The sequence below is a fragment of the Streptomyces odontomachi genome (assembly GCF_024435355.1).
Taxonomy (GTDB): Bacteria; Actinomycetota; Actinomycetes; order Streptomycetales; family Streptomycetaceae; genus Streptomyces; species Streptomyces odontomachi.
Map to the genome: position 1 here is coordinate 57,672 of NZ_JAMJWG010000010.1, position 230,686 is coordinate 288,357.

General features: G+C 71.5%; 165 protein-coding genes, 3 tRNA genes and 4 pseudogenes (2 of these 172 only partly in view). 74 read left to right on the plus strand and 98 right to left on the minus strand.

Going from position 1 to position 230,686, the window contains the following annotated elements; translation table 11 throughout:
* The 5 genes from NQO67_RS21315 to proB form a co-directional block, all read right to left on the minus strand.
* A protein-coding gene (locus NQO67_RS21315) for an SCO2583 family membrane protein (RefSeq protein WP_255951698.1) crosses the window boundary here: on the minus strand, positions 1 to 689 show its 5' portion. Its footprint begins 382 nt before the window's first position; 689 of the gene's 1,071 nt are visible here — the first part of the coding sequence; the start codon lies at positions 687 to 689; its stop codon lies off the left edge, out of view.
* Between the two features lie 199 nt (positions 690 to 888).
* Positions 889 to 1,563 carry an SCO2584 family spore wall biosynthesis protein gene (locus NQO67_RS21320; protein WP_255951699.1) on the minus strand — a complete coding sequence of 225 codons (675 nt, stop codon included), beginning with the start codon at positions 1,561 to 1,563 and terminating at the stop codon, positions 889 to 891.
* Positions 1,564 to 1,734: 171 nt separating this feature from the next.
* Positions 1,735 to 3,039, minus strand: coding sequence for a glutamate-5-semialdehyde dehydrogenase (locus NQO67_RS21325; RefSeq protein WP_255951700.1), 1,305 nt, complete (start codon positions 3,037 to 3,039; stop codon positions 1,735 to 1,737).
* A 266-nt stretch (positions 3,040 to 3,305) separates the two neighbouring features.
* The gene (locus NQO67_RS21330; protein WP_305126095.1) at positions 3,306 to 3,725 is read right to left on the minus strand and encodes a DUF8830 family protein; all 420 of its coding nucleotides are present in this window, start codon (positions 3,723 to 3,725) and stop codon (positions 3,306 to 3,308) included.
* A gap of 230 nt (positions 3,726 to 3,955) precedes the next feature.
* Positions 3,956 to 5,128, minus strand: a complete 1,173-nt coding sequence (gene proB / locus NQO67_RS21335; protein WP_255951897.1) for a glutamate 5-kinase — start codon at positions 5,126 to 5,128, stop codon at positions 3,956 to 3,958.
* Positions 5,129 to 5,380: 252 nt separating this feature from the next.
* Between proB and NQO67_RS21340 the strand changes: the two genes are divergently transcribed.
* Both NQO67_RS21340 and NQO67_RS21345 read left to right on the plus strand, forming a co-directional pair.
* Positions 5,381 to 6,802, plus strand: coding sequence for a polysaccharide pyruvyl transferase family protein (locus NQO67_RS21340; protein ID WP_255951701.1), 1,422 nt, complete (start codon positions 5,381 to 5,383; stop codon positions 6,800 to 6,802).
* Positions 6,803 to 7,037: 235 nt separating this feature from the next.
* Positions 7,038 to 9,218: a CDP-glycerol glycerophosphotransferase family protein gene (locus tag NQO67_RS21345; RefSeq protein WP_255951702.1), complete on the plus strand. Its 2,181-nt coding sequence runs from the start codon at positions 7,038 to 7,040 to the stop codon at positions 9,216 to 9,218.
* 62 nt (positions 9,219 to 9,280) lie between these two features.
* Here NQO67_RS21345 and NQO67_RS21350 read toward each other — a convergent pair whose 3' ends face one another.
* The 10 genes from NQO67_RS21350 to NQO67_RS21395 form a co-directional block, all read right to left on the minus strand.
* Complete coding sequence (locus tag NQO67_RS21350) at positions 9,281 to 10,468, minus strand: glycosyltransferase family 2 protein (RefSeq protein ID WP_255951703.1); 1,188 nt, start codon at positions 10,466 to 10,468, stop codon at positions 9,281 to 9,283.
* A 238-nt stretch (positions 10,469 to 10,706) separates the two neighbouring features.
* On the minus strand, positions 10,707 to 12,890 hold the full coding sequence (locus NQO67_RS21355) for a CDP-glycerol glycerophosphotransferase family protein (protein WP_255951704.1): 2,184 nt from the start codon (positions 12,888 to 12,890) through the stop codon (positions 10,707 to 10,709).
* A gap of 335 nt (positions 12,891 to 13,225) precedes the next feature.
* Positions 13,226 to 14,722 carry a D-ribitol-5-phosphate cytidylyltransferase gene (locus tag NQO67_RS21360; protein ID WP_255951705.1) on the minus strand — a complete coding sequence of 499 codons (1,497 nt, stop codon included), beginning with the start codon at positions 14,720 to 14,722 and terminating at the stop codon, positions 13,226 to 13,228.
* 475 nt (positions 14,723 to 15,197) lie between these two features.
* Complete coding sequence (locus NQO67_RS21365; protein WP_255951706.1) at positions 15,198 to 16,715, minus strand: FG-GAP repeat domain-containing protein; 1,518 nt, start codon at positions 16,713 to 16,715, stop codon at positions 15,198 to 15,200.
* A gap of 353 nt (positions 16,716 to 17,068) precedes the next feature.
* Positions 17,069 to 18,505, minus strand: coding sequence for a GTPase ObgE (obgE, locus tag NQO67_RS21370; protein ID WP_255951707.1), 1,437 nt, complete (start codon positions 18,503 to 18,505; stop codon positions 17,069 to 17,071).
* A gap of 172 nt (positions 18,506 to 18,677) precedes the next feature.
* The gene (rpmA, locus tag NQO67_RS21375) at positions 18,678 to 18,932 is read right to left on the minus strand and encodes a 50S ribosomal protein L27 (protein ID WP_255951708.1); all 255 of its coding nucleotides are present in this window, start codon (positions 18,930 to 18,932) and stop codon (positions 18,678 to 18,680) included.
* A gap of 14 nt (positions 18,933 to 18,946) precedes the next feature.
* Positions 18,947 to 19,267 (minus strand): 50S ribosomal protein L21, encoded by a 321-nt coding sequence (rplU, locus tag NQO67_RS21380; RefSeq protein WP_255951709.1) that lies wholly within the window; start codon positions 19,265 to 19,267, stop codon positions 18,947 to 18,949.
* Between the two features lie 263 nt (positions 19,268 to 19,530).
* Complete coding sequence (locus NQO67_RS21385; RefSeq protein WP_255951710.1) at positions 19,531 to 24,237, minus strand: Rne/Rng family ribonuclease; 4,707 nt, start codon at positions 24,235 to 24,237, stop codon at positions 19,531 to 19,533.
* 232 nt (positions 24,238 to 24,469) lie between these two features.
* Positions 24,470 to 25,477: a TIGR03936 family radical SAM-associated protein gene (locus tag NQO67_RS21390; RefSeq protein WP_255951711.1), complete on the minus strand. Its 1,008-nt coding sequence runs from the start codon at positions 25,475 to 25,477 to the stop codon at positions 24,470 to 24,472.
* A 371-nt stretch (positions 25,478 to 25,848) separates the two neighbouring features.
* A complete protein-coding gene (locus tag NQO67_RS21395; protein WP_255951712.1) occupies positions 25,849 to 27,342 on the minus strand; it encodes a procyclic acidic repetitive family protein in 1,494 nt (497 codons plus the stop codon).
* A gap of 153 nt (positions 27,343 to 27,495) precedes the next feature.
* Here NQO67_RS21395 and NQO67_RS21400 point away from each other — a divergent pair, with 153 nt between their 5' ends.
* The 3 genes from NQO67_RS21400 (at position 27,496) to NQO67_RS21415 (ending at position 30,738) form a co-directional block, all read left to right on the plus strand.
* Positions 27,496 to 27,813: a trypco2 family protein gene (locus NQO67_RS21400; RefSeq protein ID WP_255951713.1), complete on the plus strand. Its 318-nt coding sequence runs from the start codon at positions 27,496 to 27,498 to the stop codon at positions 27,811 to 27,813.
* Positions 27,814 to 28,009: 196 nt separating this feature from the next.
* A complete protein-coding gene (locus NQO67_RS21405) occupies positions 28,010 to 29,629 on the plus strand; it encodes a recombinase family protein (protein ID WP_255951714.1) in 1,620 nt (539 codons plus the stop codon).
* Between the two features lie 554 nt (positions 29,630 to 30,183).
* Complete coding sequence (locus NQO67_RS21415; protein ID WP_255951898.1) at positions 30,184 to 30,738, plus strand: hypothetical protein; 555 nt, start codon at positions 30,184 to 30,186, stop codon at positions 30,736 to 30,738.
* Here the strand turns inward: NQO67_RS21415 and NQO67_RS21420 are convergent.
* Positions 30,695 to 31,513 carry an IS5 family transposase gene (locus NQO67_RS21420; protein WP_255951715.1) on the minus strand — a complete coding sequence of 273 codons (819 nt, stop codon included), beginning with the start codon at positions 31,511 to 31,513 and terminating at the stop codon, positions 30,695 to 30,697. The two genes, NQO67_RS21415 and NQO67_RS21420, sit on opposite strands and share 44 nt — an antisense overlap.
* Before the next feature lie 303 nt (positions 31,514 to 31,816).
* On the opposite strand from NQO67_RS21420, the gene NQO67_RS21425 reads away from it, so the two are divergent.
* A complete protein-coding gene (locus NQO67_RS21425) occupies positions 31,817 to 32,338 on the plus strand; it encodes a hypothetical protein (protein ID WP_255951716.1) in 522 nt (173 codons plus the stop codon).
* 27 nt (positions 32,339 to 32,365) lie between these two features.
* Here the strand turns inward: NQO67_RS21425 and NQO67_RS21430 are convergent, their stop codons facing one another.
* From NQO67_RS21430 to NQO67_RS21485, 12 genes are all read right to left on the minus strand, one after another.
* Positions 32,366 to 32,488: a hypothetical protein gene (locus NQO67_RS21430; RefSeq protein ID WP_255951717.1), complete on the minus strand. Its 123-nt coding sequence runs from the start codon at positions 32,486 to 32,488 to the stop codon at positions 32,366 to 32,368.
* 673 nt (positions 32,489 to 33,161) lie between these two features.
* Positions 33,162 to 35,102 (minus strand): TIGR03960 family B12-binding radical SAM protein, encoded by a 1,941-nt coding sequence (locus tag NQO67_RS21435; RefSeq protein WP_255951718.1) that lies wholly within the window; start codon positions 35,100 to 35,102, stop codon positions 33,162 to 33,164.
* A gap of 127 nt (positions 35,103 to 35,229) precedes the next feature.
* Positions 35,230 to 36,885 (minus strand): CYTH and CHAD domain-containing protein, encoded by a 1,656-nt coding sequence (locus tag NQO67_RS21440; protein ID WP_255951719.1) that lies wholly within the window; start codon positions 36,883 to 36,885, stop codon positions 35,230 to 35,232.
* A gap of 174 nt (positions 36,886 to 37,059) precedes the next feature.
* The gene (gene rodA / locus NQO67_RS21445) at positions 37,060 to 38,256 is read right to left on the minus strand and encodes a rod shape-determining protein RodA (protein WP_255951721.1); all 1,197 of its coding nucleotides are present in this window, start codon (positions 38,254 to 38,256) and stop codon (positions 37,060 to 37,062) included.
* Between the two features lies 1 nt (position 38,257).
* Positions 38,258 to 40,726 carry a penicillin-binding protein 2 gene (gene mrdA / locus NQO67_RS21450; RefSeq protein ID WP_255951722.1) on the minus strand — a complete coding sequence of 823 codons (2,469 nt, stop codon included), beginning with the start codon at positions 40,724 to 40,726 and terminating at the stop codon, positions 38,258 to 38,260.
* Between the two features lie 79 nt (positions 40,727 to 40,805).
* Positions 40,806 to 41,486 carry a rod shape-determining protein MreD gene (gene mreD, locus NQO67_RS21455; protein ID WP_255951723.1) on the minus strand — a complete coding sequence of 227 codons (681 nt, stop codon included), beginning with the start codon at positions 41,484 to 41,486 and terminating at the stop codon, positions 40,806 to 40,808.
* 19 nt (positions 41,487 to 41,505) lie between these two features.
* Positions 41,506 to 42,543: a rod shape-determining protein MreC gene (gene mreC, locus NQO67_RS21460; RefSeq protein ID WP_255951724.1), complete on the minus strand. Its 1,038-nt coding sequence runs from the start codon at positions 42,541 to 42,543 to the stop codon at positions 41,506 to 41,508.
* A 253-nt stretch (positions 42,544 to 42,796) separates the two neighbouring features.
* Positions 42,797 to 43,816 carry a rod shape-determining protein gene (locus NQO67_RS21465; protein ID WP_255951725.1) on the minus strand — a complete coding sequence of 340 codons (1,020 nt, stop codon included), beginning with the start codon at positions 43,814 to 43,816 and terminating at the stop codon, positions 42,797 to 42,799.
* A 498-nt stretch (positions 43,817 to 44,314) separates the two neighbouring features.
* Positions 44,315 to 44,728, minus strand: a complete 414-nt coding sequence (gene ndk, locus NQO67_RS21470) for a nucleoside-diphosphate kinase (protein WP_255951726.1) — start codon at positions 44,726 to 44,728, stop codon at positions 44,315 to 44,317.
* A gap of 249 nt (positions 44,729 to 44,977) precedes the next feature.
* Positions 44,978 to 45,346, minus strand: a complete 369-nt coding sequence (locus tag NQO67_RS21475) for a DUF4233 domain-containing protein (RefSeq protein ID WP_255951728.1) — start codon at positions 45,344 to 45,346, stop codon at positions 44,978 to 44,980.
* 6 nt (positions 45,347 to 45,352) lie between these two features.
* Entirely contained in the window at positions 45,353 to 46,924 is a 1,572-nt protein-coding gene (gene folC / locus NQO67_RS21480; RefSeq protein ID WP_255951730.1) for a bifunctional tetrahydrofolate synthase/dihydrofolate synthase, read from the minus strand.
* A 248-nt stretch (positions 46,925 to 47,172) separates the two neighbouring features.
* A complete protein-coding gene (locus NQO67_RS21485; RefSeq protein ID WP_255951731.1) occupies positions 47,173 to 49,824 on the minus strand; it encodes a valine--tRNA ligase in 2,652 nt (883 codons plus the stop codon).
* A gap of 151 nt (positions 49,825 to 49,975) precedes the next feature.
* Between NQO67_RS21485 and NQO67_RS21490 the strand changes: the two genes are divergently transcribed.
* Positions 49,976 to 50,992 (plus strand): flagellar basal body-associated FliL family protein, encoded by a 1,017-nt coding sequence (locus NQO67_RS21490; RefSeq protein ID WP_255951732.1) that lies wholly within the window; start codon positions 49,976 to 49,978, stop codon positions 50,990 to 50,992.
* A 110-nt stretch (positions 50,993 to 51,102) separates the two neighbouring features.
* On the opposite strand, the gene clpX is transcribed toward NQO67_RS21490, so the two are convergent.
* The 5 genes from clpX to NQO67_RS21515 all read right to left on the minus strand — a co-directional run bounded on the left by clpX (position 51,103) and on the right by NQO67_RS21515 (position 56,442).
* A complete protein-coding gene (clpX, locus tag NQO67_RS21495; RefSeq protein WP_255951733.1) occupies positions 51,103 to 52,389 on the minus strand; it encodes an ATP-dependent Clp protease ATP-binding subunit ClpX in 1,287 nt (428 codons plus the stop codon).
* Positions 52,390 to 52,568: 179 nt separating this feature from the next.
* On the minus strand, positions 52,569 to 53,279 hold the full coding sequence (locus NQO67_RS21500) for an ATP-dependent Clp protease proteolytic subunit (RefSeq protein ID WP_308295683.1): 711 nt from the start codon (positions 53,277 to 53,279) through the stop codon (positions 52,569 to 52,571).
* Positions 53,280 to 53,332: 53 nt separating this feature from the next.
* Positions 53,333 to 53,944, minus strand: a complete 612-nt coding sequence (locus NQO67_RS21505) for an ATP-dependent Clp protease proteolytic subunit (RefSeq protein WP_255951900.1) — start codon at positions 53,942 to 53,944, stop codon at positions 53,333 to 53,335.
* Positions 53,945 to 54,744: 800 nt separating this feature from the next.
* Positions 54,745 to 56,145, minus strand: a complete 1,401-nt coding sequence (tig, locus tag NQO67_RS21510; protein ID WP_255951734.1) for a trigger factor — start codon at positions 56,143 to 56,145, stop codon at positions 54,745 to 54,747.
* Positions 56,146 to 56,365: 220 nt separating this feature from the next.
* Positions 56,366 to 56,442: transfer RNA gene (locus tag NQO67_RS21515), tRNA-Pro, on the minus strand.
* Between the two features lie 264 nt (positions 56,443 to 56,706).
* Here NQO67_RS21515 and NQO67_RS21520 point away from each other — a divergent pair.
* Positions 56,707 to 56,780 (plus strand) — tRNA-Gly (locus tag NQO67_RS21520).
* Positions 56,781 to 56,895: 115 nt separating this feature from the next.
* On the opposite strand, the gene NQO67_RS21525 is transcribed toward NQO67_RS21520, so the two are convergent.
* A complete protein-coding gene (locus tag NQO67_RS21525) occupies positions 56,896 to 57,090 on the minus strand; it encodes a hypothetical protein (RefSeq protein ID WP_255951735.1) in 195 nt (64 codons plus the stop codon).
* A gap of 761 nt (positions 57,091 to 57,851) precedes the next feature.
* Here NQO67_RS21525 and NQO67_RS21530 point away from each other — a divergent pair.
* Positions 57,852 to 59,063, plus strand: coding sequence for an acyltransferase family protein (locus NQO67_RS21530; RefSeq protein ID WP_255951736.1), 1,212 nt, complete (start codon positions 57,852 to 57,854; stop codon positions 59,061 to 59,063).
* A gap of 133 nt (positions 59,064 to 59,196) precedes the next feature.
* Here the strand turns inward: NQO67_RS21530 and NQO67_RS21535 are convergent, their stop codons facing one another.
* Complete coding sequence (locus tag NQO67_RS21535; RefSeq protein ID WP_255951737.1) at positions 59,197 to 60,384, minus strand: PP2C family protein-serine/threonine phosphatase; 1,188 nt, start codon at positions 60,382 to 60,384, stop codon at positions 59,197 to 59,199.
* A gap of 286 nt (positions 60,385 to 60,670) precedes the next feature.
* Between NQO67_RS21535 and NQO67_RS21540 the strand changes: the two genes are divergently transcribed.
* Positions 60,671 to 61,909, plus strand: coding sequence for a GNAT family N-acetyltransferase (locus NQO67_RS21540; protein ID WP_255951738.1), 1,239 nt, complete (start codon positions 60,671 to 60,673; stop codon positions 61,907 to 61,909).
* A 110-nt stretch (positions 61,910 to 62,019) separates the two neighbouring features.
* Here NQO67_RS21540 and NQO67_RS21545 read toward each other — a convergent pair whose 3' ends face one another.
* Entirely contained in the window at positions 62,020 to 62,853 is an 834-nt protein-coding gene (locus NQO67_RS21545) for an Fpg/Nei family DNA glycosylase (RefSeq protein ID WP_255951739.1), read from the minus strand.
* A 116-nt stretch (positions 62,854 to 62,969) separates the two neighbouring features.
* On the minus strand, positions 62,970 to 63,443 hold the full coding sequence (locus NQO67_RS21550; protein ID WP_255951740.1) for a ribose-5-phosphate isomerase: 474 nt from the start codon (positions 63,441 to 63,443) through the stop codon (positions 62,970 to 62,972).
* A 310-nt stretch (positions 63,444 to 63,753) separates the two neighbouring features.
* Between NQO67_RS21550 and NQO67_RS21555 the strand changes: the two genes are divergently transcribed.
* Entirely contained in the window at positions 63,754 to 65,199 is a 1,446-nt protein-coding gene (locus tag NQO67_RS21555) for an amino acid permease (protein WP_255951741.1), read from the plus strand.
* 251 nt (positions 65,200 to 65,450) lie between these two features.
* On the opposite strand, the gene NQO67_RS21560 is transcribed toward NQO67_RS21555, so the two are convergent.
* A complete protein-coding gene (locus NQO67_RS21560; protein WP_255951742.1) occupies positions 65,451 to 66,044 on the minus strand; it encodes a biotin transporter BioY in 594 nt (197 codons plus the stop codon).
* A gap of 689 nt (positions 66,045 to 66,733) precedes the next feature.
* Between NQO67_RS21560 and NQO67_RS21565 the strand changes: the two genes are divergently transcribed.
* Positions 66,734 to 68,350 (plus strand): amino acid permease, encoded by a 1,617-nt coding sequence (locus NQO67_RS21565; RefSeq protein ID WP_374119045.1) that lies wholly within the window; start codon positions 66,734 to 66,736, stop codon positions 68,348 to 68,350.
* A 191-nt stretch (positions 68,351 to 68,541) separates the two neighbouring features.
* Here the strand turns inward: NQO67_RS21565 and NQO67_RS21570 are convergent, their stop codons facing one another.
* The gene (locus NQO67_RS21570) at positions 68,542 to 69,183 is read right to left on the minus strand and encodes a mycothiol-dependent nitroreductase Rv2466c family protein (protein ID WP_255951743.1); all 642 of its coding nucleotides are present in this window, start codon (positions 69,181 to 69,183) and stop codon (positions 68,542 to 68,544) included.
* Positions 69,184 to 69,484: 301 nt separating this feature from the next.
* Here NQO67_RS21570 and pepN (NQO67_RS21575) point away from each other — a divergent pair, with 301 nt between their 5' ends.
* Positions 69,485 to 72,148, plus strand: coding sequence for an aminopeptidase N (gene pepN / locus NQO67_RS21575; protein ID WP_255951744.1), 2,664 nt, complete (start codon positions 69,485 to 69,487; stop codon positions 72,146 to 72,148).
* Positions 72,149 to 73,338: 1,190 nt separating this feature from the next.
* A complete protein-coding gene (locus NQO67_RS21580; protein WP_308295684.1) occupies positions 73,339 to 74,343 on the plus strand; it encodes a hypothetical protein in 1,005 nt (334 codons plus the stop codon).
* A gap of 10 nt (positions 74,344 to 74,353) precedes the next feature.
* Here NQO67_RS21580 and NQO67_RS21585 read toward each other — a convergent pair whose 3' ends face one another.
* Complete coding sequence (locus tag NQO67_RS21585; protein WP_255951746.1) at positions 74,354 to 76,120, minus strand: TIGR03767 family metallophosphoesterase; 1,767 nt, start codon at positions 76,118 to 76,120, stop codon at positions 74,354 to 74,356.
* A gap of 259 nt (positions 76,121 to 76,379) precedes the next feature.
* Positions 76,380 to 76,862 (minus strand): NUDIX hydrolase, encoded by a 483-nt coding sequence (locus tag NQO67_RS21590; RefSeq protein ID WP_255951902.1) that lies wholly within the window; start codon positions 76,860 to 76,862, stop codon positions 76,380 to 76,382.
* Positions 76,863 to 77,105: 243 nt separating this feature from the next.
* Here NQO67_RS21590 and NQO67_RS21595 point away from each other — a divergent pair, with 243 nt between their 5' ends.
* On the plus strand, positions 77,106 to 78,125 hold the full coding sequence (locus tag NQO67_RS21595) for an aspartate-semialdehyde dehydrogenase (protein WP_255951747.1): 1,020 nt from the start codon (positions 77,106 to 77,108) through the stop codon (positions 78,123 to 78,125).
* A 398-nt stretch (positions 78,126 to 78,523) separates the two neighbouring features.
* On the plus strand, positions 78,524 to 81,124 hold the full coding sequence (gene pepN / locus NQO67_RS21600; protein WP_255951748.1) for an aminopeptidase N: 2,601 nt from the start codon (positions 78,524 to 78,526) through the stop codon (positions 81,122 to 81,124).
* A 464-nt stretch (positions 81,125 to 81,588) separates the two neighbouring features.
* Here the strand turns inward: pepN (NQO67_RS21600) and NQO67_RS21605 are convergent, their stop codons facing one another.
* Positions 81,589 to 83,238 (minus strand): FAD-dependent monooxygenase, encoded by a 1,650-nt coding sequence (locus NQO67_RS21605; RefSeq protein WP_255951749.1) that lies wholly within the window; start codon positions 83,236 to 83,238, stop codon positions 81,589 to 81,591.
* Between the two features lie 176 nt (positions 83,239 to 83,414).
* Between NQO67_RS21605 and NQO67_RS21610 the strand changes: the two genes are divergently transcribed.
* Positions 83,415 to 83,993, plus strand: a complete 579-nt coding sequence (locus NQO67_RS21610) for a TetR/AcrR family transcriptional regulator (RefSeq protein ID WP_255951750.1) — start codon at positions 83,415 to 83,417, stop codon at positions 83,991 to 83,993.
* A 224-nt stretch (positions 83,994 to 84,217) separates the two neighbouring features.
* On the opposite strand, the gene NQO67_RS21615 is transcribed toward NQO67_RS21610, so the two are convergent.
* The 3 genes from NQO67_RS21615 to NQO67_RS21625 all read right to left on the minus strand — a co-directional run bounded on the left by NQO67_RS21615 (position 84,218) and on the right by NQO67_RS21625 (position 87,469).
* Positions 84,218 to 84,406, minus strand: coding sequence for a hypothetical protein (locus NQO67_RS21615; protein ID WP_255951903.1), 189 nt, complete (start codon positions 84,404 to 84,406; stop codon positions 84,218 to 84,220).
* A 145-nt stretch (positions 84,407 to 84,551) separates the two neighbouring features.
* Positions 84,552 to 87,101 (minus strand): 4-alpha-glucanotransferase, encoded by a 2,550-nt coding sequence (gene malQ / locus NQO67_RS21620; RefSeq protein WP_255951751.1) that lies wholly within the window; start codon positions 87,099 to 87,101, stop codon positions 84,552 to 84,554.
* Positions 87,101 to 87,469: a hypothetical protein gene (locus tag NQO67_RS21625; RefSeq protein ID WP_255951752.1), complete on the minus strand. Its 369-nt coding sequence runs from the start codon at positions 87,467 to 87,469 to the stop codon at positions 87,101 to 87,103. Before NQO67_RS21625 ends, malQ begins: the two co-directional genes overlap by 1 nt.
* A 341-nt stretch (positions 87,470 to 87,810) precedes the next feature.
* Between NQO67_RS21625 and NQO67_RS21630 the strand changes: the two genes are divergently transcribed.
* Positions 87,811 to 90,999: a glycoside hydrolase family 84 protein gene (locus NQO67_RS21630; protein ID WP_255951753.1), complete on the plus strand. Its 3,189-nt coding sequence runs from the start codon at positions 87,811 to 87,813 to the stop codon at positions 90,997 to 90,999.
* Between the two features lie 344 nt (positions 91,000 to 91,343).
* Here the strand turns inward: NQO67_RS21630 and NQO67_RS21635 are convergent, their stop codons facing one another.
* Positions 91,344 to 91,880, minus strand: coding sequence for an HNH endonuclease (locus NQO67_RS21635; RefSeq protein WP_255951754.1), 537 nt, complete (start codon positions 91,878 to 91,880; stop codon positions 91,344 to 91,346).
* A gap of 450 nt (positions 91,881 to 92,330) precedes the next feature.
* Between NQO67_RS21635 and NQO67_RS21640 the strand changes: the two genes are divergently transcribed.
* The 14 genes from NQO67_RS21640 to NQO67_RS21705 all read left to right on the plus strand — a co-directional run bounded on the left by NQO67_RS21640 (position 92,331) and on the right by NQO67_RS21705 (position 114,274).
* On the plus strand, positions 92,331 to 93,437 hold the full coding sequence (locus tag NQO67_RS21640; protein ID WP_255951755.1) for a mechanosensitive ion channel family protein: 1,107 nt from the start codon (positions 92,331 to 92,333) through the stop codon (positions 93,435 to 93,437).
* Between the two features lie 539 nt (positions 93,438 to 93,976).
* Positions 93,977 to 95,188, plus strand: a complete 1,212-nt coding sequence (locus tag NQO67_RS21645) for an ROK family transcriptional regulator (protein WP_255951756.1) — start codon at positions 93,977 to 93,979, stop codon at positions 95,186 to 95,188.
* Positions 95,189 to 95,300: 112 nt separating this feature from the next.
* Positions 95,301 to 96,638, plus strand: a complete 1,338-nt coding sequence (locus tag NQO67_RS21650) for an ABC transporter substrate-binding protein (RefSeq protein WP_255951757.1) — start codon at positions 95,301 to 95,303, stop codon at positions 96,636 to 96,638.
* A 15-nt stretch (positions 96,639 to 96,653) separates the two neighbouring features.
* Complete coding sequence (locus tag NQO67_RS21655) at positions 96,654 to 97,700, plus strand: carbohydrate ABC transporter permease (RefSeq protein WP_255951758.1); 1,047 nt, start codon at positions 96,654 to 96,656, stop codon at positions 97,698 to 97,700.
* A 17-nt stretch (positions 97,701 to 97,717) separates the two neighbouring features.
* A complete protein-coding gene (locus tag NQO67_RS21660; RefSeq protein ID WP_255951904.1) occupies positions 97,718 to 98,590 on the plus strand; it encodes a carbohydrate ABC transporter permease in 873 nt (290 codons plus the stop codon).
* A 9-nt stretch (positions 98,591 to 98,599) separates the two neighbouring features.
* Positions 98,600 to 99,988 (plus strand): 6-phospho-beta-glucosidase, encoded by a 1,389-nt coding sequence (locus NQO67_RS21665; RefSeq protein ID WP_255951759.1) that lies wholly within the window; start codon positions 98,600 to 98,602, stop codon positions 99,986 to 99,988.
* A gap of 95 nt (positions 99,989 to 100,083) precedes the next feature.
* Positions 100,084 to 101,055 carry an N-acetylglucosamine kinase gene (locus NQO67_RS21670; RefSeq protein ID WP_255951905.1) on the plus strand — a complete coding sequence of 324 codons (972 nt, stop codon included), beginning with the start codon at positions 100,084 to 100,086 and terminating at the stop codon, positions 101,053 to 101,055.
* A 666-nt stretch (positions 101,056 to 101,721) separates the two neighbouring features.
* Positions 101,722 to 103,179 carry a CHASE3 domain-containing protein gene (locus NQO67_RS21675; RefSeq protein ID WP_255951760.1) on the plus strand — a complete coding sequence of 486 codons (1,458 nt, stop codon included), beginning with the start codon at positions 101,722 to 101,724 and terminating at the stop codon, positions 103,177 to 103,179.
* A gap of 167 nt (positions 103,180 to 103,346) precedes the next feature.
* Positions 103,347 to 104,303 (plus strand): glutamate ABC transporter substrate-binding protein, encoded by a 957-nt coding sequence (locus NQO67_RS21680; RefSeq protein WP_255951906.1) that lies wholly within the window; start codon positions 103,347 to 103,349, stop codon positions 104,301 to 104,303.
* Between the two features lie 326 nt (positions 104,304 to 104,629).
* Complete coding sequence (locus NQO67_RS21685; protein ID WP_255951761.1) at positions 104,630 to 105,979, plus strand: hypothetical protein; 1,350 nt, start codon at positions 104,630 to 104,632, stop codon at positions 105,977 to 105,979.
* Positions 105,976 to 108,813 (plus strand): serine/threonine-protein kinase, encoded by a 2,838-nt coding sequence (locus tag NQO67_RS21690; RefSeq protein WP_255951762.1) that lies wholly within the window; start codon positions 105,976 to 105,978, stop codon positions 108,811 to 108,813. Before NQO67_RS21685 ends, NQO67_RS21690 begins: the two co-directional genes overlap by 4 nt.
* Positions 108,814 to 109,478: 665 nt before the next feature.
* A complete protein-coding gene (locus NQO67_RS21695; RefSeq protein ID WP_374119052.1) occupies positions 109,479 to 110,750 on the plus strand; it encodes a PP2C family protein-serine/threonine phosphatase in 1,272 nt (423 codons plus the stop codon).
* Positions 110,751 to 110,868: 118 nt separating this feature from the next.
* On the plus strand, positions 110,869 to 112,221 hold the full coding sequence (locus NQO67_RS21700; protein ID WP_255951764.1) for a VWA domain-containing protein: 1,353 nt from the start codon (positions 110,869 to 110,871) through the stop codon (positions 112,219 to 112,221).
* 388 nt (positions 112,222 to 112,609) lie between these two features.
* Positions 112,610 to 114,274, plus strand: a complete 1,665-nt coding sequence (locus NQO67_RS21705; protein WP_255951765.1) for an FHA domain-containing protein — start codon at positions 112,610 to 112,612, stop codon at positions 114,272 to 114,274.
* A gap of 287 nt (positions 114,275 to 114,561) precedes the next feature.
* Here the strand turns inward: NQO67_RS21705 and NQO67_RS21710 are convergent, their stop codons facing one another.
* Positions 114,562 to 115,656, minus strand: coding sequence for a methyltransferase domain-containing protein (locus NQO67_RS21710; RefSeq protein WP_255951766.1), 1,095 nt, complete (start codon positions 115,654 to 115,656; stop codon positions 114,562 to 114,564).
* A gap of 114 nt (positions 115,657 to 115,770) precedes the next feature.
* On the opposite strand from NQO67_RS21710, the gene NQO67_RS21715 reads away from it, so the two are divergent.
* Positions 115,771 to 116,184: a globin gene (locus NQO67_RS21715; RefSeq protein ID WP_255951767.1), complete on the plus strand. Its 414-nt coding sequence runs from the start codon at positions 115,771 to 115,773 to the stop codon at positions 116,182 to 116,184.
* 129 nt (positions 116,185 to 116,313) lie between these two features.
* On the opposite strand, the gene NQO67_RS21720 is transcribed toward NQO67_RS21715, so the two are convergent.
* The 5 genes from NQO67_RS21720 to ssb form a co-directional block, all read right to left on the minus strand.
* Positions 116,314 to 117,075, minus strand: coding sequence for a DUF8010 domain-containing protein (locus tag NQO67_RS21720; protein WP_255951768.1), 762 nt, complete (start codon positions 117,073 to 117,075; stop codon positions 116,314 to 116,316).
* The gene (locus tag NQO67_RS21725; protein ID WP_255951769.1) at positions 117,072 to 117,623 is read right to left on the minus strand and encodes an acyl-CoA thioesterase; all 552 of its coding nucleotides are present in this window, start codon (positions 117,621 to 117,623) and stop codon (positions 117,072 to 117,074) included. Before NQO67_RS21725 ends, NQO67_RS21720 begins: the two co-directional genes overlap by 4 nt.
* Positions 117,624 to 117,637: 14 nt before the next feature.
* Positions 117,638 to 119,302: an energy-dependent translational throttle protein EttA gene (ettA, locus tag NQO67_RS21730; RefSeq protein WP_255951770.1), complete on the minus strand. Its 1,665-nt coding sequence runs from the start codon at positions 119,300 to 119,302 to the stop codon at positions 117,638 to 117,640.
* Between the two features lie 440 nt (positions 119,303 to 119,742).
* Positions 119,743 to 121,152 (minus strand): LAETG motif-containing sortase-dependent surface protein, encoded by a 1,410-nt coding sequence (locus tag NQO67_RS21735; RefSeq protein ID WP_255951771.1) that lies wholly within the window; start codon positions 121,150 to 121,152, stop codon positions 119,743 to 119,745.
* A 288-nt stretch (positions 121,153 to 121,440) separates the two neighbouring features.
* Positions 121,441 to 121,980: a single-stranded DNA-binding protein gene (ssb, locus tag NQO67_RS21740; protein WP_255951772.1), complete on the minus strand. Its 540-nt coding sequence runs from the start codon at positions 121,978 to 121,980 to the stop codon at positions 121,441 to 121,443.
* Between the two features lie 315 nt (positions 121,981 to 122,295).
* Between ssb and NQO67_RS21745 the strand changes: the two genes are divergently transcribed.
* The gene (locus NQO67_RS21745) at positions 122,296 to 123,015 is read left to right on the plus strand and encodes a hypothetical protein (protein ID WP_255951773.1); all 720 of its coding nucleotides are present in this window, start codon (positions 122,296 to 122,298) and stop codon (positions 123,013 to 123,015) included.
* Positions 123,016 to 123,107: 92 nt separating this feature from the next.
* Here NQO67_RS21745 and NQO67_RS21750 read toward each other — a convergent pair whose 3' ends face one another.
* The 5 genes from NQO67_RS21750 to NQO67_RS21770 all read right to left on the minus strand — a co-directional run bounded on the left by NQO67_RS21750 (position 123,108) and on the right by NQO67_RS21770 (position 131,145).
* On the minus strand, positions 123,108 to 123,857 hold the full coding sequence (locus NQO67_RS21750) for an SDR family NAD(P)-dependent oxidoreductase (RefSeq protein WP_255951774.1): 750 nt from the start codon (positions 123,855 to 123,857) through the stop codon (positions 123,108 to 123,110).
* Between the two features lie 228 nt (positions 123,858 to 124,085).
* On the minus strand, positions 124,086 to 125,732 hold the full coding sequence (locus tag NQO67_RS21755; RefSeq protein WP_255951775.1) for an endo-1,4-beta-xylanase: 1,647 nt from the start codon (positions 125,730 to 125,732) through the stop codon (positions 124,086 to 124,088).
* 166 nt (positions 125,733 to 125,898) lie between these two features.
* Positions 125,899 to 128,250, minus strand: a complete 2,352-nt coding sequence (locus tag NQO67_RS21760; protein WP_255951776.1) for a SpoIIE family protein phosphatase — start codon at positions 128,248 to 128,250, stop codon at positions 125,899 to 125,901.
* A 164-nt stretch (positions 128,251 to 128,414) separates the two neighbouring features.
* The gene (locus tag NQO67_RS21765; protein WP_255951777.1) at positions 128,415 to 129,704 is read right to left on the minus strand and encodes an aminotransferase family protein; all 1,290 of its coding nucleotides are present in this window, start codon (positions 129,702 to 129,704) and stop codon (positions 128,415 to 128,417) included.
* A 55-nt stretch (positions 129,705 to 129,759) separates the two neighbouring features.
* Positions 129,760 to 131,145: an amino acid permease gene (locus NQO67_RS21770; RefSeq protein WP_255951778.1), complete on the minus strand. Its 1,386-nt coding sequence runs from the start codon at positions 131,143 to 131,145 to the stop codon at positions 129,760 to 129,762.
* A gap of 311 nt (positions 131,146 to 131,456) precedes the next feature.
* On the opposite strand from NQO67_RS21770, the gene NQO67_RS21775 reads away from it, so the two are divergent.
* A complete protein-coding gene (locus NQO67_RS21775; RefSeq protein ID WP_255951780.1) occupies positions 131,457 to 132,137 on the plus strand; it encodes a GntR family transcriptional regulator in 681 nt (226 codons plus the stop codon).
* Between the two features lie 156 nt (positions 132,138 to 132,293).
* Positions 132,294 to 132,827 carry a MarR family winged helix-turn-helix transcriptional regulator gene (locus tag NQO67_RS21780; RefSeq protein ID WP_255951781.1) on the plus strand — a complete coding sequence of 178 codons (534 nt, stop codon included), beginning with the start codon at positions 132,294 to 132,296 and terminating at the stop codon, positions 132,825 to 132,827.
* Between the two features lie 56 nt (positions 132,828 to 132,883).
* Here NQO67_RS21780 and NQO67_RS21785 read toward each other — a convergent pair whose 3' ends face one another.
* The 11 genes from NQO67_RS21785 to NQO67_RS21835 all read right to left on the minus strand — a co-directional run bounded on the left by NQO67_RS21785 (position 132,884) and on the right by NQO67_RS21835 (position 143,148).
* On the minus strand, positions 132,884 to 133,900 hold the full coding sequence (locus tag NQO67_RS21785; protein WP_255951782.1) for a Rieske 2Fe-2S domain-containing protein: 1,017 nt from the start codon (positions 133,898 to 133,900) through the stop codon (positions 132,884 to 132,886).
* Between the two features lie 2 nt (positions 133,901 to 133,902).
* Positions 133,903 to 134,130 carry a recombinase-like helix-turn-helix domain-containing protein gene (locus NQO67_RS21790; protein WP_255951783.1) on the minus strand — a complete coding sequence of 76 codons (228 nt, stop codon included), beginning with the start codon at positions 134,128 to 134,130 and terminating at the stop codon, positions 133,903 to 133,905.
* A gap of 74 nt (positions 134,131 to 134,204) precedes the next feature.
* Complete coding sequence (locus tag NQO67_RS21795; RefSeq protein WP_255951907.1) at positions 134,205 to 135,149, minus strand: PDR/VanB family oxidoreductase; 945 nt, start codon at positions 135,147 to 135,149, stop codon at positions 134,205 to 134,207.
* A gap of 51 nt (positions 135,150 to 135,200) precedes the next feature.
* Positions 135,201 to 136,826, minus strand: coding sequence for a thiamine pyrophosphate-binding protein (locus NQO67_RS21800; protein ID WP_255951784.1), 1,626 nt, complete (start codon positions 136,824 to 136,826; stop codon positions 135,201 to 135,203).
* Positions 136,827 to 136,838: 12 nt separating this feature from the next.
* On the minus strand, positions 136,839 to 137,615 hold the full coding sequence (locus NQO67_RS21805; protein WP_255951785.1) for an SDR family oxidoreductase: 777 nt from the start codon (positions 137,613 to 137,615) through the stop codon (positions 136,839 to 136,841).
* A 19-nt stretch (positions 137,616 to 137,634) separates the two neighbouring features.
* Positions 137,635 to 138,390, minus strand: coding sequence for an SDR family oxidoreductase (locus NQO67_RS21810; RefSeq protein ID WP_308295685.1), 756 nt, complete (start codon positions 138,388 to 138,390; stop codon positions 137,635 to 137,637).
* The gene (locus NQO67_RS21815) at positions 138,383 to 138,904 is read right to left on the minus strand and encodes a cupin domain-containing protein (RefSeq protein ID WP_255951786.1); all 522 of its coding nucleotides are present in this window, start codon (positions 138,902 to 138,904) and stop codon (positions 138,383 to 138,385) included. Before NQO67_RS21815 ends, NQO67_RS21810 begins: the two co-directional genes overlap by 8 nt.
* A 9-nt stretch (positions 138,905 to 138,913) precedes the next feature.
* Positions 138,914 to 139,696, minus strand: a complete 783-nt coding sequence (locus NQO67_RS21820) for an alpha/beta fold hydrolase (protein ID WP_255951787.1) — start codon at positions 139,694 to 139,696, stop codon at positions 138,914 to 138,916.
* Between the two features lie 32 nt (positions 139,697 to 139,728).
* Positions 139,729 to 140,541, minus strand: a complete 813-nt coding sequence (locus NQO67_RS21825; RefSeq protein WP_255951788.1) for an aspartate dehydrogenase domain-containing protein — start codon at positions 140,539 to 140,541, stop codon at positions 139,729 to 139,731.
* Complete coding sequence (locus NQO67_RS21830) at positions 140,538 to 141,518, minus strand: VOC family protein (protein WP_255951789.1); 981 nt, start codon at positions 141,516 to 141,518, stop codon at positions 140,538 to 140,540. Before NQO67_RS21830 ends, NQO67_RS21825 begins: the two co-directional genes overlap by 4 nt.
* A gap of 145 nt (positions 141,519 to 141,663) precedes the next feature.
* Positions 141,664 to 143,148: an aldehyde dehydrogenase family protein gene (locus NQO67_RS21835; RefSeq protein ID WP_374119049.1), complete on the minus strand. Its 1,485-nt coding sequence runs from the start codon at positions 143,146 to 143,148 to the stop codon at positions 141,664 to 141,666.
* 261 nt (positions 143,149 to 143,409) lie between these two features.
* On the opposite strand from NQO67_RS21835, the gene NQO67_RS21840 reads away from it, so the two are divergent.
* On the plus strand, positions 143,410 to 144,789 hold the full coding sequence (locus NQO67_RS21840) for an MFS transporter (protein WP_255951790.1): 1,380 nt from the start codon (positions 143,410 to 143,412) through the stop codon (positions 144,787 to 144,789).
* Positions 144,790 to 145,052: 263 nt separating this feature from the next.
* On the opposite strand, the gene NQO67_RS21845 is transcribed toward NQO67_RS21840, so the two are convergent.
* On the minus strand, positions 145,053 to 146,057 hold the full coding sequence (locus NQO67_RS21845; protein WP_255951791.1) for an acetylxylan esterase: 1,005 nt from the start codon (positions 146,055 to 146,057) through the stop codon (positions 145,053 to 145,055).
* 46 nt (positions 146,058 to 146,103) lie between these two features.
* The gene (locus tag NQO67_RS21850) at positions 146,104 to 147,141 is read right to left on the minus strand and encodes a LacI family DNA-binding transcriptional regulator (protein WP_255951792.1); all 1,038 of its coding nucleotides are present in this window, start codon (positions 147,139 to 147,141) and stop codon (positions 146,104 to 146,106) included.
* Between the two features lie 316 nt (positions 147,142 to 147,457).
* On the opposite strand from NQO67_RS21850, the gene NQO67_RS21855 reads away from it, so the two are divergent.
* The 6 genes from NQO67_RS21855 (at position 147,458) to NQO67_RS21880 (ending at position 155,410) form a co-directional block, all read left to right on the plus strand.
* Positions 147,458 to 148,453 carry an ABC transporter permease gene (locus NQO67_RS21855; protein ID WP_374119050.1) on the plus strand — a complete coding sequence of 332 codons (996 nt, stop codon included), beginning with the start codon at positions 147,458 to 147,460 and terminating at the stop codon, positions 148,451 to 148,453.
* Positions 148,450 to 149,370 (plus strand): carbohydrate ABC transporter permease, encoded by a 921-nt coding sequence (locus tag NQO67_RS21860; RefSeq protein ID WP_255951793.1) that lies wholly within the window; start codon positions 148,450 to 148,452, stop codon positions 149,368 to 149,370. The genes NQO67_RS21855 and NQO67_RS21860 overlap by 4 nt, the downstream gene beginning before the upstream one ends.
* Positions 149,371 to 149,429: 59 nt before the next feature.
* Entirely contained in the window at positions 149,430 to 151,067 is a 1,638-nt protein-coding gene (locus NQO67_RS21865) for an ABC transporter substrate-binding protein (RefSeq protein ID WP_255951795.1), read from the plus strand.
* Positions 151,068 to 151,128: 61 nt separating this feature from the next.
* Positions 151,129 to 152,694: a GH39 family glycosyl hydrolase gene (locus NQO67_RS21870; RefSeq protein WP_255951796.1), complete on the plus strand. Its 1,566-nt coding sequence runs from the start codon at positions 151,129 to 151,131 to the stop codon at positions 152,692 to 152,694.
* Positions 152,691 to 153,380 carry a DUF624 domain-containing protein gene (locus NQO67_RS21875; RefSeq protein WP_255951797.1) on the plus strand — a complete coding sequence of 230 codons (690 nt, stop codon included), beginning with the start codon at positions 152,691 to 152,693 and terminating at the stop codon, positions 153,378 to 153,380. Before NQO67_RS21870 ends, NQO67_RS21875 begins: the two co-directional genes overlap by 4 nt.
* Positions 153,377 to 155,410 (plus strand): beta-galactosidase, encoded by a 2,034-nt coding sequence (locus NQO67_RS21880; protein ID WP_255951799.1) that lies wholly within the window; start codon positions 153,377 to 153,379, stop codon positions 155,408 to 155,410. The genes NQO67_RS21875 and NQO67_RS21880 overlap by 4 nt, the downstream gene beginning before the upstream one ends.
* A 113-nt stretch (positions 155,411 to 155,523) precedes the next feature.
* On the opposite strand, the gene NQO67_RS21885 is transcribed toward NQO67_RS21880, so the two are convergent.
* Both NQO67_RS21885 and NQO67_RS21890 read right to left on the minus strand, forming a co-directional pair.
* Complete coding sequence (locus NQO67_RS21885; RefSeq protein ID WP_255951801.1) at positions 155,524 to 156,819, minus strand: MFS transporter; 1,296 nt, start codon at positions 156,817 to 156,819, stop codon at positions 155,524 to 155,526.
* Between the two features lie 102 nt (positions 156,820 to 156,921).
* On the minus strand, positions 156,922 to 159,018 hold the full coding sequence (locus NQO67_RS21890; RefSeq protein WP_255951802.1) for an alpha-glucuronidase: 2,097 nt from the start codon (positions 159,016 to 159,018) through the stop codon (positions 156,922 to 156,924).
* Between the two features lie 581 nt (positions 159,019 to 159,599).
* On the opposite strand from NQO67_RS21890, the pseudogene NQO67_RS21895 reads away from it, so the two are divergent.
* Positions 159,600 to 159,956, plus strand: a pseudogene (locus NQO67_RS21895) (hypothetical protein); the annotation flags it as partial.
* Between the two features lie 123 nt (positions 159,957 to 160,079).
* On the opposite strand, the gene NQO67_RS21900 reads toward NQO67_RS21895, so the two are convergent.
* The 4 genes from NQO67_RS21900 to modA form a co-directional block, all read right to left on the minus strand.
* The gene (locus tag NQO67_RS21900; protein WP_255951804.1) at positions 160,080 to 160,370 is read right to left on the minus strand and encodes a pyridoxamine 5'-phosphate oxidase family protein; all 291 of its coding nucleotides are present in this window, start codon (positions 160,368 to 160,370) and stop codon (positions 160,080 to 160,082) included.
* 148 nt (positions 160,371 to 160,518) lie between these two features.
* Entirely contained in the window at positions 160,519 to 161,688 is a 1,170-nt protein-coding gene (locus NQO67_RS21905) for an ABC transporter ATP-binding protein (protein WP_255951805.1), read from the minus strand.
* Positions 161,685 to 162,467 (minus strand): molybdate ABC transporter permease subunit, encoded by a 783-nt coding sequence (gene modB / locus NQO67_RS21910; RefSeq protein ID WP_255951911.1) that lies wholly within the window; start codon positions 162,465 to 162,467, stop codon positions 161,685 to 161,687. Before modB ends, NQO67_RS21905 begins: the two co-directional genes overlap by 4 nt.
* A gap of 71 nt (positions 162,468 to 162,538) precedes the next feature.
* On the minus strand, positions 162,539 to 163,366 hold the full coding sequence (modA, locus tag NQO67_RS21915) for a molybdate ABC transporter substrate-binding protein (RefSeq protein WP_255951806.1): 828 nt from the start codon (positions 163,364 to 163,366) through the stop codon (positions 162,539 to 162,541).
* A 297-nt stretch (positions 163,367 to 163,663) separates the two neighbouring features.
* Here modA and NQO67_RS44595 point away from each other — a divergent pair.
* A pseudogene (locus NQO67_RS44595) lies at positions 163,664 to 163,825 on the plus strand (LysR family transcriptional regulator); the annotation flags it as partial.
* 280 nt (positions 163,826 to 164,105) lie between these two features.
* Complete coding sequence (locus tag NQO67_RS21920; protein WP_255951808.1) at positions 164,106 to 164,708, plus strand: flavodoxin family protein; 603 nt, start codon at positions 164,106 to 164,108, stop codon at positions 164,706 to 164,708.
* Positions 164,709 to 164,793: 85 nt separating this feature from the next.
* On the opposite strand, the gene NQO67_RS21925 is transcribed toward NQO67_RS21920, so the two are convergent.
* Entirely contained in the window at positions 164,794 to 165,336 is a 543-nt protein-coding gene (locus tag NQO67_RS21925; protein WP_255951810.1) for a PadR family transcriptional regulator, read from the minus strand.
* A gap of 78 nt (positions 165,337 to 165,414) precedes the next feature.
* Between NQO67_RS21925 and NQO67_RS21930 the strand changes: the two genes are divergently transcribed.
* The 14 genes from NQO67_RS21930 to NQO67_RS21995 all read left to right on the plus strand — a co-directional run bounded on the left by NQO67_RS21930 (position 165,415) and on the right by NQO67_RS21995 (position 191,731).
* A complete protein-coding gene (locus NQO67_RS21930) occupies positions 165,415 to 166,392 on the plus strand; it encodes a hypothetical protein (RefSeq protein ID WP_255951811.1) in 978 nt (325 codons plus the stop codon).
* Between the two features lie 108 nt (positions 166,393 to 166,500).
* Entirely contained in the window at positions 166,501 to 169,386 is a 2,886-nt protein-coding gene (locus NQO67_RS21935; RefSeq protein ID WP_255951812.1) for a hypothetical protein, read from the plus strand.
* 91 nt (positions 169,387 to 169,477) lie between these two features.
* On the plus strand, positions 169,478 to 169,987 hold the full coding sequence (locus NQO67_RS21940; protein ID WP_255951813.1) for a hypothetical protein: 510 nt from the start codon (positions 169,478 to 169,480) through the stop codon (positions 169,985 to 169,987).
* 382 nt (positions 169,988 to 170,369) lie between these two features.
* The gene (locus tag NQO67_RS21945; RefSeq protein ID WP_255951814.1) at positions 170,370 to 171,092 is read left to right on the plus strand and encodes a Crp/Fnr family transcriptional regulator; all 723 of its coding nucleotides are present in this window, start codon (positions 170,370 to 170,372) and stop codon (positions 171,090 to 171,092) included.
* A gap of 111 nt (positions 171,093 to 171,203) precedes the next feature.
* The gene (locus NQO67_RS21950; RefSeq protein WP_255951815.1) at positions 171,204 to 172,073 is read left to right on the plus strand and encodes a nucleotidyl cyclase domain-containing protein; all 870 of its coding nucleotides are present in this window, start codon (positions 171,204 to 171,206) and stop codon (positions 172,071 to 172,073) included.
* Positions 172,070 to 174,640 carry a hypothetical protein gene (locus NQO67_RS21955; protein ID WP_255951816.1) on the plus strand — a complete coding sequence of 857 codons (2,571 nt, stop codon included), beginning with the start codon at positions 172,070 to 172,072 and terminating at the stop codon, positions 174,638 to 174,640. The genes NQO67_RS21950 and NQO67_RS21955 overlap by 4 nt, the downstream gene beginning before the upstream one ends.
* Positions 174,633 to 175,931, plus strand: a complete 1,299-nt coding sequence (locus tag NQO67_RS21960) for a hypothetical protein (protein ID WP_255951817.1) — start codon at positions 174,633 to 174,635, stop codon at positions 175,929 to 175,931. Before NQO67_RS21955 ends, NQO67_RS21960 begins: the two co-directional genes overlap by 8 nt.
* Complete coding sequence (locus tag NQO67_RS21965) at positions 175,928 to 176,491, plus strand: Pycsar system effector family protein (protein ID WP_255951818.1); 564 nt, start codon at positions 175,928 to 175,930, stop codon at positions 176,489 to 176,491. The genes NQO67_RS21960 and NQO67_RS21965 overlap by 4 nt, the downstream gene beginning before the upstream one ends.
* A 104-nt stretch (positions 176,492 to 176,595) precedes the next feature.
* On the plus strand, positions 176,596 to 178,857 hold the full coding sequence (locus NQO67_RS21970) for a VWA domain-containing protein (protein ID WP_255951819.1): 2,262 nt from the start codon (positions 176,596 to 176,598) through the stop codon (positions 178,855 to 178,857).
* A 133-nt stretch (positions 178,858 to 178,990) separates the two neighbouring features.
* The gene (locus tag NQO67_RS21975; RefSeq protein WP_255951820.1) at positions 178,991 to 182,605 is read left to right on the plus strand and encodes a tubulin-like doman-containing protein; all 3,615 of its coding nucleotides are present in this window, start codon (positions 178,991 to 178,993) and stop codon (positions 182,603 to 182,605) included.
* Positions 182,602 to 185,466, plus strand: a complete 2,865-nt coding sequence (locus NQO67_RS21980) for a hypothetical protein (RefSeq protein WP_255951821.1) — start codon at positions 182,602 to 182,604, stop codon at positions 185,464 to 185,466. The genes NQO67_RS21975 and NQO67_RS21980 overlap by 4 nt, the downstream gene beginning before the upstream one ends.
* Positions 185,463 to 187,616: a hypothetical protein gene (locus NQO67_RS21985; RefSeq protein WP_255951822.1), complete on the plus strand. Its 2,154-nt coding sequence runs from the start codon at positions 185,463 to 185,465 to the stop codon at positions 187,614 to 187,616. The genes NQO67_RS21980 and NQO67_RS21985 overlap by 4 nt, the downstream gene beginning before the upstream one ends.
* Complete coding sequence (locus NQO67_RS21990; RefSeq protein ID WP_255951823.1) at positions 187,613 to 189,619, plus strand: hypothetical protein; 2,007 nt, start codon at positions 187,613 to 187,615, stop codon at positions 189,617 to 189,619. Before NQO67_RS21985 ends, NQO67_RS21990 begins: the two co-directional genes overlap by 4 nt.
* A 156-nt stretch (positions 189,620 to 189,775) precedes the next feature.
* Positions 189,776 to 191,731: a M13 family metallopeptidase gene (locus tag NQO67_RS21995; protein WP_255951824.1), complete on the plus strand. Its 1,956-nt coding sequence runs from the start codon at positions 189,776 to 189,778 to the stop codon at positions 191,729 to 191,731.
* A gap of 200 nt (positions 191,732 to 191,931) precedes the next feature.
* On the opposite strand, the gene NQO67_RS22000 is transcribed toward NQO67_RS21995, so the two are convergent.
* From NQO67_RS22000 to NQO67_RS22010, 3 genes are all read right to left on the minus strand, one after another.
* On the minus strand, positions 191,932 to 193,590 hold the full coding sequence (locus NQO67_RS22000; protein WP_255951825.1) for a penicillin-binding transpeptidase domain-containing protein: 1,659 nt from the start codon (positions 193,588 to 193,590) through the stop codon (positions 191,932 to 191,934).
* Between the two features lie 150 nt (positions 193,591 to 193,740).
* The gene (locus NQO67_RS22005) at positions 193,741 to 194,319 is read right to left on the minus strand and encodes a M23 family metallopeptidase (protein ID WP_255951826.1); all 579 of its coding nucleotides are present in this window, start codon (positions 194,317 to 194,319) and stop codon (positions 193,741 to 193,743) included.
* 285 nt (positions 194,320 to 194,604) lie between these two features.
* On the minus strand, positions 194,605 to 195,825 hold the full coding sequence (locus tag NQO67_RS22010) for an RNA-guided endonuclease InsQ/TnpB family protein (protein ID WP_255951827.1): 1,221 nt from the start codon (positions 195,823 to 195,825) through the stop codon (positions 194,605 to 194,607).
* A 26-nt stretch (positions 195,826 to 195,851) separates the two neighbouring features.
* Between NQO67_RS22010 and tnpA the strand changes: the two are divergent.
* Positions 195,852 to 196,262, plus strand: a pseudogene (gene tnpA / locus NQO67_RS22015) (IS200/IS605 family transposase); the annotation flags it as partial.
* Positions 196,263 to 196,331: 69 nt separating this feature from the next.
* On the opposite strand, the gene NQO67_RS22020 reads toward tnpA, so the two are convergent.
* The 3 genes from NQO67_RS22020 to NQO67_RS22030 form a co-directional block, all read right to left on the minus strand.
* Positions 196,332 to 196,580: a DoxX family protein gene (locus NQO67_RS22020; RefSeq protein WP_255951917.1), complete on the minus strand. Its 249-nt coding sequence runs from the start codon at positions 196,578 to 196,580 to the stop codon at positions 196,332 to 196,334.
* A complete protein-coding gene (locus NQO67_RS22025; protein WP_255951829.1) occupies positions 196,577 to 197,191 on the minus strand; it encodes a TetR/AcrR family transcriptional regulator in 615 nt (204 codons plus the stop codon). The genes NQO67_RS22020 and NQO67_RS22025 overlap by 4 nt, the downstream gene beginning before the upstream one ends.
* A gap of 143 nt (positions 197,192 to 197,334) precedes the next feature.
* Positions 197,335 to 198,291, minus strand: coding sequence for an amidohydrolase family protein (locus NQO67_RS22030; RefSeq protein ID WP_255951831.1), 957 nt, complete (start codon positions 198,289 to 198,291; stop codon positions 197,335 to 197,337).
* A gap of 140 nt (positions 198,292 to 198,431) precedes the next feature.
* Between NQO67_RS22030 and NQO67_RS22035 the strand changes: the two genes are divergently transcribed.
* Complete coding sequence (locus NQO67_RS22035) at positions 198,432 to 198,728, plus strand: GYD domain-containing protein (protein WP_255951832.1); 297 nt, start codon at positions 198,432 to 198,434, stop codon at positions 198,726 to 198,728.
* Here the strand turns inward: NQO67_RS22035 and NQO67_RS22040 are convergent.
* The 7 genes from NQO67_RS22040 to NQO67_RS22070 form a co-directional block, all read right to left on the minus strand.
* Positions 198,709 to 200,040 (minus strand): glycosyltransferase family protein, encoded by a 1,332-nt coding sequence (locus NQO67_RS22040; protein ID WP_255951833.1) that lies wholly within the window; start codon positions 200,038 to 200,040, stop codon positions 198,709 to 198,711. The two genes, NQO67_RS22035 and NQO67_RS22040, sit on opposite strands and share 20 nt — an antisense overlap.
* A gap of 105 nt (positions 200,041 to 200,145) precedes the next feature.
* The gene (locus NQO67_RS22045; protein ID WP_255951835.1) at positions 200,146 to 201,240 is read right to left on the minus strand and encodes a Gfo/Idh/MocA family protein; all 1,095 of its coding nucleotides are present in this window, start codon (positions 201,238 to 201,240) and stop codon (positions 200,146 to 200,148) included.
* Between the two features lie 287 nt (positions 201,241 to 201,527).
* On the minus strand, positions 201,528 to 202,328 hold the full coding sequence (locus tag NQO67_RS22050) for an ABC transporter permease (RefSeq protein WP_255951836.1): 801 nt from the start codon (positions 202,326 to 202,328) through the stop codon (positions 201,528 to 201,530).
* A gap of 3 nt (positions 202,329 to 202,331) precedes the next feature.
* Complete coding sequence (locus NQO67_RS22055; protein WP_255951837.1) at positions 202,332 to 203,141, minus strand: ABC transporter permease; 810 nt, start codon at positions 203,139 to 203,141, stop codon at positions 202,332 to 202,334.
* Positions 203,142 to 203,209: 68 nt separating this feature from the next.
* Positions 203,210 to 204,211: an ABC transporter ATP-binding protein gene (locus tag NQO67_RS22060; RefSeq protein WP_374119053.1), complete on the minus strand. Its 1,002-nt coding sequence runs from the start codon at positions 204,209 to 204,211 to the stop codon at positions 203,210 to 203,212.
* Between the two features lie 106 nt (positions 204,212 to 204,317).
* Complete coding sequence (locus NQO67_RS22065; protein ID WP_255951913.1) at positions 204,318 to 204,977, minus strand: response regulator transcription factor; 660 nt, start codon at positions 204,975 to 204,977, stop codon at positions 204,318 to 204,320.
* Complete coding sequence (locus NQO67_RS22070) at positions 204,950 to 206,221, minus strand: sensor histidine kinase (RefSeq protein ID WP_255951914.1); 1,272 nt, start codon at positions 206,219 to 206,221, stop codon at positions 204,950 to 204,952. Before NQO67_RS22070 ends, NQO67_RS22065 begins: the two co-directional genes overlap by 28 nt.
* Positions 206,222 to 206,467: 246 nt before the next feature.
* On the opposite strand from NQO67_RS22070, the gene NQO67_RS22075 reads away from it, so the two are divergent.
* The gene (locus NQO67_RS22075) at positions 206,468 to 207,205 is read left to right on the plus strand and encodes an ABC transporter ATP-binding protein (protein WP_255951838.1); all 738 of its coding nucleotides are present in this window, start codon (positions 206,468 to 206,470) and stop codon (positions 207,203 to 207,205) included.
* Positions 207,199 to 209,664: an ABC transporter permease gene (locus NQO67_RS22080; protein ID WP_255951839.1), complete on the plus strand. Its 2,466-nt coding sequence runs from the start codon at positions 207,199 to 207,201 to the stop codon at positions 209,662 to 209,664. The genes NQO67_RS22075 and NQO67_RS22080 overlap by 7 nt, the downstream gene beginning before the upstream one ends.
* Positions 209,665 to 209,725: 61 nt before the next feature.
* Here the strand turns inward: NQO67_RS22080 and NQO67_RS22085 are convergent, their stop codons facing one another.
* The 3 genes from NQO67_RS22085 to NQO67_RS22095 form a co-directional block, all read right to left on the minus strand.
* Entirely contained in the window at positions 209,726 to 210,520 is a 795-nt protein-coding gene (locus NQO67_RS22085; protein ID WP_255951840.1) for an IclR family transcriptional regulator, read from the minus strand.
* Positions 210,521 to 210,659: 139 nt separating this feature from the next.
* A complete protein-coding gene (locus tag NQO67_RS22090; protein ID WP_255951841.1) occupies positions 210,660 to 211,364 on the minus strand; it encodes a class II aldolase/adducin family protein in 705 nt (234 codons plus the stop codon).
* Between the two features lie 72 nt (positions 211,365 to 211,436).
* Positions 211,437 to 212,882, minus strand: coding sequence for an SLC13 family permease (locus NQO67_RS22095; protein ID WP_255951842.1), 1,446 nt, complete (start codon positions 212,880 to 212,882; stop codon positions 211,437 to 211,439).
* Positions 212,883 to 213,151: 269 nt separating this feature from the next.
* Here NQO67_RS22095 and NQO67_RS22100 point away from each other — a divergent pair, with 269 nt between their 5' ends.
* Genes NQO67_RS22100 through NQO67_RS22110 form a run of 3 tightly spaced genes read left to right on the plus strand, consistent with a single transcriptional unit; the run spans position 213,152 to position 217,199 of the window.
* Entirely contained in the window at positions 213,152 to 214,642 is a 1,491-nt protein-coding gene (locus tag NQO67_RS22100; protein WP_255951844.1) for an aldehyde dehydrogenase family protein, read from the plus strand.
* Positions 214,635 to 216,308 (plus strand): thiamine pyrophosphate-binding protein, encoded by a 1,674-nt coding sequence (locus tag NQO67_RS22105; protein ID WP_255951845.1) that lies wholly within the window; start codon positions 214,635 to 214,637, stop codon positions 216,306 to 216,308. The genes NQO67_RS22100 and NQO67_RS22105 overlap by 8 nt, the downstream gene beginning before the upstream one ends.
* Before the next feature lie 57 nt (positions 216,309 to 216,365).
* A complete protein-coding gene (locus NQO67_RS22110) occupies positions 216,366 to 217,199 on the plus strand; it encodes an alpha/beta hydrolase (protein ID WP_255951847.1) in 834 nt (277 codons plus the stop codon).
* 75 nt (positions 217,200 to 217,274) lie between these two features.
* Here NQO67_RS22110 and NQO67_RS22115 read toward each other — a convergent pair whose 3' ends face one another.
* The gene (locus NQO67_RS22115; RefSeq protein WP_255951848.1) at positions 217,275 to 217,688 is read right to left on the minus strand and encodes a DUF4345 domain-containing protein; all 414 of its coding nucleotides are present in this window, start codon (positions 217,686 to 217,688) and stop codon (positions 217,275 to 217,277) included.
* A gap of 107 nt (positions 217,689 to 217,795) precedes the next feature.
* On the opposite strand from NQO67_RS22115, the gene NQO67_RS22120 reads away from it, so the two are divergent.
* Entirely contained in the window at positions 217,796 to 218,416 is a 621-nt protein-coding gene (locus NQO67_RS22120; protein ID WP_255951850.1) for a TetR/AcrR family transcriptional regulator, read from the plus strand.
* Here NQO67_RS22120 and NQO67_RS22125 read toward each other — a convergent pair.
* On the minus strand, positions 218,386 to 219,852 hold the full coding sequence (locus tag NQO67_RS22125) for an amidase (RefSeq protein WP_255951852.1): 1,467 nt from the start codon (positions 219,850 to 219,852) through the stop codon (positions 218,386 to 218,388). The two genes, NQO67_RS22120 and NQO67_RS22125, sit on opposite strands and share 31 nt — an antisense overlap.
* A 99-nt stretch (positions 219,853 to 219,951) precedes the next feature.
* On the opposite strand from NQO67_RS22125, the gene NQO67_RS22130 reads away from it, so the two are divergent.
* Both NQO67_RS22130 and NQO67_RS22135 read left to right on the plus strand, forming a co-directional pair.
* Complete coding sequence (locus tag NQO67_RS22130) at positions 219,952 to 221,106, plus strand: aminoglycoside phosphotransferase family protein (RefSeq protein WP_255951854.1); 1,155 nt, start codon at positions 219,952 to 219,954, stop codon at positions 221,104 to 221,106.
* Positions 221,107 to 221,220: 114 nt separating this feature from the next.
* Positions 221,221 to 221,880, plus strand: coding sequence for a lipase family protein (locus tag NQO67_RS22135; protein WP_255951856.1), 660 nt, complete (start codon positions 221,221 to 221,223; stop codon positions 221,878 to 221,880).
* Positions 221,881 to 221,922: 42 nt separating this feature from the next.
* On the opposite strand, the gene NQO67_RS22140 is transcribed toward NQO67_RS22135, so the two are convergent.
* Together NQO67_RS22140 and NQO67_RS22145 are read right to left on the minus strand one after the other, a co-directional pair.
* A complete protein-coding gene (locus tag NQO67_RS22140) occupies positions 221,923 to 224,058 on the minus strand; it encodes a serine/threonine-protein kinase (RefSeq protein WP_255951857.1) in 2,136 nt (711 codons plus the stop codon).
* 273 nt (positions 224,059 to 224,331) lie between these two features.
* Positions 224,332 to 224,685 carry a hypothetical protein gene (locus tag NQO67_RS22145; RefSeq protein ID WP_255951858.1) on the minus strand — a complete coding sequence of 118 codons (354 nt, stop codon included), beginning with the start codon at positions 224,683 to 224,685 and terminating at the stop codon, positions 224,332 to 224,334.
* A gap of 315 nt (positions 224,686 to 225,000) precedes the next feature.
* Between NQO67_RS22145 and NQO67_RS22150 the strand changes: the two genes are divergently transcribed.
* Entirely contained in the window at positions 225,001 to 225,267 is a 267-nt protein-coding gene (locus tag NQO67_RS22150) for a hypothetical protein (RefSeq protein ID WP_255951859.1), read from the plus strand.
* A gap of 661 nt (positions 225,268 to 225,928) precedes the next feature.
* Here the strand turns inward: NQO67_RS22150 and NQO67_RS22155 are convergent.
* Positions 225,929 to 226,001, minus strand: a tRNA-Arg gene (locus NQO67_RS22155).
* A 310-nt stretch (positions 226,002 to 226,311) separates the two neighbouring features.
* Here NQO67_RS22155 and NQO67_RS44805 point away from each other — a divergent pair.
* The 3 genes and pseudogenes from NQO67_RS44805 to NQO67_RS44600 form a co-directional block, all read left to right on the plus strand.
* A pseudogene (locus tag NQO67_RS44805) lies at positions 226,312 to 226,722 on the plus strand (dynamin family protein); the annotation flags it as partial.
* Between the two features lie 207 nt (positions 226,723 to 226,929).
* The gene (locus tag NQO67_RS22160; RefSeq protein ID WP_445195101.1) at positions 226,930 to 228,588 is read left to right on the plus strand and encodes an ATP-binding protein; all 1,659 of its coding nucleotides are present in this window, start codon (positions 226,930 to 226,932) and stop codon (positions 228,586 to 228,588) included.
* Positions 228,589 to 229,724: 1,136 nt separating this feature from the next.
* On the plus strand, positions 229,725 to 230,686 hold the beginning of the coding sequence (locus NQO67_RS44600; protein WP_445195102.1) for a YfjP family GTPase. 1,045 nt of this gene lie beyond the right edge of the window; the window shows 962 of its 2,007 coding nt (coding positions 1–962); it begins with the start codon at positions 229,725 to 229,727; its stop codon lies off the right edge, out of view.

The window sequence follows — 230,686 nt, forward strand, 5'->3', positions numbered from 1 at the left end:
GTGTCGGCGAGTTCGGCCTTCGTGTGGTCGAAGCGGACCAGCCAGCCGGTGGGCGCGTGCCGGCCGTCCACCGCGGGGTGGTCGATGCTGCGGTCGAACTGGTCGAGTTGCTGCGGGTCGAGCAGCAGCCGCACCGACCCCACGGCCCGGCCGCTGAGCACGTCCGGGTTGAGCGAGGACTCGACGAGGTAGTCCTTGGCGGTGGACAGGGCGGTGACCACCTGGCCCTCGGAGAAGTGCACGGTGGCGCGTGAGGCGGGCAGGTTGATGCCTGCGGCACCGATCCTGAACTGCGCTGCGGGGCTGTGCGTGAAAAGCGTCCTGGCCTTGCCGGCGCCCGGTACCGGATGCACGGGGGCGAGCGGGATGACGGTCATCCGCAGGGGTTCGGCGCGCGGCAGCGGCGTCTGCCTGTTCGGCCGGTGTATGCCCATGTAGACGGCCGTGCCGAAGGCGACGACGATGAGCAGCACCAGGATCAGGGCCTGTCGTGACAGGCTGCGCTGGAGGCCGTGCCGGCGCCGTACGGCGGGCGCGTGGTCGGCGAGGCGCTCCTGGGCGGAGAGTTCCTGGAGTCGTGCAGCGCGGATGAACGACTCATCGAAGACGACCGATCGGTACTCGTCCTCCCCGCCGCCGGGCACGCCTTCAGATGCCCCGTCCGGCGGCTGTCCTCCTGGCCCACCCATACTTTCAGGGTAGGTCGCAGGACTGTCGGGTAAACGCACTGCCCCACTCGAGTTGCTCCGAGTTACTGAGGTTTTCCGCGCGATGTCCGTGCCGGTCACCCCGGCTGGCCTGCTTCTCCGGCTGCGGGTCCGGGGGTCGTCCCCCGGGAAAATGCAGTACCTGGCGTCAGGCGTGAACCTTGACGACGCCACAGATCCGTCAGGGCGTGTGCGGGGCGGCCGGAACGGGGGGACGGCTCTCCCGCCCACCGTCCGGGACGGTGTCGGGGGCGACGTGGGCCGAGGCGTGGTTGCGGGTGCTCGGGGTGTCGTCAGGGGTCTGGCCGGTGCCGTCGGCAGGGGCGCTGCCCTGCTGCTGGGGTGTCTTGTCGACCTTGGAGGACGCGGGCTTCGGAACGTGGTCCTGGCGGCCGGACGAGGCGCCCCGGTAGACGGCGACGAAGGCGAGGGCGACCATGCCGACGCCCATCACCAGGGCCAGCAGCCACGCCACGGGGCGGTGCCAGCGGGCCGGGCCGCCGTACCGGGGACGGCGTCCGTAACCGTCCTCCAGGAGGTCGGGGTCGTAGAGGTCGTCGTCGAATTCCTGGTCGTGCCCCAGGGGGCCGTCCGGGTCGAAGCCGTCGTCGAAGAAGTCGTCATCGGAGCGTGGGCGGCGGGTGCGGGCGCGGCGTGCTTCCGCTTCGGAGGCCTCGGCGCGTGCCTCGGCGGCGGCCAGCAGTCGCTCCACGGCGGTGGGCTCGTGGACAGGTGCGGCCCGGACGAACTCCTCGTCGAACACCACGGCGGCGAACTCTTCGTCCGCACCTCCGTGGTGGTCGTCGTCGGGCTCGCCGCCGTCAGCAAACGGCATGCCCCCCACGTCCTCCGGCACATGACCAGGGTAGACCTGAGGGGTCAATTTGGGCAGACGCCAAGGAAATTCTCCCGACTGGCGAGACGGTGTCTCAGTGCGTCATTCGGGCGCCGCCACAGTGGTCCGGGCGGCCCGTGGCAGGCCGCCCGGACCGTCCCGCAGCGCGCTGCGGGACGGTGCCTGCCGAGGTCAGCTGCGGATGTGCCCGTCACCGGTGACGATGTACTTGGTGCTGGTCAGCTCGGGCAGGCCCATCGGACCGCGGGCGTGCAGCTTCTGCGTGGAGATCCCGATCTCGGCGCCGAAGCCGAACTGGCCGCCGTCGGTGAACCGGGTGGAGGCGTTCACGGCGACGGCGGTGGAGTCGACCAATTGGGTGAACCGTCGGGCCGCCTGCTGCGAGGTGGTGACGATCGCCTCGGTGTGCCCGGAGGACCAGAGCCTGATGTGCTCGACGGCCCTGTCCAGGGAGTCGACGACGGCGGCGGCGATGTCGTACGACAGGTACTCGGTCTCCCAGTCGTCGGTGGTCGCCTCGACGACGGTGGCCTTGGAGCCCTCCGCGTAGTCGAGGATCTGCTGGTCGGCGTGGACGGTCACGCCGGCTTCGGCGAGGGCGTCCAGGGCGCGCGGTACGAAGGCGTCCGCGATGTCGCGGTGCACCAGCAGGGTCTCGGCGGCGTTGCACACGCTGGGCCGCTGGGCCTTGGAGTTGATCAGGATCTCGACGGCCATGTCCAGGTCGGCCTGTGCGTCGACGTAGACGTGGCAGTTGCCGACGCCGGTCTCGATGACGGGGACGGTGGACTGTTCGACGACGGTGCGGATCAGGGAGGCGCCGCCGCGCGGGATGAGCACGTCGACGAGGCCGCGGGCGCGCATCAGCTCACGGACGGACTCGCGGTTGTCGCCGGGGACCAGTTGGATGGCGTCGGCGGGCAGCCCGGCACCGCCGACCGCGTCCCGCAGCACCCGCACCAGGGCGGTGTTCGACTGGTGGGCCGAGGACGAGCCGCGCAGCAGGACCGCGTTGCCGGACTTCAGGCAGAGCACCGCGGCGTCGACGGTCACGTTGGGCCGGGCCTCGTAGATGATGCCGACGACGCCGAACGGGACGCGGACCTGGCGCAGGTCGATGCCGTTCGGCAGGGTGCCGCCGCGTACCACCTCGCCGACCGGGTCGGGCAGCGCTGCGACGTCGCGCACGTCGGAGGCGATGGCGCGGATCCGCTCGGGGGTGAGGGTGAGCCGGTCGATGATCGCCTCGCTGGTGCCGGCCTTGCGGGCGGCGGCGATGTCGAGCTGGTTGGCCTCGACGATCTCGCTGGTACGGACTTCCAGGGCGTCCGCGATGGCGAGCAGCACGTCGTCCTTGGTGACGCGCGGCAGCGGCGCGATCTCGGCGGCGGCGGCGCGCGAGCGGTACGCGGCCTGTGCGACGTGGGTCATGGTGTCGTACGGCGAGCCCGTGAAGTTCTCAGAGAGCGACGTCATGCTCGCAGGGTAGTGCGGCAGGGGCCGGCTTCCATGAGCTGTTTCACACCCCGAGACGGCGGATCCGGCGCCAGGCGGGCGGGAGGGCTCGCAGGTCGTGCGAGGGCTTGCAGGGGCTTGCGAGGGCGTCCGGCAGGGGCGCAGGGGCGCGCGCTAGGCGATCGGGTGGGGGTGCGGGTGTGGGTGCGGTCAGCGCTGAGGCCGCTGCCGGCGTCGACGCCGTCGGAGCGCCCGGGCGGGCGGTGTCACCCGAAAGCGGCAAACGCTCAGAAGGGGTGTACGCCGACCGGGGTGGCGGGCAGCGGACCGTGGCCCGCGGCGATGCGCTGGTGGTAGGTGTCGCGGTCGATGACCTCCAGGCCGACGATCTCCCACGGCGGCAGCTTGGCGGTGTGCCGGTGCTCACCCCACAGCCGCAGCGCGACGGCGGCGGCGTCGTGCAGGTCGCGGGCCTCCTCCCAGTACCGGATCTCCACGTGGTCGTCCGCGTAGCGGCTGGTCAGCAGGAAGGGATGGTCATGGGCGAGTTGTTCGAGGCCGCGGCGGACGTCGGTCAGGGGCGCTGCGGGTCCTGAGAGGCTCAGGGTGATGTGCCACAGCCGAGGCATCGGCTCGGTGGGGTGGCCGGTTTCGCCCGCCGGGGCCACCCCGTCCGGGACGGTGTGGTCGTCCGTCACCGCGGACAGGGGGCGGGGGTTCCCGCCGCCGCGGGACGTGGCCTCTGACCATGCTCGTCTCACCGGGGTCTCCTTTGTGCGGGGGGTGGAGTAGGTGGGCGATGGTCAAAGTTGACCATCGCACGTGTGGGGTGCGGGGTGGTTTTACAGAAGGTCCACCACCAAGAGTCCGCCGCCCCACCCGCCCACCACCGGTCCTGTGGCGTGCGCCCCCGCGTTCCGCAGGCCCGCTGCGACTACTACAGGAGGACCAGATCGTCCCGGTGGACGACCTCGCGTTCGTAGGCGGGGCCGAGTTCCTGGGCCAGGTCGCGGGTGGAGCGGCCGATGAGGAGGGGGATCTCCTTGGCGTCGAAGTTGACCAGGCCACGGGCGACCGGGCGGCCGGAGCTGTCGCACAGTTCCACGGGGTCGCCCGCCGTGAAATCGCCGTCCACGCCCTCGATGCCGGCCGGCAGCAGCGACTTGCGGCCGTGCACGACGGCGCGCACCGCTCCGTCGTCGAGGATCAGGGCACCCTGCGGGGTGGAGGCGTGCTGGAGCCAGAGCAGCCGGTCGGCGGAGCGGCGGCCCGCGGGGTGGAAGAAGGTGCCGGTGTCGCGGCCGGCGAGCGCGTCGGCGGCCTGGCTCGCGGAGGTGAGCACGACGGGGATGCCGGCCGCCGCCGCGATACGGGCCGCCTCGACCTTGGTGACCATGCCGCCGGTGCCGACGCCGGCCCGGCCGGTACTGCCGATCGGGACGCCGTCGAGGTCGCCGGGGCCGTGCACCTCGCGGATCCGTGCGCTGCCCGCGCTGCCCGGGTCGCCGTCGTAGACGCCGTCGACGTCGGAGAGCAGGACCAGCAGGTCGGCGTGGACCAGGTGGGCGACCAGGGCGGCGAGGCGGTCGTTGTCGCCGAAGCGGATCTCGTCGGTGGCGACGGTGTCGTTCTCGTTGACGACCGGCAGTGCGCCCATGGCGAGCAGCTTGTCGAGGGTGCGGGCGGCGTTGCGGTGGTGGGCGCGGCGGCTGGTGTCGTCCTGGGTGAGCAGCACCTGGCCGACGCGTACGCCGTAGCGCGCGAACGAGGCCGTGTAGCGGGCGACCAACAGGCCCTGGCCGACGCTCGCTGCGGCCTGCTGGCGGGCCAGGTCGGTGGGACGGCGGCGCAGGCCGAGCGGGGCGAGCCCGGCGGCGATGGCCCCGGAGGAGACCAGCACGACCTCGCGCTCCCCCACCGCCCGCCGGTTGCCGCCTGACCGGGCGGACCGGCCGGCGCCCTCGGCACCCGGGGCCGACGCACCGGGCAGTCCGCGGTGCTTGGCGAGTACGTCGACGAGCGCATCCACGCGGTCGGCGTCCAGGCCGCCCGAAGCGGTGGTCAGCGACGAGGAGCCGACCTTGATCACGACCCTGCGGGCGCCGGTCACCCAGGTCTCTCGGGCCGCCTCGTCGTGCTGTTTCACCCCAGACACGTGCTCCCCATCGGTTTCTTCAGCCCTGCCCCGATCCGTGCAGTCTCCAGCAATCTACGGGACGGACCGGTTCCGGTGACGGCTCGTCCAGTCGGTGGACGTGAGTCCATCACACACCGCGTACACAGGGTTACGCATCGAATTTAAGGAAAAGGTTGTACACGCGCCATATAGATATTGAAGTTTTTGATAACTAAAAGTTGACTTATGACTTCCATGCCTAGCGGCGTGCGGCGGATCCTCCTCCGGTCCGGCAAGAGCCCGTTCACCGTCCTGCCGATCGAGGACGCTCTCCACCAGAACGTCATCGCCACCAACGCCGGAAACCTCATATTCAGCGACGCTGCGCACAAGATCCTCTCCATGCCGGGCACGGAAGTCGTCTCCAACGGCATGTCGAAGGACGTCGCCGCCGCACACCGCATCAACGAGGAGTTCGACGCGTTCGTGGTCCCGCTGGCCAACGCGTTCCGGCCATCCTTCGAGCGCCAGCTGAAGGTGCTCACCCGGCTGATCTCGCGGCTGCGCATCCCCGTGGTGGTGCTGGGCGTCGGGGCCCAGGCAGGGCTGAACTACAACGCGGAACGCCTCGCCCCGATCGCGCCGACGGTCAAGGAGTTCGTCTCGGCGGTGCTGGACCGCAGCGCCAGCATCGGGGTGCGCGGCGAGTTCACCGAGCAGTACCTGAAGGACCTGGGCTTCAGGGACGTGGAGGTGATCGGCTGCCCTTCGCTGTTCCTGCACGGCGACACCCTCCCCATCCGCACCGGCGATGCGCTCACCCACGACTCGCGCATCTCGGTCAACGGCTCGCACAGCGCACTGCGCAACAAGCGCCTGGCGGCCCTGCTGAAGCGCACCTACGCCGACTACCCCGACCTCCGCTTCATCGGGCAGAACCTGAGCGAGGCCCGGCAGCTGCACTGGCGGGACATGTCGGATCCGAACAGCAGCGTGACCTCGATCCCCACCCACCCGTCGCACCCGCTCTACCGGGACGACAAGGTCCGCGTCTACGTCGATCCGATCACCTGGATCCGCGAGCTGAGCGCATTCGACTTCTCTTTCGGCTCCCGTATCCACGGCAATATCGCCGCCCTGCTCGCGGGCACCCCCAGCACGGTGATCTGCGCCGACGCACGGACCCTGGAGCTGGCACGCTACTTCGAGATCCCGCACTTCAAGATCAGCGAGCTGCCCGAGGACATGGCCGCGGCCGACCTGTACGCGGCGGCGGACTTCGGCCCGTTGGTCAAGGGCCACAAGGAGCGCTTCCTCCGCTTCACCGGGTTCCTTGCGAAGAACGGCCTGGCGAACACCTTCGAGCACGGCGACGGCGGCGCGGAGTTCGACGCCCGCATGGCCGAACTGGCCTTCCCGCCCGCGGTACGCCCGTGGAACACGGCCGACCTCGACTCGGTGAGCAACCGCTTCAACTGGCTGCACGCCAGGCTGGACGACGCCACCCGGCGTACCGACCACCTGGAGCGCGCCCTGGCCAACGCCCGCGGGTCCGGCAAGGCCGCCAAGGCCGTGGCCGGTGCCGCCCGGCAGTCGATGTACCGCCGGGCGCGGCGCGCCGTGGGGAGACCGATCAAGCGGGCGCTGCGGGGTGCGGCCGGGTCCTGACGGCCCCGAAGCGCACGGGCTCGCAGCGCCGAAAGGGGCGCAGGGTGACCCGCAGAGGGCACGGAACCGGGCGATCACCCACCAAACGGCCATAACCAAGCCGACGCACACGCGTTGATCCTTCGTGTCCGGAACGTCCGCGTACCGGACACGAAACCGTGGCCGCCCCCGCGTCGTACGCCCGAGTACGCCCGAGAGGCGGCTCATACGCGTCACCGCGCTTGGAGTCGTCCGGATGTCCGCCGTGCCTGCCCCGCCGTCCTCACCACGCCTGCGCCGCCTGGCCACGCATCTGCCTGCCCCGTTGCTGCTGTCAGGGGCCTTCGCCGGGCAGGCTGTCGGGGCGCTTCGGCCCAACGGGTTGCTGCTGGTCGCCGCCGTGCTGGCCGGCATGGCCGCTGAGGGGTTGCTGCACCGCCGGCAGCGGGTCGTGGCAGCCGCCCTGGCCAAGGTCCATGCGGACGCCGCGCTGCGCCAGGTGCTGCGTGACCTGTTGCTCGTCGCCGGCCTGGTCCGGCTCGACATCGGCACGGGGCACGTCCGGTGCCTGCCCCTGGTGTACGGGTTGCTCTGCTTCTACGCCCTGCACTTCGCCGGGCACGGCGCCGCGCTGCTGGTACGCCGCAGCCGCACCCTGCCCGTCGTCACCCGGAACATCGACACCACGGCCCTCGGACTGACGCCCGCTCCCCCGCCGTTGCTGATGCGCCGCCCGGGCCGGCGGATCCTGTCGTTCGGGCTGCCCGGCACCGCGGGGTTGCTGGTCGCGGCGGTGACGGGCGTGCCGGAGTGGGGCGCGGTCGGGGTCTCGGTGTCCATCGGATGCGCGGCGGCGACGCTGGGCGAGTTGCTGCTGCGGCTGCTGCCGGGGCGCCGGGCGCCCGGCGAGGAGCAGGTGCTCCAGTGGCTCGACGCCTGGCTCGCGGCCTACCGCCCCACGGTCGGCATGTACTTCTCGGGCGGGACGTCGTCGGCGTACCAGGCGAACATGTGGCTGGAGCCGCTGGCCCGGCTCGACGGGCGCCCCCTCATCGTGCTGCGGGAGCGCTTCATGGTGCAGAAGATCGCCGCGACCGACATCCCCATCGTGTGCATCCCCAAGGTCGCGCACCTGATGCGCCTCGAGCACACGACGCTCCGCGTGCTGATCCACCCGGCCAACTCCGGCAAGACCTCGCAGGTCCTGCGCATCCCCAGCCTCAAGCACGCGTTCGTCAACCACGGCGAGAGCGACAAGCTGTCGTCGTGCAACCCGTATGCGAAGGCCTACGACGAGGTGTGGGTCGCGGGTCTCGCGGCGCGCGCCCGGTATGCGCTGGCCGACGTCGGCATCGACGACCGGGACGTCGTGGAGATCGGCCGCCCCCAGCTCGCCGCCATCCGCCCGTACGCCGGTCCGCCCACCGGCCCGTACGTCACCGTGCTGTACGCGCCCACCTGGGAGGGCTGGGACGGCAATCCGGGCAACACGTCGGTGATCGACGCCGGCGAGAACATCGTCCGGGCACTGCTCGCCGAGCCCGGGGTACGGCTGCTGTACAAGCCGCATCCGATGACCGGTTCCGTGGATGCACGCGCGGCGGCGGCGAACGACCGTGTCCAGGCGCTGATCCACGCGGCGAACGCCGCATGGGACGCCGCACGGCAGGCGGACGGCCACCAGGGCGCAGGACGCCCGGGCGCCGTCCTGGAGCTCGCGCGGCGCACCGCGGCGCTGGACCGGCTCACCACCTGCGTCTTCCGGCGTGGTGCGGACGACATGGAGCGGATGGGTGTGCAGGGCACGCCCGAGCCGGGTCGGGCGGCCGCGGTGGCCGCGGCGACGGCGGCGTGGGAGGCGGCCTATTGGGCGTCGCTGCCTGCCGGACGGCATCAGATCGTCCCGGACGCCCGTCCCGCGCTGTATTCCTGCTTCAACCAGGCGGATCTGCTGATCAGTGATGTCTCCAGCGTGATCTCCGACTATCTGGCGAGTGAGAAGCCGTATGCGGTGGCGAACACCAGCGGGCTGACGGAGGACGCCTTCCGTATCGCCTTTCCGACGGTGCGGGCGGCCACCGTGCTCACGCCGGACGCGGTGCAGGTGCCGCTGCTGGTGCGGAGCGTGCGGGATCCGCGCCTGGACGAGTGGGCCGCGGCCCGTGCGGAGCTGAAGGAGGAGTTGCTCGGGCCGGCGGAGCCACCGTCCGTGGTCCGCTTCGCCGACGCGGCCCGTGCGCTGGCCCGGGCGGCGGCCGATCACCAGGAGCGGATGGCGCGCCGGATGGCCGCTGCCGTGCCGGGGCAGGCCGGCGCCCGGGATCGCGCTGCCATTCAGGAGGCTGCGGACATCCCCGGTCAGCAGGGCGCCGCGGTCCCCGCCCCGGACGCCCCGGGCGGCAGCCGGATCCAGGGGCGTGGGCCCACCGCCGGTTGACCTTCGGCTGGGCGACGTGACGGGGGTGCCCACCGTGAAGGGGCGCACCCGTCATGGCGTGATCACGACGCGGCCAGCCGCCGCCCGCGCGCCAGCACGCGCTTGGCGACGCGGAGGGCGCGCCGGGGTGGGCGGAAACCGTCGATGTGCGCGGTCTCCGAGCCGGACGCGGCGTAGATCGCGTCGGGCACGCCGGCCGTGCTGTCGCGGAAGTGGGGGTAGGCGAGATAGGCGCGGCGGCCGCGGCGCTCGAGGACCGTTTCGGGAGTCTTCTTCTCGCGGAGGAAGGCCAGTACGTCGGTGAGCAGATCGGCGCGCCCTGCTGCCACCAGGTGCAGCCGCAGCCGCTCCTCGACCTTGAGCCGGGCGGCGACGCCCTCGGTCCAGTACGTGTCCATCAAGGGCTTGGCCAGCTCCATCTTGTGCTGCCTGACCTTGTCACCGCGGTCCAGGAAGGACGGGCCGAACTGCGGGAGCAGCGTGATCACGAACGGCCGCACCATCAGGGTGTCCCGCTGCGGCCCGGCCGGCAGCCGGTCCGCGATGAGCCCCATCAGGGCACGCGCGGAGTCGAAGCGCCGGCTGTAGCTGCCGCGCTTGGTTGCGTGCTTGCCGTCGTCGCGTCCGACGAGGTAGTAGCAGGTGTAGTCGGCGACGATCGAGACTCCGTCGGCGCGCAGGTAGGCGTCCAGGGTGAACAGGGCGTCTTCACCGGTCGTGAGGGACTCGTCGAAGCGCATGCCGTGGGAGTCCAGTAAGGCGCGGCGGAAGAGCTTCTGGGCGCTGAGGGTGTACTTGATGTTGGAGGAGAACACGTCGGTGCGGCCGAGGTTGCCGTTGCGCCACATCGACTTCGGCGCGCCCCGGTTGACGCCTTCGACACGGCCGAGGACGACATCGGTGCTGTTCTCGTCGCCCATCGCGACCATGCGCTCCAGGGCTTCCTCGCCGAGGTGGTCGTCCGCGTCGAGGAAGAAGACGTAACGGCCGCGGGCGAGGCCGAGGCCGACGTTGCGCGGGCCGCTGGGGCCGCCGGAGTTCGACTGGCGGATCACTCGGGTCGGTATGCGGCTGCGGGCGGCGAACTTCTCCAGGTACTCCCCCGATCCGTCCGTGGAGCCGTCGTCGACCGCGATGATCTCCATGCGCTCGGCGGGCAGCGTCTGGGCCTCGACGGACTCCAGGCACTGGACGAGGTAAGGCATCGCCTCGTACGCACCGACTACGACGCTCACGTCAGGATCGCTCATTCCATGCCCCCTGTTTTGCCGTGCTCACTTGCGGTCACCAAGAAGACCGATCAGGGGGCGGCTTCGTTGCCGAGATTTCAGCCTTCCTTCACGTGACCTCCGTCACTCGGACACACATACGAAAGCCCGGCCCCGGGGCGGTGGCCTCGGGGCCGGGCGGGTGCCCGTCGTGCGGTGCCGCGGTCAGGCTGGGCTCAGCCGGGCAGCAGTGCCGGTCGGGCGGGGTGCGGGCGGCGGGTCAGGCGATCGGTGCCTCGCTCTCGGCGGACGCGGCCGTCGCCGACCCGGCCGGGGCGGCAGCCCCTGCGGAGGGAGCCGCGGTGCCGGCGGGCTCGGCCGCCGCGGCGGACCCGGGACCCGGCTCCGGGCCGGGCTCCACGGGGGCCTGGGTGCGCTGCACCGGGATGTCGGCACCGGCCGCACCCTGGCCCTCGTTGCGGATCTCGGCCTTGGCCTTGAGGGCGCGCACCGCGGCGTTGAAGCGCTCCATCGACGTGGGCTCGTCCGGGCCGAGCAGGTACTCCTTCAGCTCGACGCGGGCCTCGACCAGCGGGTCATCGTCGGTGTTGCGCACCGCGGCCAGCAGCTCGCCGAGCTCGACGGCGGAGTTGGAGAGGATCACGGCGGCGCGCACCGCGGTGTTCTGCCGCTTGAACTCCTCGGCGCCGAGCTCTGCGGAGTCCGTGACCGCGTACGGCTTGCCGCTCGCGATGAAGTCCGACACCACGCTGGAGATGTCCGAAACCATGCCCTCGCTGACGTTGAAGCAGTCGTACAGCAGGGGCGCGGGGCCGGAGATCACCCGGTGCTCCCAGGCCGGGAAGGAGCGCCAGTAGGCGGCGTTCCACTCCTGGCGCAGTCGCTTGGCGAGCGCCTCGCGCTCCGGGTCGGCGATGCCGTCGCGGGACGCCTCGGCCTCGTCACGCTCGTCGCCGCCGCCCACGAGCTGGGACAGCTGAGCCTCGATACGGGTCAGCTCGGCGCATGCCGCGGCCTCGGCGGCCTCGTCGCGGGTGAACGCCGGGTCGGCGGCACGCTGGGCCGCGTGCTTCTCGACGAGGGCCACGATGCGGTCGTGCGCCGCCTTGGCGACCTTGCTGCGGGTGCCGGTGAACGGGTGCGGCTTGTAGAGCACCCGCACGGCGGGGTCGGCCTTCAGCAGGCCGCGGATGATGTTCTCGCCGGCCAGCAGGAGCGAGGTGTTGCCCGGGGCGTCGTCCCAGCCCTCCCAGGTGGGCGCGTACAGCACGGTGGGAATGCGGTCGGCCGGAGCTCCGGTGGCGTGCTGGATGGGGGCCAGCTGGGGGCGGCCCACCTCGACGATGTCGTCGTCGCGCACGCCGACGTCGGCCAGGGCGTAGCGGTCGCGGCCGGCGCGGCCCGCGGTCCACACCTCGTCGTAGACCTTGCTGAACGGGTTGACGCTGGCGATCTTGTCGCTGTCGCCGTGGCCGATGAAGACGTGCTTCATGGTGGGCACGCGCAGCATGTGGATGTTCTTGCCGACGTTGGCCGCGTAGAGGGCGACACGGACGCTGGAGAGGTCCATGTTCATCAGGTGCACACCGCCGGGCACGCAGATGACCGGCACGCTGGTGCGGGCCAGCTTCTTCAGGATGACCCGCTCGCGCAGGATGACCAGGGGCCGGGTGTCGAGCTGCTCCATGGTCTCCAGCCACATGTTGACCTGGTAGGCGGAGTCCTTGGAGCCGGAGAAGTAGAGCACCGTCTCGGGGCGGTACTCGTGCAGCCAGTCGTCCACCCGGTCCAGCACCGTCTCCGCGCGCGCCGGGATGCGCTTGCCGCGGATGTAGGGCACCAGCGCGACCAGGTAGCCGAGGCCGAGCACCAGCGTCACGGCGATACCGGCGTAGCCCCATACCGCGGCCTCGGCCTCGGCCGCGACCAGCAGGCCCACCACGGCGAAGAGGTCCAGGTGCAGCATCTTCTCCGCGGCGCGTGAGGTGAGCCGCGGCGGGGCCGCGTTCGGGATGGAGACCCGGGACAGGTCCACGTTCCGGGTGGCCACCGGCAGCCTGCGGCGCAGCTTGATCAGCGTGCTCAGGGCGCTGTGCGGGGCCTGGAGGCCGAAGAAGAGGAGGAAGCCGGCGATCGCCGCGTAGAAGACCGGCTTCGTGGAGAGGTCGAGACGGGCGAGCAGCAGGATGAGCAGCAGCTCACGCACCAGGAACCGGATGGACAGACCCGCGCGGATCTTGCCCAGCCGGTTGATGAGATAGCTGCCGCGATGGTGCAGATATCTGTCCGCCAGGTAGGTCACGGCACCAGCGACTGCGAAGCCCCAGACGCTCGGTATCAGCGCGGCCACCGTGAGGCCGGGATAACCCAGCAGCAGGAGTACGGCTGCGGCGAGCTCGGCGCGACTGCCCACGCGGGCGACGCGGATGGCGGTGGATATCACGGGATGGGACCTACTTTTTCGGGGGCATGCCGACAGGTTCAGGTGTCAGAGCTCGAAGGAGCGAGCCCGGCGATATACGCCATACATACGACGCCACGTACGACGTCTTGTCGAATGTACTTTTTCGCGCTGGATTTCGGGTGGTGCTCAGGGTGCCGCAACGGCAGGACGGCACGGCGACACCGGGCGCGTTCAGCCGGTCCCGGGCGACGGGCGGCCGTGTGCGGACTGTGCGGAGCATGCGCATCGTGTGAAACCCGGCCTTGACGGACAGGGGCCCCCAAGACCGCCGCGAGAGCGGCCTCGAAGGCCCGGATCCAAGATGTCGAGTGATATTACATGGCCTCATGTCGGTCGAGGACGGCGGCCAGCGCCTGCTCGAAGCCGGAGGCCTCGTGTGCGGGCTTGGTGGGGTCCTGCTGCCGCACGTCGATGACATGGCCGGTCAGCTCGGAGATCAGTACGTCCAGCGAGGCGCGGGCCACGGCGTCGGAAGAGAGCAGCGACCCGGCGGGCTCCTGGCCGAAGGCCTTGGTGCGCATGGGGGTGGCGGTGCGCTCGGGGTTGATGCAGTTGACGCGTATGCCGTCGCCGGCCCACTCGTCGGAGAGCGCCTGGGTGAGGTTGACCATGGCGGCCTTGGTGGACGAGTACAGGCTGTACTCGGCGCGACCGCGCGTGTAGCTGCTGGAGGTGTACAGCAGCAGCTGGCCCTTGGTCTCCGCGAGGTACTTGTACGAGGCGCGGGCGATCTGCACCGGCGCGAGGTAGTTGACCTTGAGGGCTTCCTCGATGGTGGCGTTGTCGGTCTCGGCGAGCTTGCCGATGCGCAGCACCCCGGCGGTGTTGATCACGTAGTCGACGCGGCCGGTCTCGGCGTACGCCTTGGAGAGGGCGTCGTCGACGTGCTCCGGGTTCTCCACGTGCGTGCCGGTGGTGGAGCGACCCAGGGCGTAGGCCTTGGCGCCGTAGCTCTCGGCGAGCTCGGCGATGTCCTTGCCGATGCCGTACGAGCCTCCGAAGACCACCACGGTCTTGCCGGTCAGCAGCTCGCGGTAGGCCTCATCGCCGGACTGCTCGGGGGCGGCGCCGGAGGCGAGCTGGAAGAGCTTGTCGGCGATGAAGACGTCGACGGGCTGGGTGACCTTCATGTTGAACTCGTCACCGGCGACGACGTGGATCGGCACGTCCGGCAGGTACTTGAGGACCACGGAGCAGTCGTCGGTGGCCTGGAAGTTCGGGTCGCTCGCGGCGACCTCGTACGCCCGGCGGATGGTGGAGAGCTTGAAGGCCTGCGGGGTCTGGCCGCGGCGCAGCCGGGAGCGGTCCGGGATCTCCGTGATGAACTCGCCGTCCTCGCCATGGGTGCGGGTGACGATGATCGTGTCGGCGGAGGGGATGGCGACGTCGACGGCCTGGTAGCGCTCCAGGGCCTTGACGCAGTCGTCGATCACGCGCTGTGACAGCAGCGGGCGCACCGCGTCATGGAAGAGCAGATTGCGGTCCTCGCCCTCGGCCAGGCCCTCACCCAGCGCCTCGATGGCGCGCTCGGTGGTCTCGTTCCTGGTCGAGCCGCCCTCGATGATCTTGGAGACCTTCTGGAAGCCGGCCTTGGCGACGATCTTCTCCACGTCCGGCACGAAGCCCGGCGCCATGAGCACGATCACGTCGTCGATGGAGTCGGCGTGCTCGAAGGTGGTCAGCGTGTGCTCGATGACGGCCTTACCGGCGATCTTCAGCAACTGCTTCGGAATCGACAGACCCACGCGCTGGCCGGTGCCACCGGCCAGGATCACTGCGGTGGTACGGGGCTTGGCTATGACCTGGGACACAGAGCTTACCTACCTCGGGGCGACTGGGAACCCGGCGATCGTCTCACTCGGGGTTTCCGACATGCAAGGTGAGCGACGTGCACCGCACATGTGCACGCAAGGACCGGTTCACCTTGCCAGGAGCGGGGGTTCGCATGACGCCCTCTTTGAGGTGATGTGACCGATTCCATAAGGAGATTTCGCGTGTGATGTGCGGCTTCCCCGAAGACCCCGCCCGCGAACGTACGGCTCTGAGGCGCCTGGACGAGCGGCGCCCGGCAGGGGACAGCGGGCCGGCGGGGCACACCGCGTCGGCCACGGGTTGCGAGGTGCGGCACGCCGCGGTGCCGGGCGACGGGTGCGGGCCGGTGGACGGGGGCACGTCGGGTGGCGAGGACGCGCCGGGAACGTCCACCGGCCCGGGCCGACGCCGGGTGTCCCGGGCGGCCACCCCGGAGCCGATGTCCGGCTCCGGGGCACGACACGTGGCAGCGGATCAGGAGGCGAACTCCGAGCCGAGTCCGCCGCCGTTGTGCGCGGGGACGCCCAGCGTGCGGACGCCGAAGGTGAACGAACCGTCCGGCGTCACCCCGTCCGCCGTCGCCTTCAACACCCAGATCGAGCCGTCGGTGGTGTCCTCGTCGCCGCTCTCGCCCTCGCCCGACGCCCCGACGACCAGGTCGGCCATGCCGTCGCCGTCGGTGTCGGTGAGCTTGGTGGCCGACCCGAAGAAGTCCCAGGCCTGCGGGATGCCGGGCACGCCGGCGGTGTCCTCGCTGAAGACCTGCGCGCCCGCGCCGGTCAGACCGTCCGCGGTGCCCCGCAGCGTGACCGCGGCGCCGGTCATCTCGATGTCGTCGTAGGTCTCGGCGCGCACCCCGACGGACACGTCCGCATAGCCGTCACCGTCGATGTCGCCCACCGAGACACCGGCGCCGAACTGGTCGCAGGAGCCGTCGGCTTCGTCCTCCTCGGCGACGCCCGGCACTCCGGCGGTGTCCTGGTTGATCCGGGTGGCCCCCGCGGGAACGGGTCCGTCGGCGCTGCCCGGCACGTAGGTGACCATGCCGCCCTTGGCCGCCGGGAGCGGGTTCTCGCTGCCGAAGTTGCCGTCCGGGCGGCCGATGACGATGTCGGCGTGGTGGTCGCCGTTCACATCGCCGACGTCCAGGTTGTCACCGGCGCCGTCGAGACCGCTGACGGAGGCGCCGGCGGTGAGGCCGTCGGGGCTGCCCGCCCAGTAGGCGACGCGGCTTGCGTCGTCCCTGCCGGTGGTGGAGACGAGGTCCGTGACGCCGTCGCCGTTCACGTCGCCCGCGGCGAGGTCGGTCATCCAGTCGTCCCCGGCGGGTCCGTCGACCGCCCGGGTGCCTCCGGCCGGCGCGCCGGTGCGGTCGAAGGGGCCGGTCAGGACGTGCAGGCCGGTGTCCCCGAAACTGGTCACGACGTCGGGGGTGCCGTCGCCGTTGAAGTCGCCGGCCTCGGCTAGGTGACCGATCCCGTCGTCGTAGGCGTCGCCCTGGGCCAGCCAGGTCGAGTCGGACAGCCCGTCCGGGCCGCCCCAGATGACCGAGAGCGACCCGCGGCCCCCGTCGTCACCGCCGGCTCCGACGATCAGGTCCGCGTACCCGTCCTGGTCGAGGTCGGCGGAGGTGACGGAGCTGCCGTAGGCGTCGCCCTGCGCGGCGTCTCCGGGTATTCCGGGCTTCTCCTGGTCGAAGACCTGCTTGGAGGAGGTCTGGAGGCCGTCGGCCGAGCCGTACATGACGGCCACGTAGCCGTCGTACGCCGCACCGCCCCCGTCCTGGTTCCCCTCGTAGCTCTTCAGGCCCGCGGCGGGCACGGGGAAGGCTACGTCGGAGTAGCCGTCGCCGTTGAAGTCGTCCTGGAGTTCGGCGCCGGTCGTGGTGTCGCTGCTGGTGGGCTGCGCCGAGGCCGCGGGCGCGGTCACCGACAGGCTCACCGCGATCGCCGCCATCAGGCCGATGCCGCCTGCCGCCTTGCGTAGGTTCATCAATATCCTCCCGGACCGGACGTGATCGCCCGCAGGGCCCGGCCGGTGCTCACGGCACGGTGCCCACGGGCCTGAAAACGCCCATGACCACCGGCCCCCGCGACCCGCACGAACGGCGTCACGCTGCTCCTTGCTCCCTGGAACGCAGAACGTCGAAAAGGTGAAAGGCGTGTGACGCGTGTCAAGAGCGCGTCACACGCCTTTTCTGACCTGTCAGGAGCACGGAGGGTTGCACACCCCGGCGCAACCTCCTGTTCACGATTGAGTAACTCCCTTGGTGCACGGACCTGTTGGGCGGGTCTCGCGGCACGGCGAGGGCTCCGGCCGTATGCGGTCCGGGTGAACAAAGGGCGTCAGAACGGCCGGAACTCGTCGTACTCGCGCTCCACCTCGTCGCGTTCCGCCTCGCGGTCCCGGCGGCGTTGGGCGGCCGGGCGGGGGGCTTCGAGGCGGTGGTCCTCGCCGCGGCGGCCGAGCATTTCCGCGCCGGCCAGCATGGTCGGCTCCCAGTCGAAGACGACCGCGTTCTCCTGGGGGCCGATGGCGACGCCGTCTCCCGCGCGGGCGCCGGCCTTCGTCAGCTCCTCCTCGACACCGAGGCGGGCGAGCCGGTCAGCGAGGTAGCCGACGGCCTCGTCGTTGTTGAAGTCGGTCTGGCGCACCCAGCGTTCGGGCTTGTCACCGCGGACCCGGAACATGCCGTCGTCCTCGCACACGACCGTGAAGCCGCTGTCGTCGACGGCCTTCGGACGGATGACGATCCGGGTGCCCTCCTCGCGCGGCTGCGCGTCACGCGCCTGCGCGACCAGCTCGGCGAGCGCGAACGACAGTTCCTTCAGACCGGTGTGGGCCACCGCCGACGCCTCGAAGACGCGGTAGCCGCGCTGCTCCAGGTCGGGGCGGACCATCTCGGCGAGATCCCGGCCGTCGGGTACGTCGATCTTGTTGAGCACCACGATCCGGGGCCGGTCGTCCAGGCCGCCGTAGCTCTTCAGCTCCTCCTCGATGACGTCGAGATCGGAGACCGGGTCGCGGTCGGACTCCAGCGCGGCCGTGTCGAGGACGTGCACGAGGACGCTGCACCGTTCGACGTGCCGGAGGAACTCAAGGCCGAGGCCCCTGCCCTGGCTGGCGCCCGGGATCAGGCCGGGCACGTCGGCGATGGTGTAGACGGTGGCACCCGCCGTCACCACGCCCAGGTTCGGCACCAGCGTGGTGAAGGGATAGTCCGCGATCTTCGGCTTGGCGGCCGAGAGCACCGAGATCAGCGACGACTTGCCGGCGCTCGGGTAGCCGACGAGCGCCACGTCAGCGACCGTCTTGAGCTCCAGCACCACATCGCGCACCTCCCCGGGCACGCCGAGCAGCGCGAAGCCGGGGGCCTTGCGGCGCGGCGAGGCGAGGGCCGCGTTGCCGAGGCCGCCGCGACCGCCCTGCGCCACCACGAAGGACGTGCCGTGGCCGACCAGGTCGGCGAGGACCGTACCGTCCGGGCCGAGCACGACCGTGCCGTCCGGCACCGGCAGCACCAGGTCCTGCCCGTCCTTGCCGGAGCGGTGGCCGCCCTCGCCGGGCCGGCCGTTGGTGGCCTTGCGGTGCGGGCCGTGGTGGTAGTCGAGCAGGGTCGTCACGGACTGGTCGACGACGAAGGTCACATCACCGCCGCGACCGCCGTTGCCCCCGTCGGGGCCGCCGAGCGGCTTGAACTTCTCCCGGTGCACGGAGGCACAGCCGTGGCCTCCGTTACCCGCGGCGACATGCAGTTCGACGCGGTCCACGAAGGTGGTCATGGTGGAAACCTCTCGTGCTGACGGATGAGTGGGTGCCCGGTGTGCGGGCCGGTGCCGGCGGGTCGCCGCGTGGCGGCGCGCCGTCACATGCGGAAGGCGGACCCGCATCCCCGTGACCGGAGAGGAAGGTCCGCCTTCGGCAGTGGTCCCAGCTGGTCAGGTAACGGACTGATCAGGCGACGGGGACGATGTTCACGACCTTGCGGCCGCGAGAGGTGCCGAACTGCACGGCACCGGCCTGGAGCGCGAACAGCGTGTCATCGCCGCCGCGCCCGACACCCGAGCCGGGGTGGAAGTGCGTGCCGCGCTGGCGGATCAGGATCTCACCGGCGTTGACGACCTGGCCGCCGAAACGCTTCACGCCGAGGCGCTGGGCGTTGGAGTCGCGGCCGTTCCGGGTGGACGATGCACCCTTCTTGTGTGCCATCTCTTCTCAGTCCCTTACTTCGCGGCCGAGGGGATCTCGGTGACCTTGAGCGCCGTGTACTGCTGGCGGTGGCCCTGACGACGGCGGTAGCCGGTCTTGTTCTTGTAGCGCAGGATGTCGATCTTCGCGCCCTTGTGGTGGTCCACGACCTCGGCCTGGACCTTGACTCCGGCCAGCACCCACGGGTCGCTGGTCACGGTGTCACCGTCGACGAGCAGCAGCGTGGAGAGCTCCACCCCGTCACCGACCTTGGCCGTGGAAATCCTGTCAACCTCAACGATGTCACCGACAGCAACCTTGTGCTGGCGGCCACCGCTGCGCACGATGGCGTACACGCGGAACTCACTCTCTGTACTCGAAGCGGGACCTCTGATGCCAGCCACCCGCTTCGGGCCGGGGCCCGAAGCTCCTACGGGGACTGCCCGGGCGGAGGAAGTGGCCTCTCTGGGTGGGCGCAGATGCGGCCCGCCTGGAGGAAGGTGCTCAGAGGGGTGGCGAACAAACGCCGACGGTCAAGGTTACGGGGCCCCGTGCAAGTAATCAAACCGGGCCCGCCGCAGCCCCCCGGTGTGCCGACACCGGGGAGCCGGGCGATACGTCAGCCCTCGTCGGTCTGAGCGGTCACCGAGGAAGGTGACTGCTGCTCTGCCGCAGCGGTCTTCTTCGTCGTCGCCTTCTTGGTCGGGGACTTCTTGGCGGGTGCCTTGGCCGCCTTGCTGGCCGGGGCCTTCTTCGCCGTCGTCGCCTTCTTGGCCGCCGTCTTCTTCGTGGCGGTCGTCTTGGCGGCGGTCGCCTTGGCGGCCGTGGCCTTCTTGGCGGCGGCCTTCGCGGGCGCCTTCTTGGTCGTCCTGCGCGCCGTCTTGCGAGCCGGAGCGCCCTCCTCGGCGCCCTCGCCCTCAGCCGCCGCGACGGTCGCCTCGGCAGCCTCGTCGGCGGCAGCCTCCTCGGCGGCCTCCTCGTCCCGGCCGGCCGCTTCGTTGGCCTCGACGACCTGAGCGACCTCTCCGGCCTCGGCGGGCGGCGCGGGACGCTCGGACGCGGACACGACCACGACGGCCGTCTCCTCGGACGTGGTCGGCGCCGTGGCCTTCCGCACCGCGCGCCGGCGCGGACGCGCCGGCCCCGCACCCTCGCCCTCGCCCTCGCCCTCGCCCTCGCCCTCGCCCTCGGCAGCAGGCTCCGCAGCCGGCGCCGCGGGCTCCTCGGCAGCCGGGGCCGGCGGTTCCTCGGCCACGGCGACCTGCGGTTCGGGCGTCTCGGCGAGCACCGACGGCTCGGCCAGTACGGTGCCGCCCTCGGTCACCGTCACCTCGGCGACCTCCGGCGAACCCGCCGGTGCCGTCGCCCGGCGGCTGACCCGCCGGCGGCCACGCCCCGCGGAAGCGGCCTCCGCGGCGGGGGCCGCCGGGATCGTCTCAGCTTCGGCTTCGGCGAGGGGCTGGCCCGGCTCGGTCGCCGTCTCGACGGGCTCGGCGAGCGTGGCGGGCTCCCCCGCCGCGGGCGCGGCCGTCTCGACGAGCACCTCGGCGGGCGACTCCTCGGACTCGTACGTCCGGGGCGAGCCGGCGGGCGCGGACGCCCGACGGGTGGCGCGGCGGCGCGAGCGGCGCCCACCGCGTCCCGCGGCAGCCTCCGCCTCGGCGACGCTGCTGAACAGCTCCTCGTCGGGCTGCATCGGCTGGTACGCGGCCGCGGGCAGCTCGGCGGCCGCGGCAGCGGGCAGCTCGGCGGCCGCGGCAGCGGGCGCGGCGGCCGGTTCGACCTCGACGGGCTCCGGTGCGCGCTCGGCCGGCTCCGGCTCGGCGGCGCGCCCGCGCTTCTTGCGCTTGCCACCGCCCGCCGCGGGCGGCTGGTCCATGTGCACGATCAGCCCGCGGCCGTTGCAGTGCGCGCAGGTCTCCGAGAACGACTCCAGCAGGCCCTGCCCGACCCGCTTGCGGGTCATCTGGACCAGGCCAAGCGAGGTGACCTCGGCGACCTGGTGCTTGGTGCGGTCCCGGCCCAGGCACTCCAGCAGCCGCCGCAGCACCAGGTCGCGGTTGGACTCCAGCACCATGTCGATGAAGTCGATGACGACGATGCCGCCCAGGTCGCGCAGCCGCAGCTGGCGCACGATCTCCTCGGCCGCCTCCAGGTTGTTCCTGGTGACCGTCTCCTCCAGGTTGCCGCCCTGGCCGGTGAACTTGCCGGTGTTGACGTCGACCACGACCATCGCCTCGGTCTTGTCGATCACCAGCGAACCACCGCTGGGCAGCCACACCTTGCGGTCCAGCGCCTTCATCAGCTGCTCGTCGATCCGGTACGTGGCGAACACGTCGGTCTCGGACGTCCACCGCGACAGGCGCTCGGCGAGGTCGGGGGCGACGTAGGAGACGTAGCCGTGGATGGTCTCCCAGGCCTCGTCACCGCTGACGATCACCTTGGAGAAGTCCTCGTTGAAGATGTCGCGCACGACGCGGACGGTCATGTCCGGCTCGCCGTACAGCAGCGACGGGGCGCTGGAACCGCTGCCCTTGGCCTTCTTCTGGATGTCCGTCCACTGGTTCTGGAGGCGCTCCACGTCACGGCGCAGCTCGTCCTCGCTGGCCCCTTCGGCGGCGGTGCGCACGATGACGCCCGCGTCCTCGGGGACGATCTTCTTGAGGATGGTCTTCAGCCGGGCACGCTCGGTGTCCGGCAGCTTGCGGCTGATGCCGGTCATCGAGCCCTCGGGCACGTACACCAGGTAGCGACCGGGCAGCGAGACCTGGCTGGTCAGACGGGCGCCCTTGTGTCCGATGGGGTCCTTGGTGACCTGGACGAGCACCGACTGCCCCGACTTCAGCGCGGACTCGATGCGGCGCGGGCCGCCGGGCAGGCCGAGCGCCTCGAAGTTGACCTCACCGGCGTACAGGACGGCGTTGCGGCCCTTGCCGATGTCGATGAACGCGGCCTCCATGGACGGCAGCACGTTCTGGACCTTGCCCAGGTAGACGTTGCCGACGTAGGAGGTGGACTGCTCCTTGTTGACGTAGTGCTCCACGAGCACGTTGTCCTCGAGGACGCCGATCTGGGTGCGGTCGCCGTGCTGGCGCACCACCATCACGCGCTCCACGGCTTCGCGGCGCGCCAGGAACTCCGCCTCGGTGATGATCGGCACCCGGCGGCGACCCTGCTCGCGCCCCTCGCGGCGGCGCTGCTTCTTGGCCTCGAGACGTGTGGAGCCCTTGATGGACTGCACCTCGTCGGAGGGGGCGCTGGCGCGGTCCTCCTTCTTGCGGGGCTCGCGGACCTTGACGACGGTGCGCTCCGGGTCGTCGGTGGTGCCGTCGGCCTCGGACGAGCCTTCCCCGGCGCGGCGGCGCCGACGGCGGCGGCGCCGGCTGCTGCTCGACTCGCCGTCGTCATCGGCGGCGTCCTCGTGCCCCTGTGCACCGTCCTTGGACTCGTCGCCCGACTCGCCGTCCTCGGCGTGCCGGCCGTCGCCGTCCGCGGACTCGTCGACGTCGGACTGCTCCGCGTCGGCGTTCTCACCGCGCCGCCTCCGGCGGCCGCCACGGCGACGCCGGCGGCGTGCGCCGGAATCCTCCGACTCGTCGCCGTCGGCGGCGTCGTCCACGCCGCCCTCGGCGTCCTCGTCGCCCGTCCCGGACGAGTCCGAGGCGTAGTCGTCGGTGTCGTCGCCCGAGCCGCCGGCGGACCGCCGGGCGGGCTCGTCGGACTTGACGCGTCGCCGGCGGCGCCGGCGCGTGCGGCTCTCCGCCGCCTGCTCGCCCTCGTCCGGCTCGTCGAACACCTCGGGCTCGTCGTCCTCGTAGGCGTCCTCGGCGGCTTCGGCCGCGGCCTGCGCCGCGGCACGCTCGGGGGTCTGGAACTTCGGCTCGGTGAACACCGGCGCCTGGAAGACGGCGACGGCTGGACGCGCGGGCCGCGCGGGGGTCTCGTCCTCGGCCATCTCGGCCTCCTGAGGCTGTGCCGTCTGCGCGGACGACTGCTTGTCGGGTACGGATTGCTGGGGTACGGGCGGTGCGGACACCGCCACGGACTGCTGTGCCGTGGGCTCGGAGAACCCGGCCGCGGCCTTGCGGGTAGCCCGGCGTCGGACCCGCCGGGGCGCCTGCGGCTCGTCGGAACCGCCGGGGGCGTCCGCGGGCGGCGGCCCGGCGGGGGGCTCGTCGCCGGAGCCGGTACGCGGACCGGACGCGGCCTGCGCGGCAGCACCGGCCTCGGGAGCGTCGGCGGGCCCGGCGGTGGACTCGTCGGCGGAGGTGTCGTCGGCAGCGGACGCGGCAGGGTCTGCGGCGTCCGCCTCGGAAGCGGTCGCCTCGGTGCCGGTGCCGGTCTCCTCGGCGGTCTCGGTGGCCTCGGCTGCCGCGCTGGTCTCGGCGGGTCCGGCCGGCGCAGCCCGTTCCGCGGTCGGCGTCGCGTCGGCCGGCGTGCGGCTCGCGGGCACCGACACCGGCTCGGCGGCCTGGGCTGCGTCGTCCGCGCCGGCGCCGGGCCGGGTGGCCCTGGTGTCCTCGGCGCCCTGGTCGTCGGACGAGCCGGCGGTGGCGCCGGCGTCGGCGTCGGTGGTCGGCCGGGGCGCACCCGCGGGCGCCGATGCGCGACGGCGGGTACGACGGGCGGACCGGGCGGCGGAAGCGTCCGTGGCCGGCTCGGCGTCGGACGGGCCGGCGGCGGCCGGCTCGGTGCCGGGCTGGTCGGCGGGTGACGTCCCGTGGCCCGACGGCGCTGCTTCGGTGGCTTCGGCGGTCGACTGCGCGGTGGGCGCGGTCTGCTCCACCGGCTTCGGTGAGCCCGCGGGGGCGGAGGCGCGGCGACGGGTGCGCCGCCAGGTCGGTGCGTCCGCCGCGGCGGTGGTCTCTATGGCGGCTTCCGCGGCTGCCACGGCCTCGGCGACCTCGGCGGCGACCTCCGCAGGGGCGGCATCGGACGCCACGGCGTCCCCGGTCTCGGGGGCTGCGGTCTCGGCGGCGTCGGGCTCCGTGGCCTCCGGGGTCTCGGCCGCCTCGCCGGTCACGGCGTCGGCCGCGTCGGCGGTGGCCTCCACGGCCTCCGCGGTGGAGTCGGCCTCGGTGGCCGCCGGCTCCTCTGCGGCGCCCGTGTGGACCCCGGAAGTCGGGGCGGATGCCGGTGTGGATGCGGTTGTGGATGCCGCGAGGGTCCCGGCGTCGGTCTCCGGCTCGGAGGACTGCGCGGCGGGCGGGCCCGCGGGGCGGGATGCGGCACGGCGACGACGCGGTGGGAGCGTGTCGCTCGGGGTGTCCGCAGTGGTGAAGTTGTTGTTCTGCGAGCCCTGGGTGGGTTCGTTCGGCTCAAGCATGCGGGCGGTTCTCCCGTCAGGCTCCCGGGCGCCGCTGTTCCCCGGTGACGTCCGCGGTCCGCGCGGTGAGCGCGGGTCCGCCTTCCGGGGCGCGGGCGCCGCACGGGAGCTCTCTGTGTCTTGTCTCGCCGGTTCCGCACGCCATGTACGTGCGGCCTGGCGAAAGTCTTCTGGTCGGTGCGCTGCCCGACCCAGGTGGCTCCCGAGTGCAAGGGCGGCGCGTCGACGGGTCCTACGCGGAGCCTTCCGGCACCGTGCCCAGGTCCTGAAGGGCCTGGGAAGCGCCCCCAGCCTGCGCGGCGGCGAGTCCAGCGGCCCCTCGGCCTTCGGCCGGGGTGGCCGCGCTCGCCTCGCGGTCGGGCGCGAGCGGGTCGGTCACCGTGCCGTTCTCCTCGTCGAATGGCCCCTGCGCCAGCCTGGTCACCGCTACCGGGACCGGCGGCGCCAGGTCGGCCACTGCGTGGAGACCGGACAGGACGTCGTCGGGTCGTACGGCAGGCGTCACGTGCCGGACAACCAGCCGCAGTATCGCACAGGGCTGGTCCCCCGGCCTATCAGCCGCCGTGTCCATGCTGCCAGGCGGCCGGGTGGGGCCCGGGAAGCCCGGTCGTGCGGTTCCCGGGTACCCCGTGGAACGCGGTGCTCCCGCGGTGCTCACCGCGCCTGGGGCTGGCCGAAACGCCGCTGGTGATCCTGCGGGCACCGGCTGATCCGTGGGCGCCGTGCCGTCCGCGGGCGCCGGCTCGGCGGGCTGTGCCGTCAGGTCGACGACGGCAGCGCGGGCATCGAACGTGCGCATGCCGCTCTTCGTCCTGCGCTGCACCTCGACCGTCTGCGCGGCCAGGAAGGCCGCGACGGCCTGCGCGGCGTCCTCGTACCGCACGCCGGGCATCCGCAGCTCCCAGACCGAAGCGGCGAGCCGCTCGGCCAGGCCTGACGTGCGCGCCTCGACGGCCTCGAGGACGTCGAGCCCGTCCGGCAGCGACACGTCGACGAGCGTGCGCAGCGTCTCCGGGTCGCGGAACTCGGTGAGTGCGATCTCCAGGTACTCGGCCTCGCTGCCCGTGCCGGTGGGTGCGGCATTGGCGTACGACACCTTGGGGTGCGGAGTGAAGCCGGCCGAGTAGGCCATGGGCACCTCGGCACGGCGCAGGGCACGCTCGAAAGCGCGCTGGAAGTCGCGGTGGCTGGTGAACCGGAGGCGGCCGCGCTTGGTGTAGCGAAGTCGGATGCGCTGCACCGCGGGTGCGGGCGGCGGGCCTTCGGGCTGTCGCTTGCCCAGTGGTACGTCTCCTTGTGTGGCTCCACGGTCCGTGCGCCTCCCCGGCCGTCCGGCGGTCGGGCGGCTGACGCCCTTCCGTGCGGCCGGCCCGATGGCGGCTCCGCACCGGCGGAGCCCAGACGCGTTCGGACCTTCTCTCAAGAGTACGCGCCAGGTGCCCGTCGCGTTCCCCTCGGGCCTCGCACTGCGAAGCCGCCCCCGGCCGCGCCGGTCCGCACGACGGCCTGCGGCACTGCCCGGAACGGGCTCCGGGGTGCCGGCCATGCGCCGTGCGGGCCGGCGGCAGCGGGCAGGTGCCGTGGCCCACCGGCTGCGCGGTGCGGCCGTGACTACGGACGGCGACGGTGCCGTGCCGAACCGTGGCGGGGTGCGGTGGACCGTGGTTCGCGGTCGTCCGGGCGTGGGAAAGGGGGCGGCGCCGGCTTGGCCGGTGGCAGGCTCTGCGGCACCGCGTCCCGGGGCGCGCCGAACACCGTCGTGCGAAGGTCGCCGCCCAGGCCCCGCACGCTCGCCCGCGCCGCCCGCACCGCCTGCCGTACGCTCTCGGACGCCTCCTTGACGCTCGCGCGCCCGGCCCTGACCGCCCGCGCGGCCGGCCGCCACACGGCGTCGCGCACCCGGTGCCCGAGCGGCGTCAGCACGGCCCGGTACACCCAGCGCACCGGCACCAGCAGCGCCGACACGAGCCGTCCGAGGAAGCGGGCGAGCCATCCGATGCCGTCCGCCAGCTGCCGGAAGCACCAGGCGATCCCGCGGCCGACGACGAGCGACACATGCCCCGCGACGCGCCAGGCGTGCCCGACCGCCGCACCGATCTCCCGGGCGACCACCGCGATCACCCGCCCGACCGGCACCAGCACCCAGCGCCACACGGCCACGGCGGGCACCACGACCAGCACGGTCAGCACGCGCCACAGCGCGTTCCCCACCGGCACGGCGACGTACCGCCAGAGCGCCACCCACGGCAGCACGAAGACCAACCGGCCGAGCCACAGCAGCGCACCCGCCACGGCCCCCGCCACCCGGGCCAGCCCACGCCCCATCACCCGTACCGCCCGGGCCACCCGACGCCCCGTCGCCCGCCCCACGCGGCCCAACCAGCCGCCGATGGCGCGCGCCAGCCGGCCGGCCCGCCTCGCGAGCACGCGACCCCACCGGACGCATCCAGCGGCAACCCACCGCACCGCGCGGGCGAGGGCACGCCCGGTCGGTGCCAGCACCCGCCGGTGCAGCCAGCCGGCCGGACGGACGACCAGGGTCCGCACCAGCCACGCCACGCCCGCACCGAAGGCGCGCAGGACCCGGACGACGGCCCGCCCGGCCGGCGTGAGCACACGCCGGTACACCCAGCCGGCGGGCACGGTCACCAGCATCCGCGCCAGCCACGTCACGCCCCGGCCGAGCCCTCTGACGGATCGCACCACCGCCCGCCAGGCCAGCGCCAGGATCCGGCGGTGCGCCCACTGCGCGGGCTGGACGATCAGCCGCCGCGCGCACCAGACCACTGCCGCGCCCAGGGCCCCGGTCGGGCGTACCACCCACGTCCGCCACAGCCACGCGAGTCCTCGCCCCGAAGGCGCGAGCACCGTGCGCCACAGCAGCTGGCCGCCGGTCACGAGCGCGTCCCACACCATGCGCACCGGAAGGATCAGCCCGAACGCCACGATCCGCACCGGCATGCGGATCGCCACGACGAGGCATCCCTCGGGCTGCTGCGGGGCGGGCTGCGGGGCGAGCTCCGGCGACGTCGGATCACCCGAAGGCTCCAGGCCATCCGACGGCTCCGGATCGCCCGACGGCTCCGGCACCTTCTCAAGGTCCATACCCCTCCGGACGCACCAGCGGGCCGTCCGGATCCCTGAGGAGATCGAGCAGGGCAGCAATCGAGCGGGGCACCAAGGGAGCCAGCCGATACGCTGCCTACCGGCCATCCGGCCATCAGATCAGCGGTACAGGCAACAGGGGGGCGGCCGCCGATGACGCAGGAACCGTGGGCGGGACTGTCCGAGGCCATCAGTGCGATCCGGGCCGAGTTGGAACGGGCCATGGACGACGGTCGTGAGCACTCGATCCACTTCCGCACCGGGCCGGTGGAGATGGAGTTCGCCGTGGACGTCAAGAAGGACGCCCAGGCCGGGGCGAAGGTGTCCGTCCTGCCGTGGAGCGCCAGCGCGGAGGCGAAGGCCGGTCACGCGACCGGCAGCACGTCCCGCCTGAAGATCACCTTGCAACCGGTCGACGAGCACGGCCAGGACCAGCAGATCGGCGCGCACGCTCCGCAGCGTCCGCGGTGACGGTCCCTTCCGAGGGGAGGCAGCGTCACCGCGGACACCGCTTACGAAGCGAACACCGCTTATGAAGCGGCGTTCGAGCCGGTCGGCGAGTTGACGACGGTGAGCGGCAGCAGCTTCTTCCCGGTCGGGCCGACCTGGATCTCGGTGTCCATGGCCGGGCATACACCAACAGCACCAAATCCAGTACGGTGCCCTCATGGGAACCCGGACCAAAAAGCGAGCCGCAACGGGCTTACACCAGTACGAAGTTCAGGCTGAGTGGACCGAAGCCGACGTGGCCGTTCTTGAGGACTTGAAAAGGGCCGAGACCAAGCTGCCTAACGACGCCCCGAAGGCGTTGCTCTCCATACGGCTGTCGGTCCTGACCGACGAGACGACATCACCTGTACGGCAGGAACTCGATCTACGCAGGATGGCTCTGGATCGCGGCAGTCGAGTCGTCGGCGTCGCGAGCGACCTGAACGTGTCGGCTACGAAGGTCCCACCGTGGAAGCGCAAGGAGCTTGGCGACTGGCTCAACAACCGGGCGCCGGAGTTCGACGAGATCCTTTTCTGGAAGCTTGACCGCTTCGTGCGGCGCCTGACCGACCTCAGCACCATGATCGACTGGTGCCTGAAGTACGGAAAGAACCTGGTCTCGAAGAACGACGCGATCGACCTGACCACGACAGCCGGGAAGATCATGGTCACCATCATCGGTGGCATCGCCGAGATCGAGGCGGCCAACACGAGCACCCGCGTCGCCAACCTCTGGGACTACGTCAAGACGCAGACGGACTGGCTTGTGGGCAAGCCCGCGTACGGCTACGAAACAGCGGAGAACGAGGACGGCAGAACCGTTCTCGTCATCAACCAGGACGCATACAAGGCACTTCACTGGTGCCGCCGCGCCGCTCTGCGACCGAAGCCCGCTTCCGGACGACGCATGTCCAAGGTGCTCATCCGTGCTGGCCTCTGTGGGCCGGGCCTGACGACGACGACCATGCTGCGCCGGCTCCGGAACCCGGCACTCATGGGGTACCGCGTAGAAGAGGACAAGGTCGGGGGCGTACGTCGCTCGAAAGTGCTTCTGGGGAGCGACGCAAAGCCCATCCGGGTGGCAGATCCCATCTTCACGGAGGAGGAGTTCGAGACTCTTCAGGCCGCCCTGGACCGCCGCGGGAAGAACCAGCCCACCCGCGCGACTGGGGGCGCAACGAAGTTCCTCGGGGTCCTGATCTGCCACGACTGCGGCACCAACATGACGGTCCAGAAGACCAACCACAAGGGGAGGTCATACGAGTATCTGCGGTGTGGCAAGTGCAAGAGCGGGGGCCTCGGAGCACCCAATCCCCGCGACATCTACGGCCAGCTCGTCGAGGACGTCCTGAAAGTCCTAGGGAACGAGCCCGTCCTGACACGTGAGTACCGGCAGGGCGCCGAGGCCCGCAAGGAGCAGAAGCGCCTTGAAGAGTCCGTCAGCTACTACATGACCGGACTTGAGCCCGGGGGCCGATTCACGAAGACGCGGTTCACACAGGAGAAGGCCGAGAAGACCCTCGACGACCTCATCAGGCAACTGGAGTCCATCGACCCTGAGTCGACCAAGGACCGGTGGGTGGCCGTACACAACGGGAAGTCGTTCCGGGAGCGCTGGGAGGAGGGCGGCATGGAGGCCATGGGCGCCGATCTGCTCCGGGTCGGCGTGAAGTGCAGGATCAAGCGGACCAAGGTCAAGGGCGTGCGCGCGCCACACATCCAGATGAAGGTCATGATCCGGAAGGACGTCCGAGAGCGGCTGATCCTCAAGGAAGACGAGTTCGCCGAAGCGTTCTGAGCCAAGTCGTTCGCACGCGAACAGAGCCCCTCTTCCCGTGCAACACCGGGAAAAGGGGCTGCTCACCTCATGAGGACCACGCCCCAGGGTCGAATGGCTCTTCCGTCCCATCGTCGCTCACGATCACGATTTCGCTCTCTATGAGGGACTTCGCCCTGTCAGCAGCGGGAGGGAGCGAAGACGGGGAGAGATGTCGGGGACGCCGGGACGTGCCATCGGGCATTGCAGTTATCGACGCCACCCGCCCTCATCCCCTGCTTCTCTGGCCAACCGCCGGGACCGCGCGATGTCCTCAGCGACACCGGCAGCGATGAGATCGGCACCGAATGTGTGGCCAGAGCCGACGTAGCGCCAGCGCGCGTCCGTGGTCTCGTCTGGGCTGTCGGCATGCCCAATGTGGTGGGCTCGTTCGGCGCGCAGTGCCGCGTAAGTAGTGGAGTAAGTGGTTGTTGTCTTTCCGGTCTTGAAGCCTGTGTTTTCGCTGGTCGGGCATGGGATCGGTGATCTCGTGGGAGTGGTGGCCTGTCGTGTTGCTGCTCCTGCGGAGGTCGTGGATGGCGTCGGTTATGGGTCTGCTGGAACAGCGTGAGCTGGCCGCTCGCCGCCGGGTGGACGAGCTGCGGGAGGAAGCCGACCGCATCCAGGCCGAGCTGGCCCTGGCCGAGCGGGACTGGAAGGAATGGGCCATCGCCCGCTCGCGGGTCGGCCAGGTGCTGGCCTCTGGGGACGACACTGGTCCGGAGCCCGCGTCAACCGGCCAGGGGGCATTGGCCACCGAGGGGCAGGCTGTGAGCCCAGATGCGCCGGTGCCCGGTAAGACAAAGCCGAGAGCGCAGGTCCCGGTGTGGTGTGAGGGACTGGACGGGTCGGTGCTTTCGGCGGACTACCAGCACATTCTCATGGCGCTTGCAGACCGGTCCCGGCTCGGGCAGGGACCGATGACCTGCCAGGAGATGGCCGGAGGCTTCGGTATGGAGGTGGTGCCGGCGCGGGTGGAAGCGTTGCGGTCGAAGGCGAAACGGCTGGTGGCCCGCGGCTGGGCGGCCGAGCCGACACCGGGTGGGTTCACCCTTGCCCAGGGTGTGGCCGGGCCAGGCGGCGGATCATGAGCCAGGTCATCGACCAGTAGATCATCGCCTCGGCGCTGGTGGTGCGGCGTTCGAAGTCGCGCACCAGACGGCGGCTTCGCATCAGGTGGGCGAAACAGCGCTCGACGATCCACCGCTTGGGCAGGACCACGAAACCGCGCATGGTGTCACTGCGCTTGACGATCGCCAGGACCTGGCCGAACGCGGTCAGGCAGTGCTCGATGAGGCTGCCGGTGTAGCCGCCGTCGGCCCAGACCAGGGCGATGCGATGGTGGGTGGCGGCCACCTGGGCGAGCAGGACTTGCGCGATGGCACGGTCACCCATATCCGCGCTGGTGACCCTCACGCCCAGCAGCATGCCGAGAGTGTCGACCACGACGTGTCGCTTGCGGCCGTTGATCAGCTTGCCGCCATCGAAGCCCCGGCTGTCCCGTCCCACGACAGCATCCGCCTTGATCGACTGCGAGTCGATCACAGCGACCGTCGGCTCTGAATCCCCGCCCAGCCTCTCGCGCACCCGCCCGCGTAGCCGGTCGTGGAACTCGGTGATCAGCGCGTTCTCGCACCAGCGCCGAAAGAACGCGTAGACGCGGTCCCAAGGCGGGAAGTCGACGGGCATCGCCCGCCACTTGATGCCGTTGTCGACCAGGTAGCCGACCGCATCCAGCATCGCGCGGTGACAGTACGCCTCCGGCCGGCCACCGCGGCCCTGCATCCAGCCCGGCACCGGCAGCAGCGGCCGGACCGCCGCCCACTGCGCATCGGTCAGATCGGTCGGATACCGGCGCTCACGCATCGGATGATCCGCGGCGTTTCCGAACCGGTGAGCCAGGCAGTCACACTCCCGGGTGACCAAGCTGGACGGCCCGGACATCGACACGGAAGACTTCGACATCAGGGCCTCACACTGCTGGGTGATTCGACACCAACGAGCTGTTCAGGAAGCCCTACTCGCATGCACCCAGCACCCGTGACCACCCAATCGGGATGCGCGTTCGATCAAGAAAACCCCAGGATCGTTACTATAACGAGCACTTACGCGGGTGGAAGCATCCGAGGCCGGTGCCGCGGGAGCGTGTACCTGGCAGGAGGGACTGGTATGGGGCAGTTGCTCGCCGCTGGGACTGTCGAGGTTCTCGTGGAGAACAGCACGCTCGGCCTGGTCGAACGATCGCGAGAGAGCGACATCTACTACCCGGATGCGCCAGCAGGGCGCTGGTTGCGCCCTGCCGAAGGGTTGGTCCACGCGCACTGTCCCTCGGACGTGATCGATGCCCGGGTGCGCGTGGAACTGTGGCAGGGAGACCCACCCGGCATCGGAACGTGGTCGCACAGCGAGGAAGCCGAAGTGTTCTTCCCCGCAGGGGGCCTGTGCATCTACACGCTGGGCGAGATCCTCCCCACGGATATCGAGCTGGACGCTCCCGGGCGATACGGCATGCGAATGTCATGGGCGTTGAACCCAGAACACGGCCCGTTCCACTCTCCGTTCAACGGGCAGGATAGTGCCCTGGAGCATGCCGCAGCTGGTAACGAGGTCGGCCTGGAAGGCGTGGATCAGTACTGTCTGGCGCAGGTCTGGTATCTCGACTCACATATCGGGCTGCCGCCGACCAGCTGACGCGGCGGCAGCCCACACAGGAACTCGTCAGTCGCCGATGGCGATCACGAAGGCATCCTTGTCGATGATGCGGTTGTTCTTGTACCAGGCGTTGAGTCGGCGGAGCCGGCGTCCGGCTTCTTCGTTCTCCTGGCTGTCGATGTACTTCACCGAGTAGTCGTTTTCGTACTGGGGCCCCGTCGTACATGGAGCGGACCACTCCTTCGTAACTGGACACGAAGGAGAATTCCTCACACTGCACTCCGCCGCTTGGTCCGCCCGGCACATCACCGCTGTTGCAGTAGGCCCTGACGACCGTGCGGCTGTCCGCGACACGCGTGCGCTGGGAGGCGCCGACCGCTTGAGGGATGCGGTGCAGCGGGTCGGTCGACTCGGCGCCGGGTAGGGTCTTGTCGCTCTTTGGGGTGGAGCCGGGGTCGTTCCGGACGTCGGCGTACAACAGCGGCAACAGGGCCTCCTGGACCGCTCGTGGCTCAACAACCTTCGAGCTACCAAGAGGCCCTCTTTCCATGCCGACACCGGCCGCGATCACCCGAACGAGACTCCCATTCGACGAACACCCCTCAAGATCGGAAAGACAACAGCCTCTCAGCAAGACGGCCGTCTCGGGGGACAGCAGCCCTCAGACCCACTGCACCTCGGACTGAACCGCCGAGGAGCCCCTAGGGGGCGGCAGCGGCGTTCTAGGCGCTGTTTGGGCCAGCTGTTGCCGCCCCTTCTGCAAGCCGAGCGTGCTCAACACCGCCATCACATCTTCCTCTGTGACATCCGCCACAGCCTCAGCAATGCTTCGCAGCGACTCATCCACCCCAGCTCCCCCGTTTCAGCTGGTCGGAGGCGACTTCTTGACCGTCAGCGGCAGCAGCTTCTTACCGCTCTGGCTCAGTTGTGGCCATGTGTCGTACTGGGGGCAGACGCCGCAGTCGAAGCACGGTGTCCAGCGGCAGTCGTCGACCTCGGTCTCGTCGAGGGCGTCCTGCCAGTCCTCCCAGAGCCAGTCCTTGTCGAGGCCGGAGTCCAGGTGGTCCCAGGGGAGCACCTCTTCGTAGCCGCGCTCGCGTGTGGTGTACCAGTCGACGTCCACGCCGAAGGCGGGCAGCGTCTTGTCGGCGCAGGCCATCCAGCGGTCGTAGCTGAAGTACTCGCGCCAGCCGTCGAAGCGGCCGCCGTCGTCGTAGACGGCGCGGATCACGGCGCCGATGCGGCGGTCTCCGCGGGAGAGCAGGCCCTCGACGATGCCGGGCTTGCCGTCGTGGTAGCGGAAGCCGATGGAGCGGCCGTACTTCTTGTCGCCACGGATCTTGTCGCGCAGCTTCTCCAGACGGGCGTCCGTGCCTTCGGCGCTCAGCTGGGGCGCCCACTGGAACGGGGTGTGCGGCTTGGGCACGAAGCCGCCGATCGAGACGGTGCAGCGGATGTCGTTCGAACCGGAGACCTCGCGGCCCTTCTGGATCACCCGGGTCGCCATGTCCGCGATCTGGAGCACGTCGTCGTCGGTCTCGGTGGGCAGGCCGCACATGAAGTACAGCTTCACCTGGCGCCAGCCGTTGCCGTACGCGGTGGCGACGGTGCGGATCAGGTCCTCTTCGGTGACCATCTTGTTGATCACCTTGCGGATGCGCTCGCTGCCGCCTTCGGGGGCGAAGGTGAGGCCGGAGCGGCGGCCGTTGCGGGTCAGCTCGTTGGCCAGGTCGATGTTGAAGGCGTCCACGCGGGTGGAGGGCAGCGACAGGCCGATCTTGTCGTCCGTGTAGCGGTCGGCGAGGCCCTTGGCGATGTCGCCGATCTCGGAGTGGTCGGCGGAGGACAGCGACAGCAGCCCGACCTCCTCGAAACCGGTCGCCTTCAGGCCGCGGTCCACCATCGCGCCGATGCCGGTGATGGAGCGCTCGCGCACCGGGCGGGTGATCATGCCCGCCTGGCAGAACCGGCAGCCCCGGGTGCAGCCGCGGAAGATCTCCACGGACATCCGCTCGTGCACGCTCTCCGCGAGCGGGACGAGGGGTTGCTTCGGGTAGGGCCACTCGTCCAGGTCCATGACGGTGTGCTTGGCGACCCGCCACGGCACACCGCTGCGGTTCGGCACGACACGGCCGATGCGGCCGTCCGGCAGGTACTCCACGTCGTAGAACGCGGGGACGTAGACGCCGCCGGTGCGGGCCAGCCGCAGCAGCAACTCGGCACGGCCGCCCGGCCGGCCCTCCGCCTTCCAGGTGCGGATGACGTCGCTGATCTCCAGGACGGCCTGCTCGCCGTCGCCGACCACCGCGGCGTCGATGAAGTCGGCGATCGGCTCGGGGTTGAAGGCGGCGTGGCCGCCGGCCAGGACGATCGGGTCGTCGGCCGTGCGGTCCCTCGCCTCCAGCGGGATGCCGGCGAGGTCCAGGGCGGCGAGCATGTTGGTGTAGCCGAGCTCGGTGGCGAAGCTGACGCCGAGCACGTCGAAGGCCTTGACGGGCCGGTGTGCGTCCACCGTGAACTGCGGGACGTCGTGCTCCCGCATCAGCTTCTCCAGGTCGGGCCAGACGCTGTAGGTGCGCTCGGCGAGCACGCCCTCCCGCTCGTTCAGCACCTCGTAGAGGATCATGACGCCCTGGTTGGGCACGCCCACTTCGTAGGCGTCGGGATACATCAGCGCCCAGCGGACGTCACACTCGTCCCAGTCCTTGACGGTCGAGTTGAGCTCTCCCCCGACGTACTGGATCGGCTTCTGTACGTGGGGAAGCAACGCTTCGAGCTGCGGAAACACCGACTCGACGGGCATCTGATTGCGAACCTTCATCAGCGGACAAGGGCGATCCCTAAGCGTAACGCGTCCGGCTTCGCCCCCTGCACGACGATCGGAGCGGCCCCACGGCCGCCGTTCACGCGCCCCGTCCGTCACGCGCGGCTCACCCATCCGCCGTCAGCTTCGCCTCGTGCTCCGCGGCGCCGTGCTCTTCGCGGCCGTACAGCAGCCCGTACGTGAAGGTGGTCTCACCCGCGGCGTGGGCCTGGGCGGCCAGGTCACGCAGGGCGTGGCGGGCCATCACGCTGTCCTGGTGGTCGCCGAGCAGGGATTGCAGGCGCTTGGCGCGCGCCACGTCCTGCCGGGCGCGGGACCCGAGCGCGGGCCTGGCGGCCTCGGCCGCGTAGCGCAGCCGCTTGGCGGCCTTGCGTGCCTGGTGCAGCGCGACGTCCCGGCCGTCCCCCGGCGGCCGGCCCAGCGCCTCGTCGAGGCGGCGGCGAAGGCGCCGGCGGTCGCGTCGGACGGCCTTGCCGAGCACCACTTCGGCGGGTTTCGTCGCGGCCGCGCACAGCGGCGGGGCGGCGAGCAGGGCGTCCAGCCTGCCGAGCAGGGCCAGATAGCGCTCGCCGTCGAGCACCGCGACGACCCGGTGCCGCGCGTCCCCGCGCCGGCTCTCGGACCAGCTGTGCAGTCGTGCGCCGACCGGGCCGGCGCGCAGGTCGGGCGGCAGGGCGTCGAGCCCGGCGGTCAGCCGTGCGGTGAGCACCTCGCGGTCCCGGTCGGCGCCCAGCTCGGCCGCGAGCCATTTCAGGTCCACGCCGATCGGGTCGGTGACGGTGCGGTCCAGCACGCTGCGGTACGTCCGCAGCACGCTGCGGGCCCGACGGGTGGCCACCCGCATCCGGTGCACCGCGTCGGGCAGTTCGCGGCGGACGGCCGGGTCCAGTTCGACCAGGGCGTCACGCTGGGCGCCGAGGTAGGCGAGGACGTGGTCGGCGGCGGGCCCGTCGGGGGTCGGCTCCGGCTCGGCCGGGGCGCCGGGCCGCCGACCGGGTCGCCCGGGTGGGTCGGGGTGGTCGGACGGGTCCGCCCCGTCGGACGGGTCCGCCCCGTCGGGCTGGCCCGGCTGGTCGGCCTGTGTCTCGGAGGCGGTTTCCTCCAGGGCCCTGGCCAGCTTGGACGCGGCGCGCGACGGCCGCCAGCCGGCCTCGCGCAGATGGTCCTCGACCCGGTCGAGCAGCTCGGGCGGGCCGCCGTCCGCGAGCTCCACCTCGGTCTCGGTCCACTCCGCCGTGCCACCGGCGTCACCCGCATCGATGCCACCGGCGCCCTCCGTGCCGCCGCCTCCGGACCCGCTCAGCCGCTCCGCGTGCACCCGGTCGACGCTCACCTCGGCCAGCGGTTCGCCCGCGACGTCCAGGAGATCGCGCAGGTGGCGGGCGTTGCGCAGGCGGATCACGGGGATGAGCGGCACGTCCCGGGTCCGGGAGCGCACGAGTCCGGTGAGCGCGGCGGGCGGCTTGGGGTGCCCGGGCGACTCCTGGTCCAGCGGGGCGTGGATCTCGTCGCGTATCCCCTCCGCGAGGGACACCGGCAGCTTCAGGTGCCAGCCGGCGTCGGAGCCGCCGGTGCGGCGGCGCAGGGTGATCTTGTCGGCGGCGAGCCGGCCGTCGGGGGTGTCGTAGTAGACGGCGTCGAGGTGCACGACGCCCCGGTCGAGGACGGACGACACCCCTGGGACACGGCTGAGGTCGGGAAGGGCGTCCCCTTCCGTGTGGGACTCGTACTTCCGCTCGATCTCGCGCTTGGTCTCCACCATGGCCCGGCCTCACCGAATCGGCCTCGCACGCCCCCGCGGTCTGCGGGCTACCGTCCTTGTCGACGGTAGTCGCCTGGGACCGCGGGGTCAGCCCCTGGGCGGGCCGTCCGGGGCGGGGCCTGCCTGCGGAGCCGACGAGACCCGCCTGAGCACCGCCCTCAGCCCAGTGGCTCCTCAGCCCAGTGGCTTCTGCACCCGGATCGACTGGAGCAACCCCACCGCTATCCACACCGCGAACATCGACGATCCGCCGTACGACACGAACGGCAGCGGGAGGCCCGCCACCGGCATGATGCCGAGGGTCATGCCGACGTTCTCGAAGGCCTGGAAGGCGAACCAGGCGATGATGCCGGCCCCGACGATGGTGCCGTAGAGATCGGTGGCCTCGCGTGCGATGCGGCAGGCGCGCCAGAGGACGACGCCGAGCAGGAGCAGAATCAGTCCGGCGCCGACGAAACCGAGCTCCTCGCCCGCCACCGTGAACACGAAGTCGGTCTGCTGCTCCGGGACGAACTGTCCCGTGGTCTGAGACCCGTGGAACAGCCCGGTGCCGGTCAGGCCGCCCGATCCGATGGCGATACGGGCCTGGTTGGTGTTGTAGCCGACGCCCGCCGGGTCCAGCTCGGGGTTGGCGAAGGCGGCGAAGCGGTTGATCTGGTACTCGTCCAGGATGTGCAGCTGCCACACGGCGATCGCACCGGCCGCACCCGCGGCGAGCAGGCCGAAGACCCACCGGTTGGAGGCGCCGGAGGCCAGCAGCGCACCCAGCACGATGATCACCATCACCATCACGGACCCGAGGTCCGGCATCAGCATGACGATGAGGATCGGCAGCAGCGCAAGGCCCAGGGATTGCAGCACGGTGCGGTGGTCCGGGTGTTCCCGGTCGCCCGCGTCGACCCGGGCGGCCAGCAGCATCGCCATGCCCAGGATGATCGTGATCTTGACGAACTCGGAGGGCTGGAGGGAGAACCCGGCCGGGAAGACGATCCAGGCGTGCGCACCGTTGATGGTGGCGCCCAGCGGGGTGAGCACCAGCAGGACCAGCAGCACCGACACGCCGTAGAGGATCGGCACGGCGGTGCGCAGGGTGCGGTGGCCGAGCCAGATGGTGCCGATCATCAGGGCGAGCCCGATGCCCGTGTTGAGCAGATGGCGCATCAGGAAGTAGTAGGTGTCGCCCTGGTTGATCTCGGTGCGGTTGCGGGTGGCCGAGTAGACCAGGGCGCTGCCGATCAGCGAGAGCGCGACCGAGGCGAGCAGCATCGGCCAGTCCAGCTTGCGCACCACCGAGTCGCGCGCGAACAGCCGCGTCCAGGAGGACCGCTGGGGACCGTATCCGGAGACGGAGAAGCTCTGCGGGCCGACCATGTCAGATCCGCCTCCAGATCACGGGTTCGCCGGGCGGCGCGGCGTAGGGCCGCCCGGGGTCCTGACGCTCGCCGGACGGCCAGGCCGCGGCCGACCGGGCGTCGACCGCCCCGGCGCCGCCGCCGGAGTCGCCGGCCGGGGCCGCGTAGACGGCCGGTTGGACGCCGTCGGTCGTTCCGTCGTCGGCCGGCTGCTCGAACGCGGTGTTCTGTCCACCGGTCGCACCGCCCGCCGTCTGCTGGCCGCCCTGGTCCTGGCCGGTCGCGTTCGGGTCGGCCTGGTTCTGGTCCTGGCCGGTGTTCTGCTGGCCGCCCTGGTCCTGGTCGGCCTGTCGCTGAGCGGCCGACTCGTCGCCCTGCGGGTCGTAGGGCTTTATCTCCGGCGCATCGATCGAACCGTCCGAGGACACCTTGGGCAGGCTCTTCTCCGGGTGCGGCAGCAGGGCCTTCTTCGGGTCGATCTTGCCGTCCTGGCTGACGCCGTAGAGCGCGTCGTAGATCTTGCGCACCGCAGGACCGGAGGCACCGGATCCGGTACCACCCTGGGAGATCGTCATGACGACCGAGTAGTCCTTGCTGTACGTGGCGAACCACGATGTCGTCTGCTTGCCGTAGACCTCCGCCGTACCGGTCTTGGCACGCAGCGGGATCTTGTTCTGCGGCCAGCCGGTCTGCGTGAACCGCCACGCGGCGGTGCCGCGCTCCACCACGCCCTTGAGCGCGCCGTCGATCTCCTTGTTCAGCTTTGCGTTCATCGGCAGCTTGCCCTGCGCGTGCGGCTTGATCTCCTGGATGTGCTTGCCGTCCGGGCTGACGATCGCTTTGCCGATGGTGGGCTGGTAGAGCGTGCCGCCGTTGGAGATGGCCGCGTAGATCCTGGCCTCCTGGATCGGGGTGAGCAGGGTGTCGCCCTGTCCGATGGCGTAGTTCACCGAGTCACCGGCGCGCATCCGGTTGCCTTCGAGGCAGTTCTCGTACGCGATCCGCTGGACGTAGTCGCCGTGCTTCTTGCCGGTCTTGCACCAGGAGGCCTTGTTCGCCTCCCAGTAGTCCTGCTTCCACTGGCGGTCGGGGACCCGTCCGGTGACCTCGTTCGGCAGGTCGATGCCGGTCTCCTTGCCGAGGCCGAACTGGTGGGCGGTCTTGTAGAACCAGTCGCTCGGGTTCTTCTTCGGGTGGATGCCGCCGTCCTTCTTCCACTCGTCGTAGCCGATGCCGTAGAAGACGGTGTCGCAGGAGACCTCGAGGGCGCGGCCCAGGCTGATCGGGCCGAAGCTCTCCGACTCGTAGTTCTTGAAGACCTGGCTGCCGATGTTGAACGAGCTGGTGCAGGGGTAGTGGCCGTCGAAGGGGTGGCCGCCGTTGACCGCCGCGGTCGTGGAGATCACCTTGAAGGTCGAGCCGGGCGCCGACTGGCCCTGGATGGCACGGTTCAGCAGCGGGTAGTTGGAGTCCTTGCCGGTGAGCTTGGCGTAGTCCTTGCCGGAGATGCCGCCCACCCAGGCGTTGGGGTCGTAGGACGGGTTGGAGGCCATCGCGACCACCCGTCCCGTCTTGGCCTCCATCACGACGACGGCGCCCGAGTCCGCCTTGTACTTCTGGTGGGTGACCGGGTCGATCTGGGTGCGGGCCACCTTCATCGCGTCGTTCAGCTCGTACTCGGCGACCCGCTGGACCCGGGCGTCGATGCTGGTGACGACGTTCGCGCCGGGCTCGGCCTTGTCACTGTTGGCCTGGCCGATGACGCGGCCGAGGTTGTCCACCTCGTAGCGGGTGACGCCGGCCTTGCCGCGCAGCTGCGCGTCGTACTGCCGCTCCAGGCCGCTGCGGCCCACCATGTCGGAGCGCAGGTACGGCGAGTCGGTGTGCTCGGCCTTCTTGATCTCCTCGTCCGTGACGGGCGAGAGGTAGCCGAGCACCTGGGCGGTGTTGGCGTCACCGGGCGCCGGGTAGCGGCGCACCGCGGTCGGCTCGGCGGTGATGCCGGGGAAGTCCTCGGAACGCTCCCGGATCTGGAGGGCCTGCTTCGGCGTGGCCTCGTCGGTGACCGGGATGGGCTGGTAGGGCGAGCCGTTCCAGCAGGGCTGCTTGGTGTGGGCGTCGCACAGCCGGACGCGGTCCATGACCTCCTTGGGCTTCATCCCGAGGACCGCGGCGAGCTTGGTGAGCACCGCCTGGCCGCCGTCGTCCATCTTCATCAGCTTGGTGCGGGACGCGGAGACGACGAGCCGGGTCTCGTTGTCGGCGAGCGGGATGCCGCGGGCGTCGAGGATCGAGCCGCGCACGGCGGGCTGGACGACCTGCTGCACGTGGTTGCCGGAGGCTTCCTTGGCGTACTGCTGGCCGTTGCGGATCTGGAGGTACCAGAGCCGGCCGCCGAGCGTGAACAGCAGGGAGAGCACGAGGATCTGGATGACGACGAGCCTGATCTGGACCCGTGGGGTGCGGCCTGTCGCGGGGATGTTGGTCATGGGCGCAGCCCATTCGTCGGAGGGGTGGTGGGCTGGGGGTACCACCCACGCCCTTGAGGCAGTGGGGGAGGGCGGGGGATCACAGCCTCTTGACCCCCTTGATGCGTCCTGCGCGGGCCACCCGGGCCTTCACGGCTCTGGTCCGCAGCGTGCCGGCGCCGCGCTGGTCGCCGATGTTCAGGCCGGTCCCGGAGGCCAGCCAGCCGGAGGCCACGTCGGTCGCCTTGCTGGCGCCCACCGACTCGGTGACCGGGTCGTGCTCGGCGCGCCGGGCCAGCGCGATGATGAACGGCACGGTGAACGGCGCGAGCAGCAGGTCGTAGATGAGTGCCGTCAGCAGCAGGCTGCCGAGGCCGACGTGCCGGGCGGCGGTGTCGCCGACGAGCGCGCCCACTCCCGCGTAGAGCACGGTGGAGGCGATGGCGGCGGCGGCCACCACGAACAGCGGGCGCAGTACGGATTGCAACCGCCCGTGCTCCGGCCGGGCGAGGCCCGCCGCGTAGCCGATGATGCAGAGCACCAGCGCGTAGCGGCCCGCGGCATGGTCGGCCGGGGGCGCCAGGTCGGCGAGGAGTCCGGCGGCGAATCCGATCAGGGCCCCGCCCACGTGCCCGTAGACCAGGGACAGGCCGAGCACGGTGAGCAGCATCAGGTCGGGGACTGCGCCCGGCAGATGCAGCCGGGCGAGCACGCTGACCTGGATGACGAGGGCGACGACCACCAGGGCGGTGGCGAGCAGCATCCGGTTGACCGAGCGCATCGTTCCAGCTCTCTCCTGCTTAGGGCCGTTGGGGGCCGTCACCTTGGCCGGCGCCGCCGGACTGCTCGGCTGTCCCGTTCGCGTCCTGGTTCTGCGCGACGTTGCCCTGCGGATTCTGCTGGTTCTGCTGATCCTGGGGGTTCTTGGGGGCGCCGGGGGTGACGGTCACCGTGACGGTGGGGGTGGGGGTGGGCTTGGGTTTGGCCGGCAGCACCGCGTCACGGGGATCGGTGCGCGGCGGCAGGACGACGACTCCGACGATGTCGAGCTTGGTGAACGACACGAAGGGATCGACGTAGACCGTGCGGGTCAGGTCGCCTCCGGAGGGGTCCACGCGGACCACCTTGCCGACCGGGACACCGGGCACGAACGGCTTGTCCGCCTCGGAGCCGAAGGTGACCAGCCGGTCGCCCTTCTTGACGCGCGCCTTGCCGTTCAGCAGCTGGACGCGCATCGGGCGGTCGCCGCCGCCGGAGGCGAAGCCGAGTTCGTCCGTCTTCTCCATCCGGGTGCCGACGCTGAAGTCGGGGTCGTTGGCGAGCAGCACGGTGGCGGTGTCGGGGCCGACCGTGGTGACCCGGCCGACGAGACCGTCGCCATTGAGGACGGTCATGTCACGCTTTATGCCGTCGTTGCTGCCGGCGTCGATGGTGATCGTCCAGGAGAAGCTCTGGGCCGCGCCGATCGCGATGACCTGGGCGCCCTTGATGCTGTAGCGGCCGGTGCCGGCGGTCTTGAGGATCTTGTCGAGCTGGCGGAGCTGGCTGCGGGTGCGGTCGTTGCTCCCCAGCTTGGCCTTCAGCGCCGCGTTCTCTCGCTCCAGTTCGGAGACGCGGTCGTGCCGGTTGCTGGAGTCACGGACCGCGGAGATGGCGTTGCCGACCGGGTTCACGACGCCGGAGACGCCGTTCTCGACCGGTCCGAAGGCGGCGGCCGCGGCCTGCCGTGCCCCGTCGACCGGGGAGTCCTCACCGCCCCGGATATCCACCGTGATCAGCGCGAACGCAACGGCGATCAGCAGCACCAGGAGCAGCCGGCTCTCTCGTGTGTCCCTCACGTGCGGCGGCCGTGCCTTCCTCTTCGGAATTCTGCGGGGGGGGTGTGTCGGTCTGGTGGGTGGGTGGGTGGGTGGGTGGTGCCTCTATATCAAGGAATCAAGGAACTGCCGCACGGCAGGGCGCGTCCGTACTGCAATGGGGGTACTCCCCCATGCGTCAGGTCCGTCAGGTCCGTCAGGTCCGTCAGGCAAGGAAGTCCGTCCGAAGATGTCCCCGCAGAGGTCCGCACAGTCCTGGGGGACGGCGACGTGCTCATCGGCGCGGCTGTGCGTCCAGGACCTGCTGCAACGCCTCGAATTCCTCGACGCACCTGCCGGAGCCGAGGGCCACGCTGTCCAGCGGGTTCTCGGCGATGTGGACCGGCATGCCGGTCTCGCGGCGCAGCCGCTCGTCGAGACCGCGCAGCAGGGCGCCGCCGCCGGTGAGCACGATGCCGCGGTCCATGACGTCGCCGGAGAGCTCCGGTGGGCACTTGTCGAGCGTCGTCTTGACGGCGTCCACGATGGAGTTGACCGGCTCCTCCATGGCCTTGCGGACCTCGTCGGAGGAGATGACCACGGTCTTCGGGAGGCCGGAGACCAGGTCGCGGCCGCGGATCTCGGTGTGCTCGTCCTCTTCGGTCTCGAAGGCCGAACCGATCGTGATCTTGATCTGCTCGGAGGTGCGCTCGCCCAGCAGGAGGGAGTACTCCTTCTTGATGTGCTGGATGATCGCGTTGTCCAATTCGTCGCCGGCGACGCGGATGGACTGGGCGGTGACGATTCCGCCGAGCGAGATGACCGCGACCTCGGTGGTGCCGCCGCCGATGTCCACGACCATGTTGCCCGTGGCCTCGTGGACGGGGAGGCCGGAGCCGATGGCCGCCGCCATGGGCTCCTCGATGATGTGCACCTGCCGGGCACCGGCCTGCGAGGACGCCTCGATGACGGCTCTCCGCTCGACACCGGTGATACCGGAGGGCACGCAGACGACCACGCGCGGGCGGGCGAGATAGCGCCGCTTGTGCACCTTCAGGATGAAGTAGCGCAGCATCCGCTCGGTGATCTCGAAGTCCGCGATCACGCCGTCCTTCAGCGGTCGCACCGCCACGATGTTGCCCGGCGTGCGGCCGATCATCTGCTTGGCTTCGGCGCCCACCGCGAGGATCCCACCGGTGTTGGTGTTGATCGCGACGACGGAAGGTTCGTTGAGAACAATCCCCCGGCCCCTGACGTACACCAGCGTGTTGGCGGTCCCGAGGTCGACAGCCATATCACGGCCGATGAACGACATATTATTCCCCATGAGGATTCGTCTGGCCTTCCCAAGTAGCTTTTGATGGCATATCAGGTCGGCAAAGGTGGGTGCAGCGTGGCGTGCGTGGCGTGAAGGCTTCCATCGTAGTCCGGCCTGCACAGACCGCGCGCGAGGGTCTTCGCCATTGTCAGCAGAGGATCCGCCGCCTCGCTAATGCAGACGTGCCGATGGTGGCATGCGTTCCCCCAATCGGCACGCATATGCGTCCGCGGCGTCCGTTTTCTGTTCGGATTCCGTCTGGAGACGCTGGTCAGGCGTGGATAGAGGTGACCTTCCATCAGGAATTCGGACCCACCGGAAGTCCCGGGCACGTACCACCATCGGAGGTACGCGCAGTAGCTCGGACGAGTTACGGCGAAGGGGTGCGTCTTACGCCGTCGGTGCCCCTCCGGGGCGCGGGGGTGCGTGTCCTGGGAGTGCTTCCGGGGCAGCCCCATTCTCCTCGCGCCCCTTTTGGGGGCGGGGTCCCTGGCGTCAGGCCAGACCCGGGAAGAAGATCTTGAGTTCGCGTTGTGCGGACTCGTCGGAGTCCGACGCGTGGATGAGGTTCTCGCGGGTGACGGTTCCGAAGTCGCCGCGGATCGTGCCGGGCTCGGCCGCGATGGGGTCGGTCGGGCCGGACAGCCGTCGGAGCCCCTCGATGACCCGCTCCCCCTCGACGACCAGGGCGACCACGGGACCGGACGCCATGAACTCCACCAGCGGCTCGTAGAACGGCTTGCCGACGTGCTCGGCGTAGTGCTGCTCCAGCGTGGCCCGGTCGAGCGTGCGCAGCTCCAGCGCAACGATCTGCCAGTCCGCCTTGCGCTCGATGCGGCCGACGATCTCGCCGACCAGCGAGCGGCGGACGGCATCCGGCTTGAGGAGGACAAGAGTGCGCTGGGTCACGGGGGTGGCTCCTTCGATCACGTCAGGTTCGGGGCTCAGAGGTTACCGGGCGTGCCCGCCCACCTCTCACACGGCGTCAGCGCCGCGGGGTGCGGTCACCGGCCCACCGCACCCCGCGGCGCTCGAAGGACTCCTCCCCCACTGCCCGGAACGGGCGTGGGAGGTGCCCCCACCACAGCCCTGGACGGGCGTGGGAGGTACCCCCGCGCGGGCCTCCCGGCCGCTCGGAAAGCCCGCTCCACGGGTCCGCTACCCGGCGCCCGCTTCGGGCTCCGCGCCGGCCTGGGCGTGCTCCGCCGCGCGCGCCGCCTTCAGCTCGTCCACCTTCCGGCCGAAGTGCACCGAGCACCACCACAGCGCGGCGAAGGCGGCACCCAGGAAGAACATGGCGGGCACGGCGAACCCGGCCGCGATCAGGGCGATCTGGAGGACCCAGCCGAGCTGCACCCCGCCGGGGCGGGTGACCATGCCGCACAGCAGCAGGCTGAGGAGCATGGCGACACCGCAGACGGTCCACACGGTGGCCATGCTCAGGTCGGGGTCCTTCATGGCGACCAGACCGGCGAAGCCGACCACGAAGAACTCGCCGAGCAGGGTGGAGGCACAGAGCGTACGCACGGTAGGTCAGCCCTTCTTCAGGAGCAGTCGGGCCTCGCCCACGGTGAACACGGAGCCGGTGACGAGGACGCCCCCGCCCGCGTACTCACCCTCTTCCTCGGCGAGGGTGACGGCGGCCTCCAGCGCGTCGTCGAGACGTGGCTCGACCTGGACGCGGTCCTCACCGAAGACCTCCACCGCGAGCCCGGCCAGCTCGTCGGCGCCGATGGCGCGCGGCTGCGAGTACTGGGTGACGACGATCTCGGTGAAGACCGGCTCGAACGCCTCCAGCAGGCCCCGTACGTCCTTGCCGTCGCTGGCGCCGACCACGCCGATCAGCCGGCTGAACCCGAACACCTCGCTGACCGCCGCAGCGGCGGCGCGGGCGCCGGCGGGATTGTGCGCGGCGTCCAGGACGACCGTCGGCGAGCGGCGCACCACCTCCAGACGGCCGGGTGAGGCCGCCGACGCGAAGGCGGAGCGGACGGTGTCCATGTCCAGGGGGCGGTCGTGCTGCGCGCCGATGCCGAAGAACGCCTCGACGGCGGCGAGCGCCACGGCGGCGTTGTGCGCCTGGTGGGCGCCGTGCAGCGGGAGGAAGACGTCCGGGTACTCGCCGCCGAGACCGCGCAGGGTCAGCAGCTGACCGCCGACCGCGGTCTGCCGGGACACCACGCCGAACTCCAGACCCTCGCGGGCCACCGTCGCGTCCACCTCCGAGGCCTTCTTCAGCAGCACCTGCGCGGCGTCCACCGGCTGCTGGGCGAGGATCACGGTGGCACCGGGCTTGACGATCCCGGACTTCTCGACGGCGATCTCCCCGGGGGTGCCGCCGAGCCGGTCGGTGTGGTCGAGGTCGATGGGGGTGACGACGGCGACGGAGGCGTCGATGACGTTGGTGGCGTCCCAGGTGCCGCCCATGCCCACCTCGACGACGGCGACGTCGACGGGCGCGTCGGCGAACGCGGCGTACGCCATGCCGGTGAGCACCTCGAAGAAGGACAGGCGGTAGTCCTGCTGCTCGTCGACCATCGCCACGTAAGGCTGGATGTCCCGATAGGTCTCGATGAACCGCTCGGCCGGCAGCGGGGCACCGTCCAGGCTGATGCGCTCGGTGATCGACTGGACGTGCGGCGAGGTGTACCGGCCGGTGCGCAGCTCGAAGGCGGTGAAGAGGGCCTCGATGAGGCGGGCGGTGGACGTCTTGCCGTTCGTGCCCGTGATGTGGATCGACGGGTAGGAGCGCTGGGGCTCGCCGAGCACGTCCATCAGTGCGCTGATCCGGGCGACCGAGGGGTCCAGCTTGGTCTCGCCCCAGCGGGTGGCCAGCTCCGACTCGACGTCGCGCAGTGCCTGGTCCACGGCAGGGTCGGCGGGACGGGCCGGGACGTCCGCGTCCGGGGGACCGGCCTGGGTGCGCAGGGTGCGGCTGCCGGCCTCGATCACGGCGAGGTCGGGGCTTGGGGTCTCCCCTGGTCGAGGCCTCTTTTCGAGACCTTGGGGAAGGTCGGTCTCCTCGGCCACGATGTCCTCGAACCGCTCCAGTGGGTCGGGATCACGGTTGCCGTGATCCCTGTTGGGCGGGGGGTTGTCACTCACGTCCCCCAGTCTACGGACCCGGTCCGGTGTGACGGTGGCCCCGTCGGGGGGCCGCCCCGGGGTGGCGCCGAAGGCGCGCTCTTAAGGGGCGCGGGGAACTGCGCGCCCAGCCACAACGCGACCTTGCAGGTCGCCACCGGCCCGAAGGGGCAGTTTCTCTCGTGTCCGGACCACCGGGCCGGTGGTGGGTTGCTCGCGCAGTTCCCCGCGCCCCTTTGGGTATGTCGTGGGCGCCGGCGCCCAAGGGTTCAGGCTGACGGCAGGCGCTCCAGTTGGCCGCGGATCCGGGTGATGTCCTCCTCCGCCTTGGCGAGGCGGCCGCGGATCTTCTCGACCACCGGCTCCGGCGCCTTCGCGAGGAAGGACTCGTTGCCCAGCTTGGCCTCGGCCTGGGTGCGCTCCTTCTCGGCGGCGGCGAGGTCCTTCTCCAGCCGCCGCCGCTCGGCCGCGACATCGATCGCGCCGGACAGGTCGAGCGCCACTTCGGCGCCCGCGACCGGCAGGGTCGCCGTGGCGGTGAAGTCGTCGCCCTCCGGCTGGAGCCGCAGGAGCTGCCGGATGGCCGCCTCATGGGAGCCCAGCACGGTGCCGCCCAGGCTCAGCCGGGCCGGCACCCGCTGGCCGGGCTGGAGGCCCTGGTCGGCGCGGAAGCGGCGGACCTCGGTGATGACCTGCTGGAGCGTCTCGATCTCCCGCTCCGCCGCGGTGTCGCGGAATCCGCCCGGGGCGTCAGCCCCAGGAACCTGCACAGCCGCGGGCCAGTCGGCGATCACCACGGACTCGCCGCCGGTGAGCGCCGTCCACAGGGTCTCGGTGACGAACGGCACGATCGGGTGCAGCAGCCGCAGCGTGACGTCCAGGACCTCGCCCAGGACCCGCTTGCTGACGTCCGCGGGGGCGCCCCCCGCCTGGAAGGTGGTCTTGGACAGCTCCACGTACCAGTCGAAGACCTCGTCCCAGGCGAAGTGGAACAGTGTCTCGGTGAGCCGGGCGAACTGGTAGTCGTCGTAGTGTGCGTCGACCTCGGCGACCGTCGCGTTCAGCCGGGAGAGGATCCAGCGGTCGGTGGCGGACTGCTCCTCGGACGCGGGCAGGGGGCCGTCGACCGTGGCGCCGTTCATCAACGCGAAACGGGTGGCGTTCCAGACCTTGTTGGCGAAGTTGCGGGAACCCTGGACCCAGTCCTCGCCGATGGGGACGTCCACACCGGGGTTGGCGCCGCGGGCCAGCGTGAACCGCAGGGCGTCCGAGCCGTAGGCGTCCATCCAGTCGAGCGGGTTGACCGCGTTCCCGAAGGACTTCGACATCTTCTTGCCGAACTGGTCGCGGACCATGCCGTGCAGCGCGAAGGTGTGGAACGGCGGGGTGCCGTCCATCGCGTACAGGCCGAACATCATCATCCGGGCGACCCAGAAGAAGAGGATGTCGTAGCCGGTGACCAGCACCGAGTTCGGATAGAACTTCGCGAGGCTGTCGGTCTGCTCGGGCCAGCCGAGGGTGGAGAACGGCCACAGGCCCGACGAGAACCAGGTGTCCAGGACGTCGGTGTCCTGCGTCCAGCCCTCGCCGCTCGGCGGCTCCTCGTCGGGGCCGACGCAGAGCACCTCGCCGTTCGGCCCGTACCAGACGGGGATGCGGTGGCCCCACCAGAGCTGGCGCGAGATGCACCAGTCGTGGAGGTTGTCGACCCAGTCGAAGTACCGCTTCTCCATCTCCTGGGGGTGGATGGTGACCCGGCCGTCGCGCACCGCGTCGCCGGCCGCCTTGGCCAGCGGGCCGACCTTGACCCACCACTGGAGCGACAGCCGCGGCTCGATGGTGGTCTTGCAGCGCGAGCAGTGGCCCACGGAGTGGGTGTACGGGCGCTTCTCGGCGACGATCCGGCCCTCGGCGCGCAGCGCGGCGACGATGGCGGAGCGGGCCTCGAGACGGTCCAGGCCCTGGAACGGGCCGTGGGCGGTGATCACGGCGTGCTCGTCCATGATCGTCAGCGTCGGGAGGTCGTGCCGGCGGCCGATCTCGAAGTCGTTCGGGTCGTGGGCCGGGGTCACCTTGACGGCGCCGGTGCCGAACTCGGGGTCGACGTGCGGGTCGGCGACGACGGGGATGGACCGTTCGGTGAGCGGCAGCCGGATCTGCCGGCCCACCAGGTGGCGATAGCGCTCGTCGTCCGGGTGCACGGCGATGGCCGTGTCGCCCAGCATGGTCTCGGCACGGGTGGTGGCGACGACGATGGTGTCGTCGCCCTCGCCGTACTTCATGGAGACGAGCTCGCCGTCGTCGTCCTGGTATTCGACCTCGATGTCGGAGATGGCGGTGAGGCAGCGCGGGCACCAGTTGATGATGCGTTCGGCGCGGTAGATCAGCTCGTCGTCGTAGAGCCGCTTGAACATGGTCCGCACGGCGCGGGACAGGCCCTCGTCCATGGTGAAGCGCTCGCGGTTCCAGGCGACGCCGTCACCGAGGCGGCGCATCTGCCCGGAGATCTGCCCTCCGAAGTCGTTCTTCCACTGCCAGACGCGGGCGACGAACTCCTCGCGCCCGAGGTCGTGCCGGGACTTGCCTTCCTTGCCCAGCTCGCGCTCGACCACGTTCTGCGTGGCGATGCCGGCGTGGTCCATGCCGGGCTGCCACAGCGTCTCGTAGCCCTGCATGCGCTTGCGGCGGGTGAGGGCGTCGATGAGGGTGTGCTCGAAGGCGTGCCCGAGGTGCAGGCTGCCCGTCACGTTGGGTGGCGGGATGACGATGGCGTAGGCCGGCTTGTCACTGTGCTCGTCGGCCTCGAAGTAACCGCGTTCTACCCAGCGCTCATACAGCTTCCCCTCTACCTCGGCCGGCACGTACTGGGTCGGCAGTTCGGTGGTGGGCGCTGAGTGCTGCTGCTGGTCATTCTCGGTCACGGGACCATTTTAGGGGCGCCGCGGAAGTGCGGTGTCACGTCCCCGCATGAAAACCAGCGGGTTTCGTAACGGTAACCCCCCCGCCCGTCCACATCGACGCCGGTTGCGCCAGGATGTTCGGAACGCATAAGTACTGGAGGGGACCCTCGTAATGAGTCACAACCAGCCGGGCCCGTACGGCGGGCAGCCCCAGCAGCCCGGACCGTACGGCCAACCGGGCCCCTACGGCCAACCGCCGCAGGCACCCCAGCCCGGCTACGGCTACCCGCAGCAGCAGCCCCCGCAGCAGCCCGGGTACGGCTACCCGCAGCAGCCGCAGGGCGCCCCGCAGCAGCAGCCCGGCGGCTACGGCCAGCCGCAGCCGGGATACGGCCAGCAGCAGGGGTACGGCCAGCAGCAGCAACCGTACGGGCAGCAGCAGCAGCCGGGATACGGCCAGCAGCCTCCGGGCGCGCCGTACGGCATGCCTCAGCAGCCGGCGCCGGGGGGCGGCAAGAAGAAGACCGGTGTGATCGTCGGCGCCGTGGTGGCGCTGGTCGCGATCGGCGCCGGCGTGTGGTGGTTCACGGCCGGCGGCGGCAGCGGCTCGGACGTGGCCGACGACGGACCCCACAAGCTGACGCTGCCCGCGACCGTGCTCGGCGAGTACAAGAAGCAGAGCGGCGACAACAGCGAGATGAGCGACGACGACATCAAGGACGCCGCCAAGTGGGGCGTGACGAACCCCAAGGGCGTCACCGGCCAGTACCAGTCGGGGGGCACGGACAACCCGCTGGCCGGCAAGATGATCCAGTTCGAGGGTGTCTGGGGCAAGATCGCCGACCCGGAGAAGACGGTCGACGCGATGTTCGCCTACATGAAGAAGCAGTCGCAGGACGGCGGCGACGACGAGGACGTGACGCTGATCGGCGAGCCCAAGGCGTACACCCCGGACTCGCTGGACGGCGCCGTCATGAAGTGCCAGGACGTCAACATCGACAACTCGGACAGCACGGATCCCAGCGAGCCGAAGAAGATGACGACGACGGTCTGCATCTGGGGCGACTACAGCACGCTCGCCATGGTGATGCCGATGGTGCTCTCCGACATGGCCGCCGGCAAGACCGACGCGAACGGGGCGGCGGAGACGACCGCCAAGTTCCGCAACGACGTCCGCGTCAAGGTCTGACCGACCAGGTCCGGCCGACGGGTCCGCGCGGCACGAACAAGGGCCGCCCCCGGTACTTGGTACCCGGGGCGGCCCTTCCGTGTGGCTGCGGGTGAACGCCGGCCGCGCGGTTACGCGGACTTCTGCTCCCCCGTGCCCCGCCCCCGCGCCTCGCGCGGGATGAGGGTCGGGTTGACGTTGGAGTGGACGACGTCGGCGGTGATGACGACGCGGGCGACGTCCTTGCGGGACGGCACCTCGTACATCGTCGACATCAGGACCTCTTCGATGATGGCGCGCAGCCCACGGGCGCCGGTCTGGCGGAGGATGGCCTGGTCGGCGATGGCCTCCAGGGCACCGCGTTCGAAGTCCAGCTCCACACCGTCGAGTTCGAAAAGGCGTTGGTACTGCTTCACCAGGGCGTTGCGCGGCTCCACGAGAATCTTGAGCAGCGCCTCGCGGTCCAGGTTGTGGACCGAGGTGATGACCGGGAGCCGACCGATGAACTCGGGGATCATGCCGAACTTGACCAGGTCCTCGGGCATGACGTCCTCGAACTGGTCCTTCTCCTCCAGCTCCCGCTTGGAGCGGATGGTGGCGCCGAAGCCGATGCCCTTGGCGCCCGCCCGACCCTCGATGATCTTCTCCAGACCGGCGAACGCGCCGCCGACGATGAACAGCACGTTCGTCGTGTCGATCTGGATGAACTCCTGGTGCGGGTGCTTGCGGCCGCCCTGCGGGGGAACGGACGCGGTCGTGCCCTCCAGGATCTTCAACAGGGCCTGCTGAACGCCCTCGCCGGAGACATCGCGGGTGATCGACGGGTTCTCGCTCTTGCGGGCGACCTTGTCGATCTCGTCGATGTAGATGATGCCCGTCTCGGCCTTCTTGACGTCGTAGTCGGCGGCCTGGATGAGCTTCAGGAGGATGTTCTCGACGTCCTCGCCGACGTAGCCCGCCTCCGTCAGCGCCGTGGCGTCCGCGATGGCGAACGGCACGTTCAGCATGCGGGCCAGGGTCTGGGCTAGGAGCGTCTTGCCGGAACCGGTGGGGCCCAGCAGGAGGATGTTGGACTTCGCCAACTCAATGGCGTCCTCGCGTCCTTGGGAGCCGCCGTTCTCGCCGGCCTGGACGCGTTTGTAATGGTTGTACACCGCGACCGAGAGGGCCTTCTTGGCGGCCTCCTGGCCGACCACGTAGCTCTCCAGGAACTCGTAGATCTCGCGGGGCTTGGGAAGTTCCTCCCAGCGCACCTCGCTTGTCTCGGCGAGCTCTTCCTCAATGATCTCGTTGCAGAGGTCGATGCACTCGTCGCAGATGTACACACCGGGGCCTGCGATGAGCTTCTTGACCTGCTTCTGGCTCTTGCCACAGAACGAGCACTTGAGCAGATCGCCGCCGTCACCGATGCGTGCCACGAGGTGCTTCCCCAATCGACTGGGAGACGCCGTGGTCGGCGGCTCCTGGTGCCTCATATCCGACGGTACCCTGCCTGACCCCCTGTTCGGGCCCCCCTTGGCATGGTTCGCTTGACCGTGACCGCCGACGGTGTAGCCGAACCGGTGCCAAGGGGCGGCCGGGTGGTGTCGGCAGTCGCTCAGCCGAGCGTCGAGCTACTCATCTTCCGGGTGGAGATGATCTGGTCAACCAGGCCGTACGACAGCGCGTCCTCGGCGGTGAGGATCTTGTCGCGCTCGATGTCGTCGCGGATCTTCTCGATCGGGGTGGTGGAGTGCTTGGCCAGCATCTCCTCCAGCTGCGAACGCATCCGCAGGATCTCGTTGGCCGCGATCTCCAGGTCGGAGACCTGGCCGCGGCCGGTCTCGCTGTAGGGCTGGTGGATCAGCACGCGTGCGTTCGGCAGGGCCATGCGCTTGCCCGGGGTGCCGGCGGCCAGCAGGACCGCGGCGGCCGACGCCGCCTGGCCCATGCAGACGGTCTGGATGTCCGGCTTCACGAACTGCATGGTGTCGTAGATCGCGGTGAGCGCCGTGAAGGAGCCGCCGGGGCTGTTGATGTAGACCGAGATGTCACGGTCGGGGTCCATCGACTCCAGGCACAGCAGCTGGGCCATGACGTCGTTGGCGGAGGCGTCGTCGATCTGGACGCCCAGGAAGATCACGCGCTCCTCGAAGAGCTTGGCGTACGGGTCGTACTCGCGCACGCCCTGGGAGGTGCGCTCGACGAAACGCGGGATCACGTAGCGGGCCTCGGGACGCGGTCCGGTGTACTCGGCGCCGGGCGCTCCCGCGATACCCACAGGGCCGCGGGACAGGCCGTACTGGCCGCTACCGGGGAAGTCTTTCACTGGGTCTCCTTCAAGGGCGTCAGACGGTCGGCTACGGGGCTTCAACGGGGTGCTCAGGCCCCGGCCCCGGTGCCGCCGCCACCCGGCACACCGGCGGCCGTGTGCATGATTTCGTCGATGAGGCCGTACTCCTTGGCCTCGACCGGATCGAACCAGCGGTCGCGGTCGGAGTCACGGATGACCTGCTCGACCGACTGGCCGGTGTGCTGGGCGGTGAGCTCGGCCATCCGCTTCTTGGTGTGCAGCAGCCGCTCGGCGTGGATCTTGATGTCGGATGCGGAGCCTGCGAGGCCGGCGGAGGGCTGGTGAATGAGGATCTCCGCGTTCGGCAGCGCGAAGCGCTTGCCCGGGGTGCCCGCGCTCAGCAGGAACTGCCCCATGGACGCGGCCATGCCCATCGCGATGGTGACCACGTCGTTCTTGATGTACTGCATGGTGTCGTAGATCGCCATGCCCGCCGTGATCGAACCGCCCGGGCTGTTGATGTACAGATAGATGTCCTTGTCGGGGTCTGCGGCAAGGAGCAGGAGCTGGGCGGTGATCTTGTTGGCGATGTCGTCGTCGACCTGCTGGCCGAGGAAGATGATCCGCTCGTTGAGCAGCCGGTTGTAGACCTGGTCGCCGAGGCCACCACCGATGGAAGGCTCGCCGGCGGCGGAAGGCATCAGATTCGTCACGTATCCACCTGCTCGTCTTACGACGGCGCCGGGCCGTCTCACGTTTGGTGCTGGGGCGTGGGACCCCGCGGGTGTCCGCCTCCCCCCGGCGGCCCCGGGGACTCCCCTGCCCTCGTATTCATGGACCCTAACGCGATGGTGTGCGGGTGCCATCCCGCACAGGGAACTGTTCGCTGTCAGCGCAGGTCGTCCCGGGCAGCGGCCGGGACGACCCTGCGGTGCCGACCGGGGCCTGGCGGCCCACGGGAGCCGTCCACCTCCCGGCCGGCGGCCCGGCTCCGCCAGGAGCAGCCCCTTCGAACCGGTGACGACCCGACGGTCTCGTCGGAGCTCGTCGCGCAGTTCCCCGCGCCCCCCGAGGGCACTTCATGCCCACCCAACCCGGACGGAGCAACCCGGGTGCCCACCCGGGGCCTGACGGCCCACGACGCCCCCCAGGGGCGCGGGGAACCGCGCGAGCAACCCACCACCGGCCGGCGGCCCGACTCCCACAGGAACAACCCCTTCGAACCGGTGGCGACCCGACGGTCTCGTCGGGGCTCGTCGCGCAGTTCCCCGCGCCCCCCGAGGGCACTTCATGCCCACCCAACCCGGACGGAGCAACCCGGGTGCCCACCCGGGGCCTGACGGCCCACGACGCCCCCCAGGGGCGCGGGGAACCGCGCGAGCAACAGACAACCGGCCGGCGGCCCGGCTCCGCCAGGAACAGCCCGGACGGCTCGGGCCCCGGGGACGGTGTCCCGGGGCCCGGTCGTTGCGACGGTGTCGCCAGAAGGGTGGACGAGGGCTCAGGCCTCGGGCTTGTCCTCGGTGGGCTCGGCGGACGACTCGGCCGGGGACTCGGCGCCTTCGGCGCCTTCCGCGGCCTCGTCCTCCTCCTCGTCCGAGAGGTCGACGATCTCGCCCTGGGTGTCCTTGACGGTGGCGGCCTGGACCACGACCGCGAGCGCCTTGCCGCGGGCCACCTCGCCGACCAGCATCGGGACCTGGTTGCCCTCGACGACGGCCTTGGCGAACTGGTCGGGCGACATGCCGGAGGAGGCCGCACGCCGCATGAGGTGCTCGGTCAGCTCCTCCTGGTTGACGTTGAGCTTCTCCTTGGAGACCAGTTCGTCGAGGACGAACTGGGTCTTGATGCCCTTGATCGCCGCTTCCTTGGTCTCGGCGTCGAACTCTTCCTCGGACTTGCCCTGGATCTCCAGGTACCGGGCGAGGTCGAGACCCATCTGGCCGAGCTGGTGGTGCTCCAGGTTGTGCTTGCGGGTGTTGATCTCGTCCTCGAGGAGCTTCTCGGGGACCGGTACCTCGACCAGCTCGAGCAGCTTGTCGAGCACCCGCTCCTGGGCCTGCGTGGCCTGGTCGTACTCCTTGGTGCTCAGCAGCCGCTGCCGGCTGTCGTCGCGCAGCTCGTCGAGCGTGTCGAACTCGGACGCGAGCTGGGCGAAGTCGTCGTCGAGGTCGGGGAGCTCACGCTTGGCGACCTGGGTGACCTTGACGGCGACCTCGGCCTCCTTGCCGGCCGCGGTGCCGCCCTTGAGCTCGGAGGTGAAGGTGGACTCGCCACCGGCCTCCAGGCCCTTCACGGCGTCGTCGATGCCGTCGAGGAGCTCGCCGGAGCCGATGGTGTAGCTGACGCCGGTGGCGACGCCGTCCTCCAGGACCTCGCCCTCGACCTTGGCCTCCAGGTCGATCGTGACGACGTCACCGTCCTCGGCGGCGCGCTCGACGGGCGAGGTGGAGGCGAACCGCTCGCGCAGCTCCTCCACGGCCTTGTCCACGTCCTCGTCGGTGACCTCGATGGAGTCGACCTCGACCTCGATGCCCGAGTAGTCGGGGATCTCGATCTCGGGGCGGATGTCGACCTCAGCGGTGAAGGACAGCAGCTCGCCGTCCTTGAGCTCGGTGATGTCGACCTCGGGCTGGCCGAGGACCTTCAGCTCACCCTCGTTGACCGCGTCGGTGTAGAACTTCGGGAGCGCTTCATTGACGGCTTCTTCGAGTACGGCGCCCCGACCGAACCGCTGGTCGATGATCCGGGCAGGGATCTTGCCCTTGCGGAAGCCCTTCACCGTGACCTGCTGGTTGATCTTTGCGTACGCCGCGTCGAGGCTGGGCTTGAGCTCCTCGAAGGGCACCTCGACAGTGAGCCGAACCCGAGTCGGGTTCAGGGTCTCCACGGCGCTCTTCACGGTTCGGTCTCCTTGTGGCTGACATTTTGGGTTCTGCACGGGCCGCGGATGCGCGGCCCCAGCATTCGGCCCTGTGCCGGACGGCCTGCCGGCCTCCGGAGACTGCCGGACAGTCTGCGCGGCGGTCGTATGGTGATACGCAGGCACACGGGCTCGCAGCTTGCATAGTAACCGTGCGCGGGAGGAGACCCACAACGCGCTCGGGCCCTGCGCGGGCAGGTGGTCGGGGTGGCGGGATTTGAACCCACGGCCTTCCGCTCCCAAAGCGGACGCGCTACCAAGCTGCGCCACACCCCGTCGGTGCGACACGTAGGGTACATGCCCGCAGGCAGTGCGGCTGCCGCATTTTCCGGTGCGTTGCAGGGTCGCTGCGGTGCGTGGTAGGGCTCGCGTGGCGGCCTGGCACGATCCGGGGTGCCAGAAGAAGCGGTGTGCGGCGGGGGCCGACGACCCGCTAGGATGCTCTGCGTGCCGCACCGCTGACGTGCAGCGTCCCGCAGTGCATGATGTGGCTTATGTGATTGCACTGTTGCGGGTGCCGTTCTCGTGGTGGCACCGCGTGCGGGCGTAGCTCAATGGTAGAGCCCTAGTCTTCCAAACTAGCTACGCGGGTTCGATTCCCGTCGCCCGCTCCATTCCAGGTCCGGTCCGTGGTCATCACGGGCCGGACCTGGTTTTTCTTCTTCATACGGCTCTCCGGCTCTCCGGCTCCACGGTTCTCCGGCGATCCGGCGCGGGCGCCGGAGGCCGTCACAGTTTGATCGAGCCGATGGTGTCCGCCACCGCGTCCAGGAAGCGTTTGATGTCGGGGGCCATCCCCGTCGAGGCGAGGAAGAAGCCGAAGAGGACGGCGACGATGGCGGGACCCGGCTTGATCGATCCGCCGCGCAGCAGCACGACGAGGACTATCGCCAGCAAAAGCACCACGGACAGCGAAATGGCCACGACTGATCACACACCCTCGGTCGGTCACGCTCCCGGCCCGGGGGGTACGACCCCGCACACCCCCGCCAGGAACATCGTGCCACCAACCCGGCCGGGCTATGCGACAGCTGACACAACGTCGGACAGCCACCTGTGACGCCGCTCACCCCGGCACGGCGTACCACTCCGCCGAAGTCGCACGAAAGACCATGACCGACTTCTCCATCCGGGCAATTCGCATGGCATGCGTCACATTCTCATCGACTTCTCATGCGGCCTGATCGTTTCCCTGCCACATACCCCGCAGCGGTATTTTGGGATATTTCTCGTTGGCTACTACACAGACATCTCCACGGCACCCCGAGCCACCCTTGCACGATCTCCCTCACCGCTTGGACACAGAAAGGTCACGGGACCTACGCACCGTATTAGCACCGCCTCCTCCCCCACGCGGCCAGCGGAAAGGCCGGCCGGCACGGGGCGGCACAGCGCGGCGACCGAGGCCTGGCGGGGGCGGCGTACGGCGGCTCGGGCGGGCCCGGCGGGCGACGGCGGGGCGGCACTGGGTGCCGTAAAGCGTGTCGTCGCACGTCGGCCATAAAATCTTCGTCACGCCGGCTTCATTGAATCCATACGAGCCACAGGTCATAACCGGTAATCATCGACGGGGTTTTACGGATTCACCCGGCCGACGCTAAGCTGCATCAGATGTTCCACGCCGCCTCGACTTCCGCCACCGCGAGATCACGGATCGTTTCCCCCAGCTCTTGGTGGGAGGGACTGTGATGAACTCGCTGCCACCCTCCGGCCGGCGAAGCGCCCCCCTCCCGCCGGTTCAGGAGCACTCGGGCACGGTCCCGAAGCAGCGCACCGAGCAGTCCGCCACCTCCAGCGGCGCCCGGGACGCCCCCTCCTCCCCTGCCTCCGCCTCGGGCGGAAAACCCGCCAAGCAGCGTGACGCGTTCTTCGACAACGCCAAGTACCTGGCGATCGTCCTCGTCGCCATGGCGCACGCCTGGGAGCCGCTGCGCTCCGGCAGTCGCGCCACCACCGCTCTCTACCTGGTGGTCTACACCTTCCATATGCCGGCGTTCATCATCATCTCCGGCTACTTCTCCCGCAGCTTCGACTGGCGCCCCGACCGCCTCCGGAAGCTGGTGACCGGTGTCGCCGTCCCCTATGTGGTCTTCGAGCTCGCCTACTCGCTGTTCAAGCAGTGGGCGGACGATCCTTCGCACGACATCAGCCTGCTCGACCCCTGGTTCCTGACCTGGTTCCTCGCCGCCCTGTTCATCTGGCGGCTGACCACCCCCCTGTGGAAGATCGCCCGCTGGCCGCTGCCGGTCGCCCTGGCCATCGCGTGCCTCGCGTCGATCTCCCCCAGCATCGGCAACGACCTCGACCTCCAGCGCGTGCTCCAGCTGCTGCCGTACTTCGTCCTGGGGCTGTGCCTGAAGCAGGAGCACTTCCAGTGGGTCCGACGGCGCCGCGTACGGGTCGCCGCAGCGCCCGTCTTCCTCGCCGCTCTCGTCTTCGCGTACTGGGCCGCCCAGCACATGAACGCCGCGTGGTTCTTCCACCGGGACGCCGCGCAGGAACTCGGCACCCCCTGGTGGGTCGGCATCGTGATGACCCTGGCCACCTTCGGCTGCTCGATCGTGCTGACCGGCTGCTTCTTCGCCTGGGTACCGGGCCGGAAGATGTGGTTCACCGCGCTCGGCGCCGGCACGCTGTACGGCTACCTGCTGCACGGATTCGTCGTCAAGGCGGTCAAGTACGCGGGCTGGTACGACGACTTCCCGATCCTGCACAAGCCGGTCGGTGAGGTCCTGGCGACCCTCGTCGCCGGTGCGGTCGTGACGGTGCTGTGCACCGCACCGGTGCGGCGAGTGTTCCGCTGTGTGATGGAACCCGAGATGAAGTGGGCCTTCCGGCAGGACGCCGTCGAAATCGCCCGCGACCGCGAGCGCCGGCACCACACGGCGTCGGCCTAGGCCACAGCCGGACGGCTGTCTGACGAGCGTCGGATGAGCGGGGCTGCGAGAACGTCGCAGCCCCGCTCTCCGTTCGGGTCACTCCCCGTGCGGGTCACTCGCCGTTCATGTCACTCGCCGCTCAGGGTCCCGCTCAGGGACGCTCCATCGCCTCTTCCGGGCCGTCGCCGTCGTACGTCTCCCGGCATATCAGCAGGAGCGCCCGGTCGTCGTTGACGTCCCTGGCAACCGCCTCGATGAGGTGCCAGGCCGCACCGTGGAAACCGCCTGCGACATAACGCTCGGCCTCGCCGGTGAGGCGGTCGATGCCCTCGGACAGATCGCGGTCGGCCGTCTCGACGAGGCCGTCGGTGAACAGCATGAGCACATCACCCGGACGCAGCGTGCCCTTGGTCGGATCGAACTGCGCGCCGTCGTACACGCCGAGCAGCGGCCCCTCGGCGGTCTTCTGCTCCCAGCGGCCGTTGCCGGCGTTGAGCTGGAGGCCGGGCGGGTGTCCCGCGGAGTACAGCTCGTAGTCGCCCGACTCCAGGTCCAGGACGAGATGGATGGAGGTCGCGAAACCCTCTTCCCAGGACTGGCGCAGCAGATAGCCGTTGGCGGCGGGCAGGAAGGCGTGCGGGGGCAGCGAGCCGAGCAGGCCGCCGAAGGCGCCGGAGAGCAGCAGCGCGCGGGAGCCGGCGTCCATGCCCTTGCCGGACACGTCGGTGAGGACGACCTCCAGGCTGCGTCCGCCGTTGGTGCGGGCGGCCACCACGAAGTCGCCGGAGAAGGACTGGCCGCCGGCCGGGCGCAGCGCCATCTCGCGGTGCCAGCCGGGCGGCAGCGTCGGCAGCTTGCTCTGCACCCGGATGCGTTCCCTGAGGTCGAAGAGCATGGTGCCGCCGCGCCGCCAGGGCACGCCCACCCGGCTGCGGAACTGTGCGATGAGCAGTCCGAAGAAACCGCACGCGGCGACCACCAGCACCACTCCTGGTGTCACACGCGACGGTCCCTCGGTGTAGGGGCCCAGCGCCACGGACTCGACGATGAGGGCGGTGGCGGAGCCCGCGTACAGGCCGAGCAGGCTCGCCGGGCGCAGCAGCAGGCCGCCGGCGACGATGGGCAGCGCCAGCAGGGAGGGCGCGCACCACACCGAGTTCATCAGGGTGCCGGCGGCGATCAGCGGGATCGTGAGGAGCAGTCCGACGAGCGCGATCCAGTCGGAGCCGTCGCCGCGGAAGTAGTCCACGCCGGCCCGGCGCACGCCGACCCGGACCCGGTGAAGCTGCTTCTTCATCCGGGCCGGGAAGGTGTCGGCTGCCGCACGTCGTCCTGCCATCGCTTCGGGTGACCCTATCCAGCGAACCGGATGCTGCGCACGGGAGGCCCCGGTTGTCCCTCACCGGACAGCTGTCCGACGGCCCCCGGAGACACCGGGGTTGGGATTCGGCCGGGTGGTGCGGTCATGGCTGGACGCATGCAGGGACCGTACGTGGTGGAACCGCGGGCGTCACGTGGCCGGCCCCGAAGTGATCGCGGGGCCGTTGCGATACGGCCATTTCCGGGGCTGACGGGCTGCGGTCAGTCACCTCGCGGGGGACCGGGCCTCCTGGTATGGATGCCGTATGACACCAGAGGTACGAGTGCTGGACGCGTCCGAGTGGGATGTGTGGTACGCCACACTTGAGCGGGCGTTCGGCGGTGTGGAGGAGTCGCCGGAGGATCGCGCCCTGTGGAACGACCTCACGGAGTACGAGCGCTCGCTGGGTGCCTGGGACGGCAGCGAATGCGTGGGTACGGCGGGCGCGTTCTCGTTCCGTGTGGTGGTGCCGGGCGGTGCGGTGCTGCCCGCGGCCGGGGTCACCATGGTCAGCGTCGCCGCCACCCACCGACGGCGCGGTCTGCTGACGACGCTGATGCGGCGGCAACTCGACGACGTGCACGCCCGCGGCGAGGCGCTGGCGGTGCTGACGGCGTCCGAGCCGGCCATTTACGGCAGGTTCGGCTATGCCGTCGGGACGCTGGCGCTGAGCCTGGAGATCGACACCCAGCGGGTGCGGGTGACGGTGCCCGAGAGCGCCGGTGACGTGCGGCTGCGGTTCGCCGCGCCGGTCGCTGCGGGTGCGGTGTGCGAGGCCGTGTACGAGCGGGTGGTGACCCGGCGGCCGGGGATGCTGCGGCGGGAGCCGGGCTCCGGGTGGCAGCGGCTGCCGCTGCTCGATTCGCCGACCGAACGGCAGGGCGGCTCGCCCTTGCAGTGCGTGCTCGCCGAGCGGGCGGGCGAGGTCGTGGGCTACGCCCGGTTCCACAACAAGCCGTCCTGGGACCGGTCCGGGCCCACCGGAACGATCCTCCTGCGTGACCTGGAGGCGCTGGACCCGGGTGCGTACGCGGCGCTGTGGCGGTTCCTCTGCGAGATCGACCTGACGACGTCCGTGGTGGCGCGGTCCCGTCCGGTGGACGATCCCGTGCAGCATCTGGTGTCCGACATCCGGCGCTGCCGGGCCCAGGTGCGCGACGGGCTCCATGTGCGTCTGGTGGACGTGGGCGCCGCTCTCCAGGCGCGTGCGTACCAGGCGCCCCTGGATGTCGTCCTGGAGGTGGCGGACGACTTCTGCCCCTGGAACGCGGGTCGTTGGCGGCTGACCGCCGAGACCGGCAAGGACGTGTGCTGCGAGCGCACCTCGGACGCGGCGGACCTGGCGCTGTCGGTGACCGAGTTGGGCGCGGCCTACCTCGGCGGCAGCACGCTGATGTCGCTGGCCGGCGCCGGCCGGGTGCGGGAGTTGCGCGGGGGTGCGCTCGCGGAGGCGTCGACGGCGTTCGGCGCCGGTGTGGCGCCCTGGCTGCCCTACGGCTTCTAGGCCCTGTCGTCAAACTCCCGTCTGCCCGGCGACGCCATGCAGCCCTTCGGGCAACGACGGGAGTTTGACGACGGGACCCAGGGCGCCCGGGCGGGGCCGCGGCGGACGCGTCAGCGGGTCTGGCAGCCGGGGCACCAGAAGAGGTTGCGGGCGGCGAGGCCGGCGGTGCGGATCTCCGTGCCGCAGAGGTGGCAGGGCAGGTTCGCCCGGCGGTACACGTACACCTCGCCCCCGTGATCGTCGACGCGGGGCGCGCGGCCCATCGCCTCGGGGGTGTGCTCGGGGCGCACCGTGTCGATGCGGTTGGTGCGCACGCCCTCGCGCATCAGGGCCACCAGGTCCGCCCAGAGGGCGTCCCACTCGGCGCGGGTGAGGTCCCGGCCGGTGCGGTAGGGGTCGATACCGTGCCGGAAGAGCACCTCGGCCCGGTAGACGTTGCCGACGCCGGCGATCACCTTCTGGTCCATGAGCAGGGCGGCAACGCTGGTACGGCTGCGGGATATCCGCCGCCAGGCCCGATCGGCGCCGTCGCCCTCGACGTCGTCGGCGCGCAGCGGGTCGGGGCCGAGCCGGTCGTGCACGGCCTCCTTCTCGGCGTCGGTGACCAACGCGCAGGTCGCCGGGCCGCGCAGGTCCGCGTAGGCGTCCCGGCCGACGAGCCGCAGCCGTACGGTGTCGGTGGGCGGCGGTACGGGGTGGGTGCCGAAGCCGACCTTGCCGAAGAGCCCCAGGTGGATGTGGACCCAGTGGGCGGCCGGGGCGGACGCGCCGAAGCCCAGGAAGAGGTGCTTGCCGTGCGCCTGGGCATCGGTCAGCACGGTGCCGTCGAGCAGTGCGGCGGCGTCGGAGAACTTGCCCTGGGGACTGGTCACGCCCACGGGATGGTCGAGGAAGCGTTCGCTGTGGTCGGCCGCCAGCCGATGGATCGTGTGCCCTTCGGGCACGGCCCGACCTCCTCGTTCCCTTGTCCCGACTGTCTCTGCTTGTCTCCACGACGTCCCGGGTGGCGCCTCCAGGACGCCCCGGTGCGCCGCCGAGAAGGGGGCACCGAGGCGGGGCGCTACGGCTGTGGCAGCGGCGGCAGGTCGCCGGTGGTCTCGTAGGCGGAGAGCATCGCGATACGGCGGGCGTGCCGCTCGCCGCCGGAGAACGGGGTGCTCAGGAAGATCTCGACGAACTTGGTGGCCTCGTCGGCGCTGTGCATGCGGGCGCCGACGGCGATCACGTTGGCGTTGTTGTGCTCGCGGCCGAGCGCCGCGGTCTGCTCGTTCCAGGCGAGCGCGGCACGCACGCCCTTGACCTTGTTCGCCGCGATCTGCTCGCCGTTGCCCGAGCCGCCGATCACGATGCCCAGCGCCTCGGGGTCGCCGGCCGCGCCCTCGGCGGCGCGCAGGCAGAACGGGGGGTAGTCGTCGTCGGCGTCGTACACGGCGGGGCCGCAGTCGACGGGCTCGTGGCCCTGGGCCGTCAGCCACTCGACGAGGTGGTTCTTCAGTTCGTAGCCGGCATGATCGGAGCCGAGGTACACGCGCATGGCGTCGAGTGTGGCATGCCGCCGGCGCGCCGGGGCCCGAGGGTGGCCGGCGGACGCCTGCACGTGTCGTTCGGACCTGCGGCGACACGCCCGTCCCGGCCACGACGTCGTACAACGCTCCGGATTCATTTCTTCCGATCTTCCGCATCCGTACGAAGGCATACTGATACGAAGCGAGATGACCTGAGACGTAATGAGATGTACTGGGATGTCGGGTGGCATGTCGCGATGAGGGCGCTACCGGACGACCCGCGAGCCGACCCCCTCTGACGGCCGATGACCTGGCGGACTGATGACCCAAGGAGCCCCCATGCCCTCGCGGCCGTCTCCTGCGCACCCGGACACCGGCCCGGGAGACCATCGGACACCCACGGAGGCAGGGGGTGGCGACGCTCTGCGGCCGGGGCTCCGGAGCCGCCATCTGTCCATGATCGCCATCGGTGGGGTGATCGGGGCCGGCCTGTTCGTCGGGTCCAGCGCCGGCATCACCGCCGCGGGGCCCGCGATCCTCGTCTCGTACGCGCTGGTCGGCACGATGGTCGTGCTCGTGATGCGGATGCTGGGCGAGATGGCCGCGGCACAGCCGGCGTCCGGCTCCTTCTCGGAGTACGCCGACCGGGCGCTGGGCCACTGGGCGGGGTTCTCGATCGGCTGGCTCTACTGGTTCTTCTGGGTCGTGGTGCTGGCGGTGGAGGCGACCGCGGGTGCCGTGATCCTCAACGGCTGGCTGCCCGCGATCCCGCAGTGGGGTTTCGCGCTGGCCGTGATGAGCCTGCTCACCGTCTCGAACCTGGCCTCGGTGCGCTCGTACGGCGAGTTCGAGTTCTGGTTCGCCGGGATCAAGGTGGTGGCGATCGTCGCCTTCATCGCGGTCGGCCTGCTGGCCGCCTTCGGGATGCTGCCGGGGGCGCGGCACGGGGGCGCCGGATTCGGCCATCTCACCGACAGCGGCGGCTTCCTGCCGCACGGTCCCGGTTCCGTGCTCACCGGCGCCCTGACCGTGGTCTTCTCCTTCATGGGCAGCGAGATCGTCACCCTTGCGGCCGGTGAGTCGACGCATCCCCAGCGCGCCGTGACCAGGGCGACCAACAGCGTGATCTGGCGGATCGCCGTGTTCTACCTCGGCTCGATCTTCGTCGTGCTGCTGCTTCTGCCCTGGAACGAGGCGTCGATCACCACAGACGGCTCCTACGTGGCCGCCCTGGACTCCATCGGCATCCCGCACGCCGGCCAGGTCATGGACACGATCGTGCTCACGGCGGTGCTGTCCTGCCTCAACTCCGGCCTGTACACGGCGTCCAGGATGGCGTTCTCCCTGGGCAGGCGGGGTGACGCGCCACGGGCGATGGCTCGTACCAGTGCACGGGGCGTGCCACGCGCGGCGATCCTCGGATCGGTGCTCTTCGGGTTCCTCGCGGTGTTCTTCAACTACCGCTGGCCCGACACCGTCTTCGCCTTCCTGCTGAACTCCTCCGGCGCGGTCGCCCTCTTCGTGTGGCTGGTCGTCTGCTGCACCCAGCTGCGGATGCGGGGCATCGTGCTGCGCGAGACGCCGGAACGGCTGGTGGTGCGGATGTGGCTGTTCCCGTATCTGACCTGGGTGACGATCGGCATGATCGTCTTCGTCCTGGCCTACATGCTCACCGACGCCGCAGGCCGCACCCAGGTGCTGCTGTCCCTGCTGGTGGCGGCGCTGGTGGTGACGGTGTCGCTGGCGAAGAGGCGCCGCGGCGACAATGGCCCCGACGCACCCTGAGGCTGCTCGGGGTCAAAGGGCTGCGGGCACCCGCGCCCCCCAAAGGGGCGCGGGGAACTGCGCAACCAGCCACGACGAAGCCGGCAGCCCGCCACCGCCCCAAGGGGGCACCCCGGACCGCTCCGACCACCGGGCCCGCGCCCAACCGCGAACGCGGCACGCGGCACGCGGCACGCGGCACGCGGCACGCGGCACGCGGCACGCGGCACGCGCCCGACCGCACCCCAGGACGGGGCGCCAAAGGCGCCCCGTCACCGGCGGGCGAGTCGCCAGGCTCCCGGCAGCGCACCCATCGCGAGGACGGCCTTCACCGCGTCCCCGATGAGGAACGGGGTGAGCCCGGCGGCAACGGCCTGGGTGGCCGACATCCCGGTGGCCACCGCCAGGTACGGCACGCCGACCGCGTAGATCACCACGGACCCCGCCACCATCGTGCCGGCGGTGCGCAGCACCGAGCGGTCCCCGCCGCGCCGCGCCAGCGCACCGGTCAGCCCGGCGGCGAGCAGCATGCCCAGCACATAGCCGAAGGACGCACCGCCCGGCCCGGCCTGGCCGCCTGCGAACCACGGCATTCCGGCCATCCCGACGAGCGCGTACACGGCGAGGGAGAGCAGGCCCCGGCCGGGGCCCAGCGCGGTGCCGACCAGCAGGGCAGCGAAGGTCTGTCCGGTCACCGGCACCGGTGAACCGGGCACGGGCACCGCGAGCTGTGCGGCGAGGCCGGTCAGCGCCGCACCGCCGACGACGAGCACGGCGTCACGCGCACGGGCGCGCGCACCGGACGACGCGGGCAGCAGGTCGGCGAGGACCTCACCGGGACGGTAGGAGACGGCAGCGGTACTCATCGGGGCTCCGCGGGGTCGAAGTCGAACGGGACAGGGTCCTGATCAGGGTCGGGCGAGGCGGCACCCACCGCAATCACGATCATGATCATGATCACGGACAGATCGGGACAGCGTGACGTTATCCCAGGTACCGGGCGCGGCTCACCGTCAGTCGGTCACAAGTACGAACCGCACGCTTGGTGTCTTCCGCACAAGGACGGCACTCCAAGACCGCTGACGGCGTGATGCTCATCACAGGCGGTTCGCGTTCGCGTGTGTATCCCTGGGCGCAGCCCTCGGGACGCAGCTCGAACCCCTTGGGCGGCAGGGAAGTTCGCGGTGGTAAAGCAGGAGAAAGACGATTCCGGCGCCCGAGCCGGAGCGTCTGGAGATCACCCCTCCCCCGTTCCGGTACGGCGCCGAGCCGCTAACGTCGATCGTCCGACGCCGCAGCGGGCCCGGGCCGTCCGAGCGCGCGCGGCCGGCCGGTGCTGCCGTCAGGGCCGGCGCCCGGCCCAGCCGTCGGACCCCGCTGTCGGCCCCGTCCGCTCCCACCACGGCCCGGACGCCGTAGCACCGCACCACCACGGGACCGGGGCCCGCCCGAACCCGTCAAAAGATCACAATCAAAAGATCACACCCCCGATCGCGACCCCTCATCACCCCCCCAACCACAACCCCCCACCGACACACCACCGAAAGCGCACACCATGGACCAACAGGGACCAGACAGGTCCGCGCCCGAGACCACCGGATCCACTCGGGCCAGCGCGGCCGTCGCGGACGCCACCACCCCTCCCGGCGCCCCCGCCACGACCTCACTCACCGCCGGGAGCGAGCCGCTCTCGACCGGCCTCAAACAGCGCCACCTCACGATGCTGGGCCTGGGCGGCGTCATCGGCGCCGGGCTCTTCGTCGGATCCGGCGCCGGTATCACCGTCGCCGGGCCCGGCATCATCGTGTCGTACCTGATCGCGGGGATCCTCGCGATGCTGGTGATGCGGATGCTGGGCGAGATGTCGGCGGCGCTGCCCGCCTCGGGCTCGTTCTCCGTGCATGCCGAGCGCGCGCTCGGCCGCTGGGCCGGCTTCACGGCCGGCTGGCTGTACTGGTTCATGCTGGTCGTGGTGCTCGCCGTGGAGGCGACCGGGGCCGCGCAGATCTCGCACGGCTGGGCGCCTTCGGTGCCGCAGTGGGCCTGGGTGCTGATCTTCATGGTGGTCTTCACCGTGACCAACCTGGCGGCGGTGCGGAACTTCGGCGAGTTCGAGTTCTGGTTCGCCGCGCTGAAGGTCACCGCGATCGTGCTGTTCCTGGCGCTCGGCGTGCTGGCGATCTTCGGGCTGCTGCCGGACACCCACGCGGTCGCGCTCGACAACCTCACCGGTGCCAAGGGCGGCTTCCTGCCCGCCGGCTGGGACGGGGTGCTCTCCGGCGTGCTCGCCGTCGTCTTCGCCTTCGGCGGCCTGGAGGTCGTCACCATCGCGGCCGCGGAGTCCGACGACCCGGCCCGCTCGGTGTCGCGCGCGGTGCGCAGCGCGGTGGTCCGGATCGTCTTCTTCTACGTCGGCTCGATGCTGGTCATCGTCACGGTGCTGCCGTGGACCGCGCAGCAGGCCGGGATCAGCCCGTACGTCACCGTGCTCGACTCGATCGGGGTGCCGTCCGCGGCCCAGATCATGAACATCGTCGTCTTCGTGGCGCTGCTGTCCGCGCTCAACGCCAACCTCTACGGTTCCTCGCGGATGATCTTCTCGCTCGCCCAGCGGGGCGAGGCACCGAAGGGCCTGCTCAAGGTCTCCGGTGGGCTTCCGGTCCCCGGCCTGGCCGCCGCGGACGGCGCCGCCAAGGGCGCCCAGGACGGCGCCACCGGTTCCGGCGCTTCGGGCACTTCCGGCACTTCCGGCGGCTCGGGCGGCGCCGGCACGGGTGGCGTGCCGCGTCGGGCGGTGCTCGCCTCCGTGGCGTTCGGCTTCGTCTCGGTGCTGCTCAATCTGGAGTGGCCGGACACCGTCTTCCTCAAGATGCTCAACGCGGTCGGGGCCGTGCTGCTCTACGTGTGGGCCCTGATCGCGATCTCGCAGCTACGGCTGCGGCGCCGGCTGGAGCAGGAGGCCCCCGAGCGGCTGGTCCTGAAGATGTGGGCGTTCCCGTGGCTGACCTGGGCGACGCTGGCGCTGATGGCCGCGGTGCTCGGGCTGATGCTGAACGACTCGACGGCGCGGCCCCAGGTCCTGTGGTCCACGTATGCGCTCGTGATCGTGCTGGTCGGCGCGGGCCTGCGGGAGCTGCGGGCGCGCCGGTCGGGCGAGGCGCGCTCCCGTTGAGCCACCCAGCCACCCGGCCGCTCTGCCGCGGCTGCCCTGCCTGCGGCGGACGCAGGGATCGCTCCTGACCCACCCCTGAGCCCCGAGCCCTGAGCCCTGAAATCAGCCGGACATGCCGAAGGCCCCCGCGGTGATACGACATCCGCGGGGGCCTTCGGCAGGTCGGAGACGCAGGGGTCGAGAGGCCGGGCTCAGTCGAAGATGGGCCCGACCGTCCTCGTCCGCTTGATCTCGTAGAAGCCGGGGATGGAGGCGACCATCAGGGTGCCGTCCCAGAGTTGGGCCGCCGCCTCGCCCTTGGGAGCCGGCGTGACGACCGGTCCGAAGAAGGCGACCTCTTCGCCGTCCGGACCCGGCACCGCGATCACGGGGGTGCCGACCTCCTGGCCGACCTTGTCGATGCCCACCTTGTGCGAGGCGCGCAGCTGGGTGTCGTACTCGTCGGAGTCGGCGTAGTCCGCGAGGGAGGCCGGCAGCTCGGCGTCCTCCAGGGCGCCCAGGATCGCCTCCCGTGTGGGGCCCTCGCCGCGGTTGTGGAACCGCGTGCCGAGCGCGGTGTACAGCCGGCCGAGCACCTCCGGACCGTGCTGCTCCTGGGCTGCGATCACCACCCGAACGGGGCCCCAGGCCTGCTTCATGCCCTCCCGGTACTGCTCCGGCAGCGTGTCCAGCTTGGGCTCGTTGAGCACGGCCAGGCTCATCACGTGCCAGGTGACCTCGATGTCCCGCACCTTCTCCACCTCCAACACCCAGCGGGAGGTCATCCAGGCCCAGGGGCACAGCGGATCGAACCAGAAGTCGACGGGCGTCTTCTTCGCTGACGTGGCTGCCATGTCTCTCCTCAAGAATGCGCAAGACTCACAAGGCTCATATTCAGCCGTACGGTCCTGTACTCGCCTGTACTCGACCACGCCGCTGATCATGCAGGTGGTGAGGGTCGCGTCAGACCGTCGCTCGCGGTGGACGCCGCAAGGGCCGTCCCCCTCCACAGAACACCACTGGTCATCCGTGCCATTCCCAACTGTGCGGGAGAAGCCCCGCATGGCAGGATCAGAGCCGTCCACGCGCGTAACGCGCCACGTGCCGCACCCAGCGGTGCGCCATCCGTCGATGATCACACAAGGAGGGCCGCTCGTGCCCGGTGAGAACCTCTCCCGTGACGAGGCCAGGGAGCGGGCGGCGCTGCTGTCCGTGGACGCGTACGAGGTCGCGCTGGACCTGCGCTCGGCTGGGGACACCTCCCAGGCCCGCAAGACTCCCCCACTGCCTGAAGGGCGTGGGAGGCACCCCCAGGGGAAGGACGAAGCACCAGGCGGGGACGAGGACGCGCGTACCTTCCGCTCGGTCACCACGATCAGGTTCCGCTGCGCCGAGCCGGGCGCCACCTCGTTCGCCGACCTGATCGCACCGAGCGTCACCGCCGTGTCGCTGAACGGCCGGGACCTCGACCCCAGGGCCGTGTTCGATGGCTCCCGGATCGCCCTGGAGGACCTCGCGGCCGACAACGAGCTGGTGGTGGACGCGCAGTGCGCCTACAGCCGCACCGGCGAAGGCATGCACCGGTTCGTCGACCCGGAGGACGACGAGGTCTACCTCTACACCCAGTACGAACCCGCCGACGCCCGCCGCGTCTTCGCCAACTTCGAGCAGCCGGACCTCAAGGCGCCGTTCCGCTTCGAGGTGCGGGCGCCGGAGGGCTGGACGGTGTGGAGCAACGGTGCCGGTGAGCTGGTCGACTCCGTGTGGCGGTTCGCCGAGACCAAGCCGATCTCCACGTACATCACCACCGTCGTCGCCGGCCCGTACCACTACGTGACGGACTCCTACACGCGCACGCTGGACGACGGCAGCACCCTGGAGGTCCCGCTCGGCGCGGGCTGCCGCAAGAGCCTGGCGCGGCACTTCGACGCGGACGACATCTTCCTCGTCACCAAGCAGGGCCTGGACTTCTTCCACGACCACGTCGACTACCCGTACCCGTTCGGCAAGTACGACCAGTTCTTCGTGCCCGAGTACAACCTGGGCGCCATGGAGAACCCGGGCTGCCTGACGTTCCGCGAGCAGTCGTTCATCTTCCGCGGCCGGGTGACCCAGACCTCGTACGAGCACCGGAGCGAAGTGGTGCTGCACGAGATGGCCCACATGTGGTTCGGGAACCTGGTCACCATGCAGTGGTGGGACGACCTGTGGCTCAAGGAGTCCTTCGCCGACTTCATGGGCTACTTCTCGCTGGTGGGGGGCACCCGCTACACGGACGGCTGGATCACGTTCGCGAACCGGCGCAAGGTGTGGGCGTACCGCGCCGACCAGCTGCCGTCCACCCACCCCATCACCGCCGACATCCATGACCTCCAGGACGCCAAGCTCAACTTCGACGGGATCACCTACGCCAAGGGTGCCTCGGTCCTGAAGCAGCTGGTGGCCTACGCCGGGCAGGACGCCTTCCTGGAGGGCGCCCGGCGCTACTTCAAGCGGCACGCCTACGGCAACACCCGGCTCGAGGACCTGCTGGCGGTGCTGGAGGAGACGTCCGGGCGCGACATGCGGGCCTGGTCGCGGCTGTGGTTGCAGACCCCGGGGCTGGTGTCGTTGACCCCGCAGGTGGTGCTGGACGCGACGGGTCGGATCGGTGAGCTGGCCGTCGTCCAGGAGGCTCCCGAGGCGCATCCCACGCTGCGCCCGCACCGGGTGGTGATCGGACTGTACCGGCGCGCGGACGTGGACGGCGTCGAGCCGAACGCGCTGGTGCGCTACGCGAGCGCCGAGATCGATGTGGACGGCGCGCGCACCGTCGTCCCCGAGCTGGCCGGCGCCGACGCGCCGGAGCTGATCATCGTCAACGACGACGACCTGACGTACGCCAAGATCCGCTTCGACGAGACCTCGCTGGCCACCCTGCGCGACGGCCTCGGCGACATCCTGGAGCCGCTGCCGCGCGCACTGTGCTGGTCGGCGCTGTGGAACATGACCCGGGACGCGCAGCTGCCCGCACGGGAATTCATCGACCTGGTGCTGCGGTTCGCCAACCGGGAGGACCACATCGGCATGCTCCAGATGGTGCACTCCTGGGCGCACAGCGCCCTGGTGCACTACGTGGCGCCCGACTGGCGCGAGGAGGCCGGCCGGCTGCTGGCGCAGGGCGCGCTGGCCGAGCTGCGGCAGGCCGCGCCCGGCAGCGAGCAGCAGCTGGTGTGGGCGCGGTTCTTCGCCTCGGTGGCCGGCGAGAAGACCGAACTCGACGTGTTGCAGGGCCTGCTGGACGGCGGCGTCGTCATCGACGGACTCGACGTCGACCAGGAGCTGCGCTGGGCGTTCCTCCACCCGCTGGCGGTACACGGCATCGCCGACGAGGGCGTGCTCACCGCCGAACTGGCCCGGGACGACACCGCGTCCGGCAAGCTGCACCAGGTGCGGTGCCTGGCGGCGCGGCCGTCCGCCGACGTCAAGGCGGCCGCCTGGCAGTCCGTGGTCGAGTCCCGTGCGCTGTCGAACGCGATGGTCGGCACGGTGATCTCCGGTTTCGCGCCGGCGTCGCAGCAGGAGCTGGTCGCGCCGTACGCGAGCCAGTACTTCGAGGTGATCGAACGGGTGTGGCGGGAGCGGTCCATCCAGATCGGGATGGACGTCGTCCGGGGACTCTTCCCGATGCTCCAGGGTCAGGAGGGCCTCGAGATGGCCGACACCTGGCTGGAGTCACACCGGGATGCGCCGCCGGCGCTTCGACGACTGGTCCTCGAAGCGCGGGATGATCTGGGGCGGGCGTTGCGGGGGCAGTCCTGCGATGCCAGGGCGGACTAGGGGGTCCGTCCGCCCTGGCCGGGGGGGTGCCGGGGGCGCTTTGGCCGGGGTGCCCCCCGGGGGGTCTTTGGCCGGGGGAGTCCCCGGGGGCGCCTTGGCCGGGGGCGCCCGGGGCTAGTCTCGGGCGGGGCGCCCGGGGTTCCAACGGGGCTTCTCGGCAGGCTCGGGCTTCGCCCGTAGCCCGGTGGGTTCGGGCTTCGCCCGGGGATGGTGCCAGGCCGGTGGCCTGGATCGGTCGGGGGCGACCCTCTTGGACGGTGGCGATCTGCGCGATCGTCGTGGCTTGTCGCGCAGTTCCCCGCGCCCCTTCACTCCGGGGGCGTTGCCCCGTCGCGCCCGTGCGGCGGAGCCGCACATCAATATCGACCCGTGCCCCTTCACGTGCGCGGCGTCGCCCCCGCCACGCCCGCGCGGCCGAGCCGCCCACCATCACAGCCCGCGCCGCTTCACGCCCGCGGCGTTGCCCCTCCCCGTCGCGCGGCAAAGCCGCACGTGGACACAGGCCCCGCCCCTTCTCATGAGCGGCGTCACGCCCACGGCAATGCCCCCGCCACGCCCCCACGACGGAGCCGCACATCAAACCGGCACCCCGCCCCTTCTCGCCCACGGCATCACCTCTCCCGCGCCCCGCGGCAAGACCGCACACGAACCCAACCCCGTAAGCCTTCTCATGCTCGGCGTCACGCCCGCCGCACCCCGCGACAGAGCCACACACCAATACCGGCCCGCGCCCCTTCACGCCCCACGGCAATGCCCCCGCCACGCCCCCACGACGGAGCCGCACACCAATCCGCCCCCGCCCCTTCACGCCCGCGGCGTCACCTCTCCCGCGCGCCTTCACGCCCCACGGCAATGCCCCCGTCGCGCCCGCGCTGCAAGGCCGCGCACCATCACAGCCCGCGCCTCTTCACGCCCGAGGCGTCGGTCCTCCCCCGCCCCCGCGACGAGAGCCGCACACGAACCACAGCCCCGTGGGTCGCATCTCATTCGGGGGCCGCCGGTCCTGGCGCGGTGGGTGGTCTGTGGGGTGGGTTGTGGGAGGCGTATGGGTGTGCCGGGAACGTTAGTTTGGTGGGTTCTGTGGGTCTTGTCCGTGTTTGTCGACGGGTTTGTAACAAGGGTTCAAGGGGGGCGGGCGGGTGGGGACATTGGCGGGCATGAGCCACAACACTCCGGTTTCTCCCCGGCCCTTGAGTCATCTCAGTCAGGTGCAGCGGCGTGTGATGAACGCGGCGCAGTTGCGGGCGCACGGCGTCGCCGCTGCCGTGGCGCGTGAGCGGTGTCGGCCCGGTGGGGGCTGGCAGCAGGTGTTGCCGGGGGTGTTTCTGCTGCACCCGGCGCCGCCCGGCGCGGAGGAGCGGGTGCACGCGGCGCTCCTGTACGCGGCCCGCCCGCCGGCGCCCGGTGCCGACGGCGATGCATCGTATGGCGGGAGTGGCGATGCGATGGTCACGGGTCTTGCGGCGCTCGCCCTGCGCGGGTTCGCGTCGGTGCCCGCGCTGTCCGCGTTGGAGCGGATCGACGTGCTCGTGCCGCGCACCCGGCGGTTGCGGTCGGTCTCCTTCGCGCGGGTGCTGCGCGGGGCACGGCTGCCGGATCCTGAGCTGGTCCACGGCGTGGCGGTGGCCCCGGTGCCGCGTGCGGTGGCGGACGCGGTGGCCTGGCTCACCGACGCCGGCACGGTCCACGGCATCCTGGCGGAGGTGCTGTGCGGCGGGCACGGCGATCCGGCCGCCGTGATGGCGGAGCTGTGCCGGGGGCGGCTGCTGGACGCCCCCGTGATCGCCGAAGCCGTCGCGTCCCTGGTCGACGGTGACCGGAGGCTGGCGGAGGGGCTGTTGCACCGGATGGTGCACGACCACCGGCTCCCCGAGCCGCTCTGGAACGTCGACCTGCGCCTGCCCGGCGGCCCGCACCTGGGCCCCGTCGACGCCTACTGGCCCGAGCACGCGGTCGCCCTGGAGCTCGACACGCGAGCACCGCGCGCCGACGTCCGCCCCTGGGCGGAGGACACCCTGTGGTCCGACTCCGCGCACCGGCCCGACCACCTGACCCGTCTGGGCATCACGGTCGTCCAGCTCTCCCCGCAGGCCCTGTGCAGATCCCCGCAGGACCAGGCCACCCTGGTCCGGGCCGCCCTGATGGTCGCGGCCGACCTCGAACCGGCGGCGTACGTACGGGTCCTGCCCCGGTGACCGGGGGCCCTCACGGCTTGGCGAGGAGCAGTTCCACGTTGCGGTCCGCCGCGCTGCCCGCGAGGTCAAGACGCCGTCCGGGCGCATTGGCGCCCAGCTCCCGGTAGAGCGCCGCGAGCCCGGTCTGGGACAGGTCGGCGACGTCGGTGCGGTGCGGCGCGGCCGACTCCACGAGGGTGCTGAGCACCGACAGCGTGCCGTCCCGGTTGTCGACCAGCTCCACGACGCGCGCCAGCTGCGGATCGTCGACGTGCGAGGCGGTGGTGATCTCCCAGAACGTGCCGTGCGGGGTGATCGTGTTGCGGTGGCTGTGCCCGTTGACCCAGGCCAGCACGTGGGGATGGGCGCGCAGCATCTCGACGAGTTCGGCGCCGCCGTGCCGGTCCTCGTCCGGCCGGCCCGGGTCGGGCCGCCGGTTGTCCAGCGTCGTGCTGGTGTGGTGGCTGAAGACGAGGACGTAGGTGTCCCGGTGGTCGGCGAGGATCCTCTTCAGCCAGCTCAGCTGCGCGGTGCCGAGGGATCCCTCGTAGGAGCCGCCGGGGTCGGTGGTGTCCAGGCTGATGCCGAGCACGTCGTCGGCGATGCGGAACGTGTAGTACTGGGTGCCGGCGGCCACGTTGTCGGCGGTGTAGCCGTGGCCGACGGGACCGAGGCCCTGGTGAGCGGGGTCGAGGTGGGCCGTCAGGTACTGCTCGACGGAGTAGGGGGCGCGGGAGTCGTCGGGGGTGATGGTCCGCATGTGCCGTCGTGCGCCGCGTAGCACGCGTTCGAGGTGCGCGCCGGTGGGATCGGTGTGCTGGTAGATGCCCTCGTAGACGGCCGTGGTCTCGGCTCCGGGCAACGTGATCAGCTTGCGGTCGCCGACCGCGAAGTCCCGCAGGTAGGCGCTGGTGGCGCCGTAGCAGCCGCCGGCCAGGCTGTCGTGGTTGCCCACCGTCGCGTACCAGGGCAGGTTCAGGCCCGGGCTGTGCAGGCCGCGGACGGCGGCGTCGAGGAAGCCCGGGATGTGCGGGTAGCCGAGTTGTTTGTCGGTGTCGCGCAGGGTGGCGTCCTCGGGGTGCCAGTAGAGGGCGGCGCCGGAATCCTGCACGCCCTCGTAGCGGTGCGGGTCGCCGGTGTTGGGGGTGAGGGCGCCGCCGCTCATGACGGTGAGGAACCAGTCCAGCTCGCAGCGCGCGTTGTTGTCGGTGTTGTCGCCGGTGGTCATCACGAACTGGAGCGGGGCACCGGTGACGGGCGCACCGCGCAGCGCGTTGACCCGCTCCACCAGCGAGACGGCGCCGGCGACGGTCAGCGCCTCGTGCGGCCGCCAGCCGTTCGGCTCGCGTGATCGCAGGTACTCGAAGCGCAGCGGATGCTGGACGTCCGCCAGGTGCAGGTCGGTGAACTGCACGAACGCGGCCAGCGTGGTCCGCCGCCCGGACCGCCCGGCGTGCGGCGCCGCGAGTTCGGCGCGCACCACGCGCTGCCAGCCGGGGCCGTCGCCGAGTCGCCGGAAGCCGCCGGAGCCACGGGGCGCGGCCACGGTCTCCAGGGTGGTGCCGGCCTGGTAGGGCGCGAGCGGTGGGGGCGGGGCCTCGCGGGACATGGCGATGGGGGGCGTGGCCCCGGCTGCCTCGCCGCCGGAGGCGCCGACGGCGTAGCCGATGCCCGCGGTCAGGGCGGCGGTGCCGGCGGCGGTCAGGAGGGTACGGCGGTCCACTGCCTTGGTGACGGTGGTGGCGGCGGATGCGGCGGATGCGGTGGCGGATGCGGCGACAGAGCGTAGGCGCGGCATGGGCGCTTCTCTCCCCGAGTGCGAGCGCGTCGTCTTCAGGGCGCGGACGGCTCGGGGTGGCGAACCTCCGCTCTACGAGATGCTCGGCACCTGGGATGAGCTGCACGTGAACGCGACGGCAACGGGCAACGCCGATCGCCCGACGTGGATCACGGCCACGCCGATCGGCCACGGAGCCCTCGTTCCCCGGAGGGCGAGCGGTTACGGGGAGTTCACTTTTCGGGGTAGGTGAGCGCGGTGCCGCGGTCAGCGGTCGCGGTCAGCGGTCGCGGTCGGGCGTGCTGCGGCCGGCGGAGAGGGGGCGGCCGTCGGCCGGCCGGTCGCGCCACAGCGCGAGACCGGAGTCGACCAGTTCCACCCGGTCCAGCGCCGCCACCTCGTCCAGCGGGTACCAGGCGGCGAGGTCCGTGGAGCCGTTGGTCTCGTGGCGCAGGGTGCCGCCGGTGATCAATCCCTCGTAGACGAGGCGCAGCCCATGGAAGTCGGCGGTCACTCCGAGTGGCCGGGGGTAGCGGCGCAGCACCGAGTCGACGCCGAGCAGGACGGTGGGCCGGGCGGTGTACCCGGTCTCCTCCTCGACCTCGCGGATCACGGTGTCGTAGGGGTCCTCGCCGTGGTCCATGCCGCCGCCCGGCAGCGTCCAGCGCTTCTCGTCACCCTGCCGGCTGACCCAGCGGACCAGCAGCACCTGCCCGTCCCGTACGCATACGGCATAGGCGGCGACTCTGAGTTCTTTCCGCATCTGCATGCGCAGACAGTAGGCGGGCGACGGTGGCGACGCACGGCCCCCGGGAACGGGCCCTGGGAACGGGAGGCCCGCGCGGACGGCTCTCACGCGCACCCGCCGTGATGTTTCCCACCTGGCGGTCCGTCCCACCTGGCGGACAATTGATTGGACAGCACGACGTCGGAGATACGCATCATGGGGCCCGCACCGGACCGGGGCCAGGATGACAGCCAGGACAGCTAGCCAAGGAGAGTACTCGTGAGGGTCGGAATCGTCGGAGCGACCGGTCAGGTCGGCACAGTCATGCGCAGAATCCTCGACGAGCGGGACTTCCCCCTGGACGAGCTGCGCCTGTTCGCCTCGGCGCGGTCCGCCGGCACGGCACTCGACTGGAAGGGCACCCCGGTGACGGTGGAGGACGCCGCCACCGCCGACTACACGGGCCTGGACATCGTCCTGTTCTCCGCGGGCGGCGCGACGTCGAAGGCGCTGGCCGAGCGGGTCGCCGCGCAGGGCGCCGTGGTGATCGACAACTCCTCCGCCTGGCGCCGCCACCCCGAGGTCCCGCTGGTGGTCTCCGAGGTGAACCCGCACGCCGCGGCCGACCGCCCGAAGGGCATCATCGCCAACCCGAACTGCACCACGATGGCCGCCATGCCGGCGCTCAAGCCGCTGCACGTCGAGGCGGGCCTGGAAGCCCTGGTCGTCGCCACCTACCAGGCCGTGTCCGGGTCCGGTCTGGCAGGCGTGGCCGAGCTGCACGCCCAGGCGCAGAAGGTGGTCGACGAGGCGGACCGCCTCACGCACGACGGTGCGGCGGTGGACTTCCCCGAGCCGGGCGTCTACAAGCGGCCCATCGCCTTCAACGTGCTGCCGTTCGCGGGCAACCTCGTCGACGACGGCCTCGGCGAGACCGACGAGGAACAGAAGCTGCGCAACGAGTCCCGCAAGATCCTGGAGATCCCCGACCTGAGGGTCTCCGGCACCTGCGTGCGCGTACCCGTCTTCACCGGCCACTCCCTCCAGGTGCACGCACGCTTCGCCCGTCCGCTGAGCGTGGCCCGCGCCCAGGAGCTGCTGGCCGCCGCCCCCGGCGTGGTGCTCTCCGACATCCCGACCCCGCTCCAGGCCGCCGGCCAGGACCCCACCTACGTGGGCCGGATCCGCGCGGACGAGACGGTGGAGAACGGCCTGGCGCTGTTCGTCTCCGGCGACAACCTCCGCAAGGGCGCCGCGCTCAACGCGGTGCAGATCGCGGAGCTGGTGGCCGCGGAGTAGGACGCGGGCGCACGAGCGTGCCCATAACCGCGCATGAGCGGCCCATAACCGCCCATGGGCGGCCGATAAACGGCCCATGAGTGGGCGCATCAGTACGAAGAAGTAGTACGGCGTACTACGCCGTACGTGTGGCACGTGCCGGGCACTCGACACACCGAGTGCCCGGCACCGCCGTTCACTCGTCCGTTCACTCGTCCGCTCCGCCTCGTGGCTGTTCACTCGTCCGCTCCGCCTCGTGAGCGTGTCCACGGACCGCCCCGGCGCCCTGCGCTGGATGCTCCTGCCCACCCCCGGCGCACCGGGGGGATTACTCGATCGAGTGGCCATGACCGGCATGGAAGACTGTGCCCCAAGCGTCATGGCCCCCTGGGCAACGAGGACCAAGGAGAGGAAAGCGAGTGCCTGGCACCAATCTGACCCGCGACGAGGCACGGCAGCGGGCACAGCTGCTCACCGTTCACTCGTACGAGATCGACCTCGACCTCTCCGGCGCGCAGGACGTACAGGATGGCGGTACCTTCCCGTCCCGGACCACGGTGCGCTTCGACTGCGCCGAGGAGGGCGCGGAGAGCTTCATCGACCTGGTCGCGCCCACCGTCCACGAGATCGTCCTGAACGGCCGGTCGCTCGACCCGGCGACCGCCTTCGTCGACTCCCGCATCGCCCTGCCGGGCCTGGCGGCCGGTGCCAACGAGCTGACGGTCGTCGCCGACTGCGCGTACACGAACACCGGGGAAGGGCTGCACCGCTTCGTCGACCCGGTCGACCAGCAGACGTACCTGTACTCGCAGTTCGAGGTGCCCTACGCCCGCCAGGTGTTCGCCAGCTTCGAGCAGCCGGACCTCAAGGCCACGTTCCAGTTCACGGTGCGGGCACCGCGTGACTGGGTGGTGGTCTCCAACTCCTCGACCCCCGAGCCGCAGGACCGCGGGGACGGCTCCGGCGTCGTGTGGGCCTTCACACCGACGCCGCGCATCTCCTCGTACATCACCGCGGTGGTCGCCGGTCCGTACCACTCGGTGCACAGCGTCTACGAGCGGGGCGAGCAGCGCGTGCCGCTCGGCATCTACTGCCGGCCCTCACTCGTCGAGTACCTGGACGCGGACGCGATCTTCGACGTGACCCGGCAGGGCTTCGACTTCTTCCAGGAGAAGTTCGACTACCCGTACCCGTTCGAGAAGTACGACCAGCTCTTCGTGCCGGAGTTCAACGCGGGCGCGATGGAGAACGCGGGCGCGGTCACCATCCGCGACCAGTACATCTTCCGCTCGAAGGTGACGGACGCGGCCTACGAGATGCGGGCCACGACGATCGTGCACGAGCTGGCCCACATGTGGTTCGGCGACCTGGTCACCATGGAGTGGTGGAACGACCTGTGGCTGAACGAGTCGTTCGCCACCTTCGCCGAGACCACCTGCCTGGCCGACGCGCCCGGTTCGCGCTGGCCGCACATCTGGACGACCTTCGCGAACCAGATGAAGACCTGGGCCTACCGCCAGGACCAGCTGCCGTCCACGCACCCGATCATGGCCGAGATCGGCGATCTCGACGATGTGCTGGTGAACTTCGACGGCATCACCTACGCCAAGGGCGCGAGCGTCCTCAAGCAACTCGTCGCGTACGTCGGCAAGGACGCGTTCTTCAGCGGTGTGCAGGCGTACTTCAAGCAGCACGCGTACGGCAACACCCGGCTGGCCGATCTGCTCGGCGCCCTGGAGGAGGCCTCCGGGCGGGACCTGAAGACCTGGTCGAAGCTGTGGCTGGAGACCGCCGGCATCAACATCCTGCGGCCCGAGATCGAGACCGACGACCAGGGCGTCATCACGTCCTTCGCGGTCCGCCAGGACGCCCCGCCGCTGCCGCCCGGAGCCCAGGGCACGGCGGTACTGCGCCCGCACCGCATCGCGATCGGCCTGTACGACCTCCAGGACGACGGCGCGGACGGCAGCCGGCTGGTGCGCACCGAGCGGGTGGAGCTGGACGTCGACGGCGAGCTGACCGACGTGCCGCAGCTGCACGGCAAGCGGCGCCCCGCCGTGGTGCTGCTCAACGACGACGACCTGTCCTACGCGAAGATCCGCCTCGACGCCGAGTCGCTGCGCACCGTCGTCGACCACCTCAGCGACTTCGAGTCGTCGCTGGCGCGTGCGCTGTGCTGGGCCTCGGCGTGGGACATGACGCGTGACGCGGAGCTGCCCACCCGGGCCTACCTGGACCTGGTGCTCTCCGGCGTCGCCCGGGAGTCCGACATCGGCGTCGTCCAGTCGCTGCACCGCCAGGTGAAGCTGGCGCTCGACCTGTACGCGGACCCGACCTGGCGTGAGGCGGGCCTGACCCGCTGGACGGAGGCGACGCTCGCGCACCTGCGGGCCGCCGAGCCGGCCAGCGACCACCAGCTGGCCTGGGCACGCGCCTTCGCGGCGACGGCCCGCACCCCCGAGCAGCTGGATCTGCTCGAGGCCCTACTCGAAGGCACCCAGACCATCGAGGGTCTGGCTGTCGACACCGAGCTGCGCTGGGCGTTCGTCGAGCGACTCGCGGCGGTCGGACGCTACGACGAGGCGGAGATCATCGCCGAGTACGAGCGCGACCGCACCGCGGCGGGCGAGCGGCACGCCGCGACGGCACGGGCGGCGCGGCCGACCCCCGAGGCGAAGGCGGAGGCCTGGGAGTCGGTCGTCGAATCCGACAAGCTGCCGAACGCCGTCCAGGAGGCGGTGATCATCGGCTTCGTCCAGACGGACCAGCGCGAGCTGCTCGCCCCGTACGCGGAGAAGTACTTCGCCGTGGTCAAGGACGCCTGGAACGCCCGGTCCCACGAAGTCGCTCAGAACATCGCCCGAGGTCTGTACCCCTCGATCCAGGTGGCGGAGGAGACCCTGGCGGCGACCGATGCGTGGTTCGCGTCCGCGGAGCCGAGTGCGTCGTTGCGGCGCGTGGTGTCGGAGGCACGCGCCGGGGTGGAGCGGGCACTTCGCGCCCAGACGGCGGACCGTTAACGGCCCACCGAAGCGCTCCGGTTCAACAGCGCCCCCTTCGGGGCGCGCCCCGCGTCTGGGGTGCGCCCCGCATCTCGGGTGCGCCCCGCATCTCGGGTGCGCCCGGGCCACGCCTGGGGTGCGCCCGTCGGGGCGCGGGGAACTGCGCGAGCAACCACCCACCCGCCCGGTGGCCCGGACACGACCGAAACAGCCCCCTCAGCACGGTGACCACCCAACGGTCTCATCGTGGCTTGTCGCGCAGTTCCCCGCGCCCCCATTACCGCCGCCAAGCGCCCCCGGAGAGCACGAAGTGCCCAACAAGGGGCGCGGGGAACTGCGCGAGCAACCACCCACCAGCCGGTGGCCCTGACACGACCGAAACAGCCCCCTCGGCACGGTGACCACCCAACGGTCTCATCGTGGCTTGTCGCGCAGTTCCCCGCGCCCCTTCGGGGGCGCCGTGGTGCACGCCCCCGGAAAGGTCACGGAATCCGTGTGGCCTGCGTGGTCTGCGTGGCCGTCCACTGGGTCACCGCGGCCGTGACCGCCCCCCGCGCAGGGGTCTCCGCGGCCCACGCGACGTAGCCGTCGGGGCGTACCAGCACCGTGGTGCGGCGGCCGGTCGCCCAGTGGGTGGGGGTCACCTGGGCGGCGAGTTCGCCGAAGTCCGCGTCGGGCGGGGTGACCAGCACGAACCGGCCGTCGCGTAGCGCCTCGTAGAGTCGTCCGCCGCCGGTGAGCGGCACGTCCGGCATCCGCTTGCCGGTGAGCGGGTGGGCGCCGCGCGGGGCCCGGTAGGCGTAGCCGATGCCGGTGACCTGGCCGATCGCCTTGGCACGCGCCGGCGGTACGGCGTTCAGGAAGGCGGCGAGCGCGGCGCGTGCCGCCAGCGTCCAGGGGCGCTTGGCCATCGCGAGCCGCACCAGGCCCCCGCTGCTGCGCAGCACGGCCCTGCCGACCGGGTGCCGCTCCGCCTGGTAGCTGTCCAGGAGCCGCTCGGATGCCCGCCCGCCGAGCACGGCCGCCAGCTTCCAGCTGAGGTTGGCGGCGTCCTGGAGTCCGGTGTTCATGCCCTGGCCGCCCGCGGGGGTGTGCACGTGCGCTGCGTCCCCGGCGAGGAAGACCCGTCCCACCCGGTACTCGGGCGCCTGCCGCTCGTCGCTGTGGAAGCGCGACACCCAACGCGCGTCGTGCATGCCGTAGTCGTCACCGAGGGCCAACCGGGTGATCTCCTTGATCTCGTCCAGCTCCAGAGGCGCGGAGTCGGGCACGTCGTGTGCGCGGTGCCAGCCGATCAGGCGGTAGTAGCCGTCGGCGAAGGGGGCCAGGAAGGCGAAGGCGTCACCCTTGGCGTTCACGGTGAGCAGGGACTCGGGCGGCCGGGCGAGCCGCACGTCCGCCAGGACCACCGAGCGGATCACCGACTTGCCGGGGAAGGGCAGCCCGACGGCGTGCCGCACCGCACTGTGCAGGCCGTCCGTGCCCACGACGTAGGCGGCGCGCTGCGTCCGCTCCTGCCCGTCGGGCCCGCGTACCTGGAGGGTGACCCCGTCGGCGTCCTGGGTGAGCCCAGTGACCTCGGTGTGGTGGACGAAGCGCACCCCGGCGGCGACGGCGCGCCGCTCCAACTCCGCCTCCACCTCGTACTGCGGCAGCACCAGCACGAAGTTGTAGCGGGACGGCAGGGTGTCCAGTCGCATGGACAGCCTCGTGAACAGGCGCAGGCTGTCCAGGGGCTGCCCCTTGGCGACCAGTTCGTCGGCGATGCTTCCGGACGGGCCCGACACGGTGTCGGCCACGCCGTCGGCGGCCACGGCGGTGCGAGAGTCGAGCTGCTCCAGCGTGCGGGCGTGCAGGACCATCGCCCGGGAGAGGTTGCTGATGCCCGGCGCACGCTTCTCCACGAGGGTGACGGGCACGCCGGCCGCGGCCAGGTCTCCGGCGAGCAGCAGCCCGGTGGGACCGGCGCCTACGACGATCACGGAGCGGTCGGCGCCGCCCCCGTCCGGCGCTCCCCCACCGTGCGCCCCATGCTGCTGCGCGCCGCCCACCCCGGTCGCGCCGGCGCCGCCGGTCGCGTTCCCCGTGTCCGTCGCGTTCTCCGTGCCCGTCGTGCCGTGCTTGCCGCTCATGACAGCCTCCTGATGCCAACGGCTCTCCCCACGGCGCCGAGGGAGCGGGCGAGGGTCGCCCGTGTCCTGCCGGCAGCGCCGGGAACCAAAGTCAACACGCGTTGGTCAACGCTTGTTGGCTAACGTAGCGCCGACAGCATGGACGAGTCAACACGTGTTGGCATACAGTCGTTGGCATGGTTGATGACGATCTCGGCGTCCGCCCCCGACGCTCCGACGTGACCCGCAGCGCGATCCTCGCCGCGGCCCGCGAACGCTTCGCCGCCGACGGCTACGAACGCGCGACGATCCGGGCGATCGCCCGGGACGCCGGGATCGATCCGTCGATGGTCATGCGCTACTACGGCAACAAGGAGGGCCTTTTCGCCGCAGCCGTCGAGTTCGACCTGCACCTTCCCGACCTGGCCGGGGTCCCGCACGAAGACGTCGGGCAGGTGCTCGTGCGGCACTTCCTCCAGGTGTGGGAGGAGACCGATGTGCTGCCCGCACTGTTGCGGGTCGGCACGACCAACACCCCCGCCGCCGAACGCACCCAGGAGATCTTCAAGCTGCAACTGCTGCCGGTGGCCCGCACGGTCGGCCCCGACCCGGCCGAGGCACCGGTGCGTGCCGCACTGTGCGCGTCGCAGATCCTGGGGATGGCGCTGACCCGGTACGTTCTACGCTTCCCACCCGCGGAAGCGATGAGCCACGACGAGGTCGTGGCCTGGCTGGCCCCCACCGTCCAGCGTTACCTGACGGCTCCGAGGCCGTGAGGCCGTGAGGCCGTGAGGCCGTGAGGCCGTGAGGCCGTGAGGCCGTGAGGCCGTGAGGCCGTGAGGCCGTGAGGCCGTGAGGCCGTGAGGCCGTGAGGCCGTGAGGCCGTGAGGCCGTGTCGCTGCTTTGCCGTACCCGTTCGGCCACGGGAAGTGTCCCTGGGACGGGCACGACAACCGGGGCCACCGGCGGATGCCGGGGCCCCGGAGGAAGAACTGTCGTGTCAGCCCTGCTTCTGCTGCTTCTGGCCTCTGTTGTGTCCGAGCGTCACCAGCCCCGCGATGACCAAGAAGATCGCCAGCGGGATCAGCACGTAGAGGCCCAGCGTCTGGGCTACCGACAGACCGGAGCCCGGATCGTCGCCGTCGTCGCGGGTGAGCGCGAGAACGGGGGACGTCATGAGCAGCGTCATCAGCGTCGTGCCGGCCGCCAGGGCGCCGGCACGCAGGGCCGGCCGATGGCGCCGGGCCTGCTGGGCGTTTCTCTTCTCCACCCTGCAAACGTAGCGAACGCCCGCCGGGTCCACGCGCCCGGGGTGCCCCGCACCGCCGCGCGCCTCACTCCTCCTGCCGCAGCACCGACAGCAGCCCGTGCAGCCGGGACGAGGCGGCCAGCTGCTCCAGGGTGAGCGGGCGGCCGGTCGGATCGGCCACCGGGAGCCGCCAGTTCGGGTACTCCTGCCAGGTCCCGGGCACGTTCTGGGGGCGCCGGTCGCCCACCCCGTCCGGCAGCCAGACGCCGATCATGCGGGCCGGGGTCCTCGCCAGGAAGCGGTAGAGCGCACGGACGCGCTCCTCCTCTCCGGCGTACTGGAACGTCTCGGGGTGCTCGGCCTCTCCGGGCTGTGCTCCCGAGGCTTCCCCGGAGCCCTCGGCGGAGTCCTCTGCGCCCCCGGAGTCCCCGACGAGGAAGTCGTCCGTGTCCTCGTAGAGCAGGCCGAGCCGGGCGAGCAGTTCCAGCCACTCCGCGATATCGGTCGCTGCGGCGTTCTGCTCCTCCTCGAGCGGGTGGGTCAGCAGGTCGAGACGGTGTCGCAGGATCACGTCCGAGCCGGTCAGCCGGGCCGCGGTGGGGGGCAGGTCATGGGTGGTGAGGGTGGCCAGGCAGTCGGGGCGCCAGCGTTCCGGCGGCAGCGGTCGTCCCGCGCCGGTGCCGCCTTCGGAGCCTCCGGCGTCGACGTCCGCTCCGGCGGTCTCCTCGACCGTGGCGCCGGTGTCGTCGTCCGTCGTCCGTTCGAACCACAGCACGCTGGTGCCCAGCACCCCGTGCGCGCGCAGAGTCTCGCGCACGCCGGGCGCCACGGTGCCCAGGTCCTCGCCGATCACGACGGCGCCCGTGCGGTGCGCCTCCAGGGCGAGGACGGCGAGCATCGCCTCCGAGTCGTAGTGCACGTACGTCCCCTCGGTGGGCTCCTCCCCCTGCGGGATCCACCAGAGCCGGAACAGGCCCATGACGTGGTCGATACGCAGCCCACCGGCGCGCCGGAACAGCGCGCGCAGCAGACGTCGATAGGGGGCGTAGCCGGACGCGGCGAGCCGATCGGGGCGCCATGGGGGCAGGCCCCAGTCCTGACCGCGGCGGTTGAAGGCGTCCGGCGGCGCGCCGAGGGACGTGCCCCGGGCCAGGTAGTCCTGCTGCGCCCAGGCGTCGGCGCCCGACGGGTGCACGCCGATCGCGAGGTCGTGCACGATGCCCACCGGCATGCCCGCGGCACGCGCGGCGCGCTGTGCGGCGGCGAGTTGGCCGTCGGCGAGCCAGGCGAGCCGGCTGTGGAAGTCGACGCGGTCGAGCAGCTCACGCCGGGCGCGTGCGGTGGCCGCCGAGTGGGGATCGTGTAAGTCATCCGGCCACTTCGCCCAGTCGGGGCCGTGCACCTCGGCGAGCGCGCACCAGGTGGCGTGGTCCTCCAGCGCCTGGCCCGCGGCGGCGAGGAAGTCGGTGTACGCGGCCTGCCGGCCGGGACCGAGCGGGACCTGGCAGACCAGTTCCAGGGCCTGCCGTTTGAGCGCCCAGACCGCGTCGCGGTCGATGAGTGCGCCCTCGTGCAGCACCGCCTCGCGCAACCGGGCCGCGCGCCGCGCCAGGCCGTCGACCGTGGCACGCGCCCCGGCGTCCAGGTAGGCGTATTCGGGGACGTCCTCGATGCGCAGGTGGACGGGGTCGGGCACGTACCGGGAGGAGGGCCGGTACGGCGACGGATCTCCCGGCTCCCCCGGCACCCCGCTGTGCAACGGGTTGACCTGGACGAACCCGGCACCGCCCCGCCGCCCGGCCCACGCCGCGAGCTCGGCCAGATCGCCGAGGTCGCCCATTCCCCAGGACCGCTCGGACAGCACCGAGTACAGCTGCACCAGCAGGCCGTGGATGCGGGAGGGGTGGGCGGCTACACGGGTGCCGGCGGGGACCTCGTCGGGCCGGTGGTGAAGGGTGGCGCCGACGTCCGGCATCCGCGCCGGGGCGACGACGAGGTGGACGCGGACGGTGCGCCGATCGGGGGCGGTGGCGGTGAGGCTGTGCACCCCCAGCGGGAGGGGCGGGACGGCAGCCGCCGCGTCCAACCCGGACTGCCGGTCGGGGCCTTGCCGGCCGGGCTCCGGCTGGTCGGACTCCGACGGGCCAGGTTCCGGCTGGTCGGGGGGCTCCGGCTGGTCGGGGCCCGGCCGGCCGGGTTCCGGCTGCTGTTCCGCTGCCTGGGCCTCGCCCGTTTCGGGAAGCCGTTCCCGTTCTCCTTCTTCCGGGCCCTGGGCCGCTTCCCGAGGTCGGGCCTCCGCCGACGGCCGGCGTGGTGGGCCGGCCTTCGGGGTCGTCCAGGCGTGCGTGTCCCCCTGCTCGGTGTCGACCCGGAGTCGGGTGCCGGGCGGCAGGTCGGCGAAGGCCCACGGCTCGTGGCCCTGCCACCACACGACGGTGGGTGGCAGGAGCCGGGTGATGAGTTCCGTCTCGCGCAGCGTCAGGGCGCTCCGTACCGCCTCGGGCGTGCTCGCGTCGACGCCCAGCGCCGCCAGTGCCGCGATCACCGCGGCGTCCGAGACCGTGACCGTAGGGCCCGGGGACGGCGAGTACGAGGTGGCCACGCCGTGCAGCTCGGCGAGCCGGGTCAAGGGCATCAGTCCACCGACGGATCCGTGCCCGCGGCCGTACCGGCGGCGGTCGGCTCGCTGGTGAGGGGGGCGGCGTCGGCGAGCGGTGGCTCGCTGGTCAGGGGGGCGGCGTCGGCCAGCGGTGGCTCGCTGGTCAGGGGGGCCTCGACTTCGGTGCCTTCGGCGGTGAAGGAACCCGGCTCCTGCGGGGCGGAGAACTGGGCCGGTACGGCGGTCAGGGTGCGGGCGGGCACGCCGAGGATGGCGGGGGCGTGAGGGGCGGTCGGGCGATGCGGACGATACGGGCTGCCTGGAACCAGCGTCGGGTCCGTGCGGTCCGTACCGCCCGGGCGTTTGGAAGGTGCCGAGGGCAGAAGGTGCGCCGATGCGGCCACGGTGGGCCTCCTTGTCAGGGGCGGCAGGTCTGGTCCGAGGCAGCACCTACCCAGCAGGCTCCACCACAGACGTACTCCGCCTCTCAACGTGTTCCTGTTCACATTCTGTCTCACACACCGTGGTGGACCAAGCACGCCACGTGCCTATAACGTGCACTTCGCCTCTCCTGACGGCACATCAGTCACCCCCGTTGACAGGGTGCCGCCGGGGTGGTGGGCTCGACGGCCCACCTCCACATCACCCCATTGCCCCACCCCGCGGTGAGCATGCCGGCAGAGGTCGTCACCGCAGCGGTCAACAGGCCGCGTAGATCACCACACCACGGAAGGGGAGAAGACCTGTGCGACTGGGGCGCAGGAAGCGGGCGGCCGCCGTCGCGGTCGCCGTCATCGCGGGCGCGTTCGGCACCACCGGAAGCCAGGCGACCACGAGACCCACGGGCGCCCCGGCCGCCAGCCCCGACGGCTGGGCCGGCGATCCCGGCCAGGACGACGCATCGGGTGCGGCCCACGCGCCCGAACGGCCGGCCGCCCCAGCCGGCACCGCTTCCGGCGACCCCGCGCCCCGCAGCGGCTCCCCCGCGCTGCCCGCGCGCACGCACGCCGCCTCCGACACGCCCGCCGTGTGGCCGCGGCCGCAGTGGATGCGGGCCCGCGGTCACGCCATCCGGGTGAGCGACGACGTCGTCCTGGTCACGGACCGCGACCGGCGCACCGACCCGTACGCCCTGGACGACCTGCGGACCCTGCTGCGTGCTGCGGGGGCCCGGCGGATCACGGAGGTGTCCGACGACGCCCGACTGCCCGGCGGCACCGATCTGGTGGTCCGGGTCGGCGCTGACACGTCGAACAGCGGCTTCCCGACCAGCGCGCACGGTCCCGCGTCCCCGCTGGCCGATGCGCTGCGCGGGCTGCACGCCCCGGGCCGCGGCGATCTGCCGTCCGGCGGCTACCGGCTCGCCGTGGGACGGCTCGCCGGCCGGGACACGGTGGCCCTGGCGGGCGTCGGCCCGGACGGGCTCTTCCACGGGGTGCAGACGCTGCGGCAGCTGTTCGACGGCCGCCGGATCGCCGCGGCGGTGGTGCGGGACTGGCCGGCCACGCCGGTGCGCGGCCTGACCGAGGGGTTCTACGGCACCCCGTGGACCCTCGAACAACGCCTCGACCAGGTCGACTTCCTGGGCCGCAGCAAGCAGAACCGTTACCTGTACGCACCGGGCGACGACCCCTACCGCCAGGCGCGCTGGCGCGAGCCCTACCCCGCCGAGCAGCGCGCCGACTTCCGCACCCTGGCCGAGCGCGCCCGCCGCAACCACGTCACGCTCGCCTGGGCGGTGGCCCCCGGGCAGGCCATGTGTCTGGCCTCGGACGACGACGTACGCGCGCTGAACCGCAAGATCGACGCGATGTGGGCGCTGGGCGTGCGCGCCGTCCAGTTGCAGTTCCAGGACGTCAGCTACAGCGAATGGCACTGCGCCGAGGACGCCGACGCCTTCGGCTCGGGGCCCGAGGCGGCCGCACGGGCGCAGGCCCGGGTGGCGAACGCGGTGGCCCGGCACCTCGCGGAGCGCCATCCGGGCGCCGCGCCGCTCTCCGTGCTGCCGACCGAGTACTACCAGGACGGCGCCACCCCGTACCGCCGTGCGCTCGCCCGTCAGCTGGACGCCGCGGTGGAGGTGGCCTGGACCGGCGTCGGCGTGGTGCCGAGGACCATCACCGGGCAGGAGCTGGCCGGGGCCCGGGCCGCGTTCGGGCATCCCCTGGTCACGATGGACAACTACCCGGTCAACGACTTCGCGCAGGACCGGATCTTCCTGGGCCCCTACACGGGCCGCGCGGCAGCGGTCGCCGACGGCTCCGCCGCCCTGCTCGCCACCGCGATGCAACAGCCCGCCGCCTCCCGCATCCCCCTGTTCACCGCAGCCGACTTCGCCTGGAACCCGGACGACTACCGCCCCGACGCCTCCTGGCAGGCCGCCATCGACGCGGCGGCCGACGAGACGACTGCTGCCGCGCGGCAGGACGCGGCGGGGACGGGCGGCAGCGACCCTGCCGCCCGCCGGGCCGCCGTGCGGGGGCTCGCGGAGAACGACGCCTCCTCGGTCCTGGGCGCCACCGAATCGGCCTCCCTGCGCCCCCTCGTCGACGCCTTCTGGGCGCAGCGCACGACGCCGCCCCCGGCCACGCACACGCGTGCTGGCACCGACCTCGCCGCGACACGGCTGCGCACGGCCTTCGGTGACCTGCGTGTCGCACCGGACCGGTTGCGCGGCACCGCGCTCGGTGACGAGCTGCGGCCCTGGCTCGACCAGCTGGCGGCGTACGGCGCCGCCGGGCAGGCGGCGGTCGACATGCTGGCCGCCCAGGCGGACGGCGACGGCGCGGCGGCCTGGGCGCACGCGCAACGACTCGAACGGCTGCGCACCGGCATCACGGCCCGCAAGGTGACGGTCGGCAAGGGCGTGCTCGACCCGTTCCTGGACCGTGCCCAGCAGGCGTACGACAGCTGGACGGGCCTGGACCGGCTCCACCGGGAGCAGGGCGAGAAGCAGCTCACCGTCGACGGCACGACCGTGCACGTCGCCCACCCCCGTGCGCTGGGCACCGTGACGGTGCTGGCCGCGGCGGGCAGCACGGGACAGGTCGAGGTCCATGTGCCGGGCGGGGGCTGGCACCGCCTGGGTGCCCTCGCGGCGAGCGGCTGGACGGAACGGGACACGAAGCAGGCCGCACCCCGCCTCCCCCGGCACGCGCGCGTGGACGCCGTCCGGGTCGCCGGCGCCCCCGCGGGGGCGGTGCGGCAGGTCATCCCGTGGTTCACCGACGGCCCCGCGTCCCGCTTCGGCCTGGTCAGGGCGGAGGCGGACGCGGCGATCGGCGGGGACCCTGTGCAGCTGTCGGCGCGGCTGACGTCGCTGCGCCCCGGCACGGTGCACGGGAAACTCGTCATGCAGCGGCCGGAGGGCTTCACGGTGCACCTCCCCGCGGAAACGGTGCTCCCGCGCGGCGCCGAGGTCACCGTGCCCGTGACGGTGTCGGTGGCCCCGGGTACCCGCGCCGGGGCCTACCAGATCCCGTTCACCTTCGGGGACAGGACGCGGATCGTGACGGTACGGGCCTTTCCGCGCACCGCGGGACCCGACCTGGCGCACGGTGCACGGGCCGACTCGTCGGGCGACGAGACCCCGGACTTCCCCGCGTCGGCCGCCGTGGACGGCGATCCCGACACCCGCTGGTCGTCCCCGGTGCGGGACGACGCCTGGTGGCAGGTCCGCCTCGCCCGGCCGGCACGGCTCGGTGCGGTGGTGCTGCGCTGGCAGGACGCCTACGCGCGGGCGTACCGGGTGCAGGTCTCGACGGACGGCAGGACCTGGCGCACCGCCGCGACGGTACGGGACGGCGCCGGTGGCGCCGAGACGGTCCGCATGGACGCCCCCCACGTCCGCTACCTCCGCATCCAGGGCATCCACCGAGCCACCCGGTACGGCTACTCACTGTGGTCGGTACAGGCGTACGCGGTGGCCGACTGACCGGTGGCCCGGTCGGCCCGGGCTGCGCCTTCGGGGTCGTGACGATCTGCCGGCTTCGTGGTGGCTGATCGCGCAGTTCCCCGCGCCCCTTTTCAGTGCGCCTCCGGCGCCCGATAGCCAACCGGCGCCGGAGGCGCCCGAAAGGGGCGCGGGGAACTGCGCGCCCGACCACAACGAACCCGCAGATCGCCACCCGCCGAAAAGGGGCAGCCCGGACCGCCGGGCCACCGTCCTGCGGGGACGCGACCGCCGGGACCACCGCCCCGCAGGGGCACACCGCACCGCCCGCGGACCCGCGAACCGTCGTCCCCGGACCACCCGGAGGACGACAAAGGCCCGGATCGTCAGGCAGAAATGCCATCGATCCGGGCCAGGGCGTCGTCCGCGCCGTACGGCTGCAAGTAGGGCAACCAGCGCGGGTCCCTATGCCCCGTGCCGATGATGCGCCAGGCCAGGCCCGACGGCGGCGCCGGCTTGTGCCGTAGCCGCCAGCCCAGCTCCATCAGGTGACGGTCGGCCTTGACGTGGTTGCAACGACGGCAGGAGGCGACCACGTTGTCCCAGACGTGCTGACCGCCGCGGCTGCGCGGAATGACGTGGTCGACGCTGGTTGCGACGCCACCGCAGTACATGCACCGGCCGCCGTCGCGGGCGAACAGGGCGCGGCGGGTGAGCGGCACGGGTCCGCGGTAGGGGACCTTCACGAACCTCTTGAGACGGACGACACTCGGGGCCGGGATGCTGACGGTGGCACTGTGCATAAAGGCGCCGGTCTCCTCGAGGGCAACAGCCTTGTTCTCAAGGACGAGGACGAGCGCGCGGCGAAGCGGTACGACGCCGAGAGGCTCGTACGACGCGTTGAGGACCAGGACATGCGGCACGTATGCCTCCTTGTACGCCGGCGGCGCGTGGCTCGCGCCGGGACGATCTGTGCTTCAGTCTCCCCTCATGCCTGGTCGAAGCGCCAGCATGAACCGGTAACGGGCTGGAAGTGTTTTCCACCACACCACGTACATCCCCGTGTACGCACCTCATGCATCCCCAGGTGAACCCTGTCTCTCCCTCGAACATCACGACGACGTCCGCACAATGCCCCGTTAGTGTGGTTGTGCCCGTACGGTGCGGACCCCGTCATGATCCCGTGATGACATTGGGCCCGCGAGCAGGTGCGATGGCCGCGGGGGCCACCGCACCGGGTGAGGGCGGTGTGCTCGCTGTGGAGCGCGCCCGTCCGGTCGCCGTGGCTCACCGCGCCGCGCCCACGATGTCGTCCCGGCAGCACACCACGCCACGGACGACCGCACGCCTGCACGTCCACGGAGGTACCCGCAGTGATCTTGTCCGTCCTGCCGACACTTGGCTCGCCCACCCCGACGCCCAAGGCGAAGCTCCTCCAGGACGCCCACGAGAAGGCCACCCTCTCCGCGAGCTGGTTCGAGCAGAACGCCGGCACATGGCTCAGCACCGGGCTGCGGATCCTGCTGATCGTGGTGATCGCGGTGGTGCTGCGGACCCTGATACGGCGCACCATCACCCGCTTCATCGACCGGATGAACCGCACCGTGCAGGCCGTGGACGGCACCGCGTTGGGCGGGCTGCTGGTCAATGCGGAGCGGCGCAGGCAGCGGTCCGCCGCGATCGGTTCCGTGCTGCGCTCGGTGGCGTCCTTCCTGGTGCTCGGCACGGCCGCGCTGATGATCCTGTCCACCTTCAAGATCAATCTGGCGCCGCTGCTGGCGTCGGCCGGAGTGGCCGGTGTCGCCATCGGTTTCGGCGCGCGCAACCTCGTCACCGACTTCCTCTCCGGTGTCTTCATGATCCTCGAGGACCAGTACGGGGTCGGGGACACCATCGACGCGGGCGTGGCCAGCGGCGAGGTCATCGAGGTCGGCCTGCGGGTGACCAAGCTGCGCGGCGACAACGGCGCCATCTGGTACGTGCGCAACGGCGAGATCAAGCGCATCGGCAACCTCAGCCAGGGCTGGTCGACCGCCCACGTGGACGTGTCGCTGCGCCCCAACGAGGACCTGGAGCGGGTCCGCGAGACGCTGAGCGAGGTCGGCCGGTCGCTCGCCAAGGACGAGCCGTGGAACGAGCGGCTGTGGGGCCCGGTCGAGGTGCTGGGCCTGGAGAGCGTGCTGCTGGACTCGATGGTGGTGCACCTGTCGGCGAAGACCATGCCGGGCCAGTCCGTGGCGGTCGAGCGTGAGCTGCGCTGGCGCATCAAGAAGGCGTTCGACGAGGCGGGCATCCTGATCGTCGACGGGCCGCCCGAGGTGGTCGACGAGCCGGCCGCCGATCCGGCGGCCGGGGTCTCCGCACCGTCCGCCTTCGCCTCCGCCGCGTCCCCGGAGTCCGTGAGCGCCTCGCCGCTGCCGTCCCAGGGGACGACGCCGTCCACCCCGTCGTCACCGTCATCGCCGTCCACCAGGAAGTGACGCCGGCGACGCGGTCACGCTGATCACCACGTCGCTTGCGTACGACACCGCACCGCCCTGGCCCCACGGCCAGGGCGGTCGTTTGTGCGCTCTCCGGTGACCCACCGCCCGGTGGGCGGTTGCTCGCGCAGTTCCCCGCGCCCCTTTTGAGGCGCCCACGGCGCCCACCGAGGCGGGGCGCCCCCGGCCCACCCAGGGGCGCGAGGAACTGCGCGACCAGCCACGACGAAACCGCGCAGCCCGTCGCCGCCCCAAGGGGGCTGTTCATGTCGCTTGTAACCCACCGGCCGGTGCGTGGTTGCTCGCGCAGTTCCCCGCGCCCCCATGAGGCGCCCACCGGGGCGGCGCCCCAGGTCCCCGAGGTAACGACTTGGTCGCCCCACCCCCGTTTCACTCCCTGTGGGGCTTGACGGCCACTGGGCCCCTCTCTAGCTTGATCACTCAATAGGAAACCTTCCTAACAGTGAAGCGCGGTGCGGTGGGTGTGCCCACCGCGCGGTGGCAGCGGGAACGGCACGCGGCGGGACGGGAGTCGGCTGATGGCGGGATCCACCGGAACCCCGGGCACCCCGCGCGTGCTGCGCGCCATGAACGACCGTGCCGCCCTTGACCTGTTGCTCGCGCACGGCCCGCTGTCCCGTACCCGGATCGGCCATCTCACCGGCCTGTCCAAACCCACCGCCTCCCAGCTGCTGGCCCGCCTGGAGGCCGCCGGGCTCGTCCTGGCGACCGGCCGCAGCGCCGGGCGCCCGGGCCCCGGGGCGCAGTTGTACGAGGTCAACCCGGCCGCCGCATACGCCGCCGGGCTCGACGTCACCCCGGAGCGCATGGTGGCCGCCGTCGCCGACGTCACGGGCCGCACCGTCGGCCGTCATGAACTGCCCACGCCGGGGCGGAGCCGCGAGCGGCCCGTCGTGCGCCAGGTCGCCGAAGCCGTCGACGCGGCGGCGAAGGCCGCCGGGCTCGCCCGGACCGACCTGCACCGGCTGGTCATCGGCACACCGGGCGCCTTCGACCCGAACACCGGCCGGCTGCGGTACGCCTCCCACCTGCCCGGCTGGCACTCCCCCAGCCTGCTCGACGAACTCGCCGCCGCCCTGCCCATGCCGGTGGAGTACGAGAACGACGTCAATCTCGCGGCCGTCGCCGAGCAGCGGCTGGGCGCCGCGCACGGCCACGACGACTTCGTGCTGCTGTGGAACCAGGAGGGCCTCGGTGCCGCCCTCGTGCTCGGTGGGCGCCTGCACCGCGGCTGGACCGGGGGCGCCGGCGAGGTCGGCTTCCTGCCGGTGCCCGGCGTGCCGCTGGCCCGGCAGGTCACCCGGGCCAACAGCGGCGGCTACCAGGAGCTGGCCGGCGCCCAGGTGGTGCCCGGACTCGCCCGTGACCTGGGCATCGCACCGCTACCCCAGGGGCCGTACACGCAGGTGGCGGCGGCCCTGATCGGTCAGGCCGCCGCGCTGCGCGAAGGCCCGCACGAACGGTTGCTCGCCACCTACGCCACCGCGCTCGCCACCGGCCTCGCCGCCCTGGTGTCCGTGCTCGACCCCGAGTTGGTCGTGCTCAGCGGCGCCCTGTTCACGGCGGGCGGCGAGGCGCTGCGCGCACTGGTGCAGGCCGAGCTGGACGAGTTGGCCGCGTCACGGCCGCGGCTCGTCGTGGGCGAGGTGCAGGAGCACCCGGTGCTGCGCGGCGCCCTGGAGAGCGCCCTCGTCACCACCCGCGACGAGGTCTTCGACACCGCCCGCTGACCCCTTCCGCAACCCGTTCCCCGATCCTCCCGCCCATCCGCCCGCCGCTTCCCCGACCCACCGCCCGAAGCCGACCGACAGCAGCCCGCCGCCCGCCCCCAGGGAGATGCTCATGTCCGGAAACCGCCGTACGACAGCGGCCGCGCTCGCCGTGACCGCCTCGATGTCCCTGTTCGCCGCGGCCTGCACCGGCCAGTCGGGCGGCGGCGCCACCGACGACGCCTCGAAGGAGACCACGATCACCTTCTGGCACGGCTGGAGCGCGCCGGAGGAGGTGAAGGCGATCAAGGCGGACGTGGCGGGCTTCGAGAAGGCGCACCCGAACATCCATGTGAAGACCGTCGGCAACATCAACGATGACAAGATCAACCAGGCGCTGCGCGCGGGCGGCCCCGACGCACCGGACGTGATCTCCTCGTTCGCCACCGCCAACGTCGGGAAGTTCTGCTCGGCCGGCGCCCTGGTCGACCTGACCCCGTTCTTCGAGAAGTCCCGCATCGACCCGGCGAAGACCTTCCCGGCGGCGATGCGGGAGTACACCCAGTACAAGGGCGTGCGCTGCGCGGTCCCCCTGCTCGGCGACGCGTACGGGCTGTACTACAACAAGGACGCCTTCAAAGCGGCCGGGATATCCGACCCGCCGAAGACCTGGTCCCAGTTCGAGGCGGACGCGAAGAAGCTGACCAAGAGCAAGGGCGACTCGTACCGGCAACTCGGTTTCATGCCGCTGTACCACGGCTACGAGTCCACGCCCGAGCACTATTTCGGGCAGTGGTCGCCCACGTACTTCGACAAGAACGGCAAGTCGACCCTCGCGAAGGATCCGGCGGTCGCGCAGGGCTTCACGTTCCAGAAGAAACTCGTGGACGACCTCGGGGGCTACCGGAAACTGGAGCGTTTCCGGGCCACGTTCGGCGATGAATGGGGCGCCAAGCACCCCTTCCAGACCGGTCAGGTCGCGATGCAGCTGGACGGTGAATGGCGGCTCGGCATGGCCGAGGCCAGCCACCCGGACTTCGAGATCGGCGTCGCCCCGCTGCCCGTGCCCGACGGCCGGACCAGCCAGTACGGCAAGGGCTACCTCACCGGCACCATCGCGGGGATCGCCGCCACCAGCAAGAAGCAGAACGCGTCCTGGGAACTGGTCAAGTACCTGACGACGAACACCGACGCGGTGGTGGGCTTCGCCAACTCCATCCACAACATCCCGTCCACGATGGCCGCCCTTAAGTCCCCGAAGCTGAAGTACGACCCGCGCTTCAAGACATTCCTGGACATCGCCAGGAACCCGTACAGCAGCACGTCACCGAGCGCCCCCAACGGCGACCAGTACATCACCTCGATCGAGAACTTCGGCTACTCCTACGAGAAGGGCGCGGTCACCGATCTGAAGTCGGGTCTGGGGAAGACCGCCAAGGAAATCGACACGGACATCGCCCAGCAGAACTGACGGGCGGAATCCGCAATGAGCACCGAAACTCCAAGGGTTTCCCCGAGCGCCCCGGCCGGTGGTCCGCCACCGCGCAAAGCCCCGCGCAACGCCCCGACCGGCGGTGCCGTACGGCGCGGCGCACACGCCAACACCCTGCGCGCCAAGCACCGTCGCGCCGCGCTGCGCAGCCTCGTCTTCCTGTCCCCCTGGCTGATCGGCTTCTCGGTCTTCTTCGCCTATCCGCTGCTCGCGACCGGCTACTTCTCGCTGATGAAGTACGACGGTTTCCGGCCGCCGGTGTGGAATTCCTTCGCGAACTGGACGTATGTCTTCCACTCCTATCCGCTGTTCTGGCCGGCGCTGTGGAACACCCTCTGGCTGGTGCTGATCATGGTCACCTGCCGGGTCGTCTTCGGGCTCGGCGTCGGGCTGCTGACCACCCGGGTCAGGACCGCGAAGGGGGCCTTCCGCACCCTGTTCTACCTGCCGTACCTCGCACCCCCGGTGGCCGCCACGATGGCCTTCGCCTTCCTGCTCAACCCGGGCACCGGGCCCGTGAACGCGCTGCTCGGCGATCTCGGCCTGCCGACCCCGGGGTGGTTCAACGACCCGTCGTGGTCCAAGCCCGCGCTCACCCTGCTCGCCGTGTGGGGCGTGGGTGATCTGATGGTGATCTTCATGGCGGCGCTGCTGGACGTGCCCGTGGAGCAGTACGAGGCGGCGCAGCTGGACGGGGCGTCGGCCTGGCAGCGGTTCCGCTTCGTGACGCTGCCGAACATCTCGCCGATCGTGCTGTTCGCGGTGGTCACCGGCGTCATCCAGACGATGCAGTACTACACGCAGCCGCTGGTGGCCGGAAAGGTCGCCTCCGGGATCATCGGCGGCTCCGGGCAGCCGTTCGAACCGGGCTATCCGGAGAAGTCCACGCTGACCCTGCCGCAGCTGGTCTACAACCTCGGCTTCCAGCGCTTCGACTACGGCTCGGCGTGCGTCGTCGCGCTGGTGCTGTTCGCCCTGTCCATGGGGTTCACCGCACTGCTGATGCGCCGCAGGAGCGGCCTGGCCGGAATGGGTGAGTGAGGAGCGTGACCAACGTGATGACCAGCGATCCGACGGCCAAGACCCCCGCCCCCCGCGCGGTGCGCCGCCGGGCGTTGCTGGAGTGGCTGGGGGTGCATGCGCTCGGCGTGGCCGCCGCGCTGTTCTTCGTGCTGCCGTTCGTCTTCGTCGTGCTGACCTCGCTGATGACCGACCAGCAGGCGCTGACCCGTGACCTGGTCCCGCACACCTGGCAGTGGTCCAACTACCGCACCGTCTTCCACACGCCGGGCTTCCTCACCTGGTGGCGCAACACCCTCCTCTACGCGGGTGCGGGCACCGTCTTGACCGTGCTGTCCTCGGTGCCGGTGGCGTACGCGCTCGCCAAGTTCCGCTTCCGCGGCAGGCGTCTTGCGCTGCTGCTGGTGATCTCGATGATGATGCTGCCGCCCCAGGTGATCGTCATCCCGATGTACCTGTTCTGGGCCAAGCAGCTGCACCTGTCCGGCACGCTGTGGCCGCTGATCATCCCGATGGCGTTCGGTGACGCGTTCTCCATCTTCCTGCTGCGGCAGTTCCTGCTCACCATCCCGGACGAGTACCTGGACGCCGCACGCGTCGACGGCTGCGGCGAGCTGCGGACCCTGCTGAAGGTGGTGCTCCCGATGGCGCGCCCCGGCATCGCGGCGATCGCCCTCTTCCAGTTCTTCTACGCCTGGAACGACTACTTCGGACCGCAGATCTACGCCTCCGAGAACCCCGGTGCCTGGACGCTCTCCTACGGCCTGGAGTCGTTCAAGGGCGCCCACCACACCAACTGGAACCTGACCATGGCCGCGACCGTGCTGGTCATGGCCCCTGTGATCGTCGTCTTCTTCTTCGCCCAGCGGGCGTTCGTCGAAGGAGTCACGCTGACCGGAGTGAAAGGCTGAGTGCACCGCATGCGTCACGCCACCCGTCGACCGGACGCCGTCGCCCCGACCGCTTCCCCGACCGCCGCACCGAACCCCGCCCCCGAGTCCCCTCCCCCCGGACGCACGCCGCGCAAGATCGTCGTGGTCGGCGGCGGCTCCACCTACACCCCCGAACTGATCGACGGCTTCGCACGGTTGCGGGACACCCTGCCGGTCCGCGAGCTGATCCTCGTCGACCCGGCCGCCGACCGGCTCGACGTGGTGGGCGGCCTGGCCCGGCGCATCTTCGCCAAGCAGCAGCACCCCGGCACCATCACCGTCACGGACGACCTGGACGCCGCCGTGGTTGACGCCGACGCGGTGCTGCTCCAGTTGCGCGTGGGCGGGCAGGCGGCCCGGATGCAGGACGAGAGCTGGCCGCTCACCTGCGGCTGCGTCGGCCAGGAGACCACCGGCGCCGGCGGCCTCGCGAAGGCGCTGCGCACCGTCCCCGTGGTGCTCGACATCGCCGAACGGGTCCGCCGCGCGGCCCCCGACGCCTGGATCATCGACTTCACCAACCCGGTCGGGATCGTCACCCGCGCCCTGCTCCAGGCCGGTCACAAGGCCGTCGGGCTGTGCAACGCGGCCATCGGCTTCCAGCGCAGGTTCGCCGAGCTGCTCGGCGTCCGGCCGGCCGACGTGCACCTCGGTCACGTCGGGCTCAACCACCTCACATGGGAGACGAGCGTGCGGCTCGGCGGCCCCGAGGGCGAGGACGTGCTGCCCCGGCTGCTGGCCGAGCACGGCGAGACGATCGCCCGCAGCACGGGGCTGCCGCCTGACGTGCTCGCCGGTCTCGGCGTCGTCCCGTCGTACTACCTGCGGTACTACTACGCGCACGACCAGGTGGTGGACGAGCTGCGCAGCAAGCCGTCCCGGGCCTCCGAGGTCGCCGCCATGGAGCAGCAACTCCTGGAGATGTACCGCGACCCGGCGCTCGACGAGAAGCCCGCGCTGCTCGCCAAGCGCGGCGGCGCGTACTACTCGGAGGCCGCCGTCGACCTGGCCGCAGCACTGCTCGGCGACGCGCACCAGACCGGTGGCACCGGCGCCGGCCCGTACCAGGTGGTCAACGTCCGCAACGCCGGCACGCTGCCTTTCCTGCCCGACGACGCGGTGATCGAGGTGCAGGCGGCGGTCGGCCCGTCGGGCGCCACGCCGCTGCCGGTGGACGCCCTCGACCCGCTGTACGCGGGCCTGGTCGCCCATGTGACCGGCTACGAGGACCTGGCGCTCCAGGCCGCCCTGCACGGCGGCCGCAACCGGGTCTACCGCGCCCTCCTCGCCCACCCCCTGGTGGGCCAGCACGGCTACGCCGATCACCTCACCGACCAGCTGATCCAGCACAACCGGGAGCACCTTCCGTGGGCCTGACGCCACACCACGCGCCCCCCGCAGCGCCCCGAACCCCACCCGGCGCCGCCCCGGCGCACCAGGCCACCCACGCGCCGGCGCACCCGGCCGGCGCCGTGCTCGCCATCGACGCCGGCAACAGCAAGACCGACGTCGCCCTGATCGCCCCCGACGGCCAGGTCACCGGCACCGCACGGGCCGGCGGCTTCCATCCCGCCCGGCTCGGCCCGGCGGGCGCCGTGGACGTGCTGGCCGGCGCCGTGGCCGAGGTCCTCGGCGGTGCGGCGGGCCGACCGCACCCCGTCGCCCATGTCGCCGCCTGCCTGGCCAACGTCGACCTGCCCGTCGAGGAGGAGCAGCTGGCGGCGGAGCTGCACCGGCGCGGCTGGGCTCCGAGCGTCGACGTGCGCAACGACACGTTCGCCATCCTGCGCGCCGGGATAGCCGAGCCCCGCGGGGTGGCCGTGGTCTGCGGCACCGGCATCAACTGCGTCGGGATGCTGCCGGACGGGCGCACCGCGCGGTTCCCCGCGCTCGGCCGGATCTCCGGCGACTGGGGCGGCGGATGGGGCCTGGTGGAGGAGGCGATCTGGCACGCGGCGCGCGCCGAGGACGGCCGCGGCGGCCCGACGGCCCTGGCCCGCACCCTCCCCGCGCACTTCGACCTCGCATCGGTGTACGCGCTGATCGAGGGGCTGCACCTGAAGCGCATCAGCGAGGTGCAGTGCTACCAGCTGGCGCCGGTGGTGTTCGCCACCGCGGCGGACGGCGACCCGGTCGCCCGTTCGCTGGTCGACCGGCTCGCCGACGAGGTGGTGGTGATGGTGACGGTGGCGCTCGACCGGCTCGGGCTGCGCGACGCCGAGGTGCCGGTGCTGCTCGGGGGTGGACTGCTGGCGGCGCGCCATCCGCAACTGGACGGGCGCGTCCAGGCGCTCCTCGCGGAGCGTGCGCCCCGCGCGGTGCCGCGGGTGGTGACCGCGAAGCCCGTGCTGGGGGCGGCGCTGCTGGGGCTTGACCACACCGGTGCCCCACCGGACGCGCATGCGCGCGTCCGGGCGTATTTCGGGTTCCCGTCTGCCGGGTGAGCGGCGGGGGCGGTGCCCCCGGGCCCCGCACCAAAGGGGGCCTTCTGTTGTCTCCGGACCACCGGCCGGTGGGGGCTGGTCGCGCAGTTCCCCGCGCCCCTTAGGTAGGACGCCTACGGCGCCCAATAGGGGCACCGGGCGCGCCCGGTCGATGAGCGCGCCGCAGGCGCGCTCATTCAAGGGGCGCGGGGAACTGCGCGGCCAACCACGACGAAACAGTCAGGTCGTCACCGCCCCCCAGGGGCACCCCGAACCGACCCCGCCCAGAAAAACATCCGCACCCTTGGCCAAAGGAACCGAATCCGCCCGGTACACGTGTTCCAGGGCAGGGGGGACAGCGCACACCGGGGCGCGCTGTACCCCCCGTGTCCGTGAACGGGCCGGCGGAAGCCGGAAGTGGTACGGGAAATCGGACACGTCATACCCGCAAGATCGCGCCAACGCTGGTGTGAATGCCGCTCACGGCAGCCATACTTGCGCCCGTGGACTTCTTCCCGCGCACCCGCGCGCCGGGCGGAAGCAACCGCCCAAGGACCAGGGGGAGGTCAGGTGACACACCCGCCGAACGGGAGTGCGGCATCACCCGGCACGGCCGTACCCGGGCCGGCCGCACCGGGATCGGCCGTGCCCAGGCCGGCGGTGCCCGGACCGGGGGGACCAGCGCCCATGGTGCCGTCCCAGCCCCTGCCGCTCCCGTCCACGGCGACCACGCCCCCGGCGTCCGGACCGGGCGCCCCCGGCACCGGTGACCCGGCTGCCGGCGCGCCGCCCCGGCGGTCCGCCTGGTCCGAGGGGGTGGAGCGGCTGCGCGCGGGGGCGGGGACGGAACCCGGCCGGCTGCGGATCATCGGCGCCGCGCTCGCCCTGCTGATCGTCGCGTTCGGCGCGGTCACCTCCTGGCAGACCACCGCGCGGGCCGGCGCCGCCGACCAGGTGCTGAACCACAGCCAGCCGCTGAGCGCCGACGCGGCCGACATCTACCGTTCGCTCGCCGACGCCAACACCACCGAGTCCAGCGGTTTCCTCGCCGGCGGCCAGGAGCCGAAGGAGGTTCGCGACACCTACGCGCAGGACATCGCGACCGCCTCGGACAAGCTGGCCAAGGCCGCGTCGAACACCCAGGCCGACCCGGAGTCCGCCAAGGCCATCGCCAAGCTGAACGGGCTGCTGCCGCGTTACACCGGCTACATCGAGCGGGCCCGCGCCAACAACCGCCAGGGACTGCCGCTCGGTGCCGCGTACCTGCGGCTCGCCAACGACCTGATGCAGAAGCAGATGCTCGTCCAGGCCGAGCGCCTCTACGAGAACGAGAACGGCCGGCTGCACGCCGACTACGACGACGCGACCCCCTACCCGTGGGTGGCGATCGGCCTGGGCGCCGTCGCGCTGGGCGCCCTGGTCTGGGCGCAGCGGCGCACCTACCGGCGCACCAACCGGGTCTTCAACCGCGGTCTGCTGGCCGCCACGGCCGCCACCACGGTCGTCCTGCTGTGGCTGGTGGTCGGGCACACCGTCGCCCGCCTGGGCCTGAACGACTCCTACGAGCACGGCGTGCGTTCCCTGACGGTGCTGGACGACGCCCGGATCGCCTCCCTGCAAGCCCGCAGCAACGAGAACCTGACGCTCATCAGCCGCGGTGCGGAGACCGTCAAGGACGAGAACGGCACCACGGTGGACGCCTACGACCACGCGTTCAACAGCGAGATGAACAGCCTCGGGGGTACGGACGGCGGCGGCGGGCTGCTCGGCCGGGCCGCCGCCCTGGCGGACGACGCCGCAGGACGCGAACCGGTGGCCGACGCGATCGCGCAGGTGAAGGTCTGGAAGTCCCGCCACAAGGCGGCCAGGGACAGTGACAACGCGGGCGACTACGCGAAGGCGCTCAGCAAGATAGTGGGCGCACCGGGCAAGCCGCCGACGGGCGACACGACGGGCGACGCCTTCAACAAGGCAGACGACGCGCTCGGCAAGGCGCTCAAGCTGGAGCGGTCCGAGTTCAGGGCGTCGGCCGGGGACGGCCGGGGCGCGATGGAGGGCCTGCCGGTGGGTTCGGCGGTGTTGGCCGTGCTGGGTGCGGCGGGTGCGCTCAGCGGCATCGGCCGCAGGCTTTCGGAGTACCGGTGAGGGGGCGGCAGATGAGCGAGGCACCTGGGACGACGGAATCCTGCGATGGACGCGGGGCGACCACCGGGCGGAGCACGGCAGGCGGTGCCGGACGGGCCGTGGGCGAGCTGCGGTCGCGTGGCTCCGGTGGGCTCTCCCGGCTGCGCGGCTGGGGCGGTGTGGCGTCGATGGCGGTGGCCTGTGCCCTGACGGCGGCCGTCACGCTGGTGCCGCTGAGCCGCGCCCAGCACGGCACGGACCCGGCGGCGCCACCGGCCGCGGACCCGGCGGGCCCGGGCGTCACCTCGGCCGAGGCCGCCGACGCCGACTCCTGCAAGGACCCCGAGCGGAGCCTGCGCCCCTCCAGTGACGGCGGTAAGACGATCGACGCGATCAAGAAACGTGGTCATCTGATCGTCGGCGTGGACCAGAGCAGCTACCGCTGGGGCTACCTTGATCCGAACAAGGTCGACGCCAACAAGCCGGAGAGCTTCGACCCGGAGGGCTTCGACATCGATCTGGTGCACGCCATCGCCGACCAGATCCTGGGCAAGAAGGACGCCAAGGTGGTCTACCGCGCCATCCCGACCAACGAACGCGTCCCCGCGGTCCAGCACCACACCGTCGACATGGTCGTCCGCACCATGACCATCACCTGTGAGCGCGCCGAGGACGTCGCGTTCTCCACCGCCTACTTCAAGACCGGTCAGCAGATCCTCGCCCCGGAGCACACCGACATCACCGGCTACGACGAGAGCCTCCAGAACAAGCGGGTGTGCGCCGCCAGCGGCACCACGGCCCTCGACCTGCTGAGCGAGAAGTCGTTCGGCTCCCATCTCATCAAGGTGCCCAACCAGCTCGACTGCCTGGTGCGGGTACAACTCGGCCAGGCCGACGCGGTGGTGACCGACGGTGCACTCGCCGCGGGCCAGGCGGCGCAGGACCCGGAGGTCAAGCTGGTGGGCAAGCCACTCACCACCGAGTACTACGGCGTGGCGATGAACAAGGACGCGGACGACCTGGTGCGCCGGGTCAACCACATCCTGGAGGACTACCGCAAAAGCGGCTGGCAGAAGGCGTACGACAAGTGGCTGAAGGACGACCTGGGCCCCAGTGACGGCCCGCCCGCACCCCAGTACCGATAAGCCAAAGCCCACAACCGACCACCGACCACGACCAACCACCATCGATCACCCGCGACCGAGAATCGACCGCCAAGAACCACGACCGACCGCCCAGGACCCATGGCCGACGACCACGAGCGTAGGGGTGACGGAAAACGGTGGACGACAGCCCACAACTGCGGGCGACGACCCCGTCGACACGGAAGACTTGAGGCAGGCCACGGCCGCATCACAACCACACGACGAAGAACACTCGCACCGGATGACTCCGGCACGGCTGGAACCCACGGTCGCCGGGCAGGACTTCACAGCAGCCATCGGCAGGACCGAGAGCGGAGAGGTGATCGATGGGCGTCGCGGGACCTCCTGGGCCGGTGATGGACCGGGACGAGGTGGACCGTGCGCTGGCGCGGCTCGACGCGGAGCACGAGGCGATCGAGACATCGCTGCTGGCCCTCCAGGACCATGCCGGCCGCAGGCTCCTGGAGGGCGCCGAGCTGACCGGCGTCACCAAGGAGCGCTGGGCGAGCGCCGAGGCCTCGATCACCCTGCTGTGGACGTACTTCGACGCCTACACGGCAGCACTGCGCTCGGCACGCGAGCTGCGGGCCCGGCGCCGCTGGTTGAACCGTGACGACCTGGTGGAGCTGACCGACCTGCTGCGCGACGACGGCATCACGCTCGCCGGAGCGGCCGTGCCGGGCGCCGCCGTCCCGCCCCATGACCCCGCAGGACCGGCGGAGGTGGCACCCGCGCGCCTGAGCGAACGGCTCTCCTTGGACACGCTGGTCACCCGGATGAACGACCTGTATGCGAGCTCGCTCGACCTGGTCGTCGCCGCGGACAGCGTCTGGTCCGCGCTGCCCGCCCGTATCGATCTGCTCTCCGAGGAGCTCCGGCGCACCCGGCGCCTTGCGCACTCCGTCGGCGTGCGCCCCGGTGAACACCCGGCCGGTGACGACCTGGAGCGCATCACCGAGGCGCTCACCCGGCTGCGCGCCCAGGTGATCTCCGACCCGCTCGCCTTCTGGCGACCGGCCACCACCGGCTCGTCGGCACCGGGCGGCGGACGGCCGGACACCACGCGCTACGACCGCGAGGCGCGGGCGCTGGAAGACGTCCGCCGCGAGATCGACGCGGTGCTGGCGGTCCGCAAGGACGCGGAGGCCCGCCTGGTGAAGCTGCGCGACACGCTCTCGCGCGCCGACCGCACCCTCGCCGAGGCGCGTACCGCGCGCGGCGAGGTGCTCGCCAAGATCGCGGCGTCCGAGGTGCCGGCGGTCTCCGGCCCTCCGACGGTGCTCCAGGAACAGCTGGCGGCCGCGGCCGAGCACCGCAGGCACGGCCGGTGGCACCGTCTGCCACCGCTGCTGGAGACCCTGGAGGAGCGGGCCGAGGAGGAGTTGCTGCGGGCCCGCGAGTCGCTGACCGCGGTCACCGCGCCGCTCGCGGTCCGCGCCGAGCTACGCGGCCGGCTCGACGCCTACAAGGCGAAGGTCTCCCAGCACGGCATGGCGGAGGACCCCCTGCTCGTCGAGCGGTACGACACGGCGCGCCGGATGCTGTGGAGCGCACCGTGCGACCTGCGCGCCGCGGAGGGCGCCGTGCTGCGCTACCAGCACGCGGCAGCCGAGGCACTGGCCCTGGGGAGGGTCCCCGAGCAGGGCGCACCCGGTGGGCACAGGGGGGATTCATGAGCCAGCAGGCATGCCAGCGCCCGGGCTGCACGGGCAGTTACGAAGACGTCGGCGGCGGCGAGCTGTACTGCGACACCTGCGGCCTGGCCCCCGTCGTCTCGGCGAACGGCATGGTCGGCTCGTCGCCCACCGGCATCGCGGGCGCCTCGCCCGGCCTCGGCGGGAGCCAGGGTGCATCCGGTGCGTCCGCAGGGCACGCGCCGGGCTCGGCCGACAGCTCGGGGCGCACCTCACAGCCCAGCTCGGCCGGGTCGGCACGGTCCGCGACGTCCCGCCGTTCGGTGTCGGGGCGCCTGTCGCGCACCCTGGCCGGGGCGGCGACGGCGCGCTCGGTGTCGGTGCGCAGCTCGGGGACGGCCACCGGCGCCTCGGGGCGCGGCAGGCTCGGCGCCGGTCTGGTGAAGGTGCCCGAGGTACCACGACCCGACCCACGCTCCATGGTGCTGGAGCGGGCGGAGGTACCCGAGCGCAAGCGGTTCTGCTCGCGCACCGACTGCGGCGCACCCGTGGGGCGTTCGCGCGGCGGCCGGCCGGGCCGCACGGAGGGCTTCTGCACCAAGTGCGGCCACCCGTACTCGTTCGTGCCGAAGCTGCGCCCCGGCGACATCGTGCACGGCCAGTACGAGGTGGCGGGCTGCCTGGCGCACGGCGGGCTCGGCTGGATCTACCTGGCGGTGGACCGCGCCGTGTCCGACCGCTGGGTGGTGCTCAAGGGCCTGCTGGACACCGGCGACCAGGACGCCATGGCCGCCGCGATCTCCGAACGCCGCTTCCTCGCGGAGATCGAGCACTCCAACATCGTGCGGATCTACAACTTCGTGGAGCACCTGGACACCCGCACCGGCTCCATGGACGGCTACATCGTCATGGAGTACGTCGGCGGAAAGTCCCTCAAGGACATCGCCAACGGCCGCCGCACCCCGGAGGGCAGACGCGATCCGCTGGCGGTCGACCAGGCCTGCGCCTACGGCATCGAGGCGCTGGAGGCCCTCGGTCACCTGCACAGCCGCAACCTGCTCTACTGCGACTTCAAGGTCGACAACGCCATCCAGACCGAGGACCAGCTCAAGCTGATCGACATGGGCGCGGTACGCAGGATGGACGACGAGGAGTCGGCCATCTTCGGCACCGTCGGCTACCAGGCCCCCGAAGTCGCGGAGGCCGGCCCGTCGGTCGCCTCCGACCTGTACACGGTCGCGCGCACCCTCGCCGTCCTCACCTTCGACTTCCAGGGCTACACCAACGTATTCGTCGACTCCCTGCCCGACCCGGACAACATCGACGTCTTCCGCCGCTACGAATCCTTCTACCGGCTGCTGGTGCGCGCCACCGACCCCGATCCGGCGCGCCGGTTCGCCTCCGCGCAGGAGATGGCGGAGCAGCTCACCGGCGTGCTGCGCGAGGTCGTGGCGCTCCAGACCGGCCGACCGCGCCCCGCGCTGTCGTCCCTGTTCGGCCCGGAGCTGAAGGTCACGGACACCGAGCTGTTCAAGAACACCACGACCGAGGTCTCCCGCCTGGGCACCCGAGCCCTGCCGGAAAGCGGCCGCACGGCCCGGAACCGGCCGGCCACGGGCTCGCCCGCCACGGCCCCACCCCTGGCCGCCGCCCCCTCCCCCGGTCTGCCGGGCGCCGGCCTTCCGCCGGCTGAGGGGCACGCCTCGTACGCCCCCCTGGCTCCGGCGCCCGGGGGCCATCCCCAGGGCACCGGCGCGCCCAACGGGGCCCCCGGTGCGCTCCCGGCGCCCGCCCCGGCCACGGCACACGGCGCGTCCCATGGCACGCCGCCCCTGCCGGCACCGGAGGCCGTCGCCCTGGCCGGTTCCAGCGCGCTGGCCCTGCCGGTCCCGCGGATCGACCCCAACGACCCGAACGCCGGCTTCCTCGCCGGTCTCCTCGCCTCCGCGCCGAGCGAGTTGATCAGCGCCCTGCGCGCCGCCCCCGTCGACTCCCCGGAACGGCGCCTGTGCGAGCTGCGCGCCCGTCTCGCCATGGGCGAACTGGGCCAGGCCGGGCACATCCTGGACGCCCTGGAGCGTGACCACCCGGACGACTGGCGGGTGATCTGGTACCGCGGCGTGGTCTCGCTGACCACGGGGGACCACGCCGTGGCCGCGCTGTCGTTCGACGCGGTCTACGACGCCTTCCCCGGCGAACCCGCGCCCAAGATAGCGCTGGGTGTCTGTGCGGAGGTGCTGGGGCAGTTGGACAACGCGGCCGAGTACTACCGCCTGGTGTGGACCACCGACCCGAGCTACGTCAGCGCCGCGTTCGGCCTGGCGCGGGTGCGGTTCGCCGCGGGCGACCGGCGCGGCGCCGTCGAGACGTTGGAGTCCGTCCCGGAGTCGTCGATCCACTACACGGCGGCCCGGGTGGCGGCCGTACGGGCCCGGCTGCGGCAGCGGCTGCCGGTGGGCCCGGTGAGCGGCGGCGGCATCGGCAGCAACGGCACGGCGGGGCTGAACGACCCTGGCGGCGCGCCCCACAACGCGATGGCGGCCGGCGCCGACGCGTCGTTCCTGGGGGACCTGATGGCCGCCGCCGACCAGGTCCAGGCGCTGGACGCCTTCGGCCTCGACGCGGTCCGCAGGGAACTGCTGTCCACAGAGGTTCTGGGGACTGCACTGGACTGGGTACTCTCCGGTAACCATGGTTCTGCGCCACCCCATGGCGGCGGCAGACCCGTGCTGCTCGGCAGCGAGCTCGACGAGCGCGGTCTCCGCTTCGGCCTGGAGCGGTCGTACCGGACGTTGGCTCGGCTGGCGAACAGTGGCAAGGAGCGGATCGAACTGGTGGAGCGGGCCAACCGTCTCCGCCCCCGGACGTGGGTGTGATCATGTCGCAGATGCACCAGTGGGCCGCTGGTTCGACCTGCCCCAACCCCAACTGCAAGGAGCCGGTGGAGTCGGGCGACCGCTTCTGCGGCGGGTGCGGGCACGACCTGTCGGCGTCCCACCCGGCGGGCCCCGACCGCCCCACCCTCCCCGTCAACGGCGCCGGGGGCGAGCGCCCCGACCCGAACCGCGTCTCCGTGGACCCGGAGCAGCCTCCCGGGTCCACGGCGGCGGCCCCGGAGCCCCCCTCCGAGCGCGCCGCGCCGGACGATTCCGCACCGAGCGCCGCGGACCCGGTTCAGCTCGGCAGCCCGGACGGCACCCCCGCCGCGAGCGTGGAGTGGCCTGCCGCCGGTACGGACGCGTCCGTACCGGCCGGTGCGGAACACCGCGCCGCAGCCTTCCCCGACCAGCCGGAGCCGACGGGGGGCCTGCCCGCGCGGTCCTCCGCGACAGCCCGCCCCCCGCAGCCCGACCTGCCGCCCCAGCCACCGCCCGCAGCCGCGGCGGGACAGGCACCGCACCCCCAGCCCGCAGCCCAGACCCAACCGACGCACCAGCCCCAGCCGGCACAGCAGGCCCTGCCCGGGCAACGCGGCCCAGCCGAGACCGCTCCCTCCGGCCACCACCCGCAGCCCACCGGCCAATCCCCCCAAGCACCCCAGATGCCCCAACCGCAGCAAGCACCCCAGATGCCCCAGCAGCCCCACACAGCTCAGCAGGCCGAGCAGCCTCAGCCCTCCGGCCAGTCCCCCGAACCTCTCCAGCCGCCGCAGCCCCCGGCCTTCCAAGCACCCGTGGCGCCCGAGGCGTCCGCGATCTCCGCCCACGTCGGATCCCCCGAATCCCCCGAATCCCCCGAATCCGAGTCCAACTCCGACTACCGGCTCGCCGCGCCCCAGCCACCGGCCGGCCAGCCGATGCGTGACGACACCCCGCCCGGGCAGCCCTCGCACCAGCCGCACGGGACCACCGATCCGCGGACCGTCGAGCCGGGCGCGCTGCCGGCGCCCGCGGCCGAGGCGAAGCTGTGCGTCTTCTGCGGCACGGGCCGCGTCGAGCGGGACGACTACTGCGGGCACTGCGGCAAGGCGCAGCCGCGTGAGCGCGACCACATGGAGCAGGAGTTGGACGCGGTCGCCGCGGTCAGCGACCGCGGGCTGCGCCACCACCGCAACGAGGACGCTTTCGCCATCACCTCGACCGCGTTGCAGGACGGCGCACCGGCCGTGGTCGCCGTGGTCTGCGACGGCGTCTCGTCGGCGAGCCGCCCGGACGACGCCTCGATGGCCGCCTCCCGCGCCGCCACCGAGACGCTGCTGAACGCCCTGCCGCGCGGCACGCATCCCCAGCAGGCCCTGCACGAGGCGATCCTCGCCGCAGCGGAGGCTGTCAACGCACTGGCCCATGAACCGGCCACCGCACAAGAATCCGGCCAGCACGAGAACGCGCCCGCCTGCACCCTGGTCAGCGCCATCGTCGCGAAGGATTTGCTGATCGTCGGATGGGTCGGCGACAGCCGCGCCTACTGGGTGCCCGTCGACCGCGCCGCCCCGCCCGCCCGGCTCACCGAGGACGACTCGTGGGCGGCGCAGATGGTCGCTTCGGGCCTGATGAACGAGGCGGAGGCGTACGCAGACGAGCGCGCCCACGCCATCACCGGCTGGCTGGGCGCCGATGCCTACGAGCTCCTGCCGCACACCGCAGCGTTCAAGCCGGACCGACCGGGAGTGGTGGTGGTCTGCACCGACGGCCTGTGGAACTACGCGGAGAGCGCCGCCGACATGGCCGCGGTGCTGCCCGCCGACGCCGCGCAGCGACCGCTGAACAGCGCCCAGGTCCTGGTCGGTCACGCACTGGAAGGCGGTGGCCACGACAACGTAACAGTGGCCGTGCTGCCGTTCCCTGCTCCACCGGTGGGGGCAGGATCGGCCTGAGGCCCGGCGACCCCGGCCGGCGCCGTACCCGGCGGGGGTCATGGCCGAATCGGACGGTCAGGGCCAGCACATCGTTGACATCCAGCCGCCGTGGTAAGTCTGAGGGGGAGCGGAATCCATGGCCAAGTTGTCGAAGTCCCACGTACCGCAGTTCGCGGTCGACGTGTACCAGAACGAGTATCTGCCGCAGGGCGGCCGCGAGGTCAACGCGATCGTCACCGTGACGGCCACCGGCGGCGGCACCACCGGTGGCACCGCACACCTGCTGGGCGACGGGCGGGCCCCGGACGCGGGCGTGGTGATCATGGTGGACTGCTCCGGCTCGATGGACCATCCGGCGACGAAGCTGCGCGGCGCCCGGGAGGCCACCGCCGCAGCCGTCGACGCGCTGCGCGACGGCGTGCACTTCGCGGTGGTCGGCGGCACCCACCGGGCCTCGGAGGTCTATCCCGGCGGTGGCCGGCTCGCCGTCGCCGACACCCGGAGCCGCGAGGCGGCCAAGCAGGCGCTGCGCAAGCTCACGGCGGGCGGCGGCACGGCGATCGGCACCTGGCTGCGCCTGACCGACCAGTTGCTGTCCTCCGCCGACGTGGGCATCCGGCACGGCATCCTGCTCACCGACGGCCGTAACGAACACGAGATGCCGGAGCGCCTGAAGGCCACGCTGGACGCCTGCGCGGGCCGTTTCACCTGCGATGCGCGCGGGGTCGGCACCGACTGGGAGGTGAAGGAGGTCACCGGCATCGCCTCCGCGCTGCTGGGCAGCGCCGACATCGTCGCCGACCCGGCCGGGCTCACCGACGACTTCACGCGCATGATGGAGAAGACGATGGGCAAGGAGGTCGCGGACGTCACGCTGCGGCTGTGGACGCCGATGGGCGCGGAGATCACGTTTGTGAAACAGGTCGCCCCCACCGTCGAGGAGTTGACCGGCCGGCGCACCGAGGCCGGCCCGCGCGCCGGCGACTACCCCACCGGATCGTGGGGCGACGAGTCCCGCGACTACCACGTCTGCGTCCGGGTGCCGGCGGCCGGGATCGGCGAGGAGATGCTCGCCGCCCGGGTCTCGCTCGTGATCCCGCAGGACGACGGGGCGCACACGCTGGCGCAGGGCCTGGTACGCGCGGTGTGGACGGACGACATGGCCGCCTCCACCTCGATCAACCCGCAGGTCGCCCACTACACCGGCCAGGCCGAACTGGCCCAGGCGATCCAGGAGGGCCTGGACGCCCGCAAGGCCGGCGACCTGGACGGGGCAACGTCCAAGCTGGGCCGTGCGGTTCAGCTCGCCGGCGCGCTGGGGAACGAGGACACCGCGAAACTGCTTGCGAAGGTGGTGGACGTGGTCGATGTCGCTACGGGTACTGTGCGACTTAAGCCGAAGGTCGCGGACGCCGACGAGATGACCCTGGAGACACGGTCGACCAAGACGGTCCGCGTGAAGAAGTCGACGACCCGAGCGGAGCCGTAGCACCGACCAGTAGGACGACCTCACCAACCATCCGGACGACCGGGCCGCACGCCCGGACCGCCGCCCGCAGTGCCATGACGACCGGTCCGGGACCGGGCGGCGGCCAGCAGAGCAAGCGCCGGAGCACCCTTACAACAGGGAAACCCGAAAATCGGCAGAACCCCCAGGCACCGAAGTTGCGTCCTAGCTGTCGCGCCACCGACGTCGCGGCACCACGACCGGGCCTGGGAAGATGTCCGCAGATCACATCAGATGCGTCACGTCACAGTCATCCGGTCCGCACCGCGACACGTGCAGTGCACACTCGGACGGAGCATGCTCAAGGACGACGGGACACGTCCGAACCGCCCGGCCGACGTGCCGGAGAAGGAGAGGGGGAAGCGCCTCCATGCCGACCTGCCCGAACGGACACCAGTCGCGTTCCGACGACTGGTGCGAGGTCTGCGGTCACCGCATGGCCGCAGCCGTGCCCCCGCCTCCTCCGCCGCCTGCGGCCTACGGCTACCCGCAGGCCCCCGGCCCCGCACAGCCCGGCCCCGGCATGCCCGGTGCCCCCGGTATGCCGGGCGGCCCCGAGCCGGAGCTCTGCCCGCAGTGCCACACCCCGCGTGAGGGTGGCGCCCCGTTCTGCGAGGAGTGCCGCTGGAACTTCCTCACGAACACGGCGACCTCCTACACCCCGGCGGCCCCGCGCCCGACGGCGCCCGGCCCCGGCGGCAACCCGCCCATGCACTTCCAGCAGTCGGCGCCGGCCGGCAACGAGCCGTACGAGTACCAGAGTTCCGGCCCGTCGCAGATGAACCGCCCGGCGGAACCGATTCCGCCCGGCCCGCCGGACTTCGGCGGCCAGCCGGGTCCGGTACCTCCGCAGGGACCCGGCGGCCCGGGACCCCACGGCGGTCCCGGCTATCCCGGCGGCCCGGGGTCCCATGGCAGTCCCGGCTATCCCGGCGGCCCGGGGGGCCCGGGGCCCCAGGGCGATCCAGGCTTTCCCGGCGGCCCGCAAGGCCCGGGAACCCATGGCGGTCCCGGTGGTCCTGGTGGTCCCATGGGGCCGGGTGGCCCCGGTGGCCCCGGCACGGGCGGTGCCGGGATGCCGGGCGGGCCCGGCGGTCCGGGCGGACCACCTGGACCCGGCGGTCCGGGCGGTCCGGGCGGTCCCGGTGGCGTGCCCTCGGCGTTCCAGCAGCAGCCCGGCCAGCAGCCGGGACCGCTCCCTCCGCCGCCTCCCGGATTCTCCCAGGACAACGGCCACCAGCAGGGCCCGCCGCCTCCCGGTCCCGCGACCGGCGGCGGTGACGACTGGGTGATCTCGCCGCCGTCCGGCCCGATGGGACCGGGTGGACCTGGCGGCCCGGGTGGACCTGGCGGACCTGCTGGTCCGGGCGGACCGGGGGGACCGGCCGGTGGTCCGATGGGTGCCGCGGGTGGACCGATGGCCCCGCCGGCTCCTGGCCCCGGCCCCCAGGCGGGCGCACCGCCGGCGTACGGCTACCCGCAACCGACGCCACCGGGTCCGGGCGGGCCCGGCGGTCCGGGCGGACCTGTCCCGGGGATGCCGGGCGGACCCGGCGCACCGGGTGGGCCAGGTGCTCCCGGACCCGGCGGACCGGGTGCTCCCGGTGCCCCCGGCGGCTATGCGCAGCCCACGACCTGGACGGCGACCATCGGTCCCGACCGCGAGTACTTCATGTCGATGATGCAGCGCTCCGGACCCGAGGCCACCGGGCTGAACCTGCCGGCGTACTCGCCCGAGCAGCAACGACCGCTGAACGGCGAGCAGATCACCATCGGCCGGCGCCGGCACTCCACCGGCGACACCCCCGACATCGATCTCTCGGTGCCGCCGGAGGACCCGGGCGTCTCGCACCAGCACGCCATCCTGGTGCACCAGCAGGACGGTTCCTGGGCCGTCGTCGACCAGAACTCCACGAACGGCACGACGGTGAACGGCGCCGAAGAACCGATCCAGCCGTTCGTCCCGGTACCGCTCCAGGACGGCGACCGCGTCCACGTCGGCGCCTGGACGACGATCACCGTCCGGCGCGGCTAGGGGGTGTCTGACAGATGCCCGCGGCGTCGCGTCGTCTGGCACGCACGCTCGCCGCGTTGCCGAACACCCACGTGACTCCGCGACGAGGGCGCTCCGGCGCCTTGCGATCGCACGCACCAGACGCCGCTCCTTCTTCCACGCTCATTTGCCAGACACCCCCTAGACCGGCCGGCACGTACCCACCCGCCGCCGGGCGTCGGAACGTTCCGACGCCCGGCGGCGGTCCGTGTTCCCGCACGCCCTCTCCACCATGGCGACCCCGCTGCTGATCCGCCGTCGCCGTCGCCTCACAGCGGCCAGGCGTACGGCCCCGCGGGGTCGTCCAGCCATGCCCAGGACCGCTCCCCGTCCACCGTGATCCCGTACCGCTCCCGTTCCGGATGCCCCTCCCCGTCCCACAACGTCACGGCGTCCCGCGGCTCGAGCACACCGTCCGTGAGCACCAGCAGGAAACGGAAGCCGTCCTCGCGCAGCGCCCTGCGCGGGACCCCGCGGACCAGCTGGGGGCCGTCCTCGCGCCGCTCGCGGCGACCGGTGCCGCGCAACGGCACGAAGAACGCGGGCGTGGCCAGGAAGCGCCCCTCGGCACGGTCCACACCGCCCCCGACGTTTCCGCCCCGCCCGCCGTACCCGTCGCCCCCGTCACTCCCGGCGCTCCCGTCACGTACGTCCAGCGCGACGAGGCCGGTGGCGATCGGCATCACGATCCGTGCCCCGGGCCGGCACTGCGCGAGCCACGCCCGCGGCACGTCGTCCATCGTGCAGGTGGCGATGATCCGGTCGTACGGTGCGCGCTCCGGACAGCCGCGCGCCCCGTCGCCGGTGACGACGGCGGGGCGGTGGCCGGCCCTGGCGAGATGGGCGCGCGCCGCGTCGGTGATCTCCGGGTCCAGGTCGATCGTGGTGACCCGGTCGTCGCCCAGCCGGTGCGCCATCAGGGCCGCGTTGTATCCGGTGCCCGCACCGATCTCCAGGACCGTGTGGCCGTCCGCGACCTGGAGGGCGGTGAGCATCCGCGCCATCAGCGAGGGCTGGCTGCTGGACGACACCAACTCGCCGTCCCTTACCCGGGTGGCGAGCGCCGTGTCCGTGTACGCACCGCGCAGCCACTCCGCCCGCCGGGCCGGATCCGGGTGCTCGCCCCACCGCCGTTCGTATCCGCCCGGCGCGCCCACGTGGTAGGACGGCACGAACAAGTGGCGGGGCACGGCGGCGAAGGCGTCCCGCCAGGCGGGATCGTCGTCCCAGACCCCGCTGCCGCCGATCTCCCGCACCAACTCGGCCCGTGCCACGGCGGCCTCGCCGGCTACTTCGGGGGTGGCTGCATCGGTGGCGGCGGGGTCGGCGGCGGGGTCGGCGTCATCGGGCGCGTGGGAGGCCATGCGTCCACTGTGCTGCGGTCCGGGCGCGGATGCGAGACGCCCCGGCCACGGAGGCGGCGGCGGCCGGCACCACATCATCCGGAGCCGGCGTCTTCTCCCGTCGCGTCTGAGAGCATGGAGGGTGTGAACGAGATTCCGCGCGGCACGCTTCAGCAGCAGACCTTCTACGAGCAGGTCGGCGGCGAGGAGACCTTCCGACGCCTGGTGCACCGGTTCTACCAGGGCGTCGCCGAGGACCCGCTGCTGCGCCCGATGTATCCCGAGGAGGATCTGGGCCCGGCCGAGGAACGCCTGACGCTCTTCCTCATCCAGTACTGGGGTGGCCCCACGACCTACAGCGAACAGCGCGGCCACCCACGGCTGCGGATGCGGCACGCCCCGTTCGCCGTCGACCGGGCCGCCCACGACGCATGGCTGAAGCACATGCGGGTCGCGGTGGAGGAGCTGGGCCTGAGCGAGGAGCACGAGGCCACCCTCTGGAAGTACCTGACGTACGCGGCGGCCTCGATGGTGAACACGCCGGGCTGAACCCCCGAGAGGGCCCCGAGATGGCAGGCCGGTCGCCCTGCGGCGGCCGGCCGTCCGCTTGCCCTGTCCGAGCAGATGCCCTGTTTGCCCGACTTGTTCCACCCTGCCCGGATATCGCCTAGATACCGCCTAGGTGGGCGTCAGGCTCAGGGTGCTGCGCGCGCCCGGCCTGCGGACCGCGATCGAGCCGTGGGGCGTACGCAGCCGCAGCCATGCGCCGGATGCGAGCAGGGCCACGGCCACGGGTGCCGGCTGGCCCGGGGCGGCGGGAGCGGGGGTGGCGGACGCAGGGGACGAGTCGTCCGGGGAGCGCCCGGTGCCGGGCTCGCGCAGGAAGCCGAGAGCGTGCGCCGCGTGCGCCGCGCGGACGGGGAGGTCCGTGTCGCCGACGGGGCGGGACCAGATGTCGTGGCCGATCCGGTCCAGTTCGGTACGGGTGCGGCGGTCCGGCGGCAGTTCCGCGGTGCGGGTGCGGAACTCGGCGACCACGCCGGCCACGAGCCCGCGCAGGGCACCGGGCGCCGGCAGCCCCGGCTCCTGCTGCCAACCGCCGCGGGGCGGCAGGACGCCGGCCCAGGGCGGGCCGGTGACGGCCACGGGCACGATGGCCGTGGCCGCCCGCTCGTCGACGGCCTCCAGGAGGTCGCCCGCGGAGACGGTGACGTCGAGGGTCTCGTCGAGGCCGTCCTGGTAGGGCTTGGCGAGGCGGGCCGTGCGGATCGCCAGGACCTCGAAGGACGCCGGCCGCCCGAACACCCCGAGCGTGCTGCCGGCCGCCTGGAGGCGCACGGCTGCCGCGCGGTCGTAGTGGATCAGACGGGCCAGGTAGGCGGTGAGATCCGCCGCCTCCCCGGCGTCGCTGAACTGCACCGTCGGTCGTGGTGCGGTCATGTCACCAGCGCCCCGGACTGGGGGGACCGCCCGCGCTGCACGGTGGTGGTGGAGCCCTGGCGGGCGCCCGAGCCGGGACCGGACGGCCCGTCGTCGTCCCGGAAACGCTCCAGGAAGGCCCGCTCTTCGGCGGTGAGCCGCCGCGGCCGCTGGGCCGTGAGGTCATACGGAACGACGACGGTGCTGGCGCGTGCGTACAGCGTGCCGCTGCCCGACCGGGTGCCGGCATCGCCGTCCAGAGCGGCGCCGGGTGCCTCGCCGTCCTTGATCTCGTACGTGAGGGTGACCGTCGCCGCGGTGATCTGGGTCACCCAGGTCTCGATGACGACGGGTTCGTGGCGGTGGAAGAGCGGCTTGAGGTAGTCGATCTCGTGACGGGCCACGACGGAACCGCCGGAGAAGGACGGCGAACCGTCCGCCCGCGCCAGCCGGAACATGAAGTCGATCCGCGCCTCCTCCAGATAGCGGACGAAGACGACGTTGTTGACATGCCCGAAGGCGTCCATGTCCGACCAGCGCAACGGGCAGTGGTAGATGTGCCGAGCCACAGCTTCCGCCCGCCTCAGCCCCGGGTGAGCTTCTTGTACGTGGCGCGGTGCGGACGCGCTGCGTCAGGACCGAGCCGCTCGATCTTGTTCTTCTCGTAGGACTCGAAGTTCCCCTCGAACCAGAACCACCTGGAGTCACCCTCGTAGGCGAGGATGTGCGTGGCGACGCGGTCCAGGAACCAGCGGTCGTGGGAGACGACGACGGCGCAGCCGGGGAAGTCCAGCAGCGCGTTCTCCAGCGAGGAGAGCGTTTCGACGTCGAGGTCGTTGGTGGGCTCGTCGAGCAGCAGGAGGTTGCCGCCCTGCTTGAGGGTGAGCGCGAGGTTGAGGCGGTTGCGCTCACCGCCGGAGAGCACGCCGGCCGGCTTCTGCTGGTCGGGCCCCTTGAAGCCGAACGCGCTCACGTACGCGCGCGAGGGCATCTCGACCTGCCCGACGTTGATGTAGTCCAGCTCGTCGGAGACGACCGCCCACAGGGTCTTCTTGGGGTCGATGTTGGCGCGGGACTGGTCGACGTAGGAGATCTTGACGGTGTCGCCGACCTTGATGTTGCCGGAGTCCGCGGTCTCCAGGCCCTGGAGCATCTTGAACAGGGTGGTCTTGCCGGCGCCGTTCGGGCCGATGACGCCGACGATGCCGTTGCGCGGGAGGGTGAAGGACAGGTTCTCGATGAGGACCTTCTCGCCGAAGGCCTTGTTCAGCTTGTCGACCTCGACGACCACGCTGCCGAGACGCGGGCCCGGCGGGATCTGGATCTCCTCGAAGTCCAGCTTCCGCATCTTGTCGGCCTCGGCGGCCATCTCCTCGTAGCGGGCGAGGCGGGCCTTGGACTTGGCCTGGCGGCCCTTCGCGTTGGAGCGGACCCACTCCAGCTCGTCCTTCAGGCGCTTCTGGCGCTTGGCGTCCTTCGCGCCCTCGACCTTGAGACGGGCCGCCTTGGTCTCCAGGTACTTGGAGTAGTTGCCCTCGTAACCGTGCAGCCGGCCGCGGTCGACCTCGCAGATCCAGCCGGCGACGTTGTCCAGGAAGTACCGGTCGTGGGTGACCGCGACGACGGTGCCCTCGTACTTGGCGAGGTGCTGCTCCAGCCAGTTGACCGACTCGGCGTCGAGGTGGTTGGTGGGCTCGTCGAGCAGCAGCAGGTCGGGCTGTTGCAGCAGCAGCTTGCAGAGCGCGACGCGGCGGCGCTCGCCACCGGAGAGCTTCGTCACCTGCCAGTCGCCGGGCGGGCAGCCCAGGGCGTCCATGGCCTGCTCGAGCTGTGCGTCGAGGTCCCAGGCGTTGGCGTGGTCCAGGTCCTCCTGGAGCTTGCCCATCTCCTCGCCCAGCTCGTCGGTGTACTCGGTCGCCATCTGCTCGGCGATCGCGTTGTACCGGTCGAGCTTGCCCTTGATCTCGGCAACGCCCTCCTCGACGTTGCCCAGCACCGTCTTCTCCTCGTTGAGCGGGGGCTCCTGGAGGAGGATGCCGACCGTGTAGCCAGGCGAGAGGAAGGCGTCACCGTTGGACGGCTGCTCCAGGCCCGCCATGATCTTGAGGACGGTGGACTTGCCTGCGCCGTTCGGTCCGACGACACCGATCTTCGCGCCCGGCAGGAAGCTCAGGGTGACATCGTCGAGAATCACCTTGTCGCCGTGCGCCTTGCGCGCCTTGCGCATGGTGTAAATGAACTCAGCCAAAAGAAACCGTCCGGCAGCTTGGAACCTGCAGTATCAGTGTCGAATCTCGGTCGAGCCGCAGTATCGGCGCCCGCATCGACCTCGCGTCGACTCCGCCGCTTGAGGGCAGACACACCCATCTTGCCGTACGGCAGGCCCCCTGCGGAAACCGGTTAGCCCGCACGCCCCCGGCGCCGAGCGCCGCGACGACCCGCGATGCGGGTCGGACCGGGTACCGGCAACCCCACCGTAGGCCATACAGCACGACGATCCCACAGCGTGACGACGTCGTGACGGATCATGACCGTCCGATGGCGCACAACGGCCCCGGCACGTCCTCAGGCGGGCCGGGGCCGTCTGCTCACGGGGTGCCACGGGGCACCCGGTATCCGTCGCACTCAGCTGTGCGGGGCGGGTCCGCGGCACCGGAGCGCGCTGCCCGGTGCCGCGGACGCCTGCGCTCAGTGCTGCGCCGAGCTCTTCTTCCTGCGGACCAGGAAGACCGCCGCGCCGCCGACCACGACCAGGGCGACCGCAACGCCCGCGATCATCGGAGTGGCGCTGGAGCTACCGGTCTCGGCAAGGTCGCGCCCGGAGGTGCCGCCCGCCGACGCCGGGCTGGGCTGCGAGGACGGCTGGGTGCTCTGCGTCTTGCAGTCCAGGACGCCCTTGAAGTGCTTCTCCATGCCGTTCGGGCCCTTGATCGTGAAGTCGTAGGCCTGGTCTTCCTTCAGGGGCACCGTGACCGTCTCGGACTTGCCGGCGGCGATGGTGTGCTTCACGCCGAGCAGCGTGAAGGTGTACGGCTGGTCACCCTTGTTGGTCGCCGTGATGTCCACGCCGTTCTTCGCGCAGTTCTTCTCCGCGGACAGGGCCGGGATCGGGCCCTGCTTGGCCCAGGTGGCCGTGGCGATCGCGGAGACCGTCGACTCGCTGGAGCCGGCGAGGATCTGCGTCTGGCTGCGCGTCTCGGAGGCGAAGGCGCGGCCGACCGGGACAGTGGTGGACGCCTGGATCGTCAGCGCGGCGGTGCCGTCCTCGGCGCCCTGCGGGACGTCGAAGAAGAGCTCGCTGCCGTTCTTGGCGGTGGTGATCGGCTTACCGGCCTTGTCGACGATCTTCACACCGCTCGCCGCGGCGTCCGCGGGCGGGGTGACGGTGACCTGGCCGGCGTTGGTGTGGACGGTGACCGGGCCGAGCTTCTCCCCGGCGTGACCGGAGATCGCCGGCGGCTCCAGGCTCAGCGACGACTTGGGCTCGGCGACGTTCTGCGCGCTCTTCTGGAGGTAGTCGGCGAGCTTCTCGGCTGCCGGGCTGGACGCGTCCACGTCGGCGTGGTCCGAGTAGCGCCAGATGGCCACCTGGGTGCCGGCTGCCGCGTCCTTCTCGGTCAGGCTGCCAGCACCGGCCTGCTCGGCCAGCGCCGAGAGGTCGTTCACCTGCGGGTAGGAGTGCTGAAGGATCCAGCTGATCTTGCCAGCGTCGGGGTTGGCGCCCAGCGAAGTACCACTCCAGGGGGTCTCCTGGTACTTCGCCTCCTTCTGCGTGGGGTTGTGGATGTCGATGCAGTACGTCTGCAACGTGCCGCCGTTGTCCACCGTCATCTCGAAGAGACCGGCGGACACCTTCTCGTCCCGGCCGTGGTCGTGGATGACCGCCTGACCGAAGGTCTTCAGGCCGCCGATGGTGGCAGTGGCCCCACCGTGCTGCTGCGGCGCGTCATCCGCCGTCGCGGAACCAGCGGCCGCCACGGTGCCCGCAGCCACGAGGCCGGACACCAGAGTCGCTGCGGCGAGACGGGCTACGCCTCGCCGGTACACAGAGAGTGCAGAAAACAACAGAATTCCCCTCCGGGCGGGATCCGTTGACATGGGGGGTTAGTCGGCCCGCCAGCAGAATCAGATTCCCCGTGAGCTATGCCGGGCATCCTAGGAAGAGGGGCACATCAGGATCCCCACTCATACCATCGGATAACCGATCCGAATCGGAATCGTTATGCATGGCGGCCGCGAACACCCCGGCTGAACTGGCCTTATCGACAAATCAATGATTGTCCGGGCTGGCAATCAGCCACGATTTGCGACGCTCTGACGCCATGTCGCGCGATTCGTATCGTGCACCGCGTATCGCGCACCATGCACCGCATAACGCGCACTGCTTCACGTGGTGGCGGCATGGGCGGTGGCGGGTTCGGGAGTGGGTGCGGGCCATCCCTCGTCGGCGGTGGGATCCTCTTGTGCGGGGCGCTCCCACTGCACGGAGGGCTGCTCGTCCCCCATGCCGCCGGGCTTCGGCTCTCCGGACTGCACGGGGCGCGCTTCCGTCGGGACTCCGACCGTCCGCTGGGTCCTGCGGAACGCCGTCGTACCGCGCGAGAGGTCGTGGCCGACGGCGATGGCGTCGATGTCGGCCGACATCCACTGCTGGCCGCTGCCGCGGTCGTCCTGACGCACCTTGAGCTTGCCCTGGACGATGACCGGCTCGCCCACGGAGAGCGACGCCGCCACGTTCGTCCCCAGGCTGCGCCAGGCCCAGACCGTGAAGAAACTGGTGTGCCCGTCGACCCACTGCCCCGTCTCGCGGTCCCGGCGGCGAGCGGTCGCCGCCAGGCGGAAGCGCGCCACCGTACCGCTCGGCAACTCCCGGAACACCGGAGCCGTTGCCACATTGCCCACCACGGTCACCATCGTCTCGCTCACAGCGATCCCCCTTGCTCTTCCGACCTGCGGGTGCGGTCCCGGGCCGTCGGCCGGCCCGATCACGACCGCCGATCCAGAGTGCCTCCGGCGCGCAGTCCCCGCTGGAGCCTGTGGACGTCCACGGCATTGTGGATAACTCCGCCACCCGCAGGGGTGAACCACACCCGCGAGAGGCGAGCCGGGGACCTCGTGTGCCCACTGCCCGAAACACGGCCCTCACTTTTCGATATACCGAACATGGTTCGTGATATCGCAAGTTGGTGCTAGCTTGAGTGGGTCGTGTATCGCTCCTTCGGTCCTCGAGGAGGATGTCCGGTGGAAACATGCAGGATCACCCGACGCGCGGTGTTGACCGCGACGGCGGGGATGGCGGCCCTCGGTTCGGGTCTGTTGACCGGAACCGCCGAGGCGGCAACGGGATCGACGGCGAAGCCGGCCGCCGACCCGCCGACCGGGACGGTGCGAGTCTTCTGGCTCAGGCCCTCGGATGTGGCGTACGACCAGCGATACCCCGATGGCATCGCCGGTGTGATGCAAGAGGCACAGCGCTTCTACAAGCAGGAACTCGGCGTCACCTTCAAGCTCAACAACCCGGCGGTGGAAGTGGTCACGGGCGACCACCCGCGGTCCTGGTACGAGGACACCCCCAACGGCGACGACGCTTACTGGTGGGTTGTCTTCAACATGCAGCAGGAACTGCTGGCCAAGCTCGGACTGCGGGCCCCGGACTCGCGCTGGCTGTGCGTCGGCGAGATCAGCGCCGAGAAGCAGGGCGTGTCCGGTGGTGGCGGCGGTGGCGGCTGGGTGATCCTCAGCGGCCATGACGCCGACGGCGGCGCCGGGACCAACGGCGACATGAACCGGTGGTACGGCGGCATGGTGCACGAGCTCGGCCACGCCTTCGGCCTGCCCGACTCCACGTACACCGACGGCACGCCGATGTCCGCGTCGTTCTACAGCTACCCGAACTGCCATTTCAGCCAGGACCAGAAGAACGGGATCCTGAACGGCCCGTACCGCACCTTCCTGTCCTGAGCCCCCCGGCAAGGTCACTTTTTTGGTAGGGCTTGGCCGGTTTGGCGCTCCGCCAACCGCCAAGGCAGCCAAGCCCTGTGAGACCGTCCCCGCTAACGCCCCAGCGCCGCGCCGCCGTTGACGTGCAGCAGCTGGCCCGTCATGTAGGCCGCTTCCGGTGAGGCCAGGTAGCGGATGGCGGCGGCGATCTCCGCAGGGTGACCGGGCTGCTTCGTGAGGGACTGCGCGACGCGGGAGGCGACGAACTCCGGGGTCGCACGGTCGCCGAAGAACTCCGTGTCACCGACGAAGCCGGGAGCCACCGCGTTGACGGTGATGCCGTCCGCGCCGACGCGCTGGGCGAGGTCGTACGTGTACGTGTTGACCCAGCCCTTGGAGCCGCCGTACGAGCCGGGGCCGCGCAGCGAGGCGATGGAGGAGAGCTGGACGATGCGACCGCCGGGACGGCGAACGTGAGCCAGGAGTGCCTCGCTCAGCAGGACCGCCGTGAGGACGTTCGCGTCGAAGTTGCGGCGGTAGCTCTCGGCGATGGACTCCAGCGTTCCGTCGTGGGAAGGGGCCACGTTGCCGCCTGCGTTGGCGACGAGCACGTCCACCGGGGTCTCGTCCGCGGTGATGAACTCCCGCGCCGCCGCCACCTGTCCCGGATCCGACAGATCCGCGGCGTACCAGGTCGCCGTGGCCTCACCGTGCTGCTCGTTCAGCTCGTCGGCCGCCTTGCGGAGCACGTCCGCGCGGCGTCCGAGCAGCACCACGCGGTCTCCGTCCGCGGCGAAGGCCTCCGCCGTCGCCAGGCCGATTCCGGTACCGCCGCCGGACACCACCACGCGTCGCTGGGTCATGACCCACCCACCCCATTCTCACATGTGAATTCTGGTCACGTGTACGTACGATGGGGCACGCTACGGAGCGGGGTGACACGGCGTCAAGGGCAACTTTCGGGCGCTGTCGTGGTGCGCGGTGGTGCGCGGTGGTGCACGGTGGCGCGCAGCCGGACGTCGTAGTACGCCGTGATACGCCGCGAGGGCGGCCGATCGCCGGCCGCCCTCGAAGGTCCCTACGAACGTGCTTTACGGCTCGGTGCCGTAGACCACGGCACCGCCGATGTACGTGCCGATCTCTGGTGCGTCTTGGTAGGTGGTGTTGCTGCCGTGGCTGTAGTCGTCCGACTCGTCGAAGCTGGACCAGTCGCCCTTGCTGACGCGCAGCTGGATGTCGCCGGTGGACGAGCCGGGGGCGAGGCTGCCGGAGGAGAAGGAGACCTCCAGGTAGTGGTCGGCGCCCAAGACGGCGCCGGCCATCGTCTGCACGGAGGGCTTGACGGAGGCGCAGCCCACCGCGGCGTAGTCGCACCAGGCTCCGAACGAGCCGGCCGCGGAGTCGGCGGTGAACCAGTAGCGGACGGTGACGTCGGTGAGGTCGACCGTGCTGCTGCCGGTGTTGACCAGCTGGAGCGTGGGCCTGATCGCGCTGTCGTCCACCGCGGAGTCGGCGTTCTTGTACTGCACCTTCAGGGCGCCTGAACCCGGGTCACCGGGATCCCCCGGGTCACCCGGGTCGGTGGTGCCGCCCAGCTCCGTGTAGAGGGTGTCGTACGCCTCCTTGGTCTGGAGGTTCTCGTCCCACGGGCAGGCCGAGCCCTCGCCGTTGAAGGTGCCGGGCACCCAGGAGTACTTGTCCGTGTAGTCCCAGATGGTGATGCCGACGCAGCGCGAGATGCCGAGGCAGGCGTCCACGGCCTGCTTGTAGTAGCTGTTCTGGCTGGCCACCTTGGTGGCGTCGGCGGGCAGCTGCATCCGCACGTCGAGCTCGGTGATGGACACGTCGAGACCGAGGTCGGCGAAGCGCTGCATGTTGGCCTGCATGTTGTACGGGAAGCCGTACTGCACGGCCAGGTGCCCCTGGAAGCCGACCCCGTCGATCGGCACGCCGTCCGCGACCAGCTCGCTCACCAGGGCGTACATGGCGTCCGCCTTCGAGCCCTGGCCCTCGATGTTGTAGTCGTTGATGTACAGCTTGGCGTCCGGGTCCGCGGCGTGCGCGGTGCGGAACGCGTCGGCGATGTAGTCCTTGCCCATCGCGTTGTAGAACGCGTCGGTGCGGTAGGTGCCGTCGTCGTTGAAGGGCTCGTTGACCACGTCCCAGGCGAAGACCTGGCCCTTGTAGTGGGTGGCCTCGTTGGTGATGTGGTTCTCCATGGCCGCCTGGACCTGGCTGGACGGCAGCGACGAGACCCAGCTGGGCAGCTGGTTGTGCCAGACGAGGTTGTGCCCGCGCACCGCCTGGCCGTGCTCCTTGGCGAAGCTGACGACCGCGTCACCCTTGGTGTAGTTGAACTGGCCCTGGCTGGGCTCGATGGTGTCCCACTTCATGGAGTTGCCAGGGGTGATCTGGCCGAACTCGCTGCCCAGGATGCTGGTGTACGCGGCGTCCGAAAGCTCGGGGTTGTCCGTGGCGGACCCGAAGTACCGGCCCTTGGCCTGGGCGAGGTCGTCGAGGGTGCTCGCCTCGGCGGCGGAGACGGCGGTCCGTGCGGTGGCCGAGCCGGTCGCCACGGGGGCCGCTCCCGCGGTGGGCGCGAGGCCCACGGTGAGCGCGCCGAGCGCGACGGCCACCACCGCCGGGAGCACGCCCTTCAGCGCGCGCCCTCGGGCCTGCGGCCGTCCGGCCGGCTCGACCTCCGGTCTACTCGGTCCGATCCTTCTGATCCACGTCATGTCGGTCCCTTTGCATCGGCTGGCCACGGACTCCCGTCCGCGTCATGGGAGCGCTCCCAATCTCGCTGTGTTAAATGCACCTGTCAAGGAGTCGGACATGCACCGCCTGCTGCCGGCTCGCTACGGCCGGCCTGGACGGGAGAGGCCCCGGGCAGCCCGCCCCGGCTCAGTCGTCGACGGCGAATCCCAGCGTCGACGGGCGGGCCTCGCGCCGCCGTGGCGAGAGTTCGAGCACCGCCCAGATGGTCTTGCCTCCCGGGTGGTAGCGGGTGCCCCACTGGTCGGCGATGTGCGCGATGATGAACAGCCCGCGGCCGGTCTCGTCCACCGTACGGGCGTGTTTGACGCGCGGCGCGCTGGCGCCGGTGTCCCGGACCTCGCAGGTCAGGGACTGATCCAGGATCAGGCGCAGGCGCAGCGGTGGCTCGCCGTAGCGCACCGCGTTGCCGACGAGTTCGCTGACCACCAGCTCGGCCGTGAACGCGGTCTCCTCGTCAAGGCCCCACTCGGCCAGCTGGCGACGCGCCCCCTGCCGGGCCGCGGGCCCCGCCTCCGGACCCGCCGGCAGGTCCAGGTCCAGTACCTGCCCGGCGGGGAAGTCCGAGGTGCGTGCCAGCAGCATCAGGGCGTTGCCGCGACGGCTGTCGTCGGTGACCGCGTACGTCACGGTGTCGCACAGCTCCCGCAGCGGACGCAGGCCGTACCGTTCGAGGGTCCTGCGCAGTGCTCCGGTCTCCACGAGGAGGTCGGCGGCCAGGGCGGCGGTGCAGAACGCGAGGGTGCTGTCCGCGGGCACCGCGACGGTCGTCGCGGGGTACGGGGCGTCGTCACCGCCCCCCGCCAGCAAGGGCCCGGCCGGCGCGGAGAGGGTCCGCACGGAACCGTCGGGGAGGACGGCGACCGGCTCCGGGGAGCCGGCCCTGGCGATGGTGCACGTCAGCTCCACCGGGTCGTAGACCGCGACGATGCAGCCCGCGGTGACCGGCTCCCGGCGGAGCGGATCGGCCATGGGCAGCTCCGCCCGTTCGGCGGCCAGCCGGGTGGCGGTGTCGCTCAGCCGGGCCAGCAGCTCGTCCGGCTCCACGTCCAGGGCGGCAAGGGAGTGGATCACCGTACGGAGCTGCCCCATCGTGGTCGCCGCCTCGATGCCCTGGCCGCCGACGTCCCCGACGACCAGCGCCGTCCTGGCGCCCGGCAGGGCGATCACGTCGAACCAGGCGCCCGCGCCCTCGGTGCCCGGCAGATGGATGTGCACGGTCTCCAGCGCCGTCGTCCGGGACGGGGGCCGCTGCGGGAGCATCCGGCGCTGGACGGTGGCCGCGATGGTGCGCTCCCGGGTGTAGCGCCGGGCGTTGTCGACGCACAGCGCGGCGTGGGCGCAGATGTCCAGCGCGAGCCGGAGGTCGTGCTCGTCGAAGGCGTCGGCCGAGCCGTGCCGGTAGAAGCTGACCACGCCGAGCGCCTCGCCGCGCACGGCCAGCGGCGCCACGATCAGCGAATGGGCTTCGGAGGCGCGGATGGCCGAGGCCCGTGCGGGGTCGGCGTCCAGCCACGGGCTGTGCTCCTCGATGGGCACGAGCCGTGGCCGGAGGTCGAACAGCACCTGCGAGAAGGGGGTGCCGGCCGGGAGCTGGCGCACGTCGCCGACGGGGTGGGCGGACGTCACCCCGCGAAAGGCCGCGCGCCGCAGGGGGACGTCCGGCGCGAGGGGCACCAACGGTGGCGCCTCGCCCCGCACCACGTCGTCCACCACCTCGACCACCACGATGCTCGCGAAGGCGGGCACCACGGCATCCACCAGTTCCTGGCAGACCGCGACGACGTCCAGCCGCTGCCCGACCCGCTCGCGCACCGTGTCCAGCACGGCGAGACGGCCGCGGGTGGCCTCCCGCTCGGTGACGTCGACCGCCGACGCCACCAGGCCCAGCACCTCGCCCCGCGGGCCCTCCAGACGGAACAGGGAGGCGGAGTACACCGCCCGGCGGCGCCGGCCGTGGCGCACCTTCAGGGAGGCTCGCACCAGGTGGTCCATGGCCGGCTCCCCGGTCTGAAGGACACGGCGTGCGACGGCCTCCTGCACCTCGGGTTCGTCCAGCCGGTACGCGTCGGTGAACTTCCTACCGATCACGTCTGCGGCCGGCACGTCGCGCAGCGCCCGGGTCGCGATGTTCATCCGGACCACCCGCAGGTCCGGGTCGAGGATGTGCAGGCCGACCGGGGCCTGCCGGAACAGCGCCCCCAGGACGGCCGCGTCCCGGCTGCCCACCACCGTGGCCCGGGCCTGCACCTCCCACGTCACGGCCGCACCCGCGACGACCGGCCGGATCGCCACCTGGGCCGATGCGAGGGACTCCGCCTGCTCCCGCCCGGCGTCGGTGTCCGGGTCCGGGATCAGGGTGGCGACGGGCCGGCCGACCGCCTCGTCGGCCGACCACCCGAAGAGTTCCTGTGCGGCGGGCTCCCACCGCGTCACCCGGCCGCTGTCGTCGAGGAGCATGAGCGCCTCCGGGTCCGTCATGGCCTCACACCGCGGCCATCGCCTGGACGCGGTCCGGCGCCAGCGGGCGCAGCACGTCCCCACCGCGCGGCAGGGCACTGCCGATTCGTCGCATGGGGGCCTCCGGGGCACAGAACGCCGTGCGGACCTGACCCAGGGTATTCTGACTTACCCCTTATGTCCTGTTACATTCCGCTCGATGACGCCTCTTGGGTGGCGAGGACCGTGTCGATGGCGGCGACGAGTTGCCGGATCTCGTCGTCGGTGGTGATGAACGGCGGGCTGATCTGGACGGTGTTCCCGCGCAGCGGGCGGCTGACGAAGCCGTGCTCGACGAGTTCGTCGGTGACCCTTTCGGCGCTGACGCCGTCGGTGAGCGCGACGCCGCCGAGGAGACCGGCCACCCGGGTCTCGACGACCGAGGCACGGGCCGTGAGGCCCTGGAGCTCGCCGGCCAGGAGCCGTTCCAGTTCGGCCACCCGGGGCAGCAGCTTGTCCTCGTCGAGGATGTCGAGGTTGCGCAGGGCGACGGCCGCCGCGGTGGCGTGGCCTGCGTAGGTGGCGCCGTGCCGGAAGGTCGGCGTGTCGGGGGCGTCCCGGTAGAAGGACTGCCAGATGTGCGGCGCGACCAGGACACCGCCGAGCGGGACGTACCCCGACGTGATGCCCTTGGCGAAGGTGATCAGGTCGGGCTGGAGTCCGTAGCGCTCGGTGGCGAACATGTGCCCGGTGCGACCGAAGCCGGTGATGACCTCGTCGACGATGAAGAGGATGTCGTTCTCGCGGCAGATCCGCTGGAGGCCCTCCAGGTAGCCGGGGGCGGGCGGGATGACACCGCCGGTGCCCTGGATCGGCTCGGCCACCAGGGCCGCGATGTTCCCGGCGCCGATCTCGTGCACGGTGCGCTCGACCGCGTCGATGTCGTACGTGGAGACCCGGGCGGTCTCCGGGACCAGGGACTCGGTGCCGTAGCCGTCCCGGTTGAAGTCGAGCCCGGTGATGCTGGTGCCGTAGGCGTGCAGGCCGTGGTAGGCGAACTCGCGGCTGAGGATGACCGTCTTGCCGGTGCGGCCGGCGCGTTGCTGCCAGTGCCGGCGGGCGAGCTTGCAGGCGACGTCGATGGCGTCGCTGCCGCCGCTGTTCAGGATGACCTTGGGGTCGGAGACGGGGGAGAGCGCGGCCAGCCGCTCGGCGAGCTCGACGGCCTGGTCGTTCAGGTAGCGGCCGAAGATGTGGTACGTCTCCAGGCGCCGCATCTGCTCGTAGGCGGCCTCGGCGAGTTCGGGCCGGCAGTGCCCGACGTTGGCGTGCCACAGCCCTGCGGTGCCGTCGAAGAGACGGCGGCCGTCGCTGGTGAAGACGTAGCTCCCTTCGGCGCGTTCGACGGTCAGCTGTCGCCCCAGGACGGAGGGGAGATGGGCCTGGGCGCTCCACAGGGCGGGCCCGGACAGGACGGGGGCGTTCTCCTGGGTCATGTTGTCGATCTCCGTGGGGTGGTGCGGGGGCGGGACGGGGCAACGGGGTCGCGGGTCAGGCGCGCTGGCCGCTCCCCAGGCGCCGTACGAGCAGGTACGTGGCGAGGATGGCGGCCAGGCTCACCACGCTGAGGTAGAGCTGCGAGCGGGCGTCGGGGACCAGGAGCATGGAGCTCACCACCACCAGGATGGCCGCCAGCGTGATCCAGCTCAGGTACGGGTAGCCCCACATGCGCAGGCGGAGCAGCTCCGGGGACTCGCGTTCCAGCCGGCTGCGCATGCGCAGCTGCGAGCCGGCGATGATCGCGTAGACGAACAGCCCGACGGCGCCGGCGGAGTTGATGATGAAGTCGAAGATGGTGTCCGGGGCGACGTAGCTCATGGCGACGGCGACGTAGCCGACCGAGGTGCAGGCCAGGATGGCCTTCCACGGGACTCCCTTGCGGCTGCGGTCGGCGACCCAGCGGGGCGCCCAGTTGTTGCGCTGGAGAGCGAACAGCATGCGGGACGCGGTGTAGAGGCCGGAGTTGAGGACCGACAGCACGGCCGTGAGGACCACGACGTTGATGACGGTGGTCGCGGCGGGGATGCCCATCTTGCCGAAGGCCGCCGCGTAGGGGCTGGTCTGGGTCGGGACCTGGTCCCACGGGGTGATCATCACGAGCAGGGTCACCGAACCGACGTAGAAGATGATCACGCGCCAGACCGTGGAGGCGGTCGCCTTCGTCACCGACCTCACCGGGTCGTCGGACTCCGCCGCCGCGATGGTCACGATCTCGGTGCCGACATAGGCGAAGATCACCAGCACCACGCCGTGCAGGATCGCGGCGACGCCCTGGGAGGCGAATCCGTCCCGGGCGACGTTGCCGACCGTCATCTCGCCGTCGGGCCAGAGGCCGAGGGCGAAGAGGGTGCCGGTCAGCAGGAAGACGACGATCGTGGCGACCTTGACGGACGCCAGCCAGAACTCGGTCTCGCCGAAGGAGCGGGTGGAGACCAGGTTGGTCGCGGTGAGCAGCATCAGCAGCACCAGCGAGAAGACCCACTGCGGCACACCGGGTATCCACAGCAATAGCAGCTTGGCCCCCGCGACCCCCTCGAAGGCCACGACACCGACCCAGAAGTACCAGTAGAGCCAGCCGATCGTGTAGCCGGCCCAGCCGCCGAGCGCGGTACGGGCGTACTCCATGAACGAACCGAGCGTGGGCTGGGCGGTGGCCATCTCCCCCAGCATCCGCATGACGAGGATGACGAGGAGACCGCCGATGGCGTAGGAGAGGATCGCCGCCGGCCCCACGGTGTGGATGACCGCTCCGCTACCGACGAAGAGGCTGGCACCGACGATGCCGCCGAGGGCGATCATCCGGACGTGCCGCTGCCTGAGGGTGGTCCTGGGTGCGTCGGCATGCTGCTCTGGGGTGAGCTCGTGGGCTTCCTGCACTGTTCTGAGCCTTCCTGCGGCGTCGTTGCCGCGCGGTCGCAGCTGCGACGCGGCGTTCATGGCTGGGGTGCGCGTCCGGGCATGTGCGTGTGCTCGCCTGCCCCGGCCTGCGGGTTCGCATGCGGGGCAGTCCGGTCGCTCGGCATGGGCGGCTGGTGGGTGACCGCGCTCATGGGTCGCCTGCGACGGACGACCGGGCGCCACGGTCACAGGACGACATCGAGCGGATGGATGAATGGCCTGTTGAAGGCGAGACTGTAGAACAGTCCTACTGTTGTATGCCAGAGGCAGGTGCTGGTTACGATGCCGGCATGACGGCACTCGACGGACTGGTGGTCCGCCGGACCACCACCGCTCAGCAGGTCGCTGACGGGCTCTCGGACCGGATCCTCGCAGGGGCCTTCCGCCCGGGCGAGCGCCTTCGGGAGAGCGCGATCGCCACCGAACTCGGGATCGCGCGCAACACCGTGCGCGAGGCCGTCCGCCTTCTCGAACTCGGCGGTCTCGTCCGCTTCGAGGCGAACCGCGGAGCGATGATCATCTCGCCGACGTCCGAGACCGTCGCCGAGCTGTACGCGGCACGCGAGCACCTGGAAACGGCGGCGCTGGCACGACCGCTGCGCGACGGACGGCTCGCGATGGTCGAGGCGGCCCACGACCACCTCGCCGAAGTGGCCGCGTCCATGGAACGCGCCGCCATCGTGGCGGCGGACCTGGCCCTGCACGCGGCGATCGTGGCGACCCTCGGCAACCGTCGCATCGACGCCTTCTACGCGGGGCTGACCCGGGAGCTCCGGTTCTACCTGATGGCGCTCTCCGCCCACGAGCGTGAGTACGAGAACCCGAGCAGGGTGCTGGCCGAGCACGTACCGCTCATGGCGGCGATCCGGGCCGGCGACCCGCGGGGCGCACAGCGTGCGGCGAGCCACCACATCGCGACCAACGCCGACCAGGTCCAGCGGATCCTGGCGGCCGGCAACGGCCAGGGGTGACCGGGGCGAAGCGGCGCGCAGGCCGTCCACTTCCGGTCCCACACCGGCCGGCGGGAATCCGTCTCAGGGGTAGGATTCTCAGGGCTGAGGGATACGAACACGCCGGGGCCGTCGAGCGGGCGGGGTCGTGCGGGTCGGGTCGGGTGAGGGGACTGGGTGGCGCAGCGCAGGGCGACGGCCGATCGGGACGCCGTGGCGAAGATCATCGAGGACTGGGCACGCGAGCGCCCCGAGCTGGACACGGCTCCGCTGGACGTGCTGGCCCGGCTGCACCGCTCGTTCCTGCGCTACAGCACCCGGCTCACCGCCTCCATCGAACGTCACGGGCTCTCGGTGGCCGGTTTCGACGTACTGACCGCGCTACGGCGCTCCGGTGAGCCGTACCGGCTGACCGCGGGCCAGCTCGCCGACTCGGGCCTGGTGTCGTCGGCCGGTGTCACGCTGCGGATCGACCGGCTGGAGAAGGACGGGCTGATCGTGCGCGAGCGGGACGCGGACGATCGACGCGTGGTGTACTCACGGCTCACCGACGAGGGACTGGCCAGGGTGGACGAGGTGTTCGCCGAGCACCTCGACAACGAGCGCCGGATGCTCGGCGAGATGTCCCCGTCCGAGTGCCGCCAGCTCGCCCGGCTGCTGCGCAAGCTGGAGCACTCGATCCTCGCCTCCGACGAGGAGCCGGCCGGCTGAGCGAGCCGGCCGACCGGGAAACGTCGCTCACGCCGGCTGGGCGTTGCACCATCGGCTCACCCGGTCACCGCCGACTGCTCCTCCGCCTGCGCCCGGTACATCCGGCGCAGCCGCACCACGCCCAGGTCGTGCTGGTAGAGGTTCTCCCGCTGGTCGGCGTCGGCCGGCATGGCCTCCAGCATGACGCGGTCCTGTTCGAGCACCTCCCAGTGCCGCGCCTCGATGAGCGTCCGGTAGAGGAAGCGCCAGGTGTCACGCTGCCAGCCCTGCACGCGGCGGTAGCGCCAGAAGAAGACGCCGGTGCGCTCGGCGTCGACCGGGCAGGCCATGCCGACGATGCCGAAGGGGCCGCCGGGGCCCGCGGAGGGCGGGTACGGGATCGACAGGTCCACCCAGTCGACGCCGGTGCGGCACAGCTCGACCCAGTCGAAGTTGACGCCCCGCTGGTCGGTCTTCTCGAAGAAGTAGCCCCGGTCCGTCTCGCGGATGCGGAACTTCGCCGTGGTGTCCCCGTCGTACATGGTGTGCGAGTCGTGGTGCAGGAACGCGCCGTGCATGGGGTCGAGCAGGTTCTCCATGGCGTACCGCCACGGCACGTTCCACTCGGCGTAGCACAGGATCGGCTCGACGTCGGGGTCGGTCAGCGGCTCGGGGAGGGTCAGCTCGACCGGTTCCGGGTGCTGCTCGTCGCCGAAGTAGGCGAGGATCGCGCCGGCGACCTCGCGGACCGGCGGCGCGGCGACCAGCTTCCTGCCCTCCAGGTTGCAGCCCGGCAGGCCCGGCACCGAAGCGACGGTGCCGTCGGTCGCGACCTCGACGCCGTGGTACCAGCAGGCGACCCGGTCTCCGAGGTGCCTGCCCAGGGACAGCGGCGCGCCGCGGTGCGGGCAGCGGTCGGCGAGCATCGAAAGGGTGCCGTCGGAGCGGCGGAACAGCAGCCACCGTTCGCCGAGCGCGGTGACCCTGCGCAGGGCGCCGGGCGCGACGAAGTGGGACGGGACGACGGCGTGCCACTGGTTGCGCAGGCCGGTGGCGTAGATGTGCGCGGCGGTGGCGGCGGTGGTCAGGGCCATGGTCAGGCTCCCAGGCGGTGCATCTCGGCGCGGAAGGACTCCTCGGTCCAGGGGGCGCCGTCGGGGGTGCGGATCTGGCGGGCGTTCAGCCCGCGTACGACGTCGTCGAGTTCGTGGCCGTCGGCATGGAAGATCTCTTCGAGGGTGGCGGCCAGCTTGTACTCGTAGGGGGTGGGTTCGTGCGTACGGGACTGGTGCGGGTCCAGGTAGGGCCAGGCGGTGGTGGTCATCAGGGCCTCCCACGGTCGAACGGTCGGTCTCACAGGGCTGACAGGTCTGACGGGTCTGACAGGTCTGACGGGTCTCACAGGTCGAGCACGAGGCGGTCGGCGGCGCAGCGGGAGACGCAGATCATCATGGTCGCGTTCGCCGCCTGTTCGGCCTCGCTGAGCAGGAAGTCACGGTGCTCGGGGGTGCCGGCGAGCACCCGGGTCTCGCAGGAGCCGCAGATTCCCTCGCGGCAGGAGCTGGCGACGCTGATCCCGGCGTCCTCAGCGGCCCGCAGGATCGAGGTGCCGGCGGCGACGGTGAGCGTGCGTCCCGAGGTGCGGCACTCGACCTCGAAGGCCGAGTCGCCGCCGGAGTGCTCCACCGTCGGGGCCGCGAAGCGCTCCAGGCGTAGCAGCTCGGCGGGGCACCGCTGCGCCACGGCGGCGAGCAGCGGCTCCGGGCCGCAGGCGTAGACGAGCGTGCCGGCGGGCAACCCGGCGAGCGCGGCGTCCAGGTCGATGCGCCCCCGCTCGTCCTGCGGGACGAGGGTGACGTCACCGTGCAGCGCGTCCAGTTCGTCCGTGAAGGCCATCGAGGCGCGGCTGCGACCGCCGTACACCATGCGCCAGGCCCCACCGCGGCGTGCGGCCTCGCGCGCCATGGCCAGCAGGGGTGTGATGCCGATGCCGCCGGCCACGAACACGTACCCGGGGGCGTCCTCCAGCGCGAAGTGGTTGCGCGGCGCGCGGACCGTGACGGTCTGCCCGGGTCGCAGCCGGGTGTGCACGTAACGTGACCCGCCGCGCGAGGCGGCCTCGTGGAGCACCCCGATCCGGTACACGGTGGTGTCGCAGGGGTCGCCGCAGAGGCTGTACTGGCGGATCCGGCCGCCCACTTCGACGTCGACATGGGCGCCGGGCTCCCAGGCCGGGAGGGGCTTGCCCGCCGGGTCGGTCAGCTCGACGCTCAGCACCCCGTCGGCTTCCCAGGTCATGCGATGCACGATCAGCTGCATCGACGTCTCGCCGGCCTCGCTCATCTCGCTGGTCCCGCCGGCCTCGCTGATCCTGTTCATGTCGGGCCCTCCCCCTCACTGGCCGTGGATCTTCACGGGCGGCGTGAACGGGTTCTTCATGGGGCCGAGCGCCGTCAGGTCGACCTCGACGAGGCACGGTCCTGCCGAGCCGACGGCCTCGTCGATCACCGGACGGGCGTGCTCGGCCGCGGCGATCCGCAGGTACGGGAGCCCGCAGGCGGCGGCGAGCTGCTCGAAGTCGGGGGTGGTGAGGTCGACGCCGGAGCGGCGCTCGCTGTGCGCGTCCTGCATGTTGCGCAGCACGCCGTAGCCGGCGTCGTTGAAGACGACCAGGGTGAGCCGGGGGCGTTCCTGGGCGAGGGTGAGCAGTTCCCCGAGGTGGACGGCGAGGCCGCCGTCGCCCGCGATGACGACGGTGGGCGTGGCCGGCCGGGCGAGCGCCGCTCCGATGCCCATGCCCAGGCCCTGCCCGATGCCGCCGCCGCGTGGGAAGACGTTGGCGCGCGGGTCGTACATCTCCAGCAGCCGGTTGCCCCAACTGCTCGACGCGATGGTGACGTCACGGGCGACGACGGCTTCGCGCGGCAGCGCGGCACGCAGCGCGTCGCAGATCGCCGCCTGGGGCCCGATGTTCTCGTGCAGCACGGTCCGCACGTCCCCGCGTACCGTGCGGATCCGGTCCGTCCAGGCCTGTTCGGCCGGGCGTGCGTGCGGCAGCAGCGCGGTGAGGACGTCGGTCGCCGCCCCGTGCAGCGGGTGGGTCGTCGGGTAGACCCGGCCCAGCGCCGCAGCGTCGAGGTCGACCTGGATGTGCTTCTCGGGCAGCTTCAGGCCGTAGTCGGCCGTCTCGTTCGAGCGGAAGTGGGTGCCGACGGTCAGCAGCACGTCGGCGTCGCCGAGCAGGGCGCGCACCGCGGGGGTGGTGGCGAAGTTGCCGATGACCTGCGGGTGGTCCTCGGGCACCGTGCCGCGGCCGGAGTTCGACGTGAGCAGTCCGGCGCCGGTCGCGGCCAGCAGGTCGGCCAGCTCGGTACCGGCCCGGGTGGCGCCGCCGCCCGCCCAGACCAGGGGGCGGCGCGCGGACGCCAGCAGGGTGCCCGCGGCATCGAGTTCGCCCCGTGTCGGGGTGGGCACGTCACGCGTGCCGCGCTGCGTCGCCGTGTCGGTCTGGGCCGCGTACTGGAGGTCGATCGGCCACTCCACGCTCGCGGGCCCGCCCGGTGCGGTACGCGCCGCGTGCGCCGCCTCGCGCAGGACCCGGCCCGCGTCCTGAGCGGACGGCACGGTGGCGGCGTGCTTGGAGACCGCCGCCAGCATGCCCAGCTGGTCCCTGGTCTCGTGGATGAAGCCGCGCCCGCTGCCCAGGTACCGGCTCTCCACCTGCCCGGTGACGTGCAGCACGCAGGTGCCCGCGCTGAGCGCCTCGATCAGTGAGCCGGCGGCGTTGCCGGCGCCGGTGCCGGTGGAGGTCAGGGCGCAGCCGATGCCGCCGCGTGCCCGCCCGTAGCCGTCGGCCGCGTTCACGGCGGACGCCTCGTGGCGCACCGGCACGAACCGCAGCTCCCGGTCGACGGCCGCCACGAGCGGCAGGTTGTGCACGCTGACGACGCCGAAGACGGTGTCGACGCCGAGTTCCCGTAGGACGGCGACGAGGAGATCGCCGCCGTTGTCGTAACGCATGGTGAGATCTCCTCAGAGGATGGAGCGGCCGACGCCGCCGCAGACGTCGATGCTGGTACCGGTGATGTACGAGGCGCGCGGCGAGAGCAGCGTGACGATGGCGTACGCCACCTCCTCGGCCCGCCCGAGCCGGCCGAGCGCGATCCCCCGGTCGGCGGCGAGCTGCGCCTGCCACTGCGGATAGCCGAGCCGGGTGCCGGCGGCGGCGTGGCGGCGGGTCCACTGGCCGGTGTCGATCAGGCCCAGGCACACGGAGTTGACCCGGATGCCGTCGGCGGCGAGCTGGGTGGCGAGCGACTTGGAGAGGTTGAGGATGCCGGCGCGTGCGGCGCTGGTCGTGATGAGCCGGGGCTCGGGCTGCTTGGCGAGGACGGCGTTGACGTTGACGACGGACGCCGCGTCGGACGCCGTCAGGTACGGCCGGGCCGCCTGCACGGGGTGGAGCACGCCCGAGAACTTCAGGTCCAGCTCGTCGCGCCAGTCGTCCCGGGTGGTCTCGTCGAGCCGTTTCATGCGGGACTGCCCCGCGTTGTTGACGAGCCCGTCGATCCGCCCGTCGAACGCGTCGGCTGCGGCCCGCACGAAGGCCTGCACGGCGGCGGCGTCGCGCACGTCACAGGTGGCCGTGAACAGCCGGTCGTGGGAGCCGATTCCCGCGAGCCGGTCGGCGTCGCGCCCGCAGGTGGCGACGCGGGCGCCCTCGTCGAGCAGGGCGCGGACCGTGGCCAGGCCGACGCCCGAGCTGCCTCCGGTGACCAGGTAGGTCCGGTCGGCGAGGTCAAGGTCCATGGCGGTGTTCTCCAGTACGTCAGTTCATGGTGAAGCCGCCGTTGACGGCGATCACCTGTCCGGTGAGGTAGCGGGACTCCTCGGAGAGCAGGAAGGCGGCGAGGCCGACCAGGTCTTCGGGCTGCTGCGGCCGCGGGATCGCCCGGTTCGCCGCGTAGACGCCGTGCCGCTCGGCCGGGACGGCCTCGGTCGCCTCGCACTCGGTGAGCCCGGGCGCCAGCGCGTTCACGGTGATGCCGCGCTCCCCCAGCTCCCGCGCCATGGCCCGGGTGAGGGCGATGACGGCGCCCTTCGACGCGATGTAGTGGGCCAGCCGCGGGGAGCCGTACAGCGCCGCGTCCGAGGCGATGTTCACGATGCGGCCCACCGGCCCGAACAGCGGGTGCAGCGCCTTCGCGACGAGCCACGGGCCGCGCGCGTTGACCGCCATCAGGCGGTCCCAGGTCGCCACGTCGATGTCCTGGAACTCCTTGCCGCCCACGCCGTTGGCGAGCGCCGCGTTGTTGACGAGGCCGTACAGCGGGCCGAGTTCGGCCACCCGGGCGGCGAGTCGCGCGACGGACTGCGGATCGGCGACGTCGCACGGTACGCAGTGGGCGTCGATCCCCTCCGTCCGCAGGCCCTCCGCCGCGCGTGCGCCCCGGTCCGCGTCGACCTCGGCGACGACGACCCGGAAGCCGTCGGCGCCGGCCCGGCGCGCCATGGCGAGGCCCAGGCCACGGCCGGCGCCGGTGACGACGACGGTCCGGGGGCCGGTCGTGGCCTGCTCAGTCACGGGTGACGCCGTGCATCGGGGAGTGCTCGGGGTACGTCGGCACCTGCGGCTTCCGGGTGCCGATGACGACGCAGAACAGCGCGTCGGTGTCGCCCTCGTTCTTCAGCGAACGGGCCACGCCGGCCGGTACGACGATCATGTCGCGGTAGCCGAGGGTGCGGTACTCCACCTCGTCCCTGCCGCGGTGGATGCCGACCCGCACTCGGCCCTCCAGGACGAAGAACGCCTCCTCGACGTCGTGGTGGGTGTGCTCGGGGCCCTCGGCGCCGGGCGGCAGCAGCATGTTGGAGAACGTGAACCCGCCGGAGGGGATGATCCGGTTGTCGCCCTCGTGGTTGCCGGTGGCGCCGGAGCCGACATAGCGGATCTGCGCACGGCGGTACTGGTCACCGGCCTTCGCCTGGAAGGCGAGGGTGTTCCAGTCCGGCTCGCGGGAGTCCTTGGTCGCGATCAGCGAGTCGGTGAACGCGGCGAGGTCGTCGCCGTTGTCGTATGCGGTGCTGGTCAGGGGCATCGTGGCCTCCTAGTCGGGGATGCGTGCGGTGATGCGGAGGTGGGAGAGCACCCAGGCGTTGAAGCGCGCGGGCTGCTCCTGGTTGGCCAGGTGACCGGCGTCCTTGACGATCACGTAGGCGGACTTGTGGAGGGCGCCGGCGAGCACCTGGGAGGCGTCGACGCCCGTGACGCGGTCCTGCTCGCCGCAGAGCACGAGCGCCGGCGCGGTGATCCGGGAGAGCTCGCCGCGCAGGTCGGCCGCGGCCATCGACTCCGCGGCGTGGCCGTAGCCCGGCAGGCGGACGGCGTGCGCCATGGTGTCGGTGACCCGCCGGACCAGCGCGTCGGGCGCCTGCTCGGAGAGCAGCCGAGGGGCGCGCGCCGCGGCGAACGCGCGGGGCCCGACCTCGGCAAGATCGGTGACCCGTGCCCGCATCGCTGCCGCCTTCGCCGGGTCGGTGCCGGAGCCCGGGCTGGAGTCGGCGACGATCAGCGAGTCGACGAGCTCCGGGTGGCGGACCGCGAGCCTGAGCGCGATCACGCCGCCCCAGGACACGCCCAGCACGTGGGCGCTCCCGCCGCGCGCACGGATCAGGCCGGCGGCCGTGTCCGCGTAGTCGTCGAGGCCGAGCGGACCGTCCGGGTCGGGCGACCGGGCGTACCCGGGGGCGTCCCAGGCCACGACGCGCGCGCAGCGCCCGAGTTCGGCGAGCTGGGGCGCGAACGCGGCCGACGAGGAGCCGATGCCGTGCAGGCACAGCAGCAGGGGCCCCTGGTCGCCGGCCTCTGCGACGTGCACGGCCGCCGTCACAGGATCAACACCCGTCACAGGGTCGGCAGCCGTCACAGGATCAGCCCCGAACGCCCGGCCAGGGCCGCCAGGCTGCGCAGCACCGCGTAGGGCACGACCTGGCTGGTGGCCGGGTTGCCCGGGTCCGGCAGGTGCGCGACCTCGAACCGGTAGGAGCCGTGGGCGCCCGTGGCCTCGACGACGTGCCGGGTGTGCTCGGCCGCGGGATCGGCGACGACCCGGACCCGGACGGCGTCCGCGTCCCCGACGGCCAGCGCGACCGAGGCGGCCACGTTGGTCGACTTGGGGAACTTCGCCGGGACGTCCCGTGCGGTGCCCGACATGACCTCGACGGGACCGCTCGCCGTGCGCAGCCGGGTGCGCAACGCCTCCCCCATCCAGGGCTGTTCCAGGGTGGACGGCAGCTTGGTGGTGGTGAGCCGTACGTCGTCCAGCGGGCCGAGGGCGCGTACGGCCTGGAGGAGGTCGAGTCCGCCGACGGCTCCGCCGGTGAAGTACACCCGGCCGGGGCCCGCGTCGAGCAGCCGCTTGGCCAGCTCCTGGTCGGTCAGGGCGCCGGTGGAGGCGACCAGCAGATCGACACCGCAGGCCAGCACCCGTTCACCCCACTCGCGCACCACGCCCTGCCCGGCCGCCTCCACGATCAGGTCACAGCGCCGCAGGGCCTCGTCGAAGGTGGTCTGGGGTGCGGGGGCGCCGTCCCCGAGGGGGCGGTTGTCGACGATGCACTCCAACGCGGCGCCGGGGACGGCCTGTGCGGCGAGCGCCGAGCCGACGACACGGCCGATGGCGCCCCAGCCGACCACGCCGACCCTGCGGGCCGCTCGTACGGCGGCGGTGGTCATGCGGAGGCCTCCTCGGCGGCGGGGGCGGTGCCCTCAGGGGTGTCGGTGCGGGTGAGGGTGTCGGTGCGGGTGGCGAGCGGGCCGGGGTCGGGGGTGCCGGCCATGTGGCAGCGGATCTCCGGGGAGGGGGCGCCCGCGGTGCCCCACAGGTCGGACAGTTCGGGGGTGCGCCGCCACACCTTGGCGATCCAGCGGTCCTCGACCACCTGGGCGACTTCGGAGGTGTACTCGCACACCAGGCCCGTCGGGTCGGTGAAGTAGGAGAACGTGTTGTCGCCGGGACCGTGCCTGCCGGGCCCCCACTCGGGGGTGATGCCGTGGTGCCGCAGCCGGCCGAGCCCCCGCATGAAGTGGTCGACGGAGCGCATCTCGTACGCGACGTGGTTCAGCGACGCCCATCCGGCCTGGTTGAAGGCGATGCAGTGGTGGTCGGCGTTGCAGCGCAGGAAGGCCATCTGGTGCTCCGACCAGTCGGAGACGCGCAGGCCCAGGACGTCGCAGTAGAAGGCGACGGCGGCGTCGATGTCGCCGGTGTTGAGGACCGCGTGGGTCACGCCGACCGGCACCGCCTCGTCCCGGTTGCCGGCGCGCACGGCCCAGGTCTCGGCGGACAGCTCGATCAGCCGTCCTTCGTGGTCGGTGAAGCGCAGGCCGTAGCCGCCGCCCACCTGGTCGAGGCGGCCGGGCCCGGCCACCGGGGTGATGCCGCGAGCGAGCAGCCGGCGGGCCGCCTCGTCCACCTCGGCGGGGGTGGCGACCGCGAAGGAGATCCGGCCCAGGCCTACGCGGTCCGCACGCGTCAGGTGCAGGGCGTGGTGCTGCTCGCCGGTGCCCCGCAGCCAGGCGGCGTCGTCCTCGGACGCCACGACCGTGAGGCCCCAGGCTTCGGCGTAGAAGTCGGCGGCCTCGGCGAACTCGGGGGTGAGCAGCTCGACCGAGCGCAGCGCACGCAGCCGGGCGATGGGGGGATGGGGCATGGCCGTCTCCGGGGTCAGAGGGCGGGCAGGGCAGGGCGAGGAGGAGCGGGAGCGGGAGAAGCGCGGGAGAGGGCGGCCGGGCCCGACGGGCCCTGGGCGGGCGGGCCGAGCGGCGCCGAACGACCGGGCGAGCGGGCCGCGCCGGTCAACCGGCCCAGGGCAGCGGCGCGTCCGACGTGCCCCAGTACAGCGACTTCTGCCGCTGGTAGGCGCGGATTGCGTCACGGCCCTTTTCGGTGCCGACCCCGCTGTCCTTCATCCCGCTGAACGGGGTGGAGATGCTGAACTGCTTGTACGTGTTGATCCAGACCGTTCCCGCGTCGATCCGGCGCGCCAGTCGCCAGGCGGCCCGGTGGTCGCGGGTCCAGATGCCGCACGCCAGGCCGTACACCGAGTCGTTGGCCTGGCGGACCAGGTCGTCCTCGTCCGTGTAGGGCAGGGCGACCAGCACCGGGCCGAAGATCTCCTCCTGGCACACCCGGGCGGAGTTCGGCAGCCGGTCGATGACGGTCGGCAGGTAGTAGGCGCCGTCGCGGTACTCCTCGCCGTCCGGTACCGCACCACCGCACAGCACCCGGCCGCCCTCCTCGCGTGCGAGGTCCACGTAGGCGGCGACGCTGTCCCGGTGCCGGTGGTGCACGAGCGGGCCGACCTGGGTGTCGGGGGCGGTGCCGGGTCCGACGCGCAGCCGGCCGACCCGCTCGACGAGTTCGCCGACGAACGCGTCGTAGATCTCACGTGCCACGAACAGCCGCGACCCGGCGATGCAGGACTGACCGCTGGAGGAGTAGATCCCGAACATCACCCCCGCCAGGGCCTGCCGGACGTCGGCGTCCGCCCGGACGATGGTGGGGGACTTGCCGCCCAGCTCCAGCGTTGCGGGGATCAGCTTGCCGGCGGCGACCGCGGCGATGGCCCGACCGGTCTGCGTGCCGCCGGTGAACCCGATCCGGCCGACCAGCGGGTGGCCGGCGAGCGCGGCGCCGACCTCACGGCCGCTGCCGGGCAGCACCGACACCAGGGCCCTCGGCAGGTCGAACTCGTCCAGCGCCCGGGTGATCAGCCGGCCCAGCACGAGGGAGACCAGCGGCGTCCAGGCGGCCGGCTTGAGGAGGACGGCGTTCCCGGCAGCGAGCGCGGGGGCGGTCTTCTGCGCGTCGCTGGCGATCGGCGAGTTCCACGGGTTGATGGCCGCGACGACACCGATCGGCTCGTACACGCTCATCGTGACGTAGTCACCGCGTGACGGGGTGATCGAGTCCTGGGCCGTCTCCAGCGCCGCCGCCGTGTAGCGGAAGGTCGCTGCGGCGCTCAGGGCCAGGGCCCGGGTCTCGGCGAACGTCTTGCCGGTGTCCGCGGTCTGCACGGCGGAGACCTCGTCGGCGGCGTCCTCGATCAGCTCCCCGATGCGGTAGAGGAACCGGGCGCGCTGGTGCGGCAGCAACCCGCGCCAGCGCGGGTCGGCGGCCGCCTGCGCGCCGGCCCGCGCCGCCTCGTCGACGTCGTCCACCGATGCCGCCCGGAGGGTGGCGAGGACCGCCCCGGTGGCCGGGTCCACGGTGTCGAGCGGAGCGCCCGAGCCGGGGCGCTCCCGTCCTGCGATCAGGAGGTGGGTGGGGAAGCCGGGCACGACGGACCTCCAGGACGACGGCAGCGGGCAAGGGCGAAGAGGGCGGGCGCGAGGCACGCCGCGCAAACGGCGGGTGCGAGGGGCACGCCGGGGCACGTTGGGCCCGGACCGCTTACCCCTCAGCCTTTGATATCTAAGCCCTTAACTATCTCGAACCGCAAGACCTGGAGCGGATCAAATTACTTTTGCCCTTAACTATTGACCACTTAGGTAGCTCCTTCTACTGTCTCGGGAACTTGACCGTGTGCGGAAGGACTCTTCATGACGACTGTGGCCGGCCGGCCCGATGTGGGCTCCGTAGCCGCGCGGCTCGAACGACTGCCGCACTCCCGCTGGCACGTCAAGGTCCGCCTCCTGATCGGCACCGTCACCTTCTTCGAGGCGTTCGACCAGTTGCTGTCCGCGTCCGCGCTGCCCGTGCTGACCCGGGACTGGCACCTGAGCACCGGGCAGGGCACCTTCGCCGTGACCGCCGGTTCGGTCGGCATGCTCCTGGGCGCCCTGGTCGCCGGATGGCTGGGCGACCGGATCGGCCGGGTGCGGACCGTCACGCTCGGGGTCGCCGTCACCTCGCTCGCCAGCCTCGCGGTCGCCGCGTCCGGCGGCATCGAGGTGTTCTCGCTGTTCCGCTTCGTCCAGGGCCTGGGCATCGGCGGCGTCGTCCCCGTCGCCGCCACCTACATCAACGAGATCTCGCGCGCGGACCGCCGCGGCCGTTTCGTGCTCCTCTACGAGATGATCTTCCCCGCCGGTCTGGCCGCGGCGACCCTGGTCGCCGTGTGGGTGGTCCCGCACTTCGGCTGGCGGGCGATGTTCGTGATCGGCGCGCTGCCGGCACTGCTCGCCGCCGTGCTCCCCCGGCAGGTCGTCGAGTCGCCGCGCTGGCTGCTGGCGCGCGGGCGGACCGCGGAGGCCGAGCAGGTCATCGCCCGGATCGAGGGGGAGGTGGCCCGTGCCACCGCCGCGCCCCTGCCCCGGCTCCCCCAGCCGGCCGCCGCCCCGGCCGAGGACCCGGGAGCCTCTTCGGGACGCCTGCGGGAGCTGTTCACCGGGCGCTACCTGCGCCGCACCACCGTCCTTTCGGGCCTGTGGTTCGTCGCGTACTACGTCAACCACGGCATCTCCACGTGGCTGCCGTCCCTGTACACCAGGTACTTCGGCCTGGACCTGACCACCGCCCTGGTCTACACGCTGTGGAGCAACGTCACCGGGCTGCTCGGCACCCTGGTCGTCGCCCTGGTGATCGACCGGGCGGGCCGCCGGCCGACGCTGGCGGTCGCGCTCGGCGGCACCGCACTGACCCTCGGCTCCCTCGCCCTGACCGGTGCCGTCTCCGGCGGCCAGGTCGCGGTGCTGGCGTCCTGCACCACGTTCTTCGTGTACGCGATCAACGCCGGGCTCTACCTGTACTCGCCGGAGCTGTACCCGACGCGCAACCGCGCCAAGGGCGCCGCCTTCGGCGGACTGTGGAACCGGCTGGGCGTCATCATCGGCCCGATCACCGTCGGCGCCATCCTCGGTGCGGGCGGCAGCCTGTCGCTGGTCTTCACGCAACTGGCCTGCGTGGCCGCGGTGGGCGCGGTCATCGCCCTGTTCGCCGTCGAGACGAAGGGCAGGACGCTGGAGGAGCTCAACTCCTGACGCCCGTGCCCCGGGTCGTCACTTCTCGTTGTCCGCCCAGGCCATGATCCAGTAGGGCGCGTACAGCACGGCCAGGACCAGCAGGGCGAGCCCCGCCGTCCCCACGATGAGCACGATCTTCGTTCGTCGTGACATGTCCACCCTTCCCGCTGCCACCGATGGTGCGACGGCCACGCCGCTCGGTCGTCAGGAAGGAAGCCACGGCGCCACCGTCCGGTTCCCCCGCGCCGAAGGTTTGCCGTAACGGGTGGCCAGGTGCCCTGCTAGCGGGTGCCGAGGCGGTCGCCGAGCCACCGCAGCTGGCGCTGGGTGTGCACCGCCTCGCCGCCTTCGTGGTGGTTGAAGGGGTACACGTGGATGGTCCGCGCCGGGGACGCTTCCGTTGCGGCGGCCGTTGCCGCGCCGTACTGGTTGTACGCGGCGAACACCGTGCTGGGCGGGCACACCGTGTCCCGCAGCCCCGTCCCCGCGTGCACCGGCGCCGTCGCCCGGCGGGCGAACGACACGCCGTCCACGTAGGACAGCGTGTGGCGCACCTCCTCCTCCGCCTCCCGGTGCACGGCCAGGTAGCGCACGATCTCGCCGTAGGGATCCGCGTCGGTGATCTCCACGGCGCGCTGGATGTGGCAGAGGAAGGGCGCGGAGACCAGCAGCGCGGCGAGGTCCGGCACCAGACCGGCCACCGCGAGGGCGAGCCCGCCGCCCTGGCTGTTGCCCAGCGCGACCACCCGCGCCGGGTCGACGCCCGGCAGCTCCCGCACCGCGTCGACGGCCCGCACCGCGTCGGTGATCAGCCGCCGGTAGTAATAGGTGTGCGGCGCGTGGATGCCGCGCACCACCGCGCCCGGGCCACCGAGCGTGCCGCCGTGCGGATCGGGGGTGTCGCCGCCGCACCCGTACTGGTCGCCCTGGCCCCTGCTGTCCATCAGCAGATGCGCGTAGCCCGCCGCCGCCCAGGTCAGCCGCTCGTGCGGCATGCCGCGACCGCGCCCGTACCCCAGGTACTCGACGACCGCGGGCAGTGGCTCCGGCACACCGCGGGGCCGGGTGAACCACCCGCGGACCGGATCGCCGCCGAAGCCGGCGAACGTCACGTCCCAGGACTCCAGCATGCGCAGCCCGGTGTCCACCGGACGGACGTCGACGAGCACCGGATACGTTCCGGCCTCCTTCACCGTGGTGTGCCAGAACGTGTCGAAGTCGGCCGGTTCGCGCACCTCGGGGGCGTAACGTTCCAGCTGGTCGAGGGGGAGGTCGAAGAGCGGCACGTGCGGTGGCCTTTCGTGGACGTGCGGGGGCGGGAAGAAGGCGGGGTCAGCGGCCCGGGGCGGGCGGTGCGGTGCTCTCGCGTACGACGAGTTCGGTGCCGAGGTCGATACGGCTGCTCGTCAGCTCCACCTCGCCGGCGAGGTCGAGCAGCATCCGCACGGCGGTGCCGGCCATGTCCCTCAGCGGCTGGTCGACCGTGGTGAGCGGGGGCTCGATCCACGCGGACACCGGCAGGTTGTCGTACCCGACGACGGACAGGTCGTCCGGCAGCCGCAGGCCGAGCCGCCGGGCCGCCCGCATCACGCCCATGGCCTGGGTGTCGGAACCGGCGAAGATCGCGGTCGGCGGGTCGGGCAGCCGCAACAGCTCCATGGCGTGGGTGTATCCGGCATCGAGGTAGAACGTGCCGTACCGCACCAGCGCCGGATCCACCGCGAGACCCGCCTCGTCGTGCGCGGAACGGAACCCGTCGACCCGCGCCTTGCTGCACAGCAGGTCCTCGGGGCCCGAGATGACCGCGATGCGGCGGTGCCCCAGCTTCAGCAGGTGGCGGGCCGCGATGAGGCCGCCGTTCCAGTTGTTGGAGCCGACGGTGGGGACCGACGCGGAGGTCGCGCTGTCGGTGTCCACGGTGACGCAGGGGATGCGCTGCCTGCGCAGCTGGTCCTGCTGGGTGCGGGTCGGGCCGCACCCCACGAACAGGACGCCCAGCGGCTGGCGGCTGAGGATGGTGTCCAGCCAGGCGTCCGGCGGGCGGTGCCGTCCGCGCAGTTGGGACAGCACCAGCTCGACCTCGGCGGTGGCGCACGCGGCCTCCACACCGCGGATGATCTCCATCGCCCACACCGGGTCGAACTCGTGGAACACCAGATGGGCCGTGCCGGACCTGGCCGGATGGCGGCGCCGCGGACGGCGGTAGTGGTGGCGGTCCAGGCTGGCCTCAACCCGCGCCCTGGTCTCAGGCGCCACATGGGCGCGTCCGTTGAGGACCTTGGAGACGGTCGCCACGGAGACGCCGACCTCACGAGCGATGGTCGTGATCGTCGCTGCGCGAGGCTTGGCTGCTGGTTCGGAACTGGTCAAGGAAGCCCTTACGCTAGTTGACGAAAATTTTCGGTAACCCACCCCCCGGATCGAGGCACACTGTAAGCCAGGTTGGCGGCAATCCAACATGGCAGTTGACCTCGGGGGGCGAAGAAATTGCAGGGTCCGGCCTCTTGACACCCCTTCCGCTGGCTTTCTAGGCTCCCGGCACGTTAATCGGAACTTTCGAAACATTTCAGCCTGCCAGTCCTACGGCGCTTTCTGGAAGGTCTTCGATGCCACCCCAGGGAAAGCGTCGGCGTTCGCGTGTTTCTCCTGCTCCGGACGCCCCATACCCCATGAGAGGCCTTCGAGGTTGAGCACGATCAAGACGGCGAAACCGTCATCTGACGCGCCTCCGGGGCGGCCGGCGACCCCCGACGCGGCGCGTGCCCCGGTGCGCGGACGGCGCCGTACGTGGCGTCAGTCGCTGCGCCGCGACTGGCAGCTGTACTCGCTGGCGGTGCTCCCGCTCGCCTTCTTCGTGGTCTTCCGGTACCTGCCGATGGCCGGAAACATTATCGCCTTCAGACGGTTCCAGCCCGGCGGCAGCATGTTCGGCGAGCAGTGGGTCGGCATGCGGTACGTGAACATGTTCCTGAACGACCCCTCGTTCTGGACCGTGTTCACCAACACCCTGGTCCTCGGCGCGCTGACCCTGGTCGTCTGCTTCCCGCTGCCGGTCGTCCTCGCGCTGCTGCTCAACGAGGTCCGCACCCGCTTCCTCAAGCGCTGGGTGCAGTCGATCTCCTACCTGCCGCACTTCCTGTCCACGGTGATCGTGGTCGGCGTCGTGATGCAGTTCCTGTCCGCCGACGGTCCCGTGAACCAGGCCCTGGACGGATTCGGGCACGCGCCCATCCTCTTCATCCAGCAGCCCGGCTGGTTCCGCTCGATCTACGTCTCGTCCGAGGTGTGGCAGACGGTGGGCTGGGGGACGATCCTCTACCTCGCCGCGCTCACCTCCATCGACGACAACCTCTACGAGGCGGCCCGCATCGACGGCGCCAACCGCTGGAAGCAGACCTGGCACGTGACGCTGCCCGGCATCCGGCCGACCATGGTGACCCTGCTGATCCTCAACGTCGGCACGTTCATGGCCGTCGGGTTCGAGAAGATCATCCTGCTGTACAACCCCCTGACCTATCCGACGGCGGATGTGCTCTCGACCTATCTGTTCCGTCTGGGCGTGTACTCCAACAGCTACAGCTACGCCGCGGCCATCGGACTCTTCGAGGCCCTGATCGGCCTGGTGCTGATCTCGACGGCAAACTTCATCTCACGCCGCGTAACGGAGACGAGCCTGTGGTGACCCTGGACGAAACCAGCGCCGTGCGCGAGGTGCACAAGAGCTCGCTCCAGCGGCCCAGCCGTGGCTACCGGGTCTTCCAGGTGTTCAACGCGATCGCCCTGACCGGGGTGGTCGTGGCGACGCTGTACCCGATCGTCAACATCGTCGCCCGCTCCTTCAGCACGGACCACTACATCCGGGCCGGGCAGGTGCACCTGCTGCCCCGTGGGTTCACCCTCACGACCTACAAGGCCCTGATGCACGACTCGATGTTCTGGACGAACTACCGCAACACGATCGTCTACACCGTCGTCGGAACGGTCATCGCGCTCTTCCTCACGACCTGCTACGCGTACGTCCTGTCCAAGAAGGACCTGCGCGGCCGCAAGTTCCTGATCGGCGTCGCCGTGTTCACCATGTTCTTCTCCGGCGGCCTGATCCCGAACTACATCCTGATCAACAGCCTCGGCATGAAGAACACCATCTGGGCCATCGTGCTGCCCAATGCGATCAGTGTCTTCAACCTGCTGGTGATGAAGGCGTTCTTCGAGAGCCTGCCGTCCGATCTGGAGGAGGCCGCCTCGATCGACGGCCTGAGCACCTACGGCATCCTGCTGCGGATCGTGCTGCCGCTGTCCAAGGCCGTGATGGCCACGATGGTGCTCTTCTACGCGGTCTCCTTCTGGAACTCCTGGTTCAGCGCGTTCCTGTACCTGAACCGCTCTGAACTCTTCCCGGTCACGGTCTACCTGCGCAACCTGATCTTCGGGGCGACCTCGGGAACCTCGGTCGGTTTCGACAGGGCCGACTCGGTGACCGCCGCCGCCAGCCTCCAGTCGGTGGCGATCGTCCTCATCACCCTGCCGATCCTGGCGGTCTACCCCTTCGTCCAGCGGTACTTCGTCTCCGGGGTCATGCTCGGCGCCGTCAAGGGCTGATCCCTCCCGGCATCCACACCCTTTCGAATTCCCGTGTCAGTCGGGAAAAGGAGCTTTCCATGAACAACGTGTCCCGGCGTTCGGTGCTGTTCGCCGTCGGCGCCTCCGCCCTCGGCCTCGCCGGTTGCAGCAGCAGCAGCGACGCGAAGGAGCCGTCGGACCTGTCGAAGAACAAAGCCGACTCGATGAAGACGTTCAACGTCGGCGACCAGTTCAAGGCGACCTCCCCCATCACCTTCAGCACCCTCTACAACAACAACCCCAGCTACCCGACCAAGAAGAACTGGTTGCTGTGGGACGAGCTGAAGAAGCGCACCAACGTCACCCTCGACACGACCGTGGTTCCGCTCAGCGACTACGAGCAGAAGCGGAGCGTGATCATCGGCTCCGGTGACGCGCCGTTCATCATCCCCAAGACCTACTTCGGCGGAGAGATCCCCTTCATCGCCTCGGGCGCCATCATCCCCGTGAGCGACTACACGCACCTGATGCCGAACTTCACGGACAAGGTGAAGAGATGGAAGCTCGACGGCGACCTGGACCAGATCCGGCAGACCGACGGCAAGTTCTACGTGGTGCCCGGTCTGCACGAGGAGATCTGGCCCGACTACTCCCTGGCGATCCGTACCGACGTCCTCGACGACCTCAAGCTCGACATCCCCAAGACCACGGACGACCTGTACGACGTCCTCAAGGCCATGAAGCAGGCCCACCCGGACCTGTACCCCATGACCGACCGCTGGAACGTGCCCACACCAGGGGGTGCCCTGCTGAAGACCCTGGGCACGGCCTTCGGGACGCACGGCGGCTGGGACTATCTGAACCCGTTCTGGGACTCCAAGGCCGGCAAGTTCGTCCTCACCGGCGCCATGGACGAGTACCGGTCCATGCTGACGTTCGCGAACAAGCTGGTGAAGGAGAAGCTGCTCGACCCGGAGAGCTTCACCCAGACCGACGACCAGGCCGTCGAGAAGTTCACCTCTGGCAAGTCCTTCATGATCAGCGCCAACGCCCAGGAGCTGGTCAACACCTACCGCAAGGCACTGGCCAAGACGGTGCCCGGCGCCAAGATCCTCAAGATTGCCAACCCGATCGGGCCCGCGGGTCCGGTGAAGGAGGGCAGCCGTCTCGAGAACGGCATGATGATCACGAAGAAGGCCCGGGACAGCAAGGACTTCGTGGCCCTGCTCCAGTTCATCGACTGGCTGGTCTACTCCGACGAGGGCGAGGAGTTCACCAAGTGGGGCGTCGAGGGGGTGACCTACACCAAGGACTCCGCCGGGAACTACAAGCTCACCAAGGACGTCAACATCGTCGGCCTCAACCCGAGCGGCACGAAGGACCTCCAGCGCGACTTCGGCTTCAACAACGGCAACTTCTCCTACGGCGGCAGCACCAAGCTGCTGGAGTCGATGTTCCCCGAGGAGGAGAAGGAGTTCCAGAAGACGATGAGGGAGCGGAAGGCACTGCCGGTGCAGCCGCCCTACCCGCTCACCTCCGACGAGCGCGAGCAGGCGGACCTGTGGGATGCGCCGCTGAAGGACTACGTCTTCCAGGAGACCCTCAAGTTCGTCCTCGGCAAGCGTCCGCTGAGCGAGTGGGACAAGTACCTGGGCGAGCTCAAGGCCAAGAACAGCGAGTCCTACATCGATCTCGTCAACAAGGCCCACGACCGGTTCCAGAAGAAGAACGGCTGACCGGCCGAGTCCTTGAGGACCGGCTCGTCCGACGCAACGCACCCGCACCCGAAGGATGACCATGCAGATCTCCGTCCCCGACCAGCCCTCAGGACGGCTACCGGATGCGTGGCGCCGCTGCGTCGGCACGGGCCGGTTCGATCTCGCGCTGCGGCGTGACTACCAGGAGTCGCTGGCGCTCGTCCAGCGCGAGATCGGCTTCACGCACATCCGCGGCCACGGCCTGCTGAGCGACCAGATGGCCGTGTACCGGCCGTACGAGTACCAGGGCGTACGGCACGTACGGCACTCGTTCACGTACGTGGACCAGGTGATCGACGCCTACCTCGAACTCGGCATCAAGCCGTTCCTGGAGCTCGGCTTCATGCCGTCCGAGCTGGCCTCCGGCGACCAGACGGTCTTCTGGTGGCAGGGCAACGTCACCCCGCCGCGCGACCACAAGGAGTGGGCGGCCCTGGTGAAGGCCACCCTGGCGCACCTCGTCGACCGCTACGGGCTCGACGAGGTGCGCACCTGGCCCGTCGAGGTGTGGAACGAGCCCAACCTGGAGCCGTTCTGGGCGGGCGCCGACCAGGACGCCTACCACCGGCTGTACGAGGTGACCGCGCACGCCGTCAAGGACGTCGACGCATCGCTCCAGGTCGGCGGCCCGAGCCTGGCGCCCGGGTACGAGGAGCGGTGGCTGACCGGGTTCGCCGACTTCGTGGCGGCCCGCTCGGTGCCGGTCGACTTCGTCAGCCGGCACGCCTACACCAGCGGTCCCGCGCAGCAGGTCCCGTTCGGCACCCACCAGACGCTGGCGCCGGCCGCCGGGCTGCTGGAGCAGTTCGCCGCGCCCCGGCAGCAGCTGAAGGGCACGGACCTCGCCGCCCTGCCGGTGCACATCACCGAGTTCAACTCCTCGTACCGGCCCGACAACCCGCTGCACGACACGGCCCTGAACGCCGCCTACCTCGCACCGGTCCTGGCCGCCGGCGGGGACCTCGTGGACTCCTTCTCGTACTGGACCTTCAGCGACGTGTTCGAGGAGGTCGGGGTGCCGACCGCCCTGTTCCACGGCGGGTTCGGCCTGCTCACGCACCGGCAGGTCAAGAAGCCCACCTACCACCTGTACGCCTTCATGGCCCGGATGGGCGAGCTGGTCCTGGCCCGCGGCGACGACCACCTCGTCACCCGTGACGCGGACGGCCGGGTCACCGTGCTGGCCTGGGCGCCGGTGGACGTCACCGGTGAGGGCCCCACCGACAAACACTGCGCGCACACCGTCCGGCTGTCCATCCCGGTGGGCGGGCCCGAGAACGCCTCGGTGTACGTGCAGCGTTCGTCGGTGGGCGAGGAGGCCGGCAACGCCTGGACGGCCTGGTGCGAGATGGGCCGGCCGCGCTCGCCGCTGCCCCGGCAGCTGGACGCGCTGCGGGAGGCCGCGGAACCGGCCCGCAGCCACCACAGCCTGCCGGTCGTCGCCGGGCGCGCCGAGGTCGACCTCACCCTCTCCCGGCACGAGGTGACGCTGCTCGAACTCACCCCCGTCCGCGACGAGACGCCCGAGTGGTGGGACGAGCGCCGGCTGCTCGGCGCAGAGCCCGCGGAGCCCACGGACATACCCGACGCCGGGGTCCCGGCGTGAGCGCCGCGGCCGGGGCCCGCCGGGAGTTCGGCGACGGACCGCTGGCGCGTGCCGCCGCCGCGATCTACACGCTGCTCGTCACCGAGCTGCTGTTCCTGCTCGCCTCCGCACCCACCCTGGCCCTGGTGGTGCTGCTGGACCGCGACGCCAGCAACATCCCGCTGGCCGCCGTCTGCGCGCTGCCGGTGGGCCCCGCCTGGTCCGCGGCCCTGTACGCCTGGCAGCGCCGGGGCCGCAGCCTGACCGAGCTGCGCCCGGTGCCGGCCTTCTGGCGCGGCTACCGGGCCAACGCCGTGGACGCGCTGAAGATCTGGGCGCCCTGGCTCGCCGGGGTGGCCGTGGTCGGGACCGTCCTCACCCACCTGGGCACGGCGGGCATCCCCGGCTGGTGGGCCGTACTGCTGGGCCTGGTGGCCCTGCTGTCCGCCCTCTGGATGACCAATGCGCTGGTGATCGCGTCCCTGTTCAGCTTCAGAACCTCCGACACCGCCCGTCTTGCCGCGTACTTCCTGGTGCGCTGCGGCCGGGGCACCGTGGGCCACGTGTGCGTGCTGCTCGCGGCCGCCGCACTCACCGTGGCCCTGTCCGAGGCGGTCCCGCTGCTCCTGGCGCCGGTGCTCGCCGCCGGCGTCCTGCTCAACTGCCGTCCGATGATCAACGAGATCCAGGAGAAGTTCGTCGCATGAGCCTGCCCGCCACACCCAAGACGCCGTTCGGCGGGGACTACAACCCCGAGCAGTGGCCGAAGGAGGTGTGGGAGGAGGACTACCGGCTCTTCGACGCCGCGCACATCGACACCGTCACCGTCGGCGTGTTCACCTGGGCCCAGCTCCAGCCCTCGCTGGACGTCTACGACTTCAGCGTGCTGGACCGGATCGTCGAGCAGGCCGCAGCGCAGGGCCGCCGGGTCTGCCTGGCCACCGGCACCGGCGCCCATCCGGCCTGGCTGGCGCGCGCCCACCCCGAGGTGACCCGCACCGACTTCGAGGGGCGCAAGCACCGCTACGGGCAGCGGCACAACTCCTGTCCCAGCTCGCCGGTCTTCCGCAGGCTCTCCGTCGCGCTGGCGGGCCGGATCGCCCAGCGGTACGCGCGCCATCCGGCGGTCATCGCCTGGCACGTCGGCAACGAGTACGGCGGCGCCTGCTACTGCGAGCTGTGCGCGGAGGGCTTCCGCTCCTGGCTGCGTGCGAAATACCAGACGCTGGACGGGCTGAACACCGCCTGGAACACCGTCTTCTGGTCGCACACCTTCTCGTCCTGGTCGGAGATCGAGCCGCCGTCCGCCCTCACCGAGCACTGGCGCGGCCCCGACCACACCGCGTTCCAGGGCATCACCCTGGACTACCTGCGGTTCATGTCGGACGCGATGCTGGCCAACTTCCGCGACGAGAAGGCGGCGATCCGCCGCTACAGCCGCGACACGCCGGTCACCACCAACTTCATGGGCATGTACCGGCCCATCGACTACCACCGCTGGGCCGAGCACCTCGACTTCGCCTCCTGGGACAACTATCCGCCCGAGGACGCCCATCCGGCCTGGATGGCGCTCGCCCATGACGTGATGCGCGGCATCAAGGGCGGGCAGCCGTTCTGGCTGATGGAGCAGACCCCCAGCGTGACCGCGTGCCGGGACGTGAACCCGCTGAAGCGGCCCGGGGTGATGGCGCTGTGGAGCTGGCAGGCCGTCGCGCACGGCGCCGACGCGGTGCTCTTCTTCCAGATGCGGGCCTCGCGCGGCGCCAGCGAGAAGTACCACGGCGCGGTCATCGGGCACGCGGGCCGGTCCGACACCCGGGTGTTCCGCGAGGTCGCGGCGCTCGGGGAACAGCTCGAGCAGCTGGGCGACGCGGCGCTGGGCGCGCGCACCCCGGCCCGGGTCGCGGTGCTCTTCGACTGGGACAGCTGGTGGGCGCTGGAGCTGTCCGACGGTCCCTCCCGGCTGGTCCGCTACCAGCAGGTCGTACTGGCCTACTACCGCGCGCTGTGGGAGGCGGGCGTCGACGTGGACGTGGTGCCGGTCACCGCGGACCTGTCCGGCTACGACGTGGTCGTGGCGCCGGCGCTGCACATGGTCAAGGGCGACCTGGCCGAGCGCCTGGAGGCGGTGGCGCAGCGCGGCGGCAGCGTGCTGGCGAGCTATCTGTCCGGGCGGGTCGACGAGGACGACAACGCGTTCCTCATGGACGTGCCGGGACCGCTGGGCCCGCTGATGGGGATCCGGATCGACGAGTGGGACGCACGCGCCGCCGACGTCGTCAACCCGGTGCGCCTGGGCACCGGGGAGCAGCAGCAGGTGGCCTCCGGGCGGCTGGTCTTCGAACTGGTCATCCCGCAGGGCGCGGAGCCGGTCGGCACCTACCAGGCCGACTTCTACGCCGGGACGCCCGCCGTCACCCGGAACGCGTTCGGCGCGGGGCACGGCTGGTACGTCGCCACCGACCTCGATCAGGTCGGCGTCGACTGGGTGGTGCGCCGGGTGCTGGCCGAGGCGGGCGTGGCCGGTCGGCACGCCGACGCTCCGCTGCTGGAGACGGCGGTACGGGTCGCACCCGACGGGACACGGCTGCTCTTCCTGCTCAACCACGGCGTGGAGCGCATCGAGGTGGTGGCCGAGAGCGCCGGTACCGATCTGCTCGGCGGCGGGCGGGTCGAGCGCGGGCAGCGGGTCGGTCTCGAGCCGTACGGGGTGAGGGTGCTGCGCACGGACGGTTGACGGGGCTTACGGGCTTACGGGCTTACGGGGCTGAGCGGGCTGGCGGGACTAACAGGGGTTGACGGGGCTTGGGGCGGCGGCCGGCGCCGTCACGTGGCCCTCAGCCATCCCCCTCAGTCCTGGACGTTCGGGCCGCGTACCGCGTTCGAGGAGTCTGAGTCCCTCGGTGGCCATGAGCCGGCCGTGGCGACCAGCGTGCTTTTCCCGTGCCGGCGCGTGCCGGTGGTGGCGAACTCCGAGTAGCGCGGCACCCAGCGCAGCAGCGCCCCGGCCGCGACGATGCCCATGCCGCCCATCACCGCGATTCCGGCCGCCAGGCTGCCGAGCGCGGCGGCGGCCGAGACGACGAGCGGTCCGCCGGCCGACCCCGAGTCGGCACACAGTCGCCAGGCCCCGAGGAACTGCGCGCGGGTCTGCGGTGGTGCCACGTCCGCGCCGAGGGTCATCAGGATGCCGCTGCCGATGCCGTTGCCGAACCCCATGAGCAGGGCGACGGCGGTCAGCGAGGCATGCCCGTGGGTGAGCGGCAGGGTGGCCTGGGTCAGTCCCAGCACCAGCATCGAGGGCACGGCGATCCACAGCCTGCCCGCCCGGTCCATGACCTTCCCCGAGGGATAGAACGTCAGAGTGTCGACCAGTCCGGCGAGCCCGAAGACGACGCTGGTGGACGACGGGCTCAGGCCGAGGTGTTCGGCCCACAGCGGCAGGACCGTCTGGCGCGTGGCGCGGACCGATCCCACCAGGAGGACGGCGAGGCCGAGGGTCAGGAAGACCTTCCGATGCCGGTACACCACGGTGCGCACCGATGCGGGCGCCGCACCGCCGCGCGTCGCGTCGGCCGGCTCGGCGACGTCGGGCACGACGAGCAGGACCACGACGGTCACGGCCGTGCAGAGCAGCGCCAGCCAGTAGATGTCCCGCAGCGGGCGGCCGGTCAGGACGGCGGCACCGATGAAGGGGCCGACGAAGGCCCCGATCCGCGACATGCCGCCGAGCGTGGACAGCGCCCGGGCCCGCAGCCCGGTGGGAACCACCTCCGTGAGGTAGGACTGCCGGGCCAGCACGAACACGGCGTTGGTCGCCCCGGTCGCGGTCACCGCGACAGCGAGCTGCCACACGCGCGTGGCCAGCGCGCACCCGGTCAGCGTCACCATGGCGACGCCCGCGGCGACCAGCATCGCCTTGCGGTCACCGAGCCGCGCGGCCAGCGCACCGGCCGGCACGTCTCCGAGGATCTGCCCCACCCCGAGCAACGCCAGGACCAGGCCGGCGGCGCCGACGGAGGCGCCGAGCGCCCTGCCGCTGAGCGCGAGCACCGGAGCGAGTGCGCCCATCCCCGTCTCGAAGATCAGAGCCGGCAGGAAGACGGCCGGTATCAGGCTCCGGAGGGTGATGGGACGTGAACTCACCTGTTGCGGCCTCGCTTCGGGTACGGTGCCCAGGGCGGCACGGGGGCTTCTGGCTGTTCAGAAGGGTGAAGCCGCCGGGACCCATTGAACGCGCCGGCGCCGTCAGAAGATGCGCCGGCCCCCTGCGTCCGGTACCCCTGACTTGCGGAAGAAGTAGGCGTTGATCTGGTCGCGCCATTCTTCGGCGCACCGCACCTGCTCGTTCAGGCGGTCCAGGACGCGGGCGTGGAGCGCCGCGTCGACCGTCCCCGCCGCCGACTCCCACTCCCGCCGCTGGGCGGCCGCCTCCGCCGCGCCCGCGAAGTGGGTGTCGTAGATGTGCTGGACGACGGTGGACCCGGAGTGGAGCACATGCCCGTACGGGACGTGGTGGAAGAAGAGCAGCAGTTCGTCCGGGCAGGTGTCCGGTGACTCGTACCGGTCGGACCACGGCTCGGGGTACTGACCGGTGTATCCGGTGCCCGTCGCGCGGGTGCGGTCGACGCCGACGCCGTCGCGGTCGGCGAAGTGGTAGGTGCCCCACGGGGTGTACTCGTAGCCGTCCACGTCGGGCCCGTAGTGGTTTCCGGGGCGGACCATGAAGCCGACGCCGAGCGGTGCGGTGTACCGCTCGTAGGTGCGCCAGGAGCCGTCCATGATCGTGTGCAGGGTGCGGCGCAGGCTTTCGAGGCCGTCGGAGCCCACGGCGGCGAAGGTGAGGTCGATCCACTCGTCGAGGACGGCGAGCGGGTCGGCGTGCGGTGCCCAGGCGAGCCGGCCGAAGGCGTACAGGTTGGCCTGGGCGAGCGGATGGCCCGTCCAGTACGGGTCGTCACCCGCGTTGGAGACGGCGACGAGGCCGCCGCCGTCGCGTTCGACGCCCGCGGCCACGTCAGCGACCGTCGCCCCGTCGTCGCCCCACGGCCGGAAGCCGAGCACCTCGCTCCACATCGGCCCCAGGTAGCACACGTGCCGTTGCTGCCCGGTGTACTCCTGGGTCACCTGGAGCTCCACGGCGAGCCGGGTGGCCGGCATGCCCGCGATCACCGGGGAGACCGGCTCTCGCGTCTGGAAGTCGATCGGACCATGCTTGACCTGCACGATCACCGAGTCGTCGAACGCGCCGTCGAGGGGCACGAAGTGGTCGTGGGCGGCGCGGGCCCGGTCGGTCGTGCGGTCCCGCCAGTCCTGCTGGTGGTTGTAGACGAAGGCGCGCCAGTGGACCACGCCGTCGAACGGGGCGAGCGCTGCGGCGAGCATGTTGGCACCGTCGGCGTGCGTGCGCCCGTAGGCGAACGGGCCCGGCTGGCCCTCCGAGTCGGCCTTGACCACGTAGCCGCCGAAGTCCGGGATCGCCTCGTGGACCCGGGTGGTCGCCTTGGCCCACCAGGCGCGTACGTCCGCGTCGAGCGGGTCGGAGGTGTCCAGGGCGCCGAGCACGACGGGGGCGGCGAAGTTGACCGACAGGTGCACCCGGATGCCGTAGGGGCGGAAGGTGTCCGCGAGGGCGGCGACGTCGCCGAGCCGGTCGGTGAGCAGCCGGGTCTCGGTGGCGTGCACGTTGACGTTGTTCACCGAGACCGCGTTCACGCCGGTGGCCGCCAGCAGCCGGGCGTAGGCGCGTACGCGCCCCAGGTCGCCGCGTGGCCCGCCGTCCTGCCAGAAGAGGGAGCCGCCGGAGTAGCCCCGCTCGACCTGGCCCATCACCGGATGGACGTCGACGTTGTCCCAGTGGTCCAGCATCCGGTGGCGCGACGCGGGCGCGTGGTGCTCGACCTGCCGGTCCGGGCCGAACGCCGACTCGCCGAGCCTGACCAGGTGGAACAGCCCGTAGAGCAGGCCCGCTCCATCGTCCGCGAGCACCACGGTGACCCCGCAGCGCCGGGCGATCAGGAAGCCCTCCGCGCCGATCGGGCGGTCGGCTCCCGGTCCGGTGGCCCCGGCGCGGAACTCCGCCAGGGCCTCGGCCGCCTCGGGAACCGGCGGCTCGGACCCGGCCAGCGTGAACACCGCGTCGTACGGCCCGGGGGCGCCGTCGACCTCCGGGTCCTGCGCTTCGCGCGAGGGGCCGTACCACCCGCAGGCGTCGGCCACCTCCTGGCGCACCGTCTCCACCAGGAGCCCGGTGCCGTGGACGAGTACCCGGCGCGTGCCGAGCGCCGTGAATGCCTCGGGCGGCAGCCACGCCGCATGGACCTCGATCGGTTCGGATGGGGTCACGGTTCCTCGCCTCACTCACCTGCCGGACCGTTACGGCGCCGACGCCGGCTGAAATCTATCGAACGCGGGTGCAGATGGAGAGACGGAGTTCAGCCAGCGAGACAGAGATCAGCGGGGCAGGGTCGCCGGCGCCTCGCCTCCGGCTTCGCGCACGAGCCCCTCGGTGCCGAGCACGCATTCCCCCGGCGCAGTTCATGAAATTCCCCCGAATCCCCCGAGTAATAAGCGGTACAAGCGGGCGGCGAACACTCGCACACAGAGCCATTTGCCATTCGGTCACAGGTCTTCCACGTTATCCGCCGTCCGTTACACCCTTAGCCACTGATGACGGTCGAGGCACCGGCACTCGTGTAACGAATTACTCGGAGGCGACGCAGTGAGAGGGGAATCCTGGCCCCGCGGTCACGGCTGGGAATGCTTGCGCGGGGGGATGGCCCTGTGCCGTGACCGTCGTCCGTTTCACCGAGGCGTTGTTTCAGCGCCAGATTGGGACAGTCATGTCTGACACCGAACCCCTGCCCTATGGCCATGACCACCCTCAGGGCCCCGGTTACCGCTCTTCCGGCCCTGGCTATCAGCAGCCCGGCCCTGGTTACCAGCCTCCGGGACCCGGCTACCAGCCTGCCGGCCGCGATCGTGGCCGCCGGCGGTCCGGCGACGGTTCCGGCATCCGACGCACTGCTCTCATCATCCACACCATCGGCGATGTGGCCGCCGGGTTCCTGGCGCTGTGGATCGTGCTGTACATGTTCGAGGCCAACCAGGGAAACGTCTTCGTGCAGTTCGTGAAGGACGTGGCGGACGCGCTGGCCTGGTGGTCACAGGATATTTTCACCATGGACACGGAGCAGCTCCGCGTCCTTCTCAATTACGGCCTGCCCGCCGTGCTTTACCTGGGGCTCGGCCATGGCATAGCGGCCCGGATCCGGCACCTCTGAGAAGACCCGCACCGCTGAGAAGAATTGCCCGCCCGCCGGCCCCCGCCTGTTCCCGCGCAGGCGGGGGCGCCGTGTTTCCGGGCGAAGGGGACCCGGGGCCACCGCCAGGGGGACAGGGGGAGCTCAACCGCGGGGGCTGCTGATCCTGTCGGGTTCGACCACGAAGATCACCCGCACCTGGTCACGGCCGCCGAACCACGGATAAGGCCCCCCGAGGTACTTCTGCGCGAGCGCCTCGATGTGGTCGACGGCCCCCTCGGTGGTCACCCGCACCACGCGGCGACGGATCTGAACGTAGGAGGCGGGTTCCGCGGGGTCGGAGACGGCGACCGCCACCCGTGGGTCGCGCGCGATGTTCCGGGTCTTGTGGTGCGACTCGACGCTGTTGATCAGGACGTGCTCGCCACCGGACAAGGCAGTCGCCGCAGCTCCGCATGGCAGACGGTGTCCGACTCCGCTGGACAGGATCCTGCGACACTCCGCGTCGCCAAGTCGTCTCCGATGATCCGACAGATGACGTCTATCAGTTGGCGGGCCCGTCCAGGTCAGGCAGCCGGCCCCGTCACGCGGCCGGGTACACGTGCGTCTGCACCGCCTTGACCGCCGCCCAGACCGTGGCCCCCGGGTAGAGGTCGAGTTCGGCGGCGGCGGCCGTGGTGAGGTCGGCGGCGAGCGGGAGCTCTCCGGTGAGGCCGGTGCGGATCCGGTCGCCGTGCGTCTCCAGGCCGGCCACCTCGCACCGCCACAGGTTGCGGGCGCTGGCGGCCGTGGGACGCTCCCGGTACAGGGTCACGGCGCTCGGCGGGAACGCCACGAAGACCGGCCCCGTGAGGTCCTCCGTGACCGTGATCACCGGCCCTCCGTCGACCTGGACCGTGTGGCCTTCGGCCCGCCCCTTGTAGAGGTTCAGGCCGACCAGGTGGGCGATGTAGTCGGTGCGCGGGTGGCGGGCGATGTCGGCCGGCGTGCCCTCCTGGACGACGTGGCCGTCCTCGATGACGACGATGCGGTCGGCGAGCACCATGGCGTCCAGCGGATCGTGCGTGACGAGCACGGCGACGGCCTCGAACTCGGCCAGGTGCCGGCCGAGCTGGGCCCGCACGTCCAGCCGGGTACGGGCGTCCAGGGCGGCCAGCGGTTCGTCGAGGAGCAGCAGGCGGGGGCGGGTGGCCAGGGCGCGGGCGAGCGCGACCCGCTGGGCCTGCCCGCCGGACAGCTCGCGCGGCTTGGCCGCTGCGTGCTCGGCGAGGCCGAGACGGTCCAGCAGGGCGGCTGCCCGGGCGCGGGCGTCGGCCTTGCCGGCGCCGTGGCAGCGCGGGCCGAAGGCGACGTTGTCCAGGGCGGTGAGATGCGGAAAGAGCAAATAGTCCTGGAAGACGACGCCGACCGGGCGGGCCTCGGGCAGGGTACGGTCCAGCTCGGTGCCGTCCAGCCGCAGACGGCCGCCGGTGAGCGGGGTGAGGCCGGCGAGCGCACGCAGGGCGGTGGTCTTGCCGGCCCCGTTCGGGCCGAGGAGGGCGACGACTTCGCCGGGGGTCGCCGACAGGGCCACGTCGAGGCGGAAGGCACCGCGGTCGACGACGAGATGTGCGTCCAACCCCTTCGTCGGGGCGTCGGGCAGACCCTTGGCCGGCTGCGCGCGCCGCGCGTCACCGGCCGCGGCACGGCTCTCGACATCGGCCGCGGCACGGCTCTCGTCACCGGCCGTGAGACGGCCCTGGTCACCGGTCATGAGGCGGCCATCCAACGGTCGCGCAGTCCCGCCAGGACCGCGATGGACACGGCGAGCAGCACCAGGCTGAGGGAGATCGCGGCGGCCGGGTCCTCCTGGAGGGCGAGGTAGACGGCGAGCGGCATGGTCTGGGTCCGGCCGGGGAAGTTGCCCGCGAAGGTGATCGTCGCGCCGAACTCGCCGAGGGCCCGCGCCCAGGCGAGCACGGCGCCCGCCGCGATGCCGGGGGCGATGAGCGGCAGGGTGACCCGGCGGAACGCGGTGAAGCGGGACGCCCCCAGCGTCGTGGCCGCTTCCTCGTAGCGCGGGTCGGCGGCCCGCAGCGTGCCCTCCACGCTGATGACCAGGAACGGCATCGCCACGAACGCCTCGGCCACCACCACCGCCGTGGTGGTGAACGGCAGCGTGAGGCCGAACCAGGAGTCCAGCCACCGCCCGACGACACCGTTGCGTCCGAGCGCCATCAGCAGCGCCACACCGCCCACCACCGGCGGCAGCACCAGCGGCAGCGTCACCAGGGCCCGGACGAGGCCGCGACCGGGGAACTCCACCCGGGCCAGCAGCCAGGCCAGCGGCACCCCGAGCACCAGGCTCACGGCGGTGGCCGACGTGGCACACACCAGGGACAGTTGGAGTGCGTGCCAGACCTCGGCGCTGCCCAGCTGGTCCGGGAGGCTGTGCCACGGGGTGCGCAGCAGCAGGGCGACCAGCGGCAGCACCAGGAAGGCCAGCCCCACCAGCGCCGGAACGAGCAGCGGAAGCGGCGCCCCGCGGCGCATGCCCTTGCGGAATCGGCCGCGCCGTGGCCCGCCCGGTGGGGCGTCGGCGGCGTACCGGTCGTGCGCGGTGGTCACGGCTTCTGGAACCCTGCCTCACCCAGGACCTGCTGGCCCTGAGCCGACCGCACCAGCGAGACGAACGCCTTGGCGGCCTTCGCGTTGGGGGCGTCCTTGAGCAGCGCGATCGGGTAGTCGTTGATGGCCTTGGCCGACTCGGGGAACTCCACGCCCTCCACCTTGTCACCCGCCGCCTTCACATCGGTCTTGTAGACGACCGCCGCGTCGGCCTCCTTCAGCTCCACCTTCGTCAGGGCCGCCTTGACGTCCTGCTCGTAGGAGACCGGGGTGAGCTGGAGATCGCTGGCGGTCAGCGCCTTCTGGGCGGCCGCGCCGCACGGCACCTCCTTGTCGCACAGCACCACCTTCAGTCCGGACCTGGTGAGGTCCTTCAGGGAGGCGACCTTGTCGGGGTTGCCCGGCAGCGTGGCGATCTCCAGCTGGTTGCGGACGAACGTGGCCGGCGTGCCGGCCGCGTCGCCCTGGTCCGTGACGATCTTCATCGTCTTGGGGCTGGCGGCGGCGAACACGTCGGCCGGGGCGCCTCCGGTGATGCTCGCGGCGAGGGAGTCACTGCCCCCGAAGCTGAAGGTCACCTTCGTCCCCGGGTGCTGCTTCTCGAACTGCTTGCCCAGCGTCGTGAAGCTCTCCTTCAGCGACGCGGCCGCGAAGACGGTCACCGTGCCGGACAGCCGGTCCGACGAGCCCTTCGACGCGTCGGACCCGGAGCCGGCCGACGAGGAGTCGGCGGACGAGGAGCAGGCGCTCAGGGCCAGCAGCGCGGCGGCTCCCGCGCCGACCACCTGAAGGGTTCGGCGGGTCCGGCGCGTGACGGGTGTCATCAAGGATCTGCTCCCTCTCGTCCTGCTCTTCCTGCGACTCGCGGCTGCGCGCAGGCCGCTGCCGCTGCCGCTGCCGCTGCCGCGATGATACTTACCCAGCCATACGCAGATAAGAGGTGAACCCTCGATCTCTCACCGCATGAGCAAAGCCACAACCCAAGAGACTTGGTAAGTGCGTTTCTCCGCCGCACGTCTTCGGGTACCGTCGAACGGGAGGTGGTGGCCCGTGAGCCCGTCCCCAGCACCCGCCGGCACGGTCGCCGATCCGGGCTGGCCGACTTCGAACTCGACGCGGCGATGACCCACCTGGAGGACGACACGCTCCGGCACGGTCGCCGCCTGCCGCTCTACGAGGAGCAGTACGTCCTGCTGACGCCGGTCGACGGCCCGATCGCCGGCGTGGCGACGGCCAGCTGTGCCGCGACCGCCGCCCTCCCGCTGTGCCTGCTCAACCCCCGGATGCGCAACCGCCGCATCATCGACGAGTGCTTCGCAGCCGAGGGGGTGACCACCACCCCCGCCATCGGTCGGCCTGGTCGTCCCCCGCAGCGAGCCCCGGTCGGTCCTCGCCGAGGCACTGCTGACGGTGGCCCGGGGAGCGGGGGCTGCGGCGTGCGCTGGACGAACTGCTGCACCGGTACCTCAGCGCACGCTGAACGCAGGCCGATACGCGCGGGGACAGGTGAACAGTCGTGCGACACCCCGTTCAACGGCGGCCGTACGGGGAACCGTTGGTCTCATGCGAGCTTTGGTGATCAACTGCACGCTCAAGCCCTCTCCGCAGGCCTGCGCCACCGAGGCTCTGACCGACACGGTCATCACCGCACTCCAGGGCCACGGGGTGGACGTGGGCGTCGTGCGGGCGGTCGACCTGAGCCTCGAGCCCGGCGTGGGGACGGACAGGGGCGACGGTGGCGACTGGCCCGCAGTGCACGCCGGGTTGACGGCGGCCCGGATCCTGGTCATCGCCTCACCGATCTGGCTCGGCCGCCCGTCCTCCGTCGCCCGGCGGGTGCTCGAACGCATGGACGCCATGCGCGGTGAGAGCGACGGCGAGGGCCGGCCCGTCGCCTTCAACCGCGTGGCCGGCGTCCTGGTCACCGGTCACGAGAGCGCCGCGCACCACGTCGTCAGCGAGATCAGCGGCGCACTCGGCGACATCGGCTACACCATTCCGGGGCAGGCCTGGGCCTACGGGCACCTCAGGCCCGGTCACGGTCGCGACCGCCTCGACGAACGCGGCCAGGGCTGGTCGGTCTCCACCGGTCGCGCCATGGCCTCCAACCTCGTCCACGCGGCCCGAGCCCTGGCGGAGAGGCCCGTGCCGGCTCCGCCATCCTGACTCCGGCCGCCCCGAGCCGTCCTGCGCCCGGCTTCCGGGACGCATGAACGTGCGATGGGTCGCTGCCGAGCTTCGGCGCACGGGTCTAGGCCCTGTCCGGCCAGCCCAGCTCGCCGCGGTCGATACGGTCGGCCAGGCGGCGGAGCCAGGCGGCGTCGTGATCGAGGCGGGCGGCGAGGAAATGCGCCTCGATCATGTGGAGTTCGGGGGCGTCGAGCCGGTCGAGGGTCCTGGTCAGGGCTCGGCGGTCGGCCCGCAGCCGTTGCGCACGGTCGCGCACCAGTGCGGTGGCGCGCTCCGGGCCGAGGGCTCCGAGGTAGGCCAACGCGATCAGGAACCGCGGATCGGCGTTCGGGTCCGTCTCGGACAGGTCGTGCGCCACGCGCCGCTTCAACTCCGTGAACCCGGCCTCGGTCAGGCGCGCCTCGGCCCGCTCCCCGTCCGCGAGTTCGACCAGCCCGGCGCGCTGGAGCGATCCGACGAGCGTGTAGACGGTCGAGGTCTTGGGGCGGAGCACCGGATAGCGCACGCGGAGCTGGCTGAGCAGCGCGTACTGGTGGCAGGGGCGCTCGGCGAGGAGGCCCAGCATCGGCAACACGAGCGGATTGTCCAGGGCGTTCTGCGGCACCGCACCAGAGTAGCCCCCTCTATTCGTATACGAGTACGGTGTCCACGCCCGATCATTCGTATACGAATAGGAGACGGGATGGATTTCGGAATCTGGCCCGGTGTGGTGCGCAGCGACCTCGTCCGGTTCGACACGGAGATCGACGCACCGCCGGAGGACATCGAGCGCACCCGACTGGCGCTGACCGAACTGGCCGGGCAGGCCCGGCGCTTCTACGTGCGCTGCTACCGCGGCCACGGCGGCGGCCAGCCACCCACGCCGGCGAGTCCTCGGCCCTACCTCGGCGACAACCGCGTGGTGGACCTGGTGCTCGGCTACGGGTGCGAGGATCCCGCCGGTTTCGCGCGGGCTGCCGCGGCTGCCGTGCGGGAGGTCGCCGAGCTCGGCGGCGGCAAGATCCAGGTCTGCGAGGAGGTCAACGCGCCCGCCCCGCAGGACGGCGGCCGGGCCGGCTGCCACGACGCCCTGGCCCGGGGGCTCACCGCGGCACTGGCCGAGCGGGACCGGCTCGGCGCCGAGGTGCTCGTCGGGTTCAACGCCGCGGTGGCGCTGCCCGGCGATCCGTTCTGGGACAACGTGCGCTCGCACGTCCCGCCCGAGGTGCTGGCCCGGGTCGACTACGTGGGCCTGGACTTCTTCCCTGACGTGTTCCGCCCCCTTCCGGCAGCTCGGCTCCCCGGGGCGGTGCAGCACGTGCTGCGCGCGTTCCGCGACTCGGCCACGGACGTCGGCCTTCCGCCGCAGGTCCCGATCCACCTCACGGAGACCGGCTGGCCGACCGGGCCCGAGCATCCCGAGCACCAACAGGCCCAGCTGCTCGGCACGGTCGCGGGAGCGGTGCTGGAGATCGCGGCGGAGGTGAACATCGACGCCTACGAACTGTTCGGCCTGCGCGACGGCCTCACCACCGGCCCGCGCATGAACCGGTTCGGCATCCTGCGCGACGACCACTCCCCCAAACCCGCCTTCGAGACGTTCCGCCACCTCATCGCGGCGACCCGGCCGGTGCCGTCCGCCGCCAGGGGGGTGTCGGCAGGGACGCGGACGCGGGGGTGAGGGGCTGCTCCTGCGCCCGTGTCCGTGCGCCCACCTCCCTGCCAGCGGGCCCGTGGTCGCGGCCTGCGGCGAGGCGATGCCGTTCGCGGGCGGTGGAATGATGAGGGTGTGTCGGGGAGCGAGCACATTCACCAGGAGATCTCCGGGCAGGCTTCGATCCACGGCCCGGCGGTCCAGGCCCGCGACATCGGTGAGCTCCACATCCACTACGACGGGGGCGGGCGGGGGTGGGCCCGGACGCAGTCGAGCCGGCTGTTGGGCGAGGTGACCGACCCGTTCGACCTGGAGGTGCACCACTCGATCGACCCCCCGGCCGGCTCGGGGTCGCCGTCGCTCCCGGTCTACGTGCCGCGCGCGCACGACCGTGTGCTGGGTGAGGTCGTGGCGCAGGCAGCCGAGGGGGCCAGCCGGATCGCGGTGCTGGTGGGCGGCTCGTCGACCGGCAAGACGCGGGCGTGCTGGGAAGCCCTCGCAGCGTTGCGCCGGCGGGACGAGCCGTGGCGGCTGTGGCATCCCATCGACCCCACCCGCCCCCAGGCCGCCCTCGCCGAGCTGCCCGACATCGCCCCGCACACCGTGGTCTGGTTGAACGAAGCCCAGTACTACCTGGCACCGGACACGGTGGGCGAGCAGGTCGCGGCGGGCCTGCGGAATCTGCTGCGCGATCCGGGCCGGCGTCCGGTGCTGGTGCTGGCCACCCTGTGGCCGGAGCACTGGGTCACCCTGACCGGACGCACCGGCCCGGACCCGCACGCGCAGGCACGGGAGTTGCTGGTCGGGCGGAAGATCTGCGTACCCGACGCCTTCACCTCTCCCGATCTGGCGGCCCTGGCCGATCGGAGCGTCCGGGACGCCCGGCTGGCCGAGGCCGCCGAGCAGGCCGCGGACGGTGAGATCACCCAGTACCTGGCCGGTGTGCCGGTCCTGCTGGACCGTTACCAAGAGGCGCCGCCCGCGACCAGGGCCGTGATCCGCGCCGCTATGGACGCCCGCCGCCTGGGCGCCGGACCACACCTCCCGTGGGCACTGCTCGAGGAGGCTGCCCCCGGGTACCTCACCCGGTCGCAGTGGGACCGGACCGGTGACGGCTGGCAGGACCGGGCGCGCGACTACGTCACCCAGCCCTGCAACGGCGTGCCCGCGATCCTGCTGCCCGTCAAGGCCGACCGCCGCAACCAGCGCGGTTCGGGAACCCCCACCCCCGACTCGGCTGCCGGGAGCGGGACCGGCGCCGAGCACGGCGGGCTGTACCTGCTGGCCGACTACCTCGACCAGCAGGGCCGCCGCCCCCGTGCCGACCTGATCCCTCCGATCGACTTCTGGACCGCGGCCGCCGCCCACGCCCACCACGCCGACCTCAGAGCCCTGGGGAACGCAGCCCGGGCCCGTGGCCTGTACCGGGACGCGGCACAACTCCACCAACACGCCACCGCCCACGGCGACCCGTTCGCTCCCGGCACCCTCGTCAGGCACCTGTACGCACTGCACCCCGGCGACCCCCGCCCCGCCCGGTACGCCGTGACCCACGTCCCCGTGGACGATCCACGGGCCGTGGCCGACCTGTTGAACGCGCTGCGGACCGCGGAGTCGGACGAGGTGGCCGCACTCCTGGCCCACGACCCCGCCGGTCGCGCCCCCCTCGACGACCCGTACGGCGTGGCGGGGTTACTGGAGGAGTTGTGCCATGCCACCCTCAGCGCCCCGAGCAGGGCACGTAACCAGCGGGCCGCGCTCCTGGCCCGGGACCCCGCCCGCCATGTCAGCGTCGACAATCCGCTTGGCGTGTCCCACCTCCTCCACTGGCTGCGCTATGTCGGAGCGCGCGAGCAGCAGGCCGTACTTTCCGAGCGAGCCGCGGCGCACGTTCTCGACACGGCACAGGACGCCGACGAGCTGCTGGACTGGGTGCGGGCGATCGGCGCGCTGGAACTCGGCTGGCTGCGGGCCATCGATGCGCATCACACGGCGTTCGCGGTCCTCGCGCGGGCCGTCGAACGGGTCGCCCTCGACGATCCGGGCGCGGTGGGCGCACTGTTGGAGCTGTTGCAGGAGTTGAAGGCGGATGACCAGGTGGCGGCGCTGGTCGCCCGTGGTCCAGCAGGCCACGTTCCGCTCGACCAACCATCCGCAGTGGCCCAGGTGTTGCGCAGGCTGAGCGCGGTCGACGCACGTGACCAGGTGCTCTCACTGGCCGAGCGGGCTGCTCGCCACGTCCCCCTCGACGATCCGGGCGCGGTCGGCACCCTGATCATCTGGTTGTCGATGGTCGGAGCGGGCGACCCGTTGGCCACGCTGCTGGCGCGCATGCCCACCGCACAGGCGCCGACGAACGACACGTCCGTCCCGGGGAGCCTGCTCTCCACTCTGCGGCGCGTCGGAGCGTACGAGCATGCGGCCGCGTTGCTGGCCCGCGATCCTGCGGCGCACGTCCGCACCAACGACCCGGGACGCCTCGCCGACTTCCTGCACCACCTGCGGGATGCAGGCGCACATGACCAGGTGAGCACGCTGCTCGCCCGGGACCCCGCCGCCCACGTCACCCTCGACGACCCGTACGGCGTGACAAGCCTGCTCGACGCGCTGCGGGCGGCAGGGGCGAGGGATCAGGTGGCCAGGCTGCTGGCACGGAGCCCCGCTGCCCACGCCTCCCTCGACGACCCGTACCACGTGGGCCGCCTGCTGGGCGGCCTGAGGCGAGCCGGCGCTGATGACCAGGTGAGGGTGCTGCTCGCGAGGGATCCTGCCGCCCGTATCGCGCTCGACAGGCCGGGCGTGTTCCTGGACCTCCTCCTGGAGGAGCTCGAGCAGGCCGGGGAACGGGTCCGCGGGGACGCCGGAGCACAGCTCGCCGCGCTGGCCGAACGGCTTCCGGCAGTGGGGAAATTCGGCGCATTCCTCCAGATCGGTGAGCGTGCGGAGCGCTATTCGTTCGGGCGTGAGCCCGATGGAAGTCCCGCCGCCCCGTGGGGCTGGGACGATCTGACGCCGCGTTAGTCACGGAATAATCACACTCGCCACGCATTCTCCACATGCTGCCCCGGCAGGCACTACGGTCATTCCACCCGAAGCACACTGGGGGGACAAGATGGCCAATCCGCACACCACACCCATGCCGCCCACACCACCCCCGTCCGACATACGCCCGCTCCACAAGCGCAAGCGCATCTGGCTCGGCGGTTCGGGCCTGGTCGTCCTGGGCGCGCTGATGGTCGGCGTCGGCAACGGTGCGGAGCAACCGGCCGAGAGCAGGGTCAAGCCGTCCACGACCATCACCACGACCGTGACGGCCACTCCTAAGCCCGGCCCGACCGTCACCGAGACCGTCAAGGCCGCACCCAAGCCCGGCCCCACGGTCACGGTCACCAGGACCGCCCCCGCCAAGGCGGCCGACGGCGGCAGCGCCGACGACTCCGGCACGGGCAGCGGGAGCCAGGATGGCACCGGCACGTGCTCGATCGTCTCCAGCTCGGGGAACTGCTACGCGGCCGGACAGTTCTGCCGGAACAGCGACCACGGCGCCGTCACGACCACGGCGGCCGGCGCGAGGATCAAGTGCACGTACCGCTCCAGCGCGTGGCGCTGGACCTACGCCTGACCGCGAGCACCCGACGGACCCTCCAGCACCCGAGTACGCGACCCGCCACCTCCACCGCCCCTGAGGCCGCGACCGGCGCCTGGGCCGGTCGCGCACGCCTCCACCATGACTGCCTCACGGCTTCCTCACCGGAACATCACCCTTCTGGCCATAGAAATCTGAGTTTTCGCCAAATCCACCACCTCGGCCGGGATGCCTTATGCGAGTGAGGATGGGTGGATGTATGACGCAGTCACAGCATGCCCAGGGGCCCACCTGGCAGTTCGTCAACCACGGCCCTGTCAAGGCCATGTGGCGCAATTCACTCGCCTGAAAGCGGTGCTCTGTCACCATCAACGCCATCGCGAAACGAGGTATCCGGACTGCGGCGGGGGGCGTGGCCATGGGTCTTCTGGGCAATGAGCTGGCGTTCGCGCACGCGCTGACGGCCCAGGAACGGGAGAGCATGATGGCTCTCGGCAACCGGAAGAGCTACCCCGCCGACGCCCACCTGCTGACCGAGGGAGACCGGTCCAGCCACGTATTGATCATCATCCAGGGATGGGTCACCGTCTCCGTCGCCACGGACCGCGGCGCCACCCGGCTGATCCTCGGGCTTCGTGGTCCGGGTGAACTACTCGGCGAGATGGCCGTGCTGGACCCCCATCCCCGCAGTGCCACCGTACGCGCGCTCGGTCCCAGCACGGCCCAGGTCATCGCCGGGGACGCGTTCCGTCGATTCCTCGCCCTGCACCCCCGGGTCAGCGGGCTGGTGATCCGTCAGCTCACCTTCCGACTGCGCAGCGCCGACCAGGAACGGTCCGCGCTCGCCTCGCTCACCGTGCTCCAGCGCCTGGCCAGCCGGCTCACCGAACTCTCCAGAGCCGAATCGTCGGGCCCCTACACACCGTCCGGAACGAGCCCTCTCGCCGGCCCCTCGCCGGCCGGCCCCGTCATCCAGCTGGCCCAGGACGAGCTGGCCGCCACGATCGGAGCCACTCGGGAGGCCGTCGCCAAGGCCCTGCGCCTGCTGCGCGATCAGAACATCGTGCGGACCGGCAACCGGCAGGTGGAAATCCTCGACCCCGCGCTGCTCGCGCTCCTCGCGGAAGGACATCAGGAGTAGAGCCGCGCCCCGCCATGTGTAAACGGCTACAGACGGCCGGTGCCCCGGGCCTTGAGGCTGGGGGACACGGACCACCTCTTCGGCAACGGACAGGACAACAGGGGGGCAGGCGTGAACCACGACGCCGCGGAATCCGGCGAAGCCCACTACAAGTCGGTGATCAGCGTCGATGCCAGACGTTCGGGACAGTACGACGACATCGACAGGCCGCGGATGCGCGCGCAGATCTACCGGGTCCTGGAGACGGCGTTCGCCCACGCCAGAGTGGGACGCGACGCCCTCCACATGGAGGACCGCGGCGACGGCGTGCTGCTGGCGGTGGCGAGCCGGATCGCGGTGACCCGGCTGCTCGGCCTGTGGCTGGTGGAGGTGCACGAGAAGCTCCGGGCCGAGAACCGCGGTCTGCGCGTGCCCCTGGGGCTGCGCATCGGCATGCACGTCGGCCCGGTACGCCACGACGAGCGGGGCATCAGCGGTCGCGCGGTCGACCTCGCCTGCCGGCTGGCCGACTCCTCCGTCGCACGGGAACTCCTCGACGCCGAGGGCGCCGACCTCGTGATGGTGACCTCCCAGTCCCTGTACGAGGAGGTGGTCAGCGGCGGCGGCAAGTTCATCGAGCCCGCGCGCTACTCCTCGGCCCGGCTGGAGCTGAAGGAGGGGGAGGTCACCGCCTGGTTCCACCTGCCCGGCCGACCCGCCCCCGACATCCACGCGGGGTCGACCGCCGCCGGCCCCTTCGCCGCCGCCCTCGCCGAGGCCGCGCAGACCGCGGCCGACTTCGCCGCCGCCATGCCCAGGTCCACGGCCGAGTCCCCGTCCGAGGCCGCACCCGCACCCGGTCACCGATCCGACCAAGAGGGCACGCACTACACCGTCCACGGCGACATGTCCCAGCACCACGACAACGTCTACCAGCAGTCCGTGCACATCGGCCGGACCACCGACCGTGACACCGGGCGCCCGAAGGGCGGGACGACATGAGCGACGACCAGCAGGCGGGCGCCCCTCAGGACGCCCCCGACACACCGGACGAGGGCCGCTCCCCCGAGCCGGCGGACAGGAAGGGCCCGGACAAGAAGGGTCCCGGCAAGAAGGACTCCGACCGGAAGGGCCGCGACGGCAAGCCCCGCAAGGACGACGACCAGCCCCGCGACGACGACGGCACGCCCGACCCTGACGATGCGGAGGCCGGCGAGGACGAGGACGACGAGCGGGAGAAGGAACGCGAGCGCGCCGCCGGGCGGTTCAAGGCGTACACCCGCGACCCGCTCGCCGAGGACGAGGGGCAGGACGGGCCCACCGATCTCGGCGCCGCCGCACGTGCCCGCCGTGCCACCCGCATGCTGTTCGACGTACGCCGGGACCTGAACGCCTTCGACCGCTCGTACTTCAACAACGCCCTCATCGGCGACGTCAACCTGCGGCTCGACGGCCGCCAGACGGGTGCGGGGATGCGCAGCGGGCCGGTGCCCGAGGACGAGCTGCGCAGGCTCCGGCGGATCCACGTGGAGCCGGCGGGGTACACGCAGTTACGCCAGGCGCTCCGGGCCCGCCGGCTGCTGGTGCTCGGCGCCGCCCCGGGCACCGGGCGGGCCAGTACGGCACTGTCGCTCCTCGACGAGGTCACCGGCCCCGCGGCGGACGGTACCGACCCGGACTCCGCGGCCGGCTCCCGGATCCGGCGGGTCGATCCGGACGTCCCGGTGCGGCAGCTCGCATCCTCGCTGGAAGCCGACGACGACAAGGGCTACCTGCTGGAGCTGTCCCTCACCCGGCCCGGCGCGCTGCCCCCCGCCGAGATGGACCTCGACGAGCTGGCCGCCGCCCTGCACCGGAACGAGGCCTTCGCGGTGATCGTCGTCACCGTCGGATCGGCGGCGAACCCGCTGCTCGCCGGGCGGTACGGCATGCTCTGCCCGCCCGCGCCCACCCAGGACCTGCTGCACACCCGGCTCCGCGAGCGGCTGGAGCGCCATGCCACCACGGCGTCGGACGACCCCACCCGGGCGGACGACCTGCTCGCCCGCGCCCAGGAACTGGCGGAACGCGCCGAGGTCAAGGAGGCGGTCGGCCTCGATGACCTGCGCCCGGCCGAGGCCGAACTGCTCGCCTCCCTGCTGGCCGCGCAGGTGACGGGGGACGTCCCGTACGAGGAGTTGCTGTCCGGGTGCCGCAGCCTCGCCGCCAACCAGGCCCAGGAGTGGTTCGCCGGGGTCGACCGTGCGCTGACGGCGCAGCCGGCCGAGGCGGAGCAGGCGGGGCGGCCCGGCACGGCGACCCTGTTCCACCCGGTGGCGTTCCGGATCGCCCTCGCCGTGCTGGGCGGTGCCACCTACAGTGCGGTGGCCGCCGCCGCCCACCTGCTGACCTGGGAACTGTCCGTACAGTGCGATCCGGACAACACCCCGGCCCGCCCGCTGTTCTGCGACGACCCGGAAGCCGACCTGGCCCTCTCGCGGGCCGCGTCACAGGACGGCAAGGTCGAGGTGGAGGGCGTCGAGGTGCCGGCGCGGTTGATCTGGTACCGCGGTTCCGCCCTGCCGTCCGCGGTGCTGTCCGAGCTGTGGGACCGGCACTTCCCGGTCCGGGCGCCGGTGGTGCGCTGGCTGCGGCTGCTGGCGGACGATCCACGCTCCCAGGTGTGGATGCGCGCCGCGGTGGCCGCCGGGGAGCTGTGCGTACGGGACTTCGACCACGGCTACACGGAGCTGGTCCGACCGCTCGCCGAGGCCACCACGCCCCGTCGCAGGATCTTCGCGGCCACCACCCTGGACCAGGCCGCCGGTCATGACTCGCACCGCAGGACCGTGCACAAGCTGGTCGCCGACTGGAGCCGCAACGGCACCAAACCGCTGCGCTGGACCTCGGCGATGGCGCTGGGCTACGGAAACGCCGCGGCCACGATGGACGACACCCTGGACGCGCTGGCCCGGATCGCGGTGCGCGACGAGGGGGAACAGCTCGCCGTCGCCTCCTTCAACGTCGTACGGCTGCTCGCCCTGCCGGGCGCGGCGCAGGTGCTGGCGCGGCTGGCCGAGTGGACCCACCACAAGCGCGAGCAGTACCAGGACCTGGGCCTGGTGACCACCGTCCGGCTCGCGCTGACCACGGTGGACGACGTGCTCGCCGACGACCCGGACTCCCCGCTGGCCGACCGGGGCGACTGGCCGCTGCCGCTCGCCCTCGCCGCCGCCCGGCCCGAACTCGTCGACGCCATGGCCGACCTGATGTGGACGGCCCTGAACACGGCACGGGCGCGAGAGGTGGCGGTGGACGCGCTGGAGGGTCTGCTGCGTTCGGCCGTGCGCAAGGACGGCAGCGAGTGGACCCGGACCGGACTGGCCGCGCTGCTGCCCGCGCTGGTGGCCGAGGAGCGCGACCGGCGGCAGCTGGACCGGCTGCTGCGCCAGCTGATGAAGGACTCCGAGAGCCCCGTGCCCGACGCGCAGGCACGCGACCTGTGGTGGCTCGCCGTCACACCGCCGCAGCGCAGGCAGCAGGAACAGGTACGCCGGGTCAGGACCCGCGAGGAGGAGAGGCATGGCTGAGGAGAAGTCGGCGGGCGGCGGCACGGCGCCACCCGGACCGTTCCTGCGGGAGTACACCCCGGACGGGCCCCCGGCACTGAGCGCCCAGAAGGCCTCCGTGCTGTTCTACCGCAACGGCGGTCACAGCGTGGTCACCGTCTCGGGGGTGCGCCACGTCGACAAGCGGGCGCTGGCCCGGCCGTACGCCGTGTGCGAGATCGCGCAGGGCACCTATGTCTCGCCGCTGCGTCTTGAGCTGCCGGCCGCCGGCGGCACCAGCTTCTTCAAGGCCGAAGTGGACATCGAGTGGGAGGTCACCGACCCCTATCTGGCCGCCGTCCAGGTCGTGACCGACATCGCCAAGCGGCTCACCTCCCCGGTACTGGAACGGCTGCGCGAGGTCACCCTGACCTACCCGGTGACCGCCGCCGAGCAGGCCAACCGCGTCATCACGCGCGAGTGCGCGGGCGGACGCTGGAGCGACCTCGGATCCGACCTCGGACTGCGGGTACGGCTGTACGTCCGCCTGGGAGTGGACGACGAGGCCATCGGATACGCCAAGCAGCAGCGCGCGGTGCATGCCGACGCCACGGTCACCAAGATGCGTCAGGACGGGTTCCGCCACATGTTGCAGGGCGGTGACCTGGAGCAGCTCAGCTTCATGCTGGCCGCCGACCCCGAAGGCGCCAAGGACTTCCTGGAGAAGATCCGCCAGGAGGGCCGGCAGGACGAGCGGGACCGTGTCGACCGGCTCTACACCATGGCGCTGCGCGGCGAGCTCAACGCCGTCGACGTGGAGACCCAGGTACTCAACCTCCTCAACAAGGACAACCGCGGCCTGACGGGCCCCATCGGATCGGTGCCCGCCCGCCGTCCGCCCCGGGAGCTGGAGGCGTCCGGCGACGGCCCGTTCACCCCGGAATGGGTGTCGGACGAACCGCCTACGCGCCCCAGGCGCCGGCCCCGGCATGCGGACCCCCACCCGCCGGACGCCGTCGACCGTGAGCCTCCGCACGACGGGCCGCACCGCTCGGACCGGGCGTCGGACGACGACAACGACTGGAACGGTGCCCCCCTGAACGGGCGGACGTACCGCTCGGACGACGACGCGGACGACGACCTCGGGTGGGACGCTCCGCGCAGCAGGCGCCCCCGGCCGGAGCCCCGTCCCATGGACGACCCCGACCTGGATCCCGCACCCGGTCGCACCGACCTGCCCGGGAGCCACCCGGTGGAGGACGTCGACGGGCAGCCGCGCAGCCGCAGGCGTGCGCGGGACGACGGCTGGGACTGGGCGGACGAGGAACGATGACCGCCGAGGGCGCGGCCCAGGGCTCTGCCGACCCGGTCGGACCCGTGCCGGACGGGGGTCGGCACGGGTCCGACCGGGCGGGGGAGCGCGTCGCCGAACAGCTGCTGAGCAGGGTCAGGGAGGACCTCTCGGGGGCCGACTCCAAGGCTGCCGTGCTGCTGTCCGGGACGCTCGCCCTGCCCGCGTTCCTGCTGGGTTGGCACGGCGCACCGGGCTGGCACGGCCCCGCCGACGTGACGTTGGTGCTCGCCGCCGTGCTCTGGGCCGGCGCGGTGATCGCGCTGATCGGCGCGCTGATGCCGCGCACCGGCACGGTCCGGGCCCATGACGCGGTGACGTACTTCGGCGACCTGACGGGGGCCCGGGGCGCCTCCCGCGACCTCACGGGGCTCGCGACGCAGGTCGCCGAGGCCGGGCGTGAACCCGTCGAGTGGCTGCTCGTCCAGGCCGTGGACGTCAGCTCGATCCTGTCCGTCAAGTACCGGGCCATCCGCTGGGGCATGAGCTTGCTCGCCCTGTCGGCGGCCCTGGCACTGGCCTGGGGCCTGACCCCGCGTTGACGCGTGGCCGGCCCGCATCAAGCGCTGCATGGAGCAACGAACGAGGAAGCAGGGGGACTTCGGTGGGAAACGTCACGGGAAGACGGCAGACAGAAAGGGGCCGGGTGCGCCGCGCCACGGTCCCGGCACTGGCGGCCGCCGCGTTGCTGGTGTCCCTGCTGGCTCCGGCCGGTCGGGCCGCGGTGCCGGCGGCGGACTCCGTACCGGCTTTCCCCGCGGTCGACTACGCGGTGGCGGTGGACGAGTCCGCGAGTCTCGCAGCCGAGGACATGAAGGCCGAGAAGGCCGCCGCCGCACGGATCGCCCTGGGTGACGTGTCCTCGGACTCGCACGTCACCGTCTTCGGGTTCGCCGCCGCCGAGGCCGCCGGCCAGCGCGCGGTCGACCCGGTGTGCCCGCGCACCGGTCTGGACGCGGCGGGCCGCGAGACGGTCGGCAGCTGCGTCGACAGGCTGCGCAGCCGCTCGAAGCACGAGGGCACCGGCACCGACTTCCCGAGCGCGATACGCCAGGGGGTACACGACCTCACGGACGGCACCGACCCGTCCCAGCCCCGGGTGCTGTTCCTGCTCACCGACGGGTACATGGACGTCTCCGACAGCCCCAACTACGGCCCTCCCGAGCACCGCAAGGCCGAGGGCGAGCGGCAGCTGGACCTCGCGCTGAAGGCCGCCGCGGCCCAGAACGTGCAGGTCTGGCCGCTTGGCTTCGGAGCGAAGCCGCGCTGGGACGAGCTCAAGCGGATGGCGGCCGGCGGGTACCAGAAGGGCTGCGTCGACCTGCCCTCCGCCCGTCCGGCGCCGCACAAGGTCAAGGCCGCGGACATCGGCTCCACGCTCGAAGACATCTTCGCCGCCGCGCACTGCATGCGGCACGAGGACGGCACCAGCCAGCGTCCCCCGGCCACGTTGCAGGTCGGCATCTCGCCGCTCGCGACCGTGGGCAGCATCGTGGTCGACAAGGGCGACCCCCAGGTGAAGATCACCTACTACGACCCGAGCGGCGACAAGGTGCCCACGCACGGGACGTACCAGAAGTCCCGGTTCGAGCTGGCCGGCGGCAACGGCCCGGTGGAGGCGCTGAAGATCGTCGACCCGCTGCCGGGCACCTGGAAGGTGCGAGCCGAGGCCCCGGAGGGGCACCGTTCCCTACCGGTCTCCGTGAGCGTGCTGTGGCAGGGCGAGCTGCGCAGCGCCCTCACCATGGACCCGCCGTCACCGCAGGTCGGGGGCGAGGTGACGGTGACCATGCGGTTGCAGACGCGCGAGGGCTACCAGATCAAGGACCCGTCCGACTACGCCGGGCTGCGGGTCCGCAGCGAACTGACCGGTGACGGCTTCGACCCCGTGCCGCTGAAGCTCACCGACGACGGCACCGCGCCCGACCCCGCCGCGAGCGACGGCTCCTTCACCGGCACCGTGCGGATCCCCCGGAGCGCCACCGGGACGCTCACGGTGAGCGCCACCCTGACCGCCTCCGGACTCAAGGCCGACACCCGCAGCCTGAGCAACCCGATCGCCCCGGGCCAGCTGCCCGTCACCGCCGGCGTCGACCTGCCCGACGCGAACACCCACCCCGGCGCCACGATCACCGGCACCGTGTCCGTCCACAACACCGGCAGGACCGCGCACCGCCTGCGGTTCGCGGTGACCGATCTCCAACCCGGGCTGCTCTCGGTGCGCCCCGCCGAGATCACCATCGAGCCCGGCGAGTCCGGCACCCGGAAGGTGACGGTCGAGGTCGCCCCCGCTGACGTCTTCGGCGACCGCGTGGACGACGACGGGTTGCGGATCGCCGGCACCGTCACCGTCGTCGACGCCACCGACCACGACCGGGCCCTCGCGCACGCACCGCTCGCCGTGCGGGTGACGCCCGAGCCGGGCATCGGGGAGCGGTACTGGTGGGCCTTCGTGACCGCCGGCGTCGGGGTCGCGCTGGTCGCCGCCGCGGTCACCCTCTGGGTGCGGCAGCGCCGCCGGCGGCGCGACCCGAACGGACTCGTCCTGCAACTCGTCTCGTCGGAGGACGGCAGCGTCGTCAACGAGCACCGGGCCGGGCACGGCACCAAGCAGTGGTACGAGTTCGCCGTCGCCGAGGCGCACCGCAGCCCGCGCATCGAGCGGCGCCCGCACGGCCCGTACGCCGTCCGGCGCAACCCGGAAGGCGGCGCCGTGCTGCGCAAGCGGGGCAGCGGCCGGGTCCCGGTGCCCGCACGCGGACAGGTTCCGCTCACCGGCACGCTGCACCTGGCCCTCGGCGACGACGGCCGCCCCCCGAGGAACGACCGCCCACCGCAGCCGCCGTCCACACCCGGTGAGGGCGGCGGCAGCGGCACCGACAACAGCGCCTTCAGCTCCTACCTCTGACGATCCCGCCGGGGTGGGCGCCGCACGCCGGCGCCCACCCCGGCACACCCCACCGCGGCCACCGCGCCGCGCCCACCACGGACGTTCCCAGCACGCACCCGCGGCTGTCCGGGCCGCGCACGGGGAGGAAACCATGAAGATCTTCCAGCCGATGCTCTTCGTCGGCCTGGGCGGCACCGGAGGACTCGTCGGTGCCGAACTCGAAAGCCGGCTACGCGCCGAGATGTGCGGCCCCGACGGCATGGCGCTCAGCCGCCAGAGCGGCCACCACGCGCCCTTCCAGCTGCCGGACTGCCTCCAGTTCGTGTACGCGGACTACAGCGAGGCCGACCTGCAACGCCTGCCGCAGTTCACCGTGGACCGGTCGATGCGGGCCGCCTACGCCCGCACCTCCCGCGTCACGCACAACCTGCTGCCGAACTTCGACAGCTCCCCCGAGGTGACCAAGATGCTCCGGGCGAGCGTGCGCGAGGAGGTGACCGGCTGGCTGCCGCCGGTCACCGGCGAACCGGAGGTCACCCCGCTGCGCAGCGGCGCCGGACAGCTGCCCACGGTCGGGCGCGCCGCGCTCTTCGCCACCCTCCGGCACGGCCTCGCGCCGGTCCTGGAACCGCTGCTCCAGGCGATCGACGCGATCGCCAAGTCCGCGGGCGACCTGAGCGAGCTGGGCGGCAACCAGGTCAGCGGCTGTGACGTGTTCGTCGCGTTCTCGGTGGCCGGCGGCACCGGCGCCGGGATCTTCCTGGACTACCTGCACCTCATCAACCACGCCTTCCAGCTGCGCCGCTTCGACGGCGTGAAGATCTACCCGCTGGTCGTGATGCCGTCGTCGTTCTCCGCCGCCACCGGCGGCGGACGCGAGGCGGAACTCAACGCGGCCCGGTCCCTGATCGACCTGTTCCGGCTGGTGGACCGGCAGAACGCGCCGAAGGAGAACGCGGAGATCGGCGACCTCGACGCCGACTCCCGGTTCGGCATCCGCTACCCGGGCACCACCCCGGTCCGGCTGCGCACCGGCATCCTGCCCACGGCGTTCCTGTTCAGCCCGACCGCCGGCATCCGCGCGGACGACCTGCGCCGGTCCATCGTCTCCCTGGTGATGTCGCTGGTCGGCACCGAACTGGGCGACGGTTCGGTCCGGGGGCGCCGGATGGCGGGCGACGACGACTACCAGACGTTCGCGGCGAGCTTCATCAACCGGGGCGTGGCCCGCGGTTCGCTGTCCCCCACCGGCATCGGCCGGCAGGGCGTCTCCACCAGCCTGGTGGCCTCCATGACCGCCCCGATGGACCAGCTGGCCGACCTGGTGGCCGGGCGGGTCCTGTGGGAGGCGGTCACGGACCTCGTGGAGCGGCCACGGGCCGTGCTGCGGGACGGCGCTGTGCCGATGATCCGGCAGCTGTTCGCCGACGCACAGCTCGAAGAGCTGTGGGAGCGCCGGCAGCTGGAGGTGCCCGAGCCCGATCCGGTGCCGCGCGGCGCCAAGAACATCGAGCGGGCGCTGGGCGAGCGCATCGGCGACATGCAGCGGCTGGTGTCCGACCTGCGGGCCGAGGCGCACCGCCAGGCCGCCGTGATGGCCGACCGGTTCGCGCCGCGCCAGGCCATCGACAAGCTGCTCCAGCAGGCCGACCCGTTCCTCGTCGAGCGGATCGTCAGGGGCACCCCGGACAGCGACGACGCCATCGCCCGGCTCGGCTTCCTCGGCATGCTGGACAGCCGCGCCCGCACCCCGCAACGCCCGCCCGGGGTCACCGAGCCGCCGCCCAAGATCCCCGGGATCAAGGGGCAGCTGGCCGGCCTGGCACCGGCACGCTGGGGCGACGACGACGTGCAGGCGGCCCTGGCGGAGCAGGACGCCTGGTACCAGTGGCGCTGCCGGACGGTCTGGCACGAGGCCTGGCGGGACCAGCAACAGCACTGGCAGCCGCACGCGGACGCGGCCGGCGCCGACATCGACCGCCTGGTGCGGGCCTTTCGCAGCCACAGCGACCAGGAGCGCAGGAACACCGGGCGGAAGACCCGCGAACTGTACGACGACCGCACCGGCATCTCGTACCTGCTCCCGCCGCAGCGCAACCTCAGCCACTTCTACGAGGACGTCGTCACCCGGCTCATCCGCGGCGAGGGGCTGCGGGAGGGCGAGTACGAGTCCGCGCTGCTGCTCAAGCTGGTCGACGGGGACACCTGGCGCCAGGTCCACGCGCGCAGCCGCCGTGACCCGGAGGGTGCCGTGGCGCAGGTCAAGGGGCACCTGGAGGCCCGTATCACCCGGCTGTTCGCCGAGAAGGGCAAGCGGCTGGAGGAACGTCCGCTGCTGCCGTCCATGGGCACGCTGCTGGCCGCGGCGGCGGGCAGCCCGAACTTCACCGACCAGGCCAGCAAGGAGGCGCTCGACCTCTTCGGACGCAAGCTGGCCGGGCTGCTTCCCGTGGGGTTCACCCCGGAGGGCACGGGTCCGCTGCGGGTGCTGGTCACCCACCCGCGCGTGGAGGCCACGGCGGAGGTGCAGGAGTACCTCGCCAAGATGCTGCGGCTGCCCTCGGACGCGAAGAACTCCGTGGAGTTCCGCGGCGTGGACACCGACTCGATCACCGTGGTCCTCTTCCGCAGCGAGATGAGCCTCACGCAGGTGCCCGAGGCCCGCAAGGTGCTGCGCCAGTGGACCCGCGCGAAGGAGTCCGAGCAGGCACAGGACGTGCTGCGGTGGCGCCAGCGGCTCGGCTACCGCGACAACTGGATGGTCAGCACCGAGGAGGACCGCTGCACCATCCTGCACCGCCTGCTGTGCTCCCTGTGGAACGGCCAGGTGGATGTCGTGGACGGCGACCCGGCCTCGCCGGAGCGGGTGCGGCTGCGGCTGTTCCCCGAGGAGGGTGCGCACGTGCCCGGGGTCCGGCTCCGGCTCGGCATCTACCCGGACGGCGTGTCGAGCTGGGCGGAGCTGCTGCGCAGTTACGAGCGCTGGTCGGTCCTGGACGACGAGCGGATCGTCGAGGAGTACTGCGGTGTGCTCATGACGCAGGCGCAGCCGCTGGGTCTCGCCACGTCCGGCAGCGAACCGCATCCGCTCTTCGTCGACCTGGTCGAGAAGATCGCCCCGCGCCAGCTGGAGCTGCTCGCCGACCGCCGCAGGCGGGGCGGCGGTCGTGTCGAGGGGTGGGTACGGCCGCTGTGGGAGTTCTGGGCCGAGACCCTGCCGGCCGCCCTGGACATGGAGTTCGGCGACCAGCGCGCCGTCCAGCCCACGCTGCGCACCCTGCTGGACCATGTGCGCGGGAGCGCGCCGGGAGGACCACGCGTCCGCGGGGACGACGCCCGGGGACCCCGGCGCACGGCACCCGATGACGACGACTGGGGCACGGCTCCCGTCTCCTCCTTCGACTCCTACCGACGCGACGCCGACCGGGACGGGCCGGCCGGCGACGGCGCCGATGACTACGGCGACGAACGGCACCCCGGCAACGGGCGGCGGTACGACGACGACCGGCGCCACGACAGCGACCGCAGGTACGAGGACGACCGCCGGTACGACGACGACCGGCGCCACGACGACGGCAGCCGGTACGACGACGACCGCCGGTACGACGACAGGCGATGCGCCGACGACGGGCAGGACGGGCGCGACCGGCCGCCCCGCGGGGACGCGCCTCCGCCGCCGTGGACCGGGCCCGACGACCGCACGGCACCCGGCGGCGGCGCGCACGGCCCGTCCCGCCGTCCCTCCTGGGAGGACGAGTCCGAATGAGCACGCCGCAGGACATCGAAGCCGTCATCCACCTGGACCTGAGGGCCAAGGCGGCCGAACTCGACAGCCCGGCGGCGCTGCGCGCCAGGGTCGCCCGGCAGTTGGGCGCGGCCGGACTACCGGAACCCGACGACCCGCTCTTCCTGGTGGTCGACACTCCCGCCGGGCTGACGGACCACCAGCGGCAGTACGAGCTCCTCACCGGCTTCCGGGCCGTGGGCGAGGTCAGGCTGCTGGTGCTGCTGGTCGGCAGCGCACCGGGCTCGTACGCCGGCGAGGACGAGGCGTTCCGGCCGGACCGCCGGCTGGTGCGGCCCGCCGTACTGCGGACCTCCGGCACCGCGCTGCTGTGGGCCGGCGACCTGCGGTCCGCGCGCACCGCGCTGGAGCAGGCCGGGCCCGACGATCCGGACGCACTGGCGGTCCTGGTCGGCGTGCTGTCGGTCCCGGACCTCTACCGCAGGGTGCTGGACACGGTGGGGGCGTTGCCCGAGGCCGTGGCCGCGCCCGGGGTGCGGCTGCTGGAGCAGGACCTGCCGCCCGAGGTGCGCGAGCGGGCCTGGCGCGACGCGCTCACCCGGTTCGCGGGAGAGGACACCGAACTGGCCCCGGACGTCCACCCGGCCGACCCCGCCACGGCCGAACTGCCGGAGCCGCTCCGCGTGCTGGCGGCGCTCGGCGGCGACCGCGACCAGCAGCACCGGGACTCCGGCGGCAGGGCCGACGGCATCTACCGCGCCTGCGCGCACGCCCTCACCCGCGCCCAGGAAGCGCTTACCGGCCTCCAGGGCCTGCCCGGGCTGCTGCGACCGGCCCGCAGGGCGACGTTCGAGGTGGACGTCGAGGAGGCGCGCGAGGCGCTCGAAGCGTACCGGGAGCTGGTCGGCGCGGCCCTGCGCGGCGCCGGCACGGGCCTTCCGGCCGCCGAGGCGGCCGCCCGGCTCAGGGCCCTGGGGCTGCGGGTGCCGTCGGCCGAGGGGGTGGGCGAGCGGATCGGCGAGGGGCTGAAGGAGTTCGCCGGAAAGCTGCTGGACCAGGGGCTGCCCATGCGGACGGTGGCCCAGCGCTTCGCCGGCCTGGCCGGGTGGGTGGCGCCGGTACCGGGTTCGACGCTGCTTCCGCAGCTCGCCGACCTCACCCCCGGGCGAACCGACGCGGACGACGACACGCACGCCGCCCGCCGCGCCGACGCCGGGGCCCGATCGTCCGGCGGGGCCGGCACCCTGGCGCGCGGCCATCCCCTGGCGAGCGTGTCGGCGGGGTTCGCGGGGCTGTCGGGGGCGCTCTGGCAGGGCCCGTTGCTCGCGCTGGCCGTCGTCGTCCCGTTGCTGTTCACGGCCGTGGCGCTGCTCGGCGCGGCCCGGCTGCGGGGTTCCGGACGGCCCGGACGCTGGGCCGTGGGCCCGCGCGTCGGGGCGTTCGCGGGTGCGGCGGTCGGGGTGGGGGTGGCGCTTGCTACCGCGCCCCCGGTCTGGCTGGGGGCCGCCGCCCTGCTGCTGGGCCTCGGCGTCACCGGGGAGACGGCCCGCCGGCTCTGGAGGGCGGCGGCCGCCGCCTGGGCGCCGGGCCGTGCGATCACCGGGCTGCGGCGTCACCTGGACGAGCTCGACGGCCTGCTGGCAGCGGCGGTACGCGAGCAGTGGGCCGTCGAGGAGCGCCTGTACTGCGCCGACGCCGCCCGGTCGGTGGCCGGCATGTTGCGGGCGACGGCGGCAGCGGCGGAGTCCGAAGCCGGGTCCGAGCCGGCGCGTACGCCCGCGTCCGACGCCGTGGACGGGCCGGCCGTGGGCGCGCCCGCCGAGGACGACTGGCTCGACGACCCCTCGGCGCTCGAGCCGGACGAGGGCTTCGCGTCCGACGACGCCGAGGGCGACTGGGCGAGCGCGTACGCCTGGCAGGAAGGGGCCTCGTGGGACGACGAACCGGCCGATGAGGAGGGGCCGCTGCCGCTGAAGGTGCCGGAACAGCGCAGCGGCAGGGCGGGCTCCGACGCTCCTTGGGAGGGGCGCACCGAGCGGGTGCCGCGCTGGCTGGAGCGGGAGAGCGGGGAGGGCGGCCCGGAGCTGGTCGCCACCCTGGCGGCCGATCTGGCGGACGCGGCACGGGAGGCGATGAAGCCGTACTGGCGCGCGGTCGAACGCGGCCAGGCCGGCACCCTCGCCGTCCGGCGCACCGAGGAACGGGTGCACGAGCTGCTGTCGGCCGCCCGCAACCACCTGCGGCACAGCGGCGTGCTGGCGCCGCCCCCGTTCGCCGCCCGCCGTGCCCGCGGCTCGGCGGCGAGCCTGCTCGGCACCGACCCGTACCGCCCGGCCGAACTGGTCGGCGCCGAGGCCGACCGGCAGGCCGTGGTGCAGCTGTCCTCACCCGAGCAGGGCACCCTGCTCAGCCGCGACCCGGGGGCCGCGGTGTGGGTCAGGTTCGCCCCGCGTGCCGTGCGCGACGAGGTCGAGAAGGCCTGGCGGTCGAGCGGTGTCGTGGCACCGGAGGGCGTGCTGTGGACGTCGTCCGGACGCTACGCCGGCCTGGTCCGGCTCACCCCGTTGCGGATGGGCGTGGTGGACACCTTCCGGCCACGTCAGGGCTCCGTGCCCGGCGCCGGGACCGACGCCGATCCGGAGGCCTACGACCTCCCGGGCCCGCGCGGGCCGGCCGACTCCTACGACGCACCGGACCCGTATGACCGCCCGGAGGCGACGTACGACCGCGGAACTCCGTACGACCGCACGGACCGGACGTACGACGACACGGATCCGTACGAGGAGCCGCAGCGCCCGTACGGTGAGCCGCGTCCGTCCGACGGGACCGGCTCGCCGGACCGTCCGGGCCCGGACCGCCGCGGGGAGAGTGACCCCTGGTGACCGGCTCCATGCGCACCCCCGGGTCCGGGCCGGGCGGCGCGGCCCCGGACAAGCTCGCGTTCACGCTGGCCTCGGGCCGGCGCCGTACCACCCCGGCACGCTTCGGGCGCGCGTTCCCGCGCGACCGGCAGCTGCCCCACCTGATGCGCAAGTGCCTGCTGGACGGCAACGACGACAACCCGGAGCAGTGCGTCCAGGTCTGCCTGAGCGCCGCCGACGCCGCCGACCCCGCGGCACGCGCGCTGCTGGACACCGAGGCGGGCACCGCGCTGCACCTGCACCGCGCGCTCGGCGACACGGAGTACGCGGTGCTCTTCCCGCGGATCGTCGGCTACGAGCTGGACGCTGCCGAGCCGTACCTGCTCTACGCGGCACCGCGCGGCATCCCGGTCGCCCGGACCCCGGTGCTGGCGGCGACCGACCAGCCCGGCTTCACCCGTGATCTGTTCCTGGCCCTGTGCCTGCTGGAGAGCCAGGGCCTGGTGCCGCGCGGCGTATCACCGGCCACCGTGCTCTGGGACGGCGCCAGGGCCCAGCTGTGGGGCCTCGAGGCGGTGACCGGGGTGGGCGGGCCCCGCAGCCCGTGGGGCCGCCAGCCCTACTGCCCGCCCGAGCAGCGGCTGGGCGTGGGGGACAGCGATGCGCGTGACGCGGTGTGGAGCGCCGCCCAGGTGCTCTACCGGCTGGTGACCGGCAGGCCGGGGCCCGCCGACCGGGTCCCCGCCGACCTGCGTGAACACCGGGTGCTCGACCAGACGTTGCGGAACGCCTTCGCACCGCGTGCGACCGGCCGGCCGACGCCGGCCGAGGTGCTGGAACTCGTGGCGCCGGGCGTCGCCCGCCAGGTACGGCTCACCCTGCCCGCCGACGAGACGCGCCCGTACCGGGAGGCCTTCGAGGACACGCTGAAGGCGAAACGGCGGGCGGCTGCCGGGCCTTCCGCGCACGCGCCGGGGCAGGGGCAGGAGGGCGAGCGCGGCTCCGCCGAGGTGCTCTGCCCCTACTGCCTGGAGCCCCTCCGGCTCGATCTCAGCAAGCTGTACGTCACCGACAGCAAGATGCAGTACGAGCCGCTGAACCCCGCCCCCGTCAAGAACCCGTTCGTGCGGGACGACGTCATGCGCGGTGCGGTCCAGAAGTGCACCGCGAACGCGGAGTTCCCCGCGCACTTCATCCCGGTGCCCTACCTGATGTACGGCCGTCCCCTGACCGTCGCCATGGTCGGCCAGTCGTCCACCGGCAAGAGCCATCTGCTGACCCAGATGATCGCGGCGGTCACCGACGGCGGCCTGGAGCCGTTCGGCCTGAAGTGGCGCTCGGTCAACCCGGAGCAGCACGCACGGTTCGTGCGCGACCGGGTGCAGCCGTTGCGCAACGGCCAGGTCCTGGACCACACGGCCGGCCTGGGCATGGACGACTACGCCCGTTTCGTGGAGTCGCTCCTGATCACCGACGCCCGCGGGCAGGTGCGCCCGGTCGCCTTCTTCGACCTCGGCGGCGAGGACCTCGTGCGGACCGACACGGCGCTGCGGTTCCTGCTCGGGGTCGACGCCCTGGTCTTCGTCGTCGACCCGGCGCTGGCCCTCCCGCTGCCCCAGCTGGACCACGTCAGGGAACGCTGGGAAGTGGAGGTGAACCGGGACGGTGACCTGGCGTTCGGCACCGTCCTCGACCGGCTGCGGAAGGACGGCCCGTACCTGGACGTGCCGGCGACGATGGTGCTCGGCAAGGCGGACCTCCTGAGGTTCCAGCCGCCCGTCGACCGGTGGTTGGGCCGGCCGCAGGCCACCGCGCTCGACCCGGCGCTGGTGCACGAGGAGAGCCGGGACGTGTACGGGCTGCTGCGCCGGTACGCGGGGCAGGCGTGGCTGCGGCCGTTCGACGCGTTCCGCCGGTGCACCCTGCACATCGCGTCCGCCACCGGGGGCCAGGAGGCCGACGGCCGCTATCCGGCGGGCGCCGGGCCCCGGCGGGTGCTGGAACCCCTGCTGGCGCTGCTGGCGATGCACGGGTTGATCGAAGTGCCGGGCGGCGCCGAGGCGTTCGGACTGGGGCGGGGGTCCGCTGCGGCGGGAGCGGCCTCCCGGGCATCCGTGTCGCCCGAGGAGTCCATGCGGGACGAGGGAGCCAAGGGGAGGGAACGTTCGTGAGCGATTTCCGGGACCGTGAACCGGTCCACGCGGAACCGGCAGGGGTGCGCGGGCCGGCCGACGGTGACGCCGAAAGCACGGTGCACCAGGTCGTCTTCCGCTGGGAGGGCAACCACGGCCGGCAGGACACCGGTATGAACGCCGTCGCCCGCTCCTGCTCGGCCGAGCGCGCCGAGGAGGTGGGCCGGGACCTGGGCCGCCTGCTGTGGGTGTCCGGTGCGGCCGCCGAGCGGCACAGCGTCGTGCGCGCCCTGTCGCGCGACGGCGACGTCCTCCTCGTCCAGCGCTGGCCCACCACCGATCGGGCCGGCCGGCGCAGCACGGTCAGCCAGGTGCTGATCGGTGCTCCCAAGACCCTGAAGACGTATCAGTGCCTCGGGCTCTCCTACCGTGGCTGGGGCGATCGCGACGCCGCCGAGCGGGCGACCGGTCGGCTGGACCCGATCCCGTGCGCGGAACTCGACGCACGGGCCCGCAGACGGCTGCCGGGCATGGTGGATGCGCTGCCGACGGTCGAACACGCGCTGATCCTGGTCGCGGCGGAGTGGCTGCGCGATCCGACGCAGCGGGTCTCGCTGCTCACCCAGGAGCAGAACCCGCCCGGCTGGCCGGACCGGGACACCACTCCCCTGGTCTGCCTGGGGCTGTATCTGCTCTTCGGGTCCTGGCTGGGCGGGAAGTGGACCTTCGCCACCTACGACGCGGTGGACACGCATCCGCTGCGGCTGATGTGCGTGCCGCACTGGGAGGCGGAGGCGGGTGGCGCCGGCGGCCCGCTGGCTCGGGTCATGGGCCGCCAGCCCAGCAAGCCGGGGTTCGAGCACCGGGCGGCGGCCCGGTTGGTGGAGCACCTCCTGGCGCACCCGGACGCCGGCCCCGGGGTGCCGCAGCTGGTCGACGAGCTCAGGGACGGCGCACTGCTGGACTGGCCGCAGCGGCGCGCCCGGCTCCAGGAGATCATCGACGCCGACCGCACCGACCACGCCCATCGCACCGACCACGCCCATCGCACCGGCCACGCCGACCGCACCGACCGCACCACCAAGCACCCCACCGCGCGCGCCGCCGCGCCCGCGCACCATCCCCCGGCGCCCGCCTCCCCACCTGCGTCGTCACCGGCCCCGTACCCGGAGCCGGTGTCCACGCCTCCGCCTCCGCCTTCACCTCCGCCACCAGCGTCGCCGCCTCCGCCGGTCTCCCCGGCGACGGCGCCCTCATGGGCCCACCAGGAGCACGGCACCGGGTCCGCCGCGCCCGACGGCGGCGGGCCCGGCCCCGATGTCCGGGCCCTGCACAGGGCTCTCCTCGACCACCGGCGCGACGATCTCGTGCAGCGCAGCACCCTGCGGGCGCAGCTGGGCGGGCTGTCGGACGAGGTGCTGCTCGACGAGCTGTGCTCCGGCGAGCTGCCACAGGACTCCGTGGAGCTGCTGCTGGACGAGTTGGGGCTCCCCCGGCGCGTCCACGCACGCCGCAAGGACGTGCAGCGCGCGCTGTGTGCGGAGGTGCTCCGCAAGGGCCTGTACTTCCCCCCGTACGGGCAGGACGCGGAAGGCGCTTCGCGTATGGGCCTGGCCGTCCGGGCGGCCCAGCTCTTCACCTGGGCCGTCGCCCCGCTGGCACGGGAGGAGCGCTATCTGCTCGACCTACGGGAACTGGTCCATCGGATGGGCCGGGACCGCCACCCCACCGCGGGCACCTGGATCTGGCAAAGCATCATCACCCCGGCGAACGGCGAGGTCCCTGACCTGCCGCCCACCGTGTGGCAGCTACTGCTGCGCGACATGATCAGCCGCAACGACGGGCCGCCCGCGGACGCCCCACCCCCCGACGCCCCCGCCGCCCACGAGGCGACGACGTCCCCGGACACCGCCCCCGACGCGTCCGGACCGCACGCCGGCACGGGACGGCTCTCGGAGCTGATCTACCATTCGGGCTGCCTGGTGGGGGCCATCGTGCTGCTGTTCGCCATGATCATCACGATCATCGTGCTGCTGGCATGAGCTCGACGCCCGCGGCGTCCGGTGGCTCGGCGTGCACGTCGATCGCGTTCCCCGGTGCCGTGCCGGCCGCTTCCCGCCGGTCCGGTAGGCCGCCCGCTTCCTGCCGGTCCGGTACACCTCGTCCGGGCCCGCCGGCCAGTGCGTAGGCTGGCGACCGTGACCATCCTCGAGGACGCCCAAGCGGGCATGAACCCTGACATCCGGCCCCAGGACGACCTGTTCCGGCACGTGAACGGCCGCTGGCTGGACGAGACAGAGATCCCTTCCGACAAGTCGGGCTGGGGCTCCTTCGTGGCCCTGGCCGAGCTCTCGGAGCAGCGGGTCAAGGACATCATCGAGACGCTGGCCGGCCAGGAGCACGAGCCGGGTTCCAACGCGCAGAAGATCGGCGACCTGTACGCCAGCTTCATGGCGGAGGACCGGATCGAGGCCCTCGGCGCCCAGCCGCTGCACGAGCACCTCGACGCGATCACCGCGCTGGGGGACCTCGACGCGCTCGTGGAGTACGTCGGTGGCCTCGAGCGGCGCGGTGGCAACGGCTTCTTCGATTCCTACGTCGACACCGACGACCGGAACTCCGAGCGCTACCTCGTCAACCTCGTGCAGGGCGGTATCGGCCTGCCCGACGAGTCCTACTACCGCGAGGACAAGTTCGCCGACATCCGCGCGGAGTACGTCGTCCACCTGGAGAAGATGTTCGGCCTGGCCGGCTGGGCCGATCCGGCCCGTGCCGCGCAGCAGGTCATGGACGTCGAGACCCGGTTGGCCAAGGGCCACTGGGAGCGCGCCGAGACCCGCGACCCGGTGAAGAGCTACAACCTGCACTCGGCCGAGCAGCTGCGGGCGCTCGCGCCGGCGTTCGCGTGGCAGCGGTGGGGTGCCGCCCTCGGCGCGACCGACGCGACGCTGGCCGAGGTCAACGTGCGCCAGCCGAGCTACGTCGAGCACCTGGCCGGTGCGCTCGGCGAGGTGGCGCTCGACGACTGGAAGGCCTGGGTGGCGATCCGGGTGGTGTGGTCGGCCGCGCCGTACCTGTCCTCGGACTTCGTGCAGGCCAACTTCGACTTCTACGGCAGGACGCTGTCCGGCACGCCCGAGCTCCGGGCCCGCTGGAAGCGTGGCGTCTCGTTCGTGGAGGGCTCCGTCGGCGAGGCCGTCGGGAAGGAGTACGTCGAGCGGCACTTCCCGGCCCGGTCCAAGAAGCTGATGCAGGAGCTGGTCGCGAACCTGCTGGAGGCCTACCGGCGCAGCATCGAGGCGCTCGACTGGATGGGCGAGGAGACCAAGCAGCGGGCCTACCGCAAGCTGGAGACCTTCTACCCCAAGATCGGCTACCCGGACACCTGGCGTGACTACTCCAAGCTCGACGTCAGCGCCGACGACCTGCTCGGGAACGTCCGGGCGGTGGCGGCCTTCGAAACCGACCGGGAACTGAACAAGATCGGCCGCCCCGTCGACCGCGAGGAGTGGCTGATGCTGCCCCACCAGGTCAACGCCTACTACAACCCCGGCCTCAACGAGATCTGCTTCCCGGCCGGCATCCTCCAGGCGCCGTTCTTCGACGCCGACGCCGAGGCGGCCGAGAACTACGGCGGCATCGGAGCCGTGATCGGACACGAGATCGGCCACGGCTTCGACGACCAGGGTTCCCAGTTCGACGAGCACGGCAACCTGGAGAACTGGTGGACCGACGACGACCGGGCGGCGTTCCGCGAGCGGGCCGACAAGCTGATCGCGCAGTACGACGGTTTCGAGCCGGCGGAGCTGCCCGGCCAGCGCGTCAACGGCGCCCTCACCGTCGGTGAGAACATCGGCGACCTCGGTGGTATCACCATCGCGTTGAAGGCGTACCTGATCAGCCTTGCGGGGCGGGAGATCCCGGTGGTCGGCGGCCTGACCGGCCAGCAGCGGGTCTTCTACAACTTCAGCAACATCTGGCGCTCCAAGCGGCGCAAGGAGCTGGTGCAGCAGCTGCTCGCGACCGACCCGCACAGCCCCACCGAGTTCCGCGCCAACATCGTCCGCAACCTCGACGAGTTCGTGGAGGCGTTCGACGTGCGCCCCGGTGACGGCCTCTGGCTCGACCCTGAGGACCGGGTCCGCATCTGGTAGTCCCGCCGTGCGCCGGGGTGCGTGCGGCGTGCGCCCCGGAGGCATCGAGGTGACGCGGCACGCTCCGGTGAGCGGCCGACGTCACCTCGATGGGCGTGAGGCTCGCCCGGCGGGGATGGCGTGACGCCGGGAGCCCACGGCGCAGCCGCCGCGGCAGCCGTTGCCGGGAGCCCCGGGAACGGCGCCGCGCCGATGCCTGGTCAGCGCTCCGTCAGCAGATGCCGGACGACGTATCCCGCGGAGTCCACGCCTGAGCTGCCGCCCTCGACGAGGGCCGCCACCGCGATACGGGAGTCGTACGCGGTCAGCCAGCCGTTGGTGTGGTCCCCCTCCTCCGCGGTGCCCGTCTTGGCGCCGACGCCCGCGAGTCCACCCAGCCGTGGGGCCGCGGTGCCGCCGGTGGCCACGCTGCGCATCATCGATTGCAGGTAGCCCGCCGTGCGGGCGGAGATGGCCCGGGGAGCACTCTCCTGCTCCTGTCCCGGCAGGATGATCGGCTGGTGGAAGCCGACGCCGCGCACGGTGGCGGCGACGGATGCCATGACCAGCGGCGTGGCCGTGACCTTGCCCTGGCCGATGAACTGGGCCGCCTGGTCACCGCCCTGCACGTCCGCCGGAATGCTCGGGTCGGTGGTGGCGACCCCGCCGCCGATCGACCAGCTGCCCATGCCGAAGACGCTCACGGCCTCGTCGTGCAGGGCGGAGGCGTCCCCGTCGTGCACGAGGTAGTGGAAACCGTCCTTGATGAAGGAGGTGTTGCAGGACACCGTGAAGCCCTGGGCGATGGTGGAGCCGGGGTTCGCGCGCACGCCGGCATCGTTGTGGAACGACTGGCTGTTGGCCGTCAGCGTGTCCGTGCACGGGGCGGGGCTGCTCGGCGTGAGGCCCGCCTGGTCGAACAGGGCCGCCGAGGTGACGATCTTCATGGTGGAGCCGGGCGACTTGATGCCGTTGATCGCGATGTCGCCGTCCGAGCCCGCGTGGGCGAGGGCGAGGATGTGGCCGTTCGTCCAGTCGAGCGCCACGGTGCCGGCGGCCTTGTCCTGGAGGCGGGAGTCCTTCACCGCGTTCTCGGCGACCGCTTGGAGGCGTGCGTCGATGGTGGTCTTGATGGCGGCGGCGTGCCCCTTGGTGAAGACCTTCAGCGTCTTGACGCCCGCACCGCCGTCGTCGAGCACGGCCACGCCCGTGCCGGTGTTCCCGCCGGCAGGCGTGGCGTTCTTGCGGATCGTCGCCGCGATGTCGCGCAGCGAGGGGAACGTGGACAGGTCCGTCTTGCCGTCGCTCGCGACCACCTTGGCCGTGGACGTACCGGCGGGCAACTTGCCGGCGGTCAGCGACTGGTCGTCGCCGAGTCCCGGGTAGAGCACCGAGTTGTTCCAGTGCACCGCCAGCAAGTGCGCGTTGCTCTGCAACACCGCGACGGCGCTCGGGTAACTCCAGGTGCCGCCCGCGACGTGCGCGGTGACGTCGAAGGTGACCTTGGTGGCGCCGCGTGTCACCGACGAGGGTCCCGCGGAGTGGATGTGCTCGAACGAGACCTCCGTCAGGTGCAGCCCCTCCTTGTACGCCTGTAGTGCCTGCGAGGCCGCGCCCGGCGCGTCGGTGTCCCGCGCGGCTTCGTCGAGACGCCGGGTGGACCAGTTGTCCAGGAAGGTGCGCGTCAGCCTGATCGCCTTGGCGTCCGACGGCGGTGTACTCGACACCGCCGCGGGGTCGAAGCTCTGCTCCGCCTCGGGCCCGCCATCGCTGCTCGCCCCGGAGGTCAGCCCCTGCACGATGTTGTACGCGCCGCATCCCCCGAGGACGAGCAGTCCCGCACACGCACCGGCCATGCCGACCTTCGCCGCTCTATTCATACAAGAGATCGTATATTTTCACCTATCCCGCACATGCCGAATTCTTGTGAACCGTTATCGGAGTGTGGGCCATCGGCAACAGAACTCCGGGGCGGACGCAGGCGCCCCCCGGCGTCCCGTCCGCCCCGGCGGGGGCTGGCGTACCCCGGGTCAGCAGCGGTTGTTGCTGGTCTGGTAGCGCGTGGTGTAGTCGCTCCAGGTGACTCCCTGGACGACGGAGACGACCACGGCACCGTCGTGTATCTGCTCGTAGTGCAGGTGCGGCGAGAGGTCGTAGATCGCGGATGTGGCGCCCACCTTCCCGATCAGCTGGCCGACGCTCACGGAGGCGCCCGCTGCCACGTCACGTTCCTGAAGGTGCGCGTACCGGGTCCGCCAGCCGTCGCCGTGGCCGATCACGATCGTGTTGCCGTATCCGGTGCTCGTGTCGTAGTACGAGGAGAGCACCGTGCCGCCGGCGCTGGCGAACACCCGGCGGCCCAGGTCGTCCGGGGTGCCGCCCGCGTCGTAGTGGTTCCAGTCGATCGAGTGCGCCGGGCTGTGCCCCTGCCAGTTGCTGCCGCGCCAGCTCTGGCCGCAGTCGAACGGCATCTTGAAGGCGGGCCGGCCGGCCGCCAGCGCCTCGCTCGACGAGGCGTCCTGCGGGCTCGCGACGGCCGTCGGAGCCGAGACGAGGACGGCGGCGACCATGCCGATGGCCGCGAGCAGCCGGCGGGATCGTCTCTTCATGGTTTTCCCCTTGTGGTCGGTGGCCCGGCGATTCAAGGGGGCGGTCATACAAAGCGGATACAAACGACTGCCGGTCCCTCCGCGACGACCGCCGGCCCCTCTGCAAGGGCCCGACGGCGACCTGCGCCCGGCAGCCGGCGTTCACAGGCCCGGCACGTAGGACGCCATGAGCGCGAACGTCGAGAGTGCGAGCATGCCGAGACAGTTCAGCCAGAACTCGGACTTCAGGAAACGCGCCCGGACGTGCGCGTAGGACGCTGCGAGGAATTGACTTCCGCTCCCCGGCTAAAGCCGGGGGATTCCTACCACGGTCGGCTGACCGTCTCGGTGGGTTCCTGTTTCACTGCGCTGTGCCGGGACGAGTCCCGGTCTTACCTGCGCTCCGCAGGCTGACACGGCCAGTCCGGCCGCCTTCGCGACGTTGACCGCCGCGTTGATGTCCCGATCGAGGAAGGCCCCGCAGGCTCCGCACTCCCACACACGGATGTGGAGGGGCTTGGGGCCGTCCTTGACGCCGCACTGCGAGCAGACCTGAGAGGTTGGCTCGAACCGGCCGATGCGCACGAAGGTGCGCCCGTACCGGGCTGCTTTGTATTCCAGCATGGCCGTGAACGCGGACCATCCGGCGTCGTGGACGGACTTGGCCAGGCGTGTGCGGACGAGTCCTTTGATCGCCAGGTCCTCAACGGCAACCGCTTGGTTATCACGGATGATCTTCGTTGAGAGCTGGTGATGGAACTCGCGCCGTGCGTCGGCCACCTTCGCATGTGCGCGGGCGACCTTGAGCCGGGCCTTTCCTCGGTTGTTGCTGCCCCTCGCCTTGCGGCTCAGGGCCTGCTGCGTCTTCTTGAGGCGTTTCTCAGCCCGGCGCAGGAAGCGCGGACTGTCGATCTTCGTGCCGTCCGAGAGGATCGCGAAATGCGACAGGCCCAGGTCGATACCGACCTCGGACGTCACCTGGGGCAACACCGCGTTCGCGTCGGTCTCGACCACGAAGGACGCGAAGTACCTTCCGGCGGCGTCCTTGATCACGGTCACTGTGGAGGGCACGGACGGCAGCGTGCGGGACCACTTCACCCGCACGTCGCCGATCTTCGGCAAGGACAGGTCTTGGCCGGTCGTGATCTTCCAACGGGCGTTGGCGGTGAACCGTACGGCCTGCCGGTTGTCCTTGCGGCTCTTGAACCTCGGGGCGCCCATGCGGGGGCGCTTGCCCTTGAAGCCGTCGAAGAAGTTCCGGTACGCGGTGTCCAGGTCCCGCAACGACTGTTGCAGGACGACGGCGGAGACCTCGCCGAGCCACGCTCGCTCTTCGGTCTTCTTCGCCTCGGTGATCAGCAGCTTCGACAGGTCCCCGGTCTTCGGGAACGCCTCGCCGGCGCCGCGGGCGGTCTCACGGGCACGAAGCGCATCGTTATAGACCACCCTCGCGCACCCGAACGACCTGGCCAGCGCGGAACGCTGAGGACCGTTCGGGTACATCCGGAAGGCGTACCTGAGCTGCATAACGATCACCGTACTACAGTTGGTTTATGGCTGAGTATCAGAACATCAGAACAGGCAGACACTGCGAATTCGTCATGCACGCACACTTGGTTTTCGTGACGAAGTAGCGGCACAAGGTCTTCCACGACGCACACCTAACTCGCATGGAGGAGATCATGCGGGCCGTCTGCAAGGACTTCGAGTGCGAGCTAGTGGAGTTCAACGGTGAGAACAACCACGTCCACCTCTTGGTCAACTTTCCGCCGAAGGTCGCCGTCTCCAAGCTGGTCAACAGCTTGAAGGGCGTCTCCTCCCGGCGGCTCCGCCAGGAGTACCCGGAACTGGTTCGGCACTACTGGCGGGCTCAACGACTGCGGTCAGGCTCCTACTTCGCCGGATCAGTCGGCGGGGCTCCGCTGTCGATCGTCCGTCAGTACATCGAGCAGCAAAATCGTCCGCTTCAGCCCGCGGGTCAGAGCAGCACTCAGAATCGCTTCACCTCCCCCGTAAACGGGGGAGCACTGCGATTAGTCCCGGTAGCAGACGACGCCGGTGTTCGCCGCCTCGCCGATACCGGCCACGTAGATGCCGGTGACGAGGCCGGCGGCGGCGACGAGCTTGATCACGACGAGCGTCCACCACCAGTCCTCGGGGAACTCGACCCCGTTCAGGCAGGCGCGGATGAAGGCCGGGGGGCGGATGGACATCGCGGCGTCCACGGCGAGGACCCCCGCAAGGACCGCCTGCGGCCACCACAGGTCCGGTATGACGGTCATCGCTGCGCGCCCCTTCCTTCTCCTCGGCTCTCGGTGATGAACTCCACGACGGAGACGAGGTCTTCGACGGGCCCGCTCAGGTCGCTCCCGCCGGCCCCGGCACCGGCGAAGAGCGTGCCGAGATAGGCGAGATGGATCGCGGTCGCGCCACGCGCGGCGGCTTCCGGCGCGAAACCGGCGCGGGCGAGGACGTCGCCGATCTCGCGCCGCAGCACCACGGCGAGCTCGCCGAAGACGCCGGCCTTGTGCCTGCCGGCCACGAGGGTCGCCGCGTACTGGCGGGCGAGTTCGGGATCACCGGTGAAGAGGGCGACGAACGGCTCGAACAGGGCGAGGATCTCGTCGACCACCCGGCCGGGCGAAGGCGCCGTGCGGCCCGGTTTCCCCCGGTCCGCTCGCTGCTCGTGGAGGGCGGAGATGCGCCGGTCGAACAGCTCGACCAGGATCGCCGCCTTGTCACCCACCGCCATCACGGTCCCCACGCTCACCCCGGCGCCCGCGGCGATCTCCCGGACGGTGGTGGACTCGAACCCGCGGTCGGCGAACAGCCGCTCGGCGGCGCTCAGGACCCGCCGGCGGGTGGCTTCCCGCTGCGCGCTGCGCGAGGTCATGCCGACCCGACTCGAACCTGGTGCTGAACACGTTCACTGAACATGTTCAGCAAGCTAGCGCGCCCGACCGGCCGACGTCAACGTGCGACCGCCCCCGCCTCCCGGCACCCCGCCACCCCCTCACCGACCTCCCCGCCGACCCGTCACAGCCCGAACAGCCCCGCCGCGTTGTCGTGGCACACCGCCCGCAGCCAGTCCGGTCCGAGGTCCAGCCGCTCCAGGGCATGGAGCTGGTGCGCGTAGGGATAGGGGATGTTGGGGAAGTCGGAGCCGAGCAGGATGCGGTCGCCGAGCCCGGCGAGTCGCGGGAGGGCCCGGCGCGGGAACGGCATGAACTTCTCGGTGAAGTCGGTGAACACCATCGTCGTGTCCAGCCGCAGTTGCCCGTACCGCTCGGCGAGGTCGAGGAACTCCTCATACTCGGGCATGCCCAGGTGCGCGACGATCAGGCGCAGCCCCGGGTGCCGCGCCAGCACTCGCGCGATCGGCTCGGGGCCGGTGTGCTCGCCCGGCGCCGGCCCGGATCCGCAGTGCATCACCACGGGGATCCCGGCCTCGGCCAGCATCCCCCAGGCCTCCTGGAGAAGCTCGTCGGCCGGATCGTAGGCGCCCACCTGCACGTGCGCCTTGAACACCCGCGCGCCCGCTTCGATCGCCTCGCGGACGTATGCCCCGACACCCGGCTCGGGATGGAGCGTGGCGGTGTGCAGGCAGTCGGGGGTGCGGCCGGCGAAGTCGGCCGCCCAGGCGTTGAGCCACCGGGCCATGCCGGGCTTGTGCGGGTAGAGCATCGCGGTGAAGGCCCGGACGCCGAGCTCCCGCAGCAGGGCCGTCCGTTCCGCCTCCTGCCTGCGGTAGACGATCGGCCACTCGAGCCCGCCGATCAGCGGCCCTTGCGCATCGAAGTAGCCCCAGACCTTGTGCTGGACGCGCTCGGGCATGAAGTGCGTGTGCACGTCGACCAGCCCGGGGAGCCCCAGCCGCTGCCAGAAACGACGGACTTCCCCGACCTCTTCGCGGGGAGCGTCGGCGGAGGTGGTCGCGGAGGTGGTTCCCGTGGAACGGGCAGGGTCGGCGGATGCCACGCGGTGATCGTTCATACGTCCACCATCGGCCCGGGTGAAGGGATGGGTCCACCCCCTCCCGCCGCTCGCTCGTTCGGGTGCGCACCTCGTGCACGGTGCGGCCGCGACGCCCAGGATGGACTTCGCGGTGCACCTACTCGCGAAGGTGAACGAACATGGCAATGTATGTCATATTGCTGAACTGGACCGATCAGGGCATTCAACACTACAAGGACACCTCGAAGCGCGCCGAGACCTTCGGCGCGGCGGCCCAGAAGCTCGGGGCGAAGCTCCTCCACATCTACTGGACGGTCGGCCCGTACGACCTCGTGGCCATCGTCGAGGCGCCCGACGACGAGACCGCCACCGCGGCGCTCCTCCAGCTCGGCGGGGTGGGCAATGTCCGTAGCACGGCCCTTCGGGCCTTCGGCCAGGAGGAGATGGACCGCATCATCAAGAAGGCCGCCGGCTGACGGACCGGCTCATCGCTCCGGTGGTGAGCCACTCGACCACGGGACGGAAGTACCGTCGCACCGTCGACCACTCGTCGGAATACCACGTCTTGGCTATGGCCAGGTTTCGGTGAACGAGATCCTGGCGGTCTTCCGGCTGCATGACGAGTTCCGCGGCCCGGGTGACCAGCGAAGCATCGAACCCCGGCGTCTGCATGGAGACCGACGGGCTCTCGAACGGATCACCGGCGGCCATCGTGAGAAAGTCGAAGCCGCGCGGCAGGAATTCGTTCACCATCACCGGATAACGCGCCGCGAACAGCGGCCTTTGGGCTACGACGCTCTCTATGACCGGGTTTCCGAAACCCTCCGCCGTACTCGCGAACGTGATGAGGTCGGCGGCGAGGTAGGCATCGTTGACGCAGAAGTGACGCGCTGAAGCGTCGGCACGGTGCGGGCATGGTGGACACGCGGACAAGCCGCCGTCCATGAAGCGCAGCGCCACACCGAGCTGATCGGAGAGTTCGATGAGCGATGACTTGTAGTTTTCGAGATCACCCGGCGAGAGCCCGAAGCCACCTCTGACCGGTCCGGTGACAACGAGAACCGGGGTCCTGTCCACCTGCGCAGCGACCTGCGCCGCAAAGTGGACGGAATGCTGAATCCCCTTCATGGGGACGCAGCGGGTGGGTTGCACGAACACCAGCGCGTTGCTCGGCAGCTCCAGGCTCTCCCGGAAGGCCGCCGGGCGGTGCAGACTCTCCTGGACGTCGAACGAGAACATGTTCGGAACCGCGATACCGCCGCCCATGCCGCCTGGCCGCCGCTTCGCCAGTCCGCCCAGCGCGTGCGACGTCAGCGCGACATGGAGAATCTGATCGTCCACCGGCGGGAGGTTTCGACCGGCCGCATAATTGAAGTACGGAATGCGTGCGGGGAGACGCTCCCACACGTAGTCATGCTCCCTGCTGACGACACGGATAGGCCTGTTGCTCAGGAGGCGCGCTATCGCGGCAGTGAACGGGAGCGATATGGGATAGGACAGCAGCGCATCGACATGAATAGCCTCGATTCCGTGCCGGTCGACAAGTCGCACCAGTGTTGCGTGGACGGGTTCCGCCGCCTCCTGCACGAGCGCATCGACGTGAGCGAAGTGTTGCCGGGTTCTGGCGGCGGCAGCGGCTTCCAGGATGCGCCTGTTGACCGGGTGCCGCCGGGACAGAATGTCCAACGTGGCGATGTGCGGAGCCGACTCGGGCTGCGGCTGGCCTCGAATGGCCAACGTCTCCATACCGAAGGAGCGGTAGTAGCGTTCCCATTTCAGGATCTCCACCGCCGGCCCGACATTGGGGGGCCCACCCGATGCAATCGTGCACATCCTCATGACCGCACATCATGACCGAGCCGAGCCCGGCATGGACACCACCATGCCGCGTTCCTAGCCGCGAATGTCCCCGATTCCGGACTGAACGGGCTTCCAGGCCGAGGCGCGCATGGAGTCATGGACCGCCTCGATGGCGTCCACCAGGTGGTACGCGAGCTCGGGGCCCAGCCGGTGGTCCTCGCCGGCGCGAAGGGCCCGGCCGAGATCCCGCAGACCACTTCCGTACACCTCACCATCGCCCGAGGCGTCCTCGATGGTTTCGTCACTACCGTCTTCGCGCAGGAGACGGAGAGGTTCCGAGTAGTGGGTGGGATCAGGGAGCACCAGGGTTCCCTTCGTTCCATACACTTCGATCCTGGGGAGCACCGTCCCCCAGACGTCGAAACTGGTCACAATACTGGCCATGGCACCGGATTCGAACCTCACATGCGCATTGATGTGGGTCTCCGTCTCGACCGGGAATTCCGTTCCGGCGAGCGGGCCGGTGCTTATGACGCGGGAGGGAAATGTCGTTCCGCCCAGGGCGGATACCGCTTCGACGGGCGAGTTGAACATCCACAGGAGGGCGGACAGGTAGTACGGCGCCCGATTGAAGAAGGGGCCCCCGCCGACCGAGGCGTAATACGCGCGCGGGTCGGGATGCCATGACTCGTGCCCATGCGTCATCACGAAGGCGGTCGCAGCGAACGGTCGCCCTATGGCGCCCTCGTCGACCAGCCCGCGCGCGGTGGTGAGGGTCCAGCCGAGGACCTGGTCGGGCGCGCAGGCCACCCGCAGCCCCTGCCTCTTCGCGAACTCCAGGACCTCCGTGGTCTCATTCCGCGTGTTCGTGAGAGGCTTCTCGGAATAGACGTGTTTCCCTGCCAGCAGCGCCGCCTTGCACACGTCCAGATGCTGATCCGGTGGGGTCAGATTAAGGATGACCTCAACGGACTCATCGGCCAGGAGTTCGTCGAGGGACGCGGTGGTGGGCACCCCGTACTCCGAGGCGAGTGCTTCCGCGCGTTCCGGATCGAGGTCGGTGCACGCGACAAGCGAAAGGGCAGGGTCACGAGCTATACCCGCCATGTACCTGGGGCTCACCCTGCCGCAGCCGACCATCCCTATCCGCAGCGGCGGTGAAAAGAGCGCATCAGGGGAGCTGGACATACGGAACACCTTCCTACCTCGGCCAGTCGTTATCTTGGAATTCGGCGTCGGATAACATTCCGTGAGCAATTGCAATGGAGTCGTGTACGGTACATGCACTTGCTCGGCATGGTGGAATCTTCAGATCCTCACGCCGGAGCACGACCACATGAGCCTCCGGCTCATGCACGGGTAGGAGTAGGTGGGAGAATGCGCCGAGATCCACCGGCAACCGGGGACCGCAGGGAGTGTAGCCAGATCGCGACGAGCGGCGTCAAGTGGTCTTCCGTCACCAATCGTTGGCCGGGTCAGTGCCCCGAACTCATGTAGTGCCGGATCTGGCGATGCCAGAACCACAGAGCGACGCCCCACAGGACCGAACCCACCACAGGCGTGCACCAGGCAAAGGCCGCGGGGACGTATAGCTCACCCGTATGGTTCAACAACACCGTGGCCGGGAGATAAGCGACGAAGGCAAGAGGAAGCGCGAAGGTGAGGGCAGACCTCGCCACGCCGGGCAGAATGGACAACGGATAGCCGCCGAACGTGTTGATGACCCGGTCCACAAGCATCCGGAGCGAGCGGACCGACATCATACGAAAGGCAAAAGCCGACACGAACACCTGAATAGCCGCCTCCACCAACCCGCCGCCCAGCACGGCGAGAACGAGGAAGGCGACCGAGCCGGCCGACCAGTCGACCCGCACGAGATGTGCGGCCACCACCAGCAGCGTGGCTCCACCCGTCAGATCACCCAGGGACTGAAGCCTGATGCGGCGGGTCACCAACTGCACGAAAGGGCTCACCGGCCGCACCAGGAACCGGTCGAAGTGCCCGTCCCGCACGATGTAGTCGATCCCGAACAGCTCGGCAAAGGGGACGGTGAACAGAGCATGGGACATGAGCCTCATGCTGTAGAGGAAAGCGATCTCACCCAGCGACCAGGAGGCGATCGAGCCGAACTGGCGGATCACCACCCAGACGAAGGCAAGACCGACTCCCTGATACGCGACCCCGGCCACGATCCAGAGCGCCAGATTGCTCCGGTACTGCAACTCGCTGCGCAGCGCAGCGCCGAGAAGCGCCCGGTAGATCCGCAGGGTCCGCATTCCCTATCCCCCCTGGATGGTGACCCGGCGGAACACCCGCCGCCAGACCAGCCTGAGAATCACCCAGACCACCACCGCCCAGCCCACCTGCTGGCCGATCAGCACCCAGGCCCCCGAACCCTGAACCCTGCCCAGATAAATGGCGACAGGGGCATACGACGACGCCTGGAAAGGCAGCACCGAGGCCGTCTCCCGCAGCCACTCCGGCATGAACCACAGGGGAACCAGCGCGCCGGCCAGGAACTGGGAGATCGCGGTGTAGATCATGAACGGCCCCGACACCTCGAGGGTCCAGAAGGCGAGCATGCCCACCACGGCCTGAAGCAGCGTGGCAACGGCCCAGCCCACCAGGAGCGCGATCACGTACTCTCCCGCGGCCAGCGCCGATGCCGGGCCGACCGCGCCACCCGCCAGGACGGCGAAGGGCAGGCCGACCAGCGCGAACGGCAACAGCACCGCGGTGCCCCCGACCTGGCAGGCGATCACCTGATGGAGGAAGCCCAGCGGCCTGAGCAGGTCCATCGCAACGGTCCCCTCCCGCACCCGTTGAGGGATCTGCTCCGACGCCCGGGGCATGAACACCCAGGATTGCAGGCTCACGATGGTGGAGTAGGCGATCTGGAGCGGAAGGGTGACCCCGTGCACCGTGCGGTGCTCGCCGTAGACCGCCACCCACACCACCCGGAACAGGTAGATCTGGATGATCAGGCCAGCCAGGCCCAGCGCGTAGTCGGCCCGATAGACCGTCACGGCCCTGGCCTGGAGCCGGCAGAACGCGAGCCAGGAACGCACCTTCAGGGCCGTGCCGTTCACGGTCCCGTTCGCCGCCCCGCTCGCTGCCCCTTTCACGGTCCCGTTCGCCGCCCCGTTCACGGTCCCGTTCACGACAGCGCGCGCTGGGCGTAGATCTGGCGGATCACCGGCTCCAACGCGGGTTCGACGATCGACAGGTCCGACATGCGGTGTCGCTTCATCACCGCGGCGATCAGATCGGCGGCGGAGACCACCGCGGGGTCGAAGCGCAGGTGCAGCTCTCCCCGTCCCGCCGGCACCAGCTCCGCTCCGATCAGGTCGACCCAGTCGTCCGGTGCGTCATCCGCGTGATCGGCTTCGGCCAGCCGGAACACCAGCTGCCGGTAGGGCGCGTACCTCTTCTTGAGGGTCTGCACATCACCGTCGTAGAGCACCCGACCGTGGTCGATCAGCACGATGCGTCGGCACAACCGCTCCACGTCGTCCAGGTCGTGGGTGGTGAGGATGATCGTGGTGCGGTACTCCCGGTTCAGCCGTTCGACGAGGTGGCGGATGCGCTCCTTGGCGACCACGTCCAGGCCGATGGTGGGCTCGTCCAGGTACAGGACGCGGGGCCGGTACAGCATGGCGGCCGCGAGATCACCGCGCATGCGCTGGCCCAGGGAGAGCTGGCGCACCGGGGTGTCCAGGAAGTCGTCCATCTCCAGGATCTCCGTGAACTCGCCCAGGACCCGGTCGTAGTCGCGCGGGGGGATGTCGTAGAGCACCCCGACCAGCCTGAGTGACTCCCGCAGCGGCAGGTCCCACCACAGCTGGCTGCGCTGGCCGAAGACGACGCCGATCTGGCGGGAGTTGGCCTCCCGGTCCCGCCACGGAACGAGGCCACCGACCTCGACCTCGCCGCCGGTCGGCACCAGGATGCCGGTCAGCATCTTGATCGTGGTGGACTTCCCGGCCCCGTTCGGGCCCAGGTACCCGACCAGTTCCCCCTCCGCCACGTCGAAGCTCACGTCGTCCACGGCACGGGCCACCGTGTACTGCCTGGTCACCAGGGTCCGCAGGCCACCGAAGGGGCCGGCGTGGCGCTTCGGTCGACGGAACTCCTTGACCAGGTTGCGCACGCGGACCATCGGGGTTGAGTCTCTCGCCACGGGTGCCCCTTGCATGAGCTTGCCGTTGATCGTCATCCGGGATCCTAGGGAGCCGGACCGCGTCCTGGCTCACGCCCTCACGCCCTCACGCTCTCAGATAGGCCAGCACCGCCAGCACCCTGCGGTGCGTGTCGTCCGCCGGGGGCAGGTCCAACTTGGCGAAGATGCTGCTGATGTGCTTGCCCACGGCCGCTTCCGACACCACGAGTTCCCGCGCGGTCGCCCCGTTCGACCTGCCCTCGGCGATCAGGGCGAGGACTTCACGCTCGCGCGGCGTGAGCCTCGCCAGCGGGTCACGGCGGCGGCGCAGGAGCTGGCGTACGACTTCCGGGTCGACGACCGTGCCACCGTCCGCGACCTCGCACAGGGCGGCCACGAACTCCTCGACCTGCCCGACCCGGTCCTTGAGCAGATAGCCGACACCGGATCCGTCCCCGGAGTCGAGCAGTTCGGCCGCGTACCTGCGCTGCACGTACTGGCTGAGGACCAGGACGGGCAACGCGGGTGTGCGCTCGCGTAGACGTACCGCCGCGTGCAGGCCCTCGTCCTGGAATCCGGGCGGCATGCGGACATCCGTCACGACGATGTCGGGGGTGTCTTCCTCGACCGCGGCGACCAGCGCCTCGGCGTCCGCGACGGCCGCGACGACCTGGTGGCCGCACCGGGTGAGCAGGCCGATGAGCCCCTCCCGCAGCAGGACGCTGTCCTCGGCCAGCACTACGCGGAGCGACCGGTCGGCTCGCAGGGATCGCAAGGGAACTCCACACTCAGCAAGGTCGGACCGCCCGGCGGACTGGACAGGGAGAGTCTGCCATCGAGGACCGACACCCGGTCCGCGAGTCCGGTGAGCCCCGTGCCGGCAGCGGCGTCCGCGCCGCCTCGGCCGTCGTCGCGTATCCGCAGGCACAGCCGCCCCTCGCGGTGGCCGCCGCTCACCTCGGCGCGGCTCGCCCCGCTGTGCCTGGCGATGTTGGCGAGCGCCTCGCAGACCACGAAGTACGCGGCCGACTCGACGGCCTGGGGCAGGCGTCCCGGCAGTTCGAGATCGACGTCGACGGGGAGCGGTGACCGGTCCACGACATCGGCGACGGCGGCATGGAGTCCGTAGTCGGCGAGCACCTTGGGGTGAATGCCGTGAACGAGTTCGCGCAGCTCGGCGAGTGCCTTGCCGGCCTGGTCGTGGGCCTCGGCGAGCTGGTCGGCGAGCGGGCCCGGCGGTGCGTCCAGGCGGGCGAGGCCGAGCGTCATCGTCAGCGCGACGAGGCGCTGCTGGGCGCCGTCGTGCAGATCGCGCTCGATACGGCGCCGTTCCGTCTCGAAGGCGTCCACCAAGCGCACCCGGGAGCGGGTGAGTTCGACCACCCGGGCGCTCAGGTCGCCGTCGCGCGGCGCGATCAGCAGCCGGGTCAGCGCGGACCGGGCGCCGGCGACGGCACCCAGGACGTAACCGCAGAGGGCCATGAGGACGAGCCCGAGCACGGCCACACCGAGAGCCGCCGGCCAGCTGGTGACGGTCCACTGCTTGAGCACCTTCGTCTGCTGACCGTCGCCGACCGTGGCCATCAGCAGCGGCGCCGCGACCAGGGAGAGCGGGAAGAGCAGTCCGACGGTGATCGCGAGAGCGTCAACCGGCCACAGCAGGCCGGCGAACAGCAGGGTGTAGCCCAGCTCCCGCCAGGTCGCCGGCTCGCGCAGCCGGGTCGCCAGCCAGGCCCGCAGCCCCCCGACGGTGGGCGCGGCGTGCCGGCCGGGCGCCGGCTCCCGGTCGACCAGGCGCAGCCTGCGCCGTTCCACCCAGGCCACCGGGATGCCGGCGAGTGCCGTGAGGACGAGCAGCGGCAGCCCCACCAGCACGACGGCGAGCACGCCGCCGGCCACCGCCGCGGTCACGATCCCCACCAGCGCGACCATTCCGGTCACGGCGCCGGTGAGCAGGTAAGCCGCCGAGCGCCACGGCCACGGCGACACCAGAAAGCCGGGGCGGGACATGGCCTGCCACACGTTCCGAGGGTGCATGAAGTGCACCGTAGGAGGCCGGGCGGGACGAGCACCATCGGGCCAGGGGGAGGGCCCGGGGTAGGCCTGGCCCTACCCCAGGTCTCGGTCCTGCCGCACTGCGCCGGGCCGGCCCCGCACGGTTTCGTTGAGGCACCGAAGAGGCGGTGGCGGCGGCGTGACATCCGCCGCCGCCCCACCTGCCGTGCGGGTGGACCGACGACGAACGAGTGGGGACAGATGATCAACGATGCCGTCCAGGTGCGCTCCGTCAGCAGACGGTACGGGTCGGGCGACAGCGCGGTGACGGCGCTCGACCAGGTCTCGCTCGCCTTCCCCGAAGGGACGTTCACCGCCGTCATGGGACCGTCAGGATCGGGCAAGTCGACCCTGCTGCACTGCGCCGCGGGGCTCGACCGGCCCACCTCCGGCTCGGTCACCGTCGCGGGGACCGAGCTGACGCGACTGGGCGAGACCCGGCTGACCCGGCTGCGCCGGGAACGTATCGGCTTCGTCTTCCAGGCGTTCAACCTGCTGCCGTCCCTGACCGCCGAGCAGAACGTGGCACTGCCCCTGCGACTCGCCGGCCGCCGGCCCTCCGGGGCGCGGGTGCGCGAGGTGCTGCGGCAGGTCGGTCTCGGTGACCGGGCGCGGCACCGGCCGGCGGAGCTGTCCGGTGGCCAGCAGCAACGGGTCGCGCTGGCCCGTGCCCTGATCACCCGCCCCGCGGTGCTCTTCGGCGACGAGCCGACCGGTGCCCTGGACTCCCGGACCGGCCGGGAGGTGCTGGGCCTGCTGCGCGCCATGGTCGACGGCGACGGCCAGACGATCATCATGGTCACCCACGATCCGGTCGCGGCCTGCCACGCCGACCGCGTGGTCTTCCTCGTCGACGGGCGCCTGAACGGCGAACTGGCCGGCGCGGGCGCCGAGGACATCGCTGCGCACATGGCCAAGCTGGAGGCCGTGCCGTGCTGAGTGTCGCCCTGTGCACCCTGCGCGCGCGTTGGGTCACCTTCGTCGGCAGTTTCGTCGCGCTGTCGCTCGGCGTCGCGCTGCTCGCCGTGATGGGGCTGGCTCTCGCCTCCTCCCTGGACGCGCCCGACCGGGGGCCCGAACGGTTCGCCGCCGCACCGGTCGTGGTCAGAGGAGTGGACACCCTGCGGGTGTCGACCCCGGCCGGCGACCGCACAGAGCGGCTCGCCCAGCCGCGCGCCGTGCCCGCCCGGGTCGTCGCGAAGCTCAAGGAGCTGGGGACCGTAGTCGAGGACCGGTCGTTCGCCGTACGCGCCGCGCACGGACCGGGCGACCTGGTGGGCCACCCCTGGTCCACCGCGGCCTTCGCCCCGTACACGATCACCGCGGGACGGCCGCCGAAGGCCGCGGACGAGGTCGTCGTCAGCGGCGCCTGGGCCAGGCCGGGCGAGCGTGTCCGGACCGGACGCGGCACCGTGCGGGTCGTCGGCACCGTGGCCGACCGCGGCTTCGAGAACGCCGTCTTCTACACCGACGCGCGCGCCGCCCATCTGGCGCCGGCCAGCGTCCAGTTGGTCGTCGACGCGGACCCGGCAGCGGTGCGTGCGGCGGTGCGCGGCAGCGGCGACGGGGACGGCGTGCACGTATGGACCGGCGCAGCGCGCCGCTCCGCCGACCCCGGCCTCGCTCGCGACCGCGAGGCCGTCACCGCGATGAACGCCCTGTTCGGCACGGCCGGCGGCGTCTCGGCCTTCGTGTCGGTGTTCGTGGTTTCGTCCACCTTCGCTTTCGCGGTCGCCCAGCGGCGCCGGGAGTTCGGGCTGCTGCGCAGCGCCGGGGCGACGCCGGGGCAGGTCCGTCGCACGGTGTGCGCCGAGGCGCTCGCCGTGGGCGTGCTGGCGTCCGCCACCGGCTGCCTGGTGGGCTCCCGCTGCGCCCCGCTGCTGGCCGCCCGGGTGGTCGACACCGGGCTCGCGCCGGACTGGTTCGCCATCGGCGACGCCACCTGGCCGTATCACCTGGCCTTCTGGACGGGCCTGCTCGTCGCCCTGTGCGGGGTGGCCGCCGCTTCGTGGCGGGCCGGTCGGGTGGTTCCCACGGAGGCGTTGCGCGAGGCGTCCGTGGACGGCCAAGCGATGACGTGGGGGCGCCGGCTGGCCGGCACCGCGCTGCTGCTGACCGCCGCGGTCACGTTGGGCCTGGCGCTGATCGGCGATCCGGGCGAGCTGTTGCACCGCAAGACCTACGTGAGCCGGCCGATGCTGCTGATCACGGCGTGCGCGCTGCTCGCGCCGCTGGTGGTGCGCCCGTTGGCCCGGCTGCTGGCCTGGCTGCCGGCCCGGCTGCCCGGCGCCGTGGGCATGCTGGTGCGCGAGAACGCGGCCGCCGGGGTGCGCCGCACTGCGGCGATCGCTGCGCCCGTCCTGGTCACCGTCGCCCTCGCGGGATCGCTGTGGGGCGCCACCAGCACGCTGAACGCGGCGAAGGCCACCGAGACCCGCGAGCAGACCACCGCCGCCTTCGTCGTCACCCCGGCGGACGGTGCCGGCTTCGACGCGGCGACGCTGACCGCCCTGCGCAAGGTGCCCGGGGCCGAGGTCTCGGCGACCTCCTCCAGCGCCGTCTACGTCCTGGAGGACGGCACCGCGCTCACCGGGTCCGAGGCCCGTGCGGCCGAGCCTGGCCCGCTCGCGGCGACCACCCGCCTGCCGCTCGCCGCGGGTGACGTGCGCGACCTCGACGACGGCTCGATCATCGTCAACGAGGAGTGGCAGCGGCACACCGTGGGACAGCGGGTGCGGGTGTGGCTCGGCGACGGCACCCGGAGAACCCTGCGGATCGCGGCGGTGATGGCCACCGGCACCGGCGACAACGGCGTCTACGTCACCCCGCGCAACGCCCCCGGCGCGCACGTGGACCGGGTCGACGTCGCCCTCGCCGACGGTGCCGACGCGCGCTCCGTGGCCGCGGGGCTGCGCGCGGCGTTGCGGGACTCGGGCGGGCAGCTGCGCAGCAAGGCCCAGTGGGTGCGGGCCACTTCCCCGCAGACCGATCGCACGACCCGGCTCGGCTTCCTGCTGGTCCTGGGCATCGCCCTGCTCTACGCGGGCATCTCCCTGGCCAACACCATGGTCATGGCGACCTCCGACCGGGTGCGCGACCTGGCCGTGCTGCGCCTGGCCGGCGCCACCAGGGGGCAGGTGCTGTTGCTGGTGGGCACCGAGGCGCTGATGGTGGTCGCGGTGGGCGCGCTGCTCGGGGTGGTGGTCGCCGGCCTCAACCTGGCCGGCATGTGGGGCGCGCTGGGCCTGCTGTCGGTGTGGACCACGCTCGCGCTGCCCTGGGCCACGATCGGCGCGACCGTCGCCGCCTGCGCGGTACTGGCCGTGGTCTCGTCCGTCGCCCCCGCGGCACTCGCCCTGCGCCGCCGGGCCGTGGAGCTGGCGGGGATCCGGGAGTGACGCCTGGCCGGGCGCCGGCCGGTCCGGGTGCCCGCCGACGGTCGGCGCCGCGGGGCGGGCGTCAGAGCAGGACGCGTGAGGCGCGGTCGACGGTGGCCAGCAGCCGTTCGCCGAGGCCCTCCAGGCCGGCCCGGCTGATCCGGCCGACGGGGGTCGCGACGTTGAACGCCAGGCGCAGGGTGGAGGGTTCCGGCGGGAACGCCACGGCGACGGACACGACGCCCTCCTCGCTCTCTTCCAGTCCCGTCGCGTAGCCGCGCCGGCGGATGGTGGCCATCTCGTTCTCCAGCGCGGTGCGGCTGCGCAGCGAGTGCTCGGTGAGCCAGGAGAGCTCCTCCTGCGGGTAGAGGCGGCGGAACTGCTCCTGCGTCAGGGACGAGAGCATGGCCTTTCCCGAGGAGGTGCAGTGGGCCGGCATGGATCGACCGAGGCGTGAGGCCACGCGCACCGCCCGGGGGCTCTCGATGGCGTCGATGAACCGGACGGCTGCCCCGTCGAGCACGCAGAGATGGACCGTCTCGCCGGTCTCCTGGTTGAGCTCGTCGAGGAACGGGCGCAGCGGCTGGCGCACGTCGAACCTCTGGAGGATGGAGAACGCCACTCCGGTCAGCGCGGCACCGGGCACATACGCCTTCGAGCGGCCGTCCTGCCGGATGAACCCGCGGTATTGCAGCATGGCCAGGAGCCTGTGGGCGGTCGACGACGCGACGCCCAGGTACTTGGCGACCTCGGTCAGCCTCAGCTCACTGCGCTCGCCCAGCAACAGCAGGATCTGCATCGCGTTGTCGACCGACTCGATCGGATACTGCGGCTTTCCCGCGGAGGGCGCCTGCCCCGGAATCGGGGATTTCTTCATAGCAGAAATCGTAACCTCCGAAAGAGGCGTGCGCCGTCCACCACCGTCCTGTGCGGGACGATGACGCCGACGTGGCCGTGCCGCGGGCCCGCCGGCCGCCGCGACGCAGGCGGGTACGGAGGAGTCATGCCGCGCCGGCTCAGCTCGTCGCGCCCGCGTCCGGCAACTGCCGCACCAGGTAGTCCCAGACCGCCGTGATGGCCTGATCGTGGTAGATGTGCGCGCGCTTGGCCAGCGACTCCTCCTGGTCCGACCACGACGCCCAGCCGCCGGCGCCGTGCGTCAGCAACTGCTGCTGGCACGCCTGCTCCAGCAGGATCGCCGCGACGGTCGCCGTCTGGAGCGTCTCGCCGACCGCGACGATCCCGTGGTTGACGAGGAACACCGCACGGGCCTGGCCGAGGGTGAGTGCCAGGGAGCGGCCGAGTTCGCGGGTCAGGATGAGGTCGGCGGTCCGGGTGAACGCGGGTACCGCCGGGGGGACGAAGTAGTTGGCCGCATGGTTGACGGGCCGCAGCGGCTGGCCGGTCGCGGCGAGCGCGACCGCGTGCGGCGGGTGGGTGTGCACCACTCCCCCGACATCCGGCCGGGCGGCCATGATCTCGGTGTGGATGGCGCACTCGCTGTGCACGATGCCGTCGCCGCTGAGCAGCTTCCCGTCCGGGTCGACCAGGTGCACACGGTCGGGGGTGATCTCGTCGAGACCCCATGTCGCGGACTTGATCCAGACCCCCCTGCCCTCCGGGTCGCGCGCCGACGCGTGTCCCCAGATGAGGTCGCCGTGGCCTGCTGCGGCCAGGACGCGCGAGGACGTGGCAACGAGTTGTCGGACATCGGTGGTCATGGTCTGCGGTCCTCCGGTCGGTGCGCCGGGCCGGGCCCGTTCGCGCGGTACCTGTCGGGATTCGGGAGAGGGTCAGTGTGCGCTCGGCAGGATGAAGATCAGCCAGGTGAGCACGGGTGCGGTCACCGCCATGGCGAGGCCCCAGGTGAGCATCAGACGGAAGAGTCGGGGCCGTTCCTCTTCCGGCGTGGTGGCCAGGGTCAGCGCACCGACGGAGGAGAAGGGCGTGGAGTCCACGACGGTGGCCGAGATCGCCAGGGACACGATCACGGCGGTCACGCCGATCTCCCCCTGCACGAGGAACGGCACGGCGAGCGGGATCAGCACGCCGAGCAGGCCGGCGCTGGATGCGAACGCCGACGTGATGGCCCCGACCAGGCACAGCAGGAAGGCGGTCAGCAGCGGGGAGCCCAGATCGGCGATGCCCTTGCCGATGACCTGGATGGTGCCGTAGCGCTGGAGGGCGGCGACGAGGGTGACGATGCCGCAGATCAGGAGCACCACGGACCAGACGATCTGCTTGTCCGCCTGCGGGAACCTGCTCGGGAAGATCATGTGCAGCAGGGCGGCGGCGAACAGCGCGAGGAAGCCGATCTCCAGGTCGAAGCCGAGCGCACCGACGGCCACGGCGACGATCACGGCCAGGGTGCATCCCTGGTCGACGCGGAGCCGGGCGGGCGGGGACGTCGCGGCCTCGCTGCCGCCGGCGAAGGCCGACCCGAGGCTCGACGTGGCTTTCCCGCCGGCGTCTTCCCTGCCGATGCCTTGGCTGCCGGCGTGTTCCCTGCCGGCGGCGTCGCTGCCGGTCGAGTCGTCGGAGCCCACCCGGGCGAGCGGTGCGGCGACGTCCGCGCCCCCGACCGGACCGACGCCCGAGGCCGCCATGGCCGGGGCCGGTGCCGTGCGGCGCTCGCGCCACAGGGCGCGGCCGCCGAAGAAGAGGTAGATGATCAGGCCGAGACCGAGGTTGTAGGCGGCGTTGCCGAAGAACAGCTCGGCCGACGAGATCTTCAGGCCGTTCGACTCGGCCGCCTGCCGGACGATCACCGCGAGACCGTTGAGGGGCGAGAAGTTCCCCAGGCACGAGCCGTGCATGACCATCAGCGCGGACATCCGCCTGCTGATGGCGTAGCGCTCCCCGAGGCGCAGGCACAGCGGTGCGAGCATGGCGACACCGGCGGGGCCCAGCGCCCCGGCCATGGTCGGGACCGCCGAGAAGGCGAAGATCAGCCAGGGCACCAGTGCGCGCCGGTCGCCCAGGAGCCGGACCGCCCGGTCGATGATCCATTCGATGGTGCCGTTCACCGCCGCGAGACCGAACAGATAGGTCACGCCGACGAGCAGCACGAACAGGTCGGGCGGGAACCCCGACAGGACCTTGTCGATGCTCTCGTGGGCCGCCAGCGTCCCGAGGAGGAAGGTGCCGATGAGGGCCACGGCGCCCATGTTGACGGGTCTCAGTGTGCCGATGATGAAGACGAGCGCGACTGTCGCGACTCCCAGGACGTGAAGGGACATGGTGTTTCCTCTGGCCTCGTCGATGGGGCCGCCGGCGCGCCCGGTGGTACGGGGAGACACCGGCTCGGAATTTCTGTATTGCAGAGGCACCTTCTTGGCAGCAGTTCCCATGTGTCAAGACTCGTGCCGAAAGGAGATGGACCGGCCGTTCTCTCACTCCGGGCCGCCCTCCGTCACCCACCACCACCCCGCACCGGAATGTTGACCCCACGCAGGAGCCCCTCTAGCTTTCTGCTTATCAGAGGTACATTCCTCCTACGGGAGAGGCAATGCTGACACCCAGTGAGTCGATCGACACGGCGGTCACCGCGGTGGCAGACCGCACCTGGCACCTCGTCGTGGCGGGCCGCCCGCGACCGGCCGGCGGCGGCCGGACCTACGACGTCGAGTGCCCGGCCACCGAGGCCCCCCTCGCCCGGGTACCGGACGCCACGGACGAGGACGTCGACGCGGCAGTACGCGCGGCCGCCGATGCCGGTGCGTCCTGGCGGGCGCTCGACGTCCGCGAACGAGGCCGCAGGCTGCGCGCCCTGGCCGAGGCGGTGCGCGCGCACGCCGACGAGTTCGCCCTGCTCGACGCGCTCGACTCCGGCAACCCGTTGAGCGCGATGCGCGGCGACGTGGAGTGGGGCGCCGAGCTACTCGAGCTGTTCGCCGACTTCGCCCTCCGGCTCGGCGGTGCGGCGATCCCCGCCTCTCCCGGGAACCTGCACTTCACCCGCCGCTCCCCGTTCGGGGTCGTGGCCCGCATCGTGCCCTTCAACCATCCGCTGATGTTCGCGGCGTCGAAGGTGGCGGCGCCGCTCATGGCCGGCAACACCGTGGTCCTGAAGCCCTCGGAGATCACGCCGTTGTCCGCGCTCAGGTTCGCCGAGATCGCCAACGACATCCTGCCGCCGGGCGTGCTGTCCGTGATCACCGGCGACGGCCCGCCCGCCAGCAGGGCGCTGGTGCGCCACCCGCTCATCCGCAGGATCGGGTTCATCGGCAGCGAGCGGGTGGGCCGCACCATCCAGCGGGACGCGGCCGAAGTCGGCGTCAAGGACGTCAGCCTCGAACTCGGCGGAAAGAACGCGCTCATCGTCTGCCCCGACGCCGACCTGGACGCCGCCGCCACCGGCATCGTGGGCGGCATGAACTTCGCCTGGTCCGAGGGCCAGTCCTGCGGCTCGACCTCCCGTGTCCTGCTGCACACCTCGGTCGCCGAGCGGATCCTCCCGATGATCCGCGAGCGGGTGTCCGCGATCCGTATCGGCCCACCGACCGACCCCGACACCCAGATGGGGCCGCTCGCATCCCGCGCCCAGTACGACAAGTCGCGTCACTACATCGAGGTGGCCGCCGAGGAAGGCGCGACGCTCTTCCACGGCGGCCGGCGGCCCGAGGGCGATCAGTTCGCGCGCGGCTACTACCTCCAGCCGACGATCTTCACCGGCGTGCGACCCGGGATGCGGATCGCCCAGGAGGAGGTGTTCGGTCCGGTGATGTCCGTGCTCACCTACGACGACCTCGACGACGCCGTCCGGATCGCCAACGGCGTGGACTACGGGCTCACCGCCAGCGTCTGGACCCGTGACGTCTCCACCGCGCTCTCGCTCACCGACCGCCTCGAGGCGGGCTACGTCTGGGTCAACGGCTCGTCCCGGCACTTCTGGGGAATGCCGTTCGGCGGCACCAAGTCCTCCGGCCTCGGCCGCGAGGAGAGCATCGAGGAGCTGCTGAGCTACACGGAGCTCAAGGCGGTGAACGTCCTTGTCTGACCGGCCGCGCCTCGGCGCCGACCTCGTCGTCGAATGCCTCGCCGCCGAAGGTGTCACCCATGTCTTCGGGCTGCCCGGCACCACGATCATGGAAGTGATCGACGCGCTCGCACGCCAGGACGCGGTGCGCTACCTCGCCACCCGCCACGAGCAGGTCGCCGGCTTCATGGCCGACGGCTTCTCCCGTGCGGGGACGGGCCTCGGCGTCTGCCTGGCGTCACGCGGCCCCGGCGCCGCAAACCTGTCCATCGCCGTACAGAACGCCAACGACGAGTCGATCCCGATGCTCGTCCTGATCGGGCAGGTCTCCGGAGCCTTTTCCGAGCGCCGGGCGTTCGAGGAGATGGACGTCGTGTCCGCCTTCCGGCCGCAGTGCAAGTGGGCGGTCGAGATCCACCGGCAGGACCGGCTCCCCGAGCTGTTGCAGCGCGCCGTGCGCACGGCGGTCACTGGCAGGCCGGGCCCGGTCGTGGTCTCGCTCCCCCACGACATGCTCCAGGCACCGGCCACGGAGACGCCTGCGCGCCGGGTGTGGATCCACCCGCCGGCACCCGATCCCTCGGGCGTCGCCGAGGCGGCGCGACTGCTGGCCGCCGCCGAGCGGCCGGCGATCATCGTCGGGGGCGGCGGCGCGGGTGACGCCGGCGCCCACCTCGCCCTCGCGGAGGCCGCCGGCGCACCCCTCGTCACCACCTGGCTGCGCAAGAACGTGGTGCCCAACAGCCACCCCGCGTTCCTCGGCTCGCTCGGCTACGGTGCCCACGAGGTGTCCGACCAGCTCGTCCGCGACGCCGACGTCCTGGTGGCCCTGGGCTGCCGGTTCTCCGAGTTCAGCACCAAACGTTGGACGCTGGTGTCCCCCGGCACGCACCTCGTGCACGCCGACGTCGACCCCACCGAACTGGGCCGGGTCCACCCGCCCCGGGTCGGTCTCGTCTCGGACGCGACCGCGGCCGCACGGGCGCTGGCCACCGCGCTCGCCCCGCTCACCGCGGCCGACCCGACGCGCGCGGACCGGCGCACGGCACGCCTCGAAGGCCTGCGCAAGCAGTACGCGGAGGCCGCGGCACTGCCCCGGGTACCGCAGGGCGGATCGACGGTCACCTCCGCCGCGCTGACCCATGCGGTGCAGCGACTCGCCGGCCGCGACGACGTGGTGATCGTGCAGGACGTCCCCACCTTCGGCCCGTGGGTCCAGCGCCATGTCGCCTTCGACCGGCCACGCAGCTACTACGGCTCCGCGGGCGGGGCCATGGCCTGGGGCTTCCCCGCCGCGATGGGGATGGCACTGGCCCGGCCGGACGAGAAGGTCATCGCGCTCAGCGGCGACGGCAGCTTCTGGATGGTCGCCCAGGACTTCGAGACCTGCGTGCGCGAACGCATCCCGGTGGTCAACGTGATCGTGAACAACTTCGCCTACGGCAACACCCGGGACCGCCAGCGCTTCGCCCACGACGGCCGCTACCACGGCGTCTTCCTCGGCAACCCCGACTTCGCCGCGTTCGCACGCCTCCTCGGCGGCCACGGCGTCCGCGTCACCGACGACGCCGACCTCGTCCCCGCGATCGAGCAGGCGCTGACCCGGCCCGGGCCCAGCATCATCGACCTGGTCCAGGACCGGATGGAGGGCCTCCCCCACGGGCTCACTCCGCCGAAGGCACGCTGACCGCAAGGCCGGGTCGGCCGCCGGGGTGCCGCCGACGACGTCGGCCAGGATGGACCCATGCCGACGCCCGCCGACCTCGTCGCCCGACTCCGCGCCACCGCACGCGAGCGCCGTGCGACACGCCCCCGCGGCCCCGAACTCGCCTCCGTGGAGGACCTCTCCGGGCCCGGGGGCCTCGCCCTGCGCCGCTACCGTCCCGCGGCAGGGCACCGCCCCCTGCTGGTGTTCCTGCACGGCGGCGGGTTCGTCTTCTGCAACCTGGACACCCACGACCGCACCTGCCGCCGCATCGCCCTCGCCTGCGACGTCGACGTCCTCGCCGTCGACTACCGCCTCGCCCCGGAGCACCCCCACCCGGCCGCCGTCGTGGACGCGACCGCTGTCCTGCGCCGGGTGCGGCCCGCCGCCGTCGCGGGCGACAGCGCGGGCGGCTTCCTCGCCGCCGCGGCCTGCCTCGCACTCCGCGACGAGGGCGGCCCGCTGCCCGCCGTCCAGGCCCTGATCTGCCCCAACACCGACCTGACGCTCACCCAGCCGTCCATCGCCGAGAAGGGCACGGGCCACGGCCTGGACGCCGACGCGCTCACCGTCTTCGTCGAGGCGTTCGTCCCCGACCCCGCCGACCGGCCCGCCGCGTCCCCCCTGCACGCCGAGGACCTGTCCGGCCTGCCGGCGGCCCTGGTGGTCACCGCCGAGCACGACCCCCTGCGCGACGAGGGCGACGCCTACGCGCGGCGCCTCGCCGAGGCCGGCGTGCCGGTCCGGCACCGCTGCGAACCCGGCCTCGAACACGGCTTCATCCAGGGCATGGACCTCACCGACCCCACCGCCGCAGCGGCCCACGAACGCGTCTTCGCCGACCTGCGGGACCTGGTGCATGCGACTGCGTAGCGGGTAGCTCATGGCTGCGAAGTCCTGCCGGCCAGGCCGGATCGGGGTGAGATCGCCGGTCCTGCCGTTCCGTACTCATCGCCCGGTGGACACGGTCTCCGCGCCGCTGCCCAGGGCTCGTTCCTCTGCGTGTGCCAGCCAGAAGAAAACGGGCGGCAGACCGAGCTCGATCACCGCCAGCGGGATCTGGAACCACTGCGGCCAGCCGTGCAGGGCAAGCGAAAGCAGCCGCCCCACGCCACCCAGCAGAAAGACGCCCGCCAGCCACCGCACCGCCGAAGCCGGGATGGGCCGCTGCCGAGCAGCCCAGAGCCAGGCCAGCCCGTAGCCGGAGAAGCTGGCCCCCATGAAACGACCCCAGCTGTCGACCGTCGTGCCGGCGGAGGCCGCGCCGGGGATCGCCGCGTTGCCGAGAAGCACGTGAGACACGCCGATCAGCACGCAGGCCCAGCCCATCAGTTGTGTGAGTACCCGCAAGGCCCTTGCCATGACCCCTCGCAATCCGCCGCGACAAGACTTAAGTAGACACGTGTCTACTAGGTTGATGCTCTACTAGGTTGATGCTCTAGTAGACGCGTGTCAACTAGTCTGTGTGCGTGCCCCCTCGCCAGCGACTCAGCCCCACCGACCGCCGCGCCCAGCTCCTCTCCGTCGGAGCGCGATTCTTTGCGGCATGCCCGTACGACGAGGTGCTCATGGAGGAAGTCGCCAAAGCAGCCGGCGTCTCCCGAGCCCTGCTCTACCGTCACTTCCCCAGCAAGCAGGCGCTCTTCGCGGCCGTCTACCGACAGGCGGCGGACCGGCTGCTCGCCGAGACCCGGCTCGACCCCGCCGACTCGCTGGTGGAACAGCTCGTCCAGGGCATGGACGTCCACCTCGACTACTTCGTGGCGAACCGCAACACCGTTCTCGCCGCGAACCGGGTCCTCGCGGGCGACCCGGTCATTCAGTCGATCATGACCAACGAGCTGGACGCACTCCGTACCCGACTGCTGGCGGTACTCCCGCTTGCACACGGCAGCACCCGCGAGGCGGTGTCCGCCGTGCTGAAGAGCTGGCTGGTCTTCGTCCAGGTCCTCTGCGTCGACTGGCTCACCCATGAGACCTGCTCCCGCACCGAGCTCCGCGACAGCTGCGTCGGCGCGCTCCTGGGCGCTCTCCGGCCCCTGCTCGCCGACGGCCCGGGTCAGACCCGGACCCCCGCCGGGGGTGCCTGAAAGCCGCCGATCCTCCGCTCCAACATCTCGGCCAGCCGCAACGGGGTGCGGTCCTCGTACATCGGGCCGATGAGTTGCACTCCCACCGGGAGGCCCTCGGGGGACCTGCCCGCCGGTACGGCGGTGGCGGGTAGGCCGGGCATGGTGGCGACACCGGCCCAGACGAGCTGGTCGAAGTACGGGTACGTGGCACCGTCGATGTCGATCCGGCGCTCCATCCGAGCGGGGTTCTGGTCGTGCGGGAACGCGGGAGTGGGCGTGATGGGGCACACCACGGCGTCGAACTCGGCGAAGAGCCGGCGCCAGCGCTGGCGGTGGAGTTCGCGGCTGTTGTTCGCCGCGATCCAGTCGCGGTGGCTGAACGCGATGCCGCGCAGCCGCGCCGCGTCGAGACTCCGGTCGTCCGCGCTCAGCCCGGCGGCGCCGGCCCGCAGCTGCTCGTACGCTTCGTCGGAGAAACCCGCGACGATGCCCGAGAAATGCAACTGCGTGTAGAGCACCGCGGCTTCGGTCAGGTCGGGCAGCAGCGGGCTGTGCCAGGCGACGCGAGCACCGGCGTCGACGAGCGCGTCGGCGACCCGGTGCACGCCCGCCCGCACCGCGGACCCGGTCGGAATGAGCGGATGCTCCTCGATGACCAGCACCCGGAAGTCGCGCAGCCGCTCATGGCGCGCGGGCGGCAGCGCCAGGTCGTGCGCCACACCGAGGGTCAGCGGGTCGGGTCCGGCCATGACGTCGAGCAGGAGCGTGAGGTCGCGGGCGGTGCGCGCCATCGGACCGACGACGGCGAGGTCGTGATCGACCGGCAGGGCCGGCGCGGGCGGCGGGACCATACCGCGGGCCGACGCCAGCCCGAGTGTCGGCTTGTGTGCGTAGACACCGCAGAAGTGGGCGGGGGTGCGCAACGAACCGGCGATGTCGGAGCCGATGGACAGCGCGCCGAATCCGGCGGCCAGGGCCGCCGCCGATCCGCCGGAGGATCCACCCGAGGTGCGACCGTGGTCCCACGGGTTGCTGGTGGTGCCGTAGAGGTCGTTGAAGGTCTGGATGTCTTGCAGCCCCGCGGGCACGTTGGTCTTGCCGAGCACCACAGCGCCCGCGTCCTTGAGCCGCGCCACCTGCACCGCGTCCTCGTCCGGCAGGTGGTTCCGGTGCGCCGGCATGCCCCAGGTCGTGGGCAGCCCGGCCATGTTGTAGGACTCCTTGACCGTCACCGGTATGCCGAGCAGCGGCCGGTCCTCACCACGGGCACGAGCCTGGTCGGCAGCGCGCGCGGCGGCCCGTGCACGGTCGAAGTCCGGCACGCAGATCGCGTTGATCGCCTTGTCGTCACGCTCGATACGGGCGATCGCCTCGTCGGTCAGTTCCGCCGATGTCACGTCACCGGCTCGCAAGGCGGCCGCGATTTCTTCGGCCGCCTGAAGGTTCCACTCCATGAATCCGAACCGTACCGACCCCTGGAACGGGCCACGAAATGCCGTTTTGTGCAACCGGAACGGTGCCTGCCGGCATGAAGGGACTCGTAGGGTGAGTGGATGGCGGATTCCCCCCGGGAGATCTTCGGAGCCGCTGCGCTCCAGGACCTCTTGACCGGCCTTTGCGGCTCGCCGGTCGCTGTCGACCGCTGGCAGTCGCTGGAGCCGTGGTCCGTGGCCCGGGTCTGGCTTCGCGGTGCTTCGGAGCTTCCGTGCTCCGTCGTCGTCAAACGGGTTTCGGACGGGGAACGCGATGCCCGCACCGCCGCATGGCGGCTGCGTACGGAACTGGCGGCGCTCCGGTTCCTCAGCGAGGACAGGGGGACGGCGCTCGGCCCCCGCGTCGTCGCCGCCGACCCGGCTGCCGGATTCCTGGTCCTGGAAGACCTCGCCCCTCGGGTCCCGCTGGACCAGTTGCTTCGACGGGACGGTGCGGCAGCGCACGGCGAGCGGCTGGCGGCGTTCGCCCGCGCCCGCGGTGCGCTGAGCGCCGCCACCGCCGGGCAGGCCGAGGCCTACTACGCGCGTCGGGCCGCCCTGGGACCGGTTGACGCCGCTACGGACCGGGCCGGGCGGCTCGCCCCGCTCCGGAAGCAGGCGATCCAGGACGCGTCGGCACTCGGAGTACCGGCAAGCAGCCAGGCCGAACACGAACTTGCCACGGCGATGGCGGAGTTGACCGACCCGGGCCCCTTCCTTGCCCTGAGTAACGGTGACGCGGAAGCCAACAACGTCCTGCTCCACGCCTCCGGCCCGCCCGACGCCCGCCTCATCGACTTCGAATTCGCCGGCTACACCCATGCGCTGACCGACGCCGTGTGCCTGCACGTGCCCGGCCCGGCCTGGCTGGCCGTGGGCGATCCCGCCGCCGCGGGCCTCGCCGACCAGTACCGCAGCGCCCTGGCCCACGGCATCCCGGAGGCCGAGGACGACCGGCGGTACGGAGACGGCCTCGCCGCCGCCTGCGTGTCCTGGGCACTCGTTCGCCTCCAGCGCTTCGCCCGCCTCGACACCCGCCCGCCCGGTGACCACAGCCGACTCCAGCTCGTCGCCACCCTGGAGGCCACCGCACACACCGCCGAGACCCATCGGGCCCTGCCCCACGTCACCGGCTGGATCCACCGTACGGCCACGGCGCTGCGCCACCGCTGGCCCGACGCGAACCAGGACCTCGCCGACTCGGGGAGGTTCCCGCCGTACCGGCCCCGGGGCTGACGGCACCTTCGCAGTCCTGCGTTCTGCTGTCGGGCAAGACCGTCGCGATGGCGAGGGCATGGGCGACATGATCGTGACATGCAGCCGGTATTCGTTCTCGTACACAGTCCGTCCGTGGGTCCCTCGACCTGGCACCCGGTGGCCGAACGCCTGACGGCGGCGGGGTATCAGGTGCGGCTGCCGTCCCTGCTGCACGTGGGCGCCGGTGCTCCGCCCTTCTGGCCCCGCGTCGTCAGCGCCGTCCGCGACGACCTCCGGCAGGTACCGGCCGGCAGGGCTGTCACGCTGGTGGCACACAGCAACGCGGGCTTGTTCCTTCCGGTGATCCGCTCGGGCCTCGACCATCCGGTGACCGGCTCGGTCTTCGTCGATGCGGCCCTGCCGGCCCGGACCGGCCCGACCCCGGTCGCCTCACCCGAGTTCCTGGAGTTCCTCCGCCCGATGGCGGTGAACGGCGGGCTGCCTCGCTGGACCGACTGGTGGGACGAGGAGGACGTCGCCCCCATGTTCTCCGATCCGCTGACGCGGCAGAGGGTCGTCGAGGAGCAGCCCACCCTGCCGCTGTCCTACTACGAGCAGCACATCCCCGTCCCCGCCGGCTGGGACGACCATCCCTGCTCCTACCTGCTGTTCGGTCCTCCGTACGACGACGTTGCCGCCGAGGCGCGCGAACGCGGCTGGCGCGTGGCACGGCTGCCCGGCGCGCACCTCCACCAGATCGTCGATCCCGCCGGTACCGCCCGGCACCTCGTCAGGCTCGCCACGACGGCTTGATCGACGTCCGACGGGCGGCTCGGCGGCGCTTGCCTGGGCCGGTCAGGCGGGCCCGTTCGGGCTCCGGGAGAAGGCGGTGTCGCCGGCCATCGCCACGATCGCGTCCTTGACGAGCATCACTCGCGGCGGGTAGTCCTGCGCCTTGTCGCCGGGGTCGGGCAGTGCGGAGGTGCGCCAGACCTCCGCTCCGGTGCGGCTGTCCAGCGCCAGCAGACGGCCGAAGCGGTTGGCGAAATAGACCCGCTTGTACGTCGCCGACACCGCGGGCGCGGACAGGCTCTCCACGTCCGTCATCTTCTGCCAGAGTTGTTTGCCGCTGTCCGCCGACACCGCGGTGACCGACCCGTTGGACCGGACGAAGTAGACGACGCCGTCCACGAGGGTGGCCGCGCCGGTCAGCGGATGTGCCAGCGGGATCCGTCTGATCTGCCCGGTCTTCGGCGCCACCCGCAGCAGCGCGTTGTACGGCCGTTCGTACCCGGAGTCGTACACGTCCTTCGCGGTCTGCGGGGCGAGGAACAGGGGCTGCCCGCCGACAGCGCCGAGCGCTTCCGCCTTCTTGGGCAGTGTGGCGGTCTCGGTGAGGCTGCCGGGTCCGATCTTCATCAGCTCGACCGGGGCCTGGCCGGGCTCGGTGCCCTGCGAGCACAGGGCGTAGGGGGCGCCCCCCAGCGCTGTCGGAGTGCACAGCTCGTCCAGCGAGGGCGTCCGCCACAGTTCCTTGCCGGCGGGCCCGTATGCCACGAAAGACGCTTGATCGGGAGACATGGTCAGCAGTCCGCCGTCGTACAGGACCGCCTCCTCGGACGTGCTGATGTCGCGTTGCCACCGCCGGTGCCCGGTACCGGCGTCGAGGGCCACGACCCGCCTGGTCCTGTCGTCGGGTTGCTCGTGCACGTAGACCAGCCCGTCGCGAACGCCGATCGGCTGCGCCCCCTGGGGGCGGGTGCCGGTCCGCCACCGGACGTGGCCGGAGGCCGTGTCGACCCTGGCGGCCGTCATTCCCGTACCGCCGCAGAACAGGGCGCCTCCCCCCGCCACGCATCCGGGGCTGTTGTAGTCGAGCGGGATGCCCTTCACGTCGTACCGCAGTTTCGTCTGCCAGGGCCGCCAGCCGTCGGGCAGTGCGGCGGCACGGCCGGCGTCGTCGGAGGCGGCGGTGTCCGGATCGGACACGAAGACGCCCACCCCGATGCACAGCGCTGCGACGGCCAGCGCAGCGCCGAGGCCGGTGAGCAGCATCCGGCGGCGGCGCTTGCCGGTGCCGGCGCCGGTCGCGGCGCTCGCGTGGGTGGTGGTCTCGCTCCGAGATGTGGGACGGCGCCGTGCTTTCGCGGACTGCCCGGACTTCGGGGACCCGACGATGTCGGATTGGGGCAACGCCTGGAGCATGCGGTATATGTCCGTCAGCTCCGGTCGTGCGGCCGGGTCCTTGTCCAGGCAGCGTTCGACGATGTCCAGGAGCGCTTCGGGCACCCCGCCGAGGTCCGGGGTCCCGTGCACCACCTGATAGCCGGTGATGTACGGGCTGTCGGCGTCGAACGGTCCCGTGCCGATAGCCGCGAACACCAGCAGCGAGCCCAGCGAGAACACGTCCGAGGCCGGCGTGACGTCCCGGGGAGAGGCCAGTTGTTCCGGCGACATGAAGGGGGGAGTGCCGATCATCCGCCCGGTCGTGGTGTAGCTCTGGTTGTCGGCGGCGCGCGATATGCCGAAGTCGATGACGCGCGGCCCGTCCTCGGTCATCAGGACGTTGCCCGGTTTGAGGTCCCGGTGCACCAGGCCCACCCGGTGGATGTCGCGCAGCGCCTCGGTGAGCCCCAGCCCCAGCGCCCGCAGTTCACGCTGGCTCAGCGGGCCGGCCTGCTTGACCACTTCGGCAAGGTTGAGCCCCGGCACGTAGAGCGTCGCCATCCACGGCCGCTCGGCGTCCGGGTCGGCGTCCACGACGGGCGCGGTGAAGGCACCGCTCACCCTGCGCGCTGCCGCGATCTCCTGCCGGAAGCGCGTCCGGAACTCCTCCTCCTGAGCGTACGGCCCGTGCACGAGCTTGACCGCGACCTGCCGTCCCGAGGCGGAGACCCCCAGATAGACGACTCCCATGCCGCCCGCCCCGAGCCGACCGAGCAGGGTGTACCCGCCTATGGACTCCGGGTCCCCGGTGCTCAGGGGCGTCATCGCCGATCTTCCTTCCCAGCGCCTGCCTGCCTCACGGAGATCAGAGTAGGGCCTGCCGCCCCGGAAACGGAGCCGCGCACGCCACGCATCGCTGTCCCTGTGCCCCTGAGCCGTACGAGGGGTCATCCGGTCATCCGTCCAGGTGAGGGCGCGGCGCTTGGACCGATCCAGGCGCGAGACGGCTGACCAGCGGTCAGATGCGTCCAGTACGCACTTTATTGAGTGGCCGTCATTCCTCGGCCGGTCATTCCTCGGCCAGTCATTCCATGGTCGTCATTCCCTGGTCATCGTCGCCGTTGCGCCCTCGGCGGTGACGACTGTCAGGAATACAGTGATTCTGGCGTTCGCACTGGAGAGATCGATGGTCTCGCCCCCCTGCCCGCCAATGCATCCGAGGGTGACGCCGGTCTGCGCAGGGACCTCAAGGACGAGCGCATCCATCGGTCCCGTAGAACCGGGTCCCCGAAATTGACTTGCCGGCGTTATGAACGTGACGCCGCCTTCCGAGGTCTCGACATTCCTGGCCCAGATGTGCAGAAGAAAATCCGCGTCGCTGGTCACGTGCACGATTCGATCGTTATCGCCGAGACCGAAATAGCCACGCACGATGTGGTCGCTACCCGCCATAGGTTTTTCCCCTTTCCGGGACCAGACGACTGACCGATCCATGACTGTCCGGTTCGACCGGACGGGTTGCGGGACGGGCGACCGACGTCGGGGGCTGCCGAGCAGCCGGGGGCTGCTGAGCTACCGGGGTGGCTGCTGAGCTACCGGGGTGGCTGCTGAGCTACCGGCGGACTGCTGAGCTACAGAAGCGTGACGGCCATGAGAGACCTCCGGCTCCGCCTTCCGCGGCATGTCGGCTGCCGGAAGTCGATGAGTTTCGCCCAGACGAGCCGGAAACACTCTCTCCGAGTATCTTCCCCGGCATATCCCTGTCAAATGGAGCAGGTACGGATTACCGCTGCCGATGAGTCCCTGAAGCTTCGACAACGGATGAGGTGGCTGGCCTCGGATGAAGAGGTGACTGGTTCGGCGGGCTCAAGGTCGATCGCGCCCAATGCACGCTTCGATTCCATCCGGGAAAACCACCCGATCGCGCGATCAGAAATTCAGTATCCGAGGGATGGGGATATACTCATTCTGGTAGCGCTGGTTTTCGGCGGGGCAACGGCCGTTTTCGCTGCGGCGACGGTTCGCCACCGATGATTTCCCGGGCGGTATTCCCTCGCGCCGCACCGCCACCCACGATCTCGACTTCGCAGCCCCGGGTGCCGACGCATCTGGCTCCAGCCCGCCCCTTGGCCGCAGACACCCCTGCCCGGCGGGCGGGCAGCCGGCTCACACCGCCGCAGCAGGCCCGCCCGCCCGCAACCGGCTGCATCCTCAGGACCTCCGCCGGGGCGGCAACCCGGCATCGCGCCGGTGCTGTTGCCCAGCGGGAGGATGCCTCAGCACGCACCGGCCACGCGACGGGGAAGGTCGCCGCCCCGAACGGAGCTACGCCAAGGCGGCGCCTCGGAGGTGTCGGACGCCTCGGGCGCCTCCGGCGCGGGAGGTGGGGACGCGCGCATGGGGCGGCGGCTTCCTGGTGGTCGCCCCCACCGCTCACCCCCCACACACCACTCGCCCCCCACCGCACTCCCCCACCTCACCCCTCGCCTCTTCGAAGGCGCACCCGACTCGGCGATCGCCAGAGACATTCGACGCGCGTTCGATTCGACGCGACCGCCCGCAGGAAACCCCGCCGCCCGCCGGACACCATCGGGCCCGCCCCAAGATCGCCAGGGTCGGCACGGCGCCCCGGCCCGTCTCGCCAAACAGCCCCTGACCAGCAAAAAGGCCCTCCCCTAGGGAGGGCCTGACAGGGCGCCCCCGGCAGGACTCGAACCTGCGGCCAAGCGCTTAGAAGGCGCCTGCTCTATCCACTGAGCTACGGGGGCCGGGCGGGTGGCCGGTCGCGGTCCGGATGGGGGTGGGACCGTGATCTGCCGGGGCCGGGGACAAGGATAGGGCTACTCGGTCCTCGTCCCTGATGCTTCGCGTGCGCGCCACGTTGTGGAGGTTCGGTGAAGCGGTCCTGATAATCGCAGGCAGTTGCGAATTGTGCATCGCTTTTTGAGCCTCTGGACCCGGGTGTTGTGCAGTCGTTATGCCCCTGCCCCCCTCATTCCTTCCGCCTCGCGTGTCTGATCGGCACGCAGAAGCGCCCATATGCTTCAGAAAGCCGCCGAAATTGGGCATTCTTCGCATGTGGTGACCTTGGACGTACGGCCTCAGATGCTCAACGCGCTCTCCGCTCTGCGCGACCGCGTCGCCGCCGCGCGCTTTCCGCTGCCCCTTCCGGGCGCGCCACGTGCGCGTGCGAACCGTGCGGAGCTGCTGGCGCAGCTCGACGACTACCTGGTGCCCCGGCTGAAGGCGCCGGATGCGCCGGTGCTCGCGGTGGTGGGGGGTTCGACCGGTGCCGGTAAGTCGACTCTGGTCAACTCGCTGGTAGGGATGCAGGTCAGCGAGGCGGGGGTGTTGCGGCCGACCACGCGTACGCCGGTCCTGGTGTGCCATCCGGAGGACCAGCACTGGTTCAGCGGCATGCGCGTGCTGCCCGACCTCACCCGAATGTGGCCGTCCCGAACCGGTGGACCCCCGCACGGCGCGCCGGGCGGCGGCCGTCAGGGCTCCCCGGGCGGCGGCTCCGGTCCGGGCGGGGGTGGTGGCGCCCGGGGACCGGGGGGCGGCGGGGTGCGCAGGGGCGGGGTCCGGCGCCCCGCTACTCCGGATGAGGGGTATGACGCCGGTACCTACGGGGAGCCGTACGGCGCTTTCGGGGACTACGACGACCGTCGTGGCCGCGACGCTTCCGGCGTCGACATGCCGTACCCGCCGCATGCGCCGCACGCCTCGCACTCGCCGCACTCGGCCTTTCCACCGGGCGACGGCCCCTATGGAGACGGTTTCCGCGAGGGGGGCTATGACGGCCCCTATGGCGATGCCTACGGGGATGCGTACGGGGGGCCCGGCCCCTACGGGGGTGCCTATAGGGATCCCTACGAGGGCTCGCTCGGAGACGGGTACGGGGACCCCTTCAGCGGCGGTCGCGGTGACGGCCCTGCCGACGCCTACGAAGACGGGGCCTATGGACGTACGGGGCGGGCCAGGCGCTCGGACGCGCGGCGGGTCGTCGGGCACGCCTACCGCATGCACCAGGACGCCGGCCGGGCCCTCGTCGACGGGCCCGATGGGGACGGCGGCCACGGCGGCGTCCGGGGGCTGCCGCGGGAACCCGGCGCCGGCGGGAGGGGGCGGCGCCGAGAGGGGTCTCCCCAGGAGCCCGGCGGGCCGATGCTGCGGATCGAAGCAGTGCCCACCGTGCCCCGCGGGCTCGCCCTGCTCGACGCCCCCGACATCGATTCCCTCGTGGTCGAGAACCGCCTGCTGGCCGCCGAACTGATCTGCGCCGCCGACATCTGGATCATGGTCACCACCGCCGCCCGGTACGCCGACGCCGTGCCGTGGCACCTGCTGCGTACCGCCAAGCAGTTCGACGCCACCCTGGTCATCGTGCTGGACCGGGTGCCGCACACCGTCGCCGACGAAGTGACCCGCCAGTACGACGCGCTGCTCACCAAGGCCGGTCTCGGCGACGTACCGCGCTTCACCATTCCCGAGCTGCCCGAGTCCGCCGGCGGCGGCGGACTGCTGCCGGGCACCGCCGTGGCGCCGCTGCACGCATGGCTCACCCAGCTCGTCCAGGACCCCGACGTGCGGACGCACACCGTCGTCCGCACGGCCCGCGGCGTGCTGGATTCGCTGCGCACCCGGATGCCCGAACTGGCCAGCGCCGTGGCCGCCCAGCACGCCGCCGCGCTGCGCCTCACGTCCGCCGTGGAGGCCGCGTACGAGCACGAACACGCCCGCGTACGGGGGCGCCTCCAGGCCGGCGCCGTGCTCGCCGGAGACGCGCTGAAACGGTGGCGCAGCTACCCCCTCGACTGCGGTCCCGGCGAGCTGCTCGACGCCCTCGTCGAGAGCCTGGGGACGTTGCTGCTGTGCGCCGTCGCCGCGGCCGACGAGCGCATCGACGAGCAGTGGCGGCGCGAGCCGGCGGCCGAGGCGCCCGGCCTCGCGACCCGTGACGCCGGCCTCGAGCAGGCCGAGCACCGCATCGGGATCGCGGTGCGCCGCTGGCGGCGCGTCATCGAGGAGTACGCCGAGGACGAGGCACGTCGGGCGGACCGGATTCCGGCGCCCGACCCGGAGATCGTCGCCGCCCTGCTCGCCACCGCCCTGCTGGGCGGGCGCAGGGCGCGTTCCGCCGGGGAGAAGCTCGCCGAGCGGGTCGGGGCGCGCGGCGCGCTCCGGCTCCGCGACCGGGGCACCCGCCTGCTGCGCAGCTACGTCGACCAGGTCCTGAACGTGGAGCGCGAGCACCGCCTCGCCCCGCTCGACTCCCTGGACGTCCGTGCCGAGCCCCAGTCCGAACTCATCGCCGCGCTGTCCGTACTACAGAAGGAGAGGGGACCCCGGTGACTTCCGTGACGGACGAGGCGGGCCACAGCGATCCCGCCGGCGACAGCGATCCCGCCGGCAACAGCGATCCCGCCGGCGACGGCGACCGCTCCCGCGCCTGGCACCGCCGCGTCTGGCGCCGCCGCCCGAACCCCGCCGAGCCGGCCGACGCGGAGTCCAACGGCGCGGTGGCGGAGGCGGCCCATGCCGCCGAGACACCGCCACGCCCCGCGGCCGAGTCGCACCCCACGGCCGAGTCGCGCTCCGATGCCGTCGGGCCCCGCCTCGAAGGCGAATCCGGCTCCGCGCCAGAGCCTGAGTCCGGGTCCAAGCCAGAGCCCGGGTCCGGGTCCGGGTCCAAGCGAGAGCCCGGCTCCGCGCCAGAGCCCGGCTCCGGGTCTGCGGTCGGCACCGAGGCCGGATCAGCGACCAGGTCAGAGACCGGATCAGAGGCCGAGACCCGTTCCGAGGAACAGTCCACTGACGCGGCGTCATCCAGCCGGCCCAAGCAGCGTTCCAAGGCCATGTCTCGTTTCTCGCTGCGCCGCTCCAAGGCGGAGCGCAGCGCCGAACCGGATTCCGGGGCGGCGAAGGCGCCCACCGACCTGCCGCCGCAACAGCCCGGCCGGCACGACCGACCGGGCCGGCACGACCAACCCGGCCAGGAAGTGCAGTCCGGCCCTCAGGAGCAGTCCGCCCCTCAGGGTCAGTCCAGGCAGGAGGAACAGCCGGACGGCCTCAGCGCCCCCGACGCTCCGGACACCGAGGCCGCGCGCGATCACGACGCCAAGCCTGACCACCCGGTCGCGCCCGGCGCCGCCAGCGCCAGTTCCGAGACGGCTCCGCCGGTCGGGACCAGCTCGCCGGCGGATGGCGGCACAGCGGTACGGCCCACGGACGACGACGAGGCGGCAGCCGAGGCCGTCAGCGGTACGCCGCCCGACCCGGCCCGCGAAGACGACACGGCCCCACCGGACGCCGACGCCACTGCCCCTGCCGGCGACGCTCCCCCCTCCGCCGACACCGACACCAAGCCATCCCCCAACCTCGCCCCCGACCCCGACGCGCCGGACGCCGACTCCCGAGCCGACGCCGGGAAAAAGGACCTCCCCGACCCCGTTCCCGTGCTGATCCCGCGGGGGCAGACGGGGGCGCTGTTGCTGTCGAGGCTGTTGGCGTCGTCCATCGGCCGGTCCCGTTCGCCGGGGCTCTCGGAGCCTCCCGCGCACACCGCGACCTCCGAGGCCGCATCCCCAGGCGCCAAGCCCGAAGACAGCGCAGGCAACGAGCCCAAGGGCAAGGGAAAGGGAAGGGAGAAGGCACCAGGCCGACCCTCCGCACAGCCCTCCGCCTCGCCGTCCGCGTCCCCCTCCCCCTCCTCGTCCGCATCCCCCTCCTCGTCCGCATCCCCCGCCCCGTCCTCATCCCCCTGGGACGACGGGCTCATCGCTCGTCGTGTCGCGGGCGGTGAGGACGAGGACGACGTGGTGGACCTGGGGGGTAGTGCGGGTGGTATCGGGGGGAGCGTGGAGCCTGCCGGGGAGCCGGGGGCGCTGTATGACGCCGTGTATGACGCGCCGCTGCGGGATCGGCTGGACGCCCTGCGGGAGCTGGTGGGGCTCTCCCGTGCCCGGGTCGACAGCGACACGCTGGCCGAGGCGGGGCGGGTGCTGGACGAGGCCGTGGCCCGGGGCAAGATCTCCGGGGGGCACACGGTGGTGGCACTCGCGGGTGCGACCGGGAGCGGCAAGTCGTCGTTGTTCAACGCGCTGGCCGGGGTGACGATTTCGGACACCGGCCTGCGGCGGCCGACCACCGCGTTTCCCGTCGCGTGCAGTTGGACGGACGACGCGGGGCCGCTGCTCGACCGGCTCGGTGTGCACGCCCGGCTGCGTCGCAGACCGCCGCACAATCCGGAGGTGGACGCCCGGCTGCGCGGGCTCGTCCTGGTGGACCTGCCCGACCACGACTCGGCGGCGGTCGCGCACCGCGAACAGGTGGACCGGGTCCTGGGCCTGGTGGACGCGGTGATCTGGGTCGTCGATCCGGAGAAGTACGCCGACGCCGTCCTGCACGACCGCTATCTGCGGCCGATGGCGGGGCATGCCGAGGTGATGTT

Coding starts and splice junctions, on each gene's coding strand:
- NQO67_RS21975 (WP_255951820.1), top strand. CDS start 178,991: ATGAAGATCTTCCAGCCGATGCTCTTCGTCGGCCTGGGCGGCACCGGA.
- NQO67_RS21385 (WP_255951710.1), bottom strand. CDS start 24,237: ATGCTTGAGCCGAACGAACCCACCCAGGGCTCGCAGAACAACAACTTC.
- NQO67_RS22150 (WP_255951859.1), top strand. CDS start 225,001: ATGGAGCAGGTACGGATTACCGCTGCCGATGAGTCCCTGAAGCTTCGA.
- NQO67_RS21465 (WP_255951725.1), bottom strand. CDS start 43,816: ATGTCGTTCATCGGCCGTGATATGGCTGTCGACCTCGGGACCGCCAAC.
- NQO67_RS22160 (WP_445195101.1), top strand. CDS start 226,930: ATGCCGTACCCGCCGCATGCGCCGCACGCCTCGCACTCGCCGCACTCG.
- NQO67_RS21955 (WP_255951816.1), top strand. CDS start 172,070: ATGAGCGACGACCAGCAGGCGGGCGCCCCTCAGGACGCCCCCGACACA.
- NQO67_RS21755 (WP_255951775.1), bottom strand. CDS start 125,732: ATGACGTGGATCAGAAGGATCGGACCGAGTAGACCGGAGGTCGAGCCG.
- NQO67_RS21415 (WP_255951898.1), top strand. CDS start 30,184: ATGGCGTCGGTTATGGGTCTGCTGGAACAGCGTGAGCTGGCCGCTCGC.
- NQO67_RS21785 (WP_255951782.1), bottom strand. CDS start 133,900: ATGGCCCTGACCACCGCCGCCACCGCCGCGCACATCTACGCCACCGGC.
- NQO67_RS21440 (WP_255951719.1), bottom strand. CDS start 36,885: ATGGTGGAGACCAAGCGCGAGATCGAGCGGAAGTACGAGTCCCACACG.
- NQO67_RS22030 (WP_255951831.1), bottom strand. CDS start 198,291: ATGAACGATCACCGCGTGGCATCCGCCGACCCTGCCCGTTCCACGGGA.
- NQO67_RS22085 (WP_255951840.1), bottom strand. CDS start 210,520: ATGAAGAAATCCCCGATTCCGGGGCAGGCGCCCTCCGCGGGAAAGCCG.
- NQO67_RS21650 (WP_255951757.1), top strand. CDS start 95,301: ATGTCCGGAAACCGCCGTACGACAGCGGCCGCGCTCGCCGTGACCGCC.
- NQO67_RS21350 (WP_255951703.1), bottom strand. CDS start 10,468: ATGAGCGATCCTGACGTGAGCGTCGTAGTCGGTGCGTACGAGGCGATG.
- NQO67_RS21565 (WP_374119045.1), top strand. CDS start 66,734: ATGGACCAACAGGGACCAGACAGGTCCGCGCCCGAGACCACCGGATCC.
- NQO67_RS21945 (WP_255951814.1), top strand. CDS start 170,370: ATGGGTCTTCTGGGCAATGAGCTGGCGTTCGCGCACGCGCTGACGGCC.
- NQO67_RS21655 (WP_255951758.1), top strand. CDS start 96,654: ATGAGCACCGAAACTCCAAGGGTTTCCCCGAGCGCCCCGGCCGGTGGT.
- NQO67_RS21680 (WP_255951906.1), top strand. CDS start 103,347: ATGGCGGTGGCCTGTGCCCTGACGGCGGCCGTCACGCTGGTGCCGCTG.
- NQO67_RS21760 (WP_255951776.1), bottom strand. CDS start 128,250: ATGACGGACCCGGAGGCGCTCATGCTCCTCGACGACAGCGGCCGGGTG.
- NQO67_RS21490 (WP_255951732.1), top strand. CDS start 49,976: ATGAGTCACAACCAGCCGGGCCCGTACGGCGGGCAGCCCCAGCAGCCC.
- NQO67_RS21800 (WP_255951784.1), bottom strand. CDS start 136,826: ATGCGTTACGACAACGGCGGCGATCTCCTCGTCGCCGTCCTACGGGAA.
- NQO67_RS21405 (WP_255951714.1), top strand. CDS start 28,010: ATGGGAACCCGGACCAAAAAGCGAGCCGCAACGGGCTTACACCAGTAC.
- NQO67_RS21400 (WP_255951713.1), top strand. CDS start 27,496: ATGACGCAGGAACCGTGGGCGGGACTGTCCGAGGCCATCAGTGCGATC.
- NQO67_RS22025 (WP_255951829.1), bottom strand. CDS start 197,191: ATGACCTCGCGCAGCGCGCAGCGGGAAGCCACCCGCCGGCGGGTCCTG.
- NQO67_RS21805 (WP_255951785.1), bottom strand. CDS start 137,615: ATGGACCTTGACCTCGCCGACCGGACCTACCTGGTCACCGGAGGCAGC.
- NQO67_RS22100 (WP_255951844.1), top strand. CDS start 213,152: ATGCTGACACCCAGTGAGTCGATCGACACGGCGGTCACCGCGGTGGCA.
- NQO67_RS21570 (WP_255951743.1), bottom strand. CDS start 69,183: ATGGCAGCCACGTCAGCGAAGAAGACGCCCGTCGACTTCTGGTTCGAT.
- NQO67_RS21365 (WP_255951706.1), bottom strand. CDS start 16,715: ATGAACCTACGCAAGGCGGCAGGCGGCATCGGCCTGATGGCGGCGATC.
- NQO67_RS21825 (WP_255951788.1), bottom strand. CDS start 140,541: ATGACCACCGCCGCCGTACGAGCGGCCCGCAGGGTCGGCGTGGTCGGC.
- NQO67_RS21715 (WP_255951767.1), top strand. CDS start 115,771: ATGGAGGGTGTGAACGAGATTCCGCGCGGCACGCTTCAGCAGCAGACC.
- NQO67_RS22140 (WP_255951857.1), bottom strand. CDS start 224,058: ATGACGCCCCTGAGCACCGGGGACCCGGAGTCCATAGGCGGGTACACC.
- NQO67_RS21615 (WP_255951903.1), bottom strand. CDS start 84,406: ATGACGCTGCTCATGACGTCCCCCGTTCTCGCGCTCACCCGCGACGAC.
- NQO67_RS21425 (WP_255951716.1), top strand. CDS start 31,817: ATGGGGCAGTTGCTCGCCGCTGGGACTGTCGAGGTTCTCGTGGAGAAC.
- NQO67_RS21790 (WP_255951783.1), bottom strand. CDS start 134,130: ATGACCACCACCGCCTGGCCCTACCTGGACCCGCACCAGTCCCGTACG.
- NQO67_RS21550 (WP_255951740.1), bottom strand. CDS start 63,443: ATGCGCGTGTACCTCGGCTCCGATCATGCCGGCTACGAACTGAAGAAC.
- NQO67_RS21585 (WP_255951746.1), bottom strand. CDS start 76,120: ATGCCGCGCCTACGCTCTGTCGCCGCATCCGCCACCGCATCCGCCGCA.
- NQO67_RS21690 (WP_255951762.1), top strand. CDS start 105,976: ATGAGCCAGCAGGCATGCCAGCGCCCGGGCTGCACGGGCAGTTACGAA.
- NQO67_RS21920 (WP_255951808.1), top strand. CDS start 164,106: ATGCGAGCTTTGGTGATCAACTGCACGCTCAAGCCCTCTCCGCAGGCC.
- NQO67_RS21540 (WP_255951738.1), top strand. CDS start 60,671: ATGACACCAGAGGTACGAGTGCTGGACGCGTCCGAGTGGGATGTGTGG.
- NQO67_RS21695 (WP_374119052.1), top strand. CDS start 109,479: ATGCCCCAACCGCAGCAAGCACCCCAGATGCCCCAGCAGCCCCACACA.
- mrdA (WP_255951722.1), bottom strand. CDS start 40,726: ATGACCAACATCCCCGCGACAGGCCGCACCCCACGGGTCCAGATCAGG.
- obgE (WP_255951707.1), bottom strand. CDS start 18,505: ATGACCACCTTCGTGGACCGCGTCGAACTGCATGTCGCCGCGGGTAAC.
- malQ (WP_255951751.1), bottom strand. CDS start 87,101: ATGCCCTTGACCCGGCTCGCCGAGCTGCACGGCGTGGCCACCTCGTAC.
- NQO67_RS22115 (WP_255951848.1), bottom strand. CDS start 217,688: ATGGCAAGGGCCTTGCGGGTACTCACACAACTGATGGGCTGGGCCTGC.
- NQO67_RS21325 (WP_255951700.1), bottom strand. CDS start 3,039: ATGACGTCGCTCTCTGAGAACTTCACGGGCTCGCCGTACGACACCATG.
- NQO67_RS22050 (WP_255951836.1), bottom strand. CDS start 202,328: ATGCGGACCCTGCGGATCTACCGGGCGCTTCTCGGCGCTGCGCTGCGC.
- NQO67_RS22020 (WP_255951917.1), bottom strand. CDS start 196,580: ATGACCGTCATACCGGACCTGTGGTGGCCGCAGGCGGTCCTTGCGGGG.
- NQO67_RS21505 (WP_255951900.1), bottom strand. CDS start 53,944: ATGCCTTCCGCCGCCGGCGAGCCTTCCATCGGTGGTGGCCTCGGCGAC.
- NQO67_RS21660 (WP_255951904.1), top strand. CDS start 97,718: ATGACCAGCGATCCGACGGCCAAGACCCCCGCCCCCCGCGCGGTGCGC.
- NQO67_RS21340 (WP_255951701.1), top strand. CDS start 5,381: ATGACTTCCATGCCTAGCGGCGTGCGGCGGATCCTCCTCCGGTCCGGC.
- NQO67_RS21795 (WP_255951907.1), bottom strand. CDS start 135,149: ATGAGCGAGGCCGGCGAGACGTCGATGCAGCTGATCGTGCATCGCATG.
- NQO67_RS22005 (WP_255951826.1), bottom strand. CDS start 194,319: ATGAAGAGACGATCCCGCCGGCTGCTCGCGGCCATCGGCATGGTCGCC.
- NQO67_RS21685 (WP_255951761.1), top strand. CDS start 104,630: ATGGGCGTCGCGGGACCTCCTGGGCCGGTGATGGACCGGGACGAGGTG.
- NQO67_RS21665 (WP_255951759.1), top strand. CDS start 98,600: ATGCGTCACGCCACCCGTCGACCGGACGCCGTCGCCCCGACCGCTTCC.
- NQO67_RS21420 (WP_255951715.1), bottom strand. CDS start 31,513: ATGCGTGAGCGCCGGTATCCGACCGATCTGACCGATGCGCAGTGGGCG.
- NQO67_RS22045 (WP_255951835.1), bottom strand. CDS start 201,240: ATGTCCAGCTCCCCTGATGCGCTCTTTTCACCGCCGCTGCGGATAGGG.
- NQO67_RS21535 (WP_255951737.1), bottom strand. CDS start 60,384: ATGGCAGGACGACGTGCGGCAGCCGACACCTTCCCGGCCCGGATGAAG.
- NQO67_RS21880 (WP_255951799.1), top strand. CDS start 153,377: ATGAGCCTGCCCGCCACACCCAAGACGCCGTTCGGCGGGGACTACAAC.
- NQO67_RS22060 (WP_374119053.1), bottom strand. CDS start 204,211: ATGGTCCGCGTGCGCAACCTGGTCAAGGAGTTCCGTCGACCGAAGCGC.
- NQO67_RS21940 (WP_255951813.1), top strand. CDS start 169,478: ATGGCCAATCCGCACACCACACCCATGCCGCCCACACCACCCCCGTCC.
- NQO67_RS21610 (WP_255951750.1), top strand. CDS start 83,415: ATGGTTGATGACGATCTCGGCGTCCGCCCCCGACGCTCCGACGTGACC.
- NQO67_RS22010 (WP_255951827.1), bottom strand. CDS start 195,825: ATGCAGCTCAGGTACGCCTTCCGGATGTACCCGAACGGTCCTCAGCGT.
- NQO67_RS22095 (WP_255951842.1), bottom strand. CDS start 212,882: ATGTCCCTTCACGTCCTGGGAGTCGCGACAGTCGCGCTCGTCTTCATC.
- NQO67_RS22075 (WP_255951838.1), top strand. CDS start 206,468: ATGATCAACGATGCCGTCCAGGTGCGCTCCGTCAGCAGACGGTACGGG.
- rpmA (WP_255951708.1), bottom strand. CDS start 18,932: ATGGCACACAAGAAGGGTGCATCGTCCACCCGGAACGGCCGCGACTCC.
- NQO67_RS21735 (WP_255951771.1), bottom strand. CDS start 121,152: ATGTCAACGGATCCCGCCCGGAGGGGAATTCTGTTGTTTTCTGCACTC.
- NQO67_RS21555 (WP_255951741.1), top strand. CDS start 63,754: ATGCCCTCGCGGCCGTCTCCTGCGCACCCGGACACCGGCCCGGGAGAC.
- NQO67_RS21435 (WP_255951718.1), bottom strand. CDS start 35,102: ATGCCCGTCGAGTCGGTGTTTCCGCAGCTCGAAGCGTTGCTTCCCCAC.
- NQO67_RS22090 (WP_255951841.1), bottom strand. CDS start 211,364: ATGACCACCGATGTCCGACAACTCGTTGCCACGTCCTCGCGCGTCCTG.
- NQO67_RS21645 (WP_255951756.1), top strand. CDS start 93,977: ATGGCGGGATCCACCGGAACCCCGGGCACCCCGCGCGTGCTGCGCGCC.
- NQO67_RS21980 (WP_255951821.1), top strand. CDS start 182,602: ATGAGCACGCCGCAGGACATCGAAGCCGTCATCCACCTGGACCTGAGG.
- NQO67_RS21710 (WP_255951766.1), bottom strand. CDS start 115,656: ATGGCCTCCCACGCGCCCGATGACGCCGACCCCGCCGCCGACCCCGCC.
- NQO67_RS21590 (WP_255951902.1), bottom strand. CDS start 76,862: ATGCGGAAAGAACTCAGAGTCGCCGCCTATGCCGTATGCGTACGGGAC.
- NQO67_RS21345 (WP_255951702.1), top strand. CDS start 7,038: ATGTCCGCCGTGCCTGCCCCGCCGTCCTCACCACGCCTGCGCCGCCTG.
- NQO67_RS21605 (WP_255951749.1), bottom strand. CDS start 83,238: ATGAGCGGCAAGCACGGCACGACGGGCACGGAGAACGCGACGGACACG.
- modA (WP_255951806.1), bottom strand. CDS start 163,366: ATGACACCCGTCACGCGCCGGACCCGCCGAACCCTTCAGGTGGTCGGC.
- NQO67_RS21840 (WP_255951790.1), top strand. CDS start 143,410: ATGACGACTGTGGCCGGCCGGCCCGATGTGGGCTCCGTAGCCGCGCGG.
- NQO67_RS22130 (WP_255951854.1), top strand. CDS start 219,952: ATGGCGGATTCCCCCCGGGAGATCTTCGGAGCCGCTGCGCTCCAGGAC.
- NQO67_RS21865 (WP_255951795.1), top strand. CDS start 149,430: ATGAACAACGTGTCCCGGCGTTCGGTGCTGTTCGCCGTCGGCGCCTCC.
- mreD (WP_255951723.1), bottom strand. CDS start 41,486: ATGCGCTCGGTCAACCGGATGCTGCTCGCCACCGCCCTGGTGGTCGTC.
- NQO67_RS21905 (WP_255951805.1), bottom strand. CDS start 161,688: ATGACCGGTGACCAGGGCCGTCTCACGGCCGGTGACGAGAGCCGTGCC.
- NQO67_RS21930 (WP_255951811.1), top strand. CDS start 165,415: ATGGATTTCGGAATCTGGCCCGGTGTGGTGCGCAGCGACCTCGTCCGG.
- NQO67_RS21765 (WP_255951777.1), bottom strand. CDS start 129,704: ATGACCCAGGAGAACGCCCCCGTCCTGTCCGGGCCCGCCCTGTGGAGC.
- NQO67_RS21775 (WP_255951780.1), top strand. CDS start 131,457: ATGACGGCACTCGACGGACTGGTGGTCCGCCGGACCACCACCGCTCAG.
- NQO67_RS21705 (WP_255951765.1), top strand. CDS start 112,610: ATGCCGACCTGCCCGAACGGACACCAGTCGCGTTCCGACGACTGGTGC.
- NQO67_RS22125 (WP_255951852.1), bottom strand. CDS start 219,852: ATGGAGTGGAACCTTCAGGCGGCCGAAGAAATCGCGGCCGCCTTGCGA.
- NQO67_RS21870 (WP_255951796.1), top strand. CDS start 151,129: ATGCAGATCTCCGTCCCCGACCAGCCCTCAGGACGGCTACCGGATGCG.
- NQO67_RS21815 (WP_255951786.1), bottom strand. CDS start 138,904: ATGCCCCTGACCAGCACCGCATACGACAACGGCGACGACCTCGCCGCG.
- modB (WP_255951911.1), bottom strand. CDS start 162,467: ATGCGCCGCGGGGCGCCGCTTCCGCTGCTCGTTCCGGCGCTGGTGGGG.
- NQO67_RS21720 (WP_255951768.1), bottom strand. CDS start 117,075: ATGACCGCACCACGACCGACGGTGCAGTTCAGCGACGCCGGGGAGGCG.
- NQO67_RS22110 (WP_255951847.1), top strand. CDS start 216,366: ATGCCGACGCCCGCCGACCTCGTCGCCCGACTCCGCGCCACCGCACGC.
- NQO67_RS22000 (WP_255951825.1), bottom strand. CDS start 193,590: ATGAATAGAGCGGCGAAGGTCGGCATGGCCGGTGCGTGTGCGGGACTG.
- NQO67_RS21675 (WP_255951760.1), top strand. CDS start 101,722: ATGGTGCCGTCCCAGCCCCTGCCGCTCCCGTCCACGGCGACCACGCCC.
- NQO67_RS21395 (WP_255951712.1), bottom strand. CDS start 27,342: ATGGACCTTGAGAAGGTGCCGGAGCCGTCGGGCGATCCGGAGCCGTCG.
- NQO67_RS21960 (WP_255951817.1), top strand. CDS start 174,633: ATGGCTGAGGAGAAGTCGGCGGGCGGCGGCACGGCGCCACCCGGACCG.
- NQO67_RS21700 (WP_255951764.1), top strand. CDS start 110,869: ATGGCCAAGTTGTCGAAGTCCCACGTACCGCAGTTCGCGGTCGACGTG.
- NQO67_RS22145 (WP_255951858.1), bottom strand. CDS start 224,685: ATGGCGGGTAGCGACCACATCGTGCGTGGCTATTTCGGTCTCGGCGAT.
- NQO67_RS22070 (WP_255951914.1), bottom strand. CDS start 206,221: ATGTCCCGCCCCGGCTTTCTGGTGTCGCCGTGGCCGTGGCGCTCGGCG.
- NQO67_RS21750 (WP_255951774.1), bottom strand. CDS start 123,857: ATGACCCAGCGACGCGTGGTGGTGTCCGGCGGCGGTACCGGAATCGGC.
- NQO67_RS21965 (WP_255951818.1), top strand. CDS start 175,928: ATGACCGCCGAGGGCGCGGCCCAGGGCTCTGCCGACCCGGTCGGACCC.
- rodA (WP_255951721.1), bottom strand. CDS start 38,256: ATGGTCGGCCCGCAGAGCTTCTCCGTCTCCGGATACGGTCCCCAGCGG.
- NQO67_RS22035 (WP_255951832.1), top strand. CDS start 198,432: ATGGCAATGTATGTCATATTGCTGAACTGGACCGATCAGGGCATTCAA.
- NQO67_RS21830 (WP_255951789.1), bottom strand. CDS start 141,518: ATGCCCCATCCCCCCATCGCCCGGCTGCGTGCGCTGCGCTCGGTCGAG.
- NQO67_RS21560 (WP_255951742.1), bottom strand. CDS start 66,044: ATGAGTACCGCTGCCGTCTCCTACCGTCCCGGTGAGGTCCTCGCCGAC.